This is a genomic window from Geodermatophilus sp. SYSU D00684 (assembly GCF_054050455.1).
Genome location: NZ_JBJGZI010000005.1, coordinates 1 through 192,978, shown reverse-complemented (window position 1 = coordinate 192,978; position 192,978 = coordinate 1). Strand labels below are relative to the sequence as shown.

The 192,978-nt window shown below is 75.9% G+C and carries 176 protein-coding genes, 4 tRNA genes and 1 pseudogene; 91 read left to right on the top strand and 90 right to left on the bottom strand.

Going from position 1 to position 192,978, the window contains the following annotated elements; genetic code table 11:
• Positions 1-125: 125 nt before the first annotated feature.
• Positions 126-665, bottom strand: a complete 540-nt coding sequence (locus ACI79L_RS05345; protein WP_456935778.1) for a bacterial proteasome activator family protein — start codon at positions 663-665, stop codon at positions 126-128.
• Between the two features lie 99 nt (positions 666-764).
• Here ACI79L_RS05345 and ACI79L_RS05340 point away from each other — a divergent pair, with 99 nt between their 5' ends.
• Positions 765-1,994 (top strand): cysteine desulfurase-like protein, encoded by a 1,230-nt coding sequence (locus ACI79L_RS05340; protein WP_456935777.1) that lies wholly within the window; start codon positions 765-767, stop codon positions 1,992-1,994.
• Between the two features lie 4 nt (positions 1,995-1,998).
• On the opposite strand, the gene ACI79L_RS05335 is transcribed toward ACI79L_RS05340, so the two are convergent.
• Both ACI79L_RS05335 and ACI79L_RS05330 read right to left on the bottom strand, forming a co-directional pair.
• On the bottom strand, positions 1,999-2,991 hold the full coding sequence (locus ACI79L_RS05335; protein WP_456935776.1) for an NAD(P)H-quinone oxidoreductase: 993 nt from the start codon (positions 2,989-2,991) through the stop codon (positions 1,999-2,001).
• Positions 2,992-3,043: 52 nt separating this feature from the next.
• Entirely contained in the window at positions 3,044-3,721 is a 678-nt protein-coding gene (locus ACI79L_RS05330; protein WP_456935775.1) for an NAD(P)-dependent oxidoreductase, read from the bottom strand.
• Positions 3,722-3,875: 154 nt separating this feature from the next.
• Here ACI79L_RS05330 and ACI79L_RS05325 point away from each other — a divergent pair, with 154 nt between their 5' ends.
• Together ACI79L_RS05325 and ACI79L_RS05320 are read left to right on the top strand one after the other, a co-directional pair.
• A complete protein-coding gene (locus tag ACI79L_RS05325; RefSeq protein ID WP_456935774.1) occupies positions 3,876-4,841 on the top strand; it encodes an AraC family transcriptional regulator in 966 nt (321 codons plus the stop codon).
• Positions 4,842-4,909: 68 nt separating this feature from the next.
• On the top strand, positions 4,910-5,626 hold the full coding sequence (locus tag ACI79L_RS05320) for a hypothetical protein (RefSeq protein ID WP_456935773.1): 717 nt from the start codon (positions 4,910-4,912) through the stop codon (positions 5,624-5,626).
• 58 nt (positions 5,627-5,684) lie between these two features.
• On the opposite strand, the gene ACI79L_RS05315 is transcribed toward ACI79L_RS05320, so the two are convergent.
• From ACI79L_RS05315 to folP, 4 genes are all read right to left on the bottom strand, one after another.
• Positions 5,685-7,283: an AMP-binding protein gene (locus ACI79L_RS05315; RefSeq protein ID WP_456935772.1), complete on the bottom strand. Its 1,599-nt coding sequence runs from the start codon at positions 7,281-7,283 to the stop codon at positions 5,685-5,687.
• Positions 7,284-7,363: 80 nt separating this feature from the next.
• Positions 7,364-7,786, bottom strand: a complete 423-nt coding sequence (locus ACI79L_RS05310; protein ID WP_456935771.1) for a PaaI family thioesterase — start codon at positions 7,784-7,786, stop codon at positions 7,364-7,366.
• Between the two features lie 42 nt (positions 7,787-7,828).
• On the bottom strand, positions 7,829-8,407 hold the full coding sequence (locus tag ACI79L_RS05305) for a universal stress protein (protein ID WP_456935770.1): 579 nt from the start codon (positions 8,405-8,407) through the stop codon (positions 7,829-7,831).
• A 210-nt stretch (positions 8,408-8,617) separates the two neighbouring features.
• On the bottom strand, positions 8,618-9,478 hold the full coding sequence (folP, locus tag ACI79L_RS05300; protein ID WP_456935769.1) for a dihydropteroate synthase: 861 nt from the start codon (positions 9,476-9,478) through the stop codon (positions 8,618-8,620).
• Between the two features lie 86 nt (positions 9,479-9,564).
• Between folP and ACI79L_RS05295 the strand changes: the two genes are divergently transcribed.
• A complete protein-coding gene (locus tag ACI79L_RS05295; RefSeq protein ID WP_456935768.1) occupies positions 9,565-10,026 on the top strand; it encodes a MaoC family dehydratase in 462 nt (153 codons plus the stop codon).
• A 57-nt stretch (positions 10,027-10,083) separates the two neighbouring features.
• Here the strand turns inward: ACI79L_RS05295 and ACI79L_RS05290 are convergent, their stop codons facing one another.
• The 4 genes from ACI79L_RS05290 to ACI79L_RS05275 form a co-directional block, all read right to left on the bottom strand.
• On the bottom strand, positions 10,084-11,340 hold the full coding sequence (locus ACI79L_RS05290; protein ID WP_456935767.1) for a serine hydrolase domain-containing protein: 1,257 nt from the start codon (positions 11,338-11,340) through the stop codon (positions 10,084-10,086).
• Positions 11,341-11,457: 117 nt separating this feature from the next.
• Positions 11,458-11,742, bottom strand: a complete 285-nt coding sequence (locus ACI79L_RS05285; RefSeq protein WP_456930347.1) for an HU family DNA-binding protein — start codon at positions 11,740-11,742, stop codon at positions 11,458-11,460.
• Between the two features lie 334 nt (positions 11,743-12,076).
• On the bottom strand, positions 12,077-12,250 hold the full coding sequence (locus ACI79L_RS05280) for a DUF1059 domain-containing protein (RefSeq protein WP_456935766.1): 174 nt from the start codon (positions 12,248-12,250) through the stop codon (positions 12,077-12,079).
• Positions 12,251-12,287: 37 nt separating this feature from the next.
• Positions 12,288-13,382 (bottom strand): EAL domain-containing protein, encoded by a 1,095-nt coding sequence (locus ACI79L_RS05275; protein WP_456935765.1) that lies wholly within the window; start codon positions 13,380-13,382, stop codon positions 12,288-12,290.
• A 164-nt stretch (positions 13,383-13,546) separates the two neighbouring features.
• On the opposite strand from ACI79L_RS05275, the gene ACI79L_RS05270 reads away from it, so the two are divergent.
• On the top strand, positions 13,547-16,279 hold the full coding sequence (locus ACI79L_RS05270; RefSeq protein ID WP_456935764.1) for a SpoIIE family protein phosphatase: 2,733 nt from the start codon (positions 13,547-13,549) through the stop codon (positions 16,277-16,279).
• A gap of 203 nt (positions 16,280-16,482) precedes the next feature.
• Here ACI79L_RS05270 and ACI79L_RS05265 read toward each other — a convergent pair whose 3' ends face one another.
• The gene (locus tag ACI79L_RS05265) at positions 16,483-17,706 is read right to left on the bottom strand and encodes a saccharopine dehydrogenase family protein (RefSeq protein WP_456935763.1); all 1,224 of its coding nucleotides are present in this window, start codon (positions 17,704-17,706) and stop codon (positions 16,483-16,485) included.
• A 28-nt stretch (positions 17,707-17,734) separates the two neighbouring features.
• Positions 17,735-18,466 (bottom strand): trimeric intracellular cation channel family protein, encoded by a 732-nt coding sequence (locus ACI79L_RS05260; protein WP_456935762.1) that lies wholly within the window; start codon positions 18,464-18,466, stop codon positions 17,735-17,737.
• Between the two features lie 103 nt (positions 18,467-18,569).
• On the opposite strand from ACI79L_RS05260, the gene ACI79L_RS05255 reads away from it, so the two are divergent.
• Both ACI79L_RS05255 and ACI79L_RS05250 read left to right on the top strand, forming a co-directional pair.
• Positions 18,570-20,561: a putative bifunctional diguanylate cyclase/phosphodiesterase gene (locus tag ACI79L_RS05255; RefSeq protein WP_456935761.1), complete on the top strand. Its 1,992-nt coding sequence runs from the start codon at positions 18,570-18,572 to the stop codon at positions 20,559-20,561.
• Positions 20,558-21,463 (top strand): ABC transporter substrate-binding protein, encoded by a 906-nt coding sequence (locus tag ACI79L_RS05250; RefSeq protein WP_456935760.1) that lies wholly within the window; start codon positions 20,558-20,560, stop codon positions 21,461-21,463. The genes ACI79L_RS05255 and ACI79L_RS05250 overlap by 4 nt, the downstream gene beginning before the upstream one ends.
• Positions 21,464-21,475: 12 nt before the next feature.
• Here ACI79L_RS05250 and ACI79L_RS05245 read toward each other — a convergent pair whose 3' ends face one another.
• Entirely contained in the window at positions 21,476-23,521 is a 2,046-nt protein-coding gene (locus ACI79L_RS05245) for an acyl-CoA dehydrogenase family protein (RefSeq protein ID WP_456935759.1), read from the bottom strand.
• Positions 23,518-24,186: a TetR/AcrR family transcriptional regulator gene (locus ACI79L_RS05240; protein ID WP_456935758.1), complete on the bottom strand. Its 669-nt coding sequence runs from the start codon at positions 24,184-24,186 to the stop codon at positions 23,518-23,520. The genes ACI79L_RS05245 and ACI79L_RS05240 overlap by 4 nt, the downstream gene beginning before the upstream one ends.
• A gap of 90 nt (positions 24,187-24,276) precedes the next feature.
• Here ACI79L_RS05240 and ACI79L_RS05235 point away from each other — a divergent pair, with 90 nt between their 5' ends.
• The 4 genes from ACI79L_RS05235 to ACI79L_RS05220 all read left to right on the top strand — a co-directional run bounded on the left by ACI79L_RS05235 (position 24,277) and on the right by ACI79L_RS05220 (position 29,059).
• The gene (locus tag ACI79L_RS05235; protein WP_456935757.1) at positions 24,277-25,563 is read left to right on the top strand and encodes an acetyl-CoA C-acetyltransferase; all 1,287 of its coding nucleotides are present in this window, start codon (positions 24,277-24,279) and stop codon (positions 25,561-25,563) included.
• 73 nt (positions 25,564-25,636) lie between these two features.
• A complete protein-coding gene (locus ACI79L_RS05230; RefSeq protein WP_456935756.1) occupies positions 25,637-26,977 on the top strand; it encodes a 3-oxoacyl-ACP reductase in 1,341 nt (446 codons plus the stop codon).
• A complete protein-coding gene (locus tag ACI79L_RS05225; protein ID WP_456935755.1) occupies positions 26,977-27,828 on the top strand; it encodes a MaoC family dehydratase in 852 nt (283 codons plus the stop codon). The genes ACI79L_RS05230 and ACI79L_RS05225 overlap by 1 nt, the downstream gene beginning before the upstream one ends.
• A gap of 16 nt (positions 27,829-27,844) precedes the next feature.
• Positions 27,845-29,059: an acyl-CoA dehydrogenase family protein gene (locus ACI79L_RS05220; RefSeq protein ID WP_456935754.1), complete on the top strand. Its 1,215-nt coding sequence runs from the start codon at positions 27,845-27,847 to the stop codon at positions 29,057-29,059.
• Positions 29,060-29,080: 21 nt separating this feature from the next.
• On the opposite strand, the gene ACI79L_RS05215 is transcribed toward ACI79L_RS05220, so the two are convergent.
• The gene (locus ACI79L_RS05215; protein ID WP_456935753.1) at positions 29,081-30,262 is read right to left on the bottom strand and encodes a hydroxymethylglutaryl-CoA reductase; all 1,182 of its coding nucleotides are present in this window, start codon (positions 30,260-30,262) and stop codon (positions 29,081-29,083) included.
• A 144-nt stretch (positions 30,263-30,406) separates the two neighbouring features.
• Between ACI79L_RS05215 and nagB the strand changes: the two genes are divergently transcribed.
• A complete protein-coding gene (gene nagB / locus ACI79L_RS05210; protein ID WP_456935752.1) occupies positions 30,407-31,189 on the top strand; it encodes a glucosamine-6-phosphate deaminase in 783 nt (260 codons plus the stop codon).
• Here the strand turns inward: nagB and nagA are convergent.
• Positions 31,186-32,313, bottom strand: a complete 1,128-nt coding sequence (gene nagA / locus ACI79L_RS05205; protein ID WP_456935751.1) for an N-acetylglucosamine-6-phosphate deacetylase — start codon at positions 32,311-32,313, stop codon at positions 31,186-31,188. The genes nagB and nagA overlap by 4 nt on opposite strands.
• 157 nt (positions 32,314-32,470) lie before the next feature.
• Here nagA and ACI79L_RS05200 point away from each other — a divergent pair, with 157 nt between their 5' ends.
• The 6 genes from ACI79L_RS05200 to ACI79L_RS05175 all read left to right on the top strand — a co-directional run bounded on the left by ACI79L_RS05200 (position 32,471) and on the right by ACI79L_RS05175 (position 39,824).
• Positions 32,471-34,234, top strand: a complete 1,764-nt coding sequence (locus ACI79L_RS05200; protein WP_456935750.1) for a glycoside hydrolase family 2 protein — start codon at positions 32,471-32,473, stop codon at positions 34,232-34,234.
• A 104-nt stretch (positions 34,235-34,338) separates the two neighbouring features.
• Positions 34,339-35,871: an ABC transporter substrate-binding protein gene (locus ACI79L_RS05195; RefSeq protein ID WP_456935749.1), complete on the top strand. Its 1,533-nt coding sequence runs from the start codon at positions 34,339-34,341 to the stop codon at positions 35,869-35,871.
• Positions 35,868-36,812, top strand: coding sequence for an ABC transporter permease (locus ACI79L_RS05190; RefSeq protein ID WP_456935782.1), 945 nt, complete (start codon positions 35,868-35,870; stop codon positions 36,810-36,812). Before ACI79L_RS05195 ends, ACI79L_RS05190 begins: the two co-directional genes overlap by 4 nt.
• The gene (locus tag ACI79L_RS05185; RefSeq protein WP_456935748.1) at positions 36,809-37,744 is read left to right on the top strand and encodes an ABC transporter permease; all 936 of its coding nucleotides are present in this window, start codon (positions 36,809-36,811) and stop codon (positions 37,742-37,744) included. Before ACI79L_RS05190 ends, ACI79L_RS05185 begins: the two co-directional genes overlap by 4 nt.
• Complete coding sequence (locus ACI79L_RS05180; RefSeq protein WP_456935747.1) at positions 37,741-38,760, top strand: ABC transporter ATP-binding protein; 1,020 nt, start codon at positions 37,741-37,743, stop codon at positions 38,758-38,760. The genes ACI79L_RS05185 and ACI79L_RS05180 overlap by 4 nt, the downstream gene beginning before the upstream one ends.
• Positions 38,757-39,824 carry an ABC transporter ATP-binding protein gene (locus ACI79L_RS05175; protein ID WP_456935746.1) on the top strand — a complete coding sequence of 356 codons (1,068 nt, stop codon included), beginning with the start codon at positions 38,757-38,759 and terminating at the stop codon, positions 39,822-39,824. The genes ACI79L_RS05180 and ACI79L_RS05175 overlap by 4 nt, the downstream gene beginning before the upstream one ends.
• 75 nt (positions 39,825-39,899) lie before the next feature.
• Here the strand turns inward: ACI79L_RS05175 and ACI79L_RS05170 are convergent, their stop codons facing one another.
• The gene (locus tag ACI79L_RS05170; protein WP_456935745.1) at positions 39,900-41,639 is read right to left on the bottom strand and encodes a helicase-related protein; all 1,740 of its coding nucleotides are present in this window, start codon (positions 41,637-41,639) and stop codon (positions 39,900-39,902) included.
• Positions 41,640-41,950: 311 nt separating this feature from the next.
• Here ACI79L_RS05170 and ACI79L_RS05165 point away from each other — a divergent pair, with 311 nt between their 5' ends.
• The 5 genes from ACI79L_RS05165 (at position 41,951) to ACI79L_RS05145 (ending at position 47,609) form a co-directional block, all read left to right on the top strand.
• Positions 41,951-42,469 (top strand): cupin domain-containing protein, encoded by a 519-nt coding sequence (locus tag ACI79L_RS05165; protein ID WP_456935744.1) that lies wholly within the window; start codon positions 41,951-41,953, stop codon positions 42,467-42,469.
• Positions 42,470-42,528: 59 nt separating this feature from the next.
• A tRNA-Ser gene (locus ACI79L_RS05160) sits at positions 42,529-42,615 on the top strand.
• 194 nt (positions 42,616-42,809) lie between these two features.
• A complete protein-coding gene (locus ACI79L_RS05155) occupies positions 42,810-43,790 on the top strand; it encodes a TolB family protein (RefSeq protein WP_456935743.1) in 981 nt (326 codons plus the stop codon).
• Positions 43,791-43,906: 116 nt separating this feature from the next.
• Positions 43,907-46,465: a putative bifunctional diguanylate cyclase/phosphodiesterase gene (locus ACI79L_RS05150; RefSeq protein ID WP_456935742.1), complete on the top strand. Its 2,559-nt coding sequence runs from the start codon at positions 43,907-43,909 to the stop codon at positions 46,463-46,465.
• Between the two features lie 103 nt (positions 46,466-46,568).
• On the top strand, positions 46,569-47,609 hold the full coding sequence (locus ACI79L_RS05145; RefSeq protein WP_456935741.1) for a GGDEF domain-containing protein: 1,041 nt from the start codon (positions 46,569-46,571) through the stop codon (positions 47,607-47,609).
• A 6-nt stretch (positions 47,610-47,615) separates the two neighbouring features.
• Here the strand turns inward: ACI79L_RS05145 and ACI79L_RS05140 are convergent, their stop codons facing one another.
• Complete coding sequence (locus ACI79L_RS05140; RefSeq protein WP_456935740.1) at positions 47,616-48,725, bottom strand: NAD(P)/FAD-dependent oxidoreductase; 1,110 nt, start codon at positions 48,723-48,725, stop codon at positions 47,616-47,618.
• Positions 48,726-48,805: 80 nt separating this feature from the next.
• On the opposite strand from ACI79L_RS05140, the gene ACI79L_RS05135 reads away from it, so the two are divergent.
• Complete coding sequence (locus ACI79L_RS05135; RefSeq protein WP_456935739.1) at positions 48,806-49,354, top strand: mycothiol transferase; 549 nt, start codon at positions 48,806-48,808, stop codon at positions 49,352-49,354.
• On the opposite strand, the gene ACI79L_RS05130 is transcribed toward ACI79L_RS05135, so the two are convergent.
• Positions 49,351-49,920 (bottom strand): LOG family protein, encoded by a 570-nt coding sequence (locus ACI79L_RS05130; RefSeq protein ID WP_456935738.1) that lies wholly within the window; start codon positions 49,918-49,920, stop codon positions 49,351-49,353. The two genes, ACI79L_RS05135 and ACI79L_RS05130, sit on opposite strands and share 4 nt — an antisense overlap.
• A gap of 8 nt (positions 49,921-49,928) precedes the next feature.
• The gene (locus ACI79L_RS05125; RefSeq protein ID WP_456935737.1) at positions 49,929-50,387 is read right to left on the bottom strand and encodes a MaoC family dehydratase; all 459 of its coding nucleotides are present in this window, start codon (positions 50,385-50,387) and stop codon (positions 49,929-49,931) included.
• 91 nt (positions 50,388-50,478) lie between these two features.
• Here ACI79L_RS05125 and ACI79L_RS05120 point away from each other — a divergent pair, with 91 nt between their 5' ends.
• Positions 50,479-50,958, top strand: coding sequence for an NUDIX domain-containing protein (locus ACI79L_RS05120; protein ID WP_456935736.1), 480 nt, complete (start codon positions 50,479-50,481; stop codon positions 50,956-50,958).
• A 2-nt stretch (positions 50,959-50,960) separates the two neighbouring features.
• Here ACI79L_RS05120 and ACI79L_RS05115 read toward each other — a convergent pair whose 3' ends face one another.
• Positions 50,961-51,764, bottom strand: coding sequence for an endonuclease/exonuclease/phosphatase family protein (locus ACI79L_RS05115; protein WP_456935735.1), 804 nt, complete (start codon positions 51,762-51,764; stop codon positions 50,961-50,963).
• A 163-nt stretch (positions 51,765-51,927) separates the two neighbouring features.
• Between ACI79L_RS05115 and ACI79L_RS05110 the strand changes: the two genes are divergently transcribed.
• The 4 genes from ACI79L_RS05110 to ACI79L_RS05095 all read left to right on the top strand — a co-directional run bounded on the left by ACI79L_RS05110 (position 51,928) and on the right by ACI79L_RS05095 (position 54,648).
• Complete coding sequence (locus tag ACI79L_RS05110; protein WP_456935734.1) at positions 51,928-52,665, top strand: hypothetical protein; 738 nt, start codon at positions 51,928-51,930, stop codon at positions 52,663-52,665.
• A gap of 34 nt (positions 52,666-52,699) precedes the next feature.
• Complete coding sequence (locus ACI79L_RS05105) at positions 52,700-53,590, top strand: 1,4-dihydroxy-2-naphthoyl-CoA synthase (RefSeq protein ID WP_456935733.1); 891 nt, start codon at positions 52,700-52,702, stop codon at positions 53,588-53,590.
• Positions 53,591-53,601: 11 nt separating this feature from the next.
• Entirely contained in the window at positions 53,602-53,934 is a 333-nt protein-coding gene (locus ACI79L_RS05100) for a hypothetical protein (RefSeq protein ID WP_456935732.1), read from the top strand.
• 117 nt (positions 53,935-54,051) lie between these two features.
• A complete protein-coding gene (locus ACI79L_RS05095) occupies positions 54,052-54,648 on the top strand; it encodes a TetR-like C-terminal domain-containing protein (protein WP_456935731.1) in 597 nt (198 codons plus the stop codon).
• Between the two features lie 28 nt (positions 54,649-54,676).
• Here ACI79L_RS05095 and ACI79L_RS05090 read toward each other — a convergent pair whose 3' ends face one another.
• Positions 54,677-55,363, bottom strand: a complete 687-nt coding sequence (locus ACI79L_RS05090; protein ID WP_456935730.1) for a TetR/AcrR family transcriptional regulator — start codon at positions 55,361-55,363, stop codon at positions 54,677-54,679.
• Positions 55,364-55,415: 52 nt separating this feature from the next.
• A complete protein-coding gene (locus ACI79L_RS05085) occupies positions 55,416-55,877 on the bottom strand; it encodes a DUF5946 family protein (RefSeq protein WP_456935729.1) in 462 nt (153 codons plus the stop codon).
• Between the two features lie 162 nt (positions 55,878-56,039).
• On the opposite strand from ACI79L_RS05085, the gene ACI79L_RS05080 reads away from it, so the two are divergent.
• Positions 56,040-57,152 (top strand): NDMA-dependent alcohol dehydrogenase, encoded by a 1,113-nt coding sequence (locus tag ACI79L_RS05080; protein WP_456935728.1) that lies wholly within the window; start codon positions 56,040-56,042, stop codon positions 57,150-57,152.
• Between the two features lie 59 nt (positions 57,153-57,211).
• Here the strand turns inward: ACI79L_RS05080 and ACI79L_RS05075 are convergent, their stop codons facing one another.
• The 4 genes from ACI79L_RS05075 to ACI79L_RS05060 form a co-directional block, all read right to left on the bottom strand.
• Entirely contained in the window at positions 57,212-58,180 is a 969-nt protein-coding gene (locus tag ACI79L_RS05075; protein WP_456935727.1) for a glucosyl-3-phosphoglycerate synthase, read from the bottom strand.
• An 82-nt stretch (positions 58,181-58,262) separates the two neighbouring features.
• The gene (locus tag ACI79L_RS05070; RefSeq protein WP_456935726.1) at positions 58,263-60,410 is read right to left on the bottom strand and encodes a phage holin family protein; all 2,148 of its coding nucleotides are present in this window, start codon (positions 60,408-60,410) and stop codon (positions 58,263-58,265) included.
• The gene (locus ACI79L_RS05065) at positions 60,407-61,048 is read right to left on the bottom strand and encodes a DedA family protein (RefSeq protein WP_456935725.1); all 642 of its coding nucleotides are present in this window, start codon (positions 61,046-61,048) and stop codon (positions 60,407-60,409) included. Before ACI79L_RS05065 ends, ACI79L_RS05070 begins: the two co-directional genes overlap by 4 nt.
• On the bottom strand, positions 61,045-61,854 hold the full coding sequence (locus ACI79L_RS05060) for an MBL fold metallo-hydrolase (RefSeq protein WP_456935724.1): 810 nt from the start codon (positions 61,852-61,854) through the stop codon (positions 61,045-61,047). Before ACI79L_RS05060 ends, ACI79L_RS05065 begins: the two co-directional genes overlap by 4 nt.
• A gap of 118 nt (positions 61,855-61,972) precedes the next feature.
• Here ACI79L_RS05060 and ACI79L_RS05055 point away from each other — a divergent pair, with 118 nt between their 5' ends.
• The 9 genes and pseudogenes from ACI79L_RS05055 to ACI79L_RS05015 all read left to right on the top strand — a co-directional run bounded on the left by ACI79L_RS05055 (position 61,973) and on the right by ACI79L_RS05015 (position 75,061).
• Positions 61,973-62,233, top strand: coding sequence for a hypothetical protein (locus tag ACI79L_RS05055; RefSeq protein ID WP_456935723.1), 261 nt, complete (start codon positions 61,973-61,975; stop codon positions 62,231-62,233).
• 24 nt (positions 62,234-62,257) lie between these two features.
• The gene (locus tag ACI79L_RS05050; RefSeq protein ID WP_456935722.1) at positions 62,258-62,644 is read left to right on the top strand and encodes an MmcQ/YjbR family DNA-binding protein; all 387 of its coding nucleotides are present in this window, start codon (positions 62,258-62,260) and stop codon (positions 62,642-62,644) included.
• A 108-nt stretch (positions 62,645-62,752) separates the two neighbouring features.
• On the top strand, positions 62,753-63,253 hold the full coding sequence (locus ACI79L_RS05045; protein WP_456935721.1) for a hypothetical protein: 501 nt from the start codon (positions 62,753-62,755) through the stop codon (positions 63,251-63,253).
• Positions 63,254-63,338: 85 nt separating this feature from the next.
• Positions 63,339-66,629, top strand: a pseudogene (gene fdh, locus ACI79L_RS05040) (formate dehydrogenase).
• 10 nt (positions 66,630-66,639) lie between these two features.
• Positions 66,640-67,704: a 4Fe-4S dicluster domain-containing protein gene (locus ACI79L_RS05035; RefSeq protein WP_456935720.1), complete on the top strand. Its 1,065-nt coding sequence runs from the start codon at positions 66,640-66,642 to the stop codon at positions 67,702-67,704.
• Positions 67,701-68,741 (top strand): NrfD/PsrC family molybdoenzyme membrane anchor subunit, encoded by a 1,041-nt coding sequence (nrfD, locus tag ACI79L_RS05030; protein WP_456935719.1) that lies wholly within the window; start codon positions 67,701-67,703, stop codon positions 68,739-68,741. Before ACI79L_RS05035 ends, nrfD begins: the two co-directional genes overlap by 4 nt.
• Positions 68,742-68,942: 201 nt before the next feature.
• Positions 68,943-69,911 carry a UDP-glucose 4-epimerase GalE gene (gene galE, locus ACI79L_RS05025; RefSeq protein ID WP_456935718.1) on the top strand — a complete coding sequence of 323 codons (969 nt, stop codon included), beginning with the start codon at positions 68,943-68,945 and terminating at the stop codon, positions 69,909-69,911.
• A gap of 160 nt (positions 69,912-70,071) precedes the next feature.
• Positions 70,072-73,482: an SIS domain-containing protein gene (locus tag ACI79L_RS05020; RefSeq protein WP_456935717.1), complete on the top strand. Its 3,411-nt coding sequence runs from the start codon at positions 70,072-70,074 to the stop codon at positions 73,480-73,482.
• Positions 73,483-73,627: 145 nt separating this feature from the next.
• Positions 73,628-75,061, top strand: coding sequence for a flippase (locus ACI79L_RS05015; RefSeq protein WP_456935716.1), 1,434 nt, complete (start codon positions 73,628-73,630; stop codon positions 75,059-75,061).
• Between the two features lie 20 nt (positions 75,062-75,081).
• On the opposite strand, the gene ACI79L_RS05010 is transcribed toward ACI79L_RS05015, so the two are convergent.
• On the bottom strand, positions 75,082-75,936 hold the full coding sequence (locus ACI79L_RS05010) for a glycosyltransferase family 2 protein (protein ID WP_456935715.1): 855 nt from the start codon (positions 75,934-75,936) through the stop codon (positions 75,082-75,084).
• Positions 75,937-76,255: 319 nt separating this feature from the next.
• Here ACI79L_RS05010 and ACI79L_RS05005 point away from each other — a divergent pair, with 319 nt between their 5' ends.
• Complete coding sequence (locus ACI79L_RS05005; protein WP_456935714.1) at positions 76,256-77,593, top strand: O-antigen ligase family protein; 1,338 nt, start codon at positions 76,256-76,258, stop codon at positions 77,591-77,593.
• Here the strand turns inward: ACI79L_RS05005 and ACI79L_RS05000 are convergent.
• Complete coding sequence (locus ACI79L_RS05000) at positions 77,579-78,532, bottom strand: YveK family protein (RefSeq protein ID WP_456935713.1); 954 nt, start codon at positions 78,530-78,532, stop codon at positions 77,579-77,581. The two genes, ACI79L_RS05005 and ACI79L_RS05000, sit on opposite strands and share 15 nt — an antisense overlap.
• 215 nt (positions 78,533-78,747) lie before the next feature.
• Here ACI79L_RS05000 and ACI79L_RS04995 point away from each other — a divergent pair, with 215 nt between their 5' ends.
• The 5 genes from ACI79L_RS04995 (at position 78,748) to ACI79L_RS04975 (ending at position 85,068) form a co-directional block, all read left to right on the top strand.
• Entirely contained in the window at positions 78,748-79,983 is a 1,236-nt protein-coding gene (locus tag ACI79L_RS04995; RefSeq protein ID WP_456935712.1) for a putative glycoside hydrolase, read from the top strand.
• Positions 79,880-81,193 (top strand): glycosyltransferase, encoded by a 1,314-nt coding sequence (locus ACI79L_RS04990; RefSeq protein WP_456935711.1) that lies wholly within the window; start codon positions 79,880-79,882, stop codon positions 81,191-81,193. The genes ACI79L_RS04995 and ACI79L_RS04990 overlap by 104 nt, the downstream gene beginning before the upstream one ends.
• 72 nt (positions 81,194-81,265) lie before the next feature.
• Complete coding sequence (locus tag ACI79L_RS04985) at positions 81,266-82,069, top strand: glycosyltransferase family 2 protein (RefSeq protein WP_456935710.1); 804 nt, start codon at positions 81,266-81,268, stop codon at positions 82,067-82,069.
• Between the two features lie 204 nt (positions 82,070-82,273).
• Positions 82,274-83,131 carry a hypothetical protein gene (locus ACI79L_RS04980; protein ID WP_456935709.1) on the top strand — a complete coding sequence of 286 codons (858 nt, stop codon included), beginning with the start codon at positions 82,274-82,276 and terminating at the stop codon, positions 83,129-83,131.
• Between the two features lie 581 nt (positions 83,132-83,712).
• Positions 83,713-85,068: a sugar transferase gene (locus ACI79L_RS04975; protein ID WP_456935708.1), complete on the top strand. Its 1,356-nt coding sequence runs from the start codon at positions 83,713-83,715 to the stop codon at positions 85,066-85,068.
• Positions 85,069-85,166: 98 nt separating this feature from the next.
• Here ACI79L_RS04975 and ACI79L_RS04970 read toward each other — a convergent pair whose 3' ends face one another.
• Positions 85,167-85,991 carry an SDR family oxidoreductase gene (locus ACI79L_RS04970; protein WP_456935707.1) on the bottom strand — a complete coding sequence of 275 codons (825 nt, stop codon included), beginning with the start codon at positions 85,989-85,991 and terminating at the stop codon, positions 85,167-85,169.
• 22 nt (positions 85,992-86,013) lie between these two features.
• Complete coding sequence (locus ACI79L_RS04965) at positions 86,014-88,134, bottom strand: SpoIIE family protein phosphatase (protein WP_456935706.1); 2,121 nt, start codon at positions 88,132-88,134, stop codon at positions 86,014-86,016.
• A gap of 225 nt (positions 88,135-88,359) precedes the next feature.
• On the opposite strand from ACI79L_RS04965, the gene ACI79L_RS04960 reads away from it, so the two are divergent.
• Positions 88,360-88,527, top strand: a complete 168-nt coding sequence (locus ACI79L_RS04960) for a hypothetical protein (RefSeq protein ID WP_456935705.1) — start codon at positions 88,360-88,362, stop codon at positions 88,525-88,527.
• Positions 88,528-88,539: 12 nt separating this feature from the next.
• Here ACI79L_RS04960 and ACI79L_RS04955 read toward each other — a convergent pair whose 3' ends face one another.
• The gene (locus ACI79L_RS04955) at positions 88,540-89,742 is read right to left on the bottom strand and encodes a glycoside hydrolase family 3 N-terminal domain-containing protein (protein ID WP_456935704.1); all 1,203 of its coding nucleotides are present in this window, start codon (positions 89,740-89,742) and stop codon (positions 88,540-88,542) included.
• A gap of 81 nt (positions 89,743-89,823) precedes the next feature.
• Between ACI79L_RS04955 and ACI79L_RS04950 the strand changes: the two genes are divergently transcribed.
• Positions 89,824-90,498: a TVP38/TMEM64 family protein gene (locus ACI79L_RS04950; protein WP_456935703.1), complete on the top strand. Its 675-nt coding sequence runs from the start codon at positions 89,824-89,826 to the stop codon at positions 90,496-90,498.
• Between the two features lie 83 nt (positions 90,499-90,581).
• Here ACI79L_RS04950 and ACI79L_RS04945 read toward each other — a convergent pair whose 3' ends face one another.
• Positions 90,582-91,667, bottom strand: a complete 1,086-nt coding sequence (locus ACI79L_RS04945; protein WP_456935702.1) for an acyltransferase family protein — start codon at positions 91,665-91,667, stop codon at positions 90,582-90,584.
• 736 nt (positions 91,668-92,403) lie between these two features.
• On the opposite strand from ACI79L_RS04945, the gene ACI79L_RS04940 reads away from it, so the two are divergent.
• A complete protein-coding gene (locus ACI79L_RS04940) occupies positions 92,404-92,835 on the top strand; it encodes a hypothetical protein (RefSeq protein WP_456935701.1) in 432 nt (143 codons plus the stop codon).
• A 23-nt stretch (positions 92,836-92,858) separates the two neighbouring features.
• Here the strand turns inward: ACI79L_RS04940 and ACI79L_RS04935 are convergent, their stop codons facing one another.
• The 3 genes from ACI79L_RS04935 to ACI79L_RS04925 form a co-directional block, all read right to left on the bottom strand.
• Positions 92,859-94,043 (bottom strand): NAD-dependent epimerase/dehydratase family protein, encoded by a 1,185-nt coding sequence (locus ACI79L_RS04935; protein WP_456935700.1) that lies wholly within the window; start codon positions 94,041-94,043, stop codon positions 92,859-92,861.
• Entirely contained in the window at positions 94,040-95,068 is a 1,029-nt protein-coding gene (locus ACI79L_RS04930) for a Gfo/Idh/MocA family protein (protein WP_456935699.1), read from the bottom strand. Before ACI79L_RS04930 ends, ACI79L_RS04935 begins: the two co-directional genes overlap by 4 nt.
• Before the next feature lie 123 nt (positions 95,069-95,191).
• Positions 95,192-96,322: an acyltransferase family protein gene (locus tag ACI79L_RS04925; protein ID WP_456935698.1), complete on the bottom strand. Its 1,131-nt coding sequence runs from the start codon at positions 96,320-96,322 to the stop codon at positions 95,192-95,194.
• A gap of 201 nt (positions 96,323-96,523) precedes the next feature.
• Here ACI79L_RS04925 and ACI79L_RS04920 point away from each other — a divergent pair, with 201 nt between their 5' ends.
• On the top strand, positions 96,524-97,174 hold the full coding sequence (locus ACI79L_RS04920; protein WP_456935697.1) for a polysaccharide deacetylase family protein: 651 nt from the start codon (positions 96,524-96,526) through the stop codon (positions 97,172-97,174).
• Here the strand turns inward: ACI79L_RS04920 and ACI79L_RS04915 are convergent.
• Together ACI79L_RS04915 and ACI79L_RS04910 are read right to left on the bottom strand one after the other, a co-directional pair.
• The gene (locus tag ACI79L_RS04915) at positions 97,107-98,042 is read right to left on the bottom strand and encodes a glycosyltransferase (protein ID WP_456935696.1); all 936 of its coding nucleotides are present in this window, start codon (positions 98,040-98,042) and stop codon (positions 97,107-97,109) included. The two genes, ACI79L_RS04920 and ACI79L_RS04915, sit on opposite strands and share 68 nt — an antisense overlap.
• Positions 98,043-98,061: 19 nt before the next feature.
• Entirely contained in the window at positions 98,062-99,891 is a 1,830-nt protein-coding gene (locus tag ACI79L_RS04910; protein WP_456935695.1) for a hypothetical protein, read from the bottom strand.
• 305 nt (positions 99,892-100,196) lie between these two features.
• Here ACI79L_RS04910 and ACI79L_RS04905 point away from each other — a divergent pair, with 305 nt between their 5' ends.
• Positions 100,197-101,282, top strand: a complete 1,086-nt coding sequence (locus ACI79L_RS04905) for an acyltransferase family protein (RefSeq protein ID WP_456935694.1) — start codon at positions 100,197-100,199, stop codon at positions 101,280-101,282.
• Between the two features lie 13 nt (positions 101,283-101,295).
• Here ACI79L_RS04905 and ACI79L_RS04900 read toward each other — a convergent pair whose 3' ends face one another.
• The 8 genes from ACI79L_RS04900 to ACI79L_RS04865 form a co-directional block, all read right to left on the bottom strand.
• Positions 101,296-102,090: a hypothetical protein gene (locus ACI79L_RS04900; protein ID WP_456935693.1), complete on the bottom strand. Its 795-nt coding sequence runs from the start codon at positions 102,088-102,090 to the stop codon at positions 101,296-101,298.
• Positions 102,087-103,280: an ABC transporter ATP-binding protein gene (locus tag ACI79L_RS04895; protein ID WP_456935692.1), complete on the bottom strand. Its 1,194-nt coding sequence runs from the start codon at positions 103,278-103,280 to the stop codon at positions 102,087-102,089. The genes ACI79L_RS04900 and ACI79L_RS04895 overlap by 4 nt, the downstream gene beginning before the upstream one ends.
• A gap of 1 nt (position 103,281) precedes the next feature.
• Positions 103,282-104,118 carry an ABC transporter permease gene (locus ACI79L_RS04890; RefSeq protein WP_456935691.1) on the bottom strand — a complete coding sequence of 279 codons (837 nt, stop codon included), beginning with the start codon at positions 104,116-104,118 and terminating at the stop codon, positions 103,282-103,284.
• A 60-nt stretch (positions 104,119-104,178) separates the two neighbouring features.
• On the bottom strand, positions 104,179-104,847 hold the full coding sequence (locus tag ACI79L_RS04885; RefSeq protein WP_456935690.1) for a methyltransferase domain-containing protein: 669 nt from the start codon (positions 104,845-104,847) through the stop codon (positions 104,179-104,181).
• Positions 104,844-105,737 (bottom strand): polysaccharide deacetylase family protein, encoded by an 894-nt coding sequence (locus ACI79L_RS04880; RefSeq protein WP_456935689.1) that lies wholly within the window; start codon positions 105,735-105,737, stop codon positions 104,844-104,846. The genes ACI79L_RS04885 and ACI79L_RS04880 overlap by 4 nt, the downstream gene beginning before the upstream one ends.
• Complete coding sequence (locus ACI79L_RS04875) at positions 105,734-106,222, bottom strand: hypothetical protein (RefSeq protein ID WP_456935688.1); 489 nt, start codon at positions 106,220-106,222, stop codon at positions 105,734-105,736. The genes ACI79L_RS04880 and ACI79L_RS04875 overlap by 4 nt, the downstream gene beginning before the upstream one ends.
• Entirely contained in the window at positions 106,219-107,091 is an 873-nt protein-coding gene (locus ACI79L_RS04870; protein WP_456935781.1) for a glycosyltransferase, read from the bottom strand. The genes ACI79L_RS04875 and ACI79L_RS04870 overlap by 4 nt, the downstream gene beginning before the upstream one ends.
• A gap of 74 nt (positions 107,092-107,165) precedes the next feature.
• Positions 107,166-108,089: a glycosyltransferase family 2 protein gene (locus ACI79L_RS04865; protein WP_456935687.1), complete on the bottom strand. Its 924-nt coding sequence runs from the start codon at positions 108,087-108,089 to the stop codon at positions 107,166-107,168.
• Between the two features lie 97 nt (positions 108,090-108,186).
• On the opposite strand from ACI79L_RS04865, the gene ACI79L_RS04860 reads away from it, so the two are divergent.
• From ACI79L_RS04860 to ACI79L_RS04845, 4 genes are all read left to right on the top strand, one after another.
• Positions 108,187-109,671, top strand: a complete 1,485-nt coding sequence (locus tag ACI79L_RS04860) for a phosphotransferase (RefSeq protein WP_456935686.1) — start codon at positions 108,187-108,189, stop codon at positions 109,669-109,671.
• Between the two features lie 68 nt (positions 109,672-109,739).
• Complete coding sequence (locus tag ACI79L_RS04855) at positions 109,740-110,939, top strand: glycosyltransferase (RefSeq protein WP_456935685.1); 1,200 nt, start codon at positions 109,740-109,742, stop codon at positions 110,937-110,939.
• Positions 110,940-111,012: 73 nt separating this feature from the next.
• On the top strand, positions 111,013-111,753 hold the full coding sequence (locus tag ACI79L_RS04850) for a hypothetical protein (protein ID WP_456935684.1): 741 nt from the start codon (positions 111,013-111,015) through the stop codon (positions 111,751-111,753).
• A gap of 111 nt (positions 111,754-111,864) precedes the next feature.
• Positions 111,865-113,295, top strand: coding sequence for an SDR family NAD(P)-dependent oxidoreductase (locus ACI79L_RS04845; RefSeq protein WP_456935683.1), 1,431 nt, complete (start codon positions 111,865-111,867; stop codon positions 113,293-113,295).
• A 54-nt stretch (positions 113,296-113,349) separates the two neighbouring features.
• Here ACI79L_RS04845 and ACI79L_RS04840 read toward each other — a convergent pair whose 3' ends face one another.
• The 5 genes from ACI79L_RS04840 to ACI79L_RS04820 form a co-directional block, all read right to left on the bottom strand.
• The gene (locus ACI79L_RS04840) at positions 113,350-114,471 is read right to left on the bottom strand and encodes a CDP-glycerol glycerophosphotransferase family protein (protein WP_456935682.1); all 1,122 of its coding nucleotides are present in this window, start codon (positions 114,469-114,471) and stop codon (positions 113,350-113,352) included.
• Between the two features lie 297 nt (positions 114,472-114,768).
• Positions 114,769-115,374 (bottom strand): arsenate reductase/protein-tyrosine-phosphatase family protein, encoded by a 606-nt coding sequence (locus ACI79L_RS04835; RefSeq protein ID WP_456935681.1) that lies wholly within the window; start codon positions 115,372-115,374, stop codon positions 114,769-114,771.
• Between the two features lie 79 nt (positions 115,375-115,453).
• On the bottom strand, positions 115,454-115,582 hold the full coding sequence (locus tag ACI79L_RS04830) for a hypothetical protein (protein ID WP_456935680.1): 129 nt from the start codon (positions 115,580-115,582) through the stop codon (positions 115,454-115,456).
• A gap of 74 nt (positions 115,583-115,656) precedes the next feature.
• Positions 115,657-116,739, bottom strand: coding sequence for an LCP family protein (locus ACI79L_RS04825; RefSeq protein ID WP_456935679.1), 1,083 nt, complete (start codon positions 116,737-116,739; stop codon positions 115,657-115,659).
• Positions 116,740-117,092: 353 nt separating this feature from the next.
• A complete protein-coding gene (locus tag ACI79L_RS04820; RefSeq protein WP_456935678.1) occupies positions 117,093-117,287 on the bottom strand; it encodes a hypothetical protein in 195 nt (64 codons plus the stop codon).
• A 462-nt stretch (positions 117,288-117,749) separates the two neighbouring features.
• On the opposite strand from ACI79L_RS04820, the gene rfbB reads away from it, so the two are divergent.
• Both rfbB and ACI79L_RS04810 read left to right on the top strand, forming a co-directional pair.
• Positions 117,750-118,745, top strand: a complete 996-nt coding sequence (gene rfbB / locus ACI79L_RS04815) for a dTDP-glucose 4,6-dehydratase (protein WP_456935677.1) — start codon at positions 117,750-117,752, stop codon at positions 118,743-118,745.
• Complete coding sequence (locus ACI79L_RS04810; RefSeq protein ID WP_456935676.1) at positions 118,742-119,587, top strand: SDR family oxidoreductase; 846 nt, start codon at positions 118,742-118,744, stop codon at positions 119,585-119,587. The genes rfbB and ACI79L_RS04810 overlap by 4 nt, the downstream gene beginning before the upstream one ends.
• Here the strand turns inward: ACI79L_RS04810 and cysC are convergent.
• Entirely contained in the window at positions 119,568-120,605 is a 1,038-nt protein-coding gene (cysC, locus tag ACI79L_RS04805) for an adenylyl-sulfate kinase (protein ID WP_456935675.1), read from the bottom strand. The genes ACI79L_RS04810 and cysC overlap by 20 nt on opposite strands.
• A 121-nt stretch (positions 120,606-120,726) precedes the next feature.
• Between cysC and ACI79L_RS04800 the strand changes: the two genes are divergently transcribed.
• On the top strand, positions 120,727-122,046 hold the full coding sequence (locus tag ACI79L_RS04800; RefSeq protein WP_456935674.1) for a UDP-glucose dehydrogenase family protein: 1,320 nt from the start codon (positions 120,727-120,729) through the stop codon (positions 122,044-122,046).
• Between the two features lie 324 nt (positions 122,047-122,370).
• Here the strand turns inward: ACI79L_RS04800 and ACI79L_RS04795 are convergent, their stop codons facing one another.
• From ACI79L_RS04795 to ACI79L_RS04775, 5 genes are all read right to left on the bottom strand, one after another.
• A complete protein-coding gene (locus ACI79L_RS04795) occupies positions 122,371-123,447 on the bottom strand; it encodes a putative glycoside hydrolase (RefSeq protein ID WP_456935673.1) in 1,077 nt (358 codons plus the stop codon).
• Between the two features lie 37 nt (positions 123,448-123,484).
• Complete coding sequence (locus ACI79L_RS04790) at positions 123,485-125,017, bottom strand: DUF4832 domain-containing protein (protein WP_456935672.1); 1,533 nt, start codon at positions 125,015-125,017, stop codon at positions 123,485-123,487.
• A 251-nt stretch (positions 125,018-125,268) separates the two neighbouring features.
• A complete protein-coding gene (locus ACI79L_RS04785) occupies positions 125,269-125,484 on the bottom strand; it encodes a hypothetical protein (protein WP_456935671.1) in 216 nt (71 codons plus the stop codon).
• A gap of 70 nt (positions 125,485-125,554) precedes the next feature.
• Positions 125,555-127,273 (bottom strand): GT4 family glycosyltransferase PelF, encoded by a 1,719-nt coding sequence (gene pelF, locus ACI79L_RS04780; protein WP_456935670.1) that lies wholly within the window; start codon positions 127,271-127,273, stop codon positions 125,555-125,557.
• A gap of 79 nt (positions 127,274-127,352) precedes the next feature.
• The gene (locus ACI79L_RS04775) at positions 127,353-128,666 is read right to left on the bottom strand and encodes a hypothetical protein (protein ID WP_456935669.1); all 1,314 of its coding nucleotides are present in this window, start codon (positions 128,664-128,666) and stop codon (positions 127,353-127,355) included.
• A 482-nt stretch (positions 128,667-129,148) separates the two neighbouring features.
• Here ACI79L_RS04775 and ACI79L_RS04770 point away from each other — a divergent pair, with 482 nt between their 5' ends.
• Positions 129,149-130,021 (top strand): hypothetical protein, encoded by an 873-nt coding sequence (locus tag ACI79L_RS04770; protein WP_456935668.1) that lies wholly within the window; start codon positions 129,149-129,151, stop codon positions 130,019-130,021.
• A 6-nt stretch (positions 130,022-130,027) separates the two neighbouring features.
• On the opposite strand, the gene ACI79L_RS04765 is transcribed toward ACI79L_RS04770, so the two are convergent.
• Positions 130,028-130,174 (bottom strand): hypothetical protein, encoded by a 147-nt coding sequence (locus ACI79L_RS04765; RefSeq protein WP_456935667.1) that lies wholly within the window; start codon positions 130,172-130,174, stop codon positions 130,028-130,030.
• Positions 130,175-130,324: 150 nt separating this feature from the next.
• Between ACI79L_RS04765 and ACI79L_RS04760 the strand changes: the two genes are divergently transcribed.
• From ACI79L_RS04760 to ACI79L_RS04750, 3 genes are all read left to right on the top strand, one after another.
• Entirely contained in the window at positions 130,325-130,873 is a 549-nt protein-coding gene (locus ACI79L_RS04760; RefSeq protein WP_456935666.1) for a phosphatase PAP2 family protein, read from the top strand.
• A gap of 209 nt (positions 130,874-131,082) precedes the next feature.
• Positions 131,083-131,790, top strand: a complete 708-nt coding sequence (locus ACI79L_RS04755) for an acetyltransferase (protein WP_456935665.1) — start codon at positions 131,083-131,085, stop codon at positions 131,788-131,790.
• Complete coding sequence (locus ACI79L_RS04750; RefSeq protein WP_456935664.1) at positions 131,787-133,394, top strand: FAD/NAD(P)-binding protein; 1,608 nt, start codon at positions 131,787-131,789, stop codon at positions 133,392-133,394. The genes ACI79L_RS04755 and ACI79L_RS04750 overlap by 4 nt, the downstream gene beginning before the upstream one ends.
• 54 nt (positions 133,395-133,448) lie before the next feature.
• Here ACI79L_RS04750 and ACI79L_RS04745 read toward each other — a convergent pair whose 3' ends face one another.
• The 4 genes from ACI79L_RS04745 to ACI79L_RS04730 all read right to left on the bottom strand — a co-directional run bounded on the left by ACI79L_RS04745 (position 133,449) and on the right by ACI79L_RS04730 (position 138,559).
• Positions 133,449-134,072, bottom strand: a complete 624-nt coding sequence (locus ACI79L_RS04745) for a sugar transferase (RefSeq protein WP_456935663.1) — start codon at positions 134,070-134,072, stop codon at positions 133,449-133,451.
• On the bottom strand, positions 134,069-135,226 hold the full coding sequence (locus ACI79L_RS04740; RefSeq protein ID WP_456935662.1) for a DegT/DnrJ/EryC1/StrS family aminotransferase: 1,158 nt from the start codon (positions 135,224-135,226) through the stop codon (positions 134,069-134,071). The genes ACI79L_RS04745 and ACI79L_RS04740 overlap by 4 nt, the downstream gene beginning before the upstream one ends.
• The gene (locus tag ACI79L_RS04735) at positions 135,223-137,064 is read right to left on the bottom strand and encodes a polysaccharide biosynthesis protein (protein WP_456935661.1); all 1,842 of its coding nucleotides are present in this window, start codon (positions 137,062-137,064) and stop codon (positions 135,223-135,225) included. The genes ACI79L_RS04740 and ACI79L_RS04735 overlap by 4 nt, the downstream gene beginning before the upstream one ends.
• 64 nt (positions 137,065-137,128) lie before the next feature.
• Entirely contained in the window at positions 137,129-138,559 is a 1,431-nt protein-coding gene (locus ACI79L_RS04730; RefSeq protein ID WP_456935660.1) for a polysaccharide biosynthesis tyrosine autokinase, read from the bottom strand.
• A gap of 453 nt (positions 138,560-139,012) precedes the next feature.
• Here ACI79L_RS04730 and ACI79L_RS04725 point away from each other — a divergent pair, with 453 nt between their 5' ends.
• The gene (locus ACI79L_RS04725) at positions 139,013-140,014 is read left to right on the top strand and encodes a GNAT family N-acetyltransferase (protein ID WP_456935659.1); all 1,002 of its coding nucleotides are present in this window, start codon (positions 139,013-139,015) and stop codon (positions 140,012-140,014) included.
• A 7-nt stretch (positions 140,015-140,021) separates the two neighbouring features.
• On the opposite strand, the gene ACI79L_RS04720 is transcribed toward ACI79L_RS04725, so the two are convergent.
• The 5 genes from ACI79L_RS04720 to ACI79L_RS04700 are packed head-to-tail and all read right to left on the bottom strand — an operon-like array spanning position 140,022 to position 146,146.
• On the bottom strand, positions 140,022-141,089 hold the full coding sequence (locus ACI79L_RS04720) for a glycosyltransferase (protein ID WP_456935658.1): 1,068 nt from the start codon (positions 141,087-141,089) through the stop codon (positions 140,022-140,024).
• 47 nt (positions 141,090-141,136) lie between these two features.
• Positions 141,137-142,471 carry an oligosaccharide repeat unit polymerase gene (locus tag ACI79L_RS04715; protein ID WP_456935657.1) on the bottom strand — a complete coding sequence of 445 codons (1,335 nt, stop codon included), beginning with the start codon at positions 142,469-142,471 and terminating at the stop codon, positions 141,137-141,139.
• Positions 142,468-143,349, bottom strand: coding sequence for a glycosyltransferase family 2 protein (locus tag ACI79L_RS04710; protein ID WP_456935656.1), 882 nt, complete (start codon positions 143,347-143,349; stop codon positions 142,468-142,470). The genes ACI79L_RS04715 and ACI79L_RS04710 overlap by 4 nt, the downstream gene beginning before the upstream one ends.
• Positions 143,346-144,701, bottom strand: a complete 1,356-nt coding sequence (locus ACI79L_RS04705) for a hypothetical protein (protein WP_456935655.1) — start codon at positions 144,699-144,701, stop codon at positions 143,346-143,348. The genes ACI79L_RS04710 and ACI79L_RS04705 overlap by 4 nt, the downstream gene beginning before the upstream one ends.
• The gene (locus ACI79L_RS04700; RefSeq protein ID WP_456935654.1) at positions 144,698-146,146 is read right to left on the bottom strand and encodes a Wzz/FepE/Etk N-terminal domain-containing protein; all 1,449 of its coding nucleotides are present in this window, start codon (positions 146,144-146,146) and stop codon (positions 144,698-144,700) included. The genes ACI79L_RS04705 and ACI79L_RS04700 overlap by 4 nt, the downstream gene beginning before the upstream one ends.
• A 321-nt stretch (positions 146,147-146,467) precedes the next feature.
• Between ACI79L_RS04700 and ACI79L_RS04695 the strand changes: the two genes are divergently transcribed.
• The 5 genes from ACI79L_RS04695 to ACI79L_RS04675 all read left to right on the top strand — a co-directional run bounded on the left by ACI79L_RS04695 (position 146,468) and on the right by ACI79L_RS04675 (position 151,405).
• Entirely contained in the window at positions 146,468-146,998 is a 531-nt protein-coding gene (locus ACI79L_RS04695; RefSeq protein ID WP_456935653.1) for an ElyC/SanA/YdcF family protein, read from the top strand.
• Between the two features lie 25 nt (positions 146,999-147,023).
• Positions 147,024-148,199 carry a hypothetical protein gene (locus ACI79L_RS04690; RefSeq protein WP_456935652.1) on the top strand — a complete coding sequence of 392 codons (1,176 nt, stop codon included), beginning with the start codon at positions 147,024-147,026 and terminating at the stop codon, positions 148,197-148,199.
• 1 nt (position 148,200) lies between these two features.
• The gene (locus ACI79L_RS04685) at positions 148,201-149,322 is read left to right on the top strand and encodes a glycosyltransferase (protein WP_456935651.1); all 1,122 of its coding nucleotides are present in this window, start codon (positions 148,201-148,203) and stop codon (positions 149,320-149,322) included.
• 158 nt (positions 149,323-149,480) lie between these two features.
• The gene (locus ACI79L_RS04680; RefSeq protein WP_456935650.1) at positions 149,481-151,046 is read left to right on the top strand and encodes a glycosyl hydrolase family 28-related protein; all 1,566 of its coding nucleotides are present in this window, start codon (positions 149,481-149,483) and stop codon (positions 151,044-151,046) included.
• A 143-nt stretch (positions 151,047-151,189) separates the two neighbouring features.
• Positions 151,190-151,405 (top strand): hypothetical protein, encoded by a 216-nt coding sequence (locus tag ACI79L_RS04675; protein ID WP_456935649.1) that lies wholly within the window; start codon positions 151,190-151,192, stop codon positions 151,403-151,405.
• A 16-nt stretch (positions 151,406-151,421) separates the two neighbouring features.
• On the opposite strand, the gene ACI79L_RS04670 is transcribed toward ACI79L_RS04675, so the two are convergent.
• Positions 151,422-152,180: a methyltransferase domain-containing protein gene (locus ACI79L_RS04670; RefSeq protein ID WP_456935648.1), complete on the bottom strand. Its 759-nt coding sequence runs from the start codon at positions 152,178-152,180 to the stop codon at positions 151,422-151,424.
• 233 nt (positions 152,181-152,413) lie between these two features.
• Between ACI79L_RS04670 and ACI79L_RS04665 the strand changes: the two genes are divergently transcribed.
• Entirely contained in the window at positions 152,414-152,686 is a 273-nt protein-coding gene (locus tag ACI79L_RS04665) for a hypothetical protein (RefSeq protein ID WP_456935647.1), read from the top strand.
• 12 nt (positions 152,687-152,698) lie between these two features.
• Here the strand turns inward: ACI79L_RS04665 and ACI79L_RS04660 are convergent, their stop codons facing one another.
• Positions 152,699-153,241 (bottom strand): sugar transferase, encoded by a 543-nt coding sequence (locus tag ACI79L_RS04660; protein ID WP_456935646.1) that lies wholly within the window; start codon positions 153,239-153,241, stop codon positions 152,699-152,701.
• Positions 153,242-153,969: 728 nt separating this feature from the next.
• Here ACI79L_RS04660 and ACI79L_RS04655 point away from each other — a divergent pair.
• On the top strand, positions 153,970-154,602 hold the full coding sequence (locus tag ACI79L_RS04655) for a hypothetical protein (RefSeq protein WP_456935645.1): 633 nt from the start codon (positions 153,970-153,972) through the stop codon (positions 154,600-154,602).
• 389 nt (positions 154,603-154,991) lie between these two features.
• Here the strand turns inward: ACI79L_RS04655 and rfbA are convergent, their stop codons facing one another.
• Genes rfbA through ACI79L_RS04640 form a run of 3 tightly spaced genes read right to left on the bottom strand, consistent with a single transcriptional unit; the run spans position 154,992 to position 157,502 of the window.
• The gene (rfbA, locus tag ACI79L_RS04650) at positions 154,992-155,852 is read right to left on the bottom strand and encodes a glucose-1-phosphate thymidylyltransferase RfbA (protein WP_456935644.1); all 861 of its coding nucleotides are present in this window, start codon (positions 155,850-155,852) and stop codon (positions 154,992-154,994) included.
• Positions 155,853-155,907: 55 nt separating this feature from the next.
• Complete coding sequence (locus ACI79L_RS04645) at positions 155,908-156,960, bottom strand: PHP domain-containing protein (RefSeq protein ID WP_456935780.1); 1,053 nt, start codon at positions 156,958-156,960, stop codon at positions 155,908-155,910.
• Complete coding sequence (locus ACI79L_RS04640; RefSeq protein ID WP_456935643.1) at positions 156,957-157,502, bottom strand: DoxX family protein; 546 nt, start codon at positions 157,500-157,502, stop codon at positions 156,957-156,959. The genes ACI79L_RS04645 and ACI79L_RS04640 overlap by 4 nt, the downstream gene beginning before the upstream one ends.
• A 141-nt stretch (positions 157,503-157,643) precedes the next feature.
• Here ACI79L_RS04640 and ACI79L_RS04635 point away from each other — a divergent pair, with 141 nt between their 5' ends.
• Complete coding sequence (locus ACI79L_RS04635) at positions 157,644-158,285, top strand: hypothetical protein (RefSeq protein ID WP_456935642.1); 642 nt, start codon at positions 157,644-157,646, stop codon at positions 158,283-158,285.
• A 30-nt stretch (positions 158,286-158,315) separates the two neighbouring features.
• On the opposite strand, the gene ACI79L_RS04630 is transcribed toward ACI79L_RS04635, so the two are convergent.
• Both ACI79L_RS04630 and ACI79L_RS04625 read right to left on the bottom strand, forming a co-directional pair.
• On the bottom strand, positions 158,316-159,758 hold the full coding sequence (locus ACI79L_RS04630; RefSeq protein ID WP_456935641.1) for a phosphatase PAP2 family protein: 1,443 nt from the start codon (positions 159,756-159,758) through the stop codon (positions 158,316-158,318).
• A 74-nt stretch (positions 159,759-159,832) separates the two neighbouring features.
• Complete coding sequence (locus tag ACI79L_RS04625; RefSeq protein ID WP_456928309.1) at positions 159,833-160,366, bottom strand: CGNR zinc finger domain-containing protein; 534 nt, start codon at positions 160,364-160,366, stop codon at positions 159,833-159,835.
• A 94-nt stretch (positions 160,367-160,460) separates the two neighbouring features.
• Between ACI79L_RS04625 and ACI79L_RS04620 the strand changes: the two genes are divergently transcribed.
• The 5 genes from ACI79L_RS04620 to ACI79L_RS04600 all read left to right on the top strand — a co-directional run bounded on the left by ACI79L_RS04620 (position 160,461) and on the right by ACI79L_RS04600 (position 164,320).
• The gene (locus ACI79L_RS04620) at positions 160,461-161,663 is read left to right on the top strand and encodes an MFS transporter (protein WP_456935640.1); all 1,203 of its coding nucleotides are present in this window, start codon (positions 160,461-160,463) and stop codon (positions 161,661-161,663) included.
• A 98-nt stretch (positions 161,664-161,761) separates the two neighbouring features.
• Positions 161,762-161,850 (top strand) — tRNA-Ser (locus ACI79L_RS04615).
• A 204-nt stretch (positions 161,851-162,054) separates the two neighbouring features.
• Positions 162,055-162,894, top strand: a complete 840-nt coding sequence (locus tag ACI79L_RS04610) for a class II glutamine amidotransferase (RefSeq protein WP_456935639.1) — start codon at positions 162,055-162,057, stop codon at positions 162,892-162,894.
• 140 nt (positions 162,895-163,034) lie between these two features.
• Positions 163,035-164,147 carry a carboxylate-amine ligase gene (locus tag ACI79L_RS04605; RefSeq protein ID WP_456935638.1) on the top strand — a complete coding sequence of 371 codons (1,113 nt, stop codon included), beginning with the start codon at positions 163,035-163,037 and terminating at the stop codon, positions 164,145-164,147.
• 100 nt (positions 164,148-164,247) lie between these two features.
• Positions 164,248-164,320 (top strand) — tRNA-Arg (locus tag ACI79L_RS04600).
• A gap of 62 nt (positions 164,321-164,382) precedes the next feature.
• On the opposite strand, the gene ACI79L_RS04595 is transcribed toward ACI79L_RS04600, so the two are convergent.
• A complete protein-coding gene (locus tag ACI79L_RS04595) occupies positions 164,383-164,850 on the bottom strand; it encodes a DUF6194 family protein (RefSeq protein ID WP_456935637.1) in 468 nt (155 codons plus the stop codon).
• A 63-nt stretch (positions 164,851-164,913) separates the two neighbouring features.
• Between ACI79L_RS04595 and ACI79L_RS04590 the strand changes: the two genes are divergently transcribed.
• Entirely contained in the window at positions 164,914-165,654 is a 741-nt protein-coding gene (locus ACI79L_RS04590; protein WP_456935636.1) for a MerR family transcriptional regulator, read from the top strand.
• A gap of 121 nt (positions 165,655-165,775) precedes the next feature.
• Here the strand turns inward: ACI79L_RS04590 and ACI79L_RS04585 are convergent, their stop codons facing one another.
• The 3 genes from ACI79L_RS04585 to ACI79L_RS04575 all read right to left on the bottom strand — a co-directional run bounded on the left by ACI79L_RS04585 (position 165,776) and on the right by ACI79L_RS04575 (position 169,439).
• Positions 165,776-166,621 carry a universal stress protein gene (locus tag ACI79L_RS04585; protein WP_456935635.1) on the bottom strand — a complete coding sequence of 282 codons (846 nt, stop codon included), beginning with the start codon at positions 166,619-166,621 and terminating at the stop codon, positions 165,776-165,778.
• A complete protein-coding gene (locus ACI79L_RS04580; protein WP_456935634.1) occupies positions 166,618-168,042 on the bottom strand; it encodes an amino acid permease in 1,425 nt (474 codons plus the stop codon). Before ACI79L_RS04580 ends, ACI79L_RS04585 begins: the two co-directional genes overlap by 4 nt.
• A gap of 80 nt (positions 168,043-168,122) precedes the next feature.
• Positions 168,123-169,439: an alpha-hydroxy-acid oxidizing protein gene (locus ACI79L_RS04575; RefSeq protein ID WP_456935633.1), complete on the bottom strand. Its 1,317-nt coding sequence runs from the start codon at positions 169,437-169,439 to the stop codon at positions 168,123-168,125.
• Between the two features lie 264 nt (positions 169,440-169,703).
• Here ACI79L_RS04575 and ACI79L_RS04570 point away from each other — a divergent pair, with 264 nt between their 5' ends.
• From ACI79L_RS04570 to ACI79L_RS04530, 9 genes are all read left to right on the top strand, one after another.
• The gene (locus tag ACI79L_RS04570) at positions 169,704-170,621 is read left to right on the top strand and encodes a hypothetical protein (RefSeq protein WP_456935632.1); all 918 of its coding nucleotides are present in this window, start codon (positions 169,704-169,706) and stop codon (positions 170,619-170,621) included.
• 25 nt (positions 170,622-170,646) lie between these two features.
• Positions 170,647-171,144 (top strand): MarR family winged helix-turn-helix transcriptional regulator, encoded by a 498-nt coding sequence (locus ACI79L_RS04565; protein ID WP_456935631.1) that lies wholly within the window; start codon positions 170,647-170,649, stop codon positions 171,142-171,144.
• A gap of 101 nt (positions 171,145-171,245) precedes the next feature.
• A complete protein-coding gene (locus ACI79L_RS04560) occupies positions 171,246-172,736 on the top strand; it encodes an HAD-IIIA family hydrolase (RefSeq protein WP_456935630.1) in 1,491 nt (496 codons plus the stop codon).
• Positions 172,733-173,743, top strand: coding sequence for a glycosyltransferase family 9 protein (locus ACI79L_RS04555; protein WP_456935629.1), 1,011 nt, complete (start codon positions 172,733-172,735; stop codon positions 173,741-173,743). The genes ACI79L_RS04560 and ACI79L_RS04555 overlap by 4 nt, the downstream gene beginning before the upstream one ends.
• On the top strand, positions 173,740-174,720 hold the full coding sequence (locus ACI79L_RS04550) for a glycosyltransferase (protein ID WP_456935628.1): 981 nt from the start codon (positions 173,740-173,742) through the stop codon (positions 174,718-174,720). The genes ACI79L_RS04555 and ACI79L_RS04550 overlap by 4 nt, the downstream gene beginning before the upstream one ends.
• Entirely contained in the window at positions 174,717-175,961 is a 1,245-nt protein-coding gene (locus ACI79L_RS04545) for a glycosyltransferase (protein WP_456935627.1), read from the top strand. Before ACI79L_RS04550 ends, ACI79L_RS04545 begins: the two co-directional genes overlap by 4 nt.
• 17 nt (positions 175,962-175,978) lie before the next feature.
• Positions 175,979-176,659, top strand: coding sequence for a D-sedoheptulose-7-phosphate isomerase (locus ACI79L_RS04540; RefSeq protein ID WP_456935626.1), 681 nt, complete (start codon positions 175,979-175,981; stop codon positions 176,657-176,659).
• Complete coding sequence (gene rfaE2, locus ACI79L_RS04535; RefSeq protein ID WP_456935625.1) at positions 176,656-178,023, top strand: D-glycero-beta-D-manno-heptose 1-phosphate adenylyltransferase; 1,368 nt, start codon at positions 176,656-176,658, stop codon at positions 178,021-178,023. Before ACI79L_RS04540 ends, rfaE2 begins: the two co-directional genes overlap by 4 nt.
• Positions 178,024-178,031: 8 nt before the next feature.
• The gene (locus ACI79L_RS04530) at positions 178,032-178,982 is read left to right on the top strand and encodes a glycosyltransferase family 9 protein (RefSeq protein ID WP_456935624.1); all 951 of its coding nucleotides are present in this window, start codon (positions 178,032-178,034) and stop codon (positions 178,980-178,982) included.
• Here the strand turns inward: ACI79L_RS04530 and ACI79L_RS04525 are convergent.
• The 7 genes from ACI79L_RS04525 to ACI79L_RS04495 form a co-directional block, all read right to left on the bottom strand.
• Positions 178,973-180,586: a VWA domain-containing protein gene (locus ACI79L_RS04525; RefSeq protein WP_456935779.1), complete on the bottom strand. Its 1,614-nt coding sequence runs from the start codon at positions 180,584-180,586 to the stop codon at positions 178,973-178,975. The two genes, ACI79L_RS04530 and ACI79L_RS04525, sit on opposite strands and share 10 nt — an antisense overlap.
• 150 nt (positions 180,587-180,736) lie before the next feature.
• Complete coding sequence (locus ACI79L_RS04520; RefSeq protein WP_456935623.1) at positions 180,737-181,714, bottom strand: UDP-glucuronic acid decarboxylase family protein; 978 nt, start codon at positions 181,712-181,714, stop codon at positions 180,737-180,739.
• A gap of 181 nt (positions 181,715-181,895) precedes the next feature.
• A complete protein-coding gene (locus tag ACI79L_RS04515; protein WP_456935622.1) occupies positions 181,896-183,236 on the bottom strand; it encodes an ABC transporter substrate-binding protein in 1,341 nt (446 codons plus the stop codon).
• Between the two features lie 113 nt (positions 183,237-183,349).
• Complete coding sequence (locus ACI79L_RS04510) at positions 183,350-184,513, bottom strand: branched-chain amino acid ABC transporter permease (RefSeq protein WP_456935621.1); 1,164 nt, start codon at positions 184,511-184,513, stop codon at positions 183,350-183,352.
• 5 nt (positions 184,514-184,518) lie between these two features.
• Positions 184,519-185,400, bottom strand: coding sequence for a branched-chain amino acid ABC transporter permease (locus ACI79L_RS04505; protein ID WP_456935620.1), 882 nt, complete (start codon positions 185,398-185,400; stop codon positions 184,519-184,521).
• Positions 185,401-185,438: 38 nt separating this feature from the next.
• Positions 185,439-186,251 carry an ABC transporter ATP-binding protein gene (locus ACI79L_RS04500; RefSeq protein WP_456935619.1) on the bottom strand — a complete coding sequence of 271 codons (813 nt, stop codon included), beginning with the start codon at positions 186,249-186,251 and terminating at the stop codon, positions 185,439-185,441.
• Positions 186,244-187,044, bottom strand: coding sequence for an ABC transporter ATP-binding protein (locus ACI79L_RS04495; RefSeq protein WP_456935618.1), 801 nt, complete (start codon positions 187,042-187,044; stop codon positions 186,244-186,246). The genes ACI79L_RS04500 and ACI79L_RS04495 overlap by 8 nt, the downstream gene beginning before the upstream one ends.
• Before the next feature lie 258 nt (positions 187,045-187,302).
• Here ACI79L_RS04495 and ACI79L_RS04490 point away from each other — a divergent pair, with 258 nt between their 5' ends.
• Entirely contained in the window at positions 187,303-188,538 is a 1,236-nt protein-coding gene (locus ACI79L_RS04490) for a PucR family transcriptional regulator (protein ID WP_456935617.1), read from the top strand.
• Between the two features lie 75 nt (positions 188,539-188,613).
• Here the strand turns inward: ACI79L_RS04490 and ACI79L_RS04485 are convergent, their stop codons facing one another.
• The 3 genes from ACI79L_RS04485 to ACI79L_RS04475 are packed head-to-tail and all read right to left on the bottom strand — an operon-like array spanning position 188,614 to position 190,237.
• Positions 188,614-188,847 (bottom strand): DUF2630 family protein, encoded by a 234-nt coding sequence (locus ACI79L_RS04485; RefSeq protein WP_456928332.1) that lies wholly within the window; start codon positions 188,845-188,847, stop codon positions 188,614-188,616.
• Between the two features lie 38 nt (positions 188,848-188,885).
• On the bottom strand, positions 188,886-189,797 hold the full coding sequence (locus ACI79L_RS04480; protein WP_456935616.1) for a prephenate dehydrogenase/arogenate dehydrogenase family protein: 912 nt from the start codon (positions 189,795-189,797) through the stop codon (positions 188,886-188,888).
• Positions 189,794-190,237, bottom strand: coding sequence for a PaaI family thioesterase (locus ACI79L_RS04475; protein WP_456935615.1), 444 nt, complete (start codon positions 190,235-190,237; stop codon positions 189,794-189,796). The genes ACI79L_RS04480 and ACI79L_RS04475 overlap by 4 nt, the downstream gene beginning before the upstream one ends.
• On the opposite strand from ACI79L_RS04475, the gene ACI79L_RS04470 reads away from it, so the two are divergent.
• The 5 genes from ACI79L_RS04470 (at position 190,236) to ACI79L_RS04450 (ending at position 192,685) form a co-directional block, all read left to right on the top strand.
• Positions 190,236-190,943, top strand: a complete 708-nt coding sequence (locus ACI79L_RS04470; protein ID WP_456935614.1) for an O-methyltransferase — start codon at positions 190,236-190,238, stop codon at positions 190,941-190,943. The two genes, ACI79L_RS04475 and ACI79L_RS04470, sit on opposite strands and share 2 nt — an antisense overlap.
• Positions 190,940-191,443 (top strand): tRNA adenosine deaminase-associated protein, encoded by a 504-nt coding sequence (locus ACI79L_RS04465; RefSeq protein ID WP_456935613.1) that lies wholly within the window; start codon positions 190,940-190,942, stop codon positions 191,441-191,443. The genes ACI79L_RS04470 and ACI79L_RS04465 overlap by 4 nt, the downstream gene beginning before the upstream one ends.
• Positions 191,440-192,102: an HAD-IA family hydrolase gene (locus tag ACI79L_RS04460; RefSeq protein WP_456935612.1), complete on the top strand. Its 663-nt coding sequence runs from the start codon at positions 191,440-191,442 to the stop codon at positions 192,100-192,102. Before ACI79L_RS04465 ends, ACI79L_RS04460 begins: the two co-directional genes overlap by 4 nt.
• On the top strand, positions 192,099-192,587 hold the full coding sequence (locus ACI79L_RS04455) for a nucleoside deaminase (RefSeq protein ID WP_456935611.1): 489 nt from the start codon (positions 192,099-192,101) through the stop codon (positions 192,585-192,587). The genes ACI79L_RS04460 and ACI79L_RS04455 overlap by 4 nt, the downstream gene beginning before the upstream one ends.
• Before the next feature lie 10 nt (positions 192,588-192,597).
• Positions 192,598-192,685: transfer RNA gene (locus ACI79L_RS04450), tRNA-Ser, on the top strand.
• Between the two features lie 55 nt (positions 192,686-192,740).
• On the opposite strand, the gene ACI79L_RS04445 is transcribed toward ACI79L_RS04450, so the two are convergent.
• Positions 192,741-192,908: a hypothetical protein gene (locus tag ACI79L_RS04445; protein ID WP_456935610.1), complete on the bottom strand. Its 168-nt coding sequence runs from the start codon at positions 192,906-192,908 to the stop codon at positions 192,741-192,743.
• Positions 192,909-192,978 lie beyond the last annotated feature (70 nt).

Here is a 192,978-nt window from a genome sequence, read left to right as displayed (position 1 = left end):
CCGCCCCCGCACCCCACCCCCCCCCCCCGCCGCCCCCCCCCCGCCCCCGGCCGCGCCCCCGCCCCGCTGTGCACGTCCGCGGAGTCGTCCCGTGCACTTCCGCGGAAGTGCACGGGCGATCTCGTCTAGAGGTACTGGCCCCCGTCGGGGCGCTGCTCGGCGGTGCCACCGGGCAGCGCCCGCCCGCGCCGGATCTCCTCCAGCTGCGCCCGGGCGGCCATCTGCTGGGCGAACAGCGCCGTCTGGATGCCCTGGAAGACGCCCTCCAGCCAGCCGACGAGCTGGGCCTGCGCGATCCGCAGCTCGGCGTCCGACGGCGTCTCGCCCTCGCCGAAGGGCTGGGTGATCCGGCGCAGCTCCTCGGACAGCTCGGGCGCCAGGCCCTGCTCCAGCTCCTGGACCGACGAGGTGTGGATGTCCCGCAGCCGGGCCCGGCTGGCGTCGTCGAGGGGCGCGGCGCGGACCTCCTCGAGCAGCTGCTTGATCATCGTGCCGATCCGCATGACCTTGGCGGGCTGCTCGACCATCTCGCCGACGGTGGGCGCGCCGTCGCCGTCGCCGTCCGGGCCGCCGGTGGGCACGGGCATCGCGCCGACCGGCCGTCCGTCGGGACCCACGACGACGACCTGCTGCGGACGCTCCATGCCGTTCCCCGGTGCCGTCATGCCTCCATCCTGCCCCTCGCCGTCGCCGGGTGAACGCGGGGCGGCGGGGTGCCGGGTGCGGCGGCGGTCCTGGTGCAGCGCCCAACTAGGGTCGCCCGCATGCACCCGGGGGAGCCACGGCTGGACGTCGCGCGCGTCCGTGGCCTGTTCCCCGGCCTCTCCGACGGCTTCGTGCACACCGACGCCCCGGCGGGCACGCTCATGCCGGAGAGCGTCGTGCACGCCGTCTCCTCGGCGATGCGGGTGCCGGTGGCCAACCGGGGCGGGGTCTTCCCGGCGTCGGCGCGCACCGAGGCGCTGGTCGCCGGCGCGCGGTCCGCGGTCGCCGACCTCGTGGGCGGGGTGCCCGCCGGCGTCGTCCTGGGCCCGAGCGCCACCTCGCTCGTCTACGCGTTCGCCCGCGCGCTGTCGCGCACCTGGCGCTACGGCGACGAGGTGGTGGTCAGCCGCCTCGACCACGACGCCAACATCCGGCCCTGGGTGCAGATGGCCGAGCAGGTCGGCGCGGTCGTGCGCTGGGCCGAGGTGGACATCGAGACCGGTGAGCTGCCCGCCTGGCAGTACGACGACCTCATCAGCCCGCGCACCCGCCTGGTGGCGGTGACGGCGGCCAGCAACGCCATCGGCACGCGGCCCGACGTCGCCGCGATCGCCGCCCGCGCGCACGCCGTCGGGGCGCTGGTCTTCGTCGACGCCGTCCAGGCCGCGCCGCACGTGTACCTCGACAAGGCCGCCCTGGGCGCGGACTTCCTCGCCGTGTCGGCCTACACCTGGTGCGGTCCCCACGTGGGCGCGGTGGTGGCCGACCCGGCCCTGCTCGCCGAGCTCGCCCCCGACCGGCTGCTGCCCACGCCCGACCGCGTCCCCGACCGGTTCGAGACCGGCACGCCGCCGTTCGAGCTCTACGCCGGGGTCACCGCCGCCGTCGACCACCTCGCCGGCCTGTGCGACGACGCCACCGGCAGCCGCCGCGACCGGCTGCGCGCGTCCATGGCCGCCGTCGCCGCGTACGAGACCAGCCTGTTCGACTGGCTGGACCAGGCGCTGCGGGCCATGCGGCACGTGCAGGTGGTCGGCTTCCCCGAGCACACGACGCCGACGCTGTCGTTCACCGTGCCCGGCATGCGCCCGCGGCAGGTGGCCGCCGAGCTGTCCCGCCGCGGCATCTGCGCGTGGGACGGCGACTTCTACGCCCGCGAGCTGTTCGACGCGCTCGGCGTCAACGAGCTCGGCGGCGCCGTCCGGCTCGGGCTGGTGCACTACAACACCGCCGAGGAGGTCGGCTACGTGATCGACTCGGTGGCGGCGCTGCGCGGCGCGCTGCTCTAGGCGCTCACGCGTCGGGGAGCAGCAGCACCTTGCCGATGTGCTCGCTGGCCTCGACGACGCGGTGCGCCTCGGCCGCCCGCGACATCGGCAGCCGCCGGTCGACGATCGGCCGGACCACGCCGCGCTCGACGTCGGGCCACACCTCCGCCCGCACCGCCGCGACGATGTCCGCCTTGCCGCCCGGGCCGGCCGGCGGCCGCGAGCGCAGCGCCGTGGCCGCCACCGACGCCCGCTTGGCCAGCAGCTTCGCGATGTCCAGCTCGGCCCTCGTCCCGCCCTGCATGCCGATGACCACCAGCCGGCCGCCGACGGCGAGCGCGTCGACGTTGCGGGCCAGGTACTTCGCGCCCATGTTGTCCAGCACGACGTCGACGCCGGCGCCGTCGGTCTCCTCGCGCACCCGCTCGACGAAGTCCTCGTCCCGGTAGTTGACCAGCACCTCGGCGCCCAGCTCGCGGCAGAACTCCAGCTTGGCCGCGCTGCCGGCGGTGGTGAACACCCGCGCACCGGCCCGGACGGCGAGCTGGATCGCCATCGTGCCGATCCCGCTGGACCCGCCGTGCACGAGGAAGGCCTCGCCCCGGCGCAGGCCGGCGAGCTGGAAGACGTTGGACCAGACGGTGCAGGTGACCTCGGGCAGCGCGGCCGCGGTGGCCAGCTCCACGCCGGCGGGGCGGGGGAGCAGCTGCACCGCCGGGACGGCGACCCGCTCGGCGTACCCGCCGCCGGCCAGCAGGGCGCACACCTCGTCGCCCACCGACCAGCCGGTCACGCCCTCGCCGACCTCGCTGACGATCCCGCTGCACTCCAGGCCGAGGACCTCGCTGGCGCCCCGCGGCGGCGGGTAGTGGCCGGCCCGCTGCAGCAGGTCGGCCCGGTTGACGGCGGTGGCCGCGACGTCGACGACGACCTCGCCGGGACCGGCCACCGGGTCGGGGACCTCACCCCAGCCGAGCACCTCGGGGCCGCCGGGTCCACTCGCGATCACCGCACGCATGCCCCCGACCCTAGGAGGACCCTCTCGCCCCCCACCTCTCGCGAGCCGGCTCTCAGGCGCTCCGGACGGGCGCCACGGGCGCCGTGGCGCCGGAGACGGTGACGCAGCGCCCGTCCCCGCCCCCGGCGACGAGGTCGGCGAGCACCCCGCCCAGCGCCCGCCGGGAGACGTGCATCCCCTCGGTGTCCCCGGCCGGCGAGGTCGCGGCCGGCTCGTCGCCGTCGGTGAGGTACACCGGCTGGACGATCGTCCAGTCCAGGCCGCTGTCCCGGACGACCCGCTCCTGCCGCTCGTGGTCGGCGATCTGCGGCCGCAGCAGCAGGGCGAAGACCAGCCGGGCCGACAGCGGCAGCCGCCCGCGCGTCTCCCCGACGCCGTAGGAGGACTGGACGACCAGCCGCGGCACCCCGTGCTCCCGCATCGCGGCGACCACCGCGGCCGTCCCCCGCGAGCGGACGTCCAGCGGGGTGCCGCGGCTGCCCCGCAGGCGCACCCGCAGCGGGGACTCGCTGATGCCCAGGGTCACCACCACGGCGTCCTGCCCGCGGACCGCCCGGCCGACGTCACCCGGCGCCGTCGCGTCGCCGTCCACGGCCCGGACGCCGGGACGCCCCGCGTACGCGGCCGACGCCCGCCGCGCGAACGCGGTCACCTCGTGTCCCTGCCCGGCCAGCGCCTCCACGGCCGCCCGTCCGGACCCACCCGTCGCACCCACCACCAGAACGCGCACGTCCCTGCTCCTCCCGGTCCCACCGGCGCCCGTCGCCGGTCGCCGTCGACACTGGCGGCCGGGGCGGCCGGGGCCCATGACCGCGCGTCCGCGGTCGGTGCCCGTTCGTCCGGCGGGCCTGGACGCCCGGTGCGGGCGTCAGCAGGCTGGGACCGTGCACGCGGACGCCGGGACCGACCGGGACCCCGCCCGGCCCTGGGCGCCGGTCGACCCCCTCGGCGGCGTGCTGGCCGACCTCCGCATCCGCGGCACCTTCTACTGCCGGGCGGAGGCGACCGCGCCGTGGGGCCTGGAGATGCCCGCGCTCGCCGGGTGCATGAGCTTCCACGCCGTCACCCAGGGCAGCTGCCTGCTCGAGGTCGACGGCGAGCGGCACGAGCTCGGCGTCGGGGACCTGGCGCTGGTCCCGCACGGCCGCGGCCACCTGCTGCGCAGCGGCCACGGGTCGCCGGTCGCGGGGCGGGCCGACCTGCTGCCGCAGCGGTACCTGGGCGACCACTACTCCGTCCTGCGGCTGGACGGCGGCGGGTCCCCGGCGGCGATGGTGTGCGGGGTGGTCGAGCCCGACCGCCCGGGCGCCGCCCACCTGCTCGGCCTGCTCCCGCCGGTCCTGGTGGTGGGCGGGTCGGACCCGGCCCGGGCCGGCTGGCTGCCGCTGCTCCTGCGGGTCCTCGCCGACGAGGCCGCGGTGGACCGGCCCGGCGCCGAGGCCGTGATCACCCGGCTGGCCGACGTCGTGGTCGTCCAGGCCGTCCGGGCGTGGCTGGACACCGCGGCCACGGGTCCCGGGTGGCTCCGGGCCCTCCGCGACCCCCAGGTGGGGCGGGCCGTGGCGTCGCTGCACCGCGAGCCCGGCTCGGCCTGGACGCTGACCCGGCTGGCGCGGGAGGCCCGCATGTCGCGCTCGTCGTTCGCCGCCCGGTTCACCGAGCTGGCCGGGGAGCCGGTGATGCACTACCTGGCCCGCTGGCGCATGCACCTGGCCACGGTCGCCCTGGGGCAGGGGGCGCGGGTGGGCGAGCTGGCGGGGGACCTGGGCTACGAGTCGGAGGCGGCGTTCTCGCGCGCGTACAAGCGGATCGTCGGCGTCCCGCCGACGGCGGCCGCGCGACGCTCCTGAGACGCCCGGCGGCGCCGTCCAAGCAGGCCACAAGCCCGTTGCAGGGACCGGGCGGCACCGTCCCCACCATGACCACGACGAGCACCCCGACGACGACGTCCCCCGCCCCCGTCCGCCGCGCGCCCGCCCGCCGCGGCTCGGTCCGCTCCCTGGGCGACCACGCGCTGCTGCACCGGGCGCTGCGCTCGGGCACCCGGGTCGTGGCCGAGGCGCTGACCGGCATCGCCTTCGACGAGTCCTGCTGCCCCGAGCGGCAGCGCGAGCTGGTCCGCTGGACGAGCGGCGTGCTGGCCGAGGTCCGGGCGCACGCGGTGCTGCGCCGGCGGCTGGAGGCCGCGGTGTCCCGCGTCGTGCTGCCGGGCGGGGGCCCGGACCTGCGCCGCCCCGGTGGCGACGCCGCCCTCGACGAGGCGCTCACGCGGGCCGTCCTGGCGCTGCCGCTGTTCGCGCGGAACGCCAGCGCCGGCGCCCCCGCCCTGGCCGTCGCGCTGACCGCCCTCGCCGACCTGGTCGCCGCCCGGCTGGACGCCGAGGAGGCCGGCGTGCTCCCGCTGGTCGACGAGCACGTGTCCGCCGCCGAGCGCCGCCGCGCCGAGCGGTCCGCCCGCCGGGGCCTGCCGGCCGCCCAGGCGCTGTTCACGCTGCCGTGGCTGCTGGATGCCTGCCACCCCGCCGAGCGGGTGACGGTGCTCGAGACCGCGTCCCGCCCGGCCCGGCTGGTCCTGCGGTTCGCCGGCGCGCGCCACGCGCGCACCCGTGACGCCGTCCTCGGCACGCCCTGGTGACCCCGGGAACGGCGACGGCCGGGCTCCCCCGGAGGGGAACCCGGCCGTCGCGTGACCGTCAGGCGCGGGCCTTGAGGTCCTTGCGCAGGATCTTGCCGGCCGCGGACTTGGGCACCTGCTCGATGAACTCCACCGCACGGATCTTCTTGTGCGGGGCGAGCCGGCTGCCGGCGTAGTCCATGACGTCCTGCTCGGAGATCTCCGCGCCGGGCGCCTTGACGACGAACGCCTTGGGCAGCTCCTCGCCGCTCTCCTCGTCCTTGACGCCGATGACGGCGGCGTCGGCGATCGCCGGGTTGCTGAGCAGCACGGCCTCGAGCTCGGCCGGGGCCACCTGGTAGCCCTTGTACTTGATCAGCTCCTTGACCCGGTCGACGACGGTGTAGCAGCCGTTCTCGTCGACGATGGCGACGTCGCCGGTGTGCAGCCAGCCCTCGTCGTCGAGGGTGTCGGCGGTCGCCGTCGGGTTGTTGAGGTAGCCCTTCATGACCTGCGGGCCGCGGACCCACAGCTCCCCGCGCTCGCCGGGGGCGGCGTCGGTGCCGGTCTCCGGGTCGACCAGGCGGCACTCGGTGTTGGGCAGCGCCAGGCCGACCGAGCCCTTGGGCACCTCGGTGACGCCCTCGGGCAGCCGGGTGGCGTCCGGGGTGGTGTGCGAGACCGGCGACAGCTCGGTCATGCCGTAGCCCTGCGCGACGACGACGCCGTCGGCGGCGCCCTTGCGCAGCCGGTCCTGGGCGGCCTGGGCCAGCGCCTCGTCCAGCGGTGCGGCGCCGGAGGTGATGCTGCGCAGCGAGGACAGGTCGAACTGGTCGACCATCGGGTGCTTGGCCAGGGCCAGCACGATGGGCGGCGCGACGAACGCGCGGGTGATCCGCTGGTCCTGGATCGTGCGCAGGAACTGCTCGAGGTCGAACCGCGGCAGGGTGACCACGGTGCCGCCCCACTGCAGGCCCTGGTTCATGAGCACGGTCAGCCCGTAGATGTGGAAGAACGGCAGGACGGCGATGATCCGCTCGTCGCCCTCCACGAGCTCCACCAGCGGGCGGGACTGGCTGACGTTGGCCACCAGGTTGCGGTGGGTGAGCATGACGCCCTTGGGCAGGCCGGTGGTGCCGCTGGAGTAGGGCAGCGTGACCAGGTCGTCCGCCGGGTCGATGTCCACCTCGACCGAGGGGGCGTCGCTGGTGATGAGGTCCAGCAGCGAGGCGTGGCCCTCGGCGCCGTCCATGACGATGACCTCGTCGACCGGCGTCTGCTCGGTGGCCTCCAGCGCCCGGTCGAGGAACGGCGAGACGGTGACGAGCACCTTCGCGCCGGAGTCCTTGAGCTGGTAGGCGACCTCGTGGGCGGTGTAGAGCGAGTTGATCGGGCTCATCACCAGGCCGGCGCGGGCGATGCCGTGGAAGACGACCGGGTACCACATGGTGTTGGGGCACAGGACGGCGACGACGTCGCCCTTGCGCAGCCCGCGGGCGGCGAGCGCGGCGGCGACCCGGTCGACGTAGGTGGCCAGCTGGCCGTGGCTGATCGAGTCGCCGGTCAGACCGTCGACGAGCGCGGGCGCGTCGGGACGCGAGGCCCCGCCGGCGAGGACGAACTCGGGTACCGACTGGTCGGGGATCTCGACGTCGGGGTAACGACTGGCCAGAGCCACGGTGCTCCTCCTCTAGGCGTGCGTAGTGGCGCCAGTCTCACACCCGGGGTGTGTCGCGCGACACGCGGGTTACTCGCCGGTCACCTCGGCCAGAGCACCGACTGGGTGCACCGGAACAGCGCGAGGGTCTTCCCGGCGTCGGAGGCGACGACGGCGTCCCACACCTGCGTCGTCCGGCCGGCGTGCACGTTCGTCGCGACCGTGCGCAGCCGGCCCTCGCGGAGCGTGCCGAGGAAGTTGCTCTTCAGCTCGATGGTCGTGAACCCGGCCGACCCGTCCGGCAGCAGCGCGCGGGTGGCCAGGCCGCAGGCGGTGTCGGCCAGCGCGACGACGGTGGCCGCGTGCAGGTAGCCGTTGGGCGCGAGCAGCTCCGGGCGCACGTCGAGGGCGGCCTCGAGCCGGCCCGGCTCGTGCGCGGTGACCGCCAGCCCGATCAGCCCGGGCAGGGTGCCCGGCAGCAGGGTGTTGAGCTCGTCGGCGGTGAGGAACCCGGGAGCGGCCATGGCCGCGACCGTAGCGCCGCCCGAGCGGGGGACCCGGCCGCGTCAGGAGGCGGTGGAGTCGGCCCGCGACCGGCGGAAGCGGCGGCGGTGGGTGCGGACCCGCTCGCCGTCGGTGCGGCGACGCAGGTGCAGTCGCTCGCGGTGGGCCTCGGCCGAGTGGACGACGGTGACCGGGCACGGCGCGTGCAGCACGCACTGCAGGCCCGTCGAGCCGAGCAGCACGCTGGAGAACCCGCCGTGCCCCCGGCTGCCGACCACCAGCAGGTCCGCGCCCTCCGACTCCCGGACCAGCCCCTCGGCCGCCGAGCCGAGGACGGCCGTCACGTGGATCACCGGGTGCGGCCCCGGGACCTCGCGGAGCACCTCCTCGACGAACCTCTCGGCCCGCTCCACCGCCGCCGCCTCGGCCCGGTCGTAGTGGACGTCGCCGACCACGTCGAAGTCCATCCACGCCTCGGGCGGGCGGTACACGGTGACCGCCTCGACGGGCACGTCCCGGCGGACGGCGTCGTCGAGGGCGAACCGCAGCGCGGCCCGCGCCCCCGCCGACCCGTCGACGCCCACCACCACCCGCGGCCCGTGGGCCCGGGACTCCTCGACGCCTGCGGCCTGCTCGGTCATGACGGCCTCCCCGGCACCGTCCCCGCGGGACCCGGCGCCCCGGCGGGCGACCCGAGCATGATCCGTCCGGCCGCGCGGCGGAAGGGGTCTCCGTCGCGCCCGTCGGGGGCCGCCGTCCCCACGGTGTGGTGCCCGGCCTCGCGCTGCGGGGTGAGGTCGGGCACCGCGCGGTGAGGACGGGCGGTGGACGGCGGACGGCGCCCGGCCGGCTCAGGCCAGGCCGCGGGTGGTCCGCGCCGGCGGACGGTCGCCGCGGATGGAGGCCACCATGTCCAGCGTCTGGCGGGTCGCGGCGACGTCGTGGGCGCGGAACACGCGGGCGCCCAGCCACGCGCTGACCGCCGTCGCCGCGAGCGTGCCGGTCAGCCGCTGGTCGAGCGGGACGTCGAGGGTCTCCCCGACGAAGTCCTTGTTCGACAGCGCCACCAGCACCGGCCAGCCGGTGGCCACCAGCTCGCCGAGCCGGCGGGTGGCCTCCAGCGAGTGCCGGGTGTTCTTGCCGAAGTCGTGGCCGGGGTCGACCAGCACCCGCTCGCGGTCCACGCCGGCGGCGACCGCGGCCTCGGCCAGCGCCGTCGTCCGGGCGACGACGTCGGCCACCACGTCGTCGTACCGCACCCGGTGCGGCCGGGTCCGCGGCGGCAGGCCGCCGGCGTGCGTGCACACGATGCCCGCGTCCGCCTCGGCCGCGACCCCCGCCAGCTCGGGGTCGACGCCGCCCCACGCGTCGTTGACGACGTCCGCCCCCGCGGCGAGCACCTCCCGGGCCACCTCGGCCCGCCAGGTGTCGATCGAGATCGGCAGGTCCGGGTGGGCGGCGCGGATGGCGGCGACCAGGTCCACGGTGCGGCGGATCTCCTCGGCGGGGGAGACCTCCGCGCCGGGGGCGGCCTTCACCCCGCCGACGTCGACCATGTCCGCGCCCTCGGCCACCACCCGGTCCACCCGCTCGACGGCGGCGGCGAGCTCGTAGGTCGCCCCGCGGTCGTAGAAGGAGTCCGGCGTGCGGTTGACGATCGCCATGACCACCAGCCCGCCGTCGGGCACGTCCCGCCGGCCCAGTCGCAGCACCCCGTCGCCTCCGTCCCGGCCGATGTGGTGGAGTCAGCCAACCAGACCACCGGCGGTCCGGACCGAGGGACACAGGAGGACAGGCGATGGCGCAGACCACCGTGGACGGCGTCGAGGGTGTGCAGGGGCTCGTCGGCCAGCACCTGGGCTACAGCGACTGGGTCGAGGTCACCCAGGAGCAGGTGAACCAGTTCGCCGACGCGACCGGCGACCACCAGTGGATCCACGTCGACCCCGAGCGGGCGAAGAGGGAGAGCCCCTTCGGCGGGCCGATCGCGCACGGCTACCTGACGCTGTCGCTCATCCCCTCGCTGGTGCCGCAGATCGTGGAGATCACCGGCTTCCGCATGGGCGTCAACTACGGCACCGAGAAGGTGCGCTTCCCCTCGCCGGTGCCGGTGGGCAGCCGGGTGCGGGCGGGCGCGACGCTGGCCTCGGCGACGCCGTTCGAGGGCGGCATCGCGATGAACATGGACGTCACCGTCGAGGTCGAGGGCGCGTCCAAGCCGGCGATGGTCGCGACCGTCGTCTACCGCCGCTACCTGTAGGCCGGGCGGTGCACCTCCGCGGACGTGCACCGTGCACGTCCGCGGAGGTGCCCGACCTCAGTTCACGATCGACTGGTTGACCAGGGCCCGCAGGTAGGCCCGGATGGGCAGCGTGCTCGAGGGCAGCAGCTGCGTGTAGAAGCTGACGACGACGTCCTCGACCGGGTCGACGTAGAACGCCGTCGACGCCGCCCCGCCCCAGCTGTAGTCGCCGACGCTCGCGACGCCGCCGTAGCGTGCCGGGTCCAGCACCATCGAGAAGCCCAGCCCGAAGCCGACCCCGCGCAGTGGCGTCTCGGCGAACAGCGGCCGGCCGAAGGTCTCCAGGTCCTGGTCGCCGGGCAGGTGGTTGCGGACCATGTGCGCCAGCGTCCGCGGGCCGAGCAGCCGCCCGCCGTCGAAGGAGCCGCCGCGGCGCAGCATCTCGCAGAACCGCAGGTAGTCACCCGCGGTGGAGACCAGCCCGCCGCCGCCGGACAGGAACGTGGGCTTCCGGTGCGCCGCCTCGCCCATGGCGTCGATCGGTGCGAACGCGGTGGCCGGGCCGCCGGGCTGCCCGGGGACCGCGGCGTAGAGGCGGGCCAGCGAGGCGACGTCGTCGTCCTGGCGCAGGCCGAAGGAGGTGTCGGTCATGCCCAGCGGGCGGAAGACGCGCTCCTCGAAGAAGACGTCGAGGGTCTGCCCGGAGACGACCTCCACGAGCCGGCCGAGCACGTCGGTGGAGACGCCGTAGTTCCACTCCGACCCGGGCTGGAAGACCAGCGGCACCGACGCCCACTGGCGGCACGCCTCGGCCGAGTCGACGCCGGGCGGGGTGCCCCACTCGTGGCCCATCGCGCGGTACATGGCGTCGACCGGGTGGGCGTGGTGGAAGCCGTAGGTGAGCCCGGAGGTGTGCGTCAGCAGGTGCCGGACGCGGATCGGCTCGACCTGCGGCTGGGTGACCGGCTTCTGCGCCGACCCGGCGACGTAGACGCGGGTCCCGGCGAACTCCGGCAGCCACCTGGCGATCGGGTCGGTGAGCTCGAAGGCCCCCTCCTCGTACAGCATCATCGCCGCGACCGAGGTGACCGGCTTGGTCATGGAGAAGATCCGCCAGCGGGTGTCCTCCTCGACCGGCAGGCCGTTCTCGACGTGGCGGGAGCCGTACCGCCCGACGTGGGCGAGCCGGCCGTGCCGCGACACCGTGACCAGGAAGCCGGGCAGCTGCCCGTCGTCGACCCAGCGGGCCAGCCGCCTGTCCAGGCGCTCCAGCCGGCCGGCGTCGAGGCCCACCTCGGCCGGGTCGGTCTCCAGGGTCAGTCCGCTCGCCACGTGCTCCTCCGTCCCGGCACCGTCGCCCTCGGGCGGCGCCTGCCTGCGCATCCTGACCCACGGGACGTGGGCGAGGTCACAGGGGGCAGGCGCCGCCCCGGCGGGGGTCCCGGCGGATCAGACCGGCACGTTGCTCGCGGCCTTCTTGAGGTTCGAGCCGGCGGTCACCTTCACGGTGTTGGCCGCGGGGATCTCGATGGACTCACCGGTCTGCGGGTTGCGGCCGGTGCGCGCGGAGCGCTGGGTCCGCTCGACGGTGAGCAGGCCGGAGACGGCCACCTTCTCGCCGCGGGTGATCGCCTCGACGAGCTCCTCCTGCAGGCCGCTGAGCACCGCGTCGACGGTGGAGCTGGGGACGTCGGCGCGCTTGGCGATGGCGGAGACGAGTTCGGCCTTGTTCACGGGGTTCCTCTCAGGACGTCGCGACCGCGCGGTTCGGCGGCCGCCGGGTGGGCGCCGACCGCGGGTCCGCGGCGGCGGCCCCGGGCGGGTGCCCGGGACGGACCGGTCCCCGTCGGGGGGCCGGCCCGGGGCACCGTGACACGCCGACGGGGCATCTGACCAGTGCACGGGCCTGATCACGACCCTACGGACCCGCCGGTCCCACCCGTCCCGGGGGCGGGTGGACCCCCCGCGACACAGCGTGAGCGGTGTGCCGCAGTTCCCCGGGACCGCCCCGGACCGTCAGCGACCCGTGCCCGGGCGGCGACGTGTCCGGCCGGACCGCCGACGAGGGTCAGGCGGCGCGGATGCGCGCGCAGACGGCCGCCACCAGCTCCGGGCCGACCTCGGCCAGCCCGTGGTGGGCCGCGGCGTGCCCGGCGACCTGGCCGAGGATCCCGGCGTCGTCGGCGGCGGTGAACGAGGCGGTGCAGCCGGGGACGACGTCCCCGCAGCTGAAGGTCTTCACCGGGCGGTTCCTCTCGTGGGGTGGGCGGTGCGGTCGGTCAGCGGGCGGCGGCCGCCGACGCCAGGTCCTCGACGCGCAGCAGGCCCACCACGGCGCCGGCGGCGTCGGTGCAGACCACGGGGTCGAAGCGCTGGGCCGGCGAGCGGGTCAGCGCCCGCTGCAGGGTGGCGGTGACGTCGTCGGTCGGCTTGGCGCGCAGCGACACCGGGGCGGTGTGCGCCTGCCCGGTGCGCGGATCGGTCAGCCGCAGGGCCAGCGGCTCGCCCTGCGGGCCCACGAGGACGACCGGCGGGACACCGGGGAAGGCCTCGGTGACCTCGCACTGGCGCACCGGCCGCAGCAGGCTCGCGACGGTGGACGCCGTCCGGGCGCGGGCGGCGCAGCCGCGGACCAGCGCGACGACGTCCGGGTCCAGCGGCGCGAACCCGGGCGCGGGACGGCCGAGCAGCCACCCCTGCGCCAGCGGCACGCCGAGCCGGCAGAAGGCGGCCAGCTCGCCGCGGGTCTCGATGCCCTCGGCGAGGAGCCAGGCGTCGATCCGGCCGGCGAACTCGCCGACCATCTCGGCCAGCGCCATGCGCACCGGGTCGGTGTCGGCACCGGCGACCAGGGAGCGGTCGAGCTTGACCAGCTGGGGCCTCAGGGCGGCCAGCTGCTGCAGGCCCGACCAGCCCGAGCCGGTGTCGTCGAGGGCGACCAGCGCGCCCCGCGCCCGCAGCGCGGCGACCTGGACCCGCAGCGCGCCCAGGTCGTCGACCGGCGCGTGCTCGGTCAGCTCGACGACGACGCGGTGCAGGTCCGGGCGGGTGGCCAGCGCCTCCTGCACCGGCGCCGTGCCGAGCAGGTGCGGGCCGACGTTGACGGTGAGGAAGGTGTCCGCGGGCAGGTCCGGGACGGCGGCCAGGGCCTTGTGCAGGGCCAGCGCCTCGAGCTCGGCGGCGATCCCGGCGTCGGCGGCCGCGGCGAACCACACGTCCGGGCCGGCGGTGCCCGGGAAGCGGGACAGCGCCTCGTACCCGGCCACGCGGGCCCGCGCGAGGTCGACGATCGGCTGGAAGACCAGCGTGAGGTCGTCGGGGTCGGCGAGCAGGGGGCGGCAGTCGGGCAGCCGCCGCGTCAGCATCCCCGTCATGCCGTAGGGGTCGGCCGCGGACGCCGTCCGCCCGACCCCTCCGGCGACGGCCCTCACCCGGGCGGGGGACCGCGGACGCCACCCGGACGGCGCCGTCCGTCCGGCCGCCTCCCGTGGCACCATGGACGGCTGCGGCCGTCCGGTCGCGTGAGGACAGGAGGGCCGTGACCGTCCCCCTGCCGTCGGCGCCCGACGACGTCCTGCAGGACCCGCACCGCGTCGCCGCCGCCCGCCGCCTGCTCCTCGAGGTGCCCGGTCCCGCCGCCTACGACCGGCTGTCCGGGCTGGCCGCGCGGCTGCTCGACGTCGGCCACGCGAAGGTCACCCTGTTCATCGAGCGGGACACCGTGATCGGCGGGCACGGCCTGCCGCCCGGCGTGGTCGGCGGGCGGGCGCTGCTCACCGGCGCGTTCTCCGAGCGCGTCGTGCGCGAGGGACGGGCGCTGGCGGTGTCCGACGCGCGGGCCGACCGCGTGCTGGCCGCCCTGCCCGCCGTCACCTCCGGCGAGGTCGTGGCCTACCTGGGCACGCCGCTGCTGTCCGCGTCCGGCTTCGTCGTCGGCGCGCTCGCCGTCTACCACCCCGGGCCGCGCACCTGGGAGCCCGACGACGTCGCGCTGCTGGAGCACCTGGCCGCCGCGGTGGTGGCCGAGCTGGAGCTCTCGGCGGCCCGCTCCGCCATCGGCGTGTCCCGCACCCGGCTGGAGGTCGCCCTCGAGGCCAGCGAGATCGGCATCTGGGAGTACGACCTGCGCACCGGGGCGCTGCACTGGGACGAGCGCTGCGCGGCGGTGCACGGCCTCGAGGGGCCCCTGGACATCCTCGACGTCGACCGGATGCTCGCCGAGCGGATCCACCCCGACGACCACGCCGCGGTGCGGACGGCCATGGCCCAGGCGCTGGCCGGCGCCGGCGAGTACGCCGTCGAGGCCCGCGCCCTGCACGCCGACGGCAGCGTGCGGTGGACGGTGTCCCGCGGCCGCGTGGTGCGCGACTCCCGCGGCGAGCGGGCGCGGGTCCTCGGCACCGTCCTCGACGCCACCGAGGCCCGCGAGCAGGCCACCCGCCGGATGGCGGCGGTGCAGCGGGCCGCCGCCGTCGCCGAGGTCGCCGCGGAGCTGGCCAACGCGACCGCGCTGTCGCAGCTGGCCGAGATCGCGCTGCGGGGCGCCCGGGTGCTCGGGGCGTCCTCCAGCGCGCTGGCCGCCTTCGACGGCGACGGCGCGCTGCGGCTGCACCTCGCCCGCGACCTGGCCGACACCGTGGCCAGCGCCGCCGCGGAGGCCGACGTGGAGCTGCCGGCCGAGGCCCTCGTGATCGAGCTCGACGACACGCTGCCCACCCAGTACGCCGCCCGGCACGGCGAGCGGCTGGTCTTCGCCGACCTCGACGAGGCCGTGGCCCGGTTCCCGCAGATGGCCGAGGTCGGCGCCGCGCTCGGCCTGCGCGCGCTCGCCGCGCTGCCGCTGCGGGTCGAGGGCCGGCTGCTGGGCAGCTTCGTCGTCCTCTGGGACACCGAGCACGTCTTCGCCGACGACGACGTCGAGCTGCTCGACGCGCTGACCGCGCAGATCGCGCTGAGCGTCTCCCGGCTGCGGTCCCAGGCCGAGCGCGCCGAGGCCGTCCACGCCATGGCCGAGGCCAACCAGCGGCTGCAGCTGCTGGCCGACGCCGGCCGGGTGCTCTCGGGCAGCCTCGACATCGGCGAGCAGCTGGAGCAGCTGGCCGACCTCGTCGTGCCGGCGCTCGCGGACTGGTGCTGGATCGTCGTCACCGAGGAGCAGGGCCGGCTGCACGAGGTGGCCTGGGCGCACCGCGACCCGGCCCGCCGCGACGACGTCGCCGCCTACGTGCACGCGATGATCCACGGGATGAGCGACGAGCACGCCGCTCGGGTGGTCACGCGCACCGGCCGCCCGCTCGTGGTCCCGGAGCTGGACGCCGCCCGGATCGCCCGGTCGCTGCCGGACCCGGCCGACCAGGAGACGCTGCTGCGGCTGGCGCCCGGCTCGGCGCTGATCGTGCCGCTGGTGGCGCGGGGGCGGGTCATCGGCGCCCTGGGCACCGCCAACGACGCCGCGCGCGGGCCGCACACGCCGGGTGAGGTCGAGACCGCGATCGAGGTCGGCCGCCGGGCGGGGCTGGCCCTGCAGGCGGCCCGCCTCTACGAGCAGCAGCGGGACCTCGCCGACGCCCTGCAGCACAGCATGCTCACCGCGCCGCCCCGGCCCGAGGGCTGCGAGATCGTCGTCCGGTACGTGCCGGCGTCGGAGGGCGCGGACATCGGCGGCGACTGGTACGACGCGTTCGTCGAGGCCGGCGGCGCGGTGGTGCTCGCGATCGGCGACGTCGTCGGGCACGACCGGCACGCCGCCGCGGCGATGGGCCAGCTGCGCGGGCTGCTGCGCGGCATCGGCTACGCCGGCGGGGGCTCACCGGCCGAGGTGCTCGCCGGGCTCGACCGCGCCGCGGCCGGGCTGGCGCTCGGGACGATGGCCACCGCGGTCCTCGCCCGGCTGGAGCGCACCGACGGCGGCGGCGCACGGCTGCGCTGGTCCAGCGCCGGGCACCCCCCGCCGGTCCTCGTCCTGCCCGGCGGCGGCGTGCGCGTGCTGGACGAGGGGACCGCGGACCTGCTGCTCGGCGTCGACCCGCGCCGTGCGCGCGCCGACCACGACTGCGAGCTGCCCGTGGGCAGCACGGTGCTGCTCTACACCGACGGGCTGGTCGAGCGGCGGGACCGCGACCTCGACGCCGGCACCGCCGCCCTCACCGCCGCGCTGGGCGAGTTCGGCGACCTCCCGCTCGCGGAGCTGTGCGACCGGCTGCTCGGGCGGATGGTCCTGCCCGGCGCCGAGGACGACGTCGCGCTGCTCGCCATCCGCGTCGAGCGATGACATCGCGGTCCTCCGGACCGCACCGCGGCCACGTGCCGTCCCCGACCTGAGCTGAGCCCTGCGGTCGCGTCCCTTCTCGGGGACCCTCCGGGCCCCGCTCGTCGGTCGCACCGCGGCCACGTGCCGTCCCCGACCTGAGCTGAGCCCCCTCGTCGCCTCGATCGCGGGACCCTCCGGGCCCCACTCCTCGACGACAGGCACCCTCAGAGGGCGGCGACCTCGTAGGTGTGCCCGGCCGCGCGCAGCCGCTCGACCAGCACGCCGTCCAGCGCCGTCGCGGGGGTCAGCGACCCGGCCCGGTCCGGCAGCCGCTCCCCGTCGAGCGCCAGGGCCAGCCCCACCTCGCCGAGCATCACCGACGTCGCCTTGTAGCCGGGGTCGCCCTGCCCGGCCACGGTCGCCCGGTAGCGGCGGCCGCTCTCGGTGTCGGCGTCGACGACCATGCGGAAGAAGCCTCTCTCCCGCACCGCCTCGCTCGGCCCGCTGCCGGGCGCGGGGAGCACGCGGTCGAGCAGGGCCCGGGTGGGCGGGAAGGACATCGCGCCGAGCGCCGCGGCGAGACCGGTGGTGACGCCGGCGGCAGCCAGGACGCCGGGGATCCCGCGGCCGGTGCTCATCGACTCGCCGTAGCGCAGGCCGCGGCCGTAGGCCCAGTCCTGCAGCGCGTTGCTGCGGCGCACGATCCGGGTGTTGAACGGGGCCATGACGAACGGCGCGGTCCACCGGCCCTCGGCGGCGAGCGCGGGCGGCATGGCGTCCGGCGGCTGCCGGGTGTCCGGCTCGGCGGCGCGGTCGGGGGAGAGGGCGTACGGGTCGCCGATCACCTTCCGCACCGCCCGGTCGGTGGCCATCGCCTCGACCTGCGCGCGCATCGAGTCGACCGTGCCGCCGCTGAACCCGCCGCGGACGGTGGCGACCAGGCGGACGTCGGTGAGCCCGCCCGCGCCGTCGGCCCGGGCCCGCTCGGCGAGCAGGAACACCGACAGGTCCGACGGGATGGAGTCGTAGCCGGCGGCGTGCACGAGGCGGGCGCCGGTCTCCCGCGCGACGGCGTCGCAGCGGTCGATGGCCTCGCGGACGAACAGCACCTCTCCGGTGAGGTCGGCGTAGTGCGTGCCCGCCCGGGCGCAGGCCTCCACCACCGGCAGGCCGTAGCGGTGGTACGGGCCGACCGTGGTGACCAGCACCCGGGTGCCCTCCGCCATGCGGGTCAGCGCCGCCGGGTCGCCGGAGTCGGCCTCGAGCAGCGGCCAGTGGCGGGCCGGCTCCGGCAGGTCGGCCGCGGCGGCGGTCAGCTTCTCCCGCGACCGGCCGGCGAGGGCCACGCGCAGGTCGGGCGGCGCGGCCTCGGCCAGGTAGGCGGCGACCAGGCGGCCGACGAAGCCGGTGGCGCCGAAGAGGACGACGTCGTGCTCCCGCTCGGGCATGCGGCTCATCCTGCCGGGCGGCTCCGGCTCACCGCATCCGGCGGCGGAGGACCCGGCGGCGCCCGTCCGGCCGCCCGGACCGGTCGCGGGCCGCCAGCCGGCTGCGGGCGCGGCCGGGGAGGTCGACGGCGACCGGCGCCTCCCACCCGCGCCACACCGACAGCACCCGCAACGCCGCCACGAACGCGATCACCAGCAGCGCCACCGGGATGGGGTCCACGCCGAGCGGCCCGGCCAGCAGGGTGAGCAGGGTGGCGCCGAGCAGCGCGGCGACGGCGTTGTAGGGCCCCGGCTGCACGATGTCGGCGCGCTGGGCGAGCAGCACGTCGCGGATCACCGCCCCGCCGACCGCCGTCAGGGTCCCGATGAACACCACCGAGGCGCTGGGCAGGCCGGCGAGCTGGGCCTTCTGTGCGCCGATGACGGTGAACAGGCCGAGGGTCAGCGCGTCGAGCACCACCAGCAGCGCGGTGAGCCGGGACAGCCAGCCGGAGAAGAAGAAGGTCACCGCCGCGGTGATGGCCACGGCGGGCAGGTAGGCGCGGTTGGTCAGCGCCACCGGCGGCCCCTCGGCGAGCAGCACGTCGCGGATCAGCCCGCCGCCGAGGCCGCCGCTGACCGCGAGCAGCAGGACCCCGGAGACGGCGAAGCCCTCCCGGGCGGCCAGCAGCCCGCCGGTGAGCGCGCCGACGACGATCGCGGCGAGGTCGACCGCGGCCGGGACGCGCAGCGTCTCGGTGGCCGCCGCGAGGGTGCTCACGAGGGTCCATCCTCCCGCCCGGCCCCGCGCCGCCCGGGACCCGGCCCCCCGGACGGGTGAGACGGCGCTCGACCCGCGGCCCGGTCCGTCCGATGAGGCAGCCATGAGCAGGTCCCGGAGCGCGACGGCGGCCGGCACCCGGCTGTTCGCCGCCTACGCCGCGGCCGGCCTGGTGCCGGTCGTCGTGCTGGGCGCGGTCCTCGCGGCGGGCATCCGGCAGGACGCCGTCGACCGCGCGCTGGAGTACGGCCACGCGCAGGCCGCGGTGGTCGAGGAGATGGCCATCGCCCCCGCGCTGCGCGGGCAGGACCTCGGCACCGGGCTGACCGGTGCCGAGCGCGAGCGGCTGCAGGCGGCCACCGACCTCGCCGTCTTCCGCGGCTCGATCCTGCGGCTGCGGCTGCGGGACTTCGCCGGCACGGTCGTCTTCGCCGACGACGGGGCCACCGGTCCCGAGACCGCGCTGCCCGACTACCCCGCCGGCGAGGACGTCGTCCCCGCGGCCGGCGCCGCGTTCGCCTCGGCCGCGGCCGGCGGGACCGACGTCGCCCTGCTCGACGACGACGGCCTGGCCGTGGGCCGGATGATCCGCGTCCTGCAGCCGATCGTCGCCGACACCTCCGGCCGCTCGGTCGGCGTGCTCGAGCTGCTGCTGCCCTACGACACCGTCGCCGCCCAGGTCGAGGCGGCCACCACCCGCACCTACTGGCGGCTGGGCGCCGGCCTCGGCGCGCTGTACGTGGTGCTCGCCGGGATCTCCTGGTCGACCACCCGCCGGCTGCGCCGCCAGGCCGCGCAGGCCGCCCACGACGCGCTGCACGACCCGCTGACCGGCCTGGCCAACCGCGAGCTGTTCGCCCGCCGGGTGGCCGCCGAGGTCGGCCGCGGCGCCCCGGCCGCCGTCGTCCTCGTCGACCTCGACCGGTTCAAGGAGGTCAACGACACCCTCGGCCACCACGCCGGTGACCAGCTGCTGCGCGAGGTGGGCCGGCGGCTGTCGGCCACCGTGCGGGCGGAGGACACCGTGGCCCGCCTGGGCGGTGACGAGTTCGGCCTGCTACTGCCCGGCATGGACGACGCCGGCGCCGCCCGCGAGCTGGTGCAGCGGGTCAGCGACGCGCTGTCGGTGGAGACCGTGGTCGACGGCGTGCCGCTGGCGGTCGAGGCCAGCTGCGGCATCGCCATGCACCCGGCCGACGCCACCGACGTCGAGACGCTCATGACCTGCGCCGACGCCGCCATGTACCAGGGCAAGCGCGGCGCGACCGGCGTCGTCGTCTTCGACCCCCGCGCCACCGCCCCGTCGCCGCACTCGCCGGCGCTGCAGCACGACGTGCGCCGCGCGCTGGAGGACGGCGACCTGCGCCTGCACTACCAGCCGCAGGTGGACCTGGCCTCCGGCGCCACCGTCGGCGTCGAGGCGCTGCTGCGCTGGCAGCACCCGCAGCGCGGGCTGATCGGCCCCGGCGAGTTCCTGCCGGCGCTGGAGCAGTCCGGCGTCATGGGCGCGCTCACCGAGTGGGTGCTCCGGCAGGCGCTGGCCGACTGCGCCGCCTGGACCGCCGCCGGCGAGGACTGGACCGTCTCGGTCAACGTCTCGGTGCGCAACCTCGAGGCGCCCGGGTTCGCCGCCACCGTCGCCCGGCTCGCCGCCGCGGCCGGGGTGCCGCCGGCGAAGCTGGTCCTGGAGGTCACCGAGACCGCGCTGCCCGCCGACCTCGCCGCCGCCTCGGCCTGCCTGGCCGAGCTCGCCGCGCACGGGTTCGGCGCGGCGCTGGACGACTTCGGCGTCGGCTTCGCCAGCCTGTCGCACCTGCGCTCGCTGGCGCTGGCGGAGGTCAAGGTCGACCGGGCCTTCGTCACCGGGGTGGACGTCTCGGCCGAGGACGCCGCCGTCGTGCGGTCGCTGGTCGAGCTCGCCCACGGCCTGGGGCTGTCGGTCTGCGCCGAGGGCGTCGAGACGCCCGAGGTCGCCGCCTGGCTGCGGGCGGTCGGCTGCGACCGCGCCCAGGGCTGGCTGTTCTCCCGGCCCCGCCCGTGGCCGGAACTCACCTGCGCGGTCGCGTCCGCGCCCGCCCAGGAGGTCCTCGCGTGACCCGCACCCGCCGTGCCGTCGTCGGCACCGCCGTCCTCGCCGCCACCCTCGTGACCGCCGGGTGCGGGGGAGCCGCCCCGGCGACCGGCGCCGGCCCGGCCGCCGCCGTCGCCGTCGACGAGGAGCTGCACGCCGCGCTCCCCGCCGACGTGCGCGAGGCCGGCGTCCTGACCGTGGCCAACGACCCGTCCTACCCGCCGGCGTCCTCGTTCGGCCCCGACGGGCGGACCATCGTCGGGTTCGAGCCCGACCTCGGCGCCGCGCTCGGCGACCTGCTCGGCGTGGAGGTGCGCTTCGAGGCCTCGCCGTTCGACACGCTGCTCGACGACCTCGCCGCCGACCGGTTCGACCTGGTCATGAGCGCGGTCACCGACACCGCCGAGCGCGAGCAGCAGGCCGACTTCGTCAACTACTTCCGCGCCGGCTCCTCGATCGTCGTCGCGCGCGGCAACCCGCTCGGCATCCACGAGCTGGCCGGGCTGTGCGGCCGCAGCGTCGCCGTCGAGGCCGGGACCGTGCAGGTCGGGCTGCTGGAGCGGGCGCAGACCTCGTGCACGCGGCGCATCGACGTGCACGAGCTGCCCACCAACGACGACGCCCTGCTCGAGCTGCGCACCGGCCGCGCCGACGCCGTCGTCGCCGACTACCCGCCGGCGGTCTACGTGACCACCGACCCGCGGACGCAGAACAGCTACCAGCTGGTCTCCGACACCCAGTACGAGCCCGGGCTGTACGGCATCGCCGTCGCCCCGGAGCGGACCGGGCTGCGCGACGTGCTCACCGAGGCGCTGCAGCGGCTGGTCGACGACGGCGTCTACCAGGAGCTGCTCGACCGCTGGGAGGTCGGGCACGGCGCCGTCGACGCGGTGACCGTCAACGGCGCCCTGCCCGCCGGCAGCTGACCCGGGCTCGCGCTACTGGGCGGGCGCGACCTCCACCGCGGTGGCACTGTCGTTTGGAGTGACGACGGCGGCCTTCAGCCGGGCGTCCTCGGCGGCCATGGCCTCCTGCCGGTCCGACTCCTCCTCGAGGATCGCGGCGTTCTTCCACGCGGCGGGGATGGCGAAGCCGTCGACGAGGGTGACCATGTGCGGCCGCAGCTCGGCGAGCAGGGCGTTCACCGTGGCGGTCAGCGCCTTGGACCGGGCCGGGGTGAGCTGGCCGTGCTCGAGGAACCAGCCCTTGTCCGCCTCGATGGTCGACAGCGCGTAGAGGTCGCACAGGGCCTCGAGCAGCGCCCTCGCGTCCGGGTCGGGAGTCCGCTCGATCCCGGCGACGAACGCCTCGAGCACCACGCGGTCGATGTGCGTGGACGCGGTGCGCAGCACGTGGTCCTGGACGCTGTTGAACACCTGGAAGGGCTCCATGCCGTCGGTGGCGGCGTTCTTCCGCAGCCGCCGGATGGCGCCCTCGAGGGTGTGCTTCTCGCGGAACTCGAACGCCTTCAGCTGCCAGCCGCGGTCGCGCAGCGGCACGTCCTCGTCCCGGCCGGGGACGGCGTCGACGAGCCGGGCGATCAGGCCGCGGGCCGCCGTCCGCTCGAGGACGGTCTCGCGGACCATGTCGGCGACGAACGCGACCCGGCCCCAGCCGTCGAGGGAGCCGAACGCGTCGCGGTAGCCGGTGAGCAGGCCCTTGGCGACCAGCTGCAGCAGGACGGTGTTGTCGCCCTCGAACGTGGTGAACACGTCGGTGTCGGCCTTGAGCTGGGGCAGCCGGTTCTCGGCCAGGTAGCCGGCGCCGCCGCACGCCTCGCGGCACGTCTGGATGGTGCGGGTGGCGTGCCAGGTGCTGGCCGCCTTGAGCCCGGCCGCGCGCGACTCGAGCTCCCGCTGGGCGGCCTCGTCGACCGCCTCGCCGTGCTCGTGCACCGCCGTCTGGACGTCGTGCATGGTGCTGACCAGCTCCTCCTGCGCGAACGCCAGGGCGTAGGAGGTGGCCAGGGCCGGCAGCAGCTTGCGCTGGTGGACCAGGTAGTCGTTGAGCGCGATCTCCCGGTCGCGGCCGGGCGCGGCGAACTGGCGGCGGACCTCGCCGTAGCGGACGGCGATGTCGAGGGCCAGCTTGGTGGCCGAGCCGGCCGAGCCGCCGACGCTCACCCGGCCGCGGACCAGCGTGCCGAGCATGGTGAAGAAGCGGCGGGTCTCGTTCGCGATGCTCGAGGTGTAGGTGCCGTCCTCGGCCACCTGCCCGTAGCGGTCGAGCAGCATCTCCCGCGGCACGCGGACGTGGTCGAAGGACAGCCGGCCGTTGTCGACGCCGAGCAGGCCGGCCTTCGGGCCGTCGTCGCCGATGGTGACGCCGGGCATGGCGTTGCCGTCCTCGTCGCGGATCGGCACCAGCCAGGCGTGCACGCCCCGCGGCTCGCCCTGCGTGACCAGCTGGGCGAAGACGACGGCCATCCGCCCGTCCTTCGCGGCGTTGCCGATGTAGTCCTTGCGCGCGGCCTCGTGCGGAGTGTGCAGGTCGAAGGTCTGCGTCTCGGCGTCGTAGGTACACGTGGTGCGCAGCTGCTGGACGTCGGAGCCGTGGCCGGTCTCGGTCATGGCGAAGCAGCCGGGCAGCGCGAAGCTCATGATGTCGGGCAGGTACGCGTCGTGGTGCCGCTGCGTGCCGAGCAGCTGGACGGCGCCGCCGAACAGGCCCCACTGGACGCCGGCCTTGACCATGAGCGACAGATCGCCGAACGCCAGCATCTCGATGGAGGTCACCGAGCCGCCGGCGTCGGCCTCGCCCCCGTACTCCTCGGGGAAGCCCAGGCCGACGCGGCCGGTGGCGGCGAGCTCGCCGGCCAGCCGGGTGATCCGCTCGCGGGCCTCCTGCACCGACTCGCCGTAGACCGGGGCGTACTTCGGGTCGCCGAGCTGCTCGCGGGCGTCGTGGCGCACGTGCGCCCACCGCCCGTCGAGCACCTCCTGGAGGCGCGCCGGGTCCACGGTGCGGGGGAGGGTGGAGGTCACTTCTTCTCCTCGGAGGTGGGGACGGGCTCTCCCGGCACCAGGCTGCGCAGCCCGGCCCAGGCGAGGTCGGTGAGGTGGGCGGCCAGGTCGCCCCGGGGCATCGGCCGGTCGGCGCGCAGCCACCAGTCGGCGGCGGCGCGGACCAGCCCGACCAGCCCGTGCCCCCAGGGCGCGGCGGCCGCGGGGTCGCGGCCGGCCTGCTCGAGGGCGACGGCCACCAGCGCGGCGGCCTGGTCGCCGACCAGGTCGGACAGCGTGCTGACCGGGTCGGCGTCGACCGGCCGGTCCAGCAGCGGGTGGGCGACGACGAAGCGGTAGAGCTCCGGGTCGGCCTCCAGGAACGCCAGGTAGGTCTCGACGGCGGCGGCCACCATCCGGCGCGGGTGGTCGGTGCTGGTCATCGCCGCGCGCAGCTTCTCGGTGAGCTGGGCCGCGACCCGGTTGCAGACGGCGACGTAGAGCTCGCTGCGATCGGCGAAGTGCCGGTAGACGACGGTCTTGCTGGTGCCGGCCTCGGCGGCGATCTCGTCCATGCCGACGCCCGCGCCGTGCTTGCCGACCGCGGCGACGGTGGCGTCCACCAGCTGCTCGCGGCGGGCGCGGCGGTGCTCGTCCCACCGCGAGTCCCGGCGGTCGCGCCGCCGGGTCGCCGTCTCGGCTTTCATGTAACCGACGGTACCGTGTACCGTCGGTACCGGCCACTCCGTCCGCCGTTCGCCCGCGAACGGCGCTCCAGGGACCCCCGGAGGTCACCGATGAGCTCGCACCGGACCCGGCGGGCCGCCGTCCTCGGCGGCAACCGCATCCCGTTCGCCCGTTCCAACTCCCGCTACGCGCAGGCGTCCAACCAGGACATGCTCACCGCCACCCTGGACGGTCTGGTCGCGCGCTTCGGGCTGCAGGGGGAGCAGGTGGGCGAGGTCGTCGCCGGCGCGGTCCTCAAGCACTCGCGCGACTTCAACCTCACCCGCGAGTCGGTGCTCGGCTCGACGCTGTCGGCCGCCACCCCGGCCTACGACGTGCAGCAGGCCTGCGGCACCGGCCTCGAGGCGGCGGTGCTGGTCGCCAACAAGATCGCCCTCGGCCAGATCGAGTCGGGCATCGCCGGCGGCGTCGACACCACCTCCGACGCGCCGCTCGCCGTCCACGAGGACCTGCGCCGCGTGCTCATCCGGCTCAACTCGGCGAAGACCCTGGGCCAGCGGCTCAAGGCGCTGCGCGGCCTGCGCCCCGGCCAGCTGGTGCCCGAGATCCCGCGCAACACCGAGCCGCGCACCGGCCTGGCGATGGGCGACCACGCCGCCATCACCGCGGAGGAGTGGCAGATCGGCCGCGAGGAGCAGGACGAGCTGACCGTCCGCTCGCACCGCAACCTCGCCGCCGCCTACGACCGCGGCTTCCTCGACGACCTGGTCACCCCCTACCTGGGCCTGACCCGCGACCAGAACCTGCGGCCGGACACCTCGCTGGAGAAGCTCGCGACGCTCAAGCCGGTCTTCGGCGAGGGCCCCGGCGCCACCATGACGGCGGGCAACTCGACGCCGCTCACCGACGGGGCCTCGGCCGTCCTGCTGTCCTCCGACGAGTGGGCCGTCGAGCACGGGTTCCCGGTGCTCGCCCACCTCGTCGACGCGCAGACCGCCGCCGTCGACCACGTGCACGGCGGCGAGGGCCTGCTCATGGCGCCGGCCTACGCGGTGCCCGTGATGCTCGCCCGCAACGGCCTGACGCTGCAGGACTTCGACTTCTACGAGATCCACGAGGCGTTCGCGTCCACCGTGCTCTCGACGCTCAAGGCGTGGGAGGACCCGGCGTTCTGCAAGGAGCGGCTGGGCCTCGACGCCCCGCTGGGCGCGATCGACCGCGACCGGCTCAACGTCAACGGCTCGTCGCTGGCGGTCGGGCACCCGTTCGCCGCGACCGGCGGCCGCATCGTCGCGACCCTGGCCAAGACGCTGCACGAGGCCGGCCCCGGCAGGCGCGGCCTCATCTCCGTCTGCGCGGCCGGCGGCCAGGGCGTCGTCGCGATCCTCGAGTCCTGACCCCCTACCGTGCACTTCCCCGGAAGTGCACGGCGCACTTCCGCGGAAGTGCACGCATCGGAGAGGAACACCCGTGAGCGACTGGTACACGACCTTCGCCAACTCCGGCGTCGGGTCCGGCGTGGTCAGGCAGCTCGGCCTGCCCCGGCCGGCCGTGCTGCGCCGGTACGAGCCCGGGCAGCCGCTGCTGCCCGGCCCGGCCGTCGTCGGGACGGCGGGGGAGGGCCGGCTGGGCGGCACGCTGGCCGCCGTCCTCCGCGACGCCGGCGTGACCGTCCCGGCCGCCGACGACGAGGGCGAGCGGCCCGCCGCCGTCCTGCTCGACGCCACCGGCCTGACCGGGCCCGGGCAGCTGGCCGCGGCGCACACTTTCCTCGCCCCGGCGATCAAGCGGCTGCGGCCGACCGGCCGGGTGCTCGTGCTCGCCGACCCGCCCGCCGACGCCGCCTCCCCGGCCCAGGCCGCGGCCCGGCAGGCCCTGGAGGGGCTGGTCCGGTCGGTGGCCAAGGAGCTGCGCGCCGGGTCGACGGCGAACCTCGTGGTCGTGCCGGAGGGCGCCGAGGCGTCGGTCGGCAGCGCCGTGCGGTTCTTCCTCTCCGGCCGGTCCGCCTACGTCGACGGGCAGGTGCTCACCGTGTCGGCGGCCGACGTGCCCGCGGACGAGGACCCGGTGCGCCCGCTCGCGGGGAAGATCGCCGTCGTCACCGGGGCCGCGCGCGGCATCGGCGCGGCGATCGCCCGGGTCGTGGCCCGCGACGGCGCGCACGTGGTCGCCGTCGACGTGCCGGCGGCGGGGGAGGCGCTGGCCGCGGTGGCCAACGAGGTCCGCGGGACGGCGTTCCAGCTCGACATCACCGCCCCCGACGCCGCCGGGCGGCTGGTCACCCACCTGCGGGAGCGGCACGGCGGGGTCGACGTCGTCGTGCACAACGCCGGGATCACCCGGGACAAGCTGCTGGTCAACATGGACGCCGCCCGGTGGGACTCGGTCATGGCGGTCAACCTGCAGGCGCAGCTGGACCTCACCCGCGCGCTGCTCGACGCCGACGGCCTGCTCCGGCCGGGCGCCCGCGTGGTCGCGGTGAGCTCGCAGTCGGGCATCGCCGGCAACCGCGGGCAGACCAACTACGCGGCGAGCAAGGCCGGCGTCATCGGCATGGTGCGCGCCTGGGCCCCGGAGTTCGCCGGGCGCGGGGCCACGATCAACGCCGTCGCGCCGGGCTTCATCGTCACCGAGATGACGGCGAGGATGCCCTTCGGCACCCGCGAGGTCGGCGCCCGGATCAACTCGCTGCAGCAGGGCGGCCTGCCGGTCGACGTCGCCGAGACGATCGCCTGGCTGTCCTCGCCCACGGCCGCCGGCGTGAACGGGCAGGTCGTGCGCGTGTGCGGCCAGTCGGTGCTGGGCGCCTGATGGTCACCGTGCTCGAGTCGGCGCCGGCGATGGCGCCGCTGTTCGCGCGGGCCGCGCTCACCGCGCGGGGCCGCGGCGGCGACCTGCCGGCCACCCGGCTGGCCCGCCGCGGCGTGACCGTGGACCCGGCCGAGGTGGCCGCCTACGCCCGGGTCTGCGGCTTCCCGCTGGCCGACGCGCTGCCGGTGACCTTCCCCCACGTGCTGACCTTCCCGCTGCAGGTCGCGCTGATGAGCGACCGCGCCTTCCCGCTCGCGCTGCCGGGCCTGGTGCACGTCCGCAACCGGGTCGACGTGCTGCGGCCGGTCGGGCTGGGGGAGGCCCTCGACCTCGAGGTGTGGGCCGAGCGGTTCGCCGTCCACCCGCGCGGCGCGACCGTCGACCTGTGCGCGTCGGTGTCGGCCGGCGGCGCCGAGGTCTGGCGCGGCCGCTCCACCTACCTGGCCCGCGGGGCACGGGCGCCCGAGGGCGCGCCGGCGTCCGACGTCGACGTGACCGTCGGCGATCTGCCCGCGGGGACCATCCGCTGGCGGGTCCCGGGCGACGCCGGCCGCCGCTACGCCCGGGTCTCCGGCGACGTGAACCCGATCCACCTCTCGGCGCTGACCGCCCGGGCCCTCGGCTTCCCGCGGGCGATCGCGCACGGGATGTGGGCCAAGGCGCGGGCGCTGGCCGCGCTGTCGGGCCGGCTGCCCGGGGCGCTCACCGCCGACGTCGGCTTCCGCCGGCCGCTGCTGCTCCCCTCGACGGTCACCCTGGCCACCGCGCCGGTGGACGGCGGGTGGGACCTCGCGGTACGCAACGCCCGGGACGGGTCCGACCACCTCGTGGGCACCGTCCGCCCGCTCTGACCGGAGGAGATGCACCGTGGCCGTGTCGTTCCAGCTCACCGAGGACCAGGTCGAGCTGCAGAAGTGGCTGCACGAGTTCGCCGCGGACGTCGTCCGCCCGGTGGCCGCCGAGTACGACGAGCGCGAGGCGTTCCCGTGGGAGGTGCTCCAGGAGGCGGCGAGGATCGGGCTCTACTCGCTCGACTTCTTCGCCACCCAGTGGTTCGACGAGTCCGGCCTCGGCATCCCGCTCACCATGGAGGAGCTCTTCTGGGGTGACGCCGGGATCGGCCTGGCGATCGTCGGCACCACCCTGGCGGCCGCGTCCGTGCGCGCCAACGGCACCGACGAGCAGGTCGGGCAGTGGATCCCCGCCATGTTCGGCACCGAGGCGGAGCCCAAGGTGGCCGCGTTCTGCTCGTCGGAGCCCGACGCCGGCTCCGACGTCGGGGCGATGCGCACCCGCGCGGTCCACGACGAGGCGGCCGACGAGTGGGTGCTCACCGGCACCAAGACCTGGGCCACCAACGGCGGCATCGCCGACGTCCACGTCGTCACGGCCGTCGTCGACCCGGAGCTGCGGGCCCGCGGCCACGCCAGCTTCGTCGTCCCGCCGGGCACGAAGGGGCTCACCCAGGGGCAGAAGTTCCTCAAGCACGGCATCCGCGCCTCGCACACCGCCGAGGTCGTCCTCGACGGGTGCCGGGTGCCCGGCGACTGCCTGCTCGGCGGCCGCGAGCGGCTCGAGGAGCGGCTGGCCCGGGCGCGGGAGGGCCTGCGCAGCGGCCGCACCCAGCCGTCGATGGCCACCTTCGAACGCACCCGGCCCGGCGTCGGCGCCCAGGCGGTCGGGGTGGCGCGGGCGGCCTACGAGTACGCGCTGGACTACGCGAGGCAGCGGGTGCAGTTCGGCCGGCCGATCATCGAGAACCAGGCGATCGCCTTCATGCTCGCCGACATGAAGACCTCCATCGACGCCGCCCGGCTGCTGGTCTGGCGGGCCGCGTGGATGGCGCGCACCGGCCAGCAGTTCACCTCCGCCGAGGGCTCGATGAGCAAGCTGGTCGCGGGCGAGACGGCGGTGCGGGTGACCGAGCAGGCCATGCAGATCCTGGGCGGCAACGGCTACACGCGCGACTACCCCGTCGAGCGCATGGCCCGCGACGCGAAGATCTACACGATCTTCGAGGGCACCTCGGAGATCCAGCGGCTGGTCATCGCGCGGACGATCTCCGGCGTCCAGATCCGCTGAGCCGGGGTGCGCCGTGCCGGGTCACCGGTTGCGCCCCAGCGCGTCGTGGCTGGTGACCCAGTCGCCGGCGAGGATCGCCGAGGTCAGGGACACGTCGCCGGCCAGCACCACGCCGGCGCAGATCTCGGCGAACTTCTGCACCTTGCCCGAGCCGTAGCAGCCGAGCAGCTCCAGGCACTCGCGCTGGGTGGGCAGCCCGGTGCCGCCGCCGTAGGTGGCCACGATCAGGGACGTCAGCGTGGTCGACCAGTAGTAGTCGCCGTTCTCCAGCAGCTGGGTGTAGGTGACCCCGGAGTGCGACTCGCTGACGTTGGCCACGTCCTGGCCGGTCGCGATGAACAGCGCGGTCAGCCCGTTCGCCGCGTGCGCGCCGTTGTAGGCCGCGCCCGACATGAACGAGCCGGCCATGCCGATCTGCCGGTACTCGAACAGGTCCCGGGTGTCGACGCCGGTCAGCCGCCGCAGCACCTCCCGGGGGATGGTGGCCTCGGCGACGACGCGCTTGCCGCGGGTCATGAGCATGTTGATCTGCGAGTGCTTCTTGTCCGTGTCGATCGCCCCGGACAGCACGTAGCGCGGGTGGTCGGGGTGGTTCTCCCGGATCCACTCGCAGGCGGCCAGTGTCGCCTTGCCGGTCATGTTCTGGCCCGCGGCGTCGCCGGTCGTGTAGTTGACCCGCAGGTACCGCAGCGGCCCGATCTGGTGCTGGCCGATGTAGGTCAGCCGGCCCGAGCGGGTCGTGGCCTCGGCGGCGGCGCGGATCCCGTCGAGGTGCTCGTCGACCCAGCGGCCGAACTCCCGGGCCTGCAGGGCGTCGTCGAGGATGAACGCCGGCGCCCGCTGCATGTGGTCGTCGACGACGGTGGTGCGGATGCCCCCGCTCTCGCCGAGCACCCGCATGCCGCGGTTGTAGCTGGCCACCAGCGTGCCCTCGGTCGTGGCCAGCGGGACGAAGAAGTCGCCCTGCGCGTGCTCGCCGCGCAGGGTCAGCGGGCCGGCCAGCCCGATGGGCACCTGGGCGACGCCGGTGAAGTTCTCGATGTTGCCGGGCAGGACGGCGGGGTCGAAGGAGTACTGGCGGACGTGGTCGAGGCCCGCGCCGGTGCGCTCGGCGACGAAGGCCTGACGTTTGTCGGCCATCTCCCGGGTGTAGTCGTGCTCGCGGTCGCGGGGGATGCGGGTGCGGTGCGGAGTGTCGGTCATCAGGGCACCTCGGCTCGGATGCGGACGGCACACCCAGTGTGATCCGGCTCACGTCCGTCCGCGACTCCGGTCCCCGCCCTCCGGTCGGTCCGCGCGGCCACGGCGCTCCCGGTCGCCCCGTGGGCGGGGTGGGACAGTGGCCGGGTGGAGGTGGTCGTCCTGCCCGGCCCGGACGACGTCGCCCGGGTCGCCGCCGACGTGGTCGCCGACGTCGTCCGGCACCGGCCCGGGGCGGTGCTGGGCCTGGCCACCGGGTCCTCGCCGGTCGGCGTCTACGCCGAGCTGGCGCGCCGGGTCGCCGCCGGCGAGCTCGACCTCTCCGGCGTCAGCGGGTTCGCGCTCGACGAGTACGTGGGGCTGCCGCCCGGGCACCCACAGGGCTACGCGGCGGTGGTCGCCCGCGACGTCACCGGCCCGCTGGGCCTGGACCCGGCGCGGGTGCGCGTCCCCGACGGCGGCGCGGCCGACCTGGAGGCGGCGGCGGAGGAGTACGAGCGGGCGATCGCCGCGGCCGGCGGCGTGGACGTCCAGCTGCTCGGGATCGGCGCCAACGGGCACATCGGCTTCAACGAGCCGACGTCGTCGTTCGCCTCGCGCACCCGGCTGAAGACCCTCGCGCCCCGCACCCGCGCGGACAACGCCCGCTTCTTCGCCTCGCCCGACGAGGTGCCGCTGCACTGCCTCACCCAGGGGCTCGGCACCATCCTCGAGGCGCGGCGGCTGCTGCTGGTCGCGCAGGGGAGCGCCAAGGCCGAGGCGGTCGCGGCCGCCGTCGAGGGGCCGCTGGCCGCCGTCTGCCCGGCCTCGGCGCTGCAGCTGCACCGGCGGGCGACCGTCGTCGTCGACGAGGCGGCCGCGGCCCGGCTGAGCCTGCTCGCCTACTACCGGCACGCCTACGCGGCCCGGCCGTCCTGGCAGCGGCCCTAGCGGACCCGGCGCCCGGCCGCCCAGACGGCCGTGACGGACCGGTCCGCGTCGAGGGCGACGAGGTCCGCGGCGGCGCCGGGCGCCAGCCGGCCCAGCCGGTCGCCGAGGCCGAGGACCCGCGCCGGGGTGGCGGTCAGCGCGGTGACCGCGGTGACCGGGTCGACGCCCGCGGCGAGGGCGGTGCGCAGCGCGGAGTCCTGGGTGAGCGTGGACCCGGCGATGGTGCCGGTGCCGGCCAGCACCGCCCGGCCGCCGCGCACGGTGACCGCCCGCCCGCCCAGCCGGTGGTCGCCGTCCCCGGCGCCGGTGGCGGCCATCGCGTCGGTGACCAGCGCGACCCGGTCGGGCGCGCCGGCCACCAGCAGCCGCGCGACGACGGGGTGCACGTGGACGCCGTCGAGGACGAGCTCCAGGGTGACCCGCGGGTCGGCCAGCGCGGCGCCGACCGGGCCCGGCTCGCGGTGGTGCAGGCCCGGCATGGCGTTGAGCGCGTGGGTGAGCAGCCGGGCGCCGGCGTCGAACGCGGCCGCGGTGAGCGCAACGTCGGCGTCGGTGTGCCCGACGGCGACGACGACCCCGGCGGCGGTGAGGTCGCGCACCGCCTCCAGCGCGCCGGGCAGCTCGGGGGCGACGGTCACCTGGCGCAGGGTGCCGCGGGCGGCGGTGAGCAGCCGGTCGACGGCGTCCGCGGTGGGGGCGCGCAGGTGGCGGGGGTCGTGGGCGCCGCAGCGGGCGGGCGCGAGGAACGGGCCCTCGAGGTGGGCGCCGAGCACGGTGGGGTCCGCGGCGGCCACCTCGGCGATGCCCGCCAGGGACGTCTCCAGCCGGTCCAGCGGCGCGGCCACCAGGCTGAGCACCGAGCGGGTGGTGCCCGCGGCGCGGTGCACGGCCAGCGCGGTGCGGATCGCCTCGGGGCCGTCGTCGAAGGCCTCGCCCCCGCCGCCGTGCGCGTGCAGGTCGACGAAGCCCGGGGTGAGCTCCGCGCCGGCCAGGTCGAGGGTCTCGCCGGCGTGCCCGGGCGGCCGGCCGGTGCCGGTGGCGGCGATCGTGTCCTCGTCGAGCAGCACCCAGCCGTCGTCGGTGACCCCGCCGGCGTCGAGCAGCCGAGCGCCGGTCAGCAGCACACCGGGATCCTCCTCCATGCGGTGCTGCCGACGGCGTCCGCGCCTGCGCGCCCGTTGCCGACCTGCGGTCGTCTCCCGCGGCGCGAGGCAGCCGCAGGTCGACGTCCGGCGGCCGCCGTGCCGTGCGGGGCCCGCCGGGGTCCGGTGAGGTGGGGGCGTGGACCGCCGCGACGACCCGACCGCCCACCCCCGCCCGCTGCTGCGCCGGCCCTGGCGCTCGCTCGACGGGGACTGGCAGTTCGCGGCGGACCCCGACCTCGCCGCCGCGCCCGGCACCGTGCGGTTCGACCGCACGATCCGCGTCCCGTACGCCCCGGAGACCCCGGCCAGCGGCATCGGCTGGACAGGCCCGCTGCACCGCGCCTGGTACCGCCGCCCGCTGCCCGGCCGGCAGGGCGACCGCCGCACGGTGCTCAACCTCGGCGCGGTCGACCGCGTGTGCGACGTCTGGGTGGGCGGCGCGCACGTCACGCGGCACGAGGGCGGCTACACGCCCTTCCGGGTCGACGTCACCGACTTCCTCGGCGACGGCGCCGACCTCCTCGTCCGGGCCGACGACGACCCCCGCGACCTCGAGGCGCCGCGCGGCAAGCAGGACTGGCGCGACGAGCCGCACGAGATCTTCTACCCGCGCACCACCGGCATCTGGCGCACGCCGTGGCTGGAGTCCGTGGCGCGGGAGCACGTCACCGACGTCGTCTGGCGCGGCGACCCGCGCACGCTGCGCGTCGACGTCCGGGTGGAGCTGTCGGTCCCCGTTCCCCGCGCCCGGCTGCACCTGCGCCTGTGGGCCGGCGAGCGGCTGCTGGCCGACGACGCGGTCCGGGTCGACGGCGCGGTGGTCGAGCGGACGCTGCAGGTCGGCGACGGCGGCACCGACGACCGCTGGCACCTGACCTGGGAGCCCGGCCCGGACCCGGTGATCCTCGACGCCGAGATCGCGCTGGTCCGCGACGACGGCGAGGTCCTCGACGAGGTCGCGAGCTACACCGCGCTGCGCTCGGTCGAGGTGGACGACGGGCGGCTGCTGGTCAACGGCCGGCCGGTGCCGCTGCGCCTGGTGCTCGACCAGGGCTACTGGCCGCACACCGGCGCCACCCCGCCCGACGTCGCCGCGCTGCGCCGCGACCTGGAGCTCACCCGCGCGCTGGGCTTCACCGGCGCCCGCAAGCACCAGAAGACCGAGGACCCGCGCTGGCTCGCGCTCGCCGACCGCACGGGCCTGCTGGTGTGGGCGGAGATGCCCGCCGCCCACCGTCCCGGCCCGACGTCGGCCGCCCGGCTGCTGCGCGAGTGGGCCGAGGTGGTGGTCGCCCACCGCGGGCACCCGAGCGTGGTCGCGTGGGTGCCGCTCAACGAGTCGTGGGGCGTGCAGGAGGCGGCCGCCGACCGCGCCCAGCGCGGCCTGGTCACCGCCCTGGCGGCCACCGCGGATGCGCTCGACGGCACCCGCCCGGTCTCGGCGAACGACGGCTGGGAGGCCCTCGGCGGGAGCATCCTCGGCGTCCACGACTACGAGCAGGACCCGGCGGTGCTCGCCGCCCGCTACGCCACCGCCGCCGACCTCGAGCGCCTGGCCGGCGGGCGGCGGCCCGACGGCCGGCTGACCGACCTCGACCGCGCGGGCGTCGCCGGCCGCGCCGTCGTCCTGTCCGAGTTCGGCGGGATCGCGCTGAACGCCGGGCGCTCCGACGCCGACCGCACCGAGCCGTGGGGGTATGCCGACGCCCGCTCCCCGGAGGACCTGCTCGCCCGCTACCGCGACCAGTGGGCCGCGGTGCACGCGAGCACCGCCCTGGCCGGCGCCTGCTGGACCCAGCTCACCGACACGTACCAGGAGGTCAACGGCCTGCTGACCGCCGGCCGGGTGCCCAAGTGCGACGTCGAGGCGATCCGCCGGGCCACCACCGGCGCCGGGTGACGGCCGGCTCGAGAACCGTAACGATCACGGTCTCGAACTGCGGGGACGGCGGGACAGGGCCAGTGTCGGGGGCGGAGACGACACCGAGCCCCGCGGAGGTCCCCGTGCGCACGAACCGGCTCCTGCCCCTCGCCGCCGCGGCGGCCCTCGTCCTCTCCGCCTGCGGCGGCGGGGAGAGCGTCGACACCGGCGGAGGGGGAGGGGGCGGGGGCGGCGGGGACGACGTGCTCGTCGCCGCGGTCAGCGCCGAGCCGGACCAGTTCGACCCGCACGTCACCAACGCCTACGCGAGCTTCCAGGTGCTGGAGAACGTGTACGACACCCTCGTCGTCCCCAGCGCCGAGGACCTCACGATGCAGCCGAGCCTGGCCGAGTCGTGGACGACCAGCCCCGACGGGTTGACCTGGACGTTCACCCTCCAGGACGGCGTCACCTTCCACGACGGCAGCGAGTTCGACTCCGCCGACGTCGTCTACAGCTACCGGCGGATCATCGACGAGGAACTGTCCAACGCCTACCGCTTCGCCACGGTCGCCGACGTGCAGGCGCCCGACCCGCGGACCGTCGTCATCACCCTGACCCGGCCGACGCCGAACCTGCTCGAGCTCATCGGGTCGTTCAAGGGCATGGCGATCGTCTCGGAGGACGCCGCGGAGGAGTTCGACCTGCAGAGCGAGGCCAACGGCACCGGGCCGTTCCGGCTGGAGAGCTCCGACGCCAACGCCACCACGCTCACCACCTTCGACGACTACTGGGGTGGGACGCCGGGCATCGACGGCGTCGAGTTCCGCTACATCTCCGAGCCCAGCTCCGCGCTGACCGCGCTGCGCAACGGCGAGGTCCAGTGGACCGACAACGTCCCGCCGCAGAACGTCGCGGACCTCGAGGACGACGAGGCGGTCGAGCTCGGCTCGGTCACCAGCGTCGAGTACTTCTACCTGTCGATGAACTACGCCGTCCCGCCGTTCGACAACCGGGACGTGCGCCGGGCGGTCGCGACCGCGCTGGACCGCGAGGAGATCACCCAGGCCGCCCGCTTCGGCGCCGCGCAGCCCAACCAGACCGCCATCCCCGAGGGCAGCCCCTGGTACCTGGACTACGCACCGTTCACCCCGGACGAGGAGGCCGCCCGGGAGCTGCTGGCCCAGGCCGGCGTGCAGACGCCGCTGACGATGGGGCTGATGGTCACCGACGAGTACCCCGAGACGGTGGCCGCCGCCCAGGTGATCGCCAGCGAGCTCGAGCCGATCGGCATCCAGGTGGAGATCCAGGAGGAGGACTTCGCCACCTGGCTGGACCGGCAGTCCCAGGGCGACTTCGACGCCTTCATGCTCAGCTGGATCGGCAACATCGACCCGGCCGACTTCTACGAGAACCAGCACCTGTCCACCGGCGGCAGCAACTACCAGGGCTACAGCAACCCGGAGGTGGACGACCTGCTCACCCGCGCCGCCACCGAGCCGGACCAGGCCACCCGCAAGAGCCTCTACGACGAGGCCGCGCAGCTCATCGTCGACGACGTCAGCTACCTGTACCTCTACAACCCCGACGAGGTGCAGGCCTGGGTGCCGGGGCTGACCGGCTACCAGGTGCGGGCGGACTCGGCGATCGACTTCGAGAACGTGGAGCTGCCCTGAGCGGCTACCTGCTCCGGCGGGCCGGCCAGGCGATCGTCGTCCTGGCCGGTGTGAGCGTCCTGGTCTTCTCCCTCATCCACCTCGTGCGGGGCGACCCGATCCGCCTGGCCCTCGGCACGCGGTTCTCCCAGGAGACCTACGACGCCCTGCGGGAGCGCAGCGGGCTGGACCTCCCCCTGGTCCAGCAGTACCTCACCTGGGCCGGTCGGGCGGTCACCGGTGACCTGGGGGTCAGCTTCCGCAGCGGCGAGACGGTCACCTCGCTGATCGCCGAGCGGCTGCCGGCGACGCTGACGCTGGCTCTCGCGTCGCTGCTGGTCGCGCTGGTCATCGCGCTGCCGCTCGGGATGCTCTCGGCGCTGCACCCGCGGTCGTTCGTCGACCGGCTGGCCACCGTCGTCAGCCAGTTCGGCATCTCGGTGCCCGACTTCTGGCTGTCGATCATGCTGATCCTGGTCTTCGCCGGGACGCTCGGCTGGCTGCCCTCGGGCGGCTACGTCCCGCTGACCGAGGACCCGCTGGGCTGGGCGCAGCGGCTGGTGCTGCCCGCGATCGCCACCGGCGTCGTCTCGGGCTCGGTGATCACGAGGTTCGTCCGGTCGAGCATGCTCGAGGCGCTGGGCTCCGACCACGTGCGGACGGCGCAGGCCAAGGGCGTCGCGACCCGCCAGGTGCTGACCTGGCACGTGCTGCGCAACGCCCTCCTGCCGCTGGTCACGGTCACCGGCGTGCAGCTGGCCTACCTGCTGTCCGGCGTCGTCGTCGTGGAGATCGTCTTCTCGTGGCCGGGGCTGGGGCAGCTGGCCTACCAGGCGGTGCGCGACCGCGACTTCCCGGTGCTGCAGGGCGCCGTCCTGCTGTTCGCCCTGGTCTTCCTGGTCGTCAACCTGCTGGTGGACCTGCTCTACAGCCGCATCGACCCGAGGATCACCCGCCGATGACGCAGCTGCCGACACCGGGCGCCACCCCGGCCGTCCCCCCGCCCGCGGAGCCCCTGCCGACGGCGGCCCCGCGCCCCCGCTGGCGGGAGACACTGGGCCTGCTCGCCCGCAACCCGACCGCCGCGGTCTCGGCCGTGGTCCTGCTCCTGATCGTGCTGATGGCGGTCTTCGACGAGACGCTCGCCCCCGACGGCCCCAACGAGCAGGACCCCTCGCTCCAGCTGCAGCCGCCGAGCTGGGACCACCCGTTCGGCACCGACGAGTTCGGCCGCGACATCCTCAGCCGGGTCATCCTCGGCGCGGCGACGTCGCTGCGCGTCGGCTTCCTCTCCGTCGCCTTCGCCCTGGTCGTCGGCACGCTGATCGGCCTGCTCGCCGGCTTCTACGGCCGGTGGGTCGACGACACGCTCATGCGGCTGATGGACGTGCTGTTCGCCTTCCCGGCGGTGCTGCTGGCCATCGCCATCGTGGCCATCCGCGGGGCCGGGCCGGCCAACGCGATCCTCGCGATCGGCATCGTCTACGTGCCGATCTTCGCCCGGGTCACCCGCGCCAGCGTGCTCGGCGTGCGGGAGGAGGTGTACGTGCGGGCCTCGCGCTCGGTCGGCGCCTCGGACTGGCGGCTGATCACCCGGCACGTGCTGCCCAACGCCGCGCCGCCGATCATCGTGCAGACCTCGATCAGCCTGGCCTTCGCGGTGCTGGCCGAGGCGGCGCTGTCCTTCCTCGGCCTGGGCCCGCGCCGGCCCAACCCCTCGTGGGGGCTGATGCTCGCCGACGGCCGCGGCTTCATCGAGCAGGCCTGGTGGTACACGGTCTTCCCGGGCCTGGCGATCGTGGTCACGGTGCTGTGCTTCAACCTGCTCGGCGACGGGCTGCGCGACGTCCTCGACCCGCGGCAGCGCACCCTCATGGCCGGGGGCGGGCGGTGAGCGCGCTGCCCGAGACCGCGGTGGGACAGGTCCTGGAGGTCGAGGACCTGCGGGTGGACCTGCGCACCCCGCGGGGGACGGCGCACGTGGTCAACGGGCTGAGCTACACCGTCGGGCCGGGCGAGACGGTCGCCGTCGTCGGGGAGTCCGGCAGCGGCAAGAGCGTGTCGGTGCTCGCGCTGATGGGCCTGCTGCCGGCGCGGACGGCGACGGTGACCGGGCGGGCCCTACTGCAGGGCGAGGACCTGCTCACCATGTCCCCCGACCGGCTGCGGCAGGTCCGCGGGCCCGGCGTCGGCATGGTCTTCCAGGATCCGATGACCTCGCTCAACCCCGTGCTCACCGTGGGTCGCCAGCTCACCGAGGGCATCCGCGCGCACGGGGCGGTGTCGAAGGCCGCGGCCCGGGCGCGCGCGGTGGAGCTGCTCGGCGAGGTGGGCCTGCCCGACCCCGGCCGCGCGGTGGACCGCTACCCGCACGAGCTCTCCGGCGGCATGCGGCAGCGGGTGGTCATCGCGATCGCGCTGGCCAACTCGCCGGCGCTGCTCATCGCCGACGAGGCGACGACGGCGCTCGACGTCACCGTGCAGGCGCAGATCCTCGACCTGGTCGAGCGGCTGCAGGCCGACCACGGCACCGGCGTCATCTGGATCACCCACGACCTCGGGGTCGTCGCCGGCATCGCCGACCGGGTGCTGGTCATGTACGGCGGGCGCTGCGTGGAGGACGGCACGGTCGACGACGTCCTCGAGCGGCCGGTGCACCCCTACACCCGCGGCCTGCTCGGCGCGCTGCCCGACCTCGCCGCCGACGACGGCGGCGACCTGGCCACCATCCCCGGGACCCCGCCCGCACCCACCGACCTGCCCGCGGGCTGCGTGTTCTGGCCGCGCTGCCCGGTGCGCGGCGACGCCCGCTGCGAGACCCGGCAGCCGCCGCTGACGGTCGTCGACCGGGGGGACCGGGTACTGCCGCACCGGGCGGCCACCTGGTGCGCGGAGGGGGAGGCGTCGTGACCTCGACGACGGAGCGGGAGGTCCTGGTCTCCGCCCGCGGCCTGGAGGTGCACTTCCCGGTCCGCTCGGGCGGGCTGCTGCGCCGCGCCACCGGCGTGCTGCGTGCCGTCGACGGCGTGGACCTCGACGTCTACCGCGGCGAGACGCTGGGCCTGGTGGGGGAGTCCGGCTGCGGGAAGTCCACGCTGGGCAACGCGCTGCTGCGGCTGGTCCCGCCGACCGGCGGCACGGTCGCCTTCGACGGCACCGACGTCACCGCGATGGGGAGGAAGGAGCTGCGCGAGCTGCGGCGCCGGGCCGGGATGGTGTTCCAGGACCCGTTCGCCTCGCTCGACCCGCGGCGCACGGTGGCGCAGACGGTGGCCGAGCCGCTGGAGGTGCACGGCCTGCACCCGGGGCGGCAGGCGCGGGCCGCGCGGGTGCGCGAGCTGCTGGAGCTGGTCGGCCTGGACCCGGCGGTGGCCGCCCGCTACCCGCACGAGTTCTCCGGCGGCCAGCGGCAGCGGGTCGGCATCGCCCGCGCGCTGGCCGGCGAGCCGGACTTCCTGGTCTGCGACGAGGCGATCGCCTCCCTCGACGTCAGCGTGCAGGCGCAGGTGCTCAACCTGCTGCGCCGGCTGCAGCGGCAGCTCGGCCTCACGCTGCTGTTCGTCTCGCACGACCTGTCGGCGGTGCGGCACGTGTCCGACCGGATCGCGGTGATGTACCTGGGCCGGGTGGTCGAGGTCGGGCCCGCGGCCGCCGTCGCCGCCGAGCCGCAGATGCCCTACACGCGGGCGCTGCTGTCGGCGGTGCCGCTGCCGCACCCGGCGCTGGAGCGGTCCCGGCAGCGGATCGTGCTGCGCGGCGACGTCCCCTCGCCGGCCCGGGTGCCCAGCGGCTGCCGGTTCCGCACCCGCTGCCCCGACGTGTTCGAGCCCTGCCCCGACGTCGACCCGGCGCTGCAGCCGGTCGGCTCTGCACCGGGGCACGTCGCCGCCTGCCACCTGCACGGCGTCGTCGGGGAGCCGGTGCAGCGGGAGCGGCCCGACGAGCCGGTCACCGCGGGCGACCCGGCGACCTGACCCGCGCCGGGAACGCACCGGGAACACGCCGGGCGCCCCCTCCGGACGGCGGGGAGGGCGCCCGCTGCGTGGTCGTCAGCCACGGCCGGTGCGGGTGGGGCGCCGGCCCTGCCGGGAGCCCGAGCGGGGCGCCCGCCGCCCGTCCCGGCCGCCGGCGCGGGGGTGGCCGTCGCGGCCCCGCCCGCGGGGCGCGCTGCACGGGCGGCAGGTGGAGAACCACGGCGCGATCGCGGTGCCGCACTCGACGCAGGCGCTGGACCGGCTGACCGCGATGGCGTCGGGCAGCAGCTCGCTGATCGCCTCGGCGCACTCCTCCTCGACCCAGGCGGCGTCGTCGGCGTCCAGGTCCGCGACGCCGGGGAACTGCCGCAGCAGCGCCTGGGCGTCGCGCGCGGCCGCGGCGGCCTGCTCGAACTCCTCGACGCTCCCGCCGACCGGGACGTCGGGCAGCACCAGCTCCGGCCGCACCGGCAGGCCCGCGGCGTGCCGCAGCGCGGCGCGGGCGAGCACCAGCCAGCGGGTGCGCCGCGGCGGCTCGTAGTCGATCGGCAGCTGCACCAGGCGCCAGACGGTGCGCAGGTCGCCGACGTCGCCGAGCGGACCGCGCAGCAGCGGCAGCAGCGCCCGCACCCGCAGCACCAGCTCGCCGACGTCGTCCGGGGTCATCGCCCGGTCGCGGGTGGCCGTGCGGGCCCAGGACTCCCAGCGGACCAGGGCCTCGGGCAGGTCGGCCGCCTCCGTGGCGCCCAGGTCCTCGAGCTCCGGGCGCAGCCGTGCCCCGCGGGCCGGCAGGTCGCTGACCCGCTCGCCGCGGGCCACCTCGGCGCCGTCGGCGACGAGCGCCGCCGACGCCCGGAGCCCGGGCACGCCGGCCAGGACGCCGACCGTCCCGTGCCCGGTCAGGCCGTAGCGGCCGGCCCGCCCGGCGATCTGGGCGGCCTCCCAGCTGCGCAGCGGCCGCAGCTCGGTGCCGTCGAACTTCGTCGTCTCGGCGAACAGCACGGTCGTCGCGGGGACGTTGATGCCGTGGCCGATGACGTCGGTGGTGACGAGGACGTCGAGCTCGCCGGTGGTGAACCGCTCGATGACCTCGCGCCGGGTGGCCGGGGGCAGCGCGCCGTAGAGGACGCCCACCTTCCCGGGCCGGTGCCGGTCGAGCTCGGCGGCGACGGCGTAGACGGTCTTGCGGGAGAAGGCGACGACGAGGGTCTGCGGGCGGACGCGCGGGGTGCGCACCGGTGCGGGCAGGACGTCGAGCCGGGACAGCCGCCGGTGGTGGACGACCTCGACCTCGTCGGCGTCGGACACCAGCGGCGCCAACTGCGGGTGGGCCTCCGCGGCGGAGATCAGGTGCATCTCGCGGTACTCGCCGGTGAGCAGCAGCCGGGCCCAGTGGTGGCCGCGGTCGTCGTCGGCGATCCAGTGCGACTCGTCGAGGACGAGCAGCTCGCCGCGCATCGGCGCCTTCTCCACCGTGCAGCAGAGGATCTCCGCGTGCGGGTGGATCTCCTCCTCGCCGGTGGACAGGCCGACGGCGCCCTCGGGCAGGCCGGCGGCGAGCTTGGCGTAGGCCTCGTGGGCGAGCTGGCGCAGCGGCGCGGCGTAGACGCCCGAGCCGGTGGCGGCCAGCGCCTGCAGCGACTCGTGGGTCTTGCCCGAGTTGGTCGGGCCGAGGTGGAAGACGACCCGCTGCGGCGGGGTCGCGCGCACGGGCAGTTCCGGCGCGGCGTCCTCGACCCACAGCTGCTGGGCGCGCCGCTCGGCTCGGGCGGCCTCGCGGGTGGCGTCCCGCTCGGCGGCGCGGTCGGCCGTCATCGGGACGGTGGGGCGCTCGCCGGCGGGGCGCCGCACCCGGCGGCGGGTGGACGGCGGGGGAGCGGTCTCGGGCAGGGGGTGTCCTTCGATCGACGTGCAGGGGCGGGGCCGACGCGACGTGCTCGCGGACCGGGTCGGGAGGACAACGCCGTCCGGTCCCGGATCATGCCCGGCGGGGCCTCACCGGAGTCTCATCGGCCTCTCATCCACCCCGCCGCGCGCCGCCCTAGCGTCGCCCTCCCGCCGACCGGCGGGGACCCGGGCGGACCAGGGAGGCCGAGATGCCACGGACGGTCGCGAGGAGGACGAGGGTGGCGGCGATCGGGCTCGGCGCGCTGCTCGCGCCGGTGCTGGCGTCGGGCACGGCCGCGGCGGACCCCGACACCTCCGCCGCACTCGACCCGGCCGGGCGGATCCCCCCGGCCAGTCCCTCGGCGGTGACCTCGGAGCTGCTGGCCCGCGGGTCCGCGGGGGAGTTCCGGCTCGAGGACGCCGAGGCCGGGATCAGCCTGGACGTCACGGAGCCGTCGGACGTGGCGGTGGTCCGGGCCACCCTGGCGCCGCACTCGTCCACCGGCTTCCACCGGCACCCCGGGCCGTCGGTGGTGGTCGTGGTCAGCGGCACCCTGCAGATGATCGAGCCCGCCCACCGCGACGGCGGCCGCTGCACGCAGGAGACGTACCCGCCCGGCAGCGCGTTCCCGCACCCGTCGGGGCCGCACACCTTCGCCAACCGCGGCGCGGAGCCCGCCGTCCTCGTCATCACCTACCTCGTGCCCGAGGGGGCGAGCCCGGCGCCGGTGCCCGTCGACCCGCAGCCCCGCTGCTGACGCCCCGCGGCGCGGCCGGGTGGGTCCTCCCGGGAGGCCGGGTTAGCCTCGACCTGCCGGGAGGGCTCGCCTAGTGGCCGATGGCGGCGGTCTTGAAAACCGCTATGGGGTCAAACCCATCGTGGGTTCGAATCCCACGCCCTCCGCTCCGCTCCCCCTGTGGGTGCGCCCCGCGACGACACGCCACCCCATCCGGGGGGCCGCCGCCGCGGCGGGAGCGCGCACGGGACCGCGGTCGCCCCGCGGTGGTAGACCGGCCGTCCGCCGGAGCGCTGACGACCGTGCACCGCTGGACACAGGGCCCCGCGGCGGCGACGCGCACGGCCACAGGGGGTCCGTGATGGATCGCTCGGGCATCGACACCGTCCCCTCGCGGACCGATCGGCACCGGTCCCCGCAGCGCCTCCTTGGGGTCTGCGGCCTCGCCCTGCTCGTCCTGCTCCTGTCGCTGGTGACCGTGGCACCGGCCGGCGCCACGTTCCCGGGGAAGAACGGCCTGATCGCCTTCAGCGCCGAGACCGACGAGGGCGAACAGGTCTTCACCGTCTCGCGGAACGGCCGGGACCTGCGGCAGGTCACGCACGGCCCCGACGAGGCGTCGACGCCCGACTGGTCCCCCGACGGGGGCTGGCTCGCCTACACGCTGAACGAGTGCACCATCGCCCTGGTCCGCCCGGACGGGACCGGTCAGCGGGCCATCCCGTCGCAGACCCCGGAGGGGTGCGAGGCCGATCCGGCGTTCACCCCCGACGGCCGGCACCTGGTGTTCGAGCGCTACGACGCCACCGTGGAGGAGAGCTCCGTCTGGATCATGGACCTGCACGGCGACGAGCGCCGCCGCATCGGCACGGGGCCGACCCAGGCGGCGACCCCGGAGGTCTCCCCGGACGGCCGGACGGTCACGTTCCTGTCGGACGTGGAGGAGGGCCTCGGTGCGCTGTTCGCGATCGGCATCGGCGGCGGCGCCGCCCGGCAGGTCACGCCCACCCTCTACGGGATCGCGTACAAGCACGACTGGGCGCCCGATGGGTCCCGCATCGTGACCAGCGACAACGCCGACGACCCGGACCACCCCGTCAACGTCGTCACGATCCGCCCGGACGGGACGGGACTGCGGTACCTGACCCACCTGCAGAGTCCGGACCAGAGGGCCTACGCCGGCGGTTACTCCCCCGACGGCAGGTGGATCGTCTACCGGCTCGAGCACGGCGACCGGAACGCCCTGGTGGTCATGCGGGCCGACGGCCACGGTGCCCACACGATCCTGCCGTTCTCGTCGTTCCGGCCGCGGTTCATGGACTGGGGCCCAGCGGTGCGGTGACGGAACGGCGCGGACCCCGGTCCGCTCGCGCGCGCCGACCGGTGCTGTGCACCGCTCCCGTCCCCTAACGTGCCCCTCCGCACGGGGATCCGAGTCGGACCGGTCCGGGGAGTGGCATGAGCGGAGTCGCGGCGGCGGAGCACCCCGCGCCCGGGGACCCCGCGCCCGAGGACCCGGTCCTCGCGCTGGCCCGCAGCCGGCGCTGGCTCGCCGAGGCGCAGCGGCTGGCCGCGATGGGCAGCTGGGAGTGGGACGTCCGCACCGGCGCGGTGACCTTCAGCGACGAGCTGTTCGCCGTCTACCGGCTCGACCCCGCCGTGGTGACGCCGACCTTCGAGATCTGCATGCAGATGGTCCACCCCGACGACCGGGGCCGCGCCGAGCAGGCCATCCTCGCCGCGCTCGGGGCGGGCGGGGTGTTCGACTTCGACCACCGGGTCGTCTGCGGCGACGGCGCGCTCATCTGGGTGCGCGCCCGCGGGTCGGTCACCCGGGACGAGGCCGGCAACGCCGTGCTGCTGGTCGGCACGGCGCAGGACATCAGCGAGCGGGTGGCGATCGAGGCGCGCCTGCAGGAGAGCGAGCGGCGGCTGCTCGAGGCGCAGCGGGTGGCGCGGCTGGGCCGGTGGGACTGGGACGTCGTCACCGACACGGTCACCTGGTCCGACGAGATGTACCGCATCTTCGGCGTGCCGCCGGACGCGCTGGTGCCCACCGTCGAGGGCTACCTGGCGCGGGTCCACCCCGACGACCGGGCCGAGCTGCTGCAGCTGCTCGCCGACGTCCGCGCCGGCCGGGAGGAGTACGGCCTCGAGCACCGGGTGCTGCGCGCCGACGGCAGCACCGGCTGGGTGGCCTGCCGCGCCGCCGTCGAGCGGGACGGGAGCGGCGCGGAGGTGCGCGTCCACGGCACCGCCACCGACGTCACCGAGCGCAAGGCGGCCGAGCTGGCGGCCGCCCGGGCCGCCGCGGAGCTGGCCGGGCAGGCCGAGCAGCTGCGCCGGCTGGCGTTCACCGACCCGCTCACCGGGCTGGCCAACCGGGCGCTGTTCGCCGACCGGCTGACCCACGCCCTCGAGGCGCGCTCGCCCGCCGGCGTGAGCGTGCTGCTGGTCGACCTGGACGACTTCAAGGACGTCAACGACGTGCTGGGCCACCAGGCCGGGGACCGGCTGCTGGTCGAGGTCGCCGAGCGGCTCACCGGGTGCGTCCGGCCCGAGGACACGGTCGCCCGCCTCGGCGGGGACGAGTTCGCCGTCGTCCTGGCCGAGGCCGACCACGGCGAGCAGGTCGCCCGGCGCATCGGCGCCGCCCTCGACGCCCCCGTCCGGTTCGGTGACCGGCAGGTGGTGCCCAGCGGCAGCATCGGCCTGGCCCGCAGCACCGGCGGCGAGCACGTGCCCGCCGAGGTGCTGCTGCAGCAGGCCGACATCGCGATGTACGCCGCCAAGCAGGCCGGCAAGGGGCGGCACGCGGTCTTCGACCCGGCCATGTCGACGGCGGTCCTCGCCCGCGCGGACGTGGAGAACGGCCTCCGGCAGGCGCTCGAGGACGACGGGCTCGTCGTCCACCTGCAGCCGCTGGTCGACGTCCGCGCCCGCGCGGCCACCCGGGTGGAGGCGCTGGTGCGCTGGCCGCGTCCCGGTGGCCTGGCGCTGCCGGCGGACTTCCTGCCCGTCGCCGAGCGCAGCGGGCTCGTGCGCGAGCTCGGCCAGCAGGTGCTGCGCACCGCGTGCCTGCGCCTGTCCGGCTGGCTGGCGGCGGACCGGCGGCGGTCGCTCTCGGTCAACGTCTCGCCGGTGCAGCTGCGCGAGCCGGACTTCGCGACGGCGGTCCTCGGCGTCCTCGCCGGCACCGGCGTGCGCCCCGGGCAGGTGCTGCTCGAGGTGACCGAGACGGTGTTCCTCGAGGCCGGGCCCCGGGTGGTCGGCCAGCTCGACGAGCTGCGCGCCGCGGGCGTCCGGGTGGCCATCGACGACTTCGGGACCGGCTACTCCTCCCTGGGCCGGCTGCAGGCGCTGCCCGTCGACGGGGTCAAGATCGACCGCTCGTTCGTGCAGCAGATCGGCGACGGCGCCGACGACCAGCCGATCCTCACGGCCCTGGTCACGCTGGCGCACTGCCTCGGGCTGGAGGTCACCGCCGAGGGCGTGGAGACCCGCGTGCAGGCGGCCCGGCTGGTCGAGCTCGGCGTGGACCACCTGCAGGGCCACCACCTCGCCCGGCCGGTGCCGCCCGAGGACCTGGCCGGCGCGGTCGCCGCCGCCGGCGCCGTCCTGCAGGCCACCGGGGACCGGTCCGCGGGGCCGGGCCGGGAGCCGGTCGTGCTGCTCGTCGCGCCCGACGACGCCCGCAGCCGGGCGCTGCGCGGCGTCCTGCTGCGCGACGGCCTCTCCGTCACCGTGCCGGGGGTGGCGGCGCCGGAGGCCGACGCCGTCCTGCTCGTGACCGGCCGCGGCGGGGACGCCGTCGACCGGGTGGCCGGGCTGGGCGCCGCGCCGGGGACCGCCGTCCTCGTGCTCTGCGACGACGCTAACCGGGCCACCCGGGCGCGGCTCCTCGCCGCCGGCGCCGACGACGTCCTCGTCGACCCCGACTGCTGCCCGCCCGGCCTGACCGACCGGCTCCGGGCGGCGGTGCGGACGGCGGCCGGCGAGGCCCGCCGGCGCGACTGACCCGCGGAGGTCCCCGGCGTGTCCCCCGGGACGCGCCGGGGACCTCCTCACTCCTGCGGGTGGGTCGGCTCATCACGGGGGCCGGTGCTGCCGAAGACGGGGTGTGGCCATCCCCCGGGGACTGCGAGCCCGGCAGCCGCGTGCCGCCGCCCGCTCGCTGGTCCTCGTGCTGGGCATCTCCGCGGGCGCCCTCGCCGCGGTCAACGGCTTCGGCGCGAACGCCGCGTCGCCGCTGACCCTGGCGGCGTGCTGGACCGTCGTGGCCGTCCTCGTCGCGAGCGCCGTCGCGTGCCGTCGTGTCGCGCCCGAGCGGCTCGACCGCTGGGGCGTGTTCCCCCTGCTCGGGGTGACCGGGGTCCTGCTGGTCGCCGGGCTGAACCTCGTGACCGCGGACCCGTCGGCCGGTGCCCAGGCCTTCCTCGCCTTCCCGGTGCTGTGGGCCGCCGCCCACCTCCGACGGGCGGCCGTCACCGTGGTCACGGCCCTGGCCGTGGCGGCGAACGCCACCGTGCTGCTGCACCTGGCACCGGTCGAGAACGCGGTCAGCGACGCCCTCCTCCTCGGCACCGTGCTCGCCGTGGTCGCCGTGATGCTGGAACGGGCCGGCGCGGTGCAGGAGCGGCTGGTCGAGGCGCTCGAGCAGCAGGCCACCGTGGACACCCTCACCGGCCTGGTCAACCGCCGGGTCTTCGACGACGCGCTCGCCGTCGCGCTCACCGGCCCGGCCGCCGCCGACGGCACCGCCCTGCTCCTGCTCGACGTCGACTCGTTCAAGCAGATCAACGACCAGCACGGCCACCCCGTCGGCGACGACGCGCTGGTCCACCTCGCCGGGATCATCCGGCGGCAGATCCGCGCCGGCGACGCCGTCCTGTCCCGGCTCGGCGGCGACGAGCTCGCCGTGCTGCTGCCCGGCTGCACCGCCGAGGTCGCCGTCGCCCGCGCCGAGTCGGTGCTCGGGACGGTGCTGTCCACGCCGCTCACGCTCCCCGACGGCACCCTGCTGGCGATGTCGGTGAGCGTCGGGGTGGCGCACGCCCGCGACACCCCGATCGGGATGCGCGAGTTCTACGCCGCCGCGGACCGCGCCCTGTACCGCGCCAAGCGCGCCGGCCGCGGCCGCGTCGAGGTCGCCCCCGCCTGACGCGGCTCAGCGCAGGTGCCGGGCCGCGGCCGCCAGGGTGCGGACGGTGAGCCGGCCGTCGGCCAGGCCCAGCGCCACGACGTCGTCGAACACCCGCTGGTCGGCCGCCGCCGCGCGGAACGCCGCGTCCATCACCCGCGGCCACCGGCTGACCCACGACGCCGCCGACGCCGACCGGTGGTGCGCGCCCAGCCGCCGCCGCAGCGCCCGCCGGTGCACCGCGCCCGCGGCCGCCCCCGCCGAGGCGGCCGCGCCGGCCAGCGCCCCGGACAGCACCGCGTAGAAGATGCCCTCGCCGGTCATCGGGTTGACCAGCGACGCCGCGTCGCCGGCCAGCAGCACCCGCCCGTCGGGCTGCCGCGGCCGGCCGGTGGACAGCGGCAGCCGGTGCGCCCGCAGCCCCGCGGGCTCGACCCCGGGCAGCAGCCGGTGCAGCCCCTCCACCAGCGCCGCCCGGGTGGCCCCGCCGGAGACCAGCTCGCCGTAGCCCACGTTGGCCCGCCCGTCCCCGAGGGGGAACGACCACGCGTAGGCCGGCCAGCGCTGCTCGGTGGTCACCAGCACCTGGGTGCCGCCCTGGCCCGGCAGCTCGGGCGCGTAGCCGCGCAGCGCCACCGCCATCCGGTCGTCGGCGTTGCGCGGCAGGCCCAGGGCCCGCCGGACGACGGACTCCGCGCCGTCCGCGCCGACCAGCACCCCGGCGGTGAGCACCCCGTCGACGTCGACGCCGTCGCGCCCCGGCGTCACCCGGCGGACGGTGTGCCGCCGGAACCCCGCGCCCGCGCCGAGGGCCGCGGCGAGCAGCCGGGCGTCGAACACCTCCCGCGGCACCACCGACGACGGCCGGTGCGTGGCCCGCTCCACCGCCGCGCCGCCGGGCGAGCGCAGGGACAGCCGCGGCGCGGGGGCGTAGCCGGCGGTCAGCGCGGCGACGTCGGCGCCCAGCCCGGCGAGCACGTCGAGTGCCTCGGGGGCGATGCCGTCGCCGCAGACCTTGTCGCGGGGGAAGTCGGCCCGGTCGAGGACGAGCACCGAGGCGCCGTCGCGCCGCGCGGCCAGCGCCGCCGCCGCGCCCGCCGGGCCGCCCCCGACCACGACGACGTCCCAGCGCTCCACGGGGGCGACGCTAGGCAGCACCGCGGCCGGCGGCCAGCCGGCGCTGTCCCGTCCGGCCCGACCGGCGCAGGATGGCCCGCGTGACCGCACCCGACGAGCGCGAGCTGCTGCTGCGCCTGCTGGCCGACCAGCGCACCGCGCTGCGCAACACCCTGTACGGGCTCACCGAGGAGCAGGCGCGGGCGACCCCGACCGCCAGCGAGCTGTCGCTGTCCGCGCTGCTCAAGCACGTGACCCAGGGCGAGCGGGCGAACCTGGCCGGCCGGGTCGGGAGCCGTCCGCACGCGGTGGAGGGCGATCCGCAGGCCGAGTGGATGGCCGGGTTCACCGTCGCCCCCGGCGAGACCGTGGAGGTCCTGCTGCACCGTCAGGCGGAGGTGGCGCGCGAGACCGAGGAGGTCGTGCGCGCCGAGCGCGACCTGGACCGGGTGGTCGCGGTCCCCGCCGGCGTCGCGCGCTGGCTGCCCGAGGGCACCGTGTTCACCGTCCGCTGGCTGCTGCTGCACCAGATCGAGGAGCAGGCCCGGCACGCCGGCCACGCCGACGTCATCCGCGAGTCGATCGACGGCAAGGGCGCCTGGCAGCTGGAGGCCGAGGCCCAGGGCATCGCCGCCCCGACCTGGACCTAGGGCGGGGTGGGGGCCCACTTCCGCGGCGGGTGCTCGTAGCCCTCGACGAAGGCGAGCAGGCCGGCCGCGTCGGTCACCACGCCGAGCGCGTCGAGCCGGCGCCGCTCGAGGTAGCCGTCGTCGGCCATGCGGCCCAGCTGGGCCAGCAGCGGCGCCCAGAACCCGTCGACGTCGAGCAGCACCACCGGCTTGGTGTGCAGGCCGAGCATCCCCCAGGTCCAGGCCTCGAACAGCTCCTCGAGCGTGCCGGCGGCCCCGGGCAGCGCGACGAAGGCGTCGGCGAGCTCGGCCATCCGCGCCTTGCGCTCGTGCATGGAGGTCACCACCTCCAGCCGCGGCAGGCCGGGGTGGGCCAGCTCGTCGTCGACCAGGCGCTGCGGGATCACCCCGACCACCTCGCCGCCGGCGGCCAGGGCGGCGTCGGCGACGACGCCCATCAGCCCGACGTGCCCGCCCCCGTAGACCACCCCGACGCCGGCCTCGGCCAGGCCCGTGGCCAGGTCCGCGGCGGCCTTCCGGTGCGACTCCGGCCCGGGCCGGCTGCCGGTGAAGACGGCGACCCGCATGCGCTTCGTCAGGAGCCGTAGTAGCGGTAGACCGGCTCGGCGATGCAGACCGGCTTCTCGCCGCCCTCGCGCTCGACGACGGCGGAGAAGGTGAGCTGCAGGCCGCCGGTGAACGGCGTGACGTCGGTGAGGGTCGCGGTCAGCCGCACGCGGGAGCCGACGGGCACCGGCGCGGGGAAGCGCACCTTGTTCAGCCCGTAGTTGACGCCCATCGCGGTGTCGGTGACCACGAAGACCTGCGCGAACAGCGGCACGAGCAGCGACAGCGTGAGGTAGCCGTGCGCGATCGGCCCGCCGTAGGGGCTCTCCGCCTTCGCCCGCTCGACGTCGACGTGGATCCACTGGTGGTCACCGGTCGCGTCGGCGAAGGTGTCCACCCGGTCCTGGGTCACCTCGAACCAGTCGCTCGTGCCCAGCTCCCGGCCGAGGAGGCCGGAGACCTCGGCCATCGTCGTCGTGGTCGCCATGCGGGTGCCTCCGTCGTCGTCGCCGGTCGTCCTCCCGATCCTGCCAGTGCGGTGCACCGGTCCCCGCGCCGGCTGCGGTTCACTTGTCCGGGTGGCGACCATCCGTCTGACCCCCACCGACGGCTGGACCACCTGCGCGCTGGGGCACCGGCACTGGGGGCGGGCCGGCGCGGCCGGCCTGCTGGTGCACCGCGACGGCGGCGACGGTCCCGAGCTGCTGCTGCAGCACCGCGCGCTGTGGTCGCACCACGGCGGGACGTGGGGCACGCCGGGCGGGGCGCTGCACCTGGACGAGACGCCCGAGCAGGGCGCGCTGCGCGAGGTCGAGGAGGAGCTCGGGCTGGGGACCGCGGACCTCGTGCTCGGCGCGCGCTCGGTCGACGACCACGGCGGCTGGGCGTACACGACCGTCCTGGCCCGCCCGGTCGGCGACCTCGACCCGTCCCGGCTGCGGCTCGACGGCGAGAGCACCGGCGTCGCGTGGGTGGCGCTGGCCGCGCTGCACCAGGTCACGCTGCACCCGGGGCTGGCCGCCTCGATGGACCGGCTGCGGCCGCTGCTCGCCGCCTGAGCTCAGCCGACCGTCACGGTCAGCGCCCGGTGGTCGCCCACGCCCAGCCGGCGGGCGGCGGCGTCCCGGGCGGTCACCCGGCCCAGCGCGAGCAGGTGGTCCAGCTGCAGACGCGGCCCGTGCGCCGGGAAGCTCGCCTCCCGCACCAGCGCGGTCGCGCCGAGCAGCCGCGCCGGCAACCCGCCGGGCAGGTTGAGGTCGCCCGCGACCACCACGGGGCCGGGCAGGGACGCCACCCAGCGGCGCAGCCGCCGCAGCTGCCGCACCGCCGTCGGCGGCGAGAACGACAGGTGGGTGGCGACCACGGTCAGCCCGTCCAGGCAGGCGGCGACGGCGACCCGCGGCTCGTCGGGCACCCACCACAGCCGCGGCCGGCCGGTGGCCGGGTCCGGCGCCCGCAGCGGCAGCCGGGCGCGGCCGGACCCCAGCCCGAGCACCGCCCAGTCCCGCACCGGGCGGCGGACCAGCAGCGCGACGCCGTACGCGGGGCCGTCCGCCGCGCTCTCCGGCCCGCGCAGCCCGGGCGGGTCGGCGGCGGCCCAGGTGCCGCGGAACGGGCTCGGCGTCCCGGTGAGGGTGGCCGCGTGCCGCCAGTCGACGGCGTCCAGCGCGCCGGCGAGCACCGCGGCCTGGTCGGTGCCGCCGGAGCGGGGCTGGCCGGCGTCGACCTCCTGGACGGCGAGCACGTCGACGTCGAGCCCGGCGACCGCCGCGGCGAGCGTCGCCGGGGCCAGCACGCGGCCGTCGGCGCCGCGGCCGGAGGCGAGGTTGAGGGTGCCCACGCGCAGGGCGGCGCCGTCGGGCACGGGTCCGACGCTAGCGGCGGCGGGTCGCCCGTGCGCGGGACTCGGCTGGCCGCGCAACCACGGGGCTGGTACTTCGTTGTACCGGAGGTGTGAGGGCAGTCTCACCACCTCGACGGAGAGGGGTCGACCCATGGGCGCGCGGCACCGCGCAACGGAGGACGTCGTGGCAGGGGACCGGACCGCGGCCGCCGGGCCGGCTCCCGAGACCGCGGGGCAGCGCTTCTGGTGGCGCGTGCTCATGTCCTTCGCCGTCACCGGGATCGTCGTCGCCCCGCTGATGGCCACGGCCGGCGCGGACGCCTCCGGGGCCGTGGCCGGCGACGGCGGCACGGGCGTCTACTCCGGCGACCCCGGGGTCGCGCAGCCCTCGACCTACGCCCGGCTGACGCCGTCCTTCGGCGTCCCCGGCACGCCCGACGGCTTCCTCTTCCCAGGCTTCGGGACCCCGGCCGCCTCGTCGCAGCGCGCCGGCGGGAGCTCCGCGTCCCCGGCCGGGCTGACCGGCATCGCCGGCTCGGTCGCGACCGCGACGACCGCGGCCACCGCGCCCGCGGCCGCCACGCCCGCCGCCCCGGCACCCGCCGCTCCGGCCCCGGCCGGCACCGCAGGCACCGGCACCCCCTCCGGCTCCGGCTCGCCCGCCGCCCCCGCCCCGTCCGCCGGCACGACGGCGCCCCCCGCCCCGGCGTCGCCCGCACCCGCACCCGCCCCGGCCCCCGTCCCGACCGCGCCGGCCCCGGTCCCCACCGACCCCGTCGGTGACGCCGTGGGCGGCGTGGTCGGCGGGGTGACCGACACGGTGGGCGGCGTGGTCGGCGGCACCACCGACGCGGTCGGCGGCGTGGTCGGCGGCACCACCGACGCGGTCGGCGGCGTCACCGGCGGTCTGCTCGGCGGCTGAGGCGGGGCCGCGGGCGCCCGGATAGGTTCTCGGCATGAGCGCCCGCGACGACGTCTCGGAGATCTTCGACAGCGCCGCGTGGCAGCCGGTCGACGGGTTCGACTTCGCCGACATCACCTACCACCGCGCCGTCGACGCCGGCGTCGTCCGGATCGCCTTCGACCGGCCCGAGGTGCGCAACGCGTTCCGCCCGCAGACCGTCGACGAGCTCATCACCGCGCTCGAGCACGCCCGGCTGACCACCGACGTCGGCTGCGTGCTGCTCACCGGCAACGGCCCGAGCCCGAAGGACGGCGGCTGGGCGTTCTGCTCCGGCGGTGACCAGCGGGTGCGCGGGCGCTACGGCTACGAGCACGAGGTGGGCCGCAGCAGCGGCCGGTTGCACGTGCTGGAGGCGCAGCGGCTGATCCGGTTCATGCCGAAGGTCGTCGTCTGCGTCGTCCCCGGCTGGGCGGCCGGCGGCGGGCACAGCCTGCACGTCGTCAGCGACCTCACCCTCGCCAGCGCCGAGCACGCGCGGTTCAAGCAGACCGACGCCGACGTCGGCAGCTTCGACGGCGGCTTCGGCTCGGCGTACCTGGCCCGCCAGGTGGGCCAGAAGTTCGCCCGGGAGGTCTTCTTCCTCGGCGAGGAGTACTCCGCCGAGGACGCGCGCGCGATGGGCATGGTCAACCGCGTCGTCCCGCACGCCGAGCTGGAGCGCACCGCGCTGGACTGGGGCCGGCGGATCGTGGCCAAGAGCCCGACCGCGCAGCGGATGCTCAAGTACTCGTTCAACCTGATCGACGACGGCCTGGTCGGTCAGCAGCTGTTCGCCGGGGAGACGACCCGGCTGGCCTACATGGCCGAGGAGGCCGTCGAGGGCCGCGACGCCTTCCTGGAGAAGCGCGACCCCGACTTCTCCCGCTTCCCCTGGCACGTCTGAACGGAGGACCCGTGATCGTCGAGGTGGTGGGCGGCGCCGACGAGCGCCCCGAGGTGCGGGTCGTCGACACCGACGACCTGACCAGGCTGCACCTGGCCCTGGGCCAGGTGACCGACGAGGAGGCCGACGAGGTGCTGCGCGAGGCGGGCCTCGGTCGGCTGCAGGACGACGGGACCGGCCTGCTCGACGCCGCCGCGCTGCGGGCCGCCGCCGAGCCCGACGCCGACGTCGCCGACTGGGGCGAGCGCTTCGACCGGATGGTCGAGCAGGCCCGCGAACACGGCTGGGTGAGCGACGACGGCGCCACCCTCCAGGTGCACGTCGAGGGCGCCGCGGGCGCGTGAGAGGCGGATCTCGGCGGTCCGGTCGGGTGACGATACGGCCCCGGTCGTTGTGGTCACTCCACTGACAGGTCAGGATGTGACCGTGCGCAACCTGATGTCGTGCGAACGAGTTCGCTCGTGAGCGGCACCCCCGGCCGCCCGCTGAGCGCCGAGCTGTCCGAGCAACTGGTCGCCGTTGCGGTCGACATCCTCGCCGACGAGGGCTGGGGCCGGCTCAACAGCGACCGGGTGGCGGCCCGGGCGCGCGCGGGCAAGGCCGGCATCTACCGCCGCTGGCCGTCGATGGCGGCGCTGGCGAGGTCGGCGGTCAGCCGCTTCACGCTGGTCCACGCCCCCGAGGACGAGGGCTCCCTGCGGGCCGACCTGGTCGCCCTGGTCGCCTCCTGGCGCCGGCCGCTGTCCCGCGAGGAGCGGGCCGTGGCCAGCCTCGTCGGTGCCGCCCGGCACGACGAGGACCTGCGCGCCGGGCTCGAGGCCGCCCTGGTACGCCCGCTGACCGAGGCCGTCGAGGTGCTCGGCGAGCGCTGGGCCGCCCGGGGCGACGAGGTGCCGGCCGACCGGCTGGCGCTGCTGCGCTCGGTGCTCGAGGCCTTCTGGTGGCAGCGGCTCACCGTGGCCGGCGACGGCGGGATGGTCGCCGACCGCGTCGAGCAGGTCGTCGACGACGTGCTGCTGCCGATCGTGGTCCCGGCCGCGGAGCCCGCCCGCCGCTGAGGCGGGGTCGGGCGGTCCGGGGAGCGGGTCAGACGGCGCGCAGGGCGCGGGCGGCGTCGTCCGCCATCATCGAGCCCACCACGCCCGCCTCGTAGCCGGCGAGCAGCCGGGCGGCCAGCTCGCGCGTGGTCCCGGCGATCTCCGCCGCCTGCTCGGGCGCGGGCATCGGCGAGCGCGGCTGGGTGACCAGGATGCGCGTGACCGCCAGCCAGGTGGCGGCGACCACCGCGGCCGTCGTCCGCGGGTCGGCGGGGGCCGGGCGCTCGGCGCACGGGCCGGTCCAGGCCTCGACCAGGGCCTCGCTCAGCCGGGCCTCGGCGGTGTGGTGCAGCTCCCGCTCGGAGGCCTGCAGCGCGGGGGAGCGGTCGAGGTCGGCGACGGTGCAGCGCCCGGTCGGGTCGGCCAGCCGCTCGACGAAGCGCCCCACCGAGTCGACCAGGTGCTCGCGCAGCGCGGTGAGCGCCGGGACCCCGGCGGGGCGCTGCCGCACCGCGGCCGCGGGCCCGTCCACCCACGGCGTCCGGTCGGCCCAGTAGAGCTCTTCCTTGGTCGTGAAGTGGTTGAAGACGGTCTGCACCGCGACGTCGGCCGCGGCCGCGACGTCGGCGATGGTCACGGCGTCGAAGCCGCGCTCGGAGAACAGTCGCTGCGCCGTCTCGCGCACGTGCGCGCGGGTGAGGGCCTTCTTCTGGGCCCGACGGGACTGATCACTCACGGTGCGAAGGGTAGCAACGCTGAGTTGCCGGTCTCGCTGAAACGGAACGACATCATCCGGTCGGGGCGTGCCGCCAGTCGTCGGCCACCGCCCTCGCCCAGGTCTCCACCAGCACGGTCAGGTCGATGACGTCGAGGTCGGCGGCGACGTCCGCGATCGTCGTCGTCCACTCCCGCGGGCGGGCCGGGAGCGGGCCGGCCGGCCCGGCTCCGAGGGCCGCCAGGGCGGCGCCCAGCGCGGGCGGATCGGCCGGGTCGGGGTGCTGGGCGGCGTAGGCCGCCTCGGCCAGGACGAGCGCCGGGGCCGGCGCGCCGTCGGGGGCCGGGTCGTCCCGGAGGCCGCGGACGGTCTCCTCGAACAGCCGGGTGCAGGCGGCCGAGGCGCCCGGCCGCGCGGCGGGCCCGCCGGGCAGCGGCAGGAGGACCGATCCGCAGCCGGGGCAGCGGGTGGTGGGCCGGGGGTCGCCGGCCGCGGTGCCGGGGGCGGGCGGGGCGGCGGGCCGGGAAGCGGGCACCCGGCGATCCTGCCGCACCCCGGCCGGGGACGGTGCCCGGAACCGCACGTGGCACCGGGTGCCACCCCGCCGTCGGACACCGCCGCGGCGTGGGGTTGGCTGGTCGCCGAGACGACGGTGTCCGCGCGGGCGGGTGCCGGGCCAGAGGAGGGCCGGGGACCGGTGAGGACCAGGGGAGCGGTGCTGCGCGAGGCGGGCACCGGGTACGAGATCGTCGACCTCGAGGTCGTGGACCCCGGCCCCGGTGAGGTCCTCGTCGAGATGGCCTACGCCGGGCTGTGCCACTCCGACGAGCACCTGCGGCACTCCAACCCCGGCGGGCGGTACCCGATCGTCGGCGGCCACGAGGGCTCCGGCGTCGTCCTGGCGGCCGGGCCCGGCGTCACCTCCGTCGCGCCCGGCGACCACGTCGTCACGAGCTTCCTGCCCGCCTGCGGGCACTGCCGGTACTGCGCCACCGGCCGGTCCAACCTCTGCGACAAGGGCGCCACCATCGCGATCGGGCAGCTGCCCACCGGCACCTACCCCTTCCGGCTGGACGGGGAGCCCCTCGGCGGCTTCTGCATCGTCGGCGCGTTCGCCCGGCACACGGTGCTCAGCGAGTTCTCCTGCGTGCGCATCGACCCGCACCTGCCGCTGGACACCGCGGCGCTGCTCGCCTGCAGCGTCCCCACCGGCTGGGGGTCGGCGGTCTACTCCGGGGGCACCCGCCCGGGCGACGTCGTGGTGGTGGTCGGGCTCGGCGGGGTCGGCGTCAACGCCGTCCAGGGCGCGGTGCACGCGGGCGCGACGCACGTGATCGGCGTCGACCCGGTGGCGATGAAGCGGGAGTTCGCGGAGACGCTGGGGGCCACGCACACCGTGGCCGACGCCCGCGACGCCGCGCAGCTGGCCCGCGAGCTGTCCCGCGGCACGGGCGCCGACGTGGTCGTGGTGACCGTCGGGAAGATGTCGGCCGAGGTGATGGCCGGGGCGTCGGCGTGCCTCGGCAAGGGCGGCACGCTGGTGCTGACGGCGCTGGCCGACCACCCGCGCGAGGGCCACGTGGACCTCAACGGGCAGATGACCACCGTGTTCGAGCACCGTGTGCAGGGCTCGCTGTTCGGCTCGTGCAACCCCTTCCGCGACATCCCGATGCTGGCGCGGATGGCCGAGGAGGGGCGGCTGGAGCTCGGCCGGCTGGTCACCCGGCGGTACGCGCTGGACGAGCTGAACCAGGGCTACCGGGACCAGGCGGCCGGCGAGACGGTCCGGGGCCTGCTCGTCCACGGCTGATCCGCGCCCGGTCGGGCTCTGCCCCCGATGCGGGGCAGAGCACAAGCGCCGGCGAGGGGTCAGACCGCCCCGGCCCGGGAGGCCCGGTACTCGGGGACGGTCACCATCGGCGGCCGCTCGTCGACGGCGACCGGCGTGCTGACCGGCAGGAACCCGCCGCCGTCGGCGCGGAACTGGGTGAGCAGCCCGCCGGCACCGGCCCGCCCGCTGCGGGCCAGCACCGCGGAGACCACCTGGCCGGCCATCCGGCCCAGCGCCTCCTGGTCCTGCGAGGTGTGCCGGCGCACGCCCAGGTCGACCTGCGCCAGCCCGTGCAGGCCCAGCAGGCCGAGCAGGTCGACCAGCAGGCCCACCTCCACGCCGTAGCCGGAGACGAACGGCACCTGCTCCAGCGCCTCGCGCCGGCCGGCGTACTCCCCGCCCAGCGGCTGCACGAAGCCCGCGAGCTCCGGCCACAGGGCGTTGAGCAGCGGGCGCGCGGTGAGCTCGGTGACCCGGCCGCCGCCGGCGGGGGTGACGCGGCCGTCGACCTCCAGCGGCCGGGTGTAGCAGCCCTTGACGTAGCCGACCTGCGGATCGGTCAGCAGCGGCGCGAGCAGCCCCGGCACGTAGTGCGTGACGTCGCCGAGCAGGTCGGCGTCGAGGAAGACCAGCAGGTCGCCGGTGGTGGCCGCGAGCGACTTCCACAGCGCCTCGCCCTTGCCCGGCCGGCTGCCGTGCGCGGGCAGCACGTCCGCGGCCGCGACGACGTCGGCCCCGGCGGCGCGGGCGACCTCGGCGGTGCGGTCGCTGGAGTCGGAGTCGACGACGAGCAGCTCGTCGACCAGCGGGACCAGCCGGGCCCACTGCTCGACCAGGCCGGCGACGATCCCGCCGACGGTGGCCTCCTCGTCGCGCGCGGGGAGGACCAGGCTCACCCGGTGGCCGCCGCGGCGCTTGGCCCGGAGCAGGCCGAGCACGTCCACGTCGGCGGCCGAGCGGACGGCGGACGTGCGGCCGGAGAACCAGGCGGCGGCGTCGGGTCGCATCGCCCCACTGTCCCGGAGCCCTCCGGCGCGACGCCACGGGACCCGGCCGGTGTTCACGGAGCCGTAGCCGGACGTTCCGCCGTCAGATGCGGCTGGCGTCGCGGAGGGCCGCGGGGCTGTCCGGTCCCACCTGCGCGCCGGCGCCGTCGGGCTCCGGGTGCCCGAGCTCGGTCAGCCAGCCGCGCAGCACCCGGTGCAGGTGCTCGGCGCCGACGATCTCGCCGGGCGGCGTCAGGACCCGGGGGTGGGCGAGGAACCCCCGCTGCTGCGGGCCGCCGAGCCCGCCGTGCGACCCGACGTGCGGCTCGAAGGGCGAGGCCTCGTCGGTGTCCGGGTCGTAGCGGCTGTTGACCATGACGTCGGGGCAGTGCGGGAACGTGGACACCCGCGCCACCAGCGCGGGCGCGTGCTCCCCGTAGACGGCCAGCGGGTCCTCGCCGACGACCACGCCGGTGGCCAGCCGGTGCAGGCCGTCGCGGCCGAGGACGACCGGGCCGTGCTCCTCGGAGTGCACCAGCACGAAGCCCACGCCGTCGTGGTCGACCAGCGCCGGCAGCAGGTCGGGCCAGTGGTGCTCGATCTCCTCCAGCGGCACCCGGCCGGGCAGGTCGGGGAAGGAGACGCCGGCGGTGTGGCCGGAGACGACGACCACCACGCCCGGCGCGACCCGCGCCACCCGGCCCGGCTCCCCGGACGGCGTCCGGTGGTCGTGCTCGCCGGCGCCGGCGGACTCGACCCGCTCGCGCAGCCGGCGGGCGATGAACCCCGGCCCCGACGCCACCTCGGCCAGCGCGCTGGTCACCTGCCAGCCCTCGGCCGCGCGGCGGCTGTCGCGCGGCTCGGGTCCGCGCCGCCCCGGGTCCGGCGTGCCGCCGCAGTGCCGGCCGACGAAGGACTCGATCGTCTCGCCGAACCGCTGCGCGAAGGCCTCGCCCTGGGTCTGGCCGTGGTCGGACAGCAGCACCACGTGGTACGGCCGCGGGGCGAGCTCCCCGGCGCGGGCCAGCCGGCCCACCTGCTGGTCGATGCTGCGCAGCACCTCGAGGGTGTCGAAGCGCTCGACGCCGCTGTGGTGGGCGACCTCGTCGTAGCCGAGGAAGTCGGCGTAGACGGCCGGGCGGCCGGCCATCATGTCCTCGAGCACAGCCGCGACGACGACGTCGCGGGCGATGACCGTCGTCCCGGGCCGGGCCAGCGGGTAGATGCCGCCGCGGCTGACCCGGGGCCGCACGTCGGCGCGGCGCTGCCGGGCGGCCGCGGACAGCTCCCGGTAGACGTCGGCCAGCGAGACGCCGAGCGTGCGCAGCGCGTTCACCGGGTTGGCGAAGTACGCGTAGTAGCCGGCGCCCACCCGCTCGCGCCGCCGTCCCGACCGCCGGGGCACCACCAGCGGCAGCGCGCTCATGGTCAGGCTGACGTGCGGGGCGTCGCCGGTGAACAGGTTGCCGCGGCTGGCGCCGCCGCCGGCCAGCAGCCCGCGGCCGTCGGAGTGCCGCCGCTCCACCTCGGCGGCGTCGGCCGGGTGGGAGACCGCGACGACGTGGTCGCGGTCCTTCTCGTAGTAGCGGAACCCGAGGACGTCGTGGTTGGAGCCGTGCAGGATGCCGCAGACCGAGGCGCCGGTCTGCGAGCTCCAGTCGGTGTGCCACGAGGTGAGCGCGTGGCTGCCCGACCGCAGCCACGCGGCCAGGGTGGGCATCGACCCGTCGCGGACCGCGCGCCGGACGGTGTCGGCGCCGAGGCCGTCGATCTGCAGGAACAGCACGCCCGGCGGGCAGGGCCCGGCCGCCGAGGCGGAGCCGGCGCGGCGGCGGGCGCGGCGGAAGAAGAGCTCGTCCTCGTCGATCGCCAGCGCGCTGCTCACCACCGCCGTCACCGCCGCCATGGCGACGACGACCAGGGTGGCGGTGCCCAGGTCGGTGACCACGACGCCCGGGATCGCGAAGGAGACCGCGAGCACCCCGGCGCCCAGCAGCAGGAAGCTGCCCAGGCCGAGGGTGAACAGCGCCAGCGGCAGCGCCACGCGCATCACCAGTGGCCAGACCACGCCGGCGAGCAGGCCGAGCAGCAGCGCGGTCAGCGGCGGCTGCCACCAGGCGGGCATCGCGAAGCCGGCGAGCCACCGGTCGAGGACGACGAGGGCGAGCGTGGTCAGCAGCCAGGTGAGCAGCACCCGGGCCGGTGCGCGCCCGCGGCCGAGCACCCGCCCGGGCTGGTCCGGCCGGCTCACGCGGGGCCGCACGACGTCGGGCTGCCCTCGTCCTCCGGCTGCCGCTCCGGCTCGGCGGAGCGCCGGCGGCGGGACCCGACCAGGTTGAGCACCGCGCCGACCACGAGGACCAGCAGCGTGGCCACCAGGGTGGCGATCAGCGGGCTGTCGAAGATCCCGCCGCTGGCCACGCCGAGCAGCGCGTAGGCGACCGCCCACAGCGAGGCGGCCAGCAGCGAGGCGGGCAGCAGCCGCCGCCAGGGGTAGGCCAGCGCGCCCGCGGCCAGCAGCACGGGGATGCGCCCGGCGGGCAGCAGCCGCCCGGCCACGACGATCTGCCAGCCGTGCCGGCGGAACTGTTCGCGGACCTCCTCGATGCGGTCGGCGTGCTGCCCCCGCGCGACCCAGCGCACCGCGGCCGGCCCGCCGAACCGGCAGACGGCGAAGGTGGTGACGTCGCCGAGCCAGGCGGCGAGGGTGGCGACGACGAGCACCGCGACCAGGTTGAGCTCGTGCGCGGTGACCGCGAACGCGGCGGCGGCGCCGACCAGCGGCCCCGTGGGCACCACCGGGACGATCGACCCGAGCAGCACGCCACCGAACAGCACCGGGTAGCCCAGCGACCCGTCGGTCCAGGCGGCGGCGAGGGTGGTGCTCATGCCGCGTCCGCCACGGCGGGGAGCACGACCGGCCGGCCGGGCTCGGGGACGACGACGGTGGTGGGCAGCCGGCGGGCGGCGACCGCCTCGGCGAAGGCGAGCGGCGGCTCGGTCAGCAGCCGGCGGTAGCGCCCGGCCAGCCCGGGCAGCGCCGTGCCGCCGCGGACGGCGAGGGTGCCCCAGTGCACCGGGACGGCGACCTGCGGGCGCACGCGCGCCACGGCCTCCGCGGCCCGCCCGGGGTCGAGGTGGCCGGGGCCGAGCGTGGGCCCCCAGCCCCACACGGGCACCAGCGCGACGTCGACCCCGCGGTCGCCGATGCGGGCCATGCCCTCGAACAGGTCGGTGTCGCCGCAGGCGTAGACGCTGGACCCGGCGCCCTCCAGCAGGTGCCCGACGGCGACCGTCTCCGGGCCGTGGGTCAGGCGCGGACCCCAGCGGTGGCCGCTGTGCACGGCGGGGACGGCGGTGACCCGCAGCCCGCGGTGCACCAGCGACTCCCCGGGGGCGAGCTCGTCCACCCAGCGGACGCCGCGCGAGCGCAGCCACGCGCCGGCGCCGCGCGGCACGACCACGCGGGCGTCGTCGTCCAGCAGCCGCAGGCTGGGCAGGTGCAGGTGGTCGGCGTGCAGGTGGCTGACCAGGACCAGGTCGGCGCCGGCCCAGGCGGCCGGGGGCGGGAGGGGGGCGACCCGCCGCAGCGGGCCGAGGGAGCGGGTGAGCACCGGGTCGGTGAGCACCGTGGACCCGGCCAGCTCGACGCGGACGGTCGAGTGGCCGATCCAGTGCAGCCCGGGACCCTCCACGCGGCCAGTATCGACCCGGGGACCGACGGGTCCGTGGACGCCGTCCCCCGTCCGGGGAAGCCGGCCCGGCGCGCCGTTCCGGGTGCGGCGGGGACGGATGCGTTCCACCATGCCTCCCATGACCTCAGCGGGGGACCCGGGGTTGCCACGGCCGGCGGGGGAGCTGTCCGGCGAGCTGCGGCGCATGGCGCTGCACCTGGAGACGGCGGCGGTGCTGGAGCTGCGCGCGCAGCGCACCACCGACCCGGTCCAGGTGGCGGTGCTGCGCCGGCGCGCCGAGCACCGACGACGGGAGGCGGACCGCCTGCGGGAGCGGCTGGCCGCCTGCGGCGTGGCCCTGCCCCGCGGGCAGCGGGCGCCGGGCGCGGCCTCGGCCTGACCCGGGAGCGCTAGCGTCGCGCCCGTGGCCACCTGGGCGGACGTGCGGCGCCTGGCCCTCGCGCTGCCCGGGACGACGGAGGGCACCTCCTTCGGCCGGCCGGCGTGGAAGGTCCGCGACCGTGCCTTCGTCTGGGAGCGCCCGCTGAGCCGCGCCGACGTCGAGCAGCTGGGGGACGCCGCGCCGGAGGGTCCGGTTCTCGGCGCCGCCGTCGCCGACGAGGGCGTCAAGCACGCGCTGGTCGCCGACGACCCCGCCGTCTACCTGACGACGCCGCACTTCGACGGGTACGCCGCCGTGCTGGTCCGGCTCGACGCGATCGACGTCGCCGAGCTCGGGGAGCTGGTCACCGAGGCATGGCTGGCCAGGGCGCCGGCCCGGCTGGCGCGCGAGTACCTCGCCGGGCGGTAGTCCCTCCCGGTACCGGGCGGTACGGCGCCGCGCGGGAACCCCTGGCCGCGGGCCGCGGGGTCTGGCATCTTCCGCCGCCGTCCCGAACCCGTGATCACAGGAGATCCCGTGCGTCTGCGCCCCCTCGTCGCCGGCACCGCCCTCGCCGCGACGTCCGTCCTCGCCCTCGCCGCCCCCGCCGCCGCGGCGCCGCGGCCCGTCTACGAGGCCGACGTCGTCGGCGTCGTGCAGGTCGACCGCGGCGACCGCACCGTGGCGCAGGTCCAGGTCCGCTACCGCTGCGCCGCCGGGGAGGACCTCGGCCTGTGGGTGTCGGTCAAGCAGACCGCCGACCGCTCGGCCGACCCGCGCCTGGAGCAGGAGGGCAGCAGCGGCATCTCCGCCGCGTGGAGCGACAGCCACCGCAACGCCTTCACCTGCGACGGCAGGAGCCGGGTCGGCACCTTCGAGGTCGACCAGCTCGAGCCGGCGTGGGGCGGCGGGCAGCGCGCCGGCGCCGGTGCGCTGGCGCGCGGCGAGGCCTACGTCCAGTTCTGCCTCACCGACCCCGCCGCCCCCGGTCCCGAGGGCCTGCTGCTGAGCCACGACGAGTTCGTGCACGTGCGCTGACCCCGCCGGACGCCTCGGTACCGGCACGACCGGTACCGAGGCGTTCCGCGCGCCGGATCGCGCCGGGAGTGGCAGAGTCCACAGGGTGAAGACCTGGCTCGACGCCTGGCCGGTGTTCCGGCAGCTGACCGGCCCCGATCCGCTCGGGCGCGGCAGGGCCGCGCGGAGCAAGGCGACGGAGAACGTGGTGAGCCGCACGGCCACCGCCGACCGCGTCGTCCAGAGCGTCTGCCCGTACTGCGCCGTGGGCTGCGGGCAGCGGATCTTCGTGAAGGACGAGCAGATCGTCCAGATCGAGGGCGACCCGGACTCGCCGATCAGCCGCGGCCGGCTCTGCCCCAAGGGCAGCGCCAGCAAGTCGCTGGTCACCAGCCCGACCCGCGTGACGACGGTCAAGTACCGCCGGCCGTACGGGACGGAGTGGGAGGACCTCGACCTCGACACGGCGATGCACATGATCGCCGACCGCGTCCTCGAGGCCCGGCGCAAGGGCTGGCAGGACGAGAACGACGGCAAGCGCGTGAACCGCACCATGGGGTTGGCGAGCCTCGGAGGGGCGACCCTCGACAACGAGGAGAACTACCTCATGAAGAAGCTGTACAGCGCCCTGGGCGCCATACAGATCGAGAACCAGGCGCGCATATAGCACTCCGCCACGGTGCCCGGTCTGGGTGCCTCGTTCGGTCGTGGCGGTGCCACGAACTCCCAGGAAGACCTCGCGAACTCCGACTGCATCGTCATCGAGGGTTCCAACATGGCCGAGTGCCACCCGGTGGGTTTCCAGTGGGTGAGCGAGGCCAAGGCGCGCGGCGCGAAGGTCGTCCACGTCGACCCGCGGTTCACCCGGACCAGCGCGATCGCCGACCTGCACGTCCCGCTGCGCATCGGCACCGACATCGCGTTCCTCGGCGGGTTGATCAACTTCGTCCTCGAGAACGACCTGTACTTCAAGGAGTACGTGGTCGCCTACACCAACGCCGCGGCGCTGGTGAGGGAGGACTTCGTCGACGCCGAGGACCTCGACGGCCTGTTCTCCGGCTTCGACCCGGAGAACAGCACCTACGACGAGTCCAGCTGGCAGTACGAGCCGGAGGAGCCGCCGCACTCGGGCTCCGACGACCCGGCCGGGGCCGCCGCGCAGGACGAACTCGAGGACCACCCGCAGATCCGGAAGACCGACAAGGCACAGGCGGCCGGCAGCGGCGGCCCCCCGATCGCGGCCAAGCCGAAGCGCGACGAGACGCTGCAGCACCCGCGGACGGTCTTCCAGGTCCTCAAGCGGCACTTCGCCCGCTACACGCCGGAGATGGTGGCCGAGGTCTGCGGCATCGAGCCGGAGGTGTTCCTGCAGGTCGCCCGGTGGGTGACCGAGAACAGCGGCCGCGACCGGACGACGGCGTGGGTGTACTCGGTGGGCTGGACGCAGCACAGCGTCGGCGCGCAGTACATCCGCACCTGCTCGATCCTGCAGACGCTGCTGGGCAACATCGGCCGTCCCGGCGGCGGCATCCTGGCGCTGCGCGGGCACGCCAGCATCCAGGGCTCGACCGACGTCCCGACGCTGTACAACCTGCTGCCCGGCTACCTGCCGATGCCGCACGCGATGCAGCACCAGTCGCTCGACGACTACTGCGCCGACGCCGCCGGCAAGGCCGGCTTCTGGGGCAACAAGCGCGCCTACACGGTCAGCCTGCTCAAGGCCTGGTGGGGCGACGCCGCGACGCCGGAGAACGACTTCGCCTTCGGCTACCTGCCGCTCATCGACGGCGACCACAGCTCCTACCGCCAGATCAAGGACATGATCGAGGGGAAGATCTCCGGCTACTTCCTGGTCGGCGAGAACCCCACGGTCGGCCACCCCAACGGCCGGATGAACCGGTTCGGGCTGGCCAACCTCGACTGGCTGGTCGTCCGCGACCTCCAGATGATCGAGTCGGCGACCTTCTGGAAGGAGTCGCCGGAGATCGAGACCGGCGAGCTCGCCCCGGAGACGATCGCCACCGAGGTCTTCTTCGTGCCCGCGGCGTCGCACGCGGAGAAGGAGGGGACCTTCACCCAGACCCAGCGGCTGCTGCAGTGGCGGCACAAGGCCGTCGACCCGCCGGGCGACGCCAAGAGCGACCTGTGGTTCTACTTCCACCTCGGCCGCATCCTGCGCGAGCGGCTGGCCGGCTCGACCGACCCGCGCGACCGCCCGCTGCTCGACCTCACCTGGGACTACCCGACGCACGGCCCCGACCAGGAGCCCAGCGCCGAGGACGTGCTGCGGGAGATCAACGGCGTGGGTCCCGACGGGCGCGCCGTCTCCGGGTACATGGAGCTCAAGGACGACGGGTCGACGTCGTGCGGCTGCTGGATCTACTCCGGCGTCTACGCCGACGAGGTCAACCAGTCCGCGCGCCGCAAGCCGGGGCGCGAGCAGGGCCAGGTCGCCTCCGAGTGGGGCTGGGCGTGGCCGTACAACCGGCGCATCCTCTACAACCGCGCCTCGGCCGACCCCGACGGCAGGCCGTGGAGCGAGCGCAAGAAGTACGTCTGGTGGGACGAGGAGGCCGGTCGTTGGACCGGCGTCGACAACCCGGACTTCGAGGCGACCAAGCGGCCGGACTACGTGCCGCCGGAGGGGGCCCGGGCGCAGGACGCGATCGGCGGCGCCGACCCGTTCATCATGCAGGGGGACGGGAAGGCCTGGCTGTACGCGCCCGCGGGCGTCGTCGACGGGCCGCTGCCGACGCACTACGAGCCGGCGGAGTCCGTGGTCGAGAACGCCCTCTACAAGCAGCAGGCGAACCCGACGATGGAGCACATCGCGGGCCCGTGGAACCGGGAGAACCCGCCGCTGAGCCCGGTCTTCCCGTTCCAGGTCACCACCTACCGGCTGACCGAGCACCACACGGCGGGCGGGATGAGCCGGACGCTGCCCTACCTGTCCGAGCTCCAGCCGGAGTTCTTCGTCGAGGTCAGCCCGGAGCTGGCCGCGCTGCGCGGGCTGGTCAACGGGGAGTACGCCACGCTGGTCAGCACGCGGACGGCGATCGAGGCGAAGGTGCTGGTCACCGAGCGGATGCGGCCGATCCGGCTGCGGGACGGCCAGGTCGTGCACCAGATCGGGATGCCCTACCACTGGTCCTACAACGGCATCTCCACCGGCGACTCGGCCAACGACCTGCTCGGCATCGTGCTCGACCCGAACACCCACATCCAGGAGGACAAGGTCAGCACCGCCGACATCGTCCCGGGACGGCGCCCCCGCGGTCCCGAGCTGATCGAGTTCGTGGAGGGCTACCGGCGCCGCGCGGGCGTGGGGTCGGGGCGGGTCGGGGTCAACGGCCGCGACCCGGTCGCCGCCGAGGCCGGCGAGGGATCGCAGCAGTGAGGAGGCCGGCATGACCCCGATCAGCTCGGCGAGCGCGGCGTTCACCGGGCACGACCCGGAGAACCGGCTCTACGGGCCGGTGCCGGACGTGACCGGGCAGGCCGGCTACGACCCGGACCACCCGGCGCGGGTGGGCTTCTTCACCGACACCTCCGTGTGCATCGGCTGCAAGGCCTGCGAGGTGGCGTGCAAGGAGTGGAACACGCTGCCGATGGACGACTCGCACGGCGTGCGCGACGTCATCGGGCTGTCCGGGATGTCCTACGACAACACGGGGCAGCTCGGGGCCAACTCCTGGCGGCACGTGGCGTTCGTCGAGCAGTCCCGCACCGTCGACCTGCCGATGCCGACCTTCGGCCGCCCGGGCGACGACCGGCGGGGCAGCGGCCCGTCGGTGGCCGAGGGCGACAACGACGGCAGCCTCGCCGCGGCGCAGCAGTCCAGCGTGCTCAACGCCGAGGCGCTCTCCGAGTTCGACCCGCAGACCGGGCAGAGCGGCACCGACAAGCAGATCCGCTGGCTGATGAGCTCCGACGTCTGCAAGCACTGCACGCACGCCGGCTGCCTGGACGTCTGCCCGACCGGGGCGCTGTTCCGCACCGAGTTCGGCACCGTCGTCGTCCAGGGAGACATCTGCAACGGCTGCGGCTACTGCGTCATCGGCTGCCCGTACGGCGTCATCCAGACCCGCGAGGGCGACGGCCGGGCCTTCAAGTGCACGATGTGCTACGACCGGCTCACCGACGGGCTGCAGCCGGCGTGCGCCACCGCGTGCCCGACCCAGTCGATCCAGTTCGGCAACCTCGACGAGCTGCAGGCCCGCGCCGACGCCCGCCTCGCCACGCTGAAGTCCCAGGGCGTGGAGACCGCCCGGCTCTACGGCCGGGACGAGGACGACGGCGTCGGCGGCGCGGGCGCGTTCTTCCTGCTGCTCGACGAGCCGGAGGTCTACGGCCTGCCGCCGGACCCGGTGGTCACCACCCGCGACCTGCCTGCGATGTGGCGGGCGGCGGCGGCCGGCGCGGCGATGATCGCCGGCGTCGTGCTCTCGTCGTTCCTGGGGCGGCGGCCGTGACGGAGGGACTGACCACCCCGGGCGCGGGCTGGCGGCGGGCCGACGGCCCGGCGGCGGAGGCCCGCGGCAAGCGACGGCGCAGGGGCGGGCGGCGCGGCGGCGGCGGCGAGGTGCCGATGGTCGACGACGCCCAGTTCACCTCGTACTACGGGCGCCCGATCATCAAGCCGCCGGTGTGGAAGTCGCCCGACGTCCCGCTGTACCTGTTCCTCGGCGGGATGGCGGGGTCGTCGTCGATCCTGGCGGCGGTCGCCGACGTCACCGGCCGGCCGGTGCTGACCCGGGTCGGCCGGTACACCGCCGGCGGCGGTGCGATCGCGTCGGTGGTCTTCCTCATCCACGACCTCGGCCGGCCCGAGCGGTTCCTGCACATGCTGCGGGTGTTCAAGCCGACCTCGCCGCTGTCGGTCGGGTCCTACATCCTCGCGCCGTTCGGCGCGGCGGCCGGGGCGACGGCGGCGGTCGAGCTGCTGGGCTGGTTCCCGCGGCTCAAGCGCTTCGGCGGCGTGGTGTCGGCGCTGTTCGGCGGGCCGCTGGCCACCTACACCGGGGTGCTGCTGGCCAACACCGCGGTGCCGTCCTGGCACGCGGCGCACCGGCAGCTGCCGTTCCTCTTCGGCGGCTCGGCGATGGCGGCCGGCGGCGGGATGACCATGGTGTTCACCCCGGTGGCCGAGGCCGGGCCGTCGCGGCGCACCGCGGTGGCCGGCGCGGCGATCGAGCTGGCCGTGATGCACCGGGTGGAGAACGACCACGGGATCGTCAGCGAGCCGTACCACGAGGGCCGGTCCGGGACGCTGCTGCGGGCGGCCAAGGCGTGCACCGCGGCGGGCGCGGCGCTGACCGTCGTCGCCGGGCGCCGTCGGGCCGGTGCGGTGGTGTCCGGGCTGCTGCTGGCCGCCGGGTCGCTGCTCACCCGCTTCGGCGTCTTCGAGGCCGGGCTGGCCAGCGCCCGGGACCCCAAGTACACCGTCGTCCCGCAGCGCGAGCGGCTGGCCGCCCGGCAGAACGGCCACGCGCCGAGCGTCACCCGCTGACCCCTGCCTGCGTGCGCCTGGATCCTCCCCCCAGTCGCGCGGGAAGCCGACACGCTGTCCGCATCGGCCGTCCCGGCCCGCGGAGCGCAGTGTCGACCACCCGAGGGCGTGCACCCGCTGGGTGCTCGTAGGGCGCTCCCCGCCGATCTGCGCTAGGTATGTGGCCATGCGTGACGAGATCTCGAGCGGAGGGACGACGGCGTGACCTGGTTGTTGACCGGAGGGGCCGGCTACATCGGCGCACACGTCGCTCAGGCCCTCCGCCGGTCCGACAGGGGCGTGGTGGTCCTCGACGACCTGAGCACGGGCCAGGCCGACCGGCTGCCCCCGGACGTGCCCCTGGTCCGCGCATCGGTGTTGGATGCCCAGGCGGTCGGACGGGCGCTCCGGGAGCACGAGGTGACGGGGGTGGTGGCGCTCGCGGCGAAGAAGGCCGTCGCGGAGTCCGTCGCCGACCCGCTGCTCTACTACCGGGAGAACGTCACCGGGTTCGAGGTGCTCCTGCGCGCCATGCGGGACGAAGGTGTGCAGCAGCTGGTGTTCTCGTCGAGCGCCGCCGTCTACGGGATGCCGGACGTGGATCTCGTCACCGAGGAGACCGTCCCTCATCCGATCAACCCCTATGGCGAGACGAAGCTCGTCTGCGAGTGGATGCTGCAGGCGGCCGGCCGCGCTCACGGCCTGCGCTGGGCCTCGCTGCGGTACTTCAACGTGGCCGGCGCCGGCAGCCCCGAACTCGCCGACACCGGAGCGAACAACCTCATCCCGATGGTGTTCCGGGCGCTCGACCACGGTGTGGCACCCCAGGTCTTCGGCGACGACTACCCGACCCCCGACGGGTCCTGCGTGCGCGACTACATCCACGTCGCCGACCTCGCGGAGGCGCACGTCGCCGCCGCTGACTGGCTCGACCGCGGCGCGACCGCCGGGACCTACAACGTGGGACGGGGGGAGGGCGCCAGCGTCAAGGAGGTCATGGGCGTCGTCCGGGCGGTCACCGGCCGCGACGTCGAACCGCAGGTGGTCGACCGGCGCCCCGGGGACCCTGCGCGGCTGGTGGCGAGCGCCGAGGCGATCGAGCGTGACCTGGGATGGAAGGCGCAACGGGACCTGCACGACATGGTGCACAGCGCCTGGGCGGGGTGGCGGTCGAGGACCGGGGACCGGTGACGGCCCCGTGTCACCGGTCTCCGCTTGCAGCACAGCCGCGTCACCCGTAAGGAATGGCTGGTGAAAGGGGTCTCCGACCGGAGACCGCGCGCCGCGGCCGTCCTGCGCGAGCGCGGGGCTCGCGGACGGTGAATCCGCGGTCCTCGACGGGGGGTTTGAGATGTGCGGGATCATCGCGGTGCTGTCGCGCCCGTCGGTGCGGGACGTGCCCGAGGAGTCGGAGGTCCTGAGCCTGGCAGGCCGGGCGGTCGACCTGCTGCTCGACCGGGACGGCGGCCTGCGGGACCGCCTGGAGCGGGCCGCCGAGACCGTGACCCGGCTCGACCGGCTGCTACGGGGACCGGTGGGTGTGGAGGCGATCCTCGCGGTCGACGGCCTGGAGGACCGCCTCGAGGACGTCGCCGCCCAGCTCGAGGGTCTCGTCGGGGTCGTGGAACGGGAACTCGACGAGGCGCTGCTGCCGGCGCACGAGCTCGAGCCCGTCAACCGGGCCCTCATCGCGGTGAAGGACGCGATCTGGGCGGTCGCCCGTGACCGTCTGCGCACCGCGCGTGCCGTCGGGGCGCTCGCCGGGGGAGCCCGGACGCGGGCCGCACTGCGCGCGTACCACGACGTCCAGCTCGCGCTCTCCGCTCTCGACCGGCTGGAGGTCCGTGGCCGGGACTCCGCCGGCCTGCACCTGCTCGTCCACGGGCACGCCGTCGACGAGCGGAGTCTCGCCGCGGCGTTGCAGGAGCGAGCGGACCCGCTCTTCCGGTCCGGGTCCCTCCGCGCGGTGGGTGACTGTCTCTCCTTCGTGTACAAGGCGGCCGCGGAGATCGGGAAGCTCGGTGACAACACGCGGGCGCTGCGCGCGGCCATCGCGGACGACACCTTCCTCAGGGACGTCCTGACGAGTGGTCCCGTGGACGTGGCGGTCCTCGGGCACACCAGATGGGCCAGTGTCGGGCTCATCAGCGAGGCCAACGCGCATCCGTTGAACCAGGAGCACGAGGGGCCGGAGCAGTACCCCTACGTGTCCGCGGCCCTCAACGGCGACGTCGACAACCACACCGAGCTGATCGCCTCCGAGCAGCTCTGCCTCCCGGCCCAGGTGACGACGGACGCCAAGGTCATCCCGGTGCTCGTCGGCAAGCGCCAGGCCGCGGGAGCCTCCCTCGAGGAGGCGTTCCTCGCGTCCGTCGCGACGTTCACGGGGTCCGTGGCGATCGCCGCCCACGCCGCCGCCGAGCCCGGCCGCATGCTGCTGGCCTGTCGGGGCAGTGGTCAGGGTCTCTTCGTGGGCCTCGCCGAGGACGCCTTCGTGGTCGCGAGCGAGCCGTACGGGCTCGTCGAGGTCGCCGACCGCTACCTGCGGCTCGAGGGCGAGGCCGTCGAGCGCGGTGCGACGACGGCCGGTCAGGTGGTCGTCCTGGACCGCTCGGCCGCAGGCTCACCGGAGGGGCTGACCCGGCTCGACTACGCGGGGACCCCCCTCCCCCTGACCGAGGGCGACCTCCGGGCGGCCGAGGTCACGACGCGCGACATCGACCTCGGGGACGAGCCCCACTTCCTCCTCAAGGAGATCGCGCAGTCGCCGGACTCCATCCGGAAGACCCTCCGGGGGAAGATCGAGCAGGACCACGGCCGCCTGCGGGTGGTCTTGGACGAGACGACGCTGCCGGCCGGTCTGCGCACCCGACTGGCCGCCGGGGCGGTTGCGCGGATCCTGGTCATCGGTCAGGGCACCGCGGCCGTCGCCGGGCAGGCCATGGTGCACGCCGTCAGCCGCGCGTCCCGCACCGGACGTGTCACCGCACAGGCGGTCGTCGCGACCGAGCTCTCCGGTTACGGGCTCCGGGACGACATGAGCGACACCCTGGTCGTGGCGGTGAGCCAGTCCGGCACCACCACCGACACGAACCGGACGGTCGACCTCGTGCGCGCACGGGGCGCGGCCGTCATCGCCATCGTCAACCGCCGCAACAGCGACCTGGTCGAGAAGGCGGACGGGGTCCTCTACACGGCCGACGGGCGCGACGTCGAGATGAGCGTGGCCTCCACCAAGGCGTTCTACTCGCAGGTGGCCGCCGGCGTCCTGCTCGCCGTGGCGGTGACCGAAGCCGCCGGGGACCTCGACACGGTGTGGAGTCACGAGGTGCTCGGAGGACTGCGGGCGCTCCCCGGTGCGATGGCCGAGGTCCTGGGCAGCCGCAAGCGGATCGCCGACGCCGCAGGTCGGCACGCTCCTCCGCGGCGGAACTGGGCGATCGCCGGAAACGGGCCCAACACCATCGCCGCCCGCGAACTGCGGATCAAGCTGAGCGAGCTGTGCTACCGGTCCATCGCCGTGGACCACACCGAGGACAAGAAGCACATCGACCTCTCCGCCGAGCCCATGGTGCTCCTGTGCGCCGCCGGGCTCCCCGCCGCGGTCGCCGGGGACGTCGCCAAAGAGGTGGCCATCTACCGGGCCCACCGAGCCGCCCCGGTGGTCATCGCCTCCGAGGGCGCGGCGTTCGAGCAGGCCGCGGACCTCATCGAGGTCCCCAGGGTCCACCCCGACCTGGACTACGTCCTCGCCACGATGGCCGGGCACCTGTTCGGGTACGAGGCCGCGCTCGCCGTCGATGCGCAGGCCCGCCTGCTCAGGACGGTGCGTGACGCCGTCCAGAGCGCCCTGGTCGCGGAACAGGCCGGTGCGGACGTGCTGGCGGCGCTGCGCGACGAGGTCCGGCGCCCGTCGGTCCCGGTCCTGAGCGAGCTCGCCGGCGGCCGGATGAACGGCCACCTGGAGGCATCGACGGCCATCCGGGTGAGCTCCCTGATCCACCACGCGCTCGACGAGCGTGGACTCGAGGGGTACAGCGCCCAGACCGGCCGCCCGGAGGCGCCGTCGGCCCTGGTGGAGGACCTGCTCGCGGCGCTCACCGCGGGCATCGACGAGCTGACCCGTCCGGTCGACGCGATCAAGCACCAGGCGAAGACGGTCACCGTCGGGACGTCCCGGACGGAGGACGACCTGTACCACGGGCGCCTGGCGGCCAGCGTCCTCGACGCCGGGGTCCCCCGGGAGCGGGTGTCCTTCCGCGCCCTGCGCAGCCTGGCGGCGCTGGAGCCCGCTTTCCTGTCCGTGGACGGGTACACCCGGTACGAGATCACCGGGGACGTCGCCGCGGGCGCCGCGCTGCGGGTCGTGGCCAAGGAGGGCGTCGCCCGCCGGCTCAGCTCCCGCACGGAGACCGATCCGAGACTGCGGGGTACCAAGCACCGGGCGGCACACGAACGCGAGGTCACCGTCGCCCGGGGACACGACGGGAGGCTGGTCGTCCTGGTCCCCGAGACCGTGGGCGGCGACGTCGTCGGGCTCACCCTGCTGCACGTGACGCCCGCGCAGCGGCTGGAGCCCCGCGTGCTGCGCGAGGTGCTCACCGGGTACCGGAACCGCTATGCCGCGATCGTCGACGCGGTGACGGAGACCCAGCGTGCGTTCGACGACCACGTCCTCGGCTCCCTCGACCCCGCTGAACTGCTCACGCAGCCGGTCGTCGTGCTCGCCGAGCACTGGCACTCGCCCTCCGGGGAGTCGTGAGCATGGGCGAGCACGCGACCGGCGAGACCTCCGGTCCCACCGGCGCCGTGCGATGACGGCCCAGCCGGAGCGCTCCGACGTCCCCCCGGACGAGGAGGTGGTCCAGCCCCCCGAGGAGGAGCGCCCTCCGGTCAGCGCCCGATCCATGATGCGGAACACGGCGATCGCCTGGGCCGGCGAGGTGATCGCCAAGGGGGCCTCGCTGGCCTTCTTCGCCGTCATGGCCCGGGTGCTGGGCGAGGGTGGGTTCGGGGACTTCGTCTTCGCCCTGTCACTGAGCAGCCTGCTGGTCCTCGCCGCCGGCCTGGGCACCGACTCACTGCTCGAGCGCGAGGTGGCGCGCGACCCTTCTCGGGCCCGCGACTACGTCTCGTCGATCACCGGCCTCAAGGCCACCACCTCGGTGGTCCTCCTCGGTGCCGTGGCCGTCGCGGTGACCGTCGCGGACTACCCCTGGGACGCCCGTCTCGCGTTCTACCTGATCGGTGCGGGGGTCGTTCTCGAGCACCTGAGCAAGACGCGCTACTCCGCCTTCGTGGCGTTCGAGCGCATGAAGCACATGTCCCAGTCCATCGTCGTCCAGCGCATCCTCACCGCCCTGGTCGGCACGGTGCTCCTCCTGCTCGGCGCCGGGCTGGTGACCGCGTCGGCGGTCTACCTGGGCGGAGCCGTCGTCGGTCTCGCCGTCGCCGAGCGCTCGTTCCGCCGCATGACGACCAGCGGTCAGGCCCCCGTGCGGCGCCCCCTCCCCTGGGGGCGACTGCTCCACGCCGGCCTCCCGATCGGCATCGCGAGTCTCCTGTTCACCCTGCTCCTGAAGTTCGACACGGTGCTGCTCGGCCTGCTGGTCGGGGGAACCGACAACTCCGAGGTCGGCTACTTCGGCGCCGCCTACCGCATCGTCGAGGCGACCATGTTCCTGGTCTGGTACATCGGGGGGGCCGTCATGCCCTGGGTCGCCCGCGCCGACGACGGCGTCCCGGGACACGTGGCACGCGGGTACGAGGTGGGGCTGAAGGCGGTGACCGCGCTCCTGCTCCCGCTGGCGGTCGGCTTCGGGGTGTTGGCCGGTCCTCTGGTGCGTCTGCTCTACGGCGCGGGATACGAGCCGGCAGTGCTGCCGCTGCAGCTGTTGAGTGCCATGACCGTCCTGTACGGCATCAACTACATGACGAGCACGTTCTTCGTCGGGCGGGACCGGCCGGGCGCCTTCGGCTGGCTCCTCGTCGGCGTCGTGATCCAGAACGTCGTCTTCAACCTGGTGCTGATCCCGCGGTACGGCGCGGTCGGGGCGGCCTTCAACGCAGCTCTCTCGGGCCTGGTCCTCGCTCTGCTCGGGTTCCGCAGGGCGAGGGGGGTCCTCGGCCGCGTCCGCCTGCTCCGGGCCCTCGCCAGCCCTCTGGTCGCCGGTGCGGCCATGGCGGGGGCCATGGTGGTGTCCGCCTGGGTCCCGCTCGTGAGCATCGTCCTGGGTGCCGTCGTGTACGTCCTCGTCCTCGCCCTCGTGGAACGGGTGGCGTTCCCCGAGGACTTCTCCCGCTGGCGCACGGCGGCCAGGCGGAGCCGGGCGGCGACCTGAGCCGGCCGGCGGCGCCGGGGCTACGCGACCTGACTCCTGCCGCGGCGGTGTTCCACCAGCGACTTGACCCGGTACTCGAGCGGCAGTCGTGGCCGGTTGGCGAAGACGACCGGGTACAGCGCCTTCTGCAGGAGGGGGAGGTCGGACCGCCGCCGGTGCTCGCGCAGGCGGCCGAACAGATCGGGGTGGCGACCCTGAAGGCGGCGGTACTGCTCCCGGCGCCGGGCCTCGCCGGCCGCGGTGAGCCTCCCCCCGTGGATCCGGCGGCGATACACCGTGCGGTCCGGGCCGAGGTGGACTCCGACGGCGTTCCTCTCCGCCAAGCTCATCCACAGGTGCCAGTCCTCGAAGAAGTCGTCCCGCCCGGTGGCCCCGGGTACCACCGGCTCCCAGGCGTTGACCGCCTCGAGCATCGTGCGGCGGAACAAGGCCGCAGCCGTGAGCTCGTTGCGGAAGGCGATCCGGAACGGGTCGATGGTCGCGGGCACCTGCCGCCGGAAGCTCGAGGAGCCGAAGACCTCGTAGTCGCCGTAGCAGGCCACGGCCTCGGGGTGTGCGTCGAGCCGGTCCGCCATGGCGGCGAGGACCCCGGGCATCAGCAGGTCGTCCGCGTCGAGGCCGAAGACGTAGGGCGCCGACGAGGACAGCCGCCCCGTCGTCCGGGCGGCGGACAACCCCCGGTTCACCTCATGGTGAACCACCCGGACCCCGTCGCCGTCGAGTCCGTCGAGCACCTCGAGCGTCCTGGCGTCCGATGAGCCGTCGTCGACCACCACGATCTCGACCGGCTCCTCCTCGCGGATCGAGGCGACCGCCTCGGGCACGAACGCCCCGTCGTTGAAGCAGGGGATGAGAACGGCGACACGGGCCTGCATGCGGTCAGGATGGCAGAAGTCGCTGGTCACCGCCGGGGTGGCGGGACGCAGCGTGATGTCGCACGATGGCGGTCGTGCCCGGGTCCGGCCCTCCCCCGACTCCACAGGCGACGGTCGCGGGACCGCGACGGTCGCCGCGGTGAACGGTCCGGTCCTCGGAGCCGCGCGTCCTCCCGCCACAGCTCGTCACCGGGCGGAGCCGAGGACTGCTGCCCTGTGGAGGCAGGTCACCGCTCGTCCCGGGCGCGCCCTCGCAGCGACGACAGCCGTGCTCCTGGCGGTGGCGGTCCTCTCCGCTGCGACCGCTCGCGCCTCGGAGGTGGCCGGCCTCCCCCTCGTCGTCGTCGTCGCGGGCGGGTCGGGCGGGTTGGGCCTCGCGGCCCTGACCCTCGCTCGCCCGGACCTCGCGGTCGCCGTGGGGCTCACGCTCATGGTCGTCGTCGAGTTCGAGCCGGCGCCCCCGGATGCCGCCTTCGCCCTGATCATCGCCGTCGCCGTCGTCACCGGCCGCTTCCGCCTGTCCCGTGCGCCCGCGGCGGTGGTCGTCCTGATCGGCGCCCTGGTCCTGCTCAACATCGTCTCCATGCTGGCGGCGGTCGACATGGTGGCCGCGCTGCGGTACAGCCTCATCACCGCGTTCCTGGCCGTGCTGGGGCTGTGGCTCACCGGGTGGGTCGACTCCGCGGGACGTGCCCGCACCGTCGTCGTCACCTGGCTGGCCGGCGCGGTGCTCTCCGCGCTCGTGGGGATCGCCGTGGTGTACCTCCCGTTCACCTTCCCGGGGCGGGAGGTCCTCATGGACGGGACGCTCACCAGGGCCAACGTGTTGTTCGAGGACGCCAACGTCTACGGGCCCTTCCTCATCCCGATCGCGGTGATCGTCCTGGAGGAGCGGCTGCGCCCACGCCTGCTGCGGTGTCGGCCCGCCGTGCTCGTCCTGCTCTTCCTCGTCCTCGCCGTGGGGATCCTGGTGTCGTTCTCGCGGGCGGGGTGGATCAACTTCGTCGTCGCGGTGCTCGTCATGCTCGGGGTGACGGCGCTGCGACGGCGGGGCGGACGCGCGGCGGTCCGGATGCTCCTCACGCTGGGGATCGCCGCCGGAGCCGTCGTGGGCGTCATGGCGCTGACGGGCAGCCTGTCGTTCTTCGAGGAACGGGCGCAGATCCAGTCGTACGACACCGAGCGATTCGACGCCCAACGCGCGGGCGTCGAGCTCGCCACCCAGTACCCGCTCGGCGTGGGGCCGGGTCAGTTCCGCTTCCACCACGCCGTGGAGACCCACTCCACCTACGTGCGGGTGCTGGCCGAGCAGGGGGTGCTGGGTCTGGCCGTGTGGGTGGCCCTCGCTGCGGGCACCCTCTTCCTGGCGGCCCGCAACGCCCTGCACGGCTGGGACACCCACGGGATCGGCTCCGCCGCGCTGCTCGGCTCGTGGTGTGGCCTGCTGGTCAACAGCGCGGTCGTCGACACGCTGCACTGGCGGCACCTGTGGGTCGTGGCAGCGTTGATCTGGGTCGCGGCCGTCCGCCGGAGATCCGCCGAGTCGGAATGCCCCTCCCGGGAGGCGCAGGAGACGCCCACGGGGCCGCAGGTGCCGGTCGAGCCGGGTTCCCGCTCCGTTGCCGGGACCGGGCGATCTCCCTCAGGCCCGGGGTGACCACTCCTCGGCAGGGCTGCCGTCGCCGGCGGTGAGCCGCGCTCCGCCGTCGCGGTCGTCCCCGGCCGGAAGCCCGTCACGACCACCGGCCGGCCGTGGTGACGGCTCCGGGACCGCGGTGGACAGGTCCGGGACCCGCGGACGCTGCCTGCCAGAGCGACCCCGCCTGCCGGCAGGCCGCGGACGGTCCCGGAGACGGTCGAGGGCCAGGGCGACGAGCAGGGCCAGGAGGAGGGAGCCGAAGAAGGCTATGGCCGCGTTGCGCGCGGGGCGGGGACTGCTCGGATCGGACGGCAACTCGGCCTCCTGGGCGACCTCCAGGTTGTCGCCGGCCGTGGCAGCCGCGACGGTCAACTCGGCCCGCCGCTGGATCAGCGCCTCGCGTTGCTGCTGGTCGACGGTCCCGGTGGCCCCGAGGGCGTCGATCTCCGCAGAGATGTTGTCGATCGCGGTCTCCAACCTGGCCCGCTCGGCGTCCCGGCGCTGCTCGATGAGCGACTGCACCACGGTGTTGGCGCCGGACTGCGCTGCTTCGGGGGTGTCACCGCTCGCGACGACGGCGAGGATGCTGGTCTGTCCCTCGACCGACGTCGTCATCCGACCGCGGAGCTCGCCGACGTCCAGCCCGAGCTCCGCGGCAGCCGGCTGGAGGACCGACGACGTGGTGACCAGCGACTGCAGCGTCGCCAGTTCCCGGCTCAGTGCCTGGGCGTCCGTGCTCCCGTTCGAGTCCGACTGGCTCGCGAGGACGATCAACTCGGCGCGGGCCTCGTAGGTGGGCGGGAGCAGGAGGGAGGCGACCCACGTGCCGGCTGTGCACAGGACCACGATGGCAGCGGCGAGCAGGGCGTTGCGCCGGAGGGCGCGGGCGTAGCGGCTCACGTCGATCGCCTCGTCGCGGAGGTCGTCGCGCTGCCTGTCTCCCGGACCGCTGCTCACCTTGCTGTTTGTAGCGCACGGAGGAGGATGTGGCCCGACGGTGACCGGAACCGCCGTGCAGGTCACCAGGTCCGGTGATCGAGCGGGCGGGTGGATGTGTCGATGTCTCGCGTATGACTCGCCGCATCGTGACCGGCCTGGTCCTGTCGCTCGTGCTCCTGGGAGTGGTCTCACCGGTGTCCGCCGCGCCTGCGTCAGGGGAAGAGGCCGGTGCCGTGCGCTTCTTCAAGCGGACGGACTCGTCCTTCGACCGGTACACCTCCGGATCGACGGCTGAGTTCCAGGCGTGGATGCGAGAACGCTTCTTCCGGGCCGAGGTGTGGTCGCCGTACTTCGACGACAAGACCGCCTGGTACCCGCAGGGTCTGGTCTCCCAGAACCTCTACGCCATCTACCGGGACGACCACGAGACCCTGACCACGCACCCCGAGTGGGTCCTGCGTGACGGGGCGGGGGCGCCGCTCTACATCCCCTGGGGGTGCTCCGGGGGCACCTGTCCGCAGTACGCCGGAGACGTGGGCAACGCGGACTTCCGGCGGGCGTGGATCGAGCGGGCGCGATCGACGCTCTCGCGCGGTTACCGCGGGCTGTGGATCGATGACGTCAACCTGGAGTTCCGGGTGGGGGACGGTACCGGCCGGTGGCAGGCGCCCCTCGACCCGCGCACGGGCCGACCCATGACGACCGAGGACTGGCGGCGGTACGTCGTCGAGTTCGTCGAGGAGATCCGGCGGGCGTTGCCGGCCGTCGAGATCCTCCACAACACCATCTGGTTCGCTGCCCAGCCCGAACGGGCCGAGGACCCGTTCGTCCGCCGGCAGATCGCCGCCGCCGACCGGATCAACCTCGAGCGGGGTGTGAACGACGCCGGCCTCACCGGCGGCACGGGGCAGTGGTCGCTGCAGGCCTTCCTCGCCTACGTCGACACGGTCCACGCCGCGGGGCGCACGGTCGTCCTGGACGCGTTCGACGACAGTCCCCGCGGCCGCGAGTACAACCTCGCCGCGTACTTCCTCGTCTCCCAGGGCGGGGACGGACTCGGTCTGGCCCAGATGACGCCGGACAACTGGTGGGCCATGTACGACGTGCAGTTGGGGGCGCCGGCCTCGGGACGCCGGACCTGGCAGGGCCTCCTGCGACGGGACTTCGACCGTGGCGTCGTCCTGCTCAGTGAGCCGGACGCTCCCACCCGGACCGTCGACCTGGGGCGACGCCTGGTCACGTCGACCGGGTGCGCGACGACCACGGTCACCCTCAGCGGTGGGGAGGGTGTCGTCCTCCGGCGTCCGTCCAGGGCGGTGTCCGCGTGTACCGACGCAGGTCCGGCCGGACCTGGGTCCTCGACCGATGCCGGTCCGACCGGCCCGGCCCCACTGCCCACGCCGGCCGCCGTGGCACCGGCGACGGGACTCCTCCGGACGGCCCGCCGCTCGGCCCGGCCTGCCGCCTGAGTCCGCGGCCGGCGAGCGGGTCCAGGGACCCGGCCCTACGCTCCGCGTCATGCCCCGGGTGCTCCTCGCCTTCGAGCCGCCGGACGGCGGGGTCGCCGAGCACGTGAGCCAGCTCGCCGTGCAGCTGGCGCCGCACGGCTGGGACGTCGAGGTGGCCGGCCCCCAGGAGTCGAGCGTCCACGCTCGGTTGGAGGCGGCCGGCGTGACCGTGCACCGACTGCCGCTCACCCGGGGGTACGGCGATCCACGCGTCGACGCCGCGGCCCTACGGGCCCTCTCGGCGTTGCTGGGGAAGGGCCGGTACGACCTGGTGCACTGCCACTCCGCGAAGGTCGGGGTCCTCGGCCGTCTGGCAGCGCGACGGGCCCGTGTGCCGGCGGTCTACACACCGCATGCGCTGCCCTTCGTGGGCCCGTTCAGCACCCGGCGGCGGGTCGCGTCCCGCCTCGTGGAGCGGGTGCTGGCCCCGCTGGCGGAGCGCATCATCTGCGTCTCGGAACACGAGCGGAACGAGGCCGTCGCGGCGGGGCTGGGAGGTGAGGACCGCCTCCGTGTCGTCCCCAACGGATGCCCCCCGTGCACCGAGGGTCCGGACGGTGCGGCTGACCTCCGGTCGATGCCAGGATCGGGTCCGCTGCTGGGAGCGGTAGCCGTCATGCGTCGGCAGAAGCGGCTGGACCTCCTGCTCGACGCCGCTCCGGAGATCCTGCGGAGGGTGCCGGACTCCCGCGTCGTCCTCGTCGGCAACGGTCCCCTGGCCGCGGACCTGCACCGCCGCGCGGAGGCCCTCGGGCTCGCTGAGCACCCTCGGTTCCGGATCCTCCCCTTCGCCCCGCCGGCCAGCCGCTACCTCCGCTGCCTCGACGTGTTCGTCCTCCCGTCCGACTGGGAGAGTCTCCCCATCGCCCTCCTCGAGGCCCTGGCCTGCGGCGTGCCGCAGATAGCGACCGACGTGGGGGGGACCTCGGAGGTCGTGGACCGCGAGACCGGCGTCCTCGTCCCCCCGGGTGACGTCCACGCGTTGACCGACGCGGCCTGCGACCTCCTCACCGACGGGCCTCGGCGACGCCGCATGGCCGAGGCCTCGACGGTGCGCTACCGAGAGGCGTTCACCGTGGAGCGCATGGTCGAACGCACGGTCGCCGTCTACGCGGAGGCGGTGGAGAGTCGGTCGTCCGTGGCGGAGAGCCGCCGACCGGACGCCTCCTGACCAGCGAGATCGCACCGATCGTGATACGTCTCGGGCATGTCGGGACCACAGTCTGTCGCGCCGAGGATCACAGTGATCATCCCGTGCTTCAACGACGGGCGGTACATCCGGGAGACGGTCGCATCCATCCGTGAGCCGGAGGAGATAGCGGTCGTCGTGGTCGACGACTGCTCGACCGACCCGGCGACGCTGGACTGCTACCGGGCCCTGGAGACCCGCGGCGTCCGCGTCATCCGGCACGAGGCGAACAGGGGACAGGGCGCGGCGAGGAACACGGGGTTGTCCGTCACGACCACCCCGTACGTCTTCAACCTCGACTCGGACGACCTGCTCCTCCCCGGGGTGCTGTCGCGACTGGCCTCGTTGCTCGACGCCCATCCCGAAGCCGATGCGGCCTACGGCGACTACGAGGAGTTCGGAGCGAGCGAGGGCGTGCGGCGTACCGCCCGGACCCTCGATCCGTACCGCGTGGCCCACGTGAACAAGTCGCCCGGCCTGGCCATGTTCCGTCGGGAGGCCCTCGAGCGGGTGGGCGGGTGGTCGACGGCTCGCGGTTATGAGGACTGGGACCTGTGGATGACCTTCGCCGAGCAGGGGCGGGAGGTGGTGCACTCCGGCGAAGTCGTCTTCAGGTACCGGGTCGATCCCGGACGGAGCTTCGGCGGTCACCGCGCGGACCACACGGAGATCTACCGGAGACTGAAGGAGCGCCATCCGGGCCTGTTCTCCGAGTTGGGTCGGCACAGGCGGAAGTCGTCCCTGCCCTTCCACTGGAGGATGGCCTACCCACTGCTCTACGTCGGCGGGAGACCGCGCCTCGAAGGGGCGCGACGCGCAGTGCGACGTGTGGCCCCGTCCTGGGTCCCCGGGTCCTGAGTGGCGGGCCGTCGGTCGGCCTGGGATCGCCGGTGAGCGGGCTCCTGGTGGCGATGCCGTCGTCCCCGGTGCGTGTGCGGCCTGGCGGTCGGTGCACCCCGGTCCCGTCGGGTGGGGTCAGGAGCGGCGACGTCAGGCTCGTCTGCTGCCGACGCCGCTGCGCCGGCCTCGGGAGTGCTGTGGCGTGAGGAGGACTTCGAGGTCGTGCTGAGTGGTGGCATGGTCACGGCGACTCCCGTGTGGCTGGTCCGACGATCGCGGACCCTGTGGTCACTCGTGGTCCGGCGCGCGGGGAGGAGCACCGACGAACGGGCGCTGTCCCGCTACTACTCGACGTACCGGCGATCCGGGCGCACCTCACCTGCCTTCGTCCTGAGACATCCGCTGGCGAGCCTGCTGGCGCTCGTGGCGATCACGGGCCTGCCTTCACGAACCGCATCCCTGTCCGCGACACCTGCCGGTGTCGCCCTGTACGAGGCGCTGCGTCGGCCGGCCCTCTTCCGGGCGCCGCTCGGGATGACCGGCGTGTCCGTCCTGTCGATCCCCGAGGATCCTCGGGGATACCTGCACGAGCCGGGAAGGCAGACCCTCCGTCGCAAGTGGCGCGCAGCGCGGCGCAGCGGGCTCGTCTGTCGCAGCATCACGGACCCCGCGGAGCGGAGGTCCTTGCTGGAGGTGGCTGACCAGGCCGAGCGTTCACATCCGAACCCGCTCTACCGGAACGACCGCCCGGACAACGCAGAACTGTTCGAGTACGACCTCTGGATGGGGACGTTCTCCGCGACAGGGGAACCGCTCCTGCTCTCCGTGACGCCAACCGACGGTGAGTGGGCGTTGCTCCGGTACTTCCGGACGCTCGGCCGCGGACGTCAGTACAGCGACAGTCGCTACCTCGCCACCGTGGCCCTGGTGGAGGCGCTCCATCAGCGTGGTGTCCGCCATCTCGCGGACACCTGGCATCCGGGCGAGATACCCGAGGGCTTGAGACTCTTCCAGCGGTGGGTCGGCTACCGGATACAGCGCGTCACGGCTCGGATCGGCCCCAGTGGCACGACTTCGTAGCCGCTTCGTAGCCGCGCCAGGACCTCACGAATGCACCGCGGTCCCACCCACATCCCGTGGCTCCAGGCGGCATGGATGCCGGCATGCCCGTCCGCAGCAGGGACGCGCAGGCCTGCGAGTCCGAGGAGGGCAGAACCGAGCTCGCACGGGCCTGGGGGACCGTGCTAGGTTGTGCACAACTGGTCGGAGCGCCGACGTTCGCTCCGGTCTCGACCTCCACTGAGTCGAGAACCGGTCCTCGGCCTTCGAACCCATGGTCCTCTGCAGGGCCGTGGGCGGGGCCTCCGTGCTCCGGAGTGCACCGAAGGGTTCCGCTCAACAACGGCGCGTAGCCATTCCGAGCCATTCCGTGAGCAATTCATCTCGTCCACCGTGATGGCTGAAATGTGGCGGACAATTGGCGAGCGTGCTCTTTCGGTGCCACCATGTCTGGGCCGCGCCGAAGACGGAGGGCGCGGTGACGGGGGAGGGTCATGGTCGACGCCACGGGGGGCAGCGCTGTGTCGGGCGCGGGGACGAGGGTCCCGGAGACGATCACGCCGGTGGTCGCCACGAGGACTGCCCGCGGGCCTTCCGTCGAGGTGCCGGCCACTGAGCCCTGGTGGCTCGGGCGTGGTGTCGGGCCCTACCTGATCCTCGCCGACGTCGCGGCGTTCGCGGGCGCCACGCTCCTCACCCAACCGGGCTCTCCGCTCGCGCAGGGCCTCGCCCTCGTCTTCCTGCTCCTCGTCTTCTGGCGGGCCGGTCTCTACCGCTCACGGCTCACCCTGTCACTGCTCGACGACCTCCCCTACCTCCTCGCAGCGGTCGCCGTGGCGTGGGCGCTCAAGGTGGCCCTGATCTCCGTGATGCCGGGCGTGGACCCGCCGGCCCGGCAGGTCGTGCACGCGGGGGCGCTCCTCGCGGCCGTCCTGGTGGTCCGTTTCATCGCCTACCGCATCGTCCACTTCGCCCGGTGCCGCGGGCTGGTCCGGCACCGCACCCTCGTCATCGGGGCCGGCCTGGTGGGTGTCCGGGTGGCCGCGACCCTGCTCGAGCGCCGCTACTACGGCCTCGACCCGATCGGCTTCCTCGACAGCGACGTGCCCGACGAGTCGACGGACCTGCTCCCTGCCCCGTTGCTCGGCAGGTACGACCAACTCGCCGAGGTCATCAAGGAGCAGGCCATCCGCGACGTCATCGTGGCCTACGGAGGGGTGGACGAGGACGAGCTCGTCGACCTCCTGCGCACCTGCGACCGCCTGGACGTCGACGTGTTCATCGTGCCGCGACTCTTCGAGCTGCACGACGCCAACCGCTACACCGACGAGATCTGGGGCATCCCCCTCGTCCGCCGCCGGCGCTCGGTCTACCGCAGCCCCTGGTGGCGGGTGAAGCGGGCGGTCGACGCCGCCATCTCCGCGCTGTCGCTGTTGCTCCTCCTCCCGGTGCTCGCCGCCTGCGCCATCGCCGTCCGGCTCGAGGGTGGCCCGGGGATCATCTTCCGACAGGAGCGGGTCGGGCTGGACGGCCGGCCGTTCCAGGTGCTGAAGTTCCGATCGCTCAAGCCGGTGGACGATACCGAGTCTCAGACGAACTGGAACATCAAGCACGACGACCGGCTGGGCCCGGTGGGTCGGTTCCTGCGGGCGAGCTCGCTCGACGAGCTCCCCCAGCTCTGGAACATCTTCCGAGGGGACATGAGCCTGGTCGGCCCGCGGCCGGAACGCCCGCACTTCGTGGACCAGTTCTCCGCACACATCCCCCGGTACACCGCACGCCACCGGGTGCCCGCCGGGTTGACCGGGTGGGCCCAGGCGCACGGCCTGCGGGGGGACACCTCGATCGAGGACAGGGCCCGGTTCGACAACTACTACATCGAGAACTGGTCACCCTGGCTGGACGTGAAGATCGTCGTGAAGACCGTGGGGCAGGTCCTCAGGCGGCAGGGCGGCTGACCGTCGTCAGCGGGATCGCCAGCAGGACGGGTCGGCCGTCCGTTCACTGACGCCCGCCGCGGACGCCGCTCCGGTGGTCGGGGAGCGGCGTCCGCGGGTCACAGCGCCGCGAGGTGCTCGGCGTAGGTCCGCGGCGGGCGGCCGAGCAGCGTGGTGAGCACCCGCGGGCTGCCGGTGAACCCGTGTGCCCGGTACTCGGCGAACATGGTCGTCAGGCAGCGGCGGGTGTAGGAGCCGTCGTCCTCCGGTGGGGCGGCGTCGACGGCGGTGACCTGCCGGCCGAGGTGCCCGCCCACGAGCCGGGCGACGTCGGGCGCGGTCAGCTCCTCGGGGCCGGCCGCCTCGAAGGTGCCGCTGTCCAGGCCGTCCTCGGTGAGCAGCACGGCCGCGGCCTCGGCGACGTCGCGCAGGTCGACGAAGGACTGCGCCCGCTCCAGGCCCCACGGGCAGCGCAGCTCGCCGGTGGTGGCGGCCGCTGCGACGGCGTCGTCCAGGTTGTCGGCGTAGGCGCACGGCTGCAGCACCCGCCAGCGGGCACCGGTGCCGGCGACGGCGTCGTCGAGCGCCTCCTCGACGCGGTCCTTGGCGGCGTGGTGCGGCATCGACCGCACCTGGGGCCGGAGCACCGAGTGGTAGACCAGCCGCGCCGCCCCGGCCCGCGCGGCGGCGCGCAGCACGGCGGGCGCGGCGTCGGCCTCGCGCGGGTCGAAGTTCGGCCAGACCAGGTAGAGGGCGTCGGCACCGGCCAGCGCGGGCGCCGGGTCCCCGGCGAGGTCGGCGACGACGACCTCCGCGCCCAGCGCCTCGAGCTCCGGCCGCGGCCGCGGGGTGGCGACGACGGCGCGCACCCGCTCACCGCGGGCCCGCAACGCCCGGACGACCGCGGTGCCGGTGGGTCCGCCCGCGGCGGTCACGACGATCACCGGCCGACCCTAGATCGCCAGCTCAGGCGGGTGTGGCCGGGTCCGGGGGGACGGAGCCGGGCACGTCACCGGGTCCGGCGACGGCGGGTCGAGGCCGGTCCTGCGGGTGCAGGCGGACGGCGACCAGCGCGACGTCGTCGTCCGGGTGGCCGTCGACCATGTGCTCGACCAGCAGGTCGCACAGCTCCTGCAGCGGCCGGTCGCCGAGCTCGGCCAGCGCGGCGGTGAGCCGGGCGGTGCCGGCGTCGAGGTCGGCGTCGCGCCGCTCGACCAGGCCGTCGGTGTAGAGCAGCACGGTCGTGCCGCGGTCGAGCTCGACGACGGACTCGGTCCGCGGCCGCTCCGGGTCGACGCCGAGCAGCACGTCGGCCCGCTCGGGCGCCAGCACGCGCACCTCGCCGTCGGCCGTGAGCACGATGGGCGGGGTGTGGCCGGCGTTGGACCAGCGCATCCGGGTGGTGCCGCGCCCGACCTCCCCGGGCGTCTGCTCCAGCCGGGCGACGGCGGCGGTGGCGAGGGTGCCGAACTGCAGCAGCTCCATCGCGCGGTCCAGGTCGCGCAGCACCGCGGCCGGCCCGGCGCCGGTGGCGACGGCGATGCCGCGGACCAGGCTGCGCAGCTGGCCCATCGTCGCGGCGGCGGCGGCGTCGTGGCCGGCGACGTCACCGATGACGAGCGTCGTGGCGCCGTCGGCCTGCAGGAACGCGTCGTACCAGTCGCCGCCGACGGCGGCCGCCTCGGCGGCGGGGAAGTACCGGACGACGATCTCGGCGTGGTCCGGCTCGGGCGGCGCGGTGAGCATCGAGCGCTGCAGCTGCAGGGCCAGGTGCCGCTGGGCGCCGTAGAGGCGGGCGTTGTCGAGGGCCATCCCGAGGCGCTCGGCGACGTCACGGAGGGTGGCGACCTCGTCCGCGGTCGGGACGCGGCCGTCGGTGTAGAGCAGCGAGACCAGGCCCAGGGTGTGGCCGCGTCCGCGCAGGGGCAGGGCCACCGCCGCGCTGGGCGCCAGCCGGGACAGCAGCCTGCGGGGCTCGCCGGCCGGGGTGGTGGCGAGGGCCTCCTCGCCGGTCAGCAGGAGCGTGTCGCCGGTGGTGAGCGTCCGGCTCACCGCCGGGAGGCTGGTCAGCGCGGTCGCGCGGGAGCGGGCGTAGTCCTGCAGCAGCCCCCGCGACGCCTCGTCGGCGTGCCAGGAGCTCACGCCCCGGATGTGGCCGTGCTCGTCGAGGACGCTGACGATGCACGCGTCGGCGAGTGCGGGGACGACCATGCGGGGCACCTGGCCGGTGGCGACCTGGGCGTCCATCGACCCGGCCAGCTCGGTGCTGATGCGGGCCACGGTGAGCGTCCGCTCGGCGGCGCGGCGGAGCTCCTCCTGGGCGCGGACCCGGTCGGTGACCTCGATGAAGTAGACCGACAGGCCCTCCGCGGTCGGCCAGGCCCGCAGCTCGTACCAGCCGTCGAGCGGGGCGGGGTAGTAGGCGTCGAAGGACACCGGCCGGCGGGTCTCCACCGCGCGGCGGTAGCTCTCCTCGAACACCGAGCTGACGGCGGCGGGGAAGGCCTGCCAGATGTCCTCGCCGAGCAGGTCCTCGCGGCGGCGGCCCAGCAGCCGCTCGGCCTCGGCGTTGACGTGGGTGAAGCGCCAGTCGGGGCTCAGCGAGTAGAAGCCGGCGGGCATGGCCTCGAGGACCTGGGTGACGCCGAGGGACTCGCCGCGCTGGTCGGTGACGTCGTAGGCGGCGCCGAGCAGCCGGGTGGCCGCCCCGTCGACGCCGCTCAGCGCGCGGCCCTGGGCGGAGATCCAGCGGACGGCGCCGTCGGGCAGGGCGATGCGGTACAGCGCGCTGAAGTCGCCGCACTCGTCGACGGCGGCGTGCAGCGCGGCCATGACCTCGTCGCGGTCGTCCGGGTGCAGCCGGGCGGTGAAGCCCTCGATGCTGCGGTCGAAGCCCGCGCCGTCGTACCCGAACAGCGCCACGAGGCGCTCGTCCCAGTCGAGGACGCCGGTGCGGAGGTCCCAGTCGAAGGTGCCGATGCCGGCGGCCTGCATCGCCAGTTCACCGCGCAGGGCCGAGGCGATCTCGTCGATGTGCCGCTGCTCCGGAGCGCTGCCGAGCCGCCCGGTCCCGCCTGCGTCCCCCACTGCCGCCTTCCCGGTCGTGTACCCGCGTGCACGGGCGATCCCGTCCCGGTGGTTGGAGACGCGGTCCGCATCATGTGTACCCGGCCTATCCTGTTGCGAGCAACGCGTCCGGTGGAGATCACGGGGAAGCGCGTTCGGCGCGCGTCGCCACCAGGTGTGTCGCCACGTGTTCCGCGGGTAGCCACCCCGCATGGCCACGGGGGCCGTCCGTCGGCTGGGGGAGACGTGCCGTGGTGGGTGTGGGCGCTGGTGGTGTGGGTGGTCCTCGCGGCTGCCCTCGCGGTCGTCGTGGGCAAGGTGATCCGGGCGGCCGACCGGCGGGAGTCCCGGAGCGACCGGTCGGTGCCCGATGACGACGACGCGGCTCCGCCCGGGGGACGCCGGGCCTCGTGACCGCCCGCCCGGTCACCCCAGCAGGCCGGCCTCGGCCTTCGCCGTGAGCGCGGTGCGGACGGCGGCGTCGACGGTGGCCGAGAACTCGGGGTCCGCCTCGGCGCGGGCGAGGACGGCGTCGCGCATCTCGGGGTAGACGTCCTCGGTCACGGTGAGCACGAGCGTGCCGCCGGCCTCGAGGAAGCGGACGGCGCGGTCGCCGGACGGCACGTCCTCGAACGCCGCGGCCGCGCCGACGTCGTCGGTGATCACCACGCCGTCGAAGCCGAGGAACCCGCGCAGCAGCGTCGTGACCACCTGTCGAGAGAAGGTGGCCGGCGCGCCGGGGTCCAGCCGGGGGTAGGTGGCCGACGAGAGCATCACGAACGGGTCGGCGTCGGAGCGGGCGAGCTCGCCGAAGGCGGCCACCTGCTCGCTGTTGGCCGTGGTCACGTCGTCGGTGACGCCGGCGGCCTCGTCGGTGTTGGCGTCGACCAGCCCGAGCCCCGGGAAGTGCTTGAGCGTCGCGGTGACGCCGTGGGCGGCCAGGCCGTCGACGACGGCGCGCACGTCGGGGACGACGTCGGCCGCGGTGTTCCCGTACTGGCGGCCGAACGCGCCGATCGGGTCGTTCGCGGCCTCCGTGCCGGCCGGGACGACGTCGGCCACCGGGGCGAGGTCCAGGTTGATCCCGGCCGCGGCGAGCTGCGCGCCGAGGGTGCCGGCCAGGGCGGTGAGCTGCTCGGGCGGGAGCTGCCCCTGCTCGTCCGCGGGAGGCAGCCGGTCGAAGCCCGGGCCCTGCAGCGCCTGCACCTGCCCGCCCTCCTGGTCGACGGCGACCCAGGGCCGCGGCCCGGGCGCGGTTCCCGTCCAGCGCCCGGTGACGGCGGCGAGGTCGCTCGCCGCGGCCTGCGACCGACCGGCGAGGAAGACGCCGCCCACGCCGTCGGCGACCAGGGCGTCGCCGGGGGAGAGGTCCTCGAGTGGGACCCCGACGACGAACAGCTGCGCCACCTGCCCCCGGCGGTCCATCGCCGCCAGTGCGGCGTCCACCTGCTGCGCGACCGGGTCCGCGGGCGGCGTCGTCGGCTCGGCCGACGAGGTCGGCGCCGCGCTGCTGCTCGACGGGCTGCGGCTCGGCTCCGCGCCGGTGTCCGGGGAGTCCGAGCAGGCGGCGAGGACCAGGCAGAGGAGCGCGAGGAGGGCGGCCGGGCGGGTCCGGACGGGCGGGCGCATCGGGCTCCTCGGACGGGGACGGCGGGCGGTCTCCCCAGTGTGCAGCCCCGGGACGACGGCCCGGCGCGGCACCATGGGCGGGTGCGGACGGCGTGGGTGCGGGCGGGCGTGCTGCTCGCCGTCCTCGGCCTCGCGACGGTCCTGGCGCTGACCGTGGACCTCCCGGACGTCGCCGCGGTGCGCCGCTGGCTCGAGGGTGCCGGGAACCCCGGGCTGTTCGTGCTCACGGCCGCCGTCGGCCTGGTGCTGGTCGGCCCGGTGCCGCGGACGGCCGTGTCCGTGCTGCTCGGTGTCGTGCTCGGGTTCTGGACCGGGCTGGCCGTCGCCCTGGCCGGCGGGATGCTGGGCGGGCTGGTGGCGTTCGCCCTGTCCCGGACGCTCGGCCGGGACGCCGTCACCCGGCTGGGCGGTCCCCGGCTGGCCGCGGTCGACCGGGCGCTGGCCGGCCGTGGGTTCGTCGCGGTCCTGGCCGGGCGGCTGCTGCCGGTGGTGCCGTTCAGCGTCCTGAGCCACGCCGCCGGGCTGTCGGCCGTGCCGCTGGGGCCCTACACCGCGGCGACCGCCCTCGGTCTCGTGCCGGGGACGGTGCTGCAGGTCGGGGTGGGGGCGTCCGTGCCGGAGCTGTCGGCGTGGGCCGCGGGCGCCGGGTCGCCGCTCGTGGTGGTGGTCGCCGCGGGCGTGCTGGCCGTCCTGGGCGTCGTGTGGCTGCGCCGTCGGCGGGGATCGACAGCGGTGAGGCGGCCGCACGTGCGCTGACGCCCACCGCAGACGCCACTCCGGCCTCGCGACGGCGGCGCCCCTCGTCCGGCCGCCGGGAGCGGCCGCACCGGGAGGAGCGGTCAGGGCGCCGCGCGCCGGGTGATCCGCGAGGCGACGCCGGGCACGGCCGCTCGGTCCGCCGACCTGGGGCGGCGGACCCGCCAGCGTCTCTCGGCGGGGCGCTCGACGAGGGTGTGGAGGGCCCAGGCCGCGAGGACCGACAGGACGAGCGCGGTGCCGGCGAGGACGAGGCCGAGGCCCGCGGACGGGACGTCCCCCGGGACCGTGATCAGCGTCAGGGTCCAGATGACCGGGTCGTGGACGAGGTAGAAGGCGAAGGACCACTCGCCGAGCCGGACGGACACGGGCCGGGCGAGGATCGACCGGGCGCCCCGCAGGTCCCTCTCGGCCGCCGCGAGCAGGATCAGCGCGAACGGGACGACGACGAGAGCATGGGTGAACAGGCCCTGTCCGGCCGGCCCGGCGAGCACGGTCGCCGCGGCGCCGACGCCACAGGCCACCGGGAACGGGAAGCGCAGGCGGACGCCGTCGCGCAGCTGGAGACCGAGCACGCAGCCGAGGACGAACTCCGGGAGGCGGGCGAGCGGCAGGTAGACGACGGCCCACACGTGCAGTGCCGGGTCCAGGGGCGACAGGGTGACCGCCAGGGGGATCGTCACGGTCGCGATCACCGCCCCGGTCGCGACGGCCCACCGCCGGGCGACGGACAGGGCGTACAGCCGGGGGACGAGGAAGGGCAGCAGCAGGTAGAAGAACGCCTCGCACGAGAGGCTCCAGGCCGGACCGTTGATCCTCTGCAGCCCCGGCACCCAGGACTGCAGGAGCGGGATGCCCAGGACGAAGGCGGCGGCCTCTGCCCGGGGACGGCCGCCGATCATCCCGATGGAGACCACGGTGAGGACGCCGGCGACCACCCAGGTCACGAGGTGGTTGGGGAGGATGCGCGCGGCGCGGCGGCGGAGCTGGGCGCGGACGGGGTCCTCGGGACGCCAGGTCCAGGACAGCACTGCGCCCGAGAGGACGAAGAAGAAGGAGACCGCTGCTGCACCCAGCGCGAAGGCGGACGTCTCCGGGGGCTGCACGCCCAGGGGCCGCAGCCCGCGGATGTGGACGAGGAAGACCATGAAGGCCGCGACGGCGCGCAACCCGGTCAGTGTGGGCAGCCGGCCCACAGGCACTGACGCAGCGACCACGCGGACCTCCCGGTGCGGAGAGGAGCTGTCAGGGCACCTCAGGCGGCCGGCCGGGGGCGATCGGCACCGGGTGTGGCCGGATGGCCGGGCACCTCGCGGCCGGACCGCCACAGGGAGGACGAGTCCCCGCTGCCTGCCCGCCCGCACCACCGCACCGGAGACTCGCCGTGCGGCGGGGAGAGAGCCTGCATCGTCACTCCTCGGGTCCGGGGGGCCCGAGTGAAGTGCCTCGCGTCCGGCGGTGTCAACGTGCCCGCGAACGGGTGACCCGGTCACGGCGTGGCGGCCCGACCGGCGCCGGAGCAGGTCCACGACGACCGACGGTGGGCGACCGGTGTCGACCGGCGCCGACCGGCCGGTGCCGACGGACCGGCGTCGACCCGTCGTCCGGATCGGGCGGCCCCGGCGCGGACCCGGCCGTGCAGCACAGCGGTGACGGAGCGGGCACCGGGGACCGGGGTGGTCCGGGGCCGCGGAAACACCTCCGCCGGGGTGCCGGATCCCTCCTGGTTCGCCGGCCAGCACGACGTCCGCGCCATGCGCACAGGGGCTCGGCCGAGCGGAGCGCACCGGCCGCCACCTGCGTCGGACGGACCCCGATCCGCCGCGCGGCCGATCCGGGCTCCCGTGTGGAGGCGACGTGCGCCGGACCGCCTCCGGGCCGGTCTCCGGCCCCTATGCTGCGGCGGTGCGCGGGCAGAGGCGGCCGCGAGCCGGTGTCGTCGCAGCGACCGCGGCGGTCGCCGTCGTGGTCGTCGGTCTCACGCTCGCGACCGGTGTGCACTGGTCCTACCCGCGCCCGGTCACGACGGTGGCGGTCGCGGTCGCCGTCGTGCTGGCCACCCTCATCGGTCGCCGGCTGCTGCCCGCGACCTGGCGGCCGTCCGGGATCCTGCCCGTGGCCCTCGCGAGCGTCGCCGCGTACGTGTTCCTCCGGATCGCGGTGTCGGCGCGCTGGACCGAGTTCACCGACCACGACCTGCTGGAGCCCTTCGAGGGCGAGGTCGACGACTTCCCGACCTGGCTGTTCGCCGGCCTGGGAGGCGCGGGACTGCTCGTCTTCGTCGCCCTGGTCGACCGGTGGGCACGGCGCCGTCCCGGGGACGACGAACGGTCCTGACCCGCGGGCACGCGGCCCGGGCCTCAGCCGAGCAGGTCCGCCCAGCGGGCCCACGCCTCCGTCAGGCGCATCCCCTCCGCGAGGCCGAACACCGGCCGGTACCCCAGCAGCGACTCCGCCTTGCCGGTCCGGACCCGCGCCCGCTTGGCGAGGTAGCCGACCACCCACGGCCGGGTGGGGATCGGCGCGCGCTCCCCGGAGTCCTCCCCGAGGCGCCCCGGAGCGGGTGCGTCCTGGACCCACCGCCGGCCGGAGCCGACCAGCCGGGGTGCCACCCGCCCGGCGACCGTGCGCGCCAGCGTCCCCTCCCGGGTAGCCAGCAACCGCCGGCGCACGTCCCGCTCGTCGCGGAGGACCCGCAGCGCCTCGGTGACCAGCCACGGCCGCCGCCGCGACGCCTCCCACAGCGCGAGTGCCTCGGCCTCGCTCATGGCCACCGTCGAGGAGCGGCCGAGCATCCGCTCGAAGTGCCCGAAGAAGTCCGCCCAGGTCGGGTGCTCCGGACCTGAGACGAGGATGCGCTCGCCGGCCGCGGAGTCACGGGTCGCGGCGAGCAGCAGGGCGGTCACGACGTCGTCGACGTAGACCGCGTTGCAGGTGCCCGTGCCACCGTCGACCAGCACGAGACGCCCGGTGTGCATCTCCTCGAGGACGTCCGCGGCGTGGACCGTCCCGCGCGGCCCGTAGACCACCGTCGGCTGCAGGACCGTGACGGGGACGCCGAGCCGGGCACCCGTCGCGAGCACCAGGCGCTCGCCGGCGAGCTTGTTGTCGCTGTAGACGTCCCCGGGCGGTGCGTCGGGCGTGTGCTCGTCGACGTCGCCGTCCCGCGGCAGGTCGTACACGGCGAAGCTGCTCACGTGCACCACCCGCGCACCGGCGCGGGCAGCCGCCTCGACCACCTCGCCCGAGGCGTCCACGTCGACCGCGCGCCGGTGGCCGGCGTCGCCGCCGCTGCCCTTGGCGCAGTTGAACACCACGGTGCAGCCGGCCACCGCCCGTCGCACCGCCTCCGGGTCGGCGAGGTCGCCCATCTGCACCTCGACCGGGAAGCGCGCGGCGGCGCTGCCGGTGGCGACCCGCCGCACCAGGATCCGCACCTGCGCCCCGCACTCGGCGACGAGCCGCTCGACGAGGCGCCCGCCCAGGAAGCCGGAGGACCCCAGGACGAGGACGCGCTGGTCGCGCAGCGGCGAGTCCGTGGTCACCGGGGCCCCCCGACGGAGGAGTACGCCTCGGGGTAGTCCCAGGGCATCCGCCAGGGCTGGCGCAGGGCGTAGCAGGCCTCCGCCAGCGCCACGACCCGCCGTCCCTCCGCCCCGGTGACGATCGACGAGGGGCCGCCCCGGACCGCGCGGACGAACTCGGCGAGCTGCCGGCCGAAGACCGTGGGCAGGGGCGCCCGGGCGAACACGTCGTCGGCGACGGCGCCCGTGACCGCCACGTCCCCGCCCCCAGGGGTGAGCCGGACGACGGCGGGCTCGAAGACGCCGATCTCCACGGTGCCCCGCTCGCACTCGACGACGACGGTGTCCCGCAGGTCGCGGGTGCGGCTGAGCTCGACGACCACGGGCGCGCCGCCGGCGAGTTCGAGCTCCAGCTCGCACTCGGTCTCGATCCCGCCACGCGCGTCGTCGCGCGCCGAGACGGGCCGCATGTCGCCCAGCCACCAGAGCAGCAGGTCGAGCAGGTGCACGCCGAAGTCGAGCAGCACGCCGCCGCCCGCCTCCGGGGACAGTGCAGACGGCGACGCGTGCGGCCACCGCCCCCCGGCGCTCTGGCGGACGTCCACGCGGCGGACGTCCCCGAGGGTCCGCGCCGCGAAGAACTGCCGGGTGAACCGCGCCACGGGGAAGTGACGGAAGTCGTGGCCCACGGCGAGCACCGCCCCGCTCGACGCGGCGGCCTCGAGCAGCCGGTCGCACTCGGCGGCGGTGCGGGCCATGGGCTTCTCGACCAGGAGGGAGACGCCGTCGGCGAGGAGCGCGGCGCCGACGGTGGCGTGCACCGGGTTGGGTGCGGCCAGCAGCACCGCGTCGACCCGACCGCGCAGGTCCTCGTGGCCCGGGAGCGCCGCGGCTCCCGGGAAGCGGGACGCGAGCGCACCGGCGCGTTCGACGTCGGGATCGACGAAGGCCACGACCTGCACGTCGGGCGCCGCGAGCAGGGCCGGCAGGTGGTAGCGCTCGGTGACCGCGCCGCAGCCGACCACGCCCAGGCGCAGGGGCGTCACGTCCGCCCCCTCGGCGCGGGCCGCGCGGCCGGGGCGCCGGCGGTCCCCGCCGCGACGAGCATGGCCGCGGACAGTACTACGGCGGACGGTGACCGGACGGTCGTCGCGATCCCGCTCGCCACGTCAGGTGTCCGCCTGCCTGACCCGGTGGTCCCCCCGGGCCGCCACCGTGCCGTGGTCCGGCGGGGGCGTGCTCACGCGCCCGGCCCTGCGTCGCGCCCACGAACGGACCGGGACCTCCACGAACCGGTGGGACAGCCAGGCGACCGGCACGGCCACCAGCGCGGCCCCGGCCCGCCAGCCCCGGCCGGTGTCCGTCGCGTCCTGCACGAAGCCCATGAGCGGGCCGTGCCACAGGTACAGGCCGTAGGACAGCACGCCGATGACGACGACGGGACGCAGCGACAGGACGCTGCGCACCCAGGACGGCGCCGCGTGGTCCATCCCGACGACGGCTGCGGCGGAGGCGAGCCCGACGACCGCGCTGCCGGGGACCAGCACGGCGTACGTCTCGGAGCGGAACAGGAGCGGGGCGGCGCCAATCCCCGCGACGCCCAGCCAGAACACCCAGGCCCTCGGACGCCAGCCGATCCGCACGGCGATCGCGACGGCGCAGCCGTACAGCAGGGCGTCGGCGCGCTCGAGGCTCCCCATGCCCAGGAGGGAGACCGGCGCGCCCGCCGACGCCAGGACGACCCGCCAGGCCAGCGATGCGACGCAGACGGCCAGCGTCGTCCGGAGCGCGGCCCGCAGCCCCCAGCGGCGGACCAGGACGAGGAGCACCAGCGGCCACACGAGGTAGAAGTGCTCCTCCACCGCGAGCGACCAGGTCGGTCCGTAGACGGGCACGGCATCGGGGTCCAGGACCTGCACGTAGTTGGCGGTGTAGGTCAGGGCCGGCAGCGTGCCCCGGAGCGACGCGTGGTCCCCCTGCACCAGCAGGACGGTGTCGCAGACCGCCACCACGAGCAGGAGCGCGGGGACCAGGCGGGCGGCCCGGCGCAGGTAGAAGCCGGACAGGGACACCCGCCCCCGTCCGTCCCGCTCGTCTAGCAGCAGCGACGTGATCAGGTAGCCCGAGAGCCCGAAGAAGAGCCCCACGCCGACGTAGCCGAGGTCGAGCCGGGTCGCGCCCATGGTGTGCTGCGTGACCACCAGGAGCACCGCGACCGCGCGGACGCCGTCGAGCCAGGGCCGGTACCCCCCGGCGACCGGAGCGGGACCGGCGACTGCCGGGGGCTGGGCCGAACCCATCGGCGGAGTGTGGCAAGCCGGTCCGCGTCCCACCAGGGCCGTCGCGATCGGGAGGCAGGTCGCCGGGCATCGTCCGCGCCCGTCCTGCCGGGCGCGACGTGCCATGCTCCGCTGGTGGGCGGGTCAGGCGTTCTCCGGGCGGGTCCGGCCGTGCTGGTGCGACGGGTCGCGCGGACGGCTCTGCGTTCGACGACCTCGGTGGTGACCACGGCGCGAGTGGCGGCGCTCACCTTCGACGACGGCCCCGACGACCGGCTCACCCCGGCCGTCCTCGACGTCCTCGACCGCGCGGGGGTGAAGGCGACCTTCTTCCTGGTCGCGGAGCGGGCGCGCGAGGACCCCGCGCTGGCGCGGCGTGTGGCGGGTGCCGGCCACGACATCGGCCTGCACGGGGACCGGCACGTCGACGTCCGTGGCGGCGGGCTGCGGGAGCAGTTCCGCGCCGTCCGGCGCGGCCGGCGGGACCTCGAACGGATCACCGGACGTCCGGTGGTGTGGTTCCGGCCGCCCTACGGCAAGCAGGACGCGCGGACCGTGCTCGCCTGCCGGGCCGCCGGCATGCGCTGCCTGCTGTGGTCGGCCTCGGCGCTGGACTGGCAGGACCTCCCGGTCTCCGACCAGCTGGCGCGGGCGCGCGCCGGGCTGCGGCCGGGCGCGGTGGTCCTGCTGCACGACGGAGCGGCCCAGCCCGTCGACCCACCGGCGCCCGTGCCGGCCCACCAGCCGAGGCTGACGGAGCTCCTGCTGGACGAGCTCGCCGCCCAGGGGCTGACCGCGGTGCCGTTCAGCGAGCTCCGCGCCGTGGGTCGGCCGGTGCTCGAGCCGTGGTTCGGGTCCTGGCTGCACCACTGAGGCGGACGGCGCGCCGCACCGCCTGCAGTGTGATGCCCGCCGCCCGGCGCGGCGCGAACGGCAGCAGCGGGACGGCGTGCGCGACCGCGGCCAGCGGCCGGTCCTGCTGCAGCGCGGCGCGGGCGCCGGCGGCGCGGACCATCCGCCGCGCCTCCCGCGCGACCGGCGTGCGCCGCAGCTCCGGGTGCCGGGCGAGGAACCCGTCGACGACGACCTGCCTCGCCCGCTGCGCGTCGGCCACGGCACCCTCCCCGAGGGTGGCCGAGGCGTCGTGCCGCCGGTACAGGGTCGCCGTCCCCTCGCCGGGGACCACCGGTGCCTGCTCGACACAGCGCAGCACGAAGTCGAAGTCCTCGAGGAGGCGCAGCCGGCCGTCCCACGGTCCCGCCCGGCGCACCACCTCGGCCGGGAACAGCATCGACACGTGCCGGCACTCGAACCGCCCCAGCACCGTCGGGACGGTGACGTCACCGCGCAGGCGGGAGCTGATCCGCTTGACCGGCCGCAGCTCCTCGTCGCACACCAGCGTGTCCTCGTAGGAGACGGCGCCGTCGCGGGCGAGGGCCAGCAGCCGCTGAGTGCTGCCCTCGGCGGTGACGTCGTCGGCGTCGACGTAGCGGAGGAACCGGCCGGCCGCCCGCTCGGTACCGGCGTTCCGGGCGTGCGATACCCCACCGTGCGGCACCCGCAGGTGCACGAGCCGCGGGTCGTCCACGTCGTCGAGCAGGGCGCGGACCGGCTCCGGGTTCCCGTCGTCGACGACGATCAGCTCGAGGTCGACGTCGGGGTCCAGGGCGGCGCGCACCGCCTCCCGGAGCCACTCGGCCCGGGGCCTCCAGACCGGCATGACCAGGCTGACCTCCGGCACGGCCAGACCCTAGTGCCCGTCAGCGGGGCCGCCAGACGCGCACGTCGCGCTCGTCGGACACCAGTTCGTGGGTGGCCGACGCCGCGCGGTCGAGGGCACGGCCCGGCGAGGTGACCACCCACGCGTCGTCCGGGACCGGCCCGTCCCCGCCGGGCACGACCCGCCGGGTGAAGGCCGGACCGAAGAGCGGGTAGACGAAGCGCACGGGTTCCGCGCGCAGGTCGACCACGACCGTGGCGTCCTCGGGCACCTCGGAGAGGAAGGCGTACTCCGGGTGGAACAGCCGCCCGACCGACCGCTCCTCGCCGGACGCGCCCACCAGCGCGAGCACGTCGGACGCCGGCAGCGGCGCGGCCCGCCCGGCGGGGTCGACCGCGTAGGAGGAGAGCGCCACCGACGCCAGCGCCAGGACCAGCGAGGCGCCCTGCACCACCCGCCGGAGCAGCGGCCAGGGGGCCCGGGTCGCGGCCAGGGCGATGGCGAGCGCGCCCAGCGCGGCCAGGGGGAGGGTGAAGCGCGCCCACCACGCGTACGGCTGGACGAGGAGGACCGCCGCGACCGCGGCGACGGGCAGCAGCGTGACGTCCCGTCGGCGGACGAGCACGACGACCGTGGCCACCAGCAGGGGGAGTCCCAGCCACGGCCACAGCGGCCCGAGCCCGCCCAGGCGCTGCTGGTAGTCGTAGGAGCCCTGGTTCCAGAAGTCGAGGTCGCCGGCCCAGCTCAGCGCCACGGTGACCGGCCACGGTGCGTCGGCGCCGGCGGGGGGCACGGTGAGGGTCTCGCCGACGTCGACCGGCCCGGAGAAGACGGTCGTGTCCCCCAGCCGGACGGCGAACGGGTAGAGCGGGTTGCCCGTCGTCACGGCGTTGCGCACGTACCACCAGCCGCCGAGCACGGCCCCGACCACCGCCGCGACGGCGAGGCCCCGGGCCGCCGAGGGGCCGCGCACCCGCCCGCGGCGGACGGCGATCCGCCCGGCCACCGCTGCCGCGACCAGGAGGACCACGGCCCAGACCGGCCCCGTGCCCTTCGTGCCGAGCACCAGGCCGGCGGCGAGCCCCGCGACCAGGAGCCGGTTCCGGTCCCCGCCGACGGCGTAGCGGGTCACCGAGTGCAGGGCGGCCAGGACGAGCGCGGCCTGCATCAGGTCCACGTAGTCCGTCGGCGCCTGGGTGAGCACCACCGGCGTCACCGCGAACAGGGCGCCCGCGGCCGCCGCGGCGGACCGGGACAGTCCCGCCGAGCGGGCGAGCCCCGCGGTGGCGGCCGCACCGAGCACGACGAAGGGCACCTGCACGGTGCCCACCAGCGCGTCGTCGCCCAGCAGCAGGGCGGGGAAGGTGATCAGCAGCTCGGGCGTGGCGGGGTAGTAGGCGCAGCACAGGTCGAGGGCCGACGGTGCGAGGTCACCGTGCCGGATCCACTCGGCCACCGTCGTGAGGTGGTAGGTCAGTGCGTCGTACGCGTACGGCGGGAGCACCAGCGCGACGAGCAGCTGCCAGGCCAGCGCCAGCGCGGCGAGCCCCACCAGCGCCGCCGCCCACGGCCGGCGTCGCCAGCACGCGAGGCCCGTGCTCCACCCGGCCCGGGAGGGGAACCGGCCCCGGCGCCTCGCGGCCACCCCGGCGACGACGGCCCAGAGCCCCAGCAGCGTGAGGACGACCTCCGGTCGCAGCAGGCCGGGAACACCTGCCGCGAGGAGGGCGGCCGCCACGCCGGCGGACGCGGTCACGCCGAGGGTGACGGCTGCGTCGAGCCGGGACTCCGGCCGCAGCAACGAGGTCGATGCCGTCGCCCCGGCCGCGGTGAGCACCACGCCGAGCACCAGGAGCAGAGGACCGCCCATGGTCAGGCCCCGGGCGGGGCGCCGAGGACGACGGGCCGGATCTCGCCCGTCCGCTGCGGCGTCCCTGTCGACACGACCGGGATCAAACACGGCCCCGGGGCGGCGTGGCACCCATCCGGTACTGCCGAGACGGTCCGCCCACCCCGCGACGTCGAGGGCGGCCGGCGCGACCACGGCGGAGGTCGTCACCGCCTCGGCGCGGAGTGTGACAGGCACGCTGAGGCGGCTCCCGTCCGCACGCCCGGCCGGGGCCCCGTTCTCGTCACCGGCCCACGGACGCGACATCAGTGGCAGCCTCCGGCGCCGTGCGGCGCCTCACCTCCCCGTCGCGACGGGCCGCAGCCGTCACCCCCGCCGGCCCGACCTCCCGGCTGCTGCCCCGGCTCACGGCGCTGCGGGCCTTCGCGGCGCTGGTCGTCTTCCTGTTCCACCTCCACTGGCACGACATCGCGTCCCTGCCCTTCGGGGTCTCCGCGATCGGCGGGACGGGCGTCGCCTTCTTCTTCGTGCTCTCCGGCTTCGTCCTGGCCTGGGGCACCGCACCGGACCTGCCCGCCCGCACCTTCTACCGGCGCCGCTTCGCCCGGGTCTATCCCAGCGACTTCGTCACGCTGCTGATCGCCGTGGTCGTGCCCCTCGTCCCAGGGGACCGCAGCGTCGCCGCGGCCGTCGCCAACGCCCTGACGGTGCAGGCGTGGTCGTTCCGGGACGAGATCGCCTACGGCATGAACGGTGTCTCGTGGTCGCTGAGCTGCGAGGCGTTCTTCTACGCGGTGTTCCCGCTCGCCGCCCTCGTCGTCCGCCGGCTGCCCCGGTCGCTCAGCTGGTCACTGGCGGTGGTCGGGCTGCTCCTCGCGACCGCGGCCTACCTCATCCGCCCCGGCGTGGCCGATCACTACCCGCTCGTCCGGATCAGCGAGTTCCTGCTCGGGCTCGTGGCGGGCATCGCCGTCCGGGACGGCTGGCGGCCCCGGATCCGGGGACCCGTCGCGTGGGGGGTGCTGCTCGCCGGGCTGGCCGCCGCCGTGGTCGTCACCGCGAGGCTCGGGGCCCCGGTGACCAACGCGCTGGTGGCCGGACCGTTCCTCGTCCTGATCCTGTACATGGCCGACCGGGACATCACGGGGGCGCCCGGCTGGCTGCGGTCCCGCGCGCTGGTGTTCGCCGGTGAGGTGTCCTTCGCGTTCTACCTGGTGCACGAACTGGTCATCGTGAACCTCATCCCGTTCCTCCCGGACCACGGACTGCTGCAGGTCACGGTCATGTCCGCCGTCGCGGTCGCCGCCGCCGTGGCGCTCCACCTGCTGGTGGAGCGCCCGTGCAACAGGTGGCTGCGGGACCGGGCGCCGAGCCTCGCGCTCGCCGACCCGCCGGTCCGCCCGGCGGGCTGAGCGGCCCGCCCGGTCAGCCGGCGGGCCGGAGCGTGTCGCGCAGCCGCCGGGCCCGCCGCACCCACGGGCGCGCGGTGCCCACCCAGTCGGGCCTCCGGCGCGGGGGTTCCTCGACGAGGACCAGCCGGACCGTGCCGCTGGCCACCGGCACGTCGCGGGCCCCGGCGGTGACCTCGGTGCCGCCGGCGATGCGCTCGGCCCACCACGCGTCCGGCGTCCGCACGACGAGCCGGTCGCCGTCGGGGCCGGTGGAGCGGTGCGTCGGCGAGCAGCCGTGCGCCTCGAGCGCCAGGACGAGCTGGTCGACCGACTCCCAGCCGTGGGTCCCGACCGGGTCGCCCGCCCGGCTGTGGACGACGCCGGTGCGGGGGTCGTGGCCCGGGACGTCGCTCACGCGCCGTCCCAGCAGCAGCGCGAGGTTCCGCGCGGCCTCGGCCGCGCTGTCGCTGGCGTGGACCCGGTACCCACCTCCCGTCCACTCCCGGTAGCGGGCCCGGGCGTCGAAGACGGTGCTGTTCAGGAGTGCCGGGCCGCGGGTGGTCCGCCGCAGCCGGTGGCGGGGCCGGTCGTCCCGGACGACGACGAGCAGGAACGGGCCGCTGCCGCAGTGCACCTCCTTGTCCGAGCCCGGCGGCAGGGCGTCGCCGTACATGCGGGTGAGGTTGCGGGCGAAGGTCTCGCCCGGCGTCCAGGAGACCTCGACCACCTCCAGCACGGTGAAGGTCCCGGCGAGGTCCTCGAGGATCCGCTCCTCGAGGACGCGGGCCTCCGACCAGATCGCGAAGACGTGGACCTCGGGCCGCCTCACAGGGCCGTCACCGAGATGGGCAGGTCGAGGACCACCGCGCGGGCGGGACGGTTGCGGTCGCTGCCGTTGAGCGTGAAGGAGACGACCGCGGGCTCGTGGACGAACCGGCGTCCTCCGCTGGCCGCGCCGCACCACAGCCCCACCGAGTAGTCCCCGACGTTGAGGATCGGCGGGATCTCCATGGTCGCGCGGTAGCGGCCGGGGGTGAACCGGGGGCCCCCGCTGTCCCGCAGCGTCTCGTCGAGGACGCGCACGCCCCGGTTGTTGGTCAGGAACAGCGCGATGTCGAGGTCGGGTACGTGCTCGGCCAGGTCGAAGTCGACCTCGACCGTGACGGTGTCGTCGCGCAGCAGGGCGCTCTCGACGGGCCGGCCCTTCGGTGCCACCCGCATGCCGTGCACCGTGACCGGGCCGGCGCTGATGAGCGCCGCGCCGGTGTGCTCCGACACCAGGCTCGAGGTCAGGTAGTCGCGCACGAGCTCCGCGGGCATGCCGGTCTCCCGCACGCGACCGGACTCCAGCCACAGGGCGCGGGTGCAGATCCGGGTGAGGCTGTCGAGGTCGTGGCTGACGAAGACGACCGTGCGGCCCTCCTTCTCGGCCTCCTCCATGCGGCCCAGACACCTGCGCTGGAACTCGGCGTCCCCGACGGCGAGGATCTCGTCCACCACGAGCACGTCCGGCTCCAGGTGGGCGGCGACCGAGAAGCCCAGGCGGAGGCCCATGCCGCTGGAGTAGCGCTTGACGGGCGTGTCCAGGAAGCGCTGGACGCCGGAGAACTCCACGATGTCGTCGAACTTGCCCAGGATGTCCCTGCGGGACATGCCGAGGATCGCCCCGTTGAGGAAGATGTTCTCCCGCCCGGTCAGCTCGGGGTGGAAGCCGGTGCCCACCTCCAGCAGGGCCGCCACCCGCCCGCGCGTGCGCGACACGCCCGTGGTGGGGGTGGTGATCCGGGTGATGATCTTGAGGATGGTGCTCTTGCCGGCCCCGTTGCGGCCGATGATCCCGAGCGCCTCGCCGTCTCCCACGGTGAAGCTGACGTCCCGGAGCGACCAGAACTCGCTCGACGGGTCGGACCGGCGGCGGCCCAGCAGCCGGAGCGCGCCATCGGTGATCGCCTCGCGCGCGGACCTCTGGTCGCCGACGACGTAGCGCTTCCCGACCCCGTCCAGCTCGATGCGGTCCACGTCAGATCACGTCCGCGAAGGAGCGCTCGGCACGCCGGAAGTAGGTGAGCCCGGTGACGAGGACGAGCACGGAGACCGCGACCGAGACCAGCAGCGACCACCCGGGCCAGGGCGCGCCGAGCAGGGACCACCGGCCGAGCTCGATGACGCCGACGACGGGGTTGAGCGAGTAGAGCAGTTCCTGCCACCCGTCGAGCTGGGACGCCGGGTAGGCCACCGGGCTGGCGAACAGCCACAGCTGCAGGATCGGGGTCAGGGCGTGCCGGACGTCGCGGTAGCGGACGTTGACCGCGGAGAGCCACAGCCCCACGCCGAGGGTCGTGCCGAGGAGCAGCAGCAGCCACAGGGGGGCGGCGAGCAGGCTCCATCCCGGCCAGACGCCGTAGTACACCGACAGGACGGCGAGCAGCGCGCAGGAGACGGCCAGGTCGACGAGCGGGGACAACAGCCCGGCGGCCGGCGCGGCCAGTCGGGGGAGGTAGACCTTGGTGACCAGGTTGGGGTTGCTCACGAGGACCTCGCTGGCCCGTGAGGTCCCGTTCGAGAAGTACGTCCAGGTGACCATGCCGGTCAGGGCGAACAGCGGGTAGGGGAGACCCTCGCTGTCGATCCCCGCCAGCCGCTCGAAGACGAACGTGAACACGACGACGGTCGCGACCGGCTGGACGAGCACCCAGACGATCCCGAGCGCGGCCTGGCGGTAGCGCAGGCGGATGTCGCGCAGGGCGAGGTAGCCGATGAGCTGGCGGCTGTGCCACAGGACCGCCCAGAGCGGCTCCAGGTGCCTGCGACGGGCCGAGTTCTCGGTCCACGGCAGGGGGGCGGCGTCAGACGACACGGGACACCGTAACCACGTGCGCGGGCCCGTCCGGCCGCGTTGCGGCGGCCGGCCCGGCCGTCAGGAGGGCAGGCACACGGCACCTCCGGCGATCAGCGGGTAGCAGGGGTCGGTCCGGCCGAGGACGTCGTCGTCGAGGTCCTCGGCCGCGAGGCCGAAGAGGAACGCGCGGGCGGCCAGGCCGTTGCCCAGGCCCTCCACCCGGACGTCGGCGCCCGGAGGAGCGGCCGGGCGGAGCAGGTCCTCCAGCCCCGGTGGCGTCCACCGCCACCGGTCGGACCCGTCGGTGAGCCGGCTGAGGGTCGGCACGGTGACCAGCAGGCACCCGCCCGGCCGGAGCGACGCGAGGAGGTGCCGCACCGCGGCGGGCGGGTCGGCGACGTACTGCAGTGTCTGGGTGACCACGGCGACGTCGAAGGCGGCGGGCGGCAGGGTGCCGGGCAGGCAGAGGTCACCGACGAGGGTCGCCCGCTCGTTGCCCGGGTCCACGTCGACGACGTCGACCACCGACGCGCCGTACCGGCGGGCGTACGCGTCGTCCTTGACCTCGAGGGCGTGCCCGTGCACCCGGCCGGCGTGCCCGTCCAGGAACCGCTCGATGTACCAGCGGTCGACCGGGCGCCCGCGGGGCGAGCCCCACTCGGACAGCGGCTCGGTGCGTCGCAGGTCGCCGAACCGCGCCCGCGTGTACACCCGGCGCGCGCGCCGGTACAGCGCCGTCGACCTCACCGGGCCTCCAGCAGCTCGCCGAGGCGGGCGGCGAACGTGGCGCCGTCCCAGTCCTGCACGTTCAGGCGGGGCAGCCGGTAGCGGTCGCTGCGCCGGCCGACCGGGCCCGGGTCGGTGCCGCAGGCCAGCGTGCAGCCCGCCTCGGCCACCAGGCGAGGGGCGAGGGACCCGACGGCCCCCGCGCTGCCGAACGGGTAGGCGAAGGTGCGGACCGGCCGCCCGAGGAGCGCCGTCAGGTCGTGCACCGACCCGAGGACCTCCTCTCGCTGCAGGTCCTCGGACTGGTCGCGCAGCTGCAGGTGCGTGCGCGTGTGGGCGCCCACCTCCTGCAGGGGCAGGTCGGCGAGCCGCCGGAGCTGGTCGGGGGTCATGGTCACGCCGTCCTCGTCGCCGTGGGGGAGGGCGCCGAGGGAGCGGAGGACGTCGTCGACGCCGTCCTCCAGGAGGTCCGGCGGGAGCGGCCGGAGCAGCCGGTGGACGAAGCGCAGTGCCGTCCTGCGGGCCTCCCGGGTGCGCAGGTCCAGCCACAGGTCCCTGCCCGCGACGGTGACGTCGGCGGACGTGGCGGGCCCGCCCAGCAGGCCGTCGGCCAGGCGGTCCCACCAGAACCGGCGCCGCCCGAGGCGGCCCGCGGTGATGAACCAGGTCGCCGGGAGCCCGGCCGCGGCCAGCAGGGGAGCGGCCACGGTCGCGTTGTCGGCGTACCCGTCGTCGAAGGTGACCGCGATCTGCCTGGCCGACCGCGTGGCCGTCAGGTCCTCCAGCGGCACCACTCCGCCGCGTCGGGAGAGCTCCTCGACGTGCGCGGCGAAGCGGTCGGGGTGGACGGCGAGCCCGTACGGGTCGCGCGCCGGGGCGGCGACCCGGTGGTACATGAGGACGACGCTCACGGTGCCACCCGGGCCACGACCAGCCGGACGGAGCCGCGACGGAGGGTGCGCTCGACCGCCGCCCCCGGCAGGTCGGGGAGCCGGTCGGACGGGGACCCGACCAGTGCGAGCACCCCGCCCGGGAGGGTGGCCCCCACCGCCGCCGCCAACCGTCCCGGGGACGGCGCGGGCTCGGTCACGACGACACACTCCCAGCGCCGGGGCAGGCTGCCCTCCTCCGCCGCCTCCGACACGACCGTCACCTCCGGGCGGTGCGGATCCGTGCCCACCACGTCGAGTCGCGTACCCGGGAGGGCCTGGCGGACGACGCCGACCCCACCCAGCACGAGCGCCCGGCCGGGGCGGCCGAGGACCGCGCGCAGCAGCCGGCGCGCACCGGCGGTGCGGCCCACCGGCAGGCCGCGGCCCTCGGCGACGCGGCGGACCAGCCGGCGGGCGGAGCCGGCCGGGTGCCGGACCCGCCGCACCCACCTCCGCACGGTCACCGGCGCGCACCCGTCGGGGCGAGGAACCCGTCGACGACCAGCCGCGCCCAGGCGCGGGGCGGGTGGCCGCCGGCGCGGACGGCCGCCAGGGCCAGACGGCGGCGCCGCGGGTCGCCGGACGTCCGCGCACTCCGGACGGCGGCCAGGGCCCACTCCCGTTCGGTGCGGTCGAGGAGCGCACGCCGGCCGGGGTCGGGGACCAGCGGCCGCGCCCGCCGCAGCACGTCCCGCACCCCCAGCGCGAGGTCGACCTTGCGGCCGGTGAGGCTCTGCCCCCGGCGGCGGTACTCGTAGAGGGGAGCGGTCACCAGGCCCGCCCGGTGGCCGCGGAGGAGCATCCGCAGCCACAGGTCCCAGTCCTCGGCCACCCGGACCGTGGCGTCGTACCCGCCCACCGCGGCCAGCGCGGGCGCCCGGATCGCCGCCGCACCGAACACGAACTGGCTGCGCAGGATGGCCGCCTCCTGGTCCGCGGTCTCGAAGTGCCGGGTGGCGTAGTACGTGTCCGGATCGGGCCGCCCGTCGCGGACCACGACGGCGTCGGTGGTCACGATGCTGAGGTCGGGCCGGGCGCCGGCGGCCTCGGTCAACGCCGCGACCCTGCCGGGCAGCCAGACGTCGTCGGCGTCGAGCAGCCCCAACAGGTCCCCCCGGGCGACGGCGGCCGCGCGGTTGCGTGCCGTCGCGAGGCCCGCGTTGGGCCCGCGGACCACCCGGACCCGGTCGCCGAAGCCCGAGAGCACCCGGTCGAGGTCGTCCTCGGAGCCGTCGTCACTGACGACGACCTCCGACGGCGCCGGCCGCTGGGTCAGCGCCGACTCGAGCGCGTCCCCGATGGTGTCGGCCGCGTTGTAGGCCGGCACCAGCACGGACAACGACGGAGGGGGTCCCGGGACGACCGGGCCCGGTGCGTCCGGCGCCACCAGGAGGTCGGTCCACCCCGTCACGCGGACCACCCGGCGGACGGCCGCCGCGGGCCCATCCGCGCGCCGTGCCACAGGCCGTGGAGGGTGCCGAGGAGCACGCGGACCTCGTCTCCGGCCGCCGCCGGCCGACGGGCTCGGAGCAGGCGACGGCTGCGCATGGCCAGCCACGCGCCCAGGACCCGCCACGCCGAGCCGTCCCGCTCGCGCAGCCAGGCGGCGACGCAGGCACCGACCCCGAAGCCGTAGGTCCAGCGGCGGCGGCGGTGCTCGACGGGCACGGCGCGCTCGTGCAGGACGAGCAGGTCCGGTTCGTAGCGCACCTCGACGCCGGCCTGCTGGAGGCGGTGGAAGAGGTCCAGGTCGTTGCCGGCCCGGCCGGGGGCGCCGGTGCCGAGTCGCTCGTCGTTGCCGCCGACGGCGAGGTAGGCCGAGCGCGTGACCGAGAAGTTGCCGCCCGTCCCGACCTGCCACGGCGGCGCGGTCCGGGGGAGGACGGCCCGCTGGGTCGAGGCCCGCGTGGACAGCGCCAGCGTCCGCTCGCCGTCCGGGGGCAGGGGCAGCACCCGGCCGGTCACCAGCAGGGGGCCGGTCGCCGTCGCGTGCTCCCGGACGGCGACCTCGACCCAGCGCGGGTCGGGGACGCAGTCGTCGTCGACCACCGACACCACGGCGCACCGGGCACGGGCGACGCCGGCGTTCTGGCTGGCCGAGAGCCCGCGCCGGTCCTGGGGCACGTGGACGAGCGGCACCCCGCCGTCCCGCCGCGCGTCGAGCACCGCCGCCGTGACCGACGCATCCCCCTGGTCGACGACGACGACCTCCTCGGGGAGGACGGTCCCGGCGAGCAGCGCGTCGAGGGCACGAGCGAGCGGAACCGGCCGGTCGAGGGTCGAGACGACGACGCTGACCGGCCCGCGCGACGACGTGTCCGGCCTGTTCACGGCGTCAGGCTGCCGTCGCGGGTACCGGGTGGCAAGCGATCCGGGCACCGCTCCGTCGACGAGGCGGGCGGCCACGCCGGCCTGGCACACTGCGCCCGTGCTGAGCGGGAGACGGTCGCTGCGGCGCCCGCCCGCCGGCACCCTCCGCCGGGCCGGGCGGGTGCTGCGCCAGGCGCGGGCCGTCGTCGGCATCCGGGCCCACGGCCTCCCGGAGGCGGACGCCCTGGTGCTGCTGCCTGCGCTGCCCGCGACGGGAGCCGTCGTCGGCCCGGGGCGGCGGTGGGCCGGGGTCCTCCCGCACTGGGGCGTGGCCGTGGTCCCCGCGTCGGAGGCGGAGCTGGTCCTCGGGAGGGGCCCCGCGGTCCTGGCCACCGGCCGCCCGCCCGCGGTCATCGCGCCGGGGGCGGACCGGTGGCGGCGGCTGCGCCGGGCCGGGTACTCGGTGACGACGTACCGCGTCCGCTGGCTGACCTGGCAGGTGGTCGTGGCCGCGCCGGACCGGCGGGCGCTGGCGCTGGCGCGGCGGACCTGGGCCGCGGGGCGTCCCGGAGCCGCCGGCGTGCGGGGGCTCCTCGCCCGGGCCGTGCGTCCCCGGGCGCTGACGGTCGCCACCCGGGGAGCTCCCCCGGTCCCCGGCCCGCTCACCGCGGCCGGCCTGCCGACGAGAGGGGGCTGCCTCGCCGTCGACGTCCGCGACCAGCGGCGGCGGGGCGTGCTGCTGGTCCCCGACGGGGTGACCGGTGAGCCGTCGGCCGTCGTCAAGATCGACCGCGCGCCGGGCGTCGAGGACCGCGCGGTGCACGAGCAGCGGGTCCTCGGGCTCCTCCCGCCGGGCCCCGTGACCCCGGCCCCGCTGGGCACCGGCCGGGCAGGGCCGGTCCGCTGGTCGGCCGAGACCGTGCTCCGCGGCCGGCCGATGGACGAGGTGGTGACCGAGCCGGGGGCACCGGTCCGCGAGGTGCTCGGGCACCTCGCGGACTGGCTCGGCGAGGTGGCCGCCCGCACCGCCGGGCCGGTGGACTGGGCGACCGCCGGGAAGGGGGACGAGGTGGTGGCCCTGCGCGGACGGGCGGCCGACCTGCGCCCGCTGCTGTGCGGGCTGGGCGGTGTGCCGGCGGTCCTGACCCACGGGGACCTGGCCAGCGGGCACAACGTCCTCGTGGACCGGGACGGGCGCCCCGCGGTCCTGGACTGGGAGACGGCCCGGGAGCGCGGACTCCCGCTGCTCGACCTGCTGCCCCTCCTCTGCTGGACCCTCGCCCGCACCCGGGGGGAGGGGAACCCGCACCGCGAGGCCGCCCGCATCCTCGACCTGGCCACCGGGCGTTCCCCCGACAGCGCGTGGCTGTTCGACGAGGTGGCGCGCTACACCCGGCGTCTCGCGATCCCGCCCGACCTGGTCGGCCGGCTCGCGCTGCTCGCCTGGGGGCACCAGGCCTCGATGCGCTCCGTGCGCGACGAGCTGCTCACCGCGGCAGGACTCCCGGTCCGGCCGTGGGTGAACACCGGTGAGCTGGTCCTGGACGCGTGGTCGGACGAGATCGGCCCGGAGTGGGCGGCGGCCCGCGGCGTGCTCGGCTGAGGACCTGCCGGTGCGCACCGGCCGTCCCGGTGCGCGAGGACGCGGCGGCACGGACAGGACAGGGACCCATGGAGATCGTCAGCATCTCGACGCACATGCCGTACGACGGCATCCCCCACGCCGGGGGTGACCTCTACGCACGCCACGTGCGGCTGCTGTCCGAGTCCCATCGGCTGACCGTCGTCTGCCCGTGGACCTCGACGAACGAGGAGGCGCTCGGCCGGCCCGTCCACGGCTCCTACCGGCGCGTCCTCGTCGTGCCGCCGTCCCGTCGGCGCGAGGCCCGGCGCGCGGGCAGGCGCTCGCTGCTGACCAGGGCCCTGCCCTTCCTGACGCGTGGTCCCTTCGTGCGCGCCCTCCTCCGGGACGAGGAGCTCGTGGCGACGCTGCGCAGGGCCGGCCAGGTCGAGCTCCAGTGGTTCGACGTGATCACGCTGGCACCCCGGCTGCGCCGGGCGCTGCCCGGCACCCCCCTGACCGGTGTCTTCCACGACGTGGCGTCGCAGGGACACCTCCGGATGCTCACCAGCCCGGCGACGCCGTGGGCGCGCCGGGCGCTCGCGCTGGTCCGGCTGGTCCTGTCCGTGCCCCTGGAGTGGCGTGCGGTCCGCGCACTCCGCACCGCGGTGGTCCTCAGCGACAAGGACGGACGCCTGCTCGCGCGCCGGGGAGCGGGGGACCGCGTGGTCGTCCTGCCGCCGGCGCTGGACGACCCGGAGATGCCCGCCTCCCCACGGGAGCGCGAGCCCGCGACGCAGGAGGTCCTCTTCGTGGGGGCCATGTGGCGTCCGGAGAACCTCGATGCGGCGTGGTGGCTGCTCCGGGAGGTGTGGCCCCTGGTGCGGGCGCAGGTCCCCGGGGCGCGGCTCACCATCGCCGGCGCCGGTTCTCCACCGGCCCTGCACCAGGAGGCGGCGGCGACGGGGGTGGAGGTGACCGGCCCGGTCGAGTCGCTGTCGGCCTACTACCGGCGGGCGTCCGTCGCGGTCTCCCCGATGCGCCTGGGCGCCGGGGTCAAGCTCAAGGGGGTGGTCGCCATGCTGTGGGGCGTCCCCGTCGTGGCCACGAGCGTGGGAGCGGAGGGCATCGAGGGACCGGACGTCTTCGCCGCCGTTGCCGACGACGCCGCGGCGTTCGCCGCGGCCGTCGCCCGGGTCCTGACCGACCCCCGGCCGGCGCTCGAGGTCGCAGCGCGCGCGCACGCGTGGTCGCACGCGCGGTACTCCTCGGCCGGTCACCGGCAGGTGTTGCGGACGCTGTACGGGTGAGCGCCCCGGCCGGGCGGTCGTGCGGCCCGGGGCGCCCCCTCCCGGGCTACGGTCCCCGCATGGCGGTCCGCGGGTGAAGATCCTCCTGACGGCGACCGTGACACCGCAGGTGACGTGGGACCTGCACATCCAGGACCCGGCCGTCCGGCGCGGGCAGTACGTCGAGGCGCTGCGGCGGTGGGTGCCGACGGCGGACGCGCACGGCGCGGTCCTCGTGCTCGTCGAGAACAGCGGGGAGGACCTGACGCGGCTCGCGCGGGACGCGGTCGGCGCGGTCCCCGGGCACCTGCGCCTGGTCGAGGCGCCGCTGCCGGACCCCGCCGACGTCGCACGGGGCAAGGGCGCGACCGAGGCCGCGATGATGGACCTCTTCTGCGAGGACTTCTTCGGCGATCCCGACGAGACCTGGTACAAGGTCACCGGCCGGCTCTTCGTCAGGAACTTCGCCCGGTGCGTCCCCGGACCCCTCCCGCCCGACTCGGTCGTCGCCCGGATCGCCGTGAACCTGGGGCACATGGACACCCGGTTCTTCGGCGCGACCGCCGGTCTGTGGCGGGACCACTTCCGGGACGCCGGTCGGCACGTGGACGACCGCAGCGACGTCTTCATCGAGCGGGTGCTCGTGCGGCGGGTGCTCACGGCACTGGGGGAGGGCGCGCAGCTGCTGCGCTTCGGTGCGCAACCCGCGTGGTACGGCCGCTCGGGCACGCACGCCGACCGCGTGTACGACAGCCTCCCGAACCGGGTGAAGCGGCTGGTCACGAACCAGGTGGAGAACCTGCTGAAGGGGCCGCTCCAGGGAAAGCAGTACTGAGCGGGAGGTCCCGCTCACCCACGGTCGCACAGGGTGCGCCCGGACCTCCTCCGGCGCGTTCCCGCGAGCCGGCAGCCGCAGATCGGCGTCCGGCGTGCCTAGTGTGGCGCGATGGCGTCACTGAGGACCGTCGCCGTGGTGCTCGCGGGGGGTACCGGCACCCGAGTCGGGCTGTCCACGCCCAAGCAGCTGCTGCGGGTGGCGGGGAAGCCGGTCATCGAGCACACCATCGCCGCGCTGAACAACGCTCCGCAGGTCGACGAGATCGTCGTGCTGATGGCACCCGGTCACCTCGACCCCGTGCGGGACATCCTGCGCCACGGCGCCTACGCGAAGGTCACCCAGCTGCTCGAGGGAGGGGAGACCCGCAACGCCACGACCAGGCGCGCCATCCAGGCCCTCGGGGACGAGGAGTGCAACGTCCTGTTCCACGACGCCGTCCGTCCCCTGGTCAGCCAGCGGATCATCGCCGACTGCGTCGAGGCGCTGGCCACCCACGAGGCCGTGGACACCGCCATCCCCTCGGCCGACACGGTGATCCGGGTGGACGCCGCGACCGGCGGCAGGATCGAGGACGTGCTCCCCCGGTCGCTCCTGCGCCGGGGCCAGACCCCGCAGGGCTTCCGTCTCTCGGTCATCCGGCGCGCCTACGACCTGGCCGCCAGGGACCCCGGGTTCGAGGCCACGGACGACTGCACCGTGGTCCTCCGGTACCTGCCCGACGTGCCGATCGTCGTCGTCCGCGGCGAGGACCGGAACATGAAGATCACCGAGCCGATCGACGTCTACCTCGCCGACCGGCTCTTCCAGGTCCAGAGCCACGAGGCGCCGGCGCGCCGGTCGGCGGCGCAGCTGCGGGCGGCGCTCGCCGGGAGGACCGTCGTGGTCTTCGGCGGCTCCTACGGCATCGGGAGGGACGTCGTCGTCAAGGCCCGGGAGCTCGGGGCCACGGTCCTGGCGTTCAGCCGGTCCACCACCCGCACCCACGTCGAGCGGCGGGAGGACGTGACCGCCGCCTGCGAGCAGGTGCTCGCCGAGACCGGCCGGGTCGACTACGTGGTCAACGCGGCCGGGGTCCTGACCCAGGAGCAGCTCGTGGACGCGACGGACGACGTCGTGCAGTCGGCGGTCGACGTCAACTACCTCGCCCCCGTCTACATCGCGCAGACGTTCCACCCCTACCTGCGCAAGACCAGGGGATCGCTGCTGTTCTTCACGTCGAGCTCGCACACCCGGGGACGCAGTGGCTACAGCCTCTACTCGTCGACCAAGGCAGCCGTGGTCAACCTGACGCAGGCGCTCGCGGACGAGTGGGCGGCTGACGGGATCCGGGTCAACTGCGTGAACCCGGAGCGGACGGCGACACCGATGCGGCTGAGCGCGTTCGGCGAGGAGCCGCGGGACTCGCTGCTGACGTCGCGGACCGTCGCCGGCATCGCCGTCGACGTGCTGACGTCGGCGTGGACCGGGGCGGTCGTCGACGCCCGCCGGGAGGACGCACTCGACGAGGCGGCCCCGTGGGCCGGCGCGACGACGCCGTGAGATGACGGCGGGCGCGTCGTCGCCGCCCTGCGGCGGGCCGGCGGGGCAGGGGCGTCAGCCCGCCGGTGCCCCGGGAGCCGGGGGCCGGTCCGGCCGGGCGCAGGTGAAGAGCGGGCGCCGCCCGCGGTCGCGCTGGTAGTCGTCGAGCCAGTCGAGCAACCGGTTCGGTGCGTCGCCGACGGGCGCCGTCCCGATCCGCTCGCGCTCGGCCGGGTACGCCAGTGCCGGGTCGGCCGCGTCGCGGGCGACCGCCTCCAGGAAGCCCTGCACCTCTCGCACGTCACGGAGCACCGGGCCCGGGAGGATGGCCAGCAGGTCGGGGACGTTGAAACCGCGGTTCGCGGCGAGCTGGTCGGCGTCCGGGAGGTAGAAGGCCACCGGGCGGCCGAGGGCGAGGTAGTCCACCCACGCACTCGAGGTGTCGCTGATCAGCGCCGCGCTGCTGCCGAGGAGTTCGTAGAGCGCCACGTCGGCGTCGCGGAGGTCGGCGTCGGTGAGCACGCGGATGCCGAGGCGCGAGTAGTCGTCGCAGTCCATGGGGTGCGGCTTCACCGCGAGGGAGATCCCGGGACGGGAGACGACCTCGCGCAGGTCCCGGAGGTCGCTGCGCTCGCTGAGCGGCTCTCCGTCGGCCCAGACCAGCCCCTTGTCGTTGCTCCCGACGCGGTACGTGGGCAGCCACAGCACGAGCGTGTCGGCGGGGTCGATCCGCAGGCGCTCCCACTGCTCCGCGCCCAGCCCCCGGAGGAGGGCGTTGGTGCGGGGGTTCCCGGTCCAGGCGACGTCCTGCTCGCGGACGCCGAAGGTCTCGGCCTTGTACTGCTGCCACATGCGGGCGCCGGTGACCACCACGGTGGAGCGGACGTCGCCGGCGTGGGTGGTCTCCTTCGGGCCGTCGCCGTGCCACAGGTTGACGACGAGCCGGCTGCTCGGCGGGGTGACCGCCGTGAAGAACCCGTGCGTGAAGAAGAAGACCTCCGCCGTGACCGCCAGCCAGATGGCGCGCAGGCTCTTCTTCGGCACCACCTCGACGCCGGCGAGCCCGTGCCGGGCGACGTGCCTGCGGGCGACCGCGGGGTCTCCGCTGGAGAGCCAGAAGACGCGGTGGGGATAGCGCGCGACCAGGTCCGGGAGCAGCTCGACGACGTTGCCCTCGAGAGTCGGCCAGCTGTTCACGACCGCGTACCGGTGGGGCGGGACGATCCGGAGGAGCAACCAGAAGACCGGACGGGTCCCCTGGAGGAGCAGGTACCGCAGCCGTGCGCTCCGCGCCGACCGCGGACGGTCGCGACCACGCCGAGGTGCTCCGGACCGCATGCCGCGATCAGCCTCCGTCGGGACGACGTCGTTCCGGTGGCCATGCTCGCACCGGGTCCGACGAGTTGTCCCCTGGTCCGCCCCTCACGGCATCACGAGAGGACGCCCGCGGCGCCCCGCAGGGCAGGGCAGGGCACTGCTCCGCGGCCCGGGGCGTCACGCCGGGATGTGGACGACGGGTTGGTCCTGGACGTCGGTGAACAGGACCTGGGCCAGCGGCCGCAGGGCCGCCGCGATGCTGTCGGCCACCTGCTCGTGGACCGCGGCGCGCCGACCGATCGGGTCGGGCACGTCGTCGGAGGCGGATCCGGGGCGGTGGGCCCGGGCGGCATCGAGGCGGTGGGCGAGTTCCCGGGTACGCGGCGTCAGCGGCATCGCACCCAGGCCGGCCTGGTCCACCCGGGCGAGCAGTGCCGCCGCCTCCAGGAGCGTGAACGTGGTGCGCAGCCCGCGAGGGGAGACGTGCAGCACCTCCCGGCGCTGCGATCGGGTCATCGTGAGCACGAGGTCGGCGCTCACGGCGAGCTCGGGGTCCAACCGCCGGCTGCGGAAGCCCTCTGGATCGCCGCCGAGGCGTCGCAGGGCCCGGGCACTGGCCGGGTCCATGGACTGACCGGGGGTCGCCGAGGTGCCCGCGCTGCAGATCTCCAGGCCGTCGAGCTCCGGACCGTCCGCCAGCGACTGCCGCGCCCACGAGGTGGCCAGCCGCTCGGCCACCGGGGATCGGCACAGGTTGCCGGAACAGACGAAGAGGAGCCGCACCCCTCGACGGTAGGGGGTGCCGTCCCCGCCCCGCCCTGCCGAGCGGGAGGACCGACCCGGTCGGGTGAACCCGCAGGTCCTACGCGACGTGGCGCGACAGCCGACGGGCCGGCGCCACTCCGCAGAGAGCGGCCGTCACGAGGACGTGCCCGTGCTCGGCGACGAGGACGTTGAGCGCCAGCCAGGTCGAGCCGAGGAGGAAGGCCACGCACGGATCCTCGCGAGGGGACGACCGGACGGCGGTGTGCGGCTGAGGTGTCCGTGCAGGGTGGGGAGGGAGGGTCAGCGGGGGACGTCCGGCAGGGCCTGGGTCTCGAACTCGTCCGCGTTCTGCGACAGCGAGTCGTTGCGCAGGTAGGCCCACATGCGCTCGCCGGTCACCTCGTCGAGGTAGACGACGCTGGCCGCACCCTCCATGCCGGTGCCCAGCACCGGGGCGGTGAAGGAGTCGACGTTCTCCGGTCGCAGGTCGCGCAGGGAGTAGGCCAGCGACAGCAGGTCCCCGTTGCCGAGGGAGTCGTCGACGCCGACGGCGCTGGTGACCGCGAGCAGGGCGGCGTCGAGCCGGCCCGGGTCGGTGAAGGTGTCGGACGTGAACAGCTGGGAGAACATCGCCTCGAGGTACTGCTGCTGACGGCGCACCCGGTCGAAGTCGCCGCCGTCCAACCCGTAGCGCTGACCCAGGTACCAGCGGGCCTGCTCGCCGTCGAGGTGGTTGACCCCGGCCGTGAACGTGTACGGCCCCCAGCTCGTGGTCTCGGCGACGACGACGTCGACCCCGCCCAGGGCGTCGGTGACCTCGACGATCCCCTCGAAGTCGATGGCCACGTAGTGGTCGATGCGGACCTCGGTCAGCTGCTCGACGGTCCGGATCAGCAGGGACGGCCCGCCGTGGGCGTACGCGGCGTTGATCTTGTCCATCCCGTGGCCGGGGACGTCCACCCACGAGTCGCGGGGGATGGAGACGAGCTGCGCGTGCCGCCGGTCCCCGGAGAACCGGGCGATCATGATCGCGTCCGACCGGCCGCCCCCGGCGATGCCCGCACCCGCCGTGGCCCGGGTGTCGCTCCCGACCAGGAGGAACGTGACCGGTTCCGCGGAGGCCTGCTCGGCCGGCGTCGCGGGAGCGGGGCGGACCTCCTCGTCGAGGTCGGCGAAGACGTCGCCGACCCGGTCGATGTTCCCGGCGTAGCGGTCGGTGAGGTACCAGAGGCCACCGCCGATCAGCACGACGAGGACGGTGACGAGCACGCCGAGCGCGACGAGGAAGCGCCGCAGTCCGCGCCGTCGGCGGGGAGGGTGCTCCGCGGTGGTGGGCTCGTCGGCGACGAGCGTGGACCCCGGACGTTCCTCGTCGTTGCTCACAGTGACCCCCGTGGCTGTCGTTGCCACGAGGCTAGGAGTGGATCAGCACCTCCGGCTGCCCGTCCCACCCTGGAGGGTGGGTCGGCGCCACGCTCGGTGACGCTCCGCAGGGCCTGCGGGTGGGGCAGCATGGACGCGTGTCCGTGCCGCTGGGCCCCGTCCGCCCGGGTGAGTGGCGTCCGGGTGTCCCGGCGAAGGCCCGGCGACACCGCCTGTGGCACCGCTTCCGCTGGGTCGGGGAGGACCCCTTCAGCGGCGTCAGTCTCTACGCCTGCCGCTGCGGTGCGGTCCGCCCGGGCCTCTGACGCCCCGCGCCCCCCGTCAGCAGTCGCGGGCGTGCCGAGCGCCGTGCTTCAGGCCGTCCGCGGTCCCGCAGCGGCGCGGAGGTCGTCCTCCAGGCCGGCGAGGACCGAGTCGAGCTCCCGGCGCAGGTCACCGCACCCGGCCGGTTCCCTGCGGTCCGCCAGCCGGAGGACCCGCCCCAGACCGAGGGCGACGGCGAGCGCCACGACGGGCCACGACAGCGCAACGAGGAGCACGACGGTCACCTCTCCTTCCTAGGAGGAGCCAGGGGCCCGACCGGCACGGCCGCGCGGGCAGATGCTGCCGAGAGGCCCGGATGCCGGTGTCACACGGCGTGCTCACCGCCCCGTCGACCCCACGGCCACCACACGCACCTGGATGGGATCGGTTCCTCGCCGGTCCGCCTCGTCCGGCCTCCTCTCCCTGCTCCCCGGTGCCGACGCCGCGCCCGTACCGCGACCACGGCAGGCGAGAGGACGTGGAGCTCGACGTCCGGTACGTCGAGAACCGGTCCTCCGGCCTGGACCTGGCCGTCCTCCGGCGCACCGTCCGCGCGGTGCTGCGCCGCTCGGGCGCCTGCTGACGCCCGTTCCTCCGTGCGGGGGGCACGGGACGGCCGGACGCCCACGGGGGCCGGACCGCGGGGCAGGATGGCCCCCGCCGCCCCGGGGACGGCAGCTGCCCCGCCTACCGCAGGAGGACCACCCGTGCGTCTGCTCGTGACCGGTGGCGCCGGCTTCATCGGCGCCAACTTCGTCCACCAGACCGTCGAGCGCTTCCCGCAGTACGACGTCACCGTCCTCGACGCCCTCACCTACGCCGGCAACGAGGCCTCGCTGGCCGGCGTCAAGGACGCGATCGGCTTCGTGCACGGCTCGATCAGCGACGCCGCGCTGGTCGACGACCTGGTCCGCGACAGCGACGCCGTCGTCCACTTCGCCGCCGAGAGCCACAACGACAACTCGCTGGCCGACCCGGCGCCGTTCCTGCAGACCAACGTGATCGGCACGTACACGCTGCTCGAGGCGGTGCGCCGGCACGGCGTCCGGTTCCACCACGTCTCCACCGACGAGGTCTACGGCGACCTCGAGCTCGACGACCCGGCGAAGTTCACCCCCGAGACGCCGTACAACCCCTCGAGCCCCTACTCGTCGACGAAGGCGGCCTCCGACCTGCTCGTGCGCGCGTGGGTGCGCTCCTACGGCGTGCAGGCAACGATCTCCAACTGCTCGAACAACTACGGGCCGTACCAGCACGTCGAGAAGTTCATCCCGCGGCAGATCACCAACGTGCTCGCCGGCCGCCGGCCGCGGCTCTACGGCGCCGGCCACAACGTGCGCGACTGGATCCACGTCGACGACCACAACGCCGCCGTCCACGAGGTCCTCGAGCGCGGCCGGATCGGCCACACCTACCTCATCGGTGCCGACGGCGAGGTGGACAACCGCACCGTCCTCGCCACGATCCTCGAGCTGATGGGCCAGCCGGCCGACGCCTTCGACTCGGTCACCGACCGGGCCGGGCACGACCTGCGCTACGCCATCGACGCCACCAAGCTGCGCGAGGAGCTCGGCTGGCGGCCCCGCTACACCGACTTCCGCGACGGCCTGGCCGCGACCATCGAGTGGTACCGGGACAACGAGGACTGGTGGCGGCCGCTGAAGGACCAGGTCGAGGCGGCCTACGCCGCGCGCGGCCAGTGACGACGGTCGTCCTCGGCGCCGGCGGTCAGGTCGGCCGCGCGCTCACCCACCGGTTCCCCGGGGCGGTCGCGCTGACCCGGGCGCACCTCGACGTCGGCGACCCGGCGGCGGTCGCCGCGCACGACTGGTCCGGCGTCGACGTGGTCGTCAACGCCGCCGCCTGGACCGCCGTCGACGCCGCGGAGGACCCGGCCCACCTGGCCGCGGTGCGGGCGGTCAACGTCGACGGCGTCGGCGCCCTCGCCGAGGCGGCGCGCACGCACGGGTTCCTGCTCGTGCACTTCTCCACCGAGTACGTCTTCGACGGCGACCGCCGGGGGCCGATCCCGGAGGACGCGCCGGTGTGCCCGCTGAGCGTCTACGGGCGGAGCAAGGCCGACGGCGACGCGCTGGTCACCGCGCTCGACCGGCACCTGCTGCTGCGGACCACCTGGGTGGTGGGCGAGGGCCGCAACTTCGTGCGGACGATGGCCGGCCTCGCCGACCGCGGGGTCAGCCCGTCCGTCGTCGCCGACCAGGTGGGCCGGCCCACGCTCGCCGACGACCTCGCCGACGCCGTGGCGCACCTCGTCGAGCGCGGGGCGACGGGCACCTACAACGTCACCTGCGGGGGCGAGCCGGCGTCGTGGGCCGACGTCGCGGAGGTCGTGTTCGCCGCCCGCGGCCGCGACCCGCACGACGTCCGGCGGGTGAGCACCGCCGAGTACACCGCCGACAAGGAGGACCTCGCGCCGCGGCCGCTCAACAGCGTGCTCGACTTGGCGCGGCTGGAGGCGACCGGCTTCCGCCCGCGCGACTGGCGCACCGCCGTGGAGGGCTACCTCACGTCGCTGGACGGCTGAGCACCGCCGCGAGCACCTGGTGGGCGCACTCGTCGACGTCGCGCCCGGCGGTCTCCACGGTGACCTCGGCGTCGGTGGGCGTCTCGTAGGGGTCGCTGACGCCGGTGAAGGCGGGGATCTCGCCGCGCCGCGCCCGGGCGTACAGGCCCTTGCGGTCGCGGGCCTCGCAGTCGGCCAGCGACGTCGCCACGTGCACGAGGACGAAGCCGCCCTGCCCCGCCTGCGCCTCGACCTCGCGCCGGACGTCCGCGCGCACCTCCGCGTAGGGCGCGATCGGCGCGCAGACCGCGATCCCGCCGTGCTTGGCGATCTGCGCGGCGACCCAGCCGATCCGCCGCACGTTGGTGTCCCGGTCGGCCTTGGAGAACCCGAGACCCGCGGAGAGGTGGTGCCGCACCTCGTCGCCGTCGAGCAGCGTGACTGTGCGCCCGGCCTCGATGAGCAGCTCCACCAGCCGCTCGGCGATCGTCGACTTCCCGGCGCCGGACAGGCCGGTGCAGAACACCACGGTGCCGCCGGTGCGCGCCGTCCCCGACCACGGCCGGCTGCCGAGGAGCGAGGCGCCGTGGGCGGCGGCGAGCTCCTCCGGCCCGGCCTCCGGCGCGTCGGGGGTGACCGGCACCGGCACCACGATCACGTCCCGGCCGCCCTCGCAGACCGCCGCCCACGCGGCGGCCACGGACGACAGCGCCGCGGAGTCGGGAGGCAGGCCGGCCGCGGGCACCAGCGCGAGCAGCCGCTGCGGCAGCTCCGCGACGTCGACGGGCGGGGGGCCCACCCAGGCCACGGTGTCGGTCCAGCCCTCGTCGTGCAGCCGCTCGGCCACCGCCGACGGCGGCTCCCAGCGCGGCACCTCGACGACGGTCAGATCGCCCTCGGCCGCCGTCGCAACCAGCACACCCTGCGCGTCCTCGTACTCCTCGGCGGGCGGCAGGTCGGGGCGGGGCGCGAGGCCCGCGCGGTAGCGGGCCACCGCGGCGACCTGGGCGTCGTCGAGCCGGGCACGGGCGTCGGGCATGCCGTCATCCTGCCTGGTCCGCGGTCGCCCGGACGGTGGCTCCTCCCGTTCCCGACGGGCGCGACCAGGCTCTCCGTGGTGCACTTCGGGAGCTAAGTGTCCCGAGCCCGAGGAGGCGGCGGTGCGGATCTCGGTCATCGGCTGCGGCTACCTCGGCGCCGTGCACGCGGCCTCGATGGTGGAGCTCGGCCACGAGGTGGTCGGGATCGACGTCGACGAGCGGAGGATCGCGGCGCTGTGCGCGGGACGGGCGCCGTTCTACGAGCCGGACTTCGAACAGCTGCTGGGCCACGCGCTCGAGTCGGGACGGCTGAGCTTCAGCGCCGACGTCGCCGACGCGGCCGGTGCCCGGGTCCACTTCGTCTGCGTGGGCACGCCGCAGCGCCACGGCGAGTACGCGGCGGACCTGCGGTTCGTGCAGGCGGCCGCGGAGTCGCTGCTGCAGGTGGTGCAGCCGGGCGACCTCGTGGTGGGCAAGTCGACCGTCCCGGTGGGCACCGCGGCCGGGCTCGCCGCGCTGTTCGGCGAGAAGGTGCCCGGCGTGCTGCTGGCCTGGAACCCGGAGTTCCTCCGCGAGGGCTTCGCCGTCCGCGACACCCTGCACCCCGACCGCCTGGTCTACGGCCTGCCGGCCGGCGGCGACGGCGAGACCGCCGAGCGGCTGCTCGACGAGGTCTACGCCCCGATCGTCGCCCGCGGGACGCCGAAGGTGACCACCGACCACGCCACCGCCGAGATGGTGAAGACGGCGGCCAACAGCTTCCTCGCGACGAAGATCAGCTTCATCAACGCGATGGCCGAGCTGTGCGAGGCGACCGGCGCCGACGTCAAGCTGCTGGCCGACGCCATCGGCTACGACGACCGGATCGGCCGCAGGTTCCTCAACGCCGGCCTCGGTTTCGGCGGCGGCTGCCTGCCCAAGGACATCCGCGCCTTCATGGCCCGCGCCGGGGAGCTGGGGGCCGACCAGGCGCTGACGTTCCTGCGCGAGGTCGACAACATCAACATGCGCCGCCGCATCCGCATGGTGGAGCTGGCCCGCGAGGTCCTCGACGGCTCCCTGCTCGGCAAGAAGGTCGCCGTCCTGGGCGCGGCGTTCAAGCCCGACAGCGACGACATCCGCGACTCCCCGGCCCTCAACGTCGCCGCCCAGCTGCAGCTGCAGGGCGCATCGGTGTGCGTGACCGACCCGGCGGCGGTCGACAACGGCCGGCGCGAGTGGCCGCACCTGGACTACGCCGCCTCGCCGGAGGAGGCCGCCGCCGGCGCCGACGCCGTCCTCGTGCTCACCGAGTGGCGCCAGTACCGCGAGCTCGACCCGGTCGCCTTCGGGGAGGTCGTGGCCAGCAAGCGCGTCCTCGACGGGCGCAACGCCCTCGACCGCGAGGCGTGGACCGCCGCCGGCTGGACCTACCGCGCCCTGGGCCGCCGCGCCGGCTGAACCGGTGTGACCGAACGGACCCCGGGACCGGCGCCCGGGGCACCTGGGCTCGGCCGGTGACCTGGCTCGTGACCGGCGGCGCCGGCGACATCGGCGCGCACGTCGTCCTCGCCATGCGCGAGGCAGGCGAGGCGGTGGTCGTCCTCGACGACCTCTCGACCGGCGACGCCGACCGCGTCCCCGGCGTCCCCCTCGTCGTCGGCTGCGTCCTCGACGGGCCGCTCGTCGGGACGGATCCGCGCGACGCTGGGCTGGGAGGGCGCAGCACGACGTCCGGGCCATGGTGTCCTCGGCGTGGGAGGGCGGGACGGCGTCCCGGGGTGCTCAGCGCCGGTAGACCGCGCCCTCGTGCGGCTGGAGGGTGACCCTCGCCGGCGCGGGCTCCCCGCCGGCGGTCCGCAGCCCCGGCGGCACGGCGAGGGTGACCTTGCGGCGCTTGTTCTCGTTGAGGTTGACCCCCGCCCAGCCGGACTCGAACTCCCGCGACCACGCGTTGCCGCGCTGCTGGGGCCGGCCGAGCGGGGCGCCGAGGTCCCACTCGAGCTCGGGCCGGAACGGCGTCCCGCTGTACCCGTCGTGGTCGGTGGCCGAGTAGTACGCCCGTTCCTCCGGGCCGAAGACCATCAGTGCGGCCAGTCCGTAGAGGAAGTTGGGGTGGTCGTCCCGCCCGTCGGTCGCCGTCCGGACGATGGTGAGCCCGGGGCCGGCCAGCTCGTCCATCTGTGCCAGGGCGCTCCCCGGGTCGAGGAAGTCCCCCGGCCCCCAGGCCAGGAAGACCTCCTCGAAGCCCCCGCCGTAGGCGGCGTGCCGCGCCCAGCGGCCGGGATCCCGCCGGGACTCGGCGATGTTGGGGACCAGCAGCTTGCCCATCTCGTTGAGCCGCTTGCCCGCCTGCGGGACGAACTCGTCCATGGTGCGGCGCAGGTCGGCCATCGTCCGCCCGCCCTCGAGCGGCGGGCGCAGCCCGTAGTAGTCGTCGTAGACGTCGTTGTCGGCCATGAGGCCGTCCCACGGGGTGTCCTCGAGGAAGTCGGCCGCGTTGTCGCACCACCGCTCGCGGTAGTCCGGCTCCCACACCGCCATCTGCCAGTGGCCCGGGTAGGTCGCCCACTGGATGCGGGCGCCGTCCTCTCGGTGGGCGAACCACTCCTCGCCGGCCTCCTCGGCCTCCTCGAGGCTGACCCCGGACGTGTACACGGGCCCGGTCTCGAAGTCGCGCACCGAGGACAGGCACCGGTAGGCGAGCACGGTCATGTCCGGCCGCTGCTCCTTCAGCCGGGCGGCCGCCTCGTCCTCCCAGGGCTGGAGGATGGCGACCTGGTAGTGCTCGACCGCGAAGTCCAGCTGCTCGTCGGACAGGGGGTCCTGGTACCGGATCCAGGCGCCGCGGCGGGTGACCATGCCCAGGAGCCTGTCAGGTGCGCCGCATCCGGGCAGATCAGCCGACGGTGAGGACGTGCCGGAGGTCGTTGCGGCCGGTCACCGGGTCCCACAGCCCCGCGTTGGCCAGCCGGACGGCGTAGGCCGGGTTCCCGGCCAGCGACGGCGCGGCGTCGGGCAGCGCCAGCGCGAGTGCCCACGGACCGGGCGCCGTCGGCACCGCGACGTCGAGCGCGAACGTGCGGGACGTCCCCGGGGTGAGGCTCCGCACCTGCACGGGGACCGGGACGGCCACCGTCTGCCCGCCCTGGCGGAACACCACCTGCACCGGCCGGTCGGACAGCGGGGCGGCCCAGCCGTCGTTGGTGAGCGTGAGCACCAGGGACACCGTCTGCCCCGGGCGCGCGGTCCCGGGGAACGAGCCGGACACCAGCCGCAGCCGGTGGCCCAGCGAGCGGGCGGCGGTCGCCAGGCCGTCCTCGCCCCAGGAGTCGAGGACGCCCCGGTGGAAGTCGGCGTTGAGGAAGGTCCAGTGGTAGCGCGCCAGCTCGGTCGCGGCGGTGGGCCACTGCGAGCGGGTGCCGTTCGTCCCGCAGGTCTCGCCGCCGACCGGGACCGTCTCCGACTGGCCGGCCAGCCACGCCCGGTCCCCGTCCGAGGCGAACGTGCCCATGTCGGTCTCGTCGGCGAGGAAGCAGTCGTCGTGGATCCCGACGCGCGCGGCGTCCGCGCCGCTCACGAGGCGTTGCTTGATCGCGGGGTAGCGCACCTGCACCCAGATGTCCGGGGACGTCGCGTCGAGGAGGGCGTCGAGCACCTGGCCGCGGCGGGCCCAGTCGGCGTCGGTGAGCGCCCACGGGGCGGCCGGGTCGGAGGCGTAGTGCTCGGAGTAGTACCACTCGCCCCAGCGGCCGACGAAACCCGCCTGCAGCACCGCGACGACGTCCGAGCCGGCGTTGAGCACCGGGGCCAGCTGCCGGACGTGGCCGACGGCACGGGCCGGGGGCGCGTCGTGGTCGTCGTCGGGGGAGTAGGCGAAGCGGACGACCAGCTGGACCCCGGCGGCGCGGGCCGTGTCGAGGTCGGCGGCGACCTGCGCGAGGAAGGCCGTGTCGACGGTGTCCCGGTCGGCCAGGCCCCCCAGGTAGAACACGCGGTAGACCAGCGTCACCGCCTCGGTCGTCCGCCACGCGGTCATCGTGCCGGCGTCCAGCGGCGTGTACGCGCTGCCGTCGGGGGACCAGCGGGTCTCGGTGTAGTGGGTGAAGCCGCGCTCGGGGTTGGCGATGACCTCGTCGGAGGGCGGGTAGGCGATGCCGACGGGCGCGGCCGCGCCGGGGGTCGTGGTCGGCGTCGACGTGGTGGGCGCCGCGGTGGTGCTCGGGGTGGGCGGCGTCGTCGTGGAGGTCGGCGTCGTCGTGGGGCTCGGTGCCGGCGGCCGGCCGCGGCCCGCGCCGAGGCTGGTGGCGGTGGCGCGGAGGGCCTCCCGGACGCAGGGCGAGCGGTCCGCGCAGCGCGCGTCCAGCGCGGAGGGGGCAGCCGCCTCCACGGCGACGTCGGCAGGGGCGGACGGCGCCACGGTCACGGTCACCGCCAGGACCAGCGCGCCGAGCCCCCCGGAGAGCCAGCGGAGGCGCCGGTTGCCATCACGTCGGGGGAGCGGCCTCCCCGGATCGTCCGACGAGTGCCTGCCCACCCGGTACCTCCCGCCTGGGGACGGCCGGCACCTCCCCGCGGGCAGCGGGGGACCGGTCCGTCCGTGTGCGGGGTGTAGTCAAGCAAGCACGCAACGCTGCGTCCATGGGGCAGCCGCAACCACCCCAGGCGTCACAGGAGAGGTGGTCAGACCTCGAGGACGGGCCAGGGCTCTCGGACGGGCGTGCGGGAGGGCAGAGCGGAGGACTCGCGCCACCACTCGTCGGGGTCGGCCCGCGGACGCACCGGCTGCTGCGCAGGAGGCGTCCAGGCGGGCGTCGCCGCGGGCGCCCCCGGTCCGCGGCGCGCCGTCAGCAGCCAGGGGACGACGAGCAGTGCGCCGAGCAGGAACACAGAGGCCACGGGAACTCCATCGGCACGTCCCGCGCGGTCCCTGACCGCGCGCCCGTCTCCGTCGACGGGCGCGGCGATCCTAGGTCGCCGGACGCAGTCCGAGGAACCCCGGACGCAGTCGGCCGGGCCGGCGGACGACGTCCGCGACCGCCTCCCGGACCACCGGCGCGACCACCGGCGCGGGGCCGGCCCCGGGGTCGGAGGGCGCGACGGTGTTCCGGGGCGGCAGCTCGCCGAGCTCGCGGTAGAGGTCGTTGTAGGCGCGCATGGCGTCGACGAGCTGGAAGAAGTCCTCGACCCGGCCCCGGGCGTTGCGGGCGTACTCCGCGTACAGCGCCGGGTCCGCCATCAGCCGGGACAGCCCGTCGGCGAGCTGCTCGGCCATGTTCGGCGCCTTGTGCAGCGGGTCCACGAGCACGCCGCAGGGCCCCCAGGTGTGCCCACCCTCGGTGGTCAGCGGGTCCTCCACCAACTGGGCCATGCCGCCCACCTCGGTGCCCACGGTCGGGATGCCCGCGGTCATCGCCTCGAGGACGACGATCGGCTGGCCCTCGTTGTAGCTCGGCAGGACGAGGACGTCGTAGCCGCCGATCTCCGCCTTCACGTCCACGACCCCGCGGAAGGTGACGTGCGAGGACAGGCCGAGACGCTCCACCTTCTCCAGGCACGCCGCGTAGTACTCGGGCACGTGGTCCGTCGGGCCGAGCGCGTCGAGGTGGAAGCCGGTCACGCCCCGCTGCAGCAGCAGGTGCACGGTGTCCAGCAGGTCGAGCATGCCCTTGATGGGGACCACCCGGGCGATGTAGGCCAGCCGCCACACGCGGTCCTGTGGGGCGCGCGCGATGTCCTCGAGGGCGCGCAGGCGCTGCTGGTACGCCGGCTCCACCGCCGCGGGCACCATCCCGTTGGGGATGACGACGCTCTTCTCGACCGGCGCGCCCAGGTCGGCGGCCTCGGTGATCGCCTTGGGGTACAGGTAGGTGATCACCTCGGCGCTCGGGTAGCAGAGCCGCCCCATCTCGATCCACCAGGTCATCCACGCCCGCTGGGTCGGCGGGACGTCGAAGGTCCGCCAGTCGGCGGCGGTGACCGGCAGCGCCATGTCCCTGTCGAGCAGCAGGTTCACGGTGTCGCGGACGTAGAGGTTGTGCTCGGTGAGCAGGAACCGGCCGCCGTTCTGCCGGGCCGCCGCGGCGCCCATCAGCGAGGCGTAGCCGGTGGTGTGGGCGTGGTACACCCGCGCCTTCGGGAGGTCGTTGCCGAGGACGGCGCAGGCGAGGGAGAAGAACTCCCTCATCAGCCAGAAGGTGTCCACCAGCGACAGCCCGAGGCCCGCCCAGCGCCGCTGCAGCACCTGCATGAACTCCTGGGTCCCGAGCAGGGCCCAGAGCGGGTAGCGCCGGGTGCGCGGGTTCATCCCCTCGTCGAAGAGCGACCACACCGGCTCCGGGTCACCGGCGACGACGGACTCCAGGGCGTCGAAGAGGCGGTTCGCCAGGGCGCGGCGGCCCCGGCGGGACATGCCCAGGTCCCGCGGGGTGAGGTCGCGGAAGTCGGCCTGGTGCTCCTGCATGCTCAGGTAGAGCGGGTGCACCCAGCGGACGTTCGCCGGTACGCCGTACAGGTCCTCCTGCGGGCTGGTGGAGTCCCACGTGAGGTGGATGATCCCGAAGGTCAGGTCCGGGTTCTCGACCACGATGTCGTGCACGACCGCGGAGACCCCGCCCTTGAGGTAGGGGTAGGTCGACTCCATGACGATCGCGACGTCGACGTCTTCGTAGGCGGGCTGGGATGCCATCCCTGCGGGGTCTCCTCGGGCTCGGGCCGGGTGCGCGGTGCTGGACGGTGGGGCGGGTGGAGAGGGGGGCGGCGCCGGGTCACCAGGACGTGGCGTGCCGCCAGAAGAGGCTGTACTCCGGCCGGCCCCAGTGGCGCAGGCAGCTGCGCAGCGCCACCGCCAGGAGCACCACCTCGACACCGGCCAGCAGGAGGTAGACGGCCGGACCGGGCGGGAGCAGGACGAAGGCCGCGACACAGGCGGCCAGGTGCAGGGCGCCGAGGCCCTGGGCGAGCGTCCGTTGCCCGACGTAGTCGAGCTTGTAGGAGACGACGGTCGTCATCATGAACGTCCAGGACGCGACGGCGACCGCGGCGGTCAGCCCCGCGGCCCGGGGCTCCCAGGTGACGACACCACCGGTGACGACCAGGACGAGCGCGGCCCCGGCCAGCCCGGTGGACAGGATCGCGGAGGTGACCGTGCCGGCCAGCCGGGACGAGTGGCGGTGCAGCCGGTCCAGCGGCTCGTCCTCCATCGCCGCGCGCAGCCGGCCGACCTCCCGGTCGAAGCGCGGCGCGAAGACGACGAAGTACGCGTTGTAGGCCAGGATCGCCGGCAACAGCGCGAGGAACACCGTGTCGACGGCGAAGTCGCGGCCCGCGGCCAGCAGGAACACGAACTTGTCGGCCCAGAGGACCGCGCCGAGCAGGAGCCCGCGGAGCAGGTCGGCGAGCACGTCCCGGCGGTCGAGGACCAGCGGGTCGGCCAGGTGCCGGACGTGCCGGCGCAGCGGGACGAGGAGCACGGCGAGCCCGGCCAGCGGCGGCAGGATCCACACCGTCGGGACGAGGAACAACGCCGCGGCGTACGCGGTCCAGGACGCCGCCCACAGCCCCCGGTGGTCGGGGCGGTTGGTGAGGACCAGGAGCTGGACGAACAGCAGGTGGGCGACGGTCAGCGCCAGGTACGCGCCGAGCACCTCCAGCGGCCAGTCCAGGACCAGCTGCACCGGGACGGCGAACAGCGCCACCACGGACAGGGAGCGCAGCGCGATCAGGGGCCAGGCGCGGCTGAAAGCGCTCAGCAGGGCGTCGGGGTCGGGCCGGTGCAGCGTCTCGCCGATGCCGCGGTAGAGCGGCATGCAGACCGACTGGCTGAGCCACGGAACGGTCATCGACGACGCGAGGACGACGCTGGTCAGCCCGACGTCCCCGATGCGGGCGCTGCTGATCTCCTCGTTCACCAGCGGGAACACGGTGGTGAGCAGCAGGACCGGCGTGAGGTGCAGGACCAGTTGGCCCACCGTGCCGAGCGGGCGCCTGCCGGTGTCCCGCGGCCACGCCAGGGCCAGCCCGCCGACGACGAGCACCGCCACGGCCACCGTGATGCCGAGGACCAGCCCCCGGTCGGACACCGAGGGGAGGAGCAGTGTCCCGCCGAGCAGGAGGACGAGGACCGGGATGCCTGCCAGGTGTGGCCACGCTCCGTGATCGGGTCGTCTGTCGTGCCGGGTCGCCCTGACCTGTGTGGGCGTGGTGTCGAGCACTGCTGACTCCCGTGGGTGGAACTGCCGGACCTCGCCCGTCAGCGCTGACAAGGCGGCAGCGGCGAGTCTGGCACGCGTTTCGGCACAGGGGAGTCGCGGAGAAGGGGCCGGCGGACGGTGCGCGACCGTCGCCTCGCGGGGAGTGAGCGGCGCGCGTCGCCGGGGAGCCGGCTGTGGCCAAGCACACAGGGGCCCGGGGGAGGACCGCCCTGAGCACGGTCGCTGCCGTCACGCAGAGTGATGGCGCCGTCGCTCGGTCTCGTGCGTCAGAACCGGCCCGTCCGCCCCATCTCCCCCTGTGGTGTGACCGGACTGTCACGTCCGGGCCCGGACCTGCCGATGGTGCTCACGTGGGGACGTGGATCGTCGGCGGGCTCGCCGCGTGGGTGGTCGTCGCCGTCGCGCTCGGCGTCGTCCTGGGCCGGGGCATCCGGCTGGCCGACCGCCGCTCGCCGGGCGCCGAGGTCGAGGAGCTGCTGACCCCCGCGGCGCGCGGCGGCGGCTCCCCGGCCGCCGCGCGGGCCGCCGTCCGCCCGGCCCGCCGGCGCGTGCCGCTGCCGCCCGTCGCCGTGGGCCTCGCCGCCCTCGCCGTGGCGCTCGAGGCGGTCGGCTACGCCCTGCGCCTGCAGGGCACGACCGGCCAGGTCGCCCGGGTCCTGTCCATGGACGCCCCGTACTCACTGCCGCGCATGTTCGTGGCCGCCCTGTTCGCCGCCGCCTCGCTCGCCGGGGTCGCCGGCGCGGCCCGCAACCCCGGCCGCCGCACCTGGTGGCTGGCCGTCGGCGCGGTGGCCGGCGGGATCGCGGTGGTCAAGGCCGGCAGCACCGTGCACGTCACCGGCATGCAGGCCCTGTCCTCGGTCGTCACACCCACCGGCGCCGTCGTCGTGAGCGTGCTGCTCGCCGGCGCGGTCCTCGCCGTCCTCGCGGTCATCAGCCGCGCCGAGCGCCGCGACCGGCGCCGCGTGCTGACCACCCTCGGCCTCTACGCCGCCGCCTCGGTGGGACTGTCCGCCGTCTCCGGCTGGGTCGGGGCGCGCTGGTACGCGCTGGCCACGTTCGCCGAGGAGTCCGGCGAGGCGCTGTCCGCCGTCGCCGTGCTGGTCGCGGTCCTCGTCGGTGTCGCGCCGCGCCTGGTGCTGCCGGCGGCCTGGCTGCGCCGCCGCGACGACGCGCTCTCGCTCGAGGCGCCCGCGCAGCGGGTGCCCGCCCCGCAGGACTGAGGCCGGTCAGCGGGACCCGTACGTCCCGAGGGCCGACGGGGTGAGGGGGCTGCGCTCGGCCGAGTCGGCGTGGCGCAGCGCGCGGCCCAGGAGGAGGCCGACCGGCAGTCCCACGGTCAGCCACACCGCACAGCAGATGACGACGATGAGCACGGCCACTCCTCGACCGCTCGGTCCCCCCGGGCCGACCTGACCCGCGGCAGAACGTACCCCCTCCGTGGCCTCGCCACACGCGGTGTCCACAGAGCCGTTCCCGCCCGTTCACGCCGCCGTCCCCGGCCGGTGCTGACGGATACTCCGGGCATGTCGTTCGACCAGGCGGTGCTCGAGGCCATCGACCGGCACCGCACCGGCTGGGCGGACGCGGCCACCCGCGGGCTCATGGACGCCGGGCAGCCCGCCGCGACCTACGCCCTCGCCGCCCTCGCCGCGCTGGTGTTCGCGGCCGTCTTCCGGGCCTGGCGGGCCGTGGCCGCGGCGATGGTCTCCTCGGCGGCGGCCACCGCGCTGGCGGAGTGGCTCAAGGAGGTCATCGGCCGGTCCCGCCCGCCCGCCGAGCTCGCCCTCGTGCCCGCCGACGGCACCGCGTTCCCCTCCTCGATCGCCGCGCTCACCGCCGGGGCCGCCGTCCCGCTGGTGCTGTGGGGGCTGCGACGGCGGGACCTGGTGGGCCGCCTGGTCGTCGCCGTCCTGACCGCGGGGACGGCGGCGGTCGGCGTGAGCATGGTCTACCTCGGCGCCCACTGGGTCACCGACGTCCTCGCCGGCTGGGCGCTGGGCGCGGCCGTCGGCGTCCTCGTGACCCGCGCCCTCGACCGGCTCCTGCGCCGCCGCACCGCCCCCGCGCGCTGACCGCCGGCCCGGTCACCGGCCGGGCACGGTCAGCGACGGCACGACGGGCGGAGGGCCGGGATGGAACGGTGCGGACTCCGCAGTCCGCTTTCCGCGCACGAGACCTCCCCGGCGGCCTGCGCGACCAATACGCTGCGCCCGCCACCCCGGCTCCCAGCGCCGTGCGGGCCGGCAGGGGAAACGAGACGTGAGCGAAGCAGGGAGGCCGTGTGACCTTCGGCGACAGGTCGGTCTACGACGTCTACGGCGCCGGCGGTCACGCCCAGGTCGTCATCGACGTGCTCCGGGCCAGGGGCATCCGGGTCCGGCAGGTGTTCAACGACTCCCCTGCGAACCAGCACCCGGCCAGCCGCAACGTCCTCCCCGGCATCCGCATCGTCGGGCCGGACGCGTTCCCGCGCCTCGACGTCCCGCTCGTCCTGGCCGTCGGCATCAACGGCGAGCGCGCCGAGCTCGCCCAGGTCCTCGACGCCCGGTTCGGCCAGGCGATCCACCCGACGGCGATCGTGGCGCCCTCGGCCTCCATCGGCGAGGGCACCGTGGTCCTCGCCGGCGCGATGGTGCAGCCCAACGCCCGGATCGGCCGGCACGTGCTGATCAACACCGGCGCCAGCGTCGACCACGACTGCGTCATCGGCGACTACGCGCACATCAGCCCGCAGGCGGCGCTGAGCGGGCACGTCACCGTCGGCGAGGGCACGCACATCGGCGTCGGCGCCGTCGTCATCCCCAAGGTCACCATCGGCCGCTGGTGCAAGATCGGCGCCGGCACGGTGGTCCTCCACGACATCCCCGACCACACCACCGCCGTGGGCAACCCGGCGCGCATCCTCCCGGACCGGAGCGGGGAGGTGCCGCCGGACCCGGTCTTCGTCAGCTCCGGTGGCCGGCAGCAGGCGGGACTCCCGGTCCGATGACACAGAGCACCCTCGAGCGGCCGGGACGACCCCAGGACGACGGGCCGGAGGCGGCCTACGACCTGGCGTTCGTGGGCGCCGGCGCCTCGACCTCCTACGTCCTCATCGCGCTGCTGACCTCGCTGGCCGAGGACCCACCGGCGCGGCCGCTCCGCATCGCCGTGGTGGAGCGCGCGCCGGACCCCTTCCCCGGCGTCCCCTACGGCAGCCGCGCCGCCCGGACCTCGCTGCTCATCACGTCGCTGCGGGACTTCCTGCCCGACGCCGAGCGGCGGCTGTTCTCCGACTGGCTCGCCGTGAACAAGGACTGGGCCTTCGACGAGTTCCTGGCGGCGGAGGGGCCGGTCTCGTCCCGGTGGTGGTCGCGGCACCGGGACGCGGTGGCGCGCGACGACTTCGACGACCTGTTCCTGCCGCGCTACGTCTTCGGCCTCCACCTGTCCCAGCGGGTCCGCGCGGCGGTCGCCGCGGCCACCGCCGCGGGCGTGGCGACGACGACGGAGCTCCAGGACGACGTCGTCTCCCTGCGCACGGACGGCACCGGCTACGCGATCGACTGCCGGGAGCGCACGCTGAAGGCCACGCACGTCGTGCTGGCGACCGGGTCGTCCCCGGTGGCACCCCGGCTGGCGGTGGACGGCGACGAGCCCGAGGCGGTGCTGGTCGACGACCCCTTCGACGGGATGACCGAGGCCCGGGACCGCATCGCGGCCGCACTCCGCCGGCTGGACGCGGCCGGCGACCCGCCGCACGTCGTCGTGCTCGGCGGCAACGCGAGCACGATGGACATGCTGTACCAGGTCAACGACCTCGCCGTCGCCGCCGAGAAGAGCGTGCGCTTCACGGTGCTGACGCCGGGCGGCAGGCTGCCGGACCGGATCAGCCCGCCCCGGCCCGACGCGGACTACCGACCCGAGCTCCTGCACGCCCTGCGCGACGAGGACCTCATCCGGGCGGTCGACGTCTACGAGGCCGCCATCGGGGACCTCGTGCGCGGCAAGGACGCCGGCTTCTCGGTGGGCGAGACGCTCAAGCCGATCTCCGACGGGGTCATGGCGGTCCTGAAGCGGCTGTCGGCCGAGGAGACGCTCGAGTTCGCCGGGCACTGGGGGGTCGAGCTCGGCCGGCACCAGCGCCGGGCCGGCTGGGAGTACTACGAGGTCCTCGACGAGCTGACGGCGGACGGCCGGCTGGAGACGGTGGCCGGCAGCTTCACGGGCGTCAGCGCCGCCGACGGTCGCGGCGTGCGGGTGCACCTCCTCCGCGACGGCGTCCCGGCGGAGCTCGACCGGCCGGCCGACGTGGTCGTCAACTGCGCCGGGCCGGTCCGCCGCCTCCAGGACACGAGCCCCTCGCTCGTCGCCGACCTGATCAGCAGCGGCGTGGTCGAATCCACCCGCTACGGCGGGGGGATCGCGGTCGGCCCGACGCTCGAGGCGGCCCCGGGCCTCTACGTCATGGGGCCGCTGCTGGCGGGCAACGTGGTCAACGGCTCCCCGGTGTGGCACATGGAGCACTGCGGCCGGATCAGCTCCTTCGGCACCGCGCTGGGCCGCAGCCTCGCCGCCACGCTCGCCGCGGCACCCGCGTCCTCCGCGCAGTGACGGAACGGGCCGGGCCCCCGGTGGGGGCCCGGCCCGGTGCCGGTGGCGGGGAGGTCAGGCCGCGTCGGCCCGCTCGCCGGTGAACAGGTGCATGGTCGGGGCGTCGGTCGCGGAGATGCCCTGCCGGCGCAGCACCGTCCGCAGCGTCGCGAGCAGCACCCGGGCGTCCATGCGGGGACCGAGGCCGTCGACGTACTCGATGTCGGCGGCGAACTTGTCCTCCCAGCTCAGCAGGTTCCGCCCGCGCACCTGCGCGAGCCCGGTGACGCCGGGCCGGACCTCGTGCCGCCGCGCCTGGTCGGGCGTGTAGCGGTCCAGGTACTCCATGAGCAGCGGGCGCGGGCCCACGAGGCTCATGTCGCCGCGGAACACGTTCCACAGCGTGGGCAGCTCGTCGAGGCTGGTGCTGCGCAGCCACGTGCCGAAGGGCGTGAGCCGGTCGCCGTCGGTGGCCACCGAGTCGTCCGGGCCGAACGTGCGCATCGTCCGGAACTTCACCAGCTCGAACGGCCGGCCGTCGCGGCCGGGCCGCTGCTGCCGGAACAGCACCGGGGAGCCGAGGTCCCGCCGCACCGCGACGGCCACCGCGGCCATCACCGGCGCGCTGACCAGCAGTCCGACCCCGGAGACGACGACGTCGACCGCCCGCTTGACCGGCAGGTAGAGCCGCCGCCTCACCGCCGCGCCTCCAGGAACCCGGCGACCACCTCGAGCACGGCGTCGACCTGGTCGGGGGTCAGCGCCGAGCCGCTGGGCAGGGTGAGCCCGGTCGCGAACAGCCGGTCGGCGGAGCCGTCGAGGTGGCTGCGGGCGCCGGCGAACACCGGCTGGCGGTGCATCGGCTTCCACAGCGGCCGGGACTCGATGTCCGCGAGGTCCAGCGCCTCCCGCAGGTCGTCGACCGACCAGCCGGCCTCGGCGGGGTCGACCAGCAGCGCGGTGAGCCAGCAGTTGTCGACCTCGTCGCCCGCCCGCTGGAAGACCTGCACCCCGGGGACGCCGTCGACCAGAGCGGCGTAGTGCTCCCGCAGGGCGCGGCGCCGGCCGATCATCTCGTCCAGCCGCTCGAGCTGGGCCAGGCCGAGGGCCGCCAGCACGTTGCTCAGCCGGTAGTTGTAGCCGACCTCGGTGTGCTCGTAGTGCACCGCCGGCTGGCGGGCCTGGGTGCTCAGGTAGCGGACCCGCCGGGCGGCCTCGGCGTCGTCGGTCAGCAGCATGCCGCCGCCGCTCGTCGTCATGATCTTGTTGCCGTTGAACGACAGCGCGGCGACGACGCCGAACGAGCCGGCCGGGCGGCCGCGCCAGCTCGACCCCAGCGCCTCGGCCGCGTCGGACACGACCGGGACGCCGTACCGCGCGCAGACCTCCTCGAGCGCCGGGTAGTCGGCGCAGCGGCCCAGCAGGTCGACCGGGACGACGGCGGCGACCGCCGTCCCCTCCGCCCGCAGCGCCGCCAGCGCCTCGTCGAGCAGCGCGGGGGAGAGGGCGCCGGACTCCGGGTCGCAGTCGACGAACACCGGCTCGGCACCGGTGTAGACGACGGCGTTCGCGGTCGCCGCGAAGGTCATCGTCGGGACGACGACGGCGCGGCCGGGGCGGGCGCCGAGCTCGAGCAGCGCCAGGTGCAGCGCGGCCGTGCCCGAGGACAGGGCCACGGCGTGCTCCCGGCCGCACCGCTCGGCGATGCGCTGCTCGAAGGCGTCGACCATGGGCCCCAGCGGGGCGATCCAGCCGGATGCGATGGCCTCGGCGACCAGCTCCTGCTCGCGGCCGCCCACGTCGGGCGAGGAGAGCAGGATCCGGCCCCGCCGGCGGACGGGCGCGGCCGTCACAGCGGCACCACGCGGGTGGAGCCGCCGTCGCGGGCCGGGAGCTCGGCCACCCGGTTGCGGATCGCCGCGCTCCGGGCGGTGGGGGCCGGGTAGCTCGTCCCCAGCCGCTCGAGCTCGTCGGCCTGCAGGGCCGGCACCGGCACGTGGCTGATCATCGGGTGGAACGGGCGGCTGTCCTGCTCGCCGGAGCCGAACAGCTCCTCGTGCAGCTTCTCGCCCGGCCGCAGCCCGGTCACCCGGATCTCGATCGGCCGTCCCTCCAGGCTGATCAGGTGCGCCGCGACGTCGCCGATGCGCACCGGCGTGCCCATGTCGAGCACGAGGGCCTCCCCGCCCCGGCCGATCGCGCCGGCCTGGATGACCAGCTGGACCGCCTCGGGGATCGTCATGAAGTAGCGGGTCACCTCGGGGTCGGTGATGGTGACCGGGCCGCCGCGGGCGATCTGTGCGGCGAAGGTCTCCAGCACCGAGCCGCGGCTGCCGAGCACGTTGCCGAACCGGACCGACAGGTAGCGGCCGGGGTTGCCCCGGGCGTAGGCCGCGGTCAGCTGCTCGGCCATCCGCTTGGTGTGCCCGAGGACGTTGACCGGGTTGGCGGCCTTGTCGGTGGAGACGTTGATGAAGTGGGTGACGCCGACCTCGGTGGCGGCGGCCAGAACGTTGCGCGTGCCCAGCACGTTGGTCTTCCAGCCCTCGTCCGCGTACTGCTCGAGCATGTTGACGTGCTTGAGCGCGGCGGCGTGGAAGACCACCTCCGGGCGCCGCTCGGCGAACAGCCGGCGCAGGGCCTCGCCGTCGCGGATGTCGGCGAGCACCGCCTGCGGCTCGTGCAGCTTGGCCTCGCCGAACATCGTCAGCTGGAGCGCGTGCAGGGCGGACTCGTCGCGGTCGAGCATCATCAGCTCGCCGGGGCCGAACCGCTGGATCTGCCGGCACAGCTCCGAGCCGATCGACCCGCCGGCGCCGGTCACCAGCACCCGCTTGCCGCGCAGGTAGTCGGCGATCTCGGCGACGTCGGTGTCGATCTGCCGGCGGCCGAGCAGGTCGGCGACGTCGATGTCCCGGACGTCGCGGATGCCGACCCGGCGGTTGAAGTACTCCGCCATCCGCGGCAGCACCTTGACCGCGAGCCCGGCGTCGGTGGCCCGCTGCGAGAGGTCGCGGACCAGGGCCGACCCGGCCGAGGGCAGGGCGAGGACGACGACCTCGGCGCCGGTGGACGCCGCGGCGTCGGCCAGGCGCTCCCGGTTGCCCATCATCCGCACGCCGCGGATGCGCAGGTGCCGCTTGGCCGGGTCGTCGTCGAGCAGTCCGACCGGCAGGTAGGGGCTGTCGGGGTCGCCGAGCATCGAGCGGACCAGCTGCTCGCCGGCGATCCCGGCGCCGAAGACCAGCGTCCGCTGGCCGGTCCGCGGGCGGACGGCGCCCTCGCGCTGGCTGCGGATCGCCAGGCGGAAGGCGGCCATGATCACGAAGGACAGGACGGCGGCGATCGGCGGCACGCTCAGCGGCAGCAGCCGCGGGGTCCCCACGGCGGCGACGACGGCGAGCACGGTGAGGGCGGTGAGCCCCACCGCGATCGCCAGGCTCTTGAGCTCGTCGACGCTGCCCACCGCGTAGCGGCCCTGGTGCAGCCGCAGCGCGGTCGAGGCCACGGGGAACACCAGGATCGCCAGGGCCATGGACACGACCAGGCCCTTGATGCCGATCAGGTGCAGCGCCCCCTCGTAGCGCGCCGTGACGGCCAGCACGAGGCCCGCCAGCAGCGAGACCACGTCACCGCCGAGCATCGCGAAGCGGATCAGGCGCCACCGCAGGCCGGGGTCCTTCCCGGTCATGTCAGCCTCTCTCTCGCGGGCAGGGGACGACGCCGGCCGGCCGGTCGGGTCGGAGGGGGAACGGTCACTGCTGGTGCGGGGGGAGCGGGGAGCCGGCCGGCGACCCCTGCAGCGCGGCGGGGTGGGTCCGCCGGCGGTGCCGGTCGGCGGGGTAGCTCGTCGACCCCGCCGTCGCCACGGCCGCGCCGCGGGGGACGCGGTTGAGGACGACCCCGAGCGACGGGACGCGGACCCGCGCCACGGCGGCCGCGGCCTCGGCCAGGTGCTCGCGCCTGGTCCGCCCGTAGCGGGCGACGAGGAGGCAGACGTCGGCGCGGGCGCTGAGCACCGCGCCGTCGACGACCGGCAGCAGCGGCGGGGCGTCCACGACCACGACGTCCTGGCTGTCGCGCAGCCCCGCCAGGAGGGCGGCCATCGCGGGGGAGCCCAGCAGCGCCTCGGGGTCGGCCGGCAGGGCGCCGGCGCCGAGCACCCGCAGCGGGCCCTCGTCCCAGCTCTGGGTGACGTCGCGGACCTGGGCCGCGCCGCTCAGCACCTCGGTGAGGCCGGGGCCGTCGGGGAGGCCCAGCCGGCGGCGGACCCGCGGCTGCCGCAGGTCGGCGTCGACCAGCGTCACCCGCTCGCCCGCGCGGGCCAGGGAGACGGCCAGGTCGACGGCGACCGTCGTCGCGCCCTCGCCGGGGACGGCGCCGGCGACCACGACGACCTGCGGGCCGCGCTCGCCGCCGCGCAGGTGCCGCAGGTTCACCCGCAGGGCGCGGAAGGACTCGGCGGTGGGGGACTGGGCGCCCGCGCCGGCCGGTAGGGGCGCCTTGCCCAGCTTGCGGTCGTCGAAGACCCGGCCGACGACGGGGGAGCCGGTGGACTGCTCGACGTCGTCGACCTCGCGGACGCTGCGGTCGAGGTACCCGCGCAGGAGCGCCAGGCCGATGCCGAGCACCAGGCCGATGGCGGCGCCGCGCCACAGGTTGCCGACGACGTCCGGGCCGACCGGGGTCGGGTTGAGGTCGGCGGCCTGGATGGTCGTGATGGTGACCGTCGGCGACGTGGCCCCCGCGGGGGTCTCCAGCTCGGTCACCCGCTGGGTGAACTGCTGCGCCAGCGAGGTGGCGATCTGCTGGGCCCGCTCGGGGGACGTGTCGGTGACCCGGACGTCGAGGACGACGGTCTCCGGCAGCGGGGTGACGGTCACCTTCGCCGCGACCTCGCGGGCGGTCAGCGGCAGGCCGGTCTCGTCGACCACGCGCTGCGCGAGCTCCCGCGACGTCAGGACCTGGGCGTAGGAGGCGACCCGCTGCTGGGAGAACAGGTTGCCCTCGTACGCGTCGGCCGAGGCGGTCGAGCCCGCCGTCCCGACGAACAGCTGCGTCGAGGAGGTGTAGGTCCGCACCGCCGTCCAGCTCAGCACGCCGGCCACGACCACACCGAGCAACAGCCCGGCGACGACGTACCGACGATGACGCCGGAGGAGCTCGATCAGGTCGTTCCGTCTCACCCGTCCACCACTCGGCTGGGGGAACCCTCTGGGCCGGGGCTCCACACGTCGCCCGGCCGTCCCTCGGGGATGGCCGGGCGCACGGAACGTAGTGCCGCCACACGGAGCGCAGGGGCCTCTGGTGTACGGGGAACGCCGGTATCCGTAACTCCGGGGCGCACGGCGGCTCGTCGTCATCCCGGGTGATCGGCGCGTGTACGGACCGTGGCGCCCGTGGCGGTCCGTTCGGAGACGTGCGTCACAGGTCCCCGAGGCCGGGGCGGCGGCGGGTCGAGCCGAGGAGCACGTGGCCCCGGCGCGTCATCCCGATGGAGTGATGACGCACGGTGACCGGCCATCCGGCGTCCCGGACGTCTAGCCTCCGCTCGTGGACACCGAGTCGGGGGAGCGCGCGTGACCGTGGCGGACGTCGATCGGCCTGCGCCTGCCCCGACCTCCGAGGGGACCGTGCGCGTGGTCCCCGAGGCCGAGTGGGACCGCGTGGTCGCCGGCCTCGGCGGGCTGGACACCTACACCAGTGCCGCCTACTCGCGGGCGTCGGCGCTGCTCGAGGTCCCCGGGACCCGGCCGGTGCTGCTGCACGTGCGCTCCGCCGATGGCGACGTCGCCCTCCCGCTGCTGCTGCGCCCGCTGCCCGACGGCCGGGGCTGGGACGCCATCAGCGCCTACGGCTACGGCGGCCCGGTGGCCCGCTCCGCCGCCGCGGCGGCCTCCCTCGGCCCCGCCCTGGACGCGTGGGCGCGGGCCAACGGCGTCGTGACGACGTTCCTGCGCCTGCACCCGCTGCTCGGCAACGCCGCCCTGGTGCCGGCCTCGGCCGAGCTGGTGCCCGCCGGCTCCACCGTGGCCTGGGACGTCTCGCCCGGCCGCGACCTGCTCGCGGGCATGCACCCTCACCACCGGCGGGCGGCGCGCCGGGCCGACCGCGAGGGCCTCGCGGTCACCGTCGACCCGGCCCCGGCCGACCTCGGCGCCTTCCGCGACCTCTACTACACGACGATGGAGCGGCAGCAGGCCGACCCGTTCTTCTTCTTCCCGGACGCCTACTGGACGGCGCTGGTGGACGAGGCCGCGACGCTGCGCCCGCTGCTGGTCGAGGGCCGGCTGGAGGGCCGGCTGGTGGCCGCGCTGCTGTGCTTCCCGCACGGCTCGTGGCTGCACTACCACCTCGGCGCCTCCGCCGACGTCGCCCGCGGCATCGGCGCCTCGAACCGGCTGTTCCTGGCCGCGGCCGAGTGGGCGCAGGCGCAGGGCATGTCGCGGCTGCACCTCGGCGGCGGTCTGGGCGGGTCGGCGTCCTCGCCGCTGTTCGTCTTCAAGCACCGCTACGACCCGGAGAGCGAGCCGCTGCCCTTCCACGTCGCCAAGCTCGTGCACGACCCGGTGCGCTACCGCGACCTCGCCGGCACCGACGACACGGCCGGGTTCTTCCCGCCCTGGCGCCGCCCCGCCTGACCGCGGGTCAGGCCGGCGGCGGCGCCGCGGTCGTCCGGGCGGGCCGGCCCAGCACGTCGAGCAGCGCGTCGGCGAGGCCGTCGGCGGCGGTGGCCGCGTCGAGGGTGCCGCGCACGTCCGGGACGCTGCGCACCGCGCCGGTGCCCGCGTCCCCGGCCAGCAGCCGGGCCAGTGCCTCGACGTCGTCGTCGGGCGCGAGCCGGACCAGCGGGGCGTCGCGCAGGCCCTTGACGTCGAAGCCGTAGCACCAGCGCCCGACCGCGGCCGCCTCCAGGGCGACCCGGGGCAGCCCCTCCCACGTGGCGGTGTGCAGCAGCGCGGCGGTCCCGGCCAGCGCCTCGGTCACCGGGCCGCGGCCCTCGGCGGTGACGACGCCCTCCAGGCCCCGGGCGGTGACCTCGGCGCGCACCGCGTCGTGCAGCGGGCCGTCGCCGAGCATGCGCAGCCGCACCGGCACGCCGAGCTCGACCAGCCGCGCGACGACGGCGACCGCCAGATGCGGGCGCTTGCGCGGGGTCATGTCGCCGGCCCACAGCAGGTCGAGGGTGTCCGACGCCGGGACCGGCGAGGCGGGCCACCGCTCGAGGGGGACGCCGACGCCGGTGGCCAGCCGGTGCACCCTCCGGGCGCCGTGCCTCTCGAACCAGGCCTGGTCGTCGCGGTTGATCGTGACCACCCCGGCGGTGCGCGGCAGCAGCACCCGCTCGACCGCCTTCCACGGCAGCGCCCGGGCGTCGTCGCGGCCCCAGTGCAGGCCGTGGCAGAAGTAGACGACCGGCGCCCGCAGCCCGGCGACCCGCACCAGCGCCGACGCCGTCGCGGTGTTGGTGACGACCACGTCGTGGCGCTCGGCGGCGGACCACTCCCGGACCGCGCGCAGCGCGGTGCGGACCCCGCGGGAGGGGCGCTGGGTGAAGCCGTCCAGGGGCGTCCAGCCGGGCAGCGACGACGTCGTCCCGCTGGCCGCGGTGACCGCGAAGCCGAGCTGGGTGAGCCGGTCGACGATCGGGGGGAAGAAGGCGTCCAGGGTGCGGCCCACGCTCGTCAGCAGCCCGACCCGGATGGGCTCGCCCACTCCGACCTCCTGTGCGTCGTCGCCCGTGCCGTCGGACCGGTGGGTGGTCATCGCGCCGCGCCGGCGCCGGCGGTGGCCGGCGTGCGGGGAGCCGGGGTGGATGGCGCCTTCTCGGGCCGGAGCACCCACGTCACCAGCAGGAAGCCCACCACGGCCGGCACCAGGACGTCGATGTCGAGCAGCCGCATGTGGATCGGCGTCGCCGTCAGCACGGCGGCCATGACGCTCATCGCCCAGATCGACGCGGGGTGGCCGGGGCGCGGCCAGCTGCCGAGCAGGTGGACGACCAGGCCGGTGGCCAGGAAGACGATGACGACCCCCGCCAGGCCGAAGTCGAAGTACGCGTCGCCGATCGCGGTGTAGGTGTTGAACGGGATCGGCATGTCCACGTAGTCGGCGAACGGCTGCGGCGTCGGGACGTGGATGCCGAGCAGCTGGATCAGCTTGACCAGGCCGTACACCGAGCGGCCCCACTCGCCGTACGGGCCGGCGTCGCCGGTGGACTGCTCGACCGCAACGGTGAACGCGCTGACCCCGCCGACCTGGTAGAGCAGCGGCTGGACCAGCCAGTCGGGCACCCAGTCGGCCACCGAGAGGCCGGCCGGCAGGGTGGACTTGTCCAGCTGCCGGCCGACGAAGCCGAAGTAGGCCAGTCCTGCGCCGCCGACGAGGGTGACCAGCGCGGCCACCCGCACGCCGGCGGGCACCAGCCGTCGCCGCGCCCGGCGCACCAGGCCCGCCGCCCGCGGCAGCAGGACGAGGAAGAACAGGCTGGTGACGGCCACGGTGAGGGTGGCGGTGCGGGACGGCGACTGCATCGTGGTCGCGATCGCCACCGGGACGAGCAGGAACCACCACCAGCGGTGGCAGAGCCCACCGATCACGCCGAACGCGCCGAGCAGGGGGGCCAGCGCCTGCGCGATGCCGACCGGGGCGCTGATCGTCAGGTCGCCGTAGAGCTCGGCCCAGCGGACCAGCTTCGTGTCGAGCTCACCGAAGGGGACGCCGAGGACGCCCGAGATCGCCTGGCGGTACTGCCAGGCGCCCCAGAGCACCAGCGCCAGCACGACCGCCGTCGCCACGGCCAGCCGGCCGACCCGGACGGTCACGCGCACCGGCGGCGCGGCCGGCGCGGCGTCGTCGGCCGGGGCCCGGACGCGGTCGAGCAGCAGCGGGACGGCGCACATCGCGGACAGGCCCAGGACCAGGGCGACCGCGACCCGCGGACTCGGCTGCACCAGGTCCACCGGCCGGATGACCAGCAGCAGGCCGATGACCAGCCACAGCGCGAGGGTGACGGCCAGCGGGTGGAGCACGCCCCAGCGGCGCCAGCACAGCAGGAACAGCAGCGTGGCGGCGACCAGGACCAGCGCGGCGCTCACGACAGCACCCCCACCGTGCCCGGCCGCAGGGCCTCCCGCGCCGAGAGCCGCAGGCCGCGCCAGCGCACCCGCCACCCCTCCGGCTGCCGGGTGAGGGTGCGGGCGGCCACCTCGGTGACGGCCACCAGCAGCGCGGCGAGGGCAGCCGGGCGGCCACCGCGCTTGGCGAAGTACCGGATGCGGGAGACCCGGAAGACGCAGTAGGACACGGCCGCCACGGTGCGCGAGCTGCCGCCGCCGGCGTGCCGGCCGAAGGGACGGGTGTCCAGCAGCACCCGCCCGTGCTCGCGGGCGCGGTCGCAGATGTCGACGTCCTCGAAGTAGAGCTCGAAGCGCTCGTCGAAGCCGCCGAGCAGGTCGAGGAAGGAGCGGGCGGCCATGAGGAAGGCGCCGTCGACCTGGGGGACCGGCACGGTGCCCGAGTCCGGCTCGAGCGTCATCAGGGAGGAGCCGGCGCCGAGCACCGCGCGCCGCACCTCGGTCCCGAGCGTCTCGCCGCGGCGGGCGTTGCCGATGGCGTCGCCGGCCTCGCCGGTCAGCCCGCCGCCCAGGACGAGCCGGTCGTCGGCCGCGCAGGCCGCGACCAGCTCGGCGAGGCCGCGCTCCAGGAGCACGTCGGGGTTGAGGAAGGTGACCACGGGGTCGGCGGTCGCGTGCATGCCCAGGTTGCAGGCCCGGGCGAAGCCGACGTTGGCGCCGGGGTCGAGGTAGCGGACCCGCCCGTCGGCGCGGCCGACGACCCGCGCGGTCGCCTCGTCGCTGCTGTTGTCCACGACCACCACGTCCCCCACGGCGGGGTCGCGCAGCAGGGCGGGCAGCCCGCGCTCGAGGTAGCCCGCCGAGCGGTAGGCCACCACCACGACCGACGTCCGGGTCACCGGTCCTCCTCCCCGGCGACCGGCCGCAGGGCCGACCGCAGGCTGGTGCGCAGGTACAGCGCCGTCGCGAGGTACGCGACGGTCGAGACGACGGCGGTGCCGGTGGTGCCGCCGAGCCAGGTCCCCGGCACGTAGCCCGCGGCGAGGACCAGCGCCAGCACGCCGAAGGTGGCCACCGCCGACTGCCGGCCGAGGGCCTGCAGGGCGCTCAGCGCGATCCGGGAGTAGCCGGCGACGACGGCGCCGGGGAGCACGATGAGCACCAGCGGCACCAGGCCCTCGTAGGCCGACAGCGGGCCGAGGGAGAGCACGACGGCGGCCCCGGCGATGCCGACGACGGCGAGACCGGCCACCGCCGCGTTCAGCCGGACCGTCCGGTGCAGCTGCCCCTCCCAGCGGGCGGCGTCCATGCGGGCCCGGCTGGAGAAGACCGACAGCGCGAAGGCCTCCGGCACGATCAGCGCGAGCTCGGTCAGCGACAGCGCGATGCCGTAGATGCCGGCCGCGGTGGGGCCGAGCAGCAGGCCGACCACCAGCACGTCGGCCCGCAGCATGACCATCTGGCCGATGCTGCCGACGTTGTTGGCGGTGGCCGAGCGCAGGAACCGGCGCCAGGTCCAGGGACTCCCGCCGCCGGGGGACAGCCGCTCGGGGTGCCCGCGCAGGTGGCGGGCCAGCTGGGTCGCGGCGACGCCGAGGCTCACCAGCACCGACAGCGCCCAGGCGGCGAAGACCAGCATCGGCGACCGGCTGGTGGCCAGCACCACGCCGGCCCCGGCCAGGTACAGCAGGCTCTGCACCACGATGGTCACCTGGTAGCCGCGGTTGCGGCCCAGGCCCTGCAGCACCCGGTTGGCGAACAGCTGGGCGACGACGAGCGCGCCGCCGGCCAGCGCCCAGCCGGTGGTGACGACGTCGGAGTGCGCCGTCCCCGTGCGCTGGGCCTCGCCCACCAGGACGAGCGCGAGGCCGGTGACGGCCAGGCCCACCGAGAAGCCGCCGACCAGCCGGATGCCGTGGCGGAGGGTGCTGCGGTCGCCGTCGCGCAGGGCGGCGACCACCGGGACGTGCAGGCTGCCGTAGGCCAGCGCGCCGGACAGCGTCGCGCCGGTCATGAGGTAGGTCAGGACGCCGCGGCGCTCGGGGCCGAGCAGCGCGGCCGAGACCAGGGTGAGGGCGAAGGTGGCCCCGAGCGGGACGACCTGCGCGACGAACAGGTCGAGGAAGCCGCCGGCCCGCAGGGTGCCGAGCGCGCCGCGCAGCGCGGAGGCGGGCCGGGCCGGTGCGGGCGCGGGACCGGCCGGTGCGGGGGTGCCGGCCACCGCCGTCGAGGACGGCAGCTCCTCGGTCACGAGCGCTCCGGGGAGACCGCCGGCAGAGGGCCCACCCGGCGGACCGTCCCGACCTCGCGGGGGACCTCCGGCGTCGCGGTCGAGGTGACGGTGCGGTCGGCGGCGTAGGGGATCCGCAGCCGCTGCGTGCGGGCGGCCCGGCGCGGCACGCCGGTCAGGACGACGCCGAGCAGGCCGGCGGGCGTCCCGGCCAGCGTCTCCGCCGCCTCGGCCAGCGCGTCGCGGGGGGTGACGCCGAACCGGGCGGCCAGCACGAACCCGTCCGCCACCTCGCCGAGGGCCAGGACGTCGGGGACCGGCGACAGCGGGGCGGCGTCGACGACCACGACGTCGGCCCGCTCGCGCAGCCGGGCGACGAGCGCGGCGGTGCCGTCGGCCGCATCGGCGGTGCTCGGGTCCAGCGGGGTCGAGCCCGCGGTGAGGACGCTCAGCGCGCCGTCGCCCCAGGGCTGCAGCGCCGCGTCGAGGTCGGCGGTGCCGGCGAGGACCTCGGTCAGGCCGGCGGCGCCGGGCAGCGCCAGGGTGCGGGCGAGGTCCGGGGCCTGCCGGTCGGCCTCGACGAGGACGACGCGGCTGCCGCCCTGGGTCAGCGTCAGGGCCAGCCGGGCGGCCAGCTCCGAACGGCCCTCGCCGGCCAGCACCCCGGTGACGACGACCACCCGGGGCGGGGTGTCCCCGTGCCCGAGCAGGAGGTGGGCGCGCACGGTGCGCAGGGCCGCCGCGTCGGGGGCGGCGGGGTCGAGGGTCGGGCGGAGCGAGCCCCAGGCCGGCTGGGGGTCCTCGACCAGGGCGGCGACGGGGCGCGCGCCGGTGGCGGTGCGGACGTCACCGGCGCCGTCGACCGTCCGCCGGACGCGGGTGGGCACCAGCGCCAGCAGCAGGCCGAGCAGCAGGCCCAGGCCGCCGCCGAGCGCGAGGTCGCGGGCCGGGTCGGGGCTGATCGGGTCCGGTTCGAAGGTGGCCCGCTCGATCGTCTCCGCGCGCACCGCGGTCTCGACGACGCCGGGCGGCCGCTCGATGGCGCTCACCTGCTCGGTGAACTCGGCGGCCACCGCGCGGGCCAGTTCCTGCGCGCGGGCGGCGCTGCTGTCGGTGACCGTCACCTCGAGGACCACCGTCTCCTCGACGGGCGTCACGTGGATGCGGGAGGCGACGTCGGCCGGCGTCTCGTCGCGCCCGAGGTCCTCGACGACGCCGCGCGCCAGCCGGTCGCTGCGCAGCAGCTCGACATAGGACTCCAGGCGCTGCATCGCGAACAGCTCCGCGGCGTGCGCCTGCGGGAGGTCGCGGACCTCGGTCGCGCTGACGAACAGCGCCGTGGTCGAGGTGTAGACCGGGACCGTCCGCCAGAGGACCACCCCCGCGACCGCCAGGCCGACGACGAGGCCCACCACGGGCAGCCACCACCGGGCGCGCAGCACCCGTCGCGCGTCTGCCAGATCCACAGTGCCCCCGCTCGACGACGGAATCGACCTCCTGGCCAGCGTCGGCCACCGGCCTCCGGGCGCCGATGCGGTCCCGGAGCGGCCACACGGTAACTGTGGGACGGAGTTCGGATAACCCTTTCGATCCCCGTTCGTGCAGCACTTTCGGATGACGGGACGGAGCGGTCCCGCACGCCGTCCGGTTGAGTTGCAGCCCTCGGTGGTGAGGGCGGCACGGGGAGTGATGGCGCGCTCGGGGAGGATGGGTGTCCGTGTCCCCGAGTTCCGTGGCGGGCGCGACTCGCAACAACGGGGGCGGATGCTCGGCGAAGCTGCCCCACCATGCGGAAGAGGACCCTCGTGCTGGCCGGCGTGCTCGTGCTCGCCGTCGTCGGGGTGGTCCGTCTGTTCGTCCTGCCCTCCACCGCCGAGGTCGAGCGCGCCGACGCCGTCGTGCTGCTGGCCGGTGACCCGGAGACCCGCGTCCCGCTCGCCGTCGAGCTGGCCGAGGAGGGCGCGGGCGTCCTCGTGGTCTCCGCGGCCGGCGGGGAGGTCAACGCCCCCGCGCGCGAGCTGTGCCGGGACGACGGCGACCTCGTCGTCCACTGCTTCGCCCCGGAGGCGGACGGCGACGGCACCCGCGCGGAGGCCCGCGCCATCGGCGCGCTCGCCGAGCGCGAGGGGTGGACCCGCATCGCGGTGGTGACGAGCACCTACCACGTCGAGCGGGCGGGCCTGCTCGTCCGCCGCTGCACCGACGCCGAGGTCGTGATGGTCGCGGCGCGGCCGGTGATCTCGCTGGCCCGCTGGGCCGTCTCGATCGGCCACGAGGTGGGCGGCATGGTGGCCGCCCTGACCGATGACGACTGCTGAAGCCGGACGTCCCCAGGAGGGATGCATGAGGAAGACCGTCGGCGCGCCCCGCTGGGTGGCGGCGCTGCTCTCGCTCGCCGTGGCGGGAGGCGTGGCCGCGTGCGCGGAGCCGGGGACGGCCGCCGAACCGAGCGGCGCCCTCGTCGTCGTCGTCGGGGCCCGGGCCAACTCGGCGGCGCCCGAGCTCACCGGGACGGCGTCCGCCGCCCGGGACGTCGCCGTGGCGCAGCAGTCGCAGTTCTCGGTCGTGGTGGCCGACGGCGCCCCCGTCCAGGTCGGGGGGACGGTGACGCTCACGGCCGACGCCGCCGACGCCGCCGCGCGGGACGAGCAGTACGCCGCCAACCGGCAGCAGGTCGACGACGCCGTCGCCGCGGCGCGGGCCCGGACCCCGGAGAGCGACCTGCTCGCGGCGATGGACCTCGGCGTGCAGACCGTCCCGGACGCGACCGGGCTGCGCACGCTGGTCGTCGTCGACTCCGGGCTGTCCACGGCCGGGCCGCTCGACTTCACCCGGCCCGGGATGCTCGACGCCGACCCGCGGGAGGTCGCCGACACCCTCGCCGACTTCAGCCAGCTGCCCGACCTGCGCGGGTGGTCGGTCGTCTTCCAGGGACTCGGGGACACCGCGGCCCCGCAGGAGCCGCTCGACGACGTCCGCCGCACGCAGCTGGCCGCGATCTGGCAGGCGGTGGCCGAGCGCGCCGGCGCCGTCGTCGTCCAGCGCGGCGACTCCGCCCTCACCGGGACCCCGGAGCCGGGCCTGCCCGCCGTGCGGCCGGTGGGGATCGACCCGGGCATCCGCTGCACGCCGGACGTCGTCACGCTCACCGGCGGCCCCCTGGGCTTCCACCCCGGCGAGTTCACCCTGCTCGACGAGCGGGCCGCCGCCGAGCTGCTGCGCCCCTACGCCGAGCAGCTCATCGCCCGGCCCGGGCTGATCGCCGAGGTGTTCGGGACCCATCCCGCCGTCGGCGAGCCCGACGTGGACCGCAAGGTCAGCGAGGACCGGGCGCAGGAGGTCGCCTTCGTCCTCATCGACCTCGGGGTGCCCATCCCCCAGCTGCACGTCCTCGGCCTGGGCAGCGACTTCGACGGCTACGTGCCCGACCGCGACGAGACCGGCCACCTGGTCCCGTCGGCCGCGGCGCTCAACCGGACGGTCCGCCTGGAGTTCACCGAGCCGGTGCAGTGTGTCTGACGTGACCCCTGCCCCCGGGCCGCTCCCGCGGATCGCCGTCGGCGCCTCCTACGGGCCCGCGGGCGCGAGCAGCCGCGTCCGGGTGCTCGAGTGGCTGCGGTTCCTCGGTCTCGAGGCCGACCCGGTCCTGGACTACCTGGGGACGCCCGACGTCCGTCCCGGGACGCTGCTGCGCCGGCCGCTGGAGGTGCTGCACGCCGAGCGGCGGCTGCGGCGGCTGGGCCGCGGCCCCGGCTGGGACCGGCTGGTGGTCTCCCGCTCCCTCGGCCCGTTCACCCGCGGCCGGGTGGAGGCCGACCTGCTCCGGCGCTCCGGCTGGGGCGTCTACGACTTCGACGACGCCCTGTTCGCCGACGACCGCGGCGGGGTGCACCGCTTCTTCGGCGAGGCCTCCGGCTGGTCGACGGCGGTGCGGGCGGCGGACCTCGTCGTCGCCGGCAACGACCTCCTCGCCGACGCCGCCGCGCGGCTGAACCCCGAGGTGCGGGTCGTCCCGAGCTGCGTGCACCCCGACGACTACCCGCGCAAGACCGACTACGCCGTCGGCGAGGTGCCGCGGCTGGTGTGGACGGGCTCGCCGTCGACCGAGCCCTACCTGGCCGACGTCGCCCCGGCGCTGCTCGAGGTGCACCGGCGCACCGGGGCGCGGCTGACGGTCGTGAGCGCGGGCGAGCGGCCGCTGGGGGACCTGGAGCCCATGACCGACCGCGTCGCCTGGGCCGGCCGGGAGACCGACGCCCTGCTCGCCACCGCCGACGCCGGGATCATGCCGCTGCCCGACACCCCGTTCACCCGCGGCAAGTGCGCCTACAAGCTGCTGCAGTACGGCGCCGCGGGGCTGCCGTCCGTGGCGACGCCGGTGGGGGTCAACGCGCGGGTGCTCGAGCAGTTCGGCGCACCGGCGGCGACCGGCACCGACGAGTGGGTGGACGCGCTGCTGACCCTGCTGCAGGAGCCGGAGGCCGCGCGCCGGGAGCGGGGTGCGACCGCCCGGCGGGCGGTCGAGGAGCACTACAGCTACGCCGCGTGGCGCGGCGCCTTCCTCGACGCGCTGCGGCTGCCGGACGGGGAGGGCGCGGCCGTGCCTGTACCGTCCGCCGGCGGGACGGGCGGGGGGAGCTGAGCCCGGAACCCGGGGGTGCACGAGGTCGTTCGGCAGTACCGACGGTCCGGGGCGGGTTCCCGGCGCCGGAGGACGACCGACGACGGGACGGGGCGATGTCGCAGGCGGCGCAGCCGCAGGGGCCACGGGGGCGGCCGCGCCGCGCCCTCGTCCGTACCGTGCTGGCGGTCGGCGCCGCGGTCCTGGTGGGCGCCGGCCTGCTCGTGGCGACCGCCGGGGACGGAGAGGAGCGCCCGCCGCCGCCCGCCGCCACGGCGCCGACGTCCGCGCCGCCCGTCGGCGCGCCCGGCACGGGGGCGCCCCGGCCGCCGGGCGCCGTCGACGTCCGCGACTTCGGCGTCACCGGCGACGGCGTGACGGACGACGCGCCGGCCCTCCGGCGTGTGCTCGACGCGGCGACAGCGGTGCACGTGCCCGCCGGCACCTATCTGCTGGGCTCCTACGTGACCCCGCGCAACGACGTGATCGACGCGGACTTCGTCTTCCACCTGCGGGACGGGCAGAGCATCACCGCCGACCCCGGCGCCGTGTTCGTGATGGCCGACGGCGTCGTCGGGGCCTCCGACGCGGAGTGGGGCGGCAACGTCTTCCTCGGCGACTCGGTCAGTGACGTGACCATCGCCGGGCTGACCCTCGACCTCAACGGCCCGCGCAACCTGGTGCCGCCCGGGCGGACCATCACCGGCTACGGCCTCTACCTCTACGGCGCCCAGCGGGTCACCCTCGACGGCGTCACCATGCGGGACACCCCGGGGCAGAACTACGTCGTCGCGCAGGGCGGGGGCAGCGGCATCGCGGTGCACGACTCGTCCTTCCTCAACGGCGGGACGTCGATCCCGGGCAACCGCGAGCAGGTGGACTTCTCGGCGCTGTACTTCGTCGCCTCCGACGTGGTCGTCGAGCGGGTCCTCGTCGACCACGACCAGCAGCCGTTCGACTTCAGCGGCGGCGTGGAGCTGCACGGCCCGCGGAGCACGGTGACCGACAGCTCGATCAGCGACAGCTGGCCGGCGGTCTACATCGGCCCCGACGACGCCTCGGACCTGCAGCTGCAGGACGCGATCACCGTCTCGGGCAACCGCTTCCTCGACTGCGGCCGCGGCGTGGTGTTCAACGCGCTGGGGACCGGGGACATCCACGACGTCGACATCGTCGACAACCAGTTCCGGATGGCCCCCTTCGCCGCGTTCGGCGGCGAGCCCGTGCGCGCGGTCGACCAGGACATGCCGCCGGACGGCAACTGGACCTACCACCACCTGATCACCGGCCTGACCGTCCGCGGCAACACCGTCGACGGCAACGGCGCGTGGACCGACGCGGTCGTCCGGCTGTCCCAGGTGCACAGCGCGCAGGTCACCGGCAACCGGCTGGACGGCGTCGTCGGCTCCGCGCTGGTCCTCTACAGCTCCCCGTGGGACACCACCGACGTCGAGTTCTCCGACAACGCCGTCACCTGGCAGCCCAGCCGCGGTGCGCCGCTCATGGCCCTGTCCTTCGACGGCAGCTCCACGTCCCCGCCGCGGGCCGCGTTCGCCGCCCGCGGGATCACCGTGGCGGGCAACCGCGTGGTCGTGACCGAGGGCGGGGAGGGCTCGTGCGCGGTGCACGCCGAGTGGCCCGACGCGGCCCGGGTCTCCGACGTCGAGGTGCGGGGCAACGAGTTCGAGGGGGTCGACGAGGCGGTGTGCGGGCCCCGCGCCGACGAGCTCACCGTCGGTCGCTGAGCGGCGACTCCCGGTCGGGCGACACCCTGTCGAGGGACAGAGTGTGACCACCCCTGTGCCGGGTGTAAGGTCCGCCTCCACGACGTGACCGTGTCCTCACTCCGAGCGACGCGGGCCGGTCGCCCCTCGACGAAGGAGGACGCGTGACGGTGCTGATGGTGGCCGCGCTCGTGTGGCCGGCGGTCCTGCTCCTGCTCGGCCTGGGCCTCGGCCGTCTGCTGCGCCGCGCCGACGCCTCCGAGGGCGCCCGCGCGGCGGTCGCCCGGCGCGAGAAGGCCGAGGGCGTCGTGTCGGCGCTGCGGCGCCGGCCGGTGGCCGCCGTCCCCGCGCCCCGCGACGAGGCGTCGCTGGCCTCCTGAGGCCGGCCCGGGCGGCTCAGCCCGCCTCGGCGAGGACCTCGGCCTCCTGGGTCAGCCGGTAGACCACCCAGCCGCGACCGCGGGCGTGCGCCGACAGCTCGGGGAACCGGGTGAGCGTCGCCTCGTGCACGGGGTGGACGTAGACGACCCAGGCCGGCTCGGGGTCGTCCTCCCGCGCCGCGCACAGCGACCGCAGCACCAGGTCCAGCGTGGTGGCGCCGAACGGGTTGAACATCGTGAGCACCAGCGGACCGGCCGGCAGCGGTGCGGTCGCGGCGTCGCCACGGACGACGCTCACCTCCCGGGCCGCCCCGCGCGGGGCACGCCGCCGCCACCGGCGCAGGTTGTCCGCCGCCTCGGCGACCAGGCGCTCGTCCAGCTCGACGCCGACCACGCGGCCGAAGCCGGCCTCCGCCGCCAGCAGCACCGCCCGGCCGCGCCCGGCGCCCAGGTCGACCACGCTGGCCCGCCGCCGGTCGACCGGCACCGCGGCCAGCGCCTCGCGCAGCGGGCGCAGCCCGGTCGGCTGGTAGAAGACCGGGTCGCCGCCCACGGACCGGGCCGCCACGTGCGCCTCGTTGCGCGCGAAGCCCCGGGTGCGGACGCCCCGCCGGAGGTCGAAGGCCAGCTCCCGGGCCAGGGCCAGCGGGATGACGGCCAGCTCCCCGCCCAGGCGCCGGAGCTCGGCGGCCAGCCCGGCGGTCCCGGCCCTCCTCCGGGCGGCGGTGAGGCGGCGTCCGGCCTGCGCGGCCTTCCAGAGGGCAGTGGAGAGCATCGGCCCGTCCTCGGGGTCGGTGTCATCGGCGGGGGAACCGCGAGGAGCGAACCCGGGACGGTCCCCGTCGTCAACCTCCTGCCGCGCGCCGGTCGTCTCCCTCCGGCGTGGCGCCCGCGCGTCGCGGCGGGCGGCGGGCCAGGTGGTTGTCCCGGGCACCCGGACAGGGGACCATGTCAGCGACGTCCGCCTGGGGGCTCGCCCGCCGGCCCCGACACCCCCTGAGGGGGCTCATGACCACGTCGCTCGTGATCGGGGTCCTCTGGCTCGCCGGGACCGCGCTGCTCGCGGTCCTCGTCGCCCGGGCCATCCGTGCGGCCGACCGGCGCGAGGAGCGCCGCACGCTCGAGACGCGGGCCGCCACGCCCGCCCGCGGGCACCGCGACGGCCGGACCGTCCCGGGGCCGCTCGCCCCCTTCGACCCCGGCGGGGTCGCCCCGCCGTACGGCTCCGACGACCGGCTCCCGTCCTGGGACGCCGACCGGCCCGACGACGACGTGCGCTGACCGCGCGCGCCGTCAGGCGACCGGCCGGGTCCCGGCGCCGAGCAGTGACCGCCAGAGGATCCGCAGGTCCAGCCACGGCGTCCACTCGCGGGCGTAGCGCTCGCTGAGGTCGGTCTCGTCCTCGTCGGCGCGGCCGAGGGCCCGCAGGCCCACCAGGCCGGGCTTGAGCCGTCCGCGGACGACGGCGTCCGGACGCGGACCGGTCGCGGGGCGCGGGCCGACCAGGGACATCTCCCCGCGGAGCACGTTGACCAGCTGCAGCAGGTCGGCGAGGTTGGTCCACCGCAGGACGGCGCCGACGCGGCTCCTGCCCGCGTGGGTCCAGGCCGGGGTGCGGAGGCGCAGCAGGGTGAACGGGCGCCCGCCCTGGCCGACGCGCCGGTCGCGCACGAGCACCGGGCCGTCCTCGGTGCTCCAGACCAGCAGCGCGACCAGGGCGATCCAGGGCGCGGTGCAGGCGAGCAGCAGCGTGGCGAGCAGCCGGTCGAGGACGGCCTTGGCCAGCGGGGACGGTCCCGGGGACCGCAGGCCGCCCGGCCGTCCGGGGAGGGCCATGGACATCACGGCCTCCCGGGGAGGTGGTGGGTGCAGGGCGAGGGCGGCGCCGGGCACGGCCCGCCGAGGGGGTGGGCCGGCAGGGTCCGGCCGCGCGGGGTGGTGCGCATGGGGATCAGTCCTCGGGGCGCGGCACGACGGCCGCGGGAGACGGGGTCCGGACGGGGCGGGCAGGCGGGCAGGCGTCCGCCGGGGCCGCTCAGTCGGGACGGGTGCCCGGCCCCTCCGCGACGGTGTCGACGTCGCCGGCCGCCCCGCTCGGGGCGGCACCGCGGACGACCTGCTCATCGGCAGGCGAGCCGCCGGGCAGGACCGCGGACGGGCAGTCGCCGCCGCGGGAGCGCTCGTCGGAGCCGGACGCCGAGGTGCCGCACCCGCCCGACCCCAGACTGGTGGGGGACGGCGGCGGGAACGGTGCCGGCGGCACGGGCGGCGGCGGGAGCGGCGGCACGGGTGCGCCGGAGGACGGGACGACCGTGTCCGGCGCGGTGGCCCGGAGCTCGGCCGGCGGTGGGGGCGCGTCCGCCGCCGGGACCGGGGAGCGCACCGAGTGCGTGCCCGGGAGCCCGTAGGGCGTGTGCCCGCCGGCGCCGGTGGCCGACCCGGACGCGGCGGTGCCGCAGGTCTCGACGGCGTCGCGCTGCGGTGGGTCCGCAGCCGCGAGCGCCGTCCCCGTGGCGTCGGCCTGGGTCTCCGCGTGGGCCTGGGGTTCCGCCTCGGCCTCGGTCGTGTCCGCGTCCTCGGCCGTGTCCGGCGTGGTGGCGTCGGCCGGCTCGGCGGTCGGCGCCGTCTCCGCAGCCGTGCCGGACGAGGCCGGGGTCGAGGGGGCCGGGGCCGACGGGGCGGTCGCGGGCTGGGCCGTGGCGCACGTCGTCGCGGTGGTGGGGGTCGCGGTGGTGGGGGTCGCGGTGGTGGGGGTCGCGGTGGTGGGGGTGGTCGTCGCAGGCGCGGTGGCGTCCGTGGTGCCCGGGACGGGGGCCGGCGCGGGCGCCGGGACCGCGCACGCGTCCGGCGTCGTGGTGGTCGTGGCCGGCGCCGGGGGCGCCGGGGGCGTGCTCGTCGCTGGGGGCACCGGGGCAGGGGCCACCGGCGCGGGCGCGGAGGGCGCCGGCGCGACGGTGCCGGGGCTGCCGGCCGTCGACCCGTCCGTGGGCGGGGACCAGGTGTCCCCGTCCGGCATCCCGGTGGCCGGCGGCACGTACTCCGGCTCCTCGGGCACGGGGGGCACGTACTCCGGCTCCGCGGGCGCCGGGGGCACGTACTCCGGCTCCGCGGGTGCCGGGGGCACGTACTCCGGCTCCTCGGACGTCGGCGGCACGTACGCCGGCTCCTCGGGCGCCGGGGCCGCGGTCCCGTCGTGATCGTGATCCAGGTCTCCGGGAGGCGCCGCCTCCGGCTCGGGGACCGGCTCCCCGGGGTCGGAGGCCGCGTCGGCCGTGGGGGCGTCGGGAGCGGGGGGCTCGTCCGCCCGGGCGTCGGGGGCGAGCGCCGTCAGGACCACCCAGGCGGCCACGGCGAGCGCGCAGGCGAGGGCGAAGCGGACGACGCCGGGCAGCGCACCCCGCCCGAGGGAGAGCCCCGACCGGTGCCCCCCGCCCGGGACGGCACCCTCCGGCCCCCGGCTCGTCACCCGGCGGACGCTCTGCCCTCGCGGGTGCGCCCGTCAAGCCCAACCGCCCCTGCGGTGCCCGCGGTGGCGTGTCCGGTCACAGCAGGTGAGCGGACACGCCAGTTCCGTGCCCGGCGGCGGTCAGTCCAGCAGACCCAGCAGGTAGCGGCCGTACCCGCTCTTGACCAGCGGCTCGGCCAGCGCACGGAACTCGGCGTCGCTCAGCCAGCCCTGACGCCAGGCGACCTCCTCGGGGCAGCCGATCTTCAGGCCCTGCCGGTCCTCGATGACCCGGACGAACTCCGCCGCCTGCATGAGGGTGGTCGTCGTCCCGGTGTCCAGCCACGCCGTCCCGCGCTCGAGGACGGTGACGGTGAGCCGGCCCTCCATCAGGTAGTGGTCGTTCACCGCGGTGATCTCCAGTTCCCCGCGGGCGCTGGGCCGGATGCCCCGAGCGATCTCCACGACGTCGGGGGCGTAGAAGTACAGGCCCGGGACGGCATAGGAGCTCTTCGGCTGGGCCGGCTTCTCCTCGATGGACACCACGCGGCCGTCGGCGTCGAAGTCGACGACGCCGTACTCGGCGGGGTTGGCCACGTGGTAGGCGAAGACGTGACCGCCCTCGGGGGCCGGGCGGCGGGCCAGGTCGGTCCCGAGGCCGCTGCCGTAGAAGATGTTGTCGCCGAGGACGAGGGCCACCGGCTGGTCGCCGATGAAGTCCGCGCCGATGAGGAACGCCTGGGCCAGGCCCTCGGGGCGCGGCTGCTCGGCGTAGCTCAGCTGCATGCCCCACCGGCTGCCGTCGCCGAGCAGGTGCTCGAAGGCCGGCCGGTCCGCGGGGGTGGTGATGACCAGCACCTCGCGGATGCCCGCCATCATCAGCGTGCTGAGCGGGTAGTAGATCATCGGCTTGTCGTAGACCGGCATCAGCTGCTTGCTGACCGCCTGGGTGATGGGCCACAACCGGCTGCCGGTGCCACCGGCCAGGACGATTCCGCGCACGGGGCGCGACCGTAGCGGCTGACCAGCGGTACCGGGGCGGCTCGGAGCGCGCCGGTCAGCCGGCGGTCCAGTCGAGCAGCTCGTCGGCCGTCCAGGTGTTGACCACCCGGTCGGGGTCGACGCCGGTCTCGACGGCGCGCTCGCAGCCGTTGCCCTGCCAGTCCAGCTGGCCGGGGGCGTGCGCGTCGGTGTCGATGGCGAACTGGCAGCCCAGCTCGACGGCGAGGGACAGCAGCCGCAGCGGCGGGTCCAGCCGCTCGGGCCGGGAGTTGATCTCGACGGCGGTGCCGTGCTGCACGCAGGCGGTGAACACGGCCTCGGCGTCGAAGGCGCTCTCCGGTCGGGGCCGCTGCCGCCGTCCCTCCCGCTGCTCGCGGGGGATCAGCAGCCGCCCGGTGCAGTGCCCGAGGACGTCGGTGTGCGGGTTGGCGACCGCGGCGAGCATCCGCTCGGTCATGGCCGGGGACTCGGCGCGCAGGTCGGAGTGGACGCTGGCCACCACGACGTCGAGCCGGCCGAGCAGCTCGTCGGTCTGGTCGAGGCTGCCGTCGACGTTGATGTCGCACTCGACGCCGGTGAGGATCCGGAACGGCGCGAGCTCCGCGTTGAGCTCGGCGACGACGTCGAGCTGGCGCTCCAGCCGCTCCGCCGTCAGCCCGTTGGCCACGGTCAGCCGGGGGGAGTGGTCGGTCAGCGCCATGTACTCGTGGCCCAGCCCGATCGCCGCCTCGGCCATCTCGCGGATCGGGCTGCCGCCGTCGGACCAGTCCGAGTGCGTGTGCAGGTCGCCGCGCAGGGTGGCGCGGAATTCGGCGACGTCGTCGGCCAGCGGCACGAGCTCGGAGTGGGCCTCCTCGAGGCGCGCCAGGTACTCCGGCACCTCTCCGGCGTGCGCCTGCACGATCGCGGCGCCGGTCTTGGGGCCGATGCCGCGGAGGTCGGTGAGCGTGCGCGTGCGGATCCGCCGGTCGAGCTCCTCGGGCCCGATCGTGTCGACGACGGCCGCCGCGGTGCGGAACGCGGCGACCCGGTGCGTGGGCTCGCGGGCGCGCTCCAGGAGGAAGGCGATCCTCCGGAGCGCGGCCGCGGGTCCGAGGGGGGTGCTCAGCTGGCCTTCCTCGCCTTCCTGGCGGTCTTCTTCTGGGCCTTGGCCGCGCGCCGGGTGGCCTTCTCGTAGTTCTTCTCCGTCGACTCCGCGGCGCGCTTCGCGGCGCGGCGGGCCCGGTAGCCGACCGACGGGCGGCCCTCGGTGTCGACGGCGGCGATCAGCAGGCCGCCGAGCAGGCCGGCGTTCTTGAGGAAGTTCGACAGCTGGCCGAAGCGCTCCTCCGGGTCCTCGTGCTCCCAGAATCGGTGGCCGGCGAAGGTCGTCGGGACGATGCTGCCGGCCAGCGCGAGCGCGCTCAGGCGGGGCAGCTTGCCGAGCGCGAACAGCGCGCCCGCGCCGACCTTGATGCCGGCGTCGATCTTGACCCACTGCTCGGTGTCGCGCGGCACCTGGACCGGCAGCTGCTGGTCCGCCGTCCTGGTGATCGTGTCGACCACCGGCTGGGCTCCGGGCACGCGGGTCTGCGGGTTGCGCAGGGTGTCGACGCCGCCGTAGAGGAACGACGCTGCGAGCAGGGGCCGGGCGATCCGGCGGACCAACATGGATGACCTCTTCCGTCGATGGGGCGTTCGGCGTGTCCCATGCCCAGGCGGTGGTGCGGGACACCTGATCGGAACCTAGTGATCAGCACCACCCCGCGCTCGGTCAGTGCGCCCGCCGGTCGCGGGCGCGATGATCGGCCGGTGCACCCGTCGGCCCGTCCGCAGCGGCGGCCCGCGTGGTGGGTGCTCCTGCTCGGGCTGGCCGCGATCGTCCTCTTCGGGGCGGCCCTCGGAGTGCGGGTGCACTGCGGGACGGGGCACTGCGCCGGGTCGGCCGCGCGCCGGTTGCTCGACCTGGACGCGGTCGGCGGGCTCCCGCGGCTGTTCACCACCGGCGTCCTCGTCGCCGTCGCGGTGCTCGCGGGCCGCGCGTGCCGCCGGGCCACCGGCCGGGTCCGGTTGTGGTGGGCGGCGGTCGCGGCCGCGGGGCTGGCGCTGGCGGTCCTGAAGCTGGCGAGCGCGCACTCGCTGGTGGAGACGGAGACGTCCCTGCTGACGACGCTGCTCCTCGGGCTCGCCGTCGCCGTCCCGTCGCTGGGGCTGCTGGCGGGGGCGGGACGGGCGTGGGGCGTCGCCGCGACCGCCCGGGTGGTGGCCGCGCTCGCGGGCTACGCGATCGTCGCCCTGGGCCTCGACGTGCTCACCCACCTGGTCAGGCTGCTCGCGGGTCGTGCCGGGGCCGTGCCGGCGACGTTCGTCGAGGAGCTGGGCGAGGCGCTGGCCGCGGTGGCGGTCCTGGCGGTGGTCCGGTCCGGGACGGCCCTCGCGCGCCCCGGCCGGTGAGCCGGCCCGCGGCCGCAGCGGGGCGCGGGGTCAGGACGTGCGGCTGCAGTACACCGTCAGCGGCGCGCGCTTGCCGAACACGAACGACGACGCCGCCTCGCCCGTCTCGCCGTCGTACGCGACGCGCTGCGGGCCCGACCACAGGTGCACGTGCAGCTCCGGCGTCGCGGAGGTGGCGTAGCCGGAGCTGCGGTCGCTGATCCCGAGCAGGGCGCCGAGCACCGCCCGCGTGCGGCTGAACGGGACGTCGGCGCGCAGGTACTGCACGTCGAGCAGGCCGTCCTCCAGCCGCGGCCGCCACGCCGGCGCCAGGCCGCGGGGGGTGTACCGGCAGTTGCCCACGAACAGGATCCAGACGTCGACCGGGCGCCCGTCGAGCACCATCGACACCGGCGTCCCGCGGCGCAGCACCTGCGCCGCGGCCACCGCCGTCGCGGTCCACCGGCCGAGCCGGCCCTCGAGCGCGTCGCGCCGCCGCACGAGCTCCGGGTAGACGCCGATGCTCGCGGTGTTGAGGAACGGCACCCCGTTGACGTCGGCGACGTCCACGCACACCGCCTGCCCGGCCGTCACCGCGTCGGCGGCGTCCTCGAGCGTCTCGACCCCGAGGTCGCGGGCGAAGTGGTTGAGCGTCCCCGCGGGGAGGACGGCCAGCGGCAGCCCGGCGTCCAGCGCGACCGCCGCGGCGGCCGCCACGCTGCCGTCCCCGCCGGCCACGCCGAGCGCCGTCGCGCGCCCCGACCGCGCGGCCTCCTCCAGCAGGTCGCCCACGCCGCACCCCTCGGACGCCGTCAGCACCTCGGCGCGGGGCAGCAGGCGCCCGATCTCCTCGGCGGGGTCGTAGCCCTCCGGCCCCGACCGCGGGTTGACGGCGACCACGAGGCCCTCGCCGTCGGGCAGCGCGGGGGCGCTGCTCCCGGGCCGCACGCGCGCCGGCTCGGTCGGGCGCACCGGCCACCACCGCCGGCCGGCCAGCGCCACGCCGGCCCCGATGGCCAGACCGGAGACGACGTCGCCCGGGTAGTGCACGCCCACGTGCACCCGCGAGTAGCCGACCGCCACCGCGAGCGGAGCCAGCGCGGCCCCGGCCAGCGGGTTCTCCAGGGCCACGCCGGTGGCGAAGGCGGCCGCCGACGACGAGTGGCCGCTCGGGAACGAGAACGTGTCCGGGGCGCGGCGCAGCTTCCGGTGGGTGGCCAGGTTCGCGAGGTCCGGCCGCACCCGGCCGAACAGCCGCTTGAGCACGGCGTTGACCACGCTGCTGGCCACCGCCAGCGAGCCCACGCCCCGCACCGCGCTCCGCCGCAGCGACCCGGGGCGCAGCCCGAGCACCAGGGCGACCGCGAACCAGAGCTTGCCGTGGTCGGCCGCCCGGGACAGCCGCCGCAGCCAGCGGTCGGCCGGGCTCGCGGGCAGCGCGCCGACGGCGGCGTGCAGCCGGGCGTCCCAGTGGCGCAGCCGCAGCGGGGTCACCCGCGGGACGCTAGTGGAGGACGCCTCTGCCCCCCACCGCTCGCGGGCCCGCGGCGGGATCCTGCACGGGAGCCTCAGGCCTTCCGGCGGGCCCGGTAGGCGGCGACGGTCGAGCGGCTGGCGCAGGTGTTCGAGCAGTACCGGCGGCTGGCGTTGCGCGAGGTGTCCACGTAGACGTCGTCGCAGCCCTCGGCCGAGCAGACGCCGAGCCGCTGCCACCCGTGCTGGGCCACCACCTGGGACAGCCCCATCGCCACCGTCGTCGTCAGCTGCTCGAGCGCGGAGGCGTCGGGGCGCGCGTAGTGCAGGTGCAGCTCGCCGTCGTGGTCGGTGGCGTAGGGGTGCGGCCGGGCCAGGGCGAGCAACTCGTTGAGCCGGGCGATGACGTCGTCCTGCGTCCCGGCGACGGCGACCGCGCGCACCAGCTCGGCGGTCGCGCCGGCGCGGCGGGTCTCGGCGGGGGAGAGCTCCAGCGCCGTCTCGGGGGTGAACCACTCGTCGTGGGCGCGCAGGAACGCCACCGCCCAGTCCGGGTCCGCCGCGCGGTCGGCGTTGGCCAGGTCGATGGCCAGCTCCACGGCATTCGACCCGTAGGTGTCGTAGTCCATGTGACTCCCTACCGCCCTGCTATCGTCGTAGGGGGTCAACGGGTCTTGACCCCCTACTGTTCCTCTTTCGCGATCTTCTGAAGTGAGTTCCGTCGTGCGTTCGTACCTGTCCGTCTGGCGCCTGCCGTCCGCCCCCGTGCTGCTGCTCGCCGGCTTCGCCGGCCGGCTGCCCTCGGCGATGGTCCCGCTGGCGCTGCTGCTCATGGTGCAGCAGCAGACCGGTTCCTACGCCGCCGCCGGCCTCGCGTCGGCGACCTACGGCCTCGCGATGGCCGCCATGGCGCCGGTGCTCGGCCGGCTCGCCGACCGGCGCACCCCGCGCCCGGTCCTGCTCGCGCAGGCCGGCGCCTATCCGCTGCTGCTGGCCGTGCTCGTGGCCGTCGTCCTCGGCGGCGCGCCGATCGCGGTCGTCGTCGCCGCGTCGGGCGCGGCCGGTGCCGCGACGCCGCTGGTGTCGGGCACCGTGCGGGCGCTGTGGTCGCGGGTCGACCCGCGGGTGCGCGGCACCGCCTTCGCCCTCGACGCCACCGCCACCGAGCTGGTCTTCGTCGCGGGCCCCACGCTGGTCGCGACGCTCGCCGTCCTCACCGGCCCGGCGTGGGCGCTCGGTGTCGCGGGCGTGCTCGCGGTGGCCGGCGCGCTCGGCATCGCGACGTCGGCGGCGCTGCGCGGCTGGGTGCCCGTGCCGGCCGCCCAGCGCACCAGCCCCTTCGCCACCGTGCTCGCCCCCGGCATGCCGCGGGTGCTGGTCAGCGGCTCGGCGCTGATGCTCGGCTTCGGCGCCCTCGAGGTGGCCATTCCCGCGTTCGCCGACGCCGCCGGCTCGCCCGGGATGTCGGGTCTGCTGCTGGCGCTGTGGTCGCTGGGCTCGGTCGCCGGCGGCCTGTGGTTCGGCGCCCGGGTGGTGAGCGCCTCGCTGCCGCGCCAGTACCGGTGGCTGCTGCTCGGCGTCACGATCGGCCTGGCGCCGCTGGCCGCGGCGTCGAGCCCGTGGGTGCTCGGCGCGCTGCTGTTCCTCGGCGGGACGGCGATCGCGCCGACGCTCACCGTGCAGAACTCGCTGGTCGGCGCGCTCGCTCCGGCACACGCCACCACGGAGGCCTTCACCTGGCTGTCCACGATGGCCACCGGCGCCTCGGCGGTCGGCGCAGCGCTCGGCGGGGCGCTCATCGACGGCCCGCACGGGGTGACCGGCAGCCTGGTGCTGGCGGTGGCCGGCGCCGCCGTCGCGGTGCTGGTGACCCTGCTGCCCGGCCGCCGCGCGGCGTCGTCCCCGCGGGAGCGGGTGGCCGTCTGAGCCCCGCCCTCCCGGCCCGGACCCCCCCCCGGGCTGGGAGGGCCCCGGAGGCCGCTGGTAGTCTCTTGGCCGGTGGTTCCGGGGGGACTCGGACCCCGGGAGGCTTCGCCTAGTCCGGTCTATGGCGCCGCACTGCTAATGCGGTTTGGGTTAATCCCCATCCCGGGTTCAAATCCCGGAGCCTCCGCTCACGACAACTGCACAGCACGCATGCGTGGCCCTTCGGCCGCGGATCCCGTGCTCAGCGCAGCGCCCGGTCCCCGACCGGGCGCTTCTGCTTCCCCGCCGGCCCTCCCGGGTCGTGCCACCGGGACGGCCGCCGCCGGCGCCGCCCGGCGCCTCATCCCCGGCGGGGGAGGCGCGGCGCCGCCGCGGGAGCTCTCATGGCGCCATGTGCCGCTGGCTCGCCTACTCGGGGAACCCGGTCCTGCTCGAGGACCTGCTCTACCGGCCGGCGAACTCGCTGGTCGTGCAGAGCCTGCACTCACGGCTCGGGGTCGAGACGACCAACGGCGACGGCTTCGGCGTGGGCTGGTACGACGGCCGGCCGCGGCCCGGGCTGTTCCGGAGCACGGATCCGGCCTGGAACGACCGCAACCTGCAGGAGCTGGCCGCGCACGTGGAGGCCCCTCTCGTCGTCGCCCACATCCGGGCCTCGACGGGGACGGCGGTCCAGCAGACCAACTGCCACCCGTTCCGCCACGGCAACTGGCTGTGGGCGCACAATGGCGCCCTGGCCGACTTCCCCCGGGTCCGGCGCGACCTGGCCCTGGCCGTCGCCCCGGAGCTGTTCGCCGGGATCGAGGGCTCCACGGACTCGGAGCTGTTCTTCCACCTCGCCCTCACCTTCGGCCTCCAGGAGGACCCGCCCGCCGCGGTGGCCGAGGCCGTGGGGCTCATCGAGGAGGTCGGCCGGCGGCACGGGATCGACTTCCCGGTCCAGATGACCGTGATCACCACCGACGGCGAGACCCTGTGGGCCTTCCGGTACTCGACCGAGGGGCGGTCGCGGTCGCTGTTCACCAGCACCGACGTCTCGACGCTGCGGGCCCAGTACCCGGACAACCCGCTGCTGCGCCGGGTGACCGACGACGCCCGGCTCATCGTGTCCGAGCCGCTGGGAGACCTCCGCGGCGCCTGGCACGAGGTCCCCGAGTCCAGCTGCGTGGTCGTGCGCGGCGGCCGGCAGGAGGTCCTCCCCTTCACCGCCGCCGTCCCGGCGATGGCCTGAGCCCGGACCCTGCGAGGAGCGCGCATGACGCGGTGCCGGCCGGCGCGGCAGTGGTCCCGGTGACGTCCTCCCCGGTGCCGGTCACCCCGCCGACCGGAAGTGCGAGCGCCGCGGGGATCCCCGGAGCGGCGGCGACGACCATGGGCGTCGAGGAGGAGTTCTTCCTCCTGCGACCGGACGGCACGGCCGCCTCCCTGGCGCCCGAGCTGCTGCACTCCCTGCCCCGTGAGGTGCGCCTCCAGGCCGAGCTCATGCAGTTCCAGATCGAGAGCACCTCGCAGACGCGGACGGACCTGCGCGACGTCGCGGCAGACCTCGCCGGCACCCGGCGCGTCGTGGCCGAGGCGGCCGGTGGGTACGGCGTCCACCTGGTGGCCAGCGGCACCCCGCCCTCCGGCGTGCCCGGGCGCGCCGCGGTCACGGCCTCGGCGCGGTACCGGCTGATGCTGGACCGGTGGAGCCCGGCGGGGGAGGACGTCACCTGCGCGACGCACGTGCACGTGGGCGTGCCGTCCCGGGACCTCGGGGTGGCGGTGGTCCAGCGGGTGCACGGGTGGCTGCCGGTGCTGCTGGCGCTCGGGGCCAACTCACCGTTCTGGCGCGGCCGGGACACCGGCTGGGCCAGCTACCGGCACGCCGTCCTGCGGGCCTGGCCGACGGCCACGCTGGCCCCGCGGCTGCTGGACGCGGCGGCGTGGGACGCGGCGGTCGCCGAGCGGATCACCGCCGGGGACGCGCTCGACCCGGCCAGCGTCTACTGGTTCGCCCGGCTCTCACCGCGCTACCCGACCGTCGAGATCCGGGTCGCCGACGCCGCGCTCACCGTCGCCGAGGCCGTGCTGCTCGCCGGCCTCTGCCGTGCGCTCGTGGTCACCGCCCTGCAGGACGCGGTCGCCGGCCGCCCGCCGCCGCAGCTACCGGATGCGACGGTGGCGGCCTCGGTCGTCGCCGCCGCGCGGCGCGGGCTCGGCGGGCTGCTCCTGGACCCCGCCAGCGGGCGGTGGACGCCCGGGCGTGACGTGCTGCCCGGCCTGCTCGAGCACGTCGGGCCGGCACTCGAGGAGGCCGGGGACACCGTCCTGGTGCGCCGGCTGCTGGAGGCGCGCCTCGCCGCGCGCTCGGGCGCTGCCCGGCAGCGGGCCCTGCGCCGGCGGGTGGGACCGGGGGCTCTCGTGCCGTCCCTCGCCGCGGCGACCCTGGCGGGTGAGCCGGTCGGGTACGAGCCCCCTGCTCCCCGGACCCCGGTCGACTGAGCCGGCGGACCGGAGGGGCGTCGGGGTGGGCGCCGGGCAGGCCCCCGACGGCGGTCCGACGGCACCCGCTACACTCGTTCCGTGCCGCTCGCGCGGTGCCGCACCCGTAGCTCAACGGATAGAGCATCTGACTACGGATCAGAAGGTTAGGGGTTCGAATCCCTTCGGGTGCACGTCTTGGTTGAGACACCGCCACGGCCCCGCTCCTGACACAGGAGCGGGGCCGTGGTGTTCCTCACGCCCGCGCGCGCCGCTCGGTCCGCGCCCGGGCCCGCGCATGCGCCCGGGTCAGCAGGTCGCGCACCGTCGCCGCCGTCCGCGGCCCCGGGTCGACCACGCAGACCCAGCCGAGCCCGCCGTAGACGGGGTGCGCCAGCACGGTGTCAGCCTCGTCCGGGGCGGGCTCGTCGTCGCCGGCCGGCTCCCGCGGCGCCCGCCCGACGAGCGCGGTGAACTCCGCCCGCCCCATGCCGACGTTCACCCGGAACGTCCCGGGCCGGTCCAGCCGCGAGGACCGGTCGCCGGGCTGGTCCTTCGTCACGACCGTCGCGAACGGCAGGGTCCGCGGCACGACGCCGTCGGGCGCCCAGTAGAGGAAGACGTCGCCCCAGGCCGCCTCCGGCGAGCCGTCGCCGGGCCCCGGCCGCAGCACCAGGACGCCGCCCAGCGCGGTGACGTGCTCGATGATCTCGTCGATGCCCACGCCTTCGAGCGTGGCATTCAGGTGCTCGTGGAGGGTCGGGCCCGAGGGGACGAGGAGGAACCGGTGCGGAGTCTCCAGCCGGGCCTGCGCACGGTCGACGTCGCCCGGCGGGCCGGGTGCTCGGTGCAGCACGTGCGCGACCTCGAGGCCGAGGGCGTGCTGCCCCCGGTCGGGCGCACCGCGTCGGGGTACCGCACCTTCACCGAGGAGCACGTCCGCGCGGCGCTGGCCCACCGCGCGCTCGCCGCCGCCGTCGGGCCGGCCCACGCGAAGGAGCTGGTCCGCGCCGCCCACCGGGACCCGCCGGGGCTGCTCCGCCTCCTCGACGCCGCCCACGCCCGGCTCGACACCGAGCGGCGCGACCTGGCCCTCGCCCGCGAGGCCGCGGAGCTGATCGCCGGCGAGCCGATCCGGGACGTGCGGCCCTCGGACGCGATGGGCGTCGCCGAGCTCGCCGCGGCCCTGGGCGTGCGCCCGCCGACCCTGCGGCACTGGGACGCCGAGGGGCTGGTCAGCCCGCGGCGGGGGGCCGGCGAGGCCCGCCGCTACTCGCCGGCCGACGTCCGGGACGCCCGGATCGTCCACCAGCTGCGCCGGGCGGGGTACCGCATCGGCCCGCTGCGCGAGCTGGTGCCGCGGTTCCGCCAGGCGGGCCGGCACGACGACGTCCTCGCCGCGCTGGCCGCCCGGGACGCCGACGTCGACGCCCGGTCCCGGGCGCTGTTCGAGGGGACCGCCGCGCTCGCCGCGCTGCTCGGCACGGGAGCCGGGGGAGGAGGTCGAGGGGCGGGGGGCCGGTCCTGACGGTCTGGCCGCGTTGGTCGGTCCACCGAGCTGTCGGTGGCCACTCGATTGCCGGCTGCCCCCGCCCACGTCCACTGTGAGCCCGGTCACACGGGCCGTCAACCCCGCCCGGGCGTGTCCCTCAGCCCTCCGTGCCCCGCGGGACGACGACCACCGGGACCGGTGCGGCGCGCACGATGCGGGTCGCCGTCGAGCCGAGGAACACCCGCGCCAGCGGGCCCAGCCGGGACGAGCCCACGACCAGCAGGTCGCCGTCGGACCACCCCGCGGCGGACACCGCACCGGGCCACCCCGCGCCGCGCGCCACCGCCGTCTGCGGCGGGCCGGGCAGGCCGGCGGCCACCCGGTCCAGCTCCTCCCGCGCCTGCACGGCCCACGCGGAGCTCACCTCCCGCTCGACGTGCAGGCCGGTCTCCGAGGGCAGCATCGGATCGCGCTCGGGCGCGAAGGTGAGCAGGCGCAGCGGCACGTCCCAGGCGGCCGCGGTCCGCTGCGCCCAGGCGAGCGCGGCGCGGGAGCGGTCGGTGCCGGCCCACGCGCAGCTCAGCCGGGTCACCCGCCGTCCCGGCGCGCCCGCCCGCGCGGCCAGCGCCAGCGGCACGGGCGAGGAGCGCAGCAGGTGCTCGGGCACCGGGCCCTCCCGGCCGAGGACCAGCAGTGTCCCGCCGACCTGCTCCACCACGGAGACCAGCCCGGCCGGCACGGAGGTCGCCTCGACCGCGACCGTCCGCACCTCGGCCACGCCGGCCTCCCGCAGGTCGTGCGCGGCCCGGCCCTGGCGGGAGCGCACGAGTTCGGTGACCCACGTCCGGTACTCGCGGTCCACGCGGGGGTCGAAGAAGCCCCGGGCGGTCACGGTGGCGACCACGACGTCGTCCCCGCCGGTGCGGGCGAGCGTCGCGGCCAGGCGCAGGTGGGCCTCGTCGCGGTCCTCCAGTTCGGCGGCGTGGCCGACGACGAGGGTCACCGGGGCGTCCGCAGCGCCGAGTGGGTGCGGGCGTAGGTGACGTAGACGACCGCGGCGACCGCCAGCCAGCCGGCGAACAGCGCCCAGGTGATCCCGGGCAGCCCCCAGATCAGGTAGAGGCAGAAGGCCACCGACAGCACCGGCACCACCGGGAAGCCGGGCACCCGGAAGCCGCGCGGCAGGTCCGGCTGGGTGCGGCGCAGCACGACCACCCCGATCGACACGACGGTGAAGGCGACGAGAGTGCCCATGCTGGTGAGGTCGACGAGGAAGTCCAGCGGGACGAACCCGGCCAGCAGGCCGACGAACAGCGCGACGGCGACCGTGCCGCGCACCGGGGTCAGCGTGTGGCGGTCGACCCGGCTGAACAGCGACGGGACCATGCCGTCCCGGCTCATCGCGAACAGGATCCGCGTCTGGCCGTACATGGTCACCAGCGTCACCGAGAAGATCGAGACCACCGCCCCGGCGGCCAGGACGATCGCGGGCCAGCGCGACCCGGTGACGTCCTCGAGGATCACCGCGAGGCCGGCCTCCTGCCCCTCGAACGCGCCCGCCGCCTGCGCGCCGACCGCGGCGAGCGCGACCAGCAGGTACACCGCCGTCACCACGACCAGCGCGCCGACGATCGCCCGCGGCAGCGTCCGGCGCGGGTCGCGCACCTCCTCGCCGGCGGTGGAGACGGCGTCCAGGCCGATGAAGCTGAAGAAGATCGACGACGCCGCGACGCTGACCCCGGCCACCCCGAGCGGGGCGAACGGCGTGAGGTTGCCGGCGTCGAAGGCGGTGAAGGCGACCGCGGCGAAGAACAGCAGGACGCAGACCTTGAGCACGACCATGACCGCGTTGGCCCGCGCGGACTCGCTCGCCCCGCGGACCAGCAGCAGCGCGCACAGCGTCACCAGCACGATCGCCGGCAGGTTGACCGCGCCGCCTGCGCCGGGCGCGAACGACAGCGACTCGGGGACGCGCACGCCCAGCAGGTCGTCGAGCAGCTCGTTGAGGTACTCGCTCCAGCCCACCGACACCGCCGCCGAGCTGACCGCGTACTCCAGGACCAGGCACCAGCCGACGACGTAGGCGACGACCTCGCCGAGCGTGGCGTACGCGTAGGAGTACGACGAGCCGGCGACCGGGATGGTGGAGGCGAGCTCCGCGTAGCAGAGCGCGGTGAACCCGGCGGTGACCGCCGCCAGCACGAACGAGACGACGACGGCGGGGCCGGCCTCGGGCACCGCCGTGCTCATCACGAAGAAGATCCCGGTGCCGATGGTGGCGCCGATGCCCAGCCCCATGAGCTGGCCGACGCCGAGGCGGCGGGCCAGCGCCCCGCCCTCGGGCTCGGCGGCGCCGGTCTCCTCGACCATGAGCGCGACCGGCTTCCGGCGGAACAGCTGGGAGCGCACGGTGGCAGCACTCACGCGGACCTCCTCGGCGGCGGGTCGACCGCGCCCACCGTGCGCCCCTGCGGCAGAAATGGCCATTTCTGCCACACAGGTCCTCACCCCACCCGGCGGAGCACCTCCGGACCCAGCTCGGCGACCGAGGTGTGGCCGGTGAGGCCGAGGGTCAGGTCGAACTCGCCGAGGACGTCGGAGACGACCTGGCGCACGCCGGCCTCCCCGGCCAGGCTCAGGCCCCAGGCGTAGGGCCGGCCGAGCAGCACCGCCCGCGCGCCCAGGGCGACGGCGACGAACGCGTCCGCGCCGCTGCGGATGCCGCTGTCCAGCAGCACCGGAGCGCGGTCGCCGACCGCCGCGACGACGTCGGGCAGTGCGTCCAGCGCGGAGATCGAGCGGTCGACCTGCCGGCCCCCGTGCGTGCTCACCACGACGCCGTCGACGCCCTCGTCCAGCGCCCGCCGGGCGTCGTCGGGGTGCAGGATCCCCTTGAGCAGGATCGGCAGCCGGGTGCGGGCGCGCAGCCACGCGAGGTCGGCCCAGGTGATCGAGGGCCGCGAGTAGATGGCCTGGAAGGTCTCGACGGCGGCCCGCGGCAGCGGCGAGCGCAGGTTCTCCCGCAGCGGCCCCGGCCAGGCGCGGGCCATGCCGACCATCGCCAGGACCGCGGCCAGGGTCGGGCGCGGCTGGCGGTCCCGGCCGGCGGCCTCCCCGGCCTGGGCGGGCGCGGCGTCCCCGGCCTCGGCCACGCGCCGCTCCACCAGCCCCCGGAACACCGGGTCGGAGGTGTACTGCGCGATGCCCTTGCCCAGCGCGAACGGCAGGTGGCCGAGGTCCAGGTCGCGGGGGCGCCAGCCGAGCATCGTGGTGTCGAGCGTGACCACCAGCGCCTCGCAGCCGGCCGTCTCGGCGCGCCCGACCAGGCTCTCCACCAGCTCGTCGGAGGTGGACCAGTACAGCTGGAACCAGCGCGGCGCGTCGCCCATGGCCCGCGCGCAGGTCTCCATCGGCACCGACGCCTGGTTGGAGAAGACGAACGGCACGCCCAGCGACGCGGCGGCCCGGGCGACGGCGAGGTCGGCCTCCCGGTGCACCAGCTCCAGCGCGCCGACCGGGCCGAGCAGCAGCGGGGCGGGCAGCCGCCGGCCGAACAGCTCGACCGAGGTGTCCCGGGCGCTCACGTCGCGCAGCACCCGGGGGACGACGGCCCACCGGTCGAACGCGGCGCGGTTGGCCCGCTGGGTGGCCTCCTCCCCGGCGCCGCCGGCCACGTAGGCGTAGGCGCGGGCGGTCAGCCGCTGCCGGGCCCGGCGCTGCAGCGGCCGCGCGGTGGTGGGCACCAGCGGCGTGCGCCCGTACACCCCGGCGCGGTAGACCTCGTTCTGACGGCGGCGACCGGTCCCGGCTGCTGAGTCCACGGGGTCACCGTAGTGACCCGGCTCACCGGCCCCGCCCGCCCCTCGCGCCACCCGCCGCGACGACACGCCGGGCCGTTCGTCGCGACGCGCCGTCGACCCGTCGTCAACGGACGCTCACGGACCGCATCATGGGGGAGCGCCGCCGCCGGGACCACCGGTGCCGCGGCGTGCACGACCGCTCGAGGGGGAAACGTGCCGGTCGGGTCCGTGCCGAGGCGCACGCCCCGCCCCGTCGTGCCGACGGGGCCCGCTCTCCTGTTCGCCGTGTCCGGCCTGCTGGCCGGCTGGGTGGCGCTGGCCGGCCCCGCGCTGGCCGCCGACGACCCGGCCCGGCCCGACGCCCGCGTCACCCACGGGCCGAGCTGCCGCCCCGGCGGGGTCGCGGTCGAGGTGACGGCGGGGACGGTGGCCTACGCGGTCACGCTGGCCACCACGCGCAGCCCGGACGGCGAGGACTCCGCCGAGCTCGCGCCCGGCGAGACCGTGGTGCTGCGGACCGGCGACGTCGACTGGGGGGAGACGGTCGACAGCCGGCTGGAGTACACCGCGCTCGACGGCTCGGGGACGGCGTACACCGACGAGCTCGACGGGTTCTCCTTCACCCGCCCGGCCGAGGAGGACTGTGCGGCGATCACCGCGCCGTCGCCCCCGGAGCTCCCCGCGGCCCCGATGCCGACCCCCGTCCCGGAGCCCGGCGTGCCCGCGGACGAGGCCGTGCCCATGCCGGTGCCCGGCCTGCCCGTCCCCGAGCCCGCGCCCGGCGCCCCCGCCGACGGCGCGCCGGCCCACGCCTCGGTGTCGGCCTCGGCCGACCAGGTGGCGGCCGGCGGCGAGGTCGTGCTGAGCGCGGCGGGCTTCGGCGCGGGGGAGGAGGTCACCGTCAGCGGCGCCGACGGCACCGTCCTCGGGACCGCGGCGGCCGGCCCGGACGGCACGGCGGAGGTGGTCGTCCGCATCCCCGCGGGCGGCGTCCCCGGGCCGACGACGCTCGAGGTGGTCGGCGCCGACAGCGCGCGCACCGCCGCGGTGGACCTGCGCGTCGCCGCGGCGCAGGGGCCGGTCGACCCCGACCCGCTGCCGCTGCCCCTCGTGGCGGCCGGCCTGGCGCTGGTCACGACCGCCACCGGGCTGGTGCTGGCCGCGGGCCGGCGGCACCCCGCGGACCCGACCGGGAGCGCTTGAGGCGGACCTGGGCGACGATGGGGTGATGCGCCCCGACGACGTGCTGACGACCGGGATCCCGGCCGACCCCGCGGCACTCGCCGGGACCGCACCGGGGGCCGCGGAGACCTGGCTGCGGATCGTGCAGGTGCACGACCGGATCACCCACCGGGTCGACTCCGCGCTGCACCGCGAGCACGACCTGTCCCTCACCGGCTTCGAGGCGCTGCGGCGGATCGCCGAGGCGCCCGGCGAGCGCGCCACGATGGGCGAGGTCGCCGAGGCCCTCGGGCTGTCCCGCGCCGGGGTCACCAGCACCGTCGGCCGGCTGGTGGAGCAGGGCCTGGTCGTGCGCGAGCGGCGGCCGGGGGACCGGCGGCTGCTGCACGCGCGGCTCACCGACGCCGGTCGTGAGCGGGTCCGCGCCGCCGCGGCCACCCACGACGAGCTCGTCGCGCACCTGCTCACCCTCCTGGGTGACGACGCCGCCGTCGTCACCGACGCGCTCGCCCGGGTCTCCGCGGCCACCCGCATCCGCCGCTGAACAGCGGTTTCCCCTCCGACGCCCGCCCCAGTGGATTCCCGTGCTCGGGAACTTCAAGCCCGTAGTGTTTGCGGGCCATCGCGCCCGGGCAGGGCGCGATCATGTCCGTGAGCTGCACCGTCGTCGTGCCGACCATCGGCCGGCCGTCGCTCGACGTGCTGCTCGACGCCCTGGCCGCCATGCCCGGCCCCCGCCCGGCCGAGCTGGTCGTCGTCGACGACCGCCCCGCCGGGTCCTCCCTGGCGGTCGACCGGCCCGGCCTCCCGCCGGTCCGCGTCGTCCGCACCGGCGGCGGCGGGCCGGCCCGCGCGCGCAACCTCGGCTGGCGCACCGCCCGCACCGGGTGGATCGCCTTCCTCGACGACGACGTCGTCCCCGACCCCGACTGGTACGAGCGGCTGGCGCAGGACCTCGCCGACCTCCCCGCCGACGTCGCCGGCAGCCAGGGCCGGGTGCGGGTGCCGCTGCCGGAGGACCGCCGGCCCACCGACTGGGAGCGCGGCACCGCGGGCCTGGCCACCAGCTCCTGGATCACCGCCGACCTCGCCTACCGCCGCGCCGCGCTGGCCGCCGTCGGCGGGTTCGACGAGCGCTTCCCCCGCGCCTTCCGCGAGGACTCCGACCTGGCGCTGCGGGTCATGGACACCGGCAGCCGGCTGGTGCGCGGGCAGCGCTGGATCACCCACCCGGTCCGGCCCACCGACCGGTGGGTGAGCGTGCGCGTGCAGGCGGGCAACGCCGACGACGTCCTCATGCGCCGGCTGCACGGCCCGACCTGGCGGCAGCGCGCCGACGCCGCGGTCGGCCGCCGGCCGCGGCACCTCGCCGTCACCGCCGCCGGCCTCGCCGCGCTCGGCCTGGCCGCCGCCCGCCGTCCCCGCGCCGCCGCGGCCGCGGCGCTGGCCTGGGCCGCCGGCACCGCCGAGTTCGCCTGGGCCCGCATCGCGCCCGGCCCGCGCGACCGGGCCGAGGTGACCACCATGGCGCTGACCAGCGCGGCCATCCCGCCGCTGGCCACCTGGCACTTCCTGCGCGGCGCGGTGCGGCACCGCCGCGTGACCCCGTGGCGCGGGCTGCCCGACCTGGTGCTGTTCGACCGCGACGGCACGCTGGTGCACGACTTCCCCTACAACGGCGACCCCGACTGGGTCCGCCCGGTCGACGGCGCCCGCGAGGCGCTGGACGCCCTGCGCGCCCGCGGGGTCCGGGTCGGGGTGGTGAGCAACCAGTCCGGCGTGGCCCGCGGGATCGTCACCCGCGACCAGGTGGACGCCTGCATGGCGCGGCTGGCCGAGCTGCTCGGGCCGTTCGACACGCTGCAGGTCTGCCCGCACGGCCCCGAGGACGGCTGCGACTGCCGCAAGCCCGCACCGGGGATGGTCAAGGCGGCGTGCGCCGAGGTCGACGTCGACCCGGCGCGGACCGTCGTGATCGGGGACATCGGCGCCGACGTCGGGGCCGCCGCGGCCGCCGGCGCGAGCGGGGTCCTGGTGCCCACGCCGGTCACCCGCCGGCAGGAAGTCGACGCCGCGCCGCGGGTGGCCGCCACGCTGACCGCCGCGGTCGACGACGTCCTGGCCGGCCGGTGGTGACGCCCCGCCGGGGCACCGTCCTCGTCGCCCGGCTGGACAACGCCGGCGACGTCCTGCTGCAGGGGCCGCTGGTCCGCGCCGTGGCCGCGGCCGCCGAGCGGGTGGTGTTCCTCGCCGGCCCGGCCGGCGCCGAGGCAGCCGCGCTGCTGCCCGGCGTCGACGAGGTCTGGACCTGGGCCTGCCCGTGGATCCTCGGCGACCCGCCGCCGGTCGACGCCGCCGACCTCGCCGCGCTCACCGAGCGGGTGCGTGCGCTGGCGCCCGACGCGGCGGTGGTCAGCACCTCGTTCCACCAGTCCCCGCTGCCGCTGGCGCTGCTGCTGCGCACCGCCGGCGTCGCGCGGATCTCCGCGACCAGCGTCGACTACCCGGGCTCCCTGCTCGACGTCCGGCACCGGGTCGACGACGACCTGCCCGAGCCCGAGCGGGCGCTGTCGCTGGCCCGCGCGGCCGGCTTCGCCCTGCCCGACGGCGACGACGGCCGGCTCGCGGTGCGCCGCCCGCTGCCGCGCACCGGTCACGAGCCCGGCTACGTGGTGCTGCACCCCGGCGCCTCGGTGCCCGCCCGCGCCTGGCCCGCGGAGCGCTGCGCCGAGGCCGTCGAGGCGCTCGCCGACGCCGGCCACCGGGTGCTGGTCACCGGCGGGCCGGGGGAGCGGGCACTCACCGCCGCGGTCGCCGGCACCCGCGGGACCGACCTGGGCGGGGCCACCAGCCTGCCGGAGATGGCCGCGCTGCTCGACGGCGCCGCGGCCGTCGTCGTCGGCAACACCGGCCCCGCGCACCTGGCCGCCGCCGTCGGCACGGCGGTCGTCTCGCTGTTCAGCCCGGTCGTCCCGGCGGTCCGGTGGGCGCCCTACGGGGTCCCGACCGTGCTGCTCGGCGACCAGGACGCGCCCTGCCGCGACACCCGGGCCCGCGTGTGCCCGGTGCCCGGCCACCCCTGCCTCTCGTCGGTGAGCGCCGCCGACGTCGTCGCCGCCGTCGAGAAGGTGATCGCCGCATGAGGGTCCTGGTCTGGCACGTGCACGGCTCCTGGACGACGGCGTTCGTCCAGGGCCCGCACGAGTACCTGGTCCCCGTCACCCCCGACCGGGGGCCCGACGGGCTCGGCCGCGCGCGCACCTGGGACTGGCCGGCGTCGGCCCGCGAGGTGACGCCGGAGCAGCTGCGCGACGAGCACGTCGACGTCGTCGTGCTGCAGCGCGTGCGGGACCTGGAGCTGGTCCGCGAGTGGCTGGGCCGCGAGCCCGGCCGGGACCTGCCGGCGGTGTTCCTCGAGCACAACGCCCCGGGCCTGGAGGAGGGCGCCGCGCCGGTGCCGTACACCCGGCACCCGCTGGCCGACCGCGACGACGTCCCGATCGCGCACGTCACCCACTTCAACCGGCTCTTCTACGACAACGGCCGCGCCCCGACGACGGTGATCGAGCACGGCATCGTCGACCCCGGCGAGCGCTGGACCGGCGAGCTGGCCCGTGCCGCCGTCGTCACCAACGAGCCGGTGCGCCGCGGCCGCACGGTCGGCGCCGACCTGCTGCCCGGGCTCGCCGCCGCCGCGCCGGTCGACGTCTTCGGGATGGGCCTGGCCGGGCTGCACGAGCGGTACGGGCTCGACCCGGACCGGGTCGCCCTGCACGACGACCCGCCGCAGGCGGCGATGCACACCGAGCTGGCCCGCCGCCGGGTTTACGTGCACCCCGTCCGCTGGACCTCCCTCGGGCTCTCCCTGCTCGAGGCGATGCACCTGGGCATGCCGGTGGTCGCGCTGGCGGCCACCGAGGTGGTGGAGGCGGTGCCGCAGGGCGCCGGCGTGCTGTCCACCCGGCCCGAGGTGCTGTGGGACGCGGTCCGCACCTACCTGCACGACGAGGACGCCGCCCGGCTGGCCGGCAAGGCGGCGCGCGCCGCCGCGCTGGACCGGTACGGGCTTCCCCGGTTCCTCTCCGACTGGGACACCCTGCTCGAGGAGGTCACCCGATGAGGACGCACCGGGGTACCGGCGCACCGCTGCGCATCGACCTGGTCAGCGAGCACGCCTCGCCGCTGGCGGCCATCGGCGGCGTGGACGCCGGCGGCCAGAACGTGCACGTCGCCGCGCTGGCCGCGGGCCTGGCCGCGCGCGGCCACGAGGTCACCGTGCACACCCGCCGCGACGACCCCGACCTGCCCGACGAGGTGCGCACCGCCGACGGCTACGCGGTCAGCCACCTCACCGCGGGGCCGGCCGAGGCGCTGCCCAAGGACGACCTGCTCGGCCACATGCCGGCGCTGGCCGCCGCGCTGCGCGCCCGGTGGGCGGTGCGGCCGCCGGACGTCGTGCACGCCCACTTCTGGATGAGCGGGCTGGCCGCCGTCGAGGCCGCCGGCAGCCTGCTCACGCCGGTGCCGGTGCTGCAGACCTTCCACGCCCTCGGCTCGGTCAAGCGCCGCCACCAGGGCGGCGCCGACACCTCCCCGGCCGGGCGGATCGAGCTCGAGCGGGACCTGTGCGCGACGGTCGACCACGTGGTGGCCACCTGCAGCGACGAGGTGTTCGAGCTGCGCCGGCTGGGCCTGTCCCGCGACCGCGTGTCGATCGTCCCGTGCGGCGTCGACACCGCCGTGTTCACCCCGCGCGGCCCGGTGGCACCCCGCTCGGGCCGGCCGCGGCTGCTGGTGCTCGGCCGGCTGGTGGAGCGCAAGGGCCAGGAGGACGCCGTCCGCGCGCTGGCCGCCGTCCCGGACGCCGAGCTGGTCGTCGTCGGCGGACCGCCGGCCGGCGCGGTCGACGCCGACCCCGAGGTCCGCCGGCTGCGCGCCGTCGCCGCGGAGGTCGGCGTGGCCGACCGCGTGTGCTTCGCCGGGTCGGTCGCCCGCGCCGACGTGCCCGCCTGGGTGCGCTCGGCCGACGTCGTCCTGGCCGTGCCCTGGTACGAGCCGTTCGGCATCACCCCGCTCGAGGCGATGGCCTGCGGCCGCCCGGTGGTCGCGACCGCCGTCGGCGGGCTGCAGGACTCCGTCGCCGACGGCGTCACCGGCGACCTCGTGCCGCCCCGCGACCCGGCCCGGCTCGGCGAGGTGCTCGCCGCGCTGCTGGCCGACGACGCCCGGCGCGCCGCCTACGGCGCGGCCGGCGTCCGGCGGGCCCGCGCCCGCTACCGGTGGGCCCGCGTGGCCGCCGACACCGAGGCCGTCTACCGGCAGGTCCTGTCCACCCGGCGTCCCGTCGAGGCCGTCCGATGAGCGCCCCTGGAGGCTCGATGAGCGTCGCCCCCCACCATGCCCACGAGAGCACTGCCGGCGGGGTCGTCTCGCCCGACTCCTGCACGCACCTCACCGGCCGCGACCACGTCGCGTCGCTGCACGCGGCGATGCGCAGCCTCGACGCCTCGGTCGACACCCTCGACCGCTGGGGCCGGCTGCTGGCCGACGTGCTGTGCGGGGAGTCCCGCGGGCGGCTGCTGGCGGCCGGCAACGGGGGGAGCGCCGCGCAGGCGCAGCACCTCACCGCCGAGCTGGTGGGCCGCTACCGCGCCGACCGGCCGCCGTTCTCGGCGATCTGCCTGACCGCGGAGACCTCCTCGCTCACCGCGATCGCCAACGACTACCCGGCCGACGAGCTGTTCGCCCGCCAGGTCGAGGCGCACGGCCGCGCCGGCGACGTCCTGGTGCTGCTGTCCACCTCCGGCCGCAGCCCGAACGCCGTCGCCGCCGCCCGCCGGGCCCGCGAGTGCGGCATCACCGTCCTGTCGATCACCGGCCCCGCGCCGAACCCGCTGGCCGCGGCGTCGGACGAGGCGGTCTGCATCGACTCCCCGTGGACGGCGACCGTGCAGGAGTGCCACCTGGTCGCGCTGCACCTGCTGTGCGCCGCCTTCGACGCCGCGGTGCTGGCCGAGCCCGCCCGCGTCCCGCAGACCCGGCTCGGGGTGGCCCGGTGAAGCCGCTGGTGGTCGTCGGCGACGCGCTGCTCGACGTCGACCTGGTCGGCACCGCGTCGCGGCTCACGCCCGACGCGCCGGTGCCGGTGGTCGAGGACCTGGAGACCCGCGAGCGCCCCGGTGGCGCGGCGCTGGCCGCGGTGGTCGCCGCCCAGGCCACGAACCGCGAGGTCGTGCTGGTCGCCCCGCTCGCCGACGACGACGGCGCGGCCCGGCTGCGCGCGCTGCTGGCCGGGCGGGTGCGGCTGGTCGCCGTCCCGGCCACCGGCGGCACCGCGGTCAAGCGGCGGGTGCGCGTGGGCGACCACTCCGTCGTGCGCCTGGACAGCGGCGCGCCCAGCGTCACCCTCGGCGAGCTGCCCGAGGAGGCGCGCGCGGCCGTCCGCGACGCCGCCGCGGTGCTGGTCGCCGACTACGGCCGCGGCACCACCGCCGACCCCGCCGTCCGGGCGCTGCTGGCCGAGGCCGGCGGGCCGGTCGTCTGGGACCCGCACCCCCGGGGCGCCGACCCGGTGCCCTCGGTCCGGCTGGTGACGCCCAACGGCTCCGAGGCCGCCCGCGTGGCCGCCGACGTGCCCGCCGACGGCGACGGCCTGGCCGCCGTCGGGGCGCGGGCCGAGGCGCTGATCCGGCACTGGGGCGTGGGCGCGGTCGTGGTGACCCTCGGCGCCCGCGGCGCGCTGCTGTCCTACGGCGAGGGCGCACCGATGGTGGTACCCGCCGTGCCGGTGACCGGCGGCGACCCGTGCGGCGCCGGCGACTCCTTCGCCGCCGCCGCGGCGCTGGCCCTCGCCGACGGCGCGGTGACCGGGGAGGCGGTGGCCGCGGCGGTCGCGTTCGCCGGCCGGTTCGTCGCCGCGGGCGGGGCCTCGGCGTGGGACGCCGCCGCGGTGCCGGAGCCCAACGTGGCCGCCGAGGACGGCGTGTCCGCCCTGCTCGCCCGCGTGCGCGCCACCGGCGGCACCGTGGTGGCCACCGGCGGCTGCTTCGACCTGCTGCACGCCGGGCACGTGGCCACGCTGCGCGCCGCCCGCGGGCTCGGCGACTGCCTGGTCGTGTGCATCAACTCCGACGACTCGGTGCGCCGGCTCAAGGGCCCCTCCCGGCCGCTGGTCACCGCCGCGGACCGCGCGCGGGTGCTCGAGGCGCTGGCGTTCGTCGACGCCGTCGTGGTGTTCGACGAGGACACCCCCGCCGAGGTGCTCGACCGGCTGCGGCCCGACGTGTGGGCCAAGGGCGGCGACTACGCCGGCGCCGACCTGCCCGAGGCCGCGGTGCTGCGGCGGTGGGGCGGCCAGGCCGTCGTCCTGCCCTACCTGGACGGCCACTCGACCACCGCCCTGGTCGAGCGCTCCCGGGTCTAGCGGCAGAAATGGCCATTTCCGCCGCCCCCGACGGGCGGCCGGTCGCGGTCGTGCTGCGGCCGCTGGGGCTCGGGGACCTGCTCACCGGCGTCCCGGCGATCCGCGCCGTGCGGGCGGCCGTGCCGGACCACCGGCTGGTCCTGGCGACGACGTCCGCGCTCGCGCCGCTGGCCGGGCTGGTGGACGCCGTCGACGAGGTGCTGCCCGCCCGCGAGCTCGAGCCGCTGGACTGGTCCGGGCCGCCGCCGGAGCTCGCCGTCGACCTGCACGGCAAGGGGCCGGCCTCGCACGTCGTCGTCGCGGACCTGCACCCCGGGCGGCTGCTGACCTTCGCCAGCCCCGGCTACCCCGGCCCCACCTGGTACCCCCACGAGCACGAGGTGCGCCGCTGGTGCCGGCTGGTGTCGGAGGGTCTCGGCGTCGAGGCCGACCCCGACGCGCTCGACCTCGCCGTCCCGGCCGTGCCCCCCGCGCTGAGGGGCGCCGCGCTGGTGCACCCGGGCGCGGCGTTCCCCGGCCGGCGCTGGCCCCCCGAGCGGTTCGCCGCGGTCGCGCGGTGGCTCGCCGACGCCGGGCACGACGTGCGGATCACCGGCGGCCCGGCCGAGCGCGAGCTGGCCTGCGCCGTGGCGCGCGGGGCCGGGCTGTCCGACGACGCGGTGCTCGCCGGGCGCACCTCCACCCTGGAGCTCGCCGCCACGGTCGCCGCGGCGCGGGTGGTGGTCAGCGGCGACACCGGCGTCGCGCACCTGGCCACCGCCTACCGCCGGCCGTCGGTGGTGCTGTTCGGCCCGGTGTCCCCGGCGCTGTGGGGACCGCCGCCGCGACCGCAGCACGTCGTGCTCTGGCACGGCGACGGCACCGGCGACCCCTGGGGCACCGCGCTGGACCCGGACCTCGCGCGGATCACCGTCGGCGAGGTCACCGCCGCGCTGGAGCGGCTCGGCCCCTACCTCTGACGCAGCGCGTCGAAGAGGACGCCCTGCAGGTCGTTGGGGTCGACGGCGGAGTAGGCGGCGCCGCCGGTGGCCTGCGCGATCTGCTCGAGCGCCGCGACGTCGGCGTCCGGGCCGAGCGCGACGCCGATGACCTTGACCGGCCGCTGCGGGTCGGCCTCGTCCTGCAGCGTCTGCACCAGCTGGTCCAGCGCGATGCCCGACGAGTCCTCGTTGGTGCCGTCGGTGACCAGGACGACGCTGCTCACCGCGTTGGGGTCGTACTGGTCCCGCGCGGCGCGGACCGCGGCCAGCGCGGTGTCGAACAGGCCGGTGCCGCCGGGGGTCAGCCGCCCGGGGAGGGTGTCGAGCTGCTCGTCGAGCGCGTCGCGCTGCGTGCCGCCGTCGACCTCCTCGTCGAGGGTGCGGATGGGCGCGAGCTCCACCCAGTCCTGCTCGCCCTGCAGCTGGAAGGCGAACACCCACAGCCCGATCGACGAGGTGCCGGGGATGAGGGTCAGCGCGCTCTTGGCGGCGTCCCGGGCGAGCGTGGCGCGGGTGCCGTCGCCGGCCGGGGCCTCCATCGACTGGGACACGTCGATGACGGTGAGCAGCCGCGACGGCGCGGCGAGCCGGGCGAGCTCGGCCAGCAGGCCCTGCACCTGCTCGGCGTCGACCGGCAGCACCTCGGGCGCCTGCTCCTGCACGCCGGGGCCGGGGTCGGTCGGCGCGGTCCCGTCCGCGTCGCGGAAGCCGGCGGCGAGGACGGCGGTGCGCGCGGCCTCCGACGTCAGCGCCCGGACGACGGCGTCCACGGCGGCGCGGTCGTCGTCGCCGGGGGAGCCGACCCGCAGCACCGGGTAGTCCAGCTCGGGCGAGCCCTCGGCCGGGTAGACCGCGACCAGCTGCGGGTCCTCGGCGCCGCGGTTGACGCTGATGACCTCCTGCTCGCTCACCGGGACCAGCGGCGACTCGGGGTCGCCGGACCGCGCCGCGGCCAGGGCGTCGGCGGGGCTGACGGCCGGCCCGCGGCGGGCGGCCAGGACCGCCTGGACGACGGCGTTGTCCGCGGCGTCCCCGCCGCCGAGGGACGAGCGGACGGCGGCCAGCGCGGCGACGCCCTCGGCGCTGGCGGCGAGGTCCGGGACGGCGACCGGGCGGGCGCCGGACAGCGCCTGGCTCCACTGCGGCGCCTGCGCGCTCCAGCCGAGCTCGTCGGCGGCGGCCCGGCTGGTGCCCAGCACGACCGGCGAGGTGGCCATGGAGCCGGACGGGTCCAGCGGCGCGTCGCCGGCCCGCACGGCCCACAGCGAGCTGTCGGGCACCCAGACCTGGGGCAGCGCGGAGCCCTCGAGGGCGGAGAGGTCGCCGACGGTCTGCAGCGGCTCCTGGGCGGTGACCTCGGCCGCCGCGCACGCGCCGCCGCCGAGGTCCTGGGGCTCGGCGAGGAGGTCCTGGGCGACGTCGCCGAGCTCGGGGGCGACGGTCACCCGGACGGTGCGGGTGGTGTCGCACCCGTCGCTGCTGCCCGAGCCGGCCAGCCACCACACCACGCCGCCGGCGACGAGGGCCACCACGACCAGGGCCACCACCAACGCGACGGGTGCGGGGCGCTGCACACGGCGCATGGAACTGGTGTCGGCGTGGCGGCCCATCGATGTCTCTCCGTCAGTGTCCGGTTCCTCGGCGTGCCCCCTAGCCGCCTGCCCCAATGTAAACGTGAATCAGGACACGGAGGAGGGGCCCCGCGGAGAAGTGGCCCAGGACACCCGGCGGGCTCAGCCGGCGCGCAGCGCGGCGGCCTCCCGCTGCTCGGCGAACCAGGCCACCGTGCGGCGCAGGCCCTCCTCGGAGGGGACCGTGGGCCGCCAGCCGAGCAGCTCCTCGGCCCGGCGGGTGTCGGGCCGGCGGACCTTCGGGTCGTCGACGGGCAGGTCGATGTACTCGATCCCCGACGACGAGCCGGTGAGCTCGATGACCCACTGCGCCAGCCGGAGCATCGACAGCTCGTCGGGGTTGCCGACGTTCACCGGGCCGGGCTGGTCCGAGCAGGCCAGCGCGAGGACGCCGCGGACGGTGTCGTCGACGTAGCAGATCGAGCGGGTCTGCGAGCCGTCTCCGGCCACGGTCAGCGGCCGCCCGGCCAGTGCCTGACCGACGAAGGCGGGGATGGCCCGGCCGTCGTCGGGGCGCATGCGCGGCCCGTAGGTGTTGAAGATCCGCACGATGGCGGTGTCGGTGCCCTTGGAGGTGCGGTAGGCGGTGGTCATCGCCTCGCTGAACCGCTTGGCCTCGTCGTAGACGCCGCGCGGGCCCACCGGGTTGACGTTGCCCCAGTACTCCTCGGGCTGGGGGTGCACCAGCGGGTCCCCGTAGACCTCCGAGGTGGAGGCCAGCACGTAGCGGGCGCCCTTCTCGTGGGCCAGGCCCAGGGTGTGCAGGGTGCCCAGGCTGCCGACCTTGAGCGTCTCGATCGGCATCCTCAGGTAGTCCAGGGGGCTCGCCGGCGAGGCGAAGTGCAGCACCAGGTCGACGGGGCCGGGGACGTGCACGAAGTCGGTGACGTCGCAGCGCACCAGGCGGAAACCGGGGTGCTCCATGAGGTGGACGACGTTCTCGGGCGAGCCGGTGAGGAAGTTGTCGAGGCACACGACCTCGACGCCGCGGTCGAGCAGGTGCTCGCACAGGTGGGAGCCGAGGAACCCGGCCCCGCCGGTCACCACCGCCCGCCGGATCGTCCGCGCCGCGTGCACCATGCCGTGCTCCTCGTCTCGCCGTCGTCCCCCCGGACAGGGGTCTGCGCGGAGCCCTACCCGGAGATCAACTGCCGACACTTCGGGAGCTGAGTGTTCTCGCGAGGTCATCCGGGACGGCGAACGGGCCGCCGACCCCCGCGAGGGGATCGACGGCCCGCTGCCGTGCGCCGGGGAGACCCGGTCAGTTGATCGGCTCCTCCTCCGGGATGCCGTTCTCCGGCGGGGTGGCGGCCTCGCCGTCGTACTCCTCGATCTCGGCGTCGCCGTTGTCGGTGACGAGCACGGGGGTCAGGTCCTCCGAGCCCTCGCCGACGATCCGGCTGACCGACATGCCGCTGTAGCCGGCGTGGCGGTCCTCCGAGAAGCGGAAGGGCGCGAAGCCCGGCCCCTGCCACTCGGAGCCGGCCTGCTCGACGGCGGCGACGAGGTCGTCACGCGTCGGGTTCTGGCCGGCGGCCTGCAGGGCCTGCACCATCGTGTAGGCCTGCGACATGCCGTAGACCCGGTAGTTGCTGAGCTCGCCCTCCTGGCCGGACTCGTCCCAGACCCGCTGGAACAGCTGGATCCAGGGGTTGTCCGGCTGGTCGACCGTGGGGATGTACTCGGTGGTCAGGACGCCGTCGAGCAGGCTGGCGTCGCTCACCTGGCCCTCGGAGAAGCGGGCCAGCAGCGAGCCGACCAGCTGCGGGTCCGAGCCGATGTTCGAGTAGAACCACTGCGGCCGGTAGCCCAGCTGCAGCGCGGTCAGCTGCGACAGCGCGGTGTAGCTGGGCACGTTGAAGCCCAGGACGAGGTCCGCGCCGGCGGCCTGCAGGGCCGAGATCTGCGGACGGACGTCGGTGTTGCCGGGGACGTAGGTCTCCTCGGCGACGATCTGGTCCTCGAGGTACCGCCGGGCACCGGCGGCGCCGTCCTCGCCGAGGTCGTCGGCCTGCAGGAACAGGCCGACCTTGGCGTCGGGGTAGTTCTCGGCCACGTACTGGCCGATGATCTTGGCCTCGATCTCGTAGTCGGGCTGCCAGCCGAAGGTGTACGGCTTCTCCTCGACGTCGTCCCACAGCCGGGAGCCCGACGACACGAACAGGTCGGGCACGCCCTCGCTGTTGAGGAAGTCGGTGACCGCGTTGTGGGTCGGCGTGCCGAGGCCCGACATGAGCGCGAAGACCTCGTCCTCGAGGACGAGCTGGTTCACGACCTGGCTGGTGTTGGTCGGGTTGTAGGCGTCGTCCCGGTAGACGAACTCGATCTGCCGGCCGTTGACCCCGCCGTTGGCGTTGACGTAGTCGAAGTACGCCTGGACGCCGGTCGGGATCTCGCTGTAGCCGGGCGCCGCGACACCGGTCAGCGGGTAGTGCGCACCCAGCTTGATCGTGTCCTCGGTGATGCCGACGTCCGAGGCCTCGTTCTCCTCGCTGCCGCCACCACCGCCGCCACCGGAGTCCCCGCCGCCGCAGGCGGCCAGGGTGGTGGCGACGGTCGCCGCGGCCACGAAGCTGACGAGGCGTCGTGAGGATCGTGTCAAGGGTTCTCCTCTGGAGGGACCCGGGCGCCGTCGCCCGGGGGTCTTATGGGGGGTGGGGAAGCGGAGGTGCGGCCGCTGGCCGGGGTGGGGGACAGCCGTCGGGTCCCGGCTCGTCACCCCCTGGCGCGGGCGGCGCTGCGCCGCGCGCGCTGCTTCATCCAGGCCAGCCGGATGGAGCCGACCAGCCCCGCGGGGGCGAAGAGCATGACCAGGATGAGGATCACGCCGTAGACGACGTAGGAGATCTCGGCGGCCTGGGCGGCGTCCATGTCGAAGGACTCCCCGAGGTCGCGGAGGTAGCGCGGCAGGAAGACCAGCAGCGCCGAGCCGATCAGCGCGCCGAAGAGACTGCCCAGACCGCCGATGACGATCGCGGTCAGCAGGGACAGCGACAGGACGATGGTGAACGCCGTCGGCGCGGTGAGCCGGACGACGAGCGCGAGCACCGCGCCGGCCAGGCCCGCGGCCGCGGCGCTGACGACGAACGCGGTCACCCGCCAGGCGCCCAGGTTGATGCCGGCCAGCTCGGCGGCGACCTCCTGGTCGCGCACCGCGCGCCACGTCCGCCCGACCCGGCTGCGCATGAGGTTGGCCAGCAGGAAGAAGGTGATCAGCAGGCAGGCGACGGCGATGTAGGCGATCCACTTCACGCCCGACGCCGAGTTGCCCGACAGGGTGCGGATCGTCTCGACGAACCAGTCCGGCCGGTCCGGGGTGGAGACCGTCAGGCCCTGCTCGCCGCCGAGGGTGTCGGAGAAGTACAGCGCCAGGCCGGGCAGGCCGACGGCGAGGGCGAGCGTCGCGCCGGCCAGGTAGGGGCCGTGCAGGCGGGCCGCGGCCACACCGACGATCGCGCCGACGATCGAGGTGAGCGCCACCGCGATGAGGAAGACCACGGCCAGCGGCAGCGGCTCCTCGGCGTCGAGCAGCAGCGCGGTGGTGTAGCCGCCCACGGCCATGAGCGCGCCGTGGCCGAGGGAGATCTGCCCGTTGAGGCCGGTCAGCACCGTCAGCCCGCCGGCCGCGATGGCGTAGTAGGCCACGTAGCCGATCTGGGCGTTGAAGCCGAGGTCGGTGGACTCGAGCAGCAGCACCGCGAGGACGGCGCCGATGACGAGCACGACCAGGTGCCGCAGCAGGGTGTTGCGCGGCAGGAACGTGCGGCCGCCGGTGGCCTGGGCCGAGCTCGCGTCGGCCGCGGCGGTGGCGAGCGACGGCGCGTCGGACGACGCGGCGCCGGCCTGCGGCGGGGATGCGGGGGTCTGCAGGTCGCTCATGCCGCTCACGCCCTCCGGGTCTGGGTGGTCGAGAAGAGGCCGCCGGGCCGCACGAGCAGGACGACCACGAGGACGACGAGGGCGGCCAGGCCGACCAGCTCGTCGGCCACGTAGCCGCGGACGTAGCTCAGCAGCAGGCCGAGCAGCAGCCCGCCGACGACGGCGCCGACCGGCGAGTCCAGCCCGCCGAGCACCGCGGCGACGAAGCCGAACACGATCAGCGAGTCCATGAACGTCGGGGTGACGAAGGCGGTCTCGGCGGCGATGAGCATGCCGGCCAGCGAGCCGACGACGGCGGCCAGCGCCCAGCCGAGGGTGAGCATCCGGCCGACCCGGACGCCGAGCAGCCGGGCGACCTCCTGGCCGAAGGCCGAGGCGCGCATGGCCAGGCCGACGCGGGTGAACCGGAACAGGGCGGTCAGGCCGGCCATGACCGCCAGCACCGCGAGGAGGGTGAACACGGTGTTCGGGCTCAGCGCCAGGTTCGAGTCCCCGACGGTGAAGCCGATGTTCGAGAACGGCGGGACGAAGGCCCGCTGGTTCACGCCGAAGAGGACCGAGATCAGCGCCTGGATCGCGATGAACAGACCCAGGGTGACGATGACCGCGTTGAGCTCCGGCCCGCCCTCGACCGGGCGGATGACGACCCGCTCGACGACCGCGCCGATGAGCAGGCCGGCCAGCAGGGCGACGACGAGACCGACCCAGTAGGACTGGCCGTTCTCGATCAGGGCGAGGGCGATGAAGGTGGTGAGCGCGGCCATCGCGCCCTGCGCGAAGTTGACGATCCGGGTGGACCGCCAGATGAGCACGAGGGCCAGGGCGAACGCCGCGTAGACCGCTCCGTTGATCACCCCGCCGAGGGTGAGGTTGACGAACTCTCGCACGTGGGGGCTGCCTTCCTGGTGCTGCGGGGGAGCGGGGTCTAGAAGCCGAGGTAGGCGTGCCGGAGGTCCTCGTCGCCGGCGAGCCGGGCGGCGTCGTCGGTGACCACGACCCGGCCCAGGTTCAGCACGACGCCGGTGTCGGCCACCGACAGCGCGCTGCGTGCGTTCTGCTCGACCAGCAGCACCGAGAGGCCCTCGGTGTCGACCAGGTGGCGGACCAGCCCGAAGATCTGCGCCACGATCCGCGGGGCCAGGCCCAGGGACGGCTCGTCGAGCAGCAGGACCTTCGGCCGGGCCAGCAGCGCGCGGCCGATGACGAGCATCTGCCGCTCGCCGCCGGACAGCGTGTGCGCCGTCTGGTTGCGCCGCTCCCGGATCCGCGGGAAGAGGTCGTAGACGCGGTCGAACTCGTCCTGCGCCACCTTGCCGCGGAACAGCGAGCCGACCCGCAGGTTCTCGTCGACGGTGAGCTCGGCGATGACGCCGCGCCCCTCGGGCACGTGCGCCATGCCCTTGGTGACCATGGCCTCGACCGGGGCGCGGGTGACGTCCTCGCCGTTGAGGGTCACCCGGCCGGCGGTGGGCCGGACCAGGCCGCTGATCGTGCGCAGCAGCGTCGTCTTGCCCGCGCCGTTGGCCCCGAGCACCGCGGTGATCCGGCCCTGCTCGGCGCGCAGGGTCACGCCGTCGAGCGCCTTGACCGGGCCGTAGGAGGCCGACAGGCCCTCGACCTCGAGGACCGCGGTGGCGGTCGCCGCGCCGCCGGCGGGGGCCGCCGCGCCCTTGGTCAGGCCGGTCCCGGCGGTGCTGCCGGCGGTGCCTGCCGCCGTGCTGCCGTGCGCCTCAGCCACGGGTCGTCCCCCCGTCGGTCGCGGCCAGCTCGCTGGCGTCGGTCGTGTCGTCGACGGCGTCGCCGAGGTAGGCCTCGGTGACCGCCGGGTCGTTCTGCACCTGCTCCGGGGTGCCGGCGGCGATCAGCTGGCCGGAGTCCAGGACGGTGATCTGGTCGCACACCCGCATGACCAGGTCCATGTGGTGCTCGACCAGCAGGACGCTCATCCGGCCGCTCAGGTGCTGGATGAGCTCGCCCAGCTCGTGCATCTCGTCCTCGCTGAGGCCGGAGGCCGGCTCGTCGAGCAGCAGCAGCTCGGGCTCGGAGACCAGCGCGCGGGCCAGCGCGACCCGCTTCTGCACCGGGTACGGGAGGCTGCCGGGGTAGCGGCCGGCGTAGCCCTCGGCGTCCAGCTCGGTGAGGGCGGCCGTGGCCCGCTCGCGCAGCCGGGCGTCGTCCTTGTCGGAGGTCGGGATCGCGAACAGCGCGGAGAAGAAGCCGGCGCGGGCGTGCTTGTGCGCGCCGACCATCACGTTCTCGAGCACCGTCAGGCCGGGGAACAGGCCCACGCCCTGCAGGGTGCGCGCGATGCCGAGCTTCGCGAGCTGGTTCGGCCGCAGCCGCCGCAGCTCCTGGCCGCGCCACACGATCCGGCCCTCGGTGGCGCGGACCAGCCCGCAGGCCACGTTGAACATCGTCGTCTTGCCGGCGCCGTTGGGGCCGATGAGCCCGTGCACCTGACCCGGCTCGACGGTCAGCGACACGTCGGTGAGGGCCTTCACGCCGCCGAAGGCGACGCTGATCCCGGTCATCTCGAGCCGGGCGGTGGGCGATCGGTCCTGGTGCCGGGTGCTGCTGCCTGCGGTTTCCGGCGGCTGCGCCAAGGTGCCCACGTCTCCTCTGCGTCGGGGAGGTCGCCGCGCTGCCGACCGCCGCCCGAGGGGCGACGATTGGGTCACGGCTACGTCCGTTTGACTCTGCTGGCCGGTGAGGACCGTCACAATGGGCGCACCGCACAGTGATCGGAGCCGCGTGTTGTGCTCTGTGCGATGAACACAGGAGGTGAGCGCGTGCGGACTGCCCCCTGGGGTGTGGAGGAGCGCCTCGCCGAACTGGTCCCGGCGCTGCTGGACCGGCTCGACGAGCTGACCGACCGGATGGTGGAGGTCCTGGTCGAGACCGAGCCCGCCTACCGCGAGGCCCTGCTCGGGGGCGACCAGCAGATGCGCGCGACGCTGCGGCGCAACCTCGAGGTCGGCGTCCGCGGCCTGCGGCCCGACGTCCCCGCGGCCTACCACCAGAGCCACGCGGAGGGGGCCCGCGCCGTCGGCCGGCTGCGGGCCGCGCAGGGCATCCCGCTGGAGGCCGTACTGCGCGCCTACCGGCTCGGCGGCCAGATCACCTGGGAGGCGCTGGTCGCGCTGTCCCGCCAGGGCGACCGGCACGACGACGGGCTGCTGCTCGAGGTCGCGGGCTCGCTGTGGCGCACCAACGACCGCGGCTGCAGCGCCGCCGCGGAGGGCTACCGGGACGAGGAGCGGCGCCGCTCGGGGCTCGACGCCGCCGAGCGCCAGCGGCTGCTCGACGGGCTGCTCGACGGCCGCGGCGGGGACCCGGCCTACGCCCGCACCGCCGCCGACCTGCTGTCGGTGCCGCTGGCCGGCCGGCTGGTGGTCGTCGTCGCGCCGGCCGGCGAGGAGGGGGACGCGTTCCTCGAACCGACATCGGCGCTGCTCAAGCGCGGCATCCGCTCGGCGTGGGCCACCCGGTCGCAGGCCGCGGTCGGCGTGGTGGCGATGGGGACCCGCCGGCTGCCGGAGCTGCTGGCCTGGCTCGGTGCCGTGGCCACCGGGCCGGTCGGGGTGTCCTCCGTCGTCGAGGGCGCGGCGGCCGTGGCCGGCGCCTACCGGCTGGCCGAGACCGCCGCGCGCACCCTGCCCGAGGACGCCGCCCGGGTGGTCACCATCGACGACCGGCTGCCGGAGGCGCTGCTGAGCAACTCCCCGGAGATCGCCTCGCGGCTGGTCGGCCAGACCCTCGGCCGGCTGCTCGAGCTGCCCGGGGACGAGCGCGAGGTGCTGCTGGAGACGCTGTCGGCCTTCCTCGACGCCGACGGCTCACCGACGCGCGCGGCCGACCTCTTGTACTGCCACCGCAACACGGTCATGCACCGGCTGCGGCGGATCGAGTCGGTGACCGGCCGCAAGCTCACCGACCCGCGGGCCCGGCTGCTGTGGCAGCTGGCCCTGCTGGGCACCGGCCACCACGACGCCGGGCACCGCCGGCCGGTCCGCGACTCCGCCTAGCGACGTGCTGGAACGGCCCCTCGCAGGGGCCCGCCGCGAGCCTGCGAGCGGTGGGGGGGCGAGGGGGTCCTTCGACTACTGCAGGTACCCCTCGACCTCGGACCTCGGGCGCACCTCGGCGGTGTCCGGGTCCTCGTCGTACTGCCGCTTGGCGTCCCGCTGGCGGACCAGGTCCCAGAGCTGGTCCCGCTCCTCCTCGACCTGACGGAGCCGGGTGCGCTGCTCGGCGGTGTGGTCCCCGCTCTCGCGGAGCCGGTGCTCCTCCTCGACCAGTGCGTCGATGCGGCTGCGGATCTCGCTGTCGTCCATGCCCGCCACTCTGCCCGAGGTCCCGCCGGCGTAACCGGTCAGCGCTCGGGGACCCAGCCCTCGACGAACGCGGCCAGCCGCCGGGTCACCGCGCCGCCGGCCCGGCCCAGGGCCAGCAGCGCCACCCGGTCGAGCGGGACGCGGACCGGCCGGCGCCCGGGGAGCGCGCTGCGCACCGCGTGCCCGGCGGCGACCAGCTCCGGCCAGGGGCGGTCCAGCTGCGCGCGCACCCGCGCCAGCGCGGCCGCCGTCGGCCCGGCGTTGCCCTCGACCATCGCGGTGACGAACGCCGGGTCGCTGCCGATCACCCGGGTGCCGTCGCGGAAGCTGCCGGCCGCCAGCCCGAGCGCCAGCGGGCCCGCGTCACCCGCCGCGGCGGCGAGCGCGGCGGCGAGCAGGTGGGGCACGTGGCTGACCGCGGCGACGGCGTCGTCGTGCTCGGCGGCGGTCACCGGCACCACCTCGGCGCCGGCGTCGAGGGCCACCTCGGCGGCGCGCAGCCAGCGCGGCAGCTCGGTCCCCGGCTCCAGGCACAGCGCCCAGCGCGCGCCGCGGAACAGGCCGGGGTCGGTCGCCCCGTGCCCGGACCGCTCGGTCCCGGCCATCGGGTGCCCGCCGACGAACCGGCCGCCGAGCGCCGCCCCCACCGAGGCGAGCACCGGGACCTTCACCGAGCCGAGGTCGGTGACGGTGGCGGCGGGCTCGACGTCCAGGCCGTCGAGGGCCGTGGCCATCGCCGGCAGGGGGACGGCGAGGACGACGACGCCGCCGAGCTCGCGGGTGACCCGCACGCCGCGGGCCGCGGCCGCCTCGCGCGCGGCCGGGTCGACGTCCCACCCGGACACCTCGCGGCCGGCGGCGACCAGCGCGGCCGCCAGGGACCCGCCCAGCTGCCCCAGGCCCACCACCCCGACCGGCGGCGCCGGCATCGTCGGGACCGGGAGGCTCATGCCGGCGCCCCCCAGGGCCGGTCGGTGCGGAAGACGCGGGCCAGCGCGGTGGCCACCAGCCGCCCGTCCTCCCCGCGGGCGTCGATCCGGTAGACGGCGGTGCGGCCGCCGCGGTGCAGCTCGCTGCCCTCGGCCACCAGCCGCTCCCCGGGCCGGCCCGCGACCAGGAACTCGGTGTGCACGTCCTGCGCGACGGCCACCGTGCCGTGGCTGTTGCTCACCGCCGCGTGGACGACGTCGAGCAGCGCCATCGTCGCGCCGCCGTGCGCGGTGCCGACGGCGTTGAGCAGCCGCGGGCCGACGGTCATGGCCGCCCGCGCGTACCCCGGCCGCACCTCCTCGAGCTCGATGCCGAGCAGTTCCGCGAGCGGGTCGGCGGCCAGCTGCGCGAACAGCGCGGCGTCGACCTCGGCTCCGTCGGCGGGGGCGGGATCGGCCATGATCAGAGGCTATGCCGCACTCCCCGCGCTCCCGGCCTCCGGCATGACCCCGCGGTCGTTCCTCCTGTCGCAGGAGGTGTCGGACTACGTGCGGGCCAGCTCCGAGCCCCTGGACGAGGTGGCCGCCGCGCTGGTCGCCGAGACCGCCGCGCTGGCCGACCGGGGCGAGGTCCCGGCCACCTTCCAGATCGCCGTCGAGCAGGGCGTGCTCATGCGGCTGCTCACCGCCGCGCTCGGCGTCCGCCGGGCGGTCGAGATCGGCACCTTCACCGGGTTCTCCGCCCTGTGCATCGCCCGCGGCCTGGCCGAGGGCGGCTCGCTGCTGTGCCTGGACCGCAGCGAGGAGTGGACGGCGATCGCCCGCCGGTACTGGGAGCGGGCCGGCGTCGCCGACCGGGTGGAGCTGCGGCTGGGGGAGGCGCTGGACCTGCTGCGCGCGGTCCCCGCCGAGCCGGTGTTCGACCTGGCCTTCGTCGACGCGGACAAGGGCGGCTACCCCGCCTACGTCGAGGAGCTGCACCCGCGGATGCGGCCCGGCGGGGTCGTGCTGCTGGACAACACCCTGCGCAACGGCCGCGTGCTGGCGCCCGAGAACGACGAGGACCGCGTGCTGGCCGACCTCAACGCCGCGCTGGCCACCGACCCCCGCTTCGAGACCGTGCTGCTGCCGCTGGCCGACGGCCTGACCGTGCTGCGGGTCCGGTGAGCGCCCCGGAGACGGCCGCCCCGCCGAGCTGGGCGGTGCGGGTCGCCCGCCGCGGCGGCCGCTGGCGGGTGGAGCTGCTGGCCGCCGACGCCTCCGACGAGCTGCCGGTCCTCGAGCGGGCGCTGGGCGACCCCGGTGCGGAGGAGTGGCCGGGGCCGTTCGTCGTCGTCGTCGACTCGCGGCTGTACTTCGTCGTGCTCCGGCACGGCCCCGGGGGCATGGTGCGGGCACTGATCTCGGACGCGACCATGCAGGAGTGGGTGCTCGGCGCCGAGGTGGTCGAGCGCTACGGGATCGCCGTCGACGAGGACGGCGCCTTCGACGACGACGAGACCGGATGGCCGGGAGGGGACCTGGACGTGTTCGCAGACGACGGACTGCCCGCGGACGAGCTGCGCCCGATCGTGACCGCCGACGACCTGTGGGCCGACGAGATGGTCGCGCGGATCGCCACCCGGCTGGGCTTCGCCGACGAGCTGGCCGCGGCGGTGCGGGCGTGAGCGCGACCGCGACCGCGACCGCCGTCGTGTTCGACCTCGGCGGGGTCATCACCGAGAGCCCGATGCTCGCCTTCGCGGCCTACGAGGTCGAGGCCGGCCTGCCCGAGGGCCTGATCCGGCGGCTCAACAGCACCGATCCCGACACCAACGCCTGGGCCCGGTACGAGCGCAACGAGCTCGACGCCGAGGGGTTCGTCGACACCTTCGAGGCCGAGGCGCTGGCCGCCGGCCACCGGGTGGACGCCCGGCGGGTGCTGGCCGCGCTGTCCGGGGAGATCCGCCCGCAGATGGTGGAGGCGGTGCGGACGCTGCGGGCCGCGGGCCTGCCGCTGGGGATGCTGTCGAACAACGTCGCGCCGATGGAGCGCACCGGGCGGCTGGCCGAGCTGCTCGACCTCTTCGACGCCGTCGTCGAGTCCTCGGTCGAGGGCGTGCGCAAGCCCGAGCCGGAGATCTACCGGCGGGCGCTGGCCCGGCTCAACGAGGCCACCGGCCGCGACCTCGCGTTCTCCGACTGCGCCTACCTCGACGACCTGGGCATCAACCTCAAGCCGGCCCGGGCGCTGGGCATGCACACGGTCAAGGTCGCCGACCCCGCGACCGCGCTCGCCGAGCTGTCCGCGCTGGTCGGTCTCCCGCTGGCCGGCACCCGGACGTGAGCGCCCCCGCCGGCGTCCTGCCCGGCGACGTCGTCGACGCGGCGATGGTCCGCGCGCTGCAGCTCGCCGTCGCCGCGCAGGAGTGGGGTGACACCCCGATCGGCGCCGTCGTCCTGGGACCGGACGGCGCGGTGCTCGCCGAGGCGGCCAACGAGCGCGAGAAGCGGGGCGACCCGACGGCGCACGCCGAGGTGCTCGCGCTGCGCGCCGCGGCCGCGGTGCACGGCGACGGCTGGCGGCTGACCGGCGCGACGCTCGTCGTCACGCTCGAGCCGTGCACGATGTGCGCCGGCGCCAGCGTGCTGGCCCGGGTGGCGCGCGTCGTCTACGGCGCCGACGACCCCAAGGCCGGTGCCGCCGGGTCGCTGTGGGACGTGGTCCGCGACCGCCGGCTCAACCACCGGCCGCAGGTCACCGGCGGGGTCCGGGCCGAGGAGAGCGCGACACTCCTACGTGCGTTCTTCCGCCGGAAGCGGGCCCTGTAGTCTCTTCGGCGGTGGCGTGTCCGAGCGGCCGAAGGAGCACGCCTCGAAAGCGTGTGAGGTGCAAGCCTCCGTGGGTTCAAATCCCACCGCCACCGCCAGCAGGATCCGACGGCGGCGCCCCGCGACGGGGCGCCGCCGTCGTCGTCTCCCGGGTCAGGCCACGACGTCGAGGTCGACCAGCAGCTCCCCGTCGTCCCCGCGGACGAACGTCACCGCGTGCGTCTCCACCACGCGCTCCCCGCCCCGCACGAACTCCACCCGGCTGGTCGCGGTGAGCCCGTCGTCCCGGGCGTCGCCCTGCCCGCCCGCGCCCCGCCTCACCACGTCCCCCCGGCCCCACAATTCGCCGGCGTTTTAGAATCTCGCCCGCGCCACCACGCTCGGCCCGGGC

Coding starts and splice junctions, on each gene's coding strand:
- ACI79L_RS05345 (WP_456935778.1), bottom strand. CDS start 665: ATGACGGCACCGGGGAACGGCATGGAGCGTCCGCAGCAGGTCGTCGTC.
- ACI79L_RS05340 (WP_456935777.1), top strand. CDS start 765: ATGCACCCGGGGGAGCCACGGCTGGACGTCGCGCGCGTCCGTGGCCTG.
- ACI79L_RS05335 (WP_456935776.1), bottom strand. CDS start 2,991: ATGCGTGCGGTGATCGCGAGTGGACCCGGCGGCCCCGAGGTGCTCGGC.
- ACI79L_RS05320 (WP_456935773.1), top strand. CDS start 4,910: ATGACCACGACGAGCACCCCGACGACGACGTCCCCCGCCCCCGTCCGC.
- ACI79L_RS05310 (WP_456935771.1), bottom strand. CDS start 7,786: ATGGCCGCTCCCGGGTTCCTCACCGCCGACGAGCTCAACACCCTGCTG.
- ACI79L_RS05305 (WP_456935770.1), bottom strand. CDS start 8,407: ATGACCGAGCAGGCCGCAGGCGTCGAGGAGTCCCGGGCCCACGGGCCG.
- ACI79L_RS05295 (WP_456935768.1), top strand. CDS start 9,565: ATGGCGCAGACCACCGTGGACGGCGTCGAGGGTGTGCAGGGGCTCGTC.
- ACI79L_RS05275 (WP_456935765.1), bottom strand. CDS start 13,382: ATGACGGGGATGCTGACGCGGCGGCTGCCCGACTGCCGCCCCCTGCTC.
- ACI79L_RS05265 (WP_456935763.1), bottom strand. CDS start 17,706: ATGCCCGAGCGGGAGCACGACGTCGTCCTCTTCGGCGCCACCGGCTTC.
- ACI79L_RS05255 (WP_456935761.1), top strand. CDS start 18,570: ATGAGCAGGTCCCGGAGCGCGACGGCGGCCGGCACCCGGCTGTTCGCC.
- ACI79L_RS05240 (WP_456935758.1), bottom strand. CDS start 24,186: ATGAAAGCCGAGACGGCGACCCGGCGGCGCGACCGCCGGGACTCGCGG.
- ACI79L_RS05235 (WP_456935757.1), top strand. CDS start 24,277: ATGAGCTCGCACCGGACCCGGCGGGCCGCCGTCCTCGGCGGCAACCGC.
- ACI79L_RS05225 (WP_456935755.1), top strand. CDS start 26,977: ATGGTCACCGTGCTCGAGTCGGCGCCGGCGATGGCGCCGCTGTTCGCG.
- ACI79L_RS05215 (WP_456935753.1), bottom strand. CDS start 30,262: ATGACCGACACTCCGCACCGCACCCGCATCCCCCGCGACCGCGAGCAC.
- ACI79L_RS05185 (WP_456935748.1), top strand. CDS start 36,809: ATGACGCAGCTGCCGACACCGGGCGCCACCCCGGCCGTCCCCCCGCCC.
- ACI79L_RS05170 (WP_456935745.1), bottom strand. CDS start 41,639: ATGACGGCCGACCGCGCCGCCGAGCGGGACGCCACCCGCGAGGCCGCC.
- ACI79L_RS05155 (WP_456935743.1), top strand. CDS start 42,810: ATGGATCGCTCGGGCATCGACACCGTCCCCTCGCGGACCGATCGGCAC.
- ACI79L_RS05150 (WP_456935742.1), top strand. CDS start 43,907: ATGAGCGGAGTCGCGGCGGCGGAGCACCCCGCGCCCGGGGACCCCGCG.
- ACI79L_RS05130 (WP_456935738.1), bottom strand. CDS start 49,920: ATGCGGGTCGCCGTCTTCACCGGCAGCCGGCCCGGGCCGGAGTCGCAC.
- ACI79L_RS05125 (WP_456935737.1), bottom strand. CDS start 50,387: ATGGCGACCACGACGACGATGGCCGAGGTCTCCGGCCTCCTCGGCCGG.
- ACI79L_RS05105 (WP_456935733.1), top strand. CDS start 52,700: ATGAGCGCCCGCGACGACGTCTCGGAGATCTTCGACAGCGCCGCGTGG.
- ACI79L_RS05075 (WP_456935727.1), bottom strand. CDS start 58,180: ATGCGACCCGACGCCGCCGCCTGGTTCTCCGGCCGCACGTCCGCCGTC.
- ACI79L_RS05065 (WP_456935725.1), bottom strand. CDS start 61,048: ATGAGCACCACCCTCGCCGCCGCCTGGACCGACGGGTCGCTGGGCTAC.
- ACI79L_RS05055 (WP_456935723.1), top strand. CDS start 61,973: ATGACCTCAGCGGGGGACCCGGGGTTGCCACGGCCGGCGGGGGAGCTG.
- ACI79L_RS05035 (WP_456935720.1), top strand. CDS start 66,640: ATGACCCCGATCAGCTCGGCGAGCGCGGCGTTCACCGGGCACGACCCG.
- ACI79L_RS05020 (WP_456935717.1), top strand. CDS start 70,072: ATGTGCGGGATCATCGCGGTGCTGTCGCGCCCGTCGGTGCGGGACGTG.
- ACI79L_RS05015 (WP_456935716.1), top strand. CDS start 73,628: ATGATGCGGAACACGGCGATCGCCTGGGCCGGCGAGGTGATCGCCAAG.
- ACI79L_RS05010 (WP_456935715.1), bottom strand. CDS start 75,936: ATGCAGGCCCGTGTCGCCGTTCTCATCCCCTGCTTCAACGACGGGGCG.
- ACI79L_RS04990 (WP_456935711.1), top strand. CDS start 79,880: ATGCCGGTCCGACCGGCCCGGCCCCACTGCCCACGCCGGCCGCCGTGG.
- ACI79L_RS04955 (WP_456935704.1), bottom strand. CDS start 89,742: ATGCGCCCGCCCGTCCGGACCCGCCCGGCCGCCCTCCTCGCGCTCCTC.
- ACI79L_RS04925 (WP_456935698.1), bottom strand. CDS start 96,322: ATGGGTTCGGCCCAGCCCCCGGCAGTCGCCGGTCCCGCTCCGGTCGCC.
- ACI79L_RS04910 (WP_456935695.1), bottom strand. CDS start 99,891: ATGGGCGGTCCTCTGCTCCTGGTGCTCGGCGTGGTGCTCACCGCGGCC.
- ACI79L_RS04855 (WP_456935685.1), top strand. CDS start 109,740: ATGGAGATCGTCAGCATCTCGACGCACATGCCGTACGACGGCATCCCC.
- ACI79L_RS04845 (WP_456935683.1), top strand. CDS start 111,865: ATGGCGTCACTGAGGACCGTCGCCGTGGTGCTCGCGGGGGGTACCGGC.
- cysC (WP_456935675.1), bottom strand. CDS start 120,605: ATGCCCGACGCCCGTGCCCGGCTCGACGACGCCCAGGTCGCCGCGGTG.
- ACI79L_RS04795 (WP_456935673.1), bottom strand. CDS start 123,447: ATGGTCACCCGCCGCGGCGCCTGGATCCGGTACCAGGACCCCCTGTCC.
- pelF (WP_456935670.1), bottom strand. CDS start 127,273: ATGGCATCCCAGCCCGCCTACGAAGACGTCGACGTCGCGATCGTCATG.
- ACI79L_RS04760 (WP_456935666.1), top strand. CDS start 130,325: ATGTCGTTCGACCAGGCGGTGCTCGAGGCCATCGACCGGCACCGCACC.
- ACI79L_RS04750 (WP_456935664.1), top strand. CDS start 131,787: ATGACACAGAGCACCCTCGAGCGGCCGGGACGACCCCAGGACGACGGG.
- ACI79L_RS04735 (WP_456935661.1), bottom strand. CDS start 137,064: ATGACCGGGAAGGACCCCGGCCTGCGGTGGCGCCTGATCCGCTTCGCG.
- ACI79L_RS04695 (WP_456935653.1), top strand. CDS start 146,468: ATGCGGAAGAGGACCCTCGTGCTGGCCGGCGTGCTCGTGCTCGCCGTC.
- ACI79L_RS04690 (WP_456935652.1), top strand. CDS start 147,024: ATGAGGAAGACCGTCGGCGCGCCCCGCTGGGTGGCGGCGCTGCTCTCG.
- ACI79L_RS04670 (WP_456935648.1), bottom strand. CDS start 152,180: ATGCTCTCCACTGCCCTCTGGAAGGCCGCGCAGGCCGGACGCCGCCTC.
- ACI79L_RS04665 (WP_456935647.1), top strand. CDS start 152,414: ATGACCACGTCGCTCGTGATCGGGGTCCTCTGGCTCGCCGGGACCGCG.
- ACI79L_RS04660 (WP_456935646.1), bottom strand. CDS start 153,241: ATGGCCCTCCCCGGACGGCCGGGCGGCCTGCGGTCCCCGGGACCGTCC.
- ACI79L_RS04640 (WP_456935643.1), bottom strand. CDS start 157,502: ATGTTGGTCCGCCGGATCGCCCGGCCCCTGCTCGCAGCGTCGTTCCTC.
- ACI79L_RS04625 (WP_456928309.1), bottom strand. CDS start 160,366: ATGGACTACGACACCTACGGGTCGAATGCCGTGGAGCTGGCCATCGAC.
- ACI79L_RS04610 (WP_456935639.1), top strand. CDS start 162,055: ATGTGCCGCTGGCTCGCCTACTCGGGGAACCCGGTCCTGCTCGAGGAC.
- ACI79L_RS04605 (WP_456935638.1), top strand. CDS start 163,035: ATGGGCGTCGAGGAGGAGTTCTTCCTCCTGCGACCGGACGGCACGGCC.
- ACI79L_RS04565 (WP_456935631.1), top strand. CDS start 170,647: ATGCGCCCCGACGACGTGCTGACGACCGGGATCCCGGCCGACCCCGCG.
- ACI79L_RS04560 (WP_456935630.1), top strand. CDS start 171,246: ATGTCCGTGAGCTGCACCGTCGTCGTGCCGACCATCGGCCGGCCGTCG.
- ACI79L_RS04550 (WP_456935628.1), top strand. CDS start 173,740: ATGAGGGTCCTGGTCTGGCACGTGCACGGCTCCTGGACGACGGCGTTC.
- ACI79L_RS04545 (WP_456935627.1), top strand. CDS start 174,717: ATGAGGACGCACCGGGGTACCGGCGCACCGCTGCGCATCGACCTGGTC.
- ACI79L_RS04540 (WP_456935626.1), top strand. CDS start 175,979: ATGAGCGTCGCCCCCCACCATGCCCACGAGAGCACTGCCGGCGGGGTC.
- ACI79L_RS04530 (WP_456935624.1), top strand. CDS start 178,032: ATGGCCATTTCCGCCGCCCCCGACGGGCGGCCGGTCGCGGTCGTGCTG.
- ACI79L_RS04525 (WP_456935779.1), bottom strand. CDS start 180,586: ATGCGCCGTGTGCAGCGCCCCGCACCCGTCGCGTTGGTGGTGGCCCTG.
- ACI79L_RS04520 (WP_456935623.1), bottom strand. CDS start 181,714: ATGGTGCACGCGGCGCGGACGATCCGGCGGGCGGTGGTGACCGGCGGG.
- ACI79L_RS04510 (WP_456935621.1), bottom strand. CDS start 184,513: ATGAGCGACCTGCAGACCCCCGCATCCCCGCCGCAGGCCGGCGCCGCG.
- ACI79L_RS04495 (WP_456935618.1), bottom strand. CDS start 187,044: ATGACCGGGATCAGCGTCGCCTTCGGCGGCGTGAAGGCCCTCACCGAC.
- ACI79L_RS04485 (WP_456928332.1), bottom strand. CDS start 188,847: ATGGACGACAGCGAGATCCGCAGCCGCATCGACGCACTGGTCGAGGAG.
- ACI79L_RS04480 (WP_456935616.1), bottom strand. CDS start 189,797: ATGAGCCTCCCGGTCCCGACGATGCCGGCGCCGCCGGTCGGGGTGGTG.
- ACI79L_RS04470 (WP_456935614.1), top strand. CDS start 190,236: ATGATCAGAGGCTATGCCGCACTCCCCGCGCTCCCGGCCTCCGGCATG.
- ACI79L_RS04475 (WP_456935615.1), bottom strand. CDS start 190,237: ATGGCCGATCCCGCCCCCGCCGACGGAGCCGAGGTCGACGCCGCGCTG.